Annotated in this window: 181 protein-coding genes, 6 tRNA genes and 2 riboswitches (1 of these 189 cut by a window edge); of the genes, 85 read left to right on the forward strand and 102 right to left on the reverse strand. The window is 68.2% G+C overall.

The genetic code is table 11. The features are described from left to right. From MLE43_RS09490 to MLE43_RS09500, 3 genes are all read left to right on the forward strand, one after another. Nucleotides 1–366: the 3' portion of an oxidoreductase gene (locus MLE43_RS09490; protein WP_243303470.1), read on the forward strand. 552 nt of this gene lie to the left of the window's left edge; the window shows 366 of its 918 coding nt (coding positions 553–918); the start codon falls outside the window, past its left edge; it ends in the stop codon at nt 364–366. A gap of 97 nt (nt 367–463) precedes the next feature. Then, nucleotides 464–1,513, forward strand: a complete 1,050-nt coding sequence (locus tag MLE43_RS09495) for an MBL fold metallo-hydrolase (RefSeq protein WP_243303471.1) — start codon at nt 464–466, stop codon at nt 1,511–1,513. Continuing rightward, nucleotides 1,510–2,199 carry an NAD(P)H-binding protein gene (locus MLE43_RS09500; protein ID WP_243303472.1) on the forward strand — a complete coding sequence of 230 codons (690 nt, stop codon included), beginning with the start codon at nt 1,510–1,512 and terminating at the stop codon, nt 2,197–2,199. Before MLE43_RS09495 ends, MLE43_RS09500 begins: the two co-directional genes overlap by 4 nt. Here MLE43_RS09500 and MLE43_RS09505 read toward each other — a convergent pair. Beyond that, nucleotides 2,156–2,635 carry a methylated-DNA--[protein]-cysteine S-methyltransferase gene (locus tag MLE43_RS09505; protein ID WP_243303473.1) on the reverse strand — a complete coding sequence of 160 codons (480 nt, stop codon included), beginning with the start codon at nt 2,633–2,635 and terminating at the stop codon, nt 2,156–2,158. The two genes, MLE43_RS09500 and MLE43_RS09505, sit on opposite strands and share 44 nt — an antisense overlap. A 17-nt stretch (nt 2,636–2,652) precedes the next feature. Here MLE43_RS09505 and ruvX point away from each other — a divergent pair, with 17 nt between their 5' ends. The 3 genes from ruvX to MLE43_RS09520 all read left to right on the forward strand — a co-directional run bounded on the left by ruvX (nt 2,653) and on the right by MLE43_RS09520 (nt 6,536). Continuing rightward, complete coding sequence (gene ruvX / locus MLE43_RS09510; RefSeq protein ID WP_243303475.1) at nt 2,653–3,090, forward strand: Holliday junction resolvase RuvX; 438 nt, start codon at nt 2,653–2,655, stop codon at nt 3,088–3,090. Nucleotides 3,091–3,111: 21 nt separating this feature from the next. Further along, nucleotides 3,112–3,990: an NAD(P)-dependent oxidoreductase gene (locus MLE43_RS09515; protein WP_243303477.1), complete on the forward strand. Its 879-nt coding sequence runs from the start codon at nt 3,112–3,114 to the stop codon at nt 3,988–3,990. Between the two features lie 242 nt (nt 3,991–4,232). After that, the gene (locus tag MLE43_RS09520) at nt 4,233–6,536 is read left to right on the forward strand and encodes a hybrid sensor histidine kinase/response regulator (RefSeq protein WP_243303479.1); all 2,304 of its coding nucleotides are present in this window, start codon (nt 4,233–4,235) and stop codon (nt 6,534–6,536) included. A gap of 5 nt (nt 6,537–6,541) precedes the next feature. Here the strand turns inward: MLE43_RS09520 and MLE43_RS09525 are convergent, their stop codons facing one another. Beyond that, nucleotides 6,542–7,192: an ABC transporter ATP-binding protein gene (locus MLE43_RS09525; RefSeq protein WP_243303481.1), complete on the reverse strand. Its 651-nt coding sequence runs from the start codon at nt 7,190–7,192 to the stop codon at nt 6,542–6,544. Next, complete coding sequence (locus MLE43_RS09530; RefSeq protein ID WP_243303482.1) at nt 7,189–8,415, reverse strand: ABC transporter permease; 1,227 nt, start codon at nt 8,413–8,415, stop codon at nt 7,189–7,191. Before MLE43_RS09530 ends, MLE43_RS09525 begins: the two co-directional genes overlap by 4 nt. Nucleotides 8,416–8,512: 97 nt before the next feature. Between MLE43_RS09530 and hflX the strand changes: the two genes are divergently transcribed. After that, nucleotides 8,513–9,700, forward strand: a complete 1,188-nt coding sequence (gene hflX, locus MLE43_RS09535; protein ID WP_243303484.1) for a GTPase HflX — start codon at nt 8,513–8,515, stop codon at nt 9,698–9,700. Here hflX and MLE43_RS09540 read toward each other — a convergent pair. From MLE43_RS09540 to MLE43_RS09575, 6 genes are all read right to left on the reverse strand, one after another. Continuing rightward, nucleotides 9,691–10,203: a DUF4149 domain-containing protein gene (locus tag MLE43_RS09540; RefSeq protein ID WP_243303485.1), complete on the reverse strand. Its 513-nt coding sequence runs from the start codon at nt 10,201–10,203 to the stop codon at nt 9,691–9,693. The two genes, hflX and MLE43_RS09540, sit on opposite strands and share 10 nt — an antisense overlap. Before the next feature lie 30 nt (nt 10,204–10,233). Next, nucleotides 10,234–10,638, reverse strand: coding sequence for a type II secretion system protein (locus MLE43_RS09545; RefSeq protein ID WP_243303486.1), 405 nt, complete (start codon nt 10,636–10,638; stop codon nt 10,234–10,236). Between the two features lie 56 nt (nt 10,639–10,694). After that, nucleotides 10,695–11,804, reverse strand: coding sequence for a 4-hydroxyphenylpyruvate dioxygenase (gene hppD, locus MLE43_RS09550; protein ID WP_243303487.1), 1,110 nt, complete (start codon nt 11,802–11,804; stop codon nt 10,695–10,697). Between the two features lie 179 nt (nt 11,805–11,983). Next, nucleotides 11,984–15,082 (reverse strand): translation initiation factor IF-2, encoded by a 3,099-nt coding sequence (gene infB, locus MLE43_RS14875; RefSeq protein ID WP_275976149.1) that lies wholly within the window; start codon nt 15,080–15,082, stop codon nt 11,984–11,986. Between the two features lie 57 nt (nt 15,083–15,139). Continuing rightward, nucleotides 15,140–16,468, reverse strand: a complete 1,329-nt coding sequence (gene nusA / locus MLE43_RS09570; RefSeq protein ID WP_243303489.1) for a transcription termination factor NusA — start codon at nt 16,466–16,468, stop codon at nt 15,140–15,142. Between the two features lies 1 nt (nt 16,469). Next, entirely contained in the window at nt 16,470–17,039 is a 570-nt protein-coding gene (locus MLE43_RS09575; RefSeq protein WP_243303491.1) for a ribosome maturation factor RimP, read from the reverse strand. Nucleotides 17,040–17,422: 383 nt separating this feature from the next. Here MLE43_RS09575 and folD point away from each other — a divergent pair, with 383 nt between their 5' ends. Beyond that, a complete protein-coding gene (folD, locus tag MLE43_RS09580) occupies nt 17,423–18,337 on the forward strand; it encodes a bifunctional methylenetetrahydrofolate dehydrogenase/methenyltetrahydrofolate cyclohydrolase FolD (protein ID WP_243303492.1) in 915 nt (304 codons plus the stop codon). A gap of 15 nt (nt 18,338–18,352) precedes the next feature. Here folD and MLE43_RS09585 read toward each other — a convergent pair whose 3' ends face one another. Then, nucleotides 18,353–19,111 carry an SDR family NAD(P)-dependent oxidoreductase gene (locus MLE43_RS09585; protein WP_243303493.1) on the reverse strand — a complete coding sequence of 253 codons (759 nt, stop codon included), beginning with the start codon at nt 19,109–19,111 and terminating at the stop codon, nt 18,353–18,355. A 46-nt stretch (nt 19,112–19,157) separates the two neighbouring features. On the opposite strand from MLE43_RS09585, the gene MLE43_RS09590 reads away from it, so the two are divergent. Further along, a complete protein-coding gene (locus MLE43_RS09590) occupies nt 19,158–19,466 on the forward strand; it encodes a 4a-hydroxytetrahydrobiopterin dehydratase (RefSeq protein ID WP_243303495.1) in 309 nt (102 codons plus the stop codon). 32 nt (nt 19,467–19,498) lie between these two features. On the opposite strand, the gene MLE43_RS09595 is transcribed toward MLE43_RS09590, so the two are convergent. The 3 genes from MLE43_RS09595 to MLE43_RS09605 all read right to left on the reverse strand — a co-directional run bounded on the left by MLE43_RS09595 (nt 19,499) and on the right by MLE43_RS09605 (nt 24,731). After that, a complete protein-coding gene (locus tag MLE43_RS09595) occupies nt 19,499–19,939 on the reverse strand; it encodes a hypothetical protein (protein ID WP_243303497.1) in 441 nt (146 codons plus the stop codon). 34 nt (nt 19,940–19,973) lie between these two features. Further along, nucleotides 19,974–21,791: an RluA family pseudouridine synthase gene (locus tag MLE43_RS09600; RefSeq protein WP_243303498.1), complete on the reverse strand. Its 1,818-nt coding sequence runs from the start codon at nt 21,789–21,791 to the stop codon at nt 19,974–19,976. A gap of 135 nt (nt 21,792–21,926) precedes the next feature. Beyond that, nucleotides 21,927–24,731, reverse strand: a complete 2,805-nt coding sequence (locus MLE43_RS09605; protein WP_243303499.1) for a M16 family metallopeptidase — start codon at nt 24,729–24,731, stop codon at nt 21,927–21,929. Nucleotides 24,732–24,953: 222 nt separating this feature from the next. Here MLE43_RS09605 and MLE43_RS09610 point away from each other — a divergent pair, with 222 nt between their 5' ends. Continuing rightward, entirely contained in the window at nt 24,954–26,306 is a 1,353-nt protein-coding gene (locus tag MLE43_RS09610) for a hypothetical protein (RefSeq protein WP_243303500.1), read from the forward strand. Between the two features lie 20 nt (nt 26,307–26,326). After that, entirely contained in the window at nt 26,327–27,472 is a 1,146-nt protein-coding gene (locus MLE43_RS09615) for a tetratricopeptide repeat protein (protein WP_243303501.1), read from the forward strand. Nucleotides 27,473–27,482: 10 nt separating this feature from the next. Here the strand turns inward: MLE43_RS09615 and MLE43_RS09620 are convergent, their stop codons facing one another. Genes MLE43_RS09620 through MLE43_RS09640 form a run of 5 tightly spaced genes read right to left on the reverse strand, consistent with a single transcriptional unit; the run spans nt 27,483 to nt 32,000 of the window. Further along, nucleotides 27,483–28,085 carry a uracil-DNA glycosylase family protein gene (locus tag MLE43_RS09620; protein WP_243303502.1) on the reverse strand — a complete coding sequence of 201 codons (603 nt, stop codon included), beginning with the start codon at nt 28,083–28,085 and terminating at the stop codon, nt 27,483–27,485. 2 nt (nt 28,086–28,087) lie between these two features. Further along, entirely contained in the window at nt 28,088–28,678 is a 591-nt protein-coding gene (locus tag MLE43_RS09625; protein WP_243303503.1) for an isochorismatase family protein, read from the reverse strand. Between the two features lie 16 nt (nt 28,679–28,694). Further along, on the reverse strand, nt 28,695–30,740 hold the full coding sequence (locus MLE43_RS09630) for a M13 family metallopeptidase (RefSeq protein ID WP_243303505.1): 2,046 nt from the start codon (nt 30,738–30,740) through the stop codon (nt 28,695–28,697). 58 nt (nt 30,741–30,798) lie between these two features. Continuing rightward, nucleotides 30,799–31,746: a DUF4126 domain-containing protein gene (locus MLE43_RS09635; RefSeq protein ID WP_243303507.1), complete on the reverse strand. Its 948-nt coding sequence runs from the start codon at nt 31,744–31,746 to the stop codon at nt 30,799–30,801. Continuing rightward, complete coding sequence (locus MLE43_RS09640) at nt 31,746–32,000, reverse strand: GlsB/YeaQ/YmgE family stress response membrane protein (protein WP_243303509.1); 255 nt, start codon at nt 31,998–32,000, stop codon at nt 31,746–31,748. Before MLE43_RS09640 ends, MLE43_RS09635 begins: the two co-directional genes overlap by 1 nt. Before the next feature lie 160 nt (nt 32,001–32,160). Here MLE43_RS09640 and MLE43_RS09645 point away from each other — a divergent pair, with 160 nt between their 5' ends. Further along, nucleotides 32,161–32,553, forward strand: coding sequence for a YidB family protein (locus MLE43_RS09645; RefSeq protein ID WP_243303511.1), 393 nt, complete (start codon nt 32,161–32,163; stop codon nt 32,551–32,553). A gap of 3 nt (nt 32,554–32,556) precedes the next feature. Here MLE43_RS09645 and MLE43_RS09650 read toward each other — a convergent pair whose 3' ends face one another. Next, a complete protein-coding gene (locus MLE43_RS09650) occupies nt 32,557–33,114 on the reverse strand; it encodes a hypothetical protein (RefSeq protein WP_243303512.1) in 558 nt (185 codons plus the stop codon). A 294-nt stretch (nt 33,115–33,408) separates the two neighbouring features. Here MLE43_RS09650 and MLE43_RS09655 point away from each other — a divergent pair, with 294 nt between their 5' ends. Further along, nucleotides 33,409–33,597: a hypothetical protein gene (locus MLE43_RS09655; RefSeq protein WP_243303514.1), complete on the forward strand. Its 189-nt coding sequence runs from the start codon at nt 33,409–33,411 to the stop codon at nt 33,595–33,597. A 15-nt stretch (nt 33,598–33,612) separates the two neighbouring features. Here the strand turns inward: MLE43_RS09655 and MLE43_RS09660 are convergent, their stop codons facing one another. Genes MLE43_RS09660 through MLE43_RS09670 form a run of 3 tightly spaced genes read right to left on the reverse strand, consistent with a single transcriptional unit; the run spans nt 33,613 to nt 37,227 of the window. Continuing rightward, the gene (locus tag MLE43_RS09660; RefSeq protein ID WP_243303516.1) at nt 33,613–34,977 is read right to left on the reverse strand and encodes an aspartate kinase; all 1,365 of its coding nucleotides are present in this window, start codon (nt 34,975–34,977) and stop codon (nt 33,613–33,615) included. Then, complete coding sequence (gene metA / locus MLE43_RS09665; protein ID WP_243303518.1) at nt 34,974–35,909, reverse strand: homoserine O-acetyltransferase MetA; 936 nt, start codon at nt 35,907–35,909, stop codon at nt 34,974–34,976. Before metA ends, MLE43_RS09660 begins: the two co-directional genes overlap by 4 nt. 13 nt (nt 35,910–35,922) lie before the next feature. Further along, nucleotides 35,923–37,227 carry an O-acetylhomoserine aminocarboxypropyltransferase/cysteine synthase family protein gene (locus MLE43_RS09670; RefSeq protein ID WP_243303519.1) on the reverse strand — a complete coding sequence of 435 codons (1,305 nt, stop codon included), beginning with the start codon at nt 37,225–37,227 and terminating at the stop codon, nt 35,923–35,925. Nucleotides 37,228–37,351: 124 nt separating this feature from the next. Further along, nucleotides 37,352–37,460: riboswitch (SAM riboswitch) on the reverse strand. 227 nt (nt 37,461–37,687) lie between these two features. Here MLE43_RS09670 and bamE point away from each other — a divergent pair. Beyond that, nucleotides 37,688–38,185: an outer membrane protein assembly factor BamE domain-containing protein gene (gene bamE / locus MLE43_RS09675; protein WP_243303520.1), complete on the forward strand. Its 498-nt coding sequence runs from the start codon at nt 37,688–37,690 to the stop codon at nt 38,183–38,185. A 27-nt stretch (nt 38,186–38,212) separates the two neighbouring features. Here bamE and metH read toward each other — a convergent pair whose 3' ends face one another. From metH to MLE43_RS09725, 10 genes are all read right to left on the reverse strand, one after another. Then, nucleotides 38,213–41,635: a methionine synthase gene (metH, locus tag MLE43_RS09680; RefSeq protein WP_243303521.1), complete on the reverse strand. Its 3,423-nt coding sequence runs from the start codon at nt 41,633–41,635 to the stop codon at nt 38,213–38,215. 1 nt (nt 41,636) lies between these two features. Then, on the reverse strand, nt 41,637–41,924 hold the full coding sequence (locus MLE43_RS09685) for a 2Fe-2S iron-sulfur cluster-binding protein (RefSeq protein ID WP_243303522.1): 288 nt from the start codon (nt 41,922–41,924) through the stop codon (nt 41,637–41,639). Next, the gene (locus MLE43_RS09690) at nt 41,921–43,786 is read right to left on the reverse strand and encodes a bifunctional homocysteine S-methyltransferase/methylenetetrahydrofolate reductase (RefSeq protein WP_243303523.1); all 1,866 of its coding nucleotides are present in this window, start codon (nt 43,784–43,786) and stop codon (nt 41,921–41,923) included. Before MLE43_RS09690 ends, MLE43_RS09685 begins: the two co-directional genes overlap by 4 nt. A 64-nt stretch (nt 43,787–43,850) precedes the next feature. Beyond that, nucleotides 43,851–43,954: riboswitch (SAM riboswitch) on the reverse strand. A gap of 52 nt (nt 43,955–44,006) precedes the next feature. After that, complete coding sequence (locus MLE43_RS09695; protein ID WP_243303524.1) at nt 44,007–45,440, reverse strand: glycosyltransferase family 2 protein; 1,434 nt, start codon at nt 45,438–45,440, stop codon at nt 44,007–44,009. Next, a complete protein-coding gene (locus tag MLE43_RS09700; RefSeq protein WP_243303525.1) occupies nt 45,437–46,522 on the reverse strand; it encodes a HEAT repeat domain-containing protein in 1,086 nt (361 codons plus the stop codon). The genes MLE43_RS09695 and MLE43_RS09700 overlap by 4 nt, the downstream gene beginning before the upstream one ends. Nucleotides 46,523–46,600: 78 nt before the next feature. Then, nucleotides 46,601–47,005 (reverse strand): response regulator transcription factor, encoded by a 405-nt coding sequence (locus MLE43_RS09705; protein ID WP_243303526.1) that lies wholly within the window; start codon nt 47,003–47,005, stop codon nt 46,601–46,603. 22 nt (nt 47,006–47,027) lie between these two features. Continuing rightward, nucleotides 47,028–48,725 (reverse strand): tetratricopeptide repeat protein, encoded by a 1,698-nt coding sequence (locus MLE43_RS09710; RefSeq protein ID WP_243303528.1) that lies wholly within the window; start codon nt 48,723–48,725, stop codon nt 47,028–47,030. Continuing rightward, complete coding sequence (locus tag MLE43_RS09715) at nt 48,722–50,962, reverse strand: hypothetical protein (protein ID WP_243303529.1); 2,241 nt, start codon at nt 50,960–50,962, stop codon at nt 48,722–48,724. Before MLE43_RS09715 ends, MLE43_RS09710 begins: the two co-directional genes overlap by 4 nt. Nucleotides 50,963–51,114: 152 nt before the next feature. Continuing rightward, nucleotides 51,115–52,077, reverse strand: a complete 963-nt coding sequence (locus MLE43_RS09720; RefSeq protein ID WP_243303530.1) for an alpha-ketoacid dehydrogenase subunit beta — start codon at nt 52,075–52,077, stop codon at nt 51,115–51,117. Next, a complete protein-coding gene (locus MLE43_RS09725; protein ID WP_243303531.1) occupies nt 52,074–53,072 on the reverse strand; it encodes a PLP-dependent cysteine synthase family protein in 999 nt (332 codons plus the stop codon). Before MLE43_RS09725 ends, MLE43_RS09720 begins: the two co-directional genes overlap by 4 nt. 104 nt (nt 53,073–53,176) lie before the next feature. Here MLE43_RS09725 and MLE43_RS09730 point away from each other — a divergent pair, with 104 nt between their 5' ends. Both MLE43_RS09730 and MLE43_RS09735 read left to right on the forward strand, forming a co-directional pair. Beyond that, complete coding sequence (locus MLE43_RS09730; RefSeq protein WP_243303532.1) at nt 53,177–54,409, forward strand: amidohydrolase family protein; 1,233 nt, start codon at nt 53,177–53,179, stop codon at nt 54,407–54,409. A gap of 4 nt (nt 54,410–54,413) precedes the next feature. Continuing rightward, nucleotides 54,414–56,096, forward strand: coding sequence for a DNA repair protein RecN (locus MLE43_RS09735; RefSeq protein ID WP_243303533.1), 1,683 nt, complete (start codon nt 54,414–54,416; stop codon nt 56,094–56,096). 43 nt (nt 56,097–56,139) lie between these two features. On the opposite strand, the gene MLE43_RS09740 is transcribed toward MLE43_RS09735, so the two are convergent. Further along, nucleotides 56,140–58,569, reverse strand: coding sequence for a M4 family metallopeptidase (locus tag MLE43_RS09740; protein WP_243303534.1), 2,430 nt, complete (start codon nt 58,567–58,569; stop codon nt 56,140–56,142). Nucleotides 58,570–58,984: 415 nt separating this feature from the next. Continuing rightward, a complete protein-coding gene (gene der, locus MLE43_RS09745; RefSeq protein WP_243303535.1) occupies nt 58,985–60,565 on the reverse strand; it encodes a ribosome biogenesis GTPase Der in 1,581 nt (526 codons plus the stop codon). 115 nt (nt 60,566–60,680) lie between these two features. Between der and MLE43_RS09750 the strand changes: the two genes are divergently transcribed. After that, complete coding sequence (locus MLE43_RS09750) at nt 60,681–61,025, forward strand: hypothetical protein (RefSeq protein ID WP_243303536.1); 345 nt, start codon at nt 60,681–60,683, stop codon at nt 61,023–61,025. Between the two features lie 126 nt (nt 61,026–61,151). On the opposite strand, the gene MLE43_RS09755 is transcribed toward MLE43_RS09750, so the two are convergent. Together MLE43_RS09755 and MLE43_RS09760 are read right to left on the reverse strand one after the other, a co-directional pair. Then, nucleotides 61,152–61,228, reverse strand: a tRNA-Asp gene (locus MLE43_RS09755). Nucleotides 61,229–61,257: 29 nt separating this feature from the next. Beyond that, nucleotides 61,258–61,333, reverse strand: a tRNA-Val gene (locus tag MLE43_RS09760). Nucleotides 61,334–61,528: 195 nt separating this feature from the next. Here MLE43_RS09760 and MLE43_RS09765 point away from each other — a divergent pair. From MLE43_RS09765 to MLE43_RS14880, 8 genes are all read left to right on the forward strand, one after another. Further along, a complete protein-coding gene (locus MLE43_RS09765; protein WP_243303537.1) occupies nt 61,529–62,041 on the forward strand; it encodes an ATP synthase F0 subunit B in 513 nt (170 codons plus the stop codon). A gap of 8 nt (nt 62,042–62,049) precedes the next feature. Further along, a complete protein-coding gene (locus MLE43_RS09770; RefSeq protein WP_243303538.1) occupies nt 62,050–62,781 on the forward strand; it encodes an ATP synthase F0 subunit B in 732 nt (243 codons plus the stop codon). After that, nucleotides 62,778–63,320 (forward strand): ATP synthase F1 subunit delta, encoded by a 543-nt coding sequence (gene atpH / locus MLE43_RS09775; protein WP_243303539.1) that lies wholly within the window; start codon nt 62,778–62,780, stop codon nt 63,318–63,320. The genes MLE43_RS09770 and atpH overlap by 4 nt, the downstream gene beginning before the upstream one ends. A 52-nt stretch (nt 63,321–63,372) precedes the next feature. Then, the gene (gene atpA, locus MLE43_RS09780) at nt 63,373–64,941 is read left to right on the forward strand and encodes a F0F1 ATP synthase subunit alpha (RefSeq protein WP_243303540.1); all 1,569 of its coding nucleotides are present in this window, start codon (nt 63,373–63,375) and stop codon (nt 64,939–64,941) included. A gap of 4 nt (nt 64,942–64,945) precedes the next feature. Continuing rightward, nucleotides 64,946–65,827: an ATP synthase F1 subunit gamma gene (gene atpG, locus MLE43_RS09785; protein WP_243303541.1), complete on the forward strand. Its 882-nt coding sequence runs from the start codon at nt 64,946–64,948 to the stop codon at nt 65,825–65,827. Between the two features lie 119 nt (nt 65,828–65,946). Beyond that, nucleotides 65,947–67,368, forward strand: a complete 1,422-nt coding sequence (gene atpD / locus MLE43_RS09790) for a F0F1 ATP synthase subunit beta (RefSeq protein ID WP_243303542.1) — start codon at nt 65,947–65,949, stop codon at nt 67,366–67,368. A gap of 62 nt (nt 67,369–67,430) precedes the next feature. Continuing rightward, on the forward strand, nt 67,431–67,853 hold the full coding sequence (atpC, locus tag MLE43_RS09795) for an ATP synthase F1 subunit epsilon (protein ID WP_243303543.1): 423 nt from the start codon (nt 67,431–67,433) through the stop codon (nt 67,851–67,853). 96 nt (nt 67,854–67,949) lie between these two features. Then, the gene (locus tag MLE43_RS14880; RefSeq protein ID WP_275976150.1) at nt 67,950–68,312 is read left to right on the forward strand and encodes an Hpt domain-containing protein; all 363 of its coding nucleotides are present in this window, start codon (nt 67,950–67,952) and stop codon (nt 68,310–68,312) included. Between the two features lie 5 nt (nt 68,313–68,317). Here MLE43_RS14880 and MLE43_RS09810 read toward each other — a convergent pair whose 3' ends face one another. The 3 genes from MLE43_RS09810 to MLE43_RS09820 form a co-directional block, all read right to left on the reverse strand. Beyond that, nucleotides 68,318–69,079 carry an MBL fold metallo-hydrolase gene (locus tag MLE43_RS09810; protein WP_243303544.1) on the reverse strand — a complete coding sequence of 254 codons (762 nt, stop codon included), beginning with the start codon at nt 69,077–69,079 and terminating at the stop codon, nt 68,318–68,320. Nucleotides 69,080–69,157: 78 nt separating this feature from the next. Continuing rightward, complete coding sequence (locus MLE43_RS09815) at nt 69,158–69,697, reverse strand: hypothetical protein (protein WP_243303545.1); 540 nt, start codon at nt 69,695–69,697, stop codon at nt 69,158–69,160. A gap of 138 nt (nt 69,698–69,835) precedes the next feature. Next, nucleotides 69,836–70,432 (reverse strand): hypothetical protein, encoded by a 597-nt coding sequence (locus tag MLE43_RS09820; protein ID WP_243303546.1) that lies wholly within the window; start codon nt 70,430–70,432, stop codon nt 69,836–69,838. 92 nt (nt 70,433–70,524) lie between these two features. On the opposite strand from MLE43_RS09820, the gene MLE43_RS09825 reads away from it, so the two are divergent. Together MLE43_RS09825 and MLE43_RS09830 are read left to right on the forward strand one after the other, a co-directional pair. Continuing rightward, nucleotides 70,525–71,568, forward strand: coding sequence for a tetratricopeptide repeat protein (locus MLE43_RS09825; protein ID WP_243303547.1), 1,044 nt, complete (start codon nt 70,525–70,527; stop codon nt 71,566–71,568). A gap of 102 nt (nt 71,569–71,670) precedes the next feature. Continuing rightward, on the forward strand, nt 71,671–72,549 hold the full coding sequence (locus MLE43_RS09830; protein ID WP_243303548.1) for a phosphoribosylaminoimidazolesuccinocarboxamide synthase: 879 nt from the start codon (nt 71,671–71,673) through the stop codon (nt 72,547–72,549). Between the two features lie 39 nt (nt 72,550–72,588). Here the strand turns inward: MLE43_RS09830 and MLE43_RS14885 are convergent, their stop codons facing one another. The 3 genes from MLE43_RS14885 to MLE43_RS09850 are packed head-to-tail and all read right to left on the reverse strand — an operon-like array spanning nt 72,589 to nt 76,413. Then, complete coding sequence (locus MLE43_RS14885) at nt 72,589–73,818, reverse strand: M16 family metallopeptidase (RefSeq protein ID WP_275976151.1); 1,230 nt, start codon at nt 73,816–73,818, stop codon at nt 72,589–72,591. Beyond that, nucleotides 73,815–75,485: a M16 family metallopeptidase gene (locus MLE43_RS09845; protein ID WP_243303549.1), complete on the reverse strand. Its 1,671-nt coding sequence runs from the start codon at nt 75,483–75,485 to the stop codon at nt 73,815–73,817. The genes MLE43_RS14885 and MLE43_RS09845 overlap by 4 nt, the downstream gene beginning before the upstream one ends. A gap of 22 nt (nt 75,486–75,507) precedes the next feature. Continuing rightward, nucleotides 75,508–76,413: a DUF4097 family beta strand repeat-containing protein gene (locus MLE43_RS09850; RefSeq protein ID WP_243303550.1), complete on the reverse strand. Its 906-nt coding sequence runs from the start codon at nt 76,411–76,413 to the stop codon at nt 75,508–75,510. A 109-nt stretch (nt 76,414–76,522) separates the two neighbouring features. Here MLE43_RS09850 and MLE43_RS09855 point away from each other — a divergent pair, with 109 nt between their 5' ends. Both MLE43_RS09855 and ftsE read left to right on the forward strand, forming a co-directional pair. Further along, nucleotides 76,523–77,695 (forward strand): acetyl-CoA C-acetyltransferase, encoded by a 1,173-nt coding sequence (locus MLE43_RS09855; protein WP_243303551.1) that lies wholly within the window; start codon nt 76,523–76,525, stop codon nt 77,693–77,695. Between the two features lie 96 nt (nt 77,696–77,791). After that, entirely contained in the window at nt 77,792–78,478 is a 687-nt protein-coding gene (ftsE, locus tag MLE43_RS09860) for a cell division ATP-binding protein FtsE (protein WP_243303552.1), read from the forward strand. 25 nt (nt 78,479–78,503) lie between these two features. On the opposite strand, the gene MLE43_RS09865 is transcribed toward ftsE, so the two are convergent. From MLE43_RS09865 to MLE43_RS09875, 3 genes are read right to left on the reverse strand one after another with little or no spacing between them, the layout of a single operon-like run. Beyond that, complete coding sequence (locus tag MLE43_RS09865; RefSeq protein ID WP_243303553.1) at nt 78,504–80,669, reverse strand: carbohydrate binding family 9 domain-containing protein; 2,166 nt, start codon at nt 80,667–80,669, stop codon at nt 78,504–78,506. After that, complete coding sequence (locus tag MLE43_RS09870; protein WP_243303554.1) at nt 80,662–81,804, reverse strand: chromate transporter; 1,143 nt, start codon at nt 81,802–81,804, stop codon at nt 80,662–80,664. Before MLE43_RS09870 ends, MLE43_RS09865 begins: the two co-directional genes overlap by 8 nt. Next, nucleotides 81,801–82,766, reverse strand: a complete 966-nt coding sequence (locus MLE43_RS09875) for a chromate resistance protein ChrB domain-containing protein (protein WP_243303556.1) — start codon at nt 82,764–82,766, stop codon at nt 81,801–81,803. Before MLE43_RS09875 ends, MLE43_RS09870 begins: the two co-directional genes overlap by 4 nt. A 181-nt stretch (nt 82,767–82,947) precedes the next feature. Here MLE43_RS09875 and yihA point away from each other — a divergent pair, with 181 nt between their 5' ends. Further along, nucleotides 82,948–83,535, forward strand: a complete 588-nt coding sequence (gene yihA / locus MLE43_RS09880) for a ribosome biogenesis GTP-binding protein YihA/YsxC (protein WP_243303558.1) — start codon at nt 82,948–82,950, stop codon at nt 83,533–83,535. A 25-nt stretch (nt 83,536–83,560) separates the two neighbouring features. Here the strand turns inward: yihA and MLE43_RS14890 are convergent, their stop codons facing one another. Continuing rightward, complete coding sequence (locus MLE43_RS14890) at nt 83,561–84,631, reverse strand: VanZ family protein (protein ID WP_275976152.1); 1,071 nt, start codon at nt 84,629–84,631, stop codon at nt 83,561–83,563. Nucleotides 84,632–84,684: 53 nt separating this feature from the next. Continuing rightward, nucleotides 84,685–87,675, reverse strand: coding sequence for a VIT domain-containing protein (locus MLE43_RS09895; protein ID WP_243303560.1), 2,991 nt, complete (start codon nt 87,673–87,675; stop codon nt 84,685–84,687). Nucleotides 87,676–87,848: 173 nt separating this feature from the next. Between MLE43_RS09895 and MLE43_RS09900 the strand changes: the two genes are divergently transcribed. Then, nucleotides 87,849–88,598: a cytidylate kinase-like family protein gene (locus MLE43_RS09900; RefSeq protein ID WP_243303562.1), complete on the forward strand. Its 750-nt coding sequence runs from the start codon at nt 87,849–87,851 to the stop codon at nt 88,596–88,598. A gap of 80 nt (nt 88,599–88,678) precedes the next feature. On the opposite strand, the gene MLE43_RS09905 is transcribed toward MLE43_RS09900, so the two are convergent. Both MLE43_RS09905 and MLE43_RS09910 read right to left on the reverse strand, forming a co-directional pair. Then, a tRNA-Glu gene (locus tag MLE43_RS09905) sits at nt 88,679–88,753 on the reverse strand. Nucleotides 88,754–88,770: 17 nt separating this feature from the next. Then, nucleotides 88,771–88,845: transfer RNA gene (locus MLE43_RS09910), tRNA-Gln, on the reverse strand. A gap of 103 nt (nt 88,846–88,948) precedes the next feature. Between MLE43_RS09910 and MLE43_RS09915 the strand changes: the two genes are divergently transcribed. After that, on the forward strand, nt 88,949–89,878 hold the full coding sequence (locus MLE43_RS09915; RefSeq protein WP_243303564.1) for a GGDEF domain-containing protein: 930 nt from the start codon (nt 88,949–88,951) through the stop codon (nt 89,876–89,878). A gap of 58 nt (nt 89,879–89,936) precedes the next feature. Continuing rightward, nucleotides 89,937–90,413, forward strand: coding sequence for a DMT family transporter (locus MLE43_RS09920; protein WP_243303565.1), 477 nt, complete (start codon nt 89,937–89,939; stop codon nt 90,411–90,413). 2 nt (nt 90,414–90,415) lie between these two features. On the opposite strand, the gene MLE43_RS09925 is transcribed toward MLE43_RS09920, so the two are convergent. Next, nucleotides 90,416–90,676 carry a hypothetical protein gene (locus tag MLE43_RS09925; protein WP_243303566.1) on the reverse strand — a complete coding sequence of 87 codons (261 nt, stop codon included), beginning with the start codon at nt 90,674–90,676 and terminating at the stop codon, nt 90,416–90,418. A 111-nt stretch (nt 90,677–90,787) separates the two neighbouring features. Between MLE43_RS09925 and MLE43_RS09930 the strand changes: the two genes are divergently transcribed. From MLE43_RS09930 to MLE43_RS09940, 3 genes are all read left to right on the forward strand, one after another. Further along, entirely contained in the window at nt 90,788–91,600 is an 813-nt protein-coding gene (locus tag MLE43_RS09930) for a DUF4097 family beta strand repeat-containing protein (RefSeq protein WP_243303567.1), read from the forward strand. Nucleotides 91,601–91,764: 164 nt separating this feature from the next. Continuing rightward, a complete protein-coding gene (gene nrfH / locus MLE43_RS09935; RefSeq protein WP_243303568.1) occupies nt 91,765–92,262 on the forward strand; it encodes a cytochrome c nitrite reductase small subunit in 498 nt (165 codons plus the stop codon). Nucleotides 92,263–92,334: 72 nt separating this feature from the next. After that, complete coding sequence (locus MLE43_RS09940) at nt 92,335–93,825, forward strand: ammonia-forming cytochrome c nitrite reductase subunit c552 (RefSeq protein WP_243303571.1); 1,491 nt, start codon at nt 92,335–92,337, stop codon at nt 93,823–93,825. Nucleotides 93,826–93,892: 67 nt separating this feature from the next. On the opposite strand, the gene MLE43_RS09945 is transcribed toward MLE43_RS09940, so the two are convergent. Further along, the gene (locus tag MLE43_RS09945) at nt 93,893–97,186 is read right to left on the reverse strand and encodes a PAS domain S-box protein (protein WP_243303573.1); all 3,294 of its coding nucleotides are present in this window, start codon (nt 97,184–97,186) and stop codon (nt 93,893–93,895) included. A 139-nt stretch (nt 97,187–97,325) separates the two neighbouring features. Continuing rightward, nucleotides 97,326–98,384, reverse strand: coding sequence for a helix-turn-helix transcriptional regulator (locus MLE43_RS09950; RefSeq protein ID WP_243303575.1), 1,059 nt, complete (start codon nt 98,382–98,384; stop codon nt 97,326–97,328). Nucleotides 98,385–98,555: 171 nt separating this feature from the next. On the opposite strand from MLE43_RS09950, the gene MLE43_RS09955 reads away from it, so the two are divergent. The 6 genes from MLE43_RS09955 to MLE43_RS09980 all read left to right on the forward strand — a co-directional run bounded on the left by MLE43_RS09955 (nt 98,556) and on the right by MLE43_RS09980 (nt 103,442). Then, on the forward strand, nt 98,556–99,233 hold the full coding sequence (locus tag MLE43_RS09955; RefSeq protein ID WP_243303577.1) for a response regulator: 678 nt from the start codon (nt 98,556–98,558) through the stop codon (nt 99,231–99,233). Beyond that, entirely contained in the window at nt 99,226–100,581 is a 1,356-nt protein-coding gene (locus MLE43_RS09960) for an ATP-binding protein (protein WP_243303578.1), read from the forward strand. Before MLE43_RS09955 ends, MLE43_RS09960 begins: the two co-directional genes overlap by 8 nt. Before the next feature lie 118 nt (nt 100,582–100,699). Continuing rightward, nucleotides 100,700–102,256: a hypothetical protein gene (locus MLE43_RS09965; RefSeq protein WP_243303580.1), complete on the forward strand. Its 1,557-nt coding sequence runs from the start codon at nt 100,700–100,702 to the stop codon at nt 102,254–102,256. Between the two features lie 18 nt (nt 102,257–102,274). After that, nucleotides 102,275–102,589: a hypothetical protein gene (locus tag MLE43_RS09970; protein WP_243303582.1), complete on the forward strand. Its 315-nt coding sequence runs from the start codon at nt 102,275–102,277 to the stop codon at nt 102,587–102,589. 7 nt (nt 102,590–102,596) lie between these two features. Beyond that, a complete protein-coding gene (locus MLE43_RS09975) occupies nt 102,597–103,229 on the forward strand; it encodes a hypothetical protein (RefSeq protein WP_243303583.1) in 633 nt (210 codons plus the stop codon). Between the two features lie 3 nt (nt 103,230–103,232). Then, nucleotides 103,233–103,442, forward strand: coding sequence for a 4Fe-4S binding protein (locus MLE43_RS09980; RefSeq protein WP_243303584.1), 210 nt, complete (start codon nt 103,233–103,235; stop codon nt 103,440–103,442). Here MLE43_RS09980 and MLE43_RS09985 read toward each other — a convergent pair whose 3' ends face one another. Next, entirely contained in the window at nt 103,443–104,060 is a 618-nt protein-coding gene (locus MLE43_RS09985; protein ID WP_243303585.1) for a hypothetical protein, read from the reverse strand. It abuts the gene before it with no gap. Nucleotides 104,061–104,196: 136 nt separating this feature from the next. On the opposite strand from MLE43_RS09985, the gene MLE43_RS09990 reads away from it, so the two are divergent. Then, a complete protein-coding gene (locus MLE43_RS09990) occupies nt 104,197–105,888 on the forward strand; it encodes a DUF4382 domain-containing protein (protein WP_243303586.1) in 1,692 nt (563 codons plus the stop codon). Between the two features lie 58 nt (nt 105,889–105,946). On the opposite strand, the gene MLE43_RS09995 is transcribed toward MLE43_RS09990, so the two are convergent. From MLE43_RS09995 to murA, 5 genes are all read right to left on the reverse strand, one after another. Beyond that, nucleotides 105,947–107,110, reverse strand: coding sequence for a class I SAM-dependent methyltransferase (locus MLE43_RS09995; protein ID WP_243303587.1), 1,164 nt, complete (start codon nt 107,108–107,110; stop codon nt 105,947–105,949). Beyond that, nucleotides 107,110–108,057, reverse strand: a complete 948-nt coding sequence (locus MLE43_RS10000; protein WP_275976183.1) for a ribose-phosphate diphosphokinase — start codon at nt 108,055–108,057, stop codon at nt 107,110–107,112. The genes MLE43_RS09995 and MLE43_RS10000 overlap by 1 nt, the downstream gene beginning before the upstream one ends. A gap of 144 nt (nt 108,058–108,201) precedes the next feature. Continuing rightward, entirely contained in the window at nt 108,202–108,705 is a 504-nt protein-coding gene (locus MLE43_RS10005) for a DinB family protein (RefSeq protein ID WP_243303590.1), read from the reverse strand. An 81-nt stretch (nt 108,706–108,786) separates the two neighbouring features. Then, nucleotides 108,787–109,476, reverse strand: a complete 690-nt coding sequence (locus MLE43_RS10010; RefSeq protein ID WP_243303591.1) for a helix-turn-helix transcriptional regulator — start codon at nt 109,474–109,476, stop codon at nt 108,787–108,789. Between the two features lie 37 nt (nt 109,477–109,513). Next, the gene (gene murA, locus MLE43_RS10015) at nt 109,514–110,815 is read right to left on the reverse strand and encodes a UDP-N-acetylglucosamine 1-carboxyvinyltransferase (protein ID WP_243303592.1); all 1,302 of its coding nucleotides are present in this window, start codon (nt 110,813–110,815) and stop codon (nt 109,514–109,516) included. A 140-nt stretch (nt 110,816–110,955) separates the two neighbouring features. Here murA and MLE43_RS10020 point away from each other — a divergent pair, with 140 nt between their 5' ends. Both MLE43_RS10020 and lon read left to right on the forward strand, forming a co-directional pair. Beyond that, nucleotides 110,956–111,342, forward strand: a complete 387-nt coding sequence (locus MLE43_RS10020; RefSeq protein ID WP_243303593.1) for an Hsp20/alpha crystallin family protein — start codon at nt 110,956–110,958, stop codon at nt 111,340–111,342. 59 nt (nt 111,343–111,401) lie between these two features. Further along, nucleotides 111,402–113,738 carry an endopeptidase La gene (gene lon, locus MLE43_RS10025; protein WP_243303596.1) on the forward strand — a complete coding sequence of 779 codons (2,337 nt, stop codon included), beginning with the start codon at nt 111,402–111,404 and terminating at the stop codon, nt 113,736–113,738. Nucleotides 113,739–113,778: 40 nt separating this feature from the next. On the opposite strand, the gene lepB is transcribed toward lon, so the two are convergent. Both lepB and MLE43_RS10035 read right to left on the reverse strand, forming a co-directional pair. Then, entirely contained in the window at nt 113,779–114,210 is a 432-nt protein-coding gene (gene lepB / locus MLE43_RS10030; RefSeq protein WP_243303597.1) for a signal peptidase I, read from the reverse strand. Further along, nucleotides 114,207–114,560, reverse strand: coding sequence for a hypothetical protein (locus tag MLE43_RS10035; protein ID WP_243303598.1), 354 nt, complete (start codon nt 114,558–114,560; stop codon nt 114,207–114,209). The genes lepB and MLE43_RS10035 overlap by 4 nt, the downstream gene beginning before the upstream one ends. 162 nt (nt 114,561–114,722) lie before the next feature. Here MLE43_RS10035 and MLE43_RS10040 point away from each other — a divergent pair, with 162 nt between their 5' ends. Continuing rightward, nucleotides 114,723–116,762 (forward strand): (Fe-S)-binding protein, encoded by a 2,040-nt coding sequence (locus MLE43_RS10040; protein ID WP_243303599.1) that lies wholly within the window; start codon nt 114,723–114,725, stop codon nt 116,760–116,762. 86 nt (nt 116,763–116,848) lie between these two features. Here MLE43_RS10040 and MLE43_RS10045 read toward each other — a convergent pair whose 3' ends face one another. Next, entirely contained in the window at nt 116,849–118,021 is a 1,173-nt protein-coding gene (locus MLE43_RS10045) for a hypothetical protein (protein WP_243303600.1), read from the reverse strand. A 73-nt stretch (nt 118,022–118,094) separates the two neighbouring features. Continuing rightward, a complete protein-coding gene (locus tag MLE43_RS10050; RefSeq protein WP_243303601.1) occupies nt 118,095–119,174 on the reverse strand; it encodes a 3-deoxy-7-phosphoheptulonate synthase in 1,080 nt (359 codons plus the stop codon). 343 nt (nt 119,175–119,517) lie between these two features. On the opposite strand from MLE43_RS10050, the gene MLE43_RS10055 reads away from it, so the two are divergent. The 8 genes from MLE43_RS10055 (at nt 119,518) to rfaE1 (ending at nt 126,869) form a co-directional block, all read left to right on the forward strand. Next, a complete protein-coding gene (locus MLE43_RS10055; protein WP_243303602.1) occupies nt 119,518–120,210 on the forward strand; it encodes a superoxide dismutase in 693 nt (230 codons plus the stop codon). 85 nt (nt 120,211–120,295) lie between these two features. Then, a complete protein-coding gene (locus tag MLE43_RS10060) occupies nt 120,296–121,837 on the forward strand; it encodes a sigma-54 interaction domain-containing protein (protein WP_243303603.1) in 1,542 nt (513 codons plus the stop codon). Nucleotides 121,838–122,131: 294 nt separating this feature from the next. Continuing rightward, nucleotides 122,132–122,332 carry a hypothetical protein gene (locus MLE43_RS10065; protein WP_243303605.1) on the forward strand — a complete coding sequence of 67 codons (201 nt, stop codon included), beginning with the start codon at nt 122,132–122,134 and terminating at the stop codon, nt 122,330–122,332. 135 nt (nt 122,333–122,467) lie between these two features. After that, nucleotides 122,468–123,382: a TorF family putative porin gene (locus tag MLE43_RS10070; RefSeq protein ID WP_243303606.1), complete on the forward strand. Its 915-nt coding sequence runs from the start codon at nt 122,468–122,470 to the stop codon at nt 123,380–123,382. Between the two features lie 73 nt (nt 123,383–123,455). Beyond that, nucleotides 123,456–125,168, forward strand: a complete 1,713-nt coding sequence (locus MLE43_RS10075; protein ID WP_243303608.1) for an ammonium transporter — start codon at nt 123,456–123,458, stop codon at nt 125,166–125,168. Nucleotides 125,169–125,181: 13 nt separating this feature from the next. Beyond that, nucleotides 125,182–125,535: a P-II family nitrogen regulator gene (locus MLE43_RS10080; protein ID WP_243303610.1), complete on the forward strand. Its 354-nt coding sequence runs from the start codon at nt 125,182–125,184 to the stop codon at nt 125,533–125,535. A gap of 150 nt (nt 125,536–125,685) precedes the next feature. Continuing rightward, nucleotides 125,686–125,868, forward strand: a complete 183-nt coding sequence (locus MLE43_RS10085) for a Trm112 family protein (protein WP_243303612.1) — start codon at nt 125,686–125,688, stop codon at nt 125,866–125,868. After that, nucleotides 125,865–126,869 carry a D-glycero-beta-D-manno-heptose-7-phosphate kinase gene (gene rfaE1 / locus MLE43_RS10090; protein ID WP_243303614.1) on the forward strand — a complete coding sequence of 335 codons (1,005 nt, stop codon included), beginning with the start codon at nt 125,865–125,867 and terminating at the stop codon, nt 126,867–126,869. The genes MLE43_RS10085 and rfaE1 overlap by 4 nt, the downstream gene beginning before the upstream one ends. A 37-nt stretch (nt 126,870–126,906) precedes the next feature. On the opposite strand, the gene MLE43_RS10095 is transcribed toward rfaE1, so the two are convergent. Continuing rightward, entirely contained in the window at nt 126,907–127,404 is a 498-nt protein-coding gene (locus MLE43_RS10095) for a hypothetical protein (protein WP_243303616.1), read from the reverse strand. A 1-nt stretch (nt 127,405) separates the two neighbouring features. After that, on the reverse strand, nt 127,406–128,521 hold the full coding sequence (locus tag MLE43_RS10100; RefSeq protein WP_243303618.1) for a zinc-ribbon domain-containing protein: 1,116 nt from the start codon (nt 128,519–128,521) through the stop codon (nt 127,406–127,408). A gap of 119 nt (nt 128,522–128,640) precedes the next feature. On the opposite strand from MLE43_RS10100, the gene tmk reads away from it, so the two are divergent. From tmk to mce, 5 genes are all read left to right on the forward strand, one after another. Continuing rightward, nucleotides 128,641–129,297 carry a dTMP kinase gene (gene tmk / locus MLE43_RS10105; RefSeq protein ID WP_243303620.1) on the forward strand — a complete coding sequence of 219 codons (657 nt, stop codon included), beginning with the start codon at nt 128,641–128,643 and terminating at the stop codon, nt 129,295–129,297. A gap of 9 nt (nt 129,298–129,306) precedes the next feature. Next, nucleotides 129,307–130,320 (forward strand): hypothetical protein, encoded by a 1,014-nt coding sequence (locus tag MLE43_RS10110; RefSeq protein WP_243303622.1) that lies wholly within the window; start codon nt 129,307–129,309, stop codon nt 130,318–130,320. A 65-nt stretch (nt 130,321–130,385) separates the two neighbouring features. Next, entirely contained in the window at nt 130,386–130,628 is a 243-nt protein-coding gene (locus MLE43_RS10115; protein WP_243303625.1) for a DUF2492 family protein, read from the forward strand. A gap of 87 nt (nt 130,629–130,715) precedes the next feature. Beyond that, nucleotides 130,716–131,921: a PDC sensor domain-containing protein gene (locus MLE43_RS10120; protein WP_243303627.1), complete on the forward strand. Its 1,206-nt coding sequence runs from the start codon at nt 130,716–130,718 to the stop codon at nt 131,919–131,921. A gap of 46 nt (nt 131,922–131,967) precedes the next feature. Continuing rightward, the gene (gene mce, locus MLE43_RS10125; RefSeq protein ID WP_243303629.1) at nt 131,968–132,372 is read left to right on the forward strand and encodes a methylmalonyl-CoA epimerase; all 405 of its coding nucleotides are present in this window, start codon (nt 131,968–131,970) and stop codon (nt 132,370–132,372) included. 9 nt (nt 132,373–132,381) lie between these two features. On the opposite strand, the gene MLE43_RS10130 is transcribed toward mce, so the two are convergent. Continuing rightward, nucleotides 132,382–133,323, reverse strand: a complete 942-nt coding sequence (locus MLE43_RS10130; protein ID WP_243303631.1) for an ion channel — start codon at nt 133,321–133,323, stop codon at nt 132,382–132,384. Between the two features lie 102 nt (nt 133,324–133,425). Then, nucleotides 133,426–134,340 (reverse strand): prepilin peptidase, encoded by a 915-nt coding sequence (locus MLE43_RS10135; protein WP_243303633.1) that lies wholly within the window; start codon nt 134,338–134,340, stop codon nt 133,426–133,428. Nucleotides 134,341–134,447: 107 nt separating this feature from the next. On the opposite strand from MLE43_RS10135, the gene MLE43_RS10140 reads away from it, so the two are divergent. Together MLE43_RS10140 and MLE43_RS10145 are read left to right on the forward strand one after the other, a co-directional pair. Further along, nucleotides 134,448–135,056 (forward strand): peptidylprolyl isomerase, encoded by a 609-nt coding sequence (locus MLE43_RS10140; RefSeq protein WP_420843195.1) that lies wholly within the window; start codon nt 134,448–134,450, stop codon nt 135,054–135,056. A 3-nt stretch (nt 135,057–135,059) separates the two neighbouring features. Continuing rightward, complete coding sequence (locus tag MLE43_RS10145) at nt 135,060–135,794, forward strand: lysophospholipid acyltransferase family protein (protein ID WP_243303635.1); 735 nt, start codon at nt 135,060–135,062, stop codon at nt 135,792–135,794. Nucleotides 135,795–135,812: 18 nt separating this feature from the next. On the opposite strand, the gene MLE43_RS10150 is transcribed toward MLE43_RS10145, so the two are convergent. The 3 genes from MLE43_RS10150 to MLE43_RS10160 are packed head-to-tail and all read right to left on the reverse strand — an operon-like array spanning nt 135,813 to nt 138,235. Then, nucleotides 135,813–136,211: a phage holin family protein gene (locus tag MLE43_RS10150; RefSeq protein WP_243303637.1), complete on the reverse strand. Its 399-nt coding sequence runs from the start codon at nt 136,209–136,211 to the stop codon at nt 135,813–135,815. Next, the gene (locus MLE43_RS10155) at nt 136,208–137,107 is read right to left on the reverse strand and encodes a serine O-acetyltransferase (RefSeq protein WP_243303638.1); all 900 of its coding nucleotides are present in this window, start codon (nt 137,105–137,107) and stop codon (nt 136,208–136,210) included. The genes MLE43_RS10150 and MLE43_RS10155 overlap by 4 nt, the downstream gene beginning before the upstream one ends. Before the next feature lie 57 nt (nt 137,108–137,164). After that, nucleotides 137,165–138,235 (reverse strand): bifunctional methionine sulfoxide reductase B/A protein, encoded by a 1,071-nt coding sequence (locus MLE43_RS10160; RefSeq protein ID WP_243303639.1) that lies wholly within the window; start codon nt 138,233–138,235, stop codon nt 137,165–137,167. An 80-nt stretch (nt 138,236–138,315) separates the two neighbouring features. Here MLE43_RS10160 and MLE43_RS10165 point away from each other — a divergent pair, with 80 nt between their 5' ends. Both MLE43_RS10165 and MLE43_RS10170 read left to right on the forward strand, forming a co-directional pair. Further along, nucleotides 138,316–138,969: a hydroxyacylglutathione hydrolase family protein gene (locus tag MLE43_RS10165; protein ID WP_243303640.1), complete on the forward strand. Its 654-nt coding sequence runs from the start codon at nt 138,316–138,318 to the stop codon at nt 138,967–138,969. A 23-nt stretch (nt 138,970–138,992) separates the two neighbouring features. Beyond that, nucleotides 138,993–139,706: a nitroreductase gene (locus tag MLE43_RS10170; RefSeq protein ID WP_243303641.1), complete on the forward strand. Its 714-nt coding sequence runs from the start codon at nt 138,993–138,995 to the stop codon at nt 139,704–139,706. A 4-nt stretch (nt 139,707–139,710) separates the two neighbouring features. Here MLE43_RS10170 and MLE43_RS10175 read toward each other — a convergent pair whose 3' ends face one another. Then, nucleotides 139,711–139,944 (reverse strand): MoaD/ThiS family protein, encoded by a 234-nt coding sequence (locus tag MLE43_RS10175; RefSeq protein ID WP_243303642.1) that lies wholly within the window; start codon nt 139,942–139,944, stop codon nt 139,711–139,713. A gap of 1 nt (nt 139,945) precedes the next feature. Continuing rightward, nucleotides 139,946–141,676 (reverse strand): aldehyde ferredoxin oxidoreductase family protein, encoded by a 1,731-nt coding sequence (locus MLE43_RS10180; protein WP_243303643.1) that lies wholly within the window; start codon nt 141,674–141,676, stop codon nt 139,946–139,948. 265 nt (nt 141,677–141,941) lie between these two features. On the opposite strand from MLE43_RS10180, the gene MLE43_RS10185 reads away from it, so the two are divergent. After that, the gene (locus tag MLE43_RS10185) at nt 141,942–143,945 is read left to right on the forward strand and encodes a sigma-54-dependent Fis family transcriptional regulator (RefSeq protein WP_243303644.1); all 2,004 of its coding nucleotides are present in this window, start codon (nt 141,942–141,944) and stop codon (nt 143,943–143,945) included. 63 nt (nt 143,946–144,008) lie between these two features. Here MLE43_RS10185 and ribA read toward each other — a convergent pair whose 3' ends face one another. From ribA to MLE43_RS10200, 3 genes are all read right to left on the reverse strand, one after another. Beyond that, nucleotides 144,009–144,665, reverse strand: a complete 657-nt coding sequence (gene ribA / locus MLE43_RS10190; RefSeq protein WP_243303646.1) for a GTP cyclohydrolase II — start codon at nt 144,663–144,665, stop codon at nt 144,009–144,011. Nucleotides 144,666–144,755: 90 nt separating this feature from the next. Beyond that, a complete protein-coding gene (locus tag MLE43_RS10195) occupies nt 144,756–145,154 on the reverse strand; it encodes a DoxX family membrane protein (protein WP_243303648.1) in 399 nt (132 codons plus the stop codon). Nucleotides 145,155–145,215: 61 nt separating this feature from the next. Then, nucleotides 145,216–146,442 carry a c-type cytochrome gene (locus tag MLE43_RS10200; protein ID WP_243303649.1) on the reverse strand — a complete coding sequence of 409 codons (1,227 nt, stop codon included), beginning with the start codon at nt 146,440–146,442 and terminating at the stop codon, nt 145,216–145,218. Nucleotides 146,443–146,567: 125 nt separating this feature from the next. Here MLE43_RS10200 and MLE43_RS10205 point away from each other — a divergent pair, with 125 nt between their 5' ends. Further along, the gene (locus MLE43_RS10205) at nt 146,568–147,209 is read left to right on the forward strand and encodes a helix-turn-helix transcriptional regulator (RefSeq protein WP_243303651.1); all 642 of its coding nucleotides are present in this window, start codon (nt 146,568–146,570) and stop codon (nt 147,207–147,209) included. 112 nt (nt 147,210–147,321) lie between these two features. Here the strand turns inward: MLE43_RS10205 and MLE43_RS10210 are convergent, their stop codons facing one another. The 4 genes from MLE43_RS10210 to MLE43_RS10225 form a co-directional block, all read right to left on the reverse strand. Beyond that, nucleotides 147,322–147,966, reverse strand: a complete 645-nt coding sequence (locus tag MLE43_RS10210; RefSeq protein WP_243303652.1) for a protein-glutamine glutaminase family protein — start codon at nt 147,964–147,966, stop codon at nt 147,322–147,324. 36 nt (nt 147,967–148,002) lie between these two features. Continuing rightward, a complete protein-coding gene (locus tag MLE43_RS10215; RefSeq protein ID WP_243303654.1) occupies nt 148,003–149,427 on the reverse strand; it encodes an NAD(P)(+) transhydrogenase (Re/Si-specific) subunit beta in 1,425 nt (474 codons plus the stop codon). Then, nucleotides 149,424–149,708, reverse strand: coding sequence for an NAD(P) transhydrogenase subunit alpha part 2 (locus MLE43_RS10220; protein ID WP_420843196.1), 285 nt, complete (start codon nt 149,706–149,708; stop codon nt 149,424–149,426). Before MLE43_RS10220 ends, MLE43_RS10215 begins: the two co-directional genes overlap by 4 nt. 103 nt (nt 149,709–149,811) lie before the next feature. Next, a complete protein-coding gene (locus MLE43_RS10225) occupies nt 149,812–150,963 on the reverse strand; it encodes a Re/Si-specific NAD(P)(+) transhydrogenase subunit alpha (protein WP_243303656.1) in 1,152 nt (383 codons plus the stop codon). Nucleotides 150,964–151,137: 174 nt separating this feature from the next. On the opposite strand from MLE43_RS10225, the gene MLE43_RS10230 reads away from it, so the two are divergent. Continuing rightward, nucleotides 151,138–151,710, forward strand: coding sequence for a hypothetical protein (locus MLE43_RS10230; RefSeq protein ID WP_243303657.1), 573 nt, complete (start codon nt 151,138–151,140; stop codon nt 151,708–151,710). Here MLE43_RS10230 and MLE43_RS10235 read toward each other — a convergent pair. The 7 genes from MLE43_RS10235 to MLE43_RS10265 form a co-directional block, all read right to left on the reverse strand. Further along, on the reverse strand, nt 151,678–153,006 hold the full coding sequence (locus MLE43_RS10235; protein WP_243303658.1) for a protoporphyrinogen/coproporphyrinogen oxidase: 1,329 nt from the start codon (nt 153,004–153,006) through the stop codon (nt 151,678–151,680). The two genes, MLE43_RS10230 and MLE43_RS10235, sit on opposite strands and share 33 nt — an antisense overlap. Before the next feature lie 171 nt (nt 153,007–153,177). After that, nucleotides 153,178–153,408: a hypothetical protein gene (locus MLE43_RS10240; RefSeq protein ID WP_243303659.1), complete on the reverse strand. Its 231-nt coding sequence runs from the start codon at nt 153,406–153,408 to the stop codon at nt 153,178–153,180. A gap of 133 nt (nt 153,409–153,541) precedes the next feature. After that, nucleotides 153,542–154,957, reverse strand: coding sequence for a M16 family metallopeptidase (locus tag MLE43_RS10245; protein WP_243303660.1), 1,416 nt, complete (start codon nt 154,955–154,957; stop codon nt 153,542–153,544). Between the two features lie 10 nt (nt 154,958–154,967). Next, the gene (locus tag MLE43_RS10250) at nt 154,968–156,287 is read right to left on the reverse strand and encodes a M16 family metallopeptidase (RefSeq protein WP_243303662.1); all 1,320 of its coding nucleotides are present in this window, start codon (nt 156,285–156,287) and stop codon (nt 154,968–154,970) included. Nucleotides 156,288–156,449: 162 nt separating this feature from the next. Then, nucleotides 156,450–157,190, reverse strand: a complete 741-nt coding sequence (locus MLE43_RS10255) for a LytR/AlgR family response regulator transcription factor (RefSeq protein WP_243303664.1) — start codon at nt 157,188–157,190, stop codon at nt 156,450–156,452. After that, entirely contained in the window at nt 157,162–157,854 is a 693-nt protein-coding gene (locus tag MLE43_RS10260) for a sensor histidine kinase (RefSeq protein WP_243303666.1), read from the reverse strand. Before MLE43_RS10260 ends, MLE43_RS10255 begins: the two co-directional genes overlap by 29 nt. A gap of 433 nt (nt 157,855–158,287) precedes the next feature. Next, entirely contained in the window at nt 158,288–158,446 is a 159-nt protein-coding gene (locus MLE43_RS10265) for a hypothetical protein (protein WP_243303668.1), read from the reverse strand. Nucleotides 158,447–158,643: 197 nt separating this feature from the next. Between MLE43_RS10265 and MLE43_RS10270 the strand changes: the two genes are divergently transcribed. From MLE43_RS10270 to MLE43_RS10280, 3 genes are all read left to right on the forward strand, one after another. After that, on the forward strand, nt 158,644–161,811 hold the full coding sequence (locus MLE43_RS10270; RefSeq protein WP_243303670.1) for a lantibiotic dehydratase: 3,168 nt from the start codon (nt 158,644–158,646) through the stop codon (nt 161,809–161,811). 205 nt (nt 161,812–162,016) lie between these two features. Continuing rightward, nucleotides 162,017–162,193 (forward strand): DUF3606 domain-containing protein, encoded by a 177-nt coding sequence (locus tag MLE43_RS10275; RefSeq protein WP_243303672.1) that lies wholly within the window; start codon nt 162,017–162,019, stop codon nt 162,191–162,193. Between the two features lie 121 nt (nt 162,194–162,314). Further along, on the forward strand, nt 162,315–163,550 hold the full coding sequence (locus MLE43_RS10280) for a hypothetical protein (RefSeq protein ID WP_243303673.1): 1,236 nt from the start codon (nt 162,315–162,317) through the stop codon (nt 163,548–163,550). 15 nt (nt 163,551–163,565) lie between these two features. Here MLE43_RS10280 and MLE43_RS10285 read toward each other — a convergent pair whose 3' ends face one another. Further along, entirely contained in the window at nt 163,566–168,476 is a 4,911-nt protein-coding gene (locus tag MLE43_RS10285; protein WP_243303674.1) for an excinuclease ABC subunit UvrA, read from the reverse strand. A gap of 533 nt (nt 168,477–169,009) precedes the next feature. On the opposite strand from MLE43_RS10285, the gene MLE43_RS10290 reads away from it, so the two are divergent. Continuing rightward, nucleotides 169,010–169,333 carry an HU family DNA-binding protein gene (locus tag MLE43_RS10290; protein WP_243303675.1) on the forward strand — a complete coding sequence of 108 codons (324 nt, stop codon included), beginning with the start codon at nt 169,010–169,012 and terminating at the stop codon, nt 169,331–169,333. Nucleotides 169,334–169,393: 60 nt separating this feature from the next. Next, entirely contained in the window at nt 169,394–171,481 is a 2,088-nt protein-coding gene (locus tag MLE43_RS10295) for a DNA topoisomerase 3 (protein WP_275976156.1), read from the forward strand. A gap of 24 nt (nt 171,482–171,505) precedes the next feature. Here the strand turns inward: MLE43_RS10295 and MLE43_RS10300 are convergent, their stop codons facing one another. Further along, complete coding sequence (locus MLE43_RS10300; RefSeq protein ID WP_243303677.1) at nt 171,506–172,285, reverse strand: hypothetical protein; 780 nt, start codon at nt 172,283–172,285, stop codon at nt 171,506–171,508. A gap of 148 nt (nt 172,286–172,433) precedes the next feature. Between MLE43_RS10300 and MLE43_RS10305 the strand changes: the two genes are divergently transcribed. From MLE43_RS10305 to MLE43_RS10315, 3 genes are all read left to right on the forward strand, one after another. Continuing rightward, nucleotides 172,434–173,096: a methyltransferase gene (locus MLE43_RS10305; RefSeq protein ID WP_243303680.1), complete on the forward strand. Its 663-nt coding sequence runs from the start codon at nt 172,434–172,436 to the stop codon at nt 173,094–173,096. Between the two features lie 326 nt (nt 173,097–173,422). Beyond that, nucleotides 173,423–173,899: a (2Fe-2S)-binding protein gene (locus tag MLE43_RS10310; protein ID WP_243303681.1), complete on the forward strand. Its 477-nt coding sequence runs from the start codon at nt 173,423–173,425 to the stop codon at nt 173,897–173,899. Then, on the forward strand, nt 173,896–175,992 hold the full coding sequence (locus MLE43_RS10315; protein ID WP_243303682.1) for a xanthine dehydrogenase family protein molybdopterin-binding subunit: 2,097 nt from the start codon (nt 173,896–173,898) through the stop codon (nt 175,990–175,992). Before MLE43_RS10310 ends, MLE43_RS10315 begins: the two co-directional genes overlap by 4 nt. 198 nt (nt 175,993–176,190) lie before the next feature. On the opposite strand, the gene MLE43_RS10320 is transcribed toward MLE43_RS10315, so the two are convergent. From MLE43_RS10320 to MLE43_RS10330, 3 genes are all read right to left on the reverse strand, one after another. Next, nucleotides 176,191–178,167 (reverse strand): transglycosylase domain-containing protein, encoded by a 1,977-nt coding sequence (locus tag MLE43_RS10320; RefSeq protein ID WP_420843186.1) that lies wholly within the window; start codon nt 178,165–178,167, stop codon nt 176,191–176,193. 123 nt (nt 178,168–178,290) lie between these two features. Then, nucleotides 178,291–181,398: a UvrD-helicase domain-containing protein gene (locus tag MLE43_RS10325; RefSeq protein ID WP_243303684.1), complete on the reverse strand. Its 3,108-nt coding sequence runs from the start codon at nt 181,396–181,398 to the stop codon at nt 178,291–178,293. Nucleotide 181,399: 1 nt separating this feature from the next. Next, nucleotides 181,400–184,351, reverse strand: a complete 2,952-nt coding sequence (locus tag MLE43_RS10330) for a PD-(D/E)XK nuclease family protein (RefSeq protein ID WP_243303685.1) — start codon at nt 184,349–184,351, stop codon at nt 181,400–181,402. Between the two features lie 2,241 nt (nt 184,352–186,592). Between MLE43_RS10330 and MLE43_RS10335 the strand changes: the two genes are divergently transcribed. From MLE43_RS10335 to MLE43_RS10355, 5 genes are all read left to right on the forward strand, one after another. Beyond that, nucleotides 186,593–186,826: a hypothetical protein gene (locus MLE43_RS10335; RefSeq protein WP_243303686.1), complete on the forward strand. Its 234-nt coding sequence runs from the start codon at nt 186,593–186,595 to the stop codon at nt 186,824–186,826. A gap of 491 nt (nt 186,827–187,317) precedes the next feature. Next, nucleotides 187,318–188,049: a DUF6765 family protein gene (locus tag MLE43_RS10340; RefSeq protein WP_243303687.1), complete on the forward strand. Its 732-nt coding sequence runs from the start codon at nt 187,318–187,320 to the stop codon at nt 188,047–188,049. Between the two features lie 243 nt (nt 188,050–188,292). Beyond that, a complete protein-coding gene (locus tag MLE43_RS10345; RefSeq protein ID WP_243303688.1) occupies nt 188,293–189,072 on the forward strand; it encodes a hypothetical protein in 780 nt (259 codons plus the stop codon). Between the two features lie 57 nt (nt 189,073–189,129). Beyond that, nucleotides 189,130–199,050 carry a hypothetical protein gene (locus MLE43_RS10350; RefSeq protein ID WP_243303689.1) on the forward strand — a complete coding sequence of 3,307 codons (9,921 nt, stop codon included), beginning with the start codon at nt 189,130–189,132 and terminating at the stop codon, nt 199,048–199,050. Next, nucleotides 199,050–199,748 carry a hypothetical protein gene (locus MLE43_RS10355; RefSeq protein ID WP_243303690.1) on the forward strand — a complete coding sequence of 233 codons (699 nt, stop codon included), beginning with the start codon at nt 199,050–199,052 and terminating at the stop codon, nt 199,746–199,748. The genes MLE43_RS10350 and MLE43_RS10355 overlap by 1 nt, the downstream gene beginning before the upstream one ends. 883 nt (nt 199,749–200,631) lie before the next feature. On the opposite strand, the gene MLE43_RS10360 is transcribed toward MLE43_RS10355, so the two are convergent. The 3 genes from MLE43_RS10360 to MLE43_RS10370 all read right to left on the reverse strand — a co-directional run bounded on the left by MLE43_RS10360 (nt 200,632) and on the right by MLE43_RS10370 (nt 202,204). After that, nucleotides 200,632–200,706 (reverse strand) — tRNA-Glu (locus MLE43_RS10360). Between the two features lie 13 nt (nt 200,707–200,719). Further along, a tRNA-Lys gene (locus MLE43_RS10365) sits at nt 200,720–200,795 on the reverse strand. A gap of 104 nt (nt 200,796–200,899) precedes the next feature. After that, the gene (locus MLE43_RS10370; protein ID WP_243303691.1) at nt 200,900–202,204 is read right to left on the reverse strand and encodes an adenylosuccinate synthase; all 1,305 of its coding nucleotides are present in this window, start codon (nt 202,202–202,204) and stop codon (nt 200,900–200,902) included. 216 nt (nt 202,205–202,420) lie between these two features. Between MLE43_RS10370 and MLE43_RS10375 the strand changes: the two genes are divergently transcribed. The 5 genes from MLE43_RS10375 to MLE43_RS10395 are packed head-to-tail and all read left to right on the forward strand — an operon-like array spanning nt 202,421 to nt 210,623. Continuing rightward, nucleotides 202,421–204,895 carry an ATP-dependent Clp protease ATP-binding subunit gene (locus MLE43_RS10375; protein WP_476729707.1) on the forward strand — a complete coding sequence of 825 codons (2,475 nt, stop codon included), beginning with the start codon at nt 202,421–202,423 and terminating at the stop codon, nt 204,893–204,895. Continuing rightward, entirely contained in the window at nt 204,892–207,471 is a 2,580-nt protein-coding gene (gene bamA / locus MLE43_RS10380; RefSeq protein WP_243303693.1) for an outer membrane protein assembly factor BamA, read from the forward strand. Before MLE43_RS10375 ends, bamA begins: the two co-directional genes overlap by 4 nt. A gap of 56 nt (nt 207,472–207,527) precedes the next feature. Then, nucleotides 207,528–208,109 carry an OmpH/Skp family outer membrane protein gene (locus MLE43_RS10385; RefSeq protein ID WP_243303696.1) on the forward strand — a complete coding sequence of 194 codons (582 nt, stop codon included), beginning with the start codon at nt 207,528–207,530 and terminating at the stop codon, nt 208,107–208,109. A gap of 26 nt (nt 208,110–208,135) precedes the next feature. Further along, nucleotides 208,136–209,368, forward strand: coding sequence for a spinster family MFS transporter (locus MLE43_RS10390; RefSeq protein WP_243303698.1), 1,233 nt, complete (start codon nt 208,136–208,138; stop codon nt 209,366–209,368). Nucleotide 209,369: 1 nt separating this feature from the next. Then, on the forward strand, nt 209,370–210,623 hold the full coding sequence (locus tag MLE43_RS10395) for a 1-acyl-sn-glycerol-3-phosphate acyltransferase (protein WP_243303700.1): 1,254 nt from the start codon (nt 209,370–209,372) through the stop codon (nt 210,621–210,623). A gap of 55 nt (nt 210,624–210,678) precedes the next feature. Here the strand turns inward: MLE43_RS10395 and MLE43_RS10400 are convergent, their stop codons facing one another. Further along, nucleotides 210,679–213,087 (reverse strand): Ig-like domain-containing protein, encoded by a 2,409-nt coding sequence (locus MLE43_RS10400; RefSeq protein WP_243303702.1) that lies wholly within the window; start codon nt 213,085–213,087, stop codon nt 210,679–210,681. 138 nt (nt 213,088–213,225) lie between these two features. After that, on the reverse strand, nt 213,226–214,359 hold the full coding sequence (locus MLE43_RS10405; RefSeq protein WP_243303704.1) for a hypothetical protein: 1,134 nt from the start codon (nt 214,357–214,359) through the stop codon (nt 213,226–213,228). Between the two features lie 182 nt (nt 214,360–214,541). On the opposite strand from MLE43_RS10405, the gene metK reads away from it, so the two are divergent. Next, nucleotides 214,542–215,684, forward strand: a complete 1,143-nt coding sequence (gene metK, locus MLE43_RS10410; protein WP_243303706.1) for a methionine adenosyltransferase — start codon at nt 214,542–214,544, stop codon at nt 215,682–215,684. Between the two features lie 101 nt (nt 215,685–215,785). Here the strand turns inward: metK and MLE43_RS10415 are convergent, their stop codons facing one another. From MLE43_RS10415 to MLE43_RS10445, 7 genes are all read right to left on the reverse strand, one after another. Further along, the gene (locus MLE43_RS10415) at nt 215,786–216,706 is read right to left on the reverse strand and encodes a diguanylate cyclase (protein WP_243303707.1); all 921 of its coding nucleotides are present in this window, start codon (nt 216,704–216,706) and stop codon (nt 215,786–215,788) included. After that, nucleotides 216,706–217,716 carry a glycoside hydrolase family 3 N-terminal domain-containing protein gene (locus tag MLE43_RS10420; RefSeq protein ID WP_243303709.1) on the reverse strand — a complete coding sequence of 337 codons (1,011 nt, stop codon included), beginning with the start codon at nt 217,714–217,716 and terminating at the stop codon, nt 216,706–216,708. The genes MLE43_RS10415 and MLE43_RS10420 overlap by 1 nt, the downstream gene beginning before the upstream one ends. A gap of 48 nt (nt 217,717–217,764) precedes the next feature. Further along, nucleotides 217,765–219,201: an HD domain-containing phosphohydrolase gene (locus tag MLE43_RS10425; protein ID WP_243303711.1), complete on the reverse strand. Its 1,437-nt coding sequence runs from the start codon at nt 219,199–219,201 to the stop codon at nt 217,765–217,767. Nucleotides 219,202–219,303: 102 nt separating this feature from the next. Then, nucleotides 219,304–221,877 carry an ATP-dependent Clp protease ATP-binding subunit gene (locus tag MLE43_RS10430; protein WP_243303713.1) on the reverse strand — a complete coding sequence of 858 codons (2,574 nt, stop codon included), beginning with the start codon at nt 221,875–221,877 and terminating at the stop codon, nt 219,304–219,306. A gap of 251 nt (nt 221,878–222,128) precedes the next feature. Next, nucleotides 222,129–225,083 (reverse strand): serine/threonine-protein kinase, encoded by a 2,955-nt coding sequence (locus tag MLE43_RS10435; protein ID WP_243303715.1) that lies wholly within the window; start codon nt 225,081–225,083, stop codon nt 222,129–222,131. A 184-nt stretch (nt 225,084–225,267) separates the two neighbouring features. After that, a complete protein-coding gene (locus MLE43_RS10440; RefSeq protein ID WP_243303717.1) occupies nt 225,268–226,038 on the reverse strand; it encodes an outer membrane protein in 771 nt (256 codons plus the stop codon). Nucleotides 226,039–226,265: 227 nt separating this feature from the next. After that, nucleotides 226,266–227,363, reverse strand: coding sequence for an NAD(P)/FAD-dependent oxidoreductase (locus MLE43_RS10445; protein WP_243303718.1), 1,098 nt, complete (start codon nt 227,361–227,363; stop codon nt 226,266–226,268). Between the last annotated feature and the right edge of the window lie 61 nt (nt 227,364–227,424).

The following is a 227,424-nucleotide window of genomic DNA, read 5'->3' on the forward strand; positions in this document are numbered from 1 at the left end:
CTCCTCTTCGCCTATGAGCTGCAGCACCGCCTGGCGGCGGCCGGTTTGCCGACGCGTTCCGTGGCCGCCCATCCCGGCTGGGCGAGGACGGAACTCCAGCGCCACGCCGGCTGGATCCGCTGGCTCCGGACGGCGGGCCTGGAGACCCTGCTGAGCCAGGACGCCTTCGGCGGGGCCCAGCCGCTGCTGCGGGCCGCCACAGATCCCTCCGTGACGGGGGGCGAGTACTTCGGGCCTTCGGGCTTCCAGGAGATGAAGGGAGCCCCGGTGAGGGTCCGGTCCAACGCCCTCTCCCAGGACAGGGGCCTCCAGCGCTGGATGTGGCGGCACTCCGAGCAGAGCACGGGGGTGGTCTATCCGATCTGACCGTCTCCGCAAAACCGTGGCCCTGCTCTTTGCCGCTGCGGTAGCCGGGGGCTTCTGGGCCGCCGGTTCCTCTCTCGATCTGACAAGGAGTCCCCGCATGGAACGATCCCCGCAATGGCGCGATGGGCGCTTCCGCAACCCCCAGCCTCTTTGGAACGACATGAGAGGGGCCATCGGCAGCCTCTTCCGGCGGGACCGGCATTCAACGCCCCGGGAGCCCCTGCCCGTGGCGCGTCCCACCCGCGCCGACCTGGATGCGGCCGCTCCCTCGGGCCTGCGGGCCACCTGGCTGGGCCACTCCACGGTGTACCTGATGGTGGACGGCACGCGCATCCTCACGGATCCCATGTGGGGCCGGCGGGCCTCGCCGGTGGTCTGGGCCGGGCCGCGCCGCTTCTACGCGCCCCTCATCCCCCTGGATGAGGTGCCCGTACCCCAGGTGGTGGCCATCTCCCACGACCACTACGACCACCTGGACGAGGGCACCCTGCGCCGCCTGAAGGACTGGGACACGCGCTTCGTGGTACCCCTGGGCGTGGGGGCGCGTCTCGCGCGCTGGGGCGTGCCCGTGGTCCGCATCACGGAGCTCGACTGGTGGGAGTCGGTGCGCGTGGGCGACTTGGAGGTGGTGCTCACGCCGGCCCGCCATGCCTCGGGTCGGGGCCTGCGGGACAAGGACCGGACGCTCTGGGGTGGCTTCGCCTTTCTCGGTCCCCGGCACCGGGTCTACTTCTCCGGCGACACGGGGATGTTCCCGGGCCTGGCGGACATCGGCGAGCGCCTGGGACCCTTCGATCTCACCATGATCGAGGCCGGCGCCTACAACCCGGCCTGGCCGGACTGGCACCTGGGCCCGGAGCAGGCGGTGGCGGCCCACCGGATGGTCCGGGGCCGCGTGCTCCTGCCCATCCACTGGGGCCTCTTCGACCTGGCCGCCCATGGCTGGACCGAGCCCGTAGAGCGGGTGCTGGCGGCGGCGGGACCAGCGGGCGCCACCGTGGCGCTGCCCCGGCCCGGGGAGGGCTTCGAGCCTGAGGCACCGCCCCACCAGCGCTGGTGGCCCACGCTGCCCTGGAAGACCGGGGCGGAGGTCCCCATCCGTGCCACGCTGGATGGGCGGCCCGCTGTCCAGGGAGGTCTGCCATGAAGGTCCTGCTCTTCGGCGCGACGGGCATGATCGGCCAGGGCGTGCTGCGTGAGTGCCTGGGGGATCCCGGTGTCAGCCAGGTGGTGGCCCTCGTGCGGAAGCCCTCGGGCCAAGCCCGCCCCAAACTCCGGGAGATCGTCCACGATGACTTCTTCGACTATGGGGCGGTGGAGCCGGACCTCACCGGACTGGACGCCTGCTTCTTCTGCCTGGGGGTGTCGGCAGCGGGGCTGTCGGAGGCCGAGTACCAGCGCCTGACCCACGACCTCACCCTGGCGGCGGCGACGACGCTGGCCCGGCTCAACCCGGCCATGACCTTCGTCTATGTGTCCGGCGCCGGGACGGACAGCACCGAGCAGGGCCGCACCATGTGGGCACGGGTGAAGGGGCGGACGGAAAACGCCCTGCGACGCCTGCCCTTCCGTGGCGTCTACCTCTTCCGCCCTGGACTCATCCAGCCCCTCCACGGCATCCGGTCGCGGACGGGCTGGTACCAGGCCGTCTACATCGTACTGGGGCCCGCCTTCCCGCTGCTGCGACGGCTGTTCCCGAGGGCCATCCTCACCACGGAGGAACTGGGCCGGGCCATGCTCCGCGTGGCGCGGGACGGGGCACCGACGGCGGTCCTCGAAGCCGCCGACCTCATCGCCCTGGGGGCGCCTCCAGCTCCAGCAGCCGCGCCTTGACCTCCGGCGATCCGAAGGCGCTCCAGCCGCCGGGGCCATCCGAGGCCACCACGCGATGGCAGGGCACGAGGATGAGGATGGGGTTCACCTTCACGGCCTGGCCCACGGCCCGGGCGGCGCCGGGCTGGCCCGCCAGCAGGGCCACCTCGCCGTAGGTGAGCGTCTGCCCGGGTGCGGTGGCATGAAGCACCTCGGCCACGCGGCGCTGGAAGGGGGTGAGATCCGAGAGATCCAGCGGGATGCCCCGAAGGTCCTGTGGCTGGCCCGCCAGGTGGGCCATGAGCCGCCGCACGGCTTCCAATACCCAGGCCGGGGCCTTCCGGGCCTCCTCGCGGTCGGGAGTGTCCGTGAAGCGCAGCAGGCAGACGCCCGCCGGCGTCCAGCCCAGGCGGAGCCGCCCCAGGGCGGTGGCGAAGGTGAGGGCATGGACCGGCATGGGGCTAGGATGGCACCATGCGCTGGCTTGCCCTCGACCACGGCACGAAGAAGATCGGCCTCGCCTTCTCGGACGAGCTGGAGATCCTGGCCTCGCCCTTCGAGGTGTGGCCCCAGGAGGACGAGCGCACGCTGGACCGGCTCGCGAGGCTCTGCCGGGCGGAGGGCGTGCAGGCCCTCTGCGTGGGCCTGCCCCGCCACAAGGACGGCGCGGAGAGTGCCACGGCGCCCGCCGCCCGGGCCTTCGGCGAGGCCCTGGCGGCCCGCACGGGCCTGCCCCTGCGCTTCGTGAACGAGCATCTCAGCAGCGCCGAGGCCGAGCGTCTCCTGCGGGAGCGGGGCGTGAAGCCGGACAAGCGCAAGCTCCTGCTCGACGCCGCCGCGGCGGCCGTCATCCTGAACGAGCTGCTGGAGGACCGGCGGGCCAAGGGGATCTCCGCCGGCCGCCTGGACTGATCCCCATCACGGGAGGAAACCATGCGAGTCGCATTCCTGGGCCTGGGACGGATGGGCGATCCCATGGCGCGTCGGCTGGTGGGCGCCTTCGAACTGTCGGTCTTCAACCGGGACATGGCCCGGGCCCGCCCCTTCGCGGCCCTCGGGGTGCGGGTCGCAGGCTCCGTGCGCGAGGCGGTGGAAGGCGCCGAGGTGGCCATCACCATGCTTTCGGACGACGCCGCGGAAGAGGCTATCACCTTCGGTCCCGGTGGCCTGTTGGAGACGCTGGCCCCTGAGGCCGTCCACGTCTCCATGAGCACCATCGGCATCGCGGCCTCCGCGCGGCTGGGCGAGGCCCATGCCGAGGCCGGGCAGGGCTTCGTCGCAGCGCCGGTCTTCGGTCGCCCGCCCGCGGCGGCCTCGGGCCAGCTCTGGCTATTGGCCGCCGGTCCCGACGACCAGGTGGCCCGGTGCCAGCCCCTGTTCCAGGTCCTGGGCCAGGGCGTCTTCCCGCTGGGGGGACGGGCCTCCACGGCGCACGCCATGAAGCTGGCGGGCAACGGCCTCCTCGTCACGGCCGTGGAGGCCCTCAGCGAGGCGTTCGCCTTCGGTGAGAAGGCGGGGGTGCCGCCGGAGACTACCCTGAAGATCCTCAACACCGCCCTCCTGAAGTCCCCCCTGGCGGATGCCTACGGAGGCGCCGTGGTGCGGGGCGACTTCGAGCCTGCGGGCTTCGCCCTGCGCCTGGGGCTGAAGGACGTGAGCCTCGCCCTCCGCGCGGCCGAGGCCTACCAGGCGCCCATGCCCATCGCCAGCCTCCTGCGGGACCGGCTCCTGGCGGCCGTGGCCAAGGGCTATGGGGACCAGGATCTGGCGGCGCTCTCCCGCATCAGCCGCGAGGACGCAGGCCTGGCCTGAGGGGCCTGGCGACCCGGTTGCGTCTTATTTTGCCGATCTGGGGCCAGGACGGGTGACGGTTTTCTTATGTGAGCGGCCGGGCGAACCGATGCATGATGGGTCGCACGGAGACGGTCTCCAGGTTGCCCTGGAAGCCTCGCCTCCCACTCCAGGGGTCCAGGCATGGCCACTTCCCCCAGCGCGCTCCGTCCCGGCTTCCGGAAGGCGGCCCCCGGTCCGGGGACCCTGGAGGGATCCCGGCCGTGAGCCGGCGGGGGGGCCAGGGGCCGGGCGACGGCTCCACGGGTGAGGCCCGATCCTTGGAGCAGCGCGGTCGGCGGTTCCAGGATGCCATCACCAACTTCCTGCCCCGGATCGGCCGGATGGCCAAGGTGGGGGGCTGGAGCTTCGATGTGGACACGGGCGAGGGCTGGTGGACGGAAGAGGTCGCCCGTATCCACGACCTCGATCCCTCGACGCCCGCCTCCTCGGAGCTGGGACTGAGCTTCTACACGGCCGAGTCCCGGCCCCTGATCGAGCGGGCCATCCAGGAGGCCATCGAGAAGGGCCGTCCCTACGACTTGGAGCTGGAACTGGTGAGCGCCAAGGGCGTGCGCAAGTGGGTGTGGACCCAGGGCCAGCCGGTGGTCATGGAGGGACGGGTGGTCCGGATCCAGGGCACCTTCCAGGACATCACGGACCGCAAGCGCTCGGAATTGGCCCTCCGCGAAAGCCAGGAGCGCCTCCAGATGCTCATCGACCACGCCCCGGCGGCCCTGGCGATGTTCGACCGGGAGATGCGGTACCTCGCCGTGAGCCGGCGCTGGCTCAGCGACTTCCACCTGGGCGAGCAGGCCATCCTGGGGCGCTCCCACTACGAGATCTTCCCCGAGATCCCCGAGGCGTGGCGGGAGGCCCACCGGCGGGGCCTGGCCGGCGAGGTGCTGCACTCCGAGGAGGACCGGTTCGTCCGGCAGGACGGGACCGTGTACTGGCGGCGCTGGGAACTCCGGCCCTGGCATGCCGCCGACGGGACCGTGGGCGGCATCGTGATCTTCTCGGAGGACATCACCGGGCGGGTGGAGGCGAGCCAGGCCCTTCGCGAGAGCGAGCAGCGCTTCCGCCTGGCCCTGCGGAACGCGCCGGTGTCGGTGGCCGTCCAGGATCGGGACCTGTGCTATGTCTGGGCCTACAACCAGCGGACCGCCCGGGCGGAGGACGTGGTGGGCCGGCGCGATGCCGACCTGTTTTCGCCCGACCAGGCGGCCCGGCTGGATGCCCTGAAGCGGCAGGTGCTCGACGAGGGCGCGGAGATCCACCAGCAGATGTGGCTGGACCGCCCGGGGCGCCGCCTGTTCCTGGACCTGTACTGCGAGCCCATGCGGGACGCCGAGGGCCGGATCACGGGGGTGGGGACCGCGACCGTCGACCTGACCCCGATCCACAAGGCCGAGGAGGAGCGGCGGCGGCTCGAGGCCGAGGTCGCCCATGGGCAGAAGCTGGAGTCCCTCGGCGCCCTGGCGGGCGGTGTCTCCCACGACATGAACAACGTGCTGGCCGCCATCATGGCGGTGGCCTCCCTGCTCAAGGAGAAGCGCCAGGACGACCCGGATCTCGTGAAGGCCATGGACACCCTGCTCCATGCCGCGGGCCGGGGCCGGGACCTGGTGAAGGGGCTGACCGATTTCGCCCGCAGGGACCTCCCTGAGCCCCAGCCCCTGGACCTCAACGAGCTGGTCCGGAAGGAGGCCGCCCTCCTCCAGCGGACGACCCTGCAGAAGGTGGAGGTGGAGCTGGCGCTGACCGAGGGGCTCCCGCTGGTGATGGGCGATCCCAGCGCCATCTCCAACGCCCTCATGAACCTCTGCGTCAATTCCCTGGATGCCATGCCCGAGGGGGGCCGCCTCCGCCTCGCCACCCGCTCCGGCGCGGGCGGAAGGGTGGAGCTCGCGGTGGAGGACTCGGGCCACGGCATGCCGCCGGAGGTCCTGGCACGGGCCCTGGAGCCCTTCTTCACCACGAAGCCGCCGGGCCGGGGCACCGGCCTGGGCCTGGCTCTGGTCTACGGCGTGATGAAGGCCCACGGCGGGCGGGTGGACCTCCACAGCACCCCAGGCCAGGGCACGGAGATCACCCTCGCCTTTCCGGGGTACCGGGCCGACCTTCCCTTCGACACCGGGATCCCCCCGGAGGAGGAGGTGCGGGCCCGGCGGCTCCGCATCCTGCTGGTGGACGACGACGAGCTGGTCCGGGGCACGGTGCCGGTCATGCTCGAGGCGCTGGGGCACGAGGTCCTGGCCACGGCCGGCGGACCCCAGGCCCTGGAGCGGCTCGCGGCGGGCCATGCCCCCGACCTCGTGATCCTCGACCTCAGCATGCCGGGCATGGACGGCGAGGTGACCCTGAAGCGCCTCCGGATCCTAAGGCCCGACCTGCCGGTCCTGCTGGCCACGGGCTACCGGGACGAGCGGGGCGACCGGATCCTCGAACGGGACCCCGGCGTGGCGTTGATCCTGAAGCCGTTCACGCTCCTGGACCTCAAGGTGAAGCTGGGGCAGATCGGCTAGATCGCCTAGCCCAACCTCACCGTCCGCATGCAGCGTCCGGCCAGGCCGGGGTTGTGGGTGACGAGCAGGGTGGTGGGGCGCAGCTCAGCGTGGAGGCTCAGCAGGAAGCCGAACACCTCCTCGGCGGTGGCGGGGTCGAGGTTACCGGTGGGCTCGTCCAGCAGCCAGAGGGTGGGCTTGCGCACCAGGGCGCGGGCCAGCCCGGCGCGGGCGGCTTGGCCGCCGGAGAGCTGGCCGGGCAGCCGCTCGCCCAGGTCGCCCAGGCCCACGGTGGCCAGCAGCCGGCCGATCCAGGCCTCGGCCTCGGCGGAGCCGTCGCCGTCGATGAGCAGGGGCATGCGGAGGTTCTCCCGCACGGTGAACTCCGGCAGCAGGTGGGGCTGCTGGAAGGCCAGGCCCACCCGGCGGCGGCGGTAGAGGGCCCGGTCCTCGGCCCCCTCGGGCACGGGCTCGCCGCCCACGGCGATGCCGCCGCCTTCCCAGTGGTCGAGGCCCGCGACGCAGTTCAGGAGCGTGGTCTTGCCCACCCCGGACACGCCCACGATGGCGCAGAGGCTGCCGGCCTCGACGGCCAGGGAGAAGCCGTCGAAGACCGGATGGGCGTTGCCGGGGTAGGTCTTGTGCAGGCCGGTGATGGAAAGGGGCTGTCCGATCATTCGGCCCTCAGCGCGTCGACGGGGTCCAGGGCCGCGGCCTTCCGGGCGGGATAGCGGGCGGCCAGCCAGGAGACCAGCAGGGGGAAGAGGCCCACCAGCAGGACATCCAGCAGCTTCAGGCGGAAGGGCATGTAGGTGATGAAGTCGTAGACGGCGGCGGGCAGCTTCAGCAGCTTGTAGTGGTCGAGGATCAGGCAGAGGGGCACGCTGGTGCCCAGGCCCCAGGCCGTGCCCGCAGCGCCGATGCGGAGGCCCTGGAGCTCGAAGAGGCGCTGGATCTGCTTCGGGGTGGCGCCCAGGGCCAGCAGCACGCCCAGGTCCCGCCGCTTCTCCGTCACCAGCAGCACCAGGGAGGCCACGATGTTGAAGGCGGCCACCAGCACGATGAGGCTGAAGACCGCTGCAAATCCCCATTTTTCCAACGCTAGCGCGGCAAAGAAGGTCTTGTTGGACTCCCGCAGGTCCGTGGCCTGGTAGGCGGGGCCCAGGGTCTCGAGCACCAGGGGCTTCACCTGCTCGATGGCATCGATGCTCTTGGCGCGGACCTCGATCATCTCGGCCCGGCCGTCGGACCGGGCGATCCGCATGGCGTCCGCCAGGTGGATGAAGGCCCAGGTCTTGTCGTACTCGGAGCTGTGGCTGTAGAAGGTGCCAGCCACCCGGAAGGCCGCCACCTTGGGCTGCTGTCCGCCCAAGCCCAGCTCCAGGCGGAAGAAGGCCAGGGCCACCGTGTCCCCCACGCGGAGGCTGAGGCGCTGGGCCAGTTCCTTGCCCAGGATGATCTCGCCCTCCTGCAGCTGCTCCACGGGGAAGGGCTTCATGGAGTCGAAGATGCTGGAGGTGCCGTGGGCCGTGGCCGGGTCCACGGCCTTCACGACCACGGGCTCCGGCGGCATCTCGCTGCCGGCCGGGCGCAGCAGCCCTTTCTCGAGCCGGATGGGCGAGGCGGCCTGGACGCCGGGTACGGCCCGGATGGTCTTCAGGGCGCCCTCGGTGTCGGGGATGTCCCCGGCGAGGTTGAACACCGTGAAGTGCGCCGTGGCGCTGAAGAGGGTGGCCTGGACCTCTTCGCGGATCCCGGTCATCAAGGCCAGCGTCACCACCATGGCGAAGACGCCGAGGGCTGTCCCGAAGCGGGTGAGGAGGACCATGATCCGCACGAAGGCCCCCTTGCGGTGGGTCTTCAGGTAGCGGTCGGCGATGGTGCGTTCGAACAGGGCCATGGCACCAGAGTAGCCGGAGGGCCGCCCGCCCGGCGCCGGCGCCTGGTTCCTGCTCAGGGGGCTTGATTATTGTCCTCCGGCACGGCAGCTTTGGCTCATGGCCGAAACCCCTCCCCGCTGTCTGCTCATCGCCCGCCAGGGCCCCGAAGACCGGGAGGAGCCCATCGAGGACCACCTGCTGGAGCTGGCCGAGCTGGCCCGCAGCTGCGGCTTCGAGGTCTGGGCCCGGCGGCGCCTGAAACGGCCCCAGATCGCGCCCAGGACCTTCTATGGCTCCGGCCAGCTCCAGGCCCTGGCCGAGGAGGCGGCCCGGCAGGGGGTGCGCCACCTCATCTGCGACGACGAGCTGAGCGGCAGCCAGGTGAACGCCATCGGCAAGCAGACCAACCTCATCTGCCTCGACCGCACGGGGCTCATCCTCAGCATCTTCGAGCAGCGGGCCCAGAGCCGGGAGGCCAAGGCCCAGGTGGAGCTGGCCCGGCTCGAGTACGAGCTGCCCCGTCTCAAGGGGGCCTGGACCCACCTGGAGCGCCAGGGGGGTGGCGTGGGCCTGCGCGGGGGCCCAGGGGAGACCCAGATCGAGGTGGACCGCCGCATGATCCGCACCCGCATCAGCCAGCTCAAGCGGGAGCTCACCCACCTGGAGCAGGTGCGGGAGACCCAGCGCCAGGGCCGGCCCCAGGGCCTGCCCCGGGTGGCCCTGGTGGGCTACACCAACGCGGGGAAGACCACCCTCCTGAAGGCCCTCACGGGGGAAGGTGAGCCCCGGGACCTGCTCTTCGCCACGCTCGACACCACCACCCGCAAGGCCTGGCTGGGCCAGGACTTCGATCCCGACACCGGCGCGGGCAGCCTGGAGCCCAAGCACTGCCTGGTGGCCGATACCGTGGGCTTCATCCGCAAGCTGCCCCACCAGCTGGTGGCGGCCTTCCGCAGCACCCTGGGGGAGGTCCGCACGGCGGATGCCCTGCTGGTGGTGGCCGATGCCGCTCATCCGGATCTGGAGGACCACCTGCGGGTGGTGGGAGCGACCCTCCGCGAGATCGGCTGCGCCCCCGAGGATGGCGATGCCCAGCCCCGCCTCCTGGTGCTGAACCAGGTGGATCGGCTGCACCGGCCCCAGAAGCTGGACCTGAAGAAGCGCCACCCGGGGGCGGTCCAGGCCTGCGCCATCCAGGGCACCGGCCTCCCCGAGATCCGCAGCTGGCTGCGGGAGCTGATTCCCGGGCCGCCCAAACCCCGGGAACTGGAGGACTGGGAACTGCCGGACCCGGCCTATTCCTGATCGCCCCGGGGCAGCATCCCCACCGTGGCCGCCAGCCCCAGGGCCAGCAGGATGCGCAGGAAGAAGAGGTTGCGGCTGATGCCATGGGCCTTGTTGTAGGCCACGCGGTCCGCGTGCTCCGGCGCCAGAGTCTCGATGGGAGCGCCGATGCGGGCGCGGATGGCCCGCACCTTGGGCGTCACCACGAAGGTGCTGGCCAGGCACATGAGCATGGCCACCAGCCAGGCGGCGCTCCAGAGGCGGATGGGGCCGATGATCTCCTCCTTCACCTCGGCCATCCAGCGCGCGCCCCAGCTGAGGCCGGCCAGCCCGAAGACCGTCCAGGCCGCCCAGTCCAGGCGTCCGAGGATCAGTCCGGCGATGTGCCCCGCCAGGTCGCGGCTGGGCAGCTCACGGAAGAAGACCGGCGCGGAGAACACGCCGAAGCCGAGGGCCGCCCCCGCCCAGAGGAGCAGGAGGGCCACCGAAATGCGGTCAAGACGGCGAAGGGTGGTGGGGCTCATGGATTCCTGGACCGAAGGCTGGCGACCGCCCTACCACTCGTTGTAGGGGATCTGGTTGATGGGGCTCTTGTCGGCCGAGCCGCTCCGCACGCGGAAGACGCCCAGTTCGGCATCGGGGTTGTCGGGATCCGGGGGCTCCAGTTCCAGCTGCCAGGTGTCCCGGGATTGGGTGATGGGATCCCAGGGGATGTCCCGCAGGTAGCCCAGTTCCCGCAGAGGGGCCAGGCTGGAGGGGTATTTGCCGCGGTCCGCCCGGTACTGCTCCAGGGCGTGGTTGATCTGGAAGAGGTTCTCCTTGAGTACGGCCTCGCGGGCCACGGTCGTCTTGTACCGGTACCCCACCAGGCCCACGGTGGTGAGCAGGGCCAGGATGGTCATGACGACCAGCAGTTCCATCAAGGTGAACCCGCGCTGGCGGGAAGGGAAAAAGCGCATGGGATTACCTTACCTCAGTCTGGAGACCGGGGGCAGGAAGCTGGCTCCAGTCGGTCTCAGAGCACGCCGCGCTTCTTCTGATCGAGCTCAATGGAGTCGTACAGCGCCTGGAAGTTGCCCTCGCCGAAACCCATATTCCCCCGGCGCTGGATGATCTCGAAGAAGAGCGGCCCCAGCTGGTCCTCGGTGAAGATCTGGAGCAGGTAGCCGGTCCCGTCGCCGTCGATCTGGATGCCCAGTTCCTTCGCCTCCTCGAGGCTCTCCTGTACGGTGTAGCCGCTTGAGGCGATGCGGCCGGGCAGCAGCTCGTAATAGGTGTCCGGCACGCGGAGGAACTTGAACCCCTGGGCCTGGAGGGTGCGCAGGGTGTGGAAGATGTCGTTGGTGGACAGGGCGATGTGCTGCACGCCCTGTCCCTTGTGCCGGTTCACATACTCCTGCACTTGGCTCTTCTCGTCCGTGGGCTGGTTGATGGGGATGATCACGCGGTTGTTGGCGCTCTGCACGACCTTGGAATCCAGGCCCGTGCCCAGGGCGCCGCGGATGTGGAACTCGCGGGTGACGACGAAGCCGTAGACGCGCTCGTAGAAGTCCACCAGGGCGTCCATCTCGGCGGGGCCCACGTTGTTGGTGAGGTGGTCCACCCGGACGAGGCCCGGGTTGCAGAGCGCCGGGGCCTCGTCCGGCGCCAGTCCGGGCCAGAAGGTGGCCGGCTCGCCCTTGCGCTCGACCAGGAAGTTCCAGACGTCGCCCACGCCCTGGATGGCCGCGAAGCGGACCGAGCCCGCGCCGAGGGCATGGATCTCGGGCTCCAGCATCACGCGGGCCCCCTGGGCGCGGGCCTGGGCGAGGGCGGTCCCCAGATCCTCGACCTCGAAGTTGAGGGCGCAGACGCCCTCGCCGTGGGCCTGGAAGTAGCGGCCGGCCGGGTGGCTCCCGTCCGCCTCGAAGATCAGGATGTCCATGCGCTGCTGGCGCAGGTGCATGACGCTTCCCCAGGCGTGCTTTCCGCTGGCCAGCCGGGCGAACCCCAGGCGCCGGTAGAGGGGCTCCAGGCGGGCGATGGAACCGGTCAGCTGGAAGTGGTCGATGCCCACCAGCCCCAGGGGGTTGCTGGCGGCTTTCTGGTGGGAGGGTGCGGTGAGGGCGAAGCTGGGAGCGGACATGGAGACCTCGTCGGAGCGGACCGCCCAGTCTGCTGCCGAAGGGGCGTGACGAGAATCACATGTAAACGGTTACTTCAATATAATCAGCATTTAAATACCATTGAGTCAATTATGGAGTTCAATGAAAAACGGGCCCGCGTGGCGGGCCCGTTTCCGATCTGCGCCAGGCGCAGGGCGTCTCAGCTGAGGCTGGTGGCGATCACCTTCTCCTTGCTGAAGAACTCGAGGATGTCCCCTTCCTTCAGCTCGTCGAAGCCGTCGAGGGAGATGCCGCAGTCGAGGCCGTTCTTCACCTCGGTCACGTCCTCCTTGAAGCGCTTGAGGTTCTTGAGGCCGCCCTCGAAGAGGACCTCCTCGCCGCGCTTCACGCGGACCTTGTTCGCCTTCTGGACCTTGCCTTCGGTGACGAAGGAACCGGCGATGACGGTCTTGCCGATCTTGAAGAGCTGGCGCACCTCGGCCTGGCCGTGGATGGTCTCCTTCTCCGTGGCGTCCAGCATGCCGACCATGGCCTGCTCGATCTCCTCCGTGATCTTGTAGATGATGTCGTGGAAGCGCAGATCCACGCCCTCTTCACGGGCGAGTTCCTCGGTCTTCTTCTCGGCCCGGGTCTGGAACCCGATGATGGTGGCCTTGGAGGCCTCGGCGAGGAGCACGTCGTTCTCGGTGACGGTGCCGGCGGCGCTGTGGATGATGCGCACCCGGACCTTGTCGGTGCTGAGCCGTTCCAGCTGGCCCACCAGGGATTCCACCGAGCCCTGGGTATCCGCCTTGATGATGAGGGGCAGTTCCTTGACCTGGCCGTCCTTGAGGGTGCTGAAGAGGGTCTCGAGCGTGGCGCGCTGCTTCTGCTGGGCGGCCTGCTTGGCCTTCTCCTGGCGGAAGGAGACGATGGTGCGGGCCTTGCCCTCGTCCTCCACCACCTGGAAGTTGTCGCCGGCGCTGGGCACTTCCTCGAAGCCGAGGATCTGCACGGCGGTGGACGGCTCGGCCTCGGTGACGCGCTGGCCCAGGTAGTCGAACATGGCGCGGACGCGGCCCATGGTGGCGCCGGCCACGAAGATGTCACCGGCCTTCAGGGTGCCGCGCTGCACGAGCACCGTGGCGACGGGACCGCGGCCCCGGTCCAGGCGGCCTTCGATGATGGACCCGGCGGCGGGGCAGTCGTAGACGGCCTTCAGTTCCTTCAGGTCCGCCACGAGGAGCAGCGTCTCGAGCAGCTCGTCGAGGCCCTGCTTGGTCTTGGCGCTGACGAGGACGGCCGGCACATCGCCACCGTAGGCCTCGGTCTGGACGCTGTGCTGGAGCAGGCCCTGCTGGACCTTGTCCGGGTTGGCGCCGGGCTTGTCGACCTTGTTGATGGCGACGACCAGGGGCACGTCCGCGGCCTTGGCGTGGTTGATGGACTCCACGGTCTGGGGCATGACGCCGTCATCGGCGGCCACCACGAGGACGGCGATGTCCGTGACCTTGGCGCCGCGGGCGCGCATCTTGGTGAAGGCTTCGTGACCCGGGGTGTCGAGGAAGACCACCTTGCGCATCTCGCCGGTGTTCGGATCCTTCACGGCCACGTGGTAGGCGCCCACGTGCTGCGTGATGCCGCCGGCTTCGCCCGCGGCCACCTTGGTCTTGCGGATGGCGTCCAGCAGCGAGGTCTTGCCGTGGTCCACGTGGCCCATGATGGTGACGACCGGGGGACGGGGGAGCTTCTCGCCCACCACCTCGCCGGATTCGTCCGCGGCGATCTGCACGTCCTCCTCGAAGGAGACGATGTCGGCCAGGTAGCCGAACTCGCGGGCGATGTCCTTGGCCATCTCGGTGTCGAGGGGCTGGTTGATGGTGGCGAAGATGCCGCGGTGGAGCAGCTTGGCGACGACATCCTTGGCAGGGCGGTTGCACTTCTCGGCGAGTTCCTTGACCGTCACACCCTCGGAGAGCATGACGATGCCGATCTCCTCCTCGATGTACTCGCTGGCGACCTGCTGGGCGCGGGAGCGGGGCTGGCGGAGCTTGAGGTCGAGTTCCTCCTCCTTGCTCCGGACGTAGCCGCCCTTCTTCTTCTTGCCGCCCACGTGGGCACCGCGGCCGGGGCCCTTCTGGCTGTTGGGATCGATGGGACCGGAGGCCGGGATGGAGGGACCGCGGCCGGGACCGCCGGGACGGCCGCCAGGGCCGCCGGGACGCGAACCCATGCCGGGACGGCCAGGGCCACCGGGGCGGGAACCCATGCCGGGACCGCCGGGGCGGCCGCCGGGACCACCCGGACGCGCGCCGGGGCCGCTGGGGCGGCTGCCAGGCGCGGGGCGGGCCTGGGGCAGCTGGATGTACCGGGCGGGCTCCGAGGACCGCGGGGGCGGGGGCGGAGTGTCCGAGGTCTTGATGCGGCTGAAGCCCTGGTCGGGCCTCATCTCCGTGATGGCGGGCGGGATGTAGGGCCGCCGGCTGGGCGTGACCGGGGCGGGCGCGTCATGACGGACCTCGCCGCGGCCGGTGTTGGTGGCCATCTGGAGAACGGCCTTCTCCTTCTGGGGCATGCCGGACCGCTGGACGTCCCGGGGCGCGGGGGCCTGGCCGGGGCGCTGGACGATGGGACGGGCGCCCGCTTCGGGGCGGGGGCCGGAGCCCGAAGTCGGGCTGGGCCCGGAGGGCTGGGCCGGGCGCTGGGGGGCCTGGCCGCCCGTGGGACGGGCCGGGGGCAGCTGGATGTACCGGGCGGGCTTCTCCTCCCGGGGGGCCGGGGCGGTTCCCGTCGACACCTTCAGGCGGGAGAAGGTCTCCTGCGGGGCTTCGACGGGGGCGGCCACCGGAGCGGCCGGAGCCGCGGGCGCCTTCGCCGTGGCCGGTTCGGGGGTGGTGGGCGCGGGGGCCGCGGCCGGGGAGGGCTCGGCCGCCTTCACCTGGGGGGCCGGAGCTGCGGGGGTGGCCGGCGCCGGGGCTTCGGGTTCCGGCTCGGGCTTGGGTTCGGCCTTCTTCACCAGCACGGCGGGGGCCGGCTTGGGCGCTTCGGGTTCGGGCCGGGCCTCGGCCTTGGCGGGCGCCGGATGGCTGGGCGCCTTCACGACCTTCACGGCGGCAGAGGGCTTGTGCAGCGCGAGGGGCGGAGCGTCGCTCTCACCCTTGTGCTTGCCCTGGAAGGACCGACGCAGCTGGTCTGCCTGGTCGTCGGTCAGGTTGGAGCTGTGGCTCTTCCCTTGGAGGCCCAGACGCTTCTCGCAGGCCTCGATGACCTCCTGATTGGCGACTCCGAGCTCTTTGGCGAGTTGGTTGATACGCAGCATGTAAGCGGATTACCTCGGCCTGGGGGTGGGGAACGGGAAGGGCTGCAGGACTACAGCCTACTCCCCGAAATGAGCCTGCACGGCATCGATGAGACGGAAGGCCAGATCCTGATCCATGCCTTCCACCTGCATGAGCTGCTCGGCAGTGACAGTGTAAAGGGATTTGACATCGGGATAGCCCGCGGCGGCAAGACGGTCCGCGAGGGCGGCGTCCAGTCCCTCGGCCTGGATCTCGTCCAGCAGGGTGGAGGCGGGCGCGGCGGCCACGGCGGCCGGGGCCGCTTCGGCATCGACCTCCGGAAGGGCCAGGCCCATGGCGATCTCGGCCTCGCGGCGCTTGTCGGCCTCGCTGCGGACATCGATGTTCCAGCCCGTGAGCTTGGCGGCCAGGCGGACATTCTGTCCGCGCTTGCCGATGGCCACGCTGAGCTGCTCGTCGTCCACCACCACCTCGACCCGGCGGCTCTCGGGATCACCGAGGTTCACGCGGATGGCCTTGGCGGGGTTCAGGGCGTTGGCAATGAACTGGGCGGGGTCGTCGGAGTAGCGGACGATGTCGATCTTCTCGTTCTTCAGCTCGCGGATGATGGCCTGCACGCGGCTGCCCTTGAGGCCCACGCAGGCGCCCACGGGATCGACATCGGGGTCGAGGCTGTGGACGGCCACCTTGGCGCGGTCGCCGGCCTCGCGCACGCAGTTGCGGATGACCACGGTGCCGTCATGGATCTCGGGGACTTCGTTCTCGAAGAGCTTGATGAGCAGCCGCGGATCGGTGCGGCTGACCTGCACCTGGGGATCCTTGGCGCTGCGGTCCACGCTGACGATGACGACCTTGATGCGCTGGCCCTTGTCGAAGCGGTCGCCGCGGAGCGCCTCACTGCGGCGCAGCATGGCCTCGACGCGGTCGATCTCGAGGATGATGGCGCTCTTCTCGAAGCGCTTGACCTCGGCCACCACCACCTCGCCGATGCGATCGGCGAACTCGGTGAAGATGCGCTCGCGCTCAGCCTCGCGGACCTTCTGCACCAGCACCTGCTTGGCGGCTTGGGCGGCGATGCGGCCCAGCTGGCTGGTGTCCTGGGGCAGCCAGAGGGTATCGCCCTCGGCAGCGTCGGGGTTCAGCGTCTGGGCCTCGGTCAGGCTGATCTCCAGGTCCTCTTCCTCGACCTCGGCCACCACCTGCTTCAAGGCATAGACATGGAACTCGCCGGTCTCCCGGTCCATCTGGGCCTGGAAGTTGCCGTAGAAGTCCTGGGCATTGAAGTATTTGTCCGCGGCCTTCGCCAGGGCTTCCTCGACCGCCGCAAAGACATCCTCTTCGGGGATGCCCTTCTCGGCGGCGATCATCTTCACGCTATCGAAAAAGGTCGTAGCCACGTTTGCCATCTCAGGCCTCCTCGTCCTCGGCAGCGCTTGTCTCTACGCCGTCGGTATCAGGTACTTCGGTGAGCCGCGCGGCCAGGTGCTTGGGCCGCGGGGTCTTCTCTTCGTCGAACGGCGCCAGCCGCGCCTTCTGGATGGCCTCGACGGGGATGGTCTTGAGGACGCCATCCTCTTCGAGGGTGATGTCGTCGCCCTCCAGGGGGCCGATCCAGCCCTTGAACCGCTTCTGGCCGTTGATGGGGGCGGCGGTCTGCACGCGGCAGAGGCGGCCCGCAAAGCGGCGGAAGTGGTCGGCCTTGACCAGGGGACGCTCCATGCCGGGACTGCTGACCTCGACGCCGAACTTCTCGCGCAGGTCGGGGAATTCCACATCCATCCAGAGCACGAGGCCCTCGTTGGCGGCGGTGCAGTCGTCCAGGGTGATCTTGCGGCCGCTGGTCTCGGCATCCAGGTGGTCGATGTAGAGGCGCACCATCTCGTCGCGGCCTTCGCGGACGATCTCCAGATGCACCAGCTCGTAGCCCAGCAGGGCCAGCTGGCGCTCGAGGAGGGGCTGCGCTTTCTTCAGATCCAAGGAAACTCCGGACTAACAACAAAAAAGGTGGGCCGAACCCACCCAGTCTTGGCACCCGAGTCCGGGTGGCCATGGCCGAATTGAATTCCAAGTCTAGCGCTCATGGCCGGGAATCTCAAGGATGGTTAATGATCTCCGGGGTTTCCCCCCGGTCGCGCGTGCGTGGCCAGGATCCAGGGGCCCGCTGCGCGCCCAGCCCCGGACGCCCCGTGCCCAGGCGCGGTCGAGCCGCGCCTGGGCTGAAACCATCGGTCCCGGGGGAGGGGAGAGATGGCCTCCAGGCCCCCGGAGCCCGTGCAGGTTCAGGGACAAGCCGTGTCCCTGCGGAAAATCTTGATGAGGGCCACGGTCCCCCTGGGATTCAATGGAGGGTGGAGGAACCCATGGCCACCATCCTGGACGGCAAGGCGCACGCGGATCGCATGCTCGAGGTGGTGCGCCGGGGCGTGGAGGCCCGGCTGGCCCGGGGGCGGCGGGCCCCGGCCCTGGCGGTGGTCCTGGTGGGCGACGATCCCGCCAGCCATGTCTATGTCCGCAACAAGGCCGCCGCCTGCGCCAAGGTCGGCATCACCTCCCTGGAGCACCGACTGCCTGCGGAGACGCCCCAGGCGGAGCTGGACGCCCTCATCGACCGCCTGAACGCCGACCCGGCCGTGGACGGTATTCTCGTGCAGCTGCCCCTGCCCAAGGGCCTGGATTCCAAGGAGGCCCTGCACCGCATCAGTCCTGCCAAGGACGTGGACGGCTTCCACCCCATGAACCAGGGCCTGCTGCTCGAGGGTCTGCCGGGCCTGCGCCCCTGCACGCCCAGCGCCTGCATGTCCCTGCTGGCCCACCACGGGGTGGACCTCAAGGGCCTGCGGGCCGTGGTCCTGGGCCGCAGCGAGATCGTGGGCAAACCCATGGCCCTCATGCTGTTGGAGCAGCATGCCACCGTGACCATCGCCCACAGCCGCACGAAGGACCTGCCGGCCGTCTGCCGCGAAGCGGACCTCCTGGTGGCCGCGGTGGGCCGGGCCGGCCTGGTGGAGGGATCCTGGATCAAGCCCGGCGCCGTGGTGGTGGACGTGGGCATCAACCGGGTCGAAGATCCGGACCTGGCGGCCCGGATCTTCGCGTCTGAACCGAAAAAGCTGGAAGCCTTCCAAGCCAAGGGCGCCGTCCTCTGCGGCGATGTGCGCTACGGCGAGGCCATGCAGGTGGCCTCCGCCGTGACCCCCGTCCCCGGCGGCGTCGGGCCGCTCACCATCGCGGGGCTGCTGACCAACACCCTCCAGGCGGCGAATCAGCCGGGCTGATCCGCCGGGGGAGGCTTAAGGGCACAATCCCCCGTCCACATTGACGATCTGGCCGCTCATGTAGCTGGCCCAGTCGGAGCAGAGGAAGGCCACCACGCCGGCGACCTCCTCGGGCTCGCCTTCGCGCTTGAGGATGGCGGGTGCGAGCATCTCCCGCCGGACCTCCTCGGGCACGTCCCGGGTGAGCTCGGTGCGGATGAGGCCGGGGTTCACGGCGTTCACCAGCACGCCGAAGGGGGCCATCTCCCGGGCCAGGCTGCGGGTGAGGGCGATCACCGCGCCCTTGCTGGCGCCGTAGTTGGTCTGGCCGGCCTTCCCGATGATGCCGGTGGGGCTCACGATGTTGACGATGCGGCCCCACTTGCGGGCCATCATGCCGCGCACGAAGGCCTTGGTGGCGTACACGGTGCCGCGGAGGTTCACGTTCATGACCTCCTCCCACTTCTCGTCGCCCATGAGGATGAAGGGGCCATCCTGCCGGGTGCCCGCATTGTTCACGAGGATGTCCACGGGACCCAGTTCGGCCTTCACGCGATCCGCGGCGGCCTCCAGCTCGGCCTTCACGCGGACATCGGCCAGCACGGCGATGGACCGGCGGCCCATGCTGCGGATCTCGGCCGCCACCGCCTCGGCGAGCTCTCCGTTCTTCTGGGCATGGACCACCACGTCTGCGCCCCAGCGGGCGAATTCCACGGCGATGGCCCGCCCGATGCCCCGGGAGGACCCGGTGACGAAGGCGGTGCGGCCGAGCAGGGGTGGCTGGTTGAAGGGCATGGCGCGATTCCAGGGCAACGGATTAGGATGCCCCATGGGGGAAAGCATGTCCAAGGATCTGGTCAACCCTGACGCCATGGAGGCCTTCCTCAGGGCGCACCCGGAATGGGTCGCGCAGGGGGATTCCCATGGCCTGACCCTCCGGCGCCGCTACGTTTTTTCCGCCTACCCGCGTGGCCTGGGCTTCGTGATGGCCGCCGCCGAACACGCCGAGAAGGTGAACCACCATCCTGACCTGACCCTCGGCTACCGGTGGGTCGTGGCCGTCCTCACCACCCACGTGAGCCGCGGCGTCACCCAGCGGGACCTGGACCTGGCCGAGGCACTGGACCGGATGTATCTGGAGCACATCTAGGCGGGAGGCCAGCCTCCAGCTTCCAGCCTGTCTCACTGCACCGGCATGGCGCGGGGGGGCGGGTTGAACCGTTCCTGCATGGACTGCACCTTGGTGAGGTTCAACTGCTCCGGATGGGACGGATCGGAGAGCATGAATTCACCCAGCTCCAGGGCCTGGTGCTTCGGCGGCGGCAGTTCGAAGGCCGCGGAGAGGCGCTCCCGCAGGGCCTTGAGGTAGAGGGTGAACACCTCGTGGCGCGGGGACTCACGGTAGGCCAAGTCCCACACCTCCACCGTGGCGCCTGGAGGCTCCCGGCGGGAAGGTTTCAGGGGCTTCGCGGTGACCCCGAGGATCAGGCCGTCCCAGCACCCGGGCGCGACCAGACGGATCGGCTCGGTGGGGGCGCCCAGTTCCGTGTGCAGCGCCAGCTTCCACACCTCCTGCGCGGTCAGGCAGGAGGTGAGAAGGAGACCGGAGAGAACTCGGCGCATGAAAGCAGGATGATCCGGGCGGCGGCCCGGTTCCTCAGGGTTTTCGAGGCTTGGGCTTGCCCGTGCGGGGGGCTGGTTTCCGGGCCGGGCGCTCACCCGGGCCTTCGCGGCGCGGACCCGTGGGGCGGCCGGCGGCACTGTAGGTGCGGGGCGCGCCTTCGTCTCGTCGTGACCCGGCCGGACGGCCCGCGGGTCCAGAGGCGCGGCGGGGTCGCTCGTCGCTGTCCGGGCGGGACCGGGCGGGGCGATCGCCGGGGGTGAAGGGCTTGCGGGGCCGGGCCTCGCCGTCCTCGCGGCGCGGGCGGGCGGGGCGCTCGGTGGAACCGAAGGTGCGGCGGGGGCGCTCGTCGCTGTCCGGGCGGGGCCGGGCGGGGCGGTCCCCGGGGGTGAAAGACTTGCGGGGCCGGGCCTCGCCATCCTCGCGGCGCGGACGGGCGGGGCGCTCGGTGGAACCGAAGGTGCGGCGGGGGCGCTCATCGCTGTCCAGGCGGGGTCGCGCGGGGCGGTCGCCGGGGGTGAAAGACTTGCGGGGACGCTCATCGCCGTCCTCGCGGCGGGGTCGAGCCGGACGCTCACCAGGGGTGAAGGGCCGGTGGGGGCGTTCGTCACCATCCTCGCGGCGCGGACGGGCGGGGCGCTCGGGGGAACCGAAGGCGCGGCGGGGGCGCTCGTCGCTGTCCGGGCGGGGCCGGGCCGGGCGCTCGCCGGGGGTGAAGGGACGCCGGGGCCGCTCGTCGCCATTCACGGGGCGGGGCCGGGGCGTGCGGGCGGGGGCCGAGCGTTCGTCGCGGTCATCGAAGCGCTTGGCCCGGGCCACACGCTTGAGCTTGTGATCGCGGGTTTCCGTCGGCTGATAGATCCCCTCCTCGCCCTTCACGCCCGTGACGGCGCGGTGGATGCGGGCCTGGTTGCGCAGGGCCTTGAGGGCCGCCTCCATGTCCGCGGGCATGGGAGCGGTCACCGTGACCTGCTCCTCGGTGACCGGGTGCTTGAAGCCGAGCAGCTCGGCGTGCAGGGCCTGACGATCCAGCAGCGGGCTTTCGGTGCCGTAGACCTGGTCGCCCAGCAGGGGGAAGCCTCGGTCGGCGAACTGCACGCGGATCTGGTTGCGGCGGCCCGTCTCCAGGCGCACTTCCACCACGGTGTGGCCGGGCAGGCGCTCGATGACGCGGTAGTGGGTCACGGCCTCCTTGGCGCCGGCGGGCATGCGCTTGCCGCCACCGGGGCCCTTGCGGACCTTGGCCACGGACATCTTCAGGGACTTGGCGTGCTCGATGAGATGGCCCGCGAGGGTGCCGCTGTTCTCGGGCAGCTCACCCACGAGGACGGCGAAGTAGACGCGCTGGAGGCGGTGCAGCTCGAAGTGCTTCTTGAGGCCGTGCAGGGCCTCCGGGGTCTTGGCGAAGACCAGCACGCCGCTGGTGAAGCGGTCCAGGCGGTGGACGATGAAGAGGTTGAAGCGCTTGAAGCCGCGGCGGCGGTAGGACTCGGTGATGGCTTCGGCCAGGCTGGGCTCACCACCCTGCTCAGCGGGCACGGTCAGCAGGCCCGCGGGCTTGAAGACGAAGAGCAGGTGGTTGTCCTCCCAGAGGGTCTCGAAGGGGCCCGACTGCAGCTTCTTGGTCGGCGGCATCACGTCATAGGTGCGCTCAGGGTCGAAGGCCACCTTCACGGTGTCTCCGGCATTCAGGCGCAGGCCATGCTTCTCCGCGGTCTCGCCGTTCACCGTGACGCAGCGGCCGTCGATGAAGCCCTTGGCCTGCCGGTGGCTGATGACCATCACCTTGTGCAGTTCCGAGGCCAGGGCCATGCCCTCGTGCTCAGCCTGCCATTCCCGTTCGATGCGTGCCATGGCAACGCCCTCCGTCATCGCCCCGCGTCACTGATCAACGCCGAGCGGACATCCAGCAGACCATGAAAGGCTTCTCCCACCTAGCAAAATGGGGGAGCGGCACGCCGCTCCCCCATTTTGCCGGCACGAGAAAGGCTATTTCTTGGCGAAATCCCCCGCCTTCACGATGACGAACTTCGCGGGATCCAGATACTGGCGCAGGGCGGCGTTGACCTCGTCCAGTTTCAGGGCCTTGACCTTGGCCTCCAGCTCCGCCTCGAAGCGCACGGAGCGGCCGAGGTAGAGGGCGCTGCTCAGCCAGCCGGCGATGGCGCGGTCCTCCTGGCGCTGGGCCTCCTCGCCCTGGAGCCAGGTCTTTTGGGCGAAGGCCAGCTCCTCTTGGGTGAAGCCGTCCTTCAGGGCCTTCTGGAGTTCCTCCTGGAAGGCGGCCTCCAGCTTTGCGGCGTTCTGGGGCGCGTAGATGGCGTAGCCCTGCCAGGAGGCGAGGGGATCCTGGCTGCTCACGTTGACGAAGGAGCCGGCGCCGTAGCTGAAGCCCTCCTTCTGCCGCAGGCGGTCCGCGATGCGGCTCTTGAGGGCGCCGCCGCCGAGGATCTGGTTGGCCATGAGGAAGGCCGGATAGCCGGGATCCGTGTCCTTCATGGCCCAGCGTTCCGCCGCGATGAAGATGGCCATCTGCTTGTCGGGTGTCTCGAGGACCTTGGACTGGCCGGGAACCGCCTTCAGGCGGGCGGGGATGCGCTCGTAGGGTGCCGCAGAGACCCAGCCACCGAACAGCCCCGTCACGAGCGCCTGCAGTTCCTTGGCGTCGAAGTCGCCCGAGGCGGCGAAGGTCGCATGGTCCGCGCCGTAGAAGGCGGCATGGAAGGCTCTGAGCTCCTCGGCCTTGGCGGCCTTCAGGTCCTGGATCCGGGTCTCGGGGGAGCGGTAGGCCGAGGGATGGCCGGCCGGGTAGGCATCGAAGGTCTGGCCCAGGAACTCCATGGCCTTGGCCTGGGGCTCCTGGCGCTGGGACTCGATGCCGGTGGTCTGCTGTTTCACGAGGGTCTCGAGTTCCGACGCCGGGAAGGCCGGCTCGCGCAGCACTTCGGCCACCAGCTTCAACGTGGCGGCGAGGTTCTCCCGGGGAACGGTGAACCGGGCCTGGGCAGAGGTGGCGCCCCCCGTGACCATGACGTCCGCCTTCAGCCGGTCGAAGGCATCGGCGAGTTCCTGGCGCGAGTGCTTGAGGGTGCCGCGCAGGAGCATGGCGCCCGTGAGTTCCGGTGTGGCCCGCCGGTCGCGCAGGGAGGCCTCCTGGCCGAAGCGCAGGGTGAGCTGGACGGAGGCCATGCTGCCCTTGGTCTTCCGGGAGAGCAGGGCCCCCTTCAGGCCGTTGGGAGCCGTGAAGCGCACGGTGCGCAGGTCCACGTTGGCGGGGCTGGCGTCGAAGGCCTCGCCCTGGGCGATGGTCTGCTTGCCCGTGTAGGCCTTCACGTCCGCCGCCACGTCGGGCACGCCCGGCACGATGGTCCGGTCCGGCTTCTCCGTGGGGAGGTACTCCCCGAGGGTGCGGTTGCTGGGCTTGAAATACCCCACGGCCGCCGCCTGGACCTGCTCGAGGCTGGCGTCCATGGTGCGGTCGCGATCCAGGAACCACTCCCGCCAGTCGCCGGCCGCCATGGCTTCGCTGAGGCTGATGGCCATGGTCTTGGTGTCGGACAGGGCTTGGTCGATGCCCTTCTGGACCTGCGCCTTGGCGCGGTCGAGTTCGGCCTGGGTGATGGGCTTGTCCTTCAGGCCCTCCACTTCGTGCAGGAGGATCTCCTTCGCCTTCTCAACCTCCCCATCCTTCGGCAACATCACGCCGAACATCTGGAGGCCGGGCTCGTAGGTGGTGAAAGAGAACGGGAAGATCTGGGCGGCCAGCTTGGGCTCCACCAGGGCCTTGTAGAGGCGCCCGCCGGGCGCGTCGGTGAGGATCGCCGTCACCAGGTCCGTGGCGCTGCGGTCCGCCCGGGCCGAGGGGGCGACGTGGTAGCCGACGATCAGGAGGGGGGCGCCCCCCACGCGCCGGACGGTGACGAGCCGCTCGCCGTCCTGGGTGGGCTCCACGGTGTAGGTGGGTTCCAGGACGCGGGCCGGCTTGGGAATGCGCCCAAAGGTCTCGTTGATGAAGGTCAGGGTCTTCGGCCCGTCGAACTGCCCCGCCACCACCAGGACGGCGTTGTCCGGCTGGTAGTAGGTCCGGTAGAAGGCCCGCAGGTGGTCCACGTTCACGTGCTCGATGTCGCTGCGGGCGCCAATGACCGGCTTGCCGTAGTTGTGCCAGTCGAAGGCCACCGACAGCACCCGGAGGCCCGTGACGCCGATGGGGCTGTTCTCGTTCTGTTCGAATTCATTGCGGACGACGGTCATTTCCCCGCTCTTGCCGTCCTTGCCCCACAGCGTCTCGGCGGTGAAGGTGCAGTTCAGCATCCGGTCCGCCTCCAGGGCCAGGGCCTTCTGCAGGTTCTCTTCGGAGGCCGGGAAGGAGACGTAGTAGTTCGTGCGGTCGAAGTTGGTGGTGCCGTTGGCGTCGCCACCCAGCTCGTTGAGGATCTTCCAGGTGTCCGGGCGATCCTTCGTGCCCTTGAAGAGCATGTGCTCCAGCAGGTGGGCCATGCCCGTCTCGCCGTAGTGCTCCATCCGGCTGCCGACCAAGTAGGTGATGTTGGTGGTGATGGTGGGCTTGCTTGCGTCGGGGTAGAGCAGCACCCGCAGGCCGTTGGCCAGGCGGTACTCGGTGATGCCCTCCACCGTCGTCACCTGGACGGGAGCCACCAGCGGAGCGCCTTGGGTCGCCTTCCCCTGGGCGCCTACCTTGCCTGGGGGCGTGGCCTGCCTGGGGGCGTCTCCCGCCACCAGCGTGAAGGCCAGGGCCCCCACGAGGGGCAGCATGGCTCGACGGGAGAGAGACATAGGACCTCCAGGTTATGAAAGATTCCGCGTGGGAAGCCCTCAGCATACGCGGCAGGCGGAGGGCGGTTTGTTAAGAGATGTTAAGTCTTGGCTCAATGGCGTTTGAAGTCATTTGATCTCAGCCGGGAATCCAAGGATGGTGGGAAGGACATTCCCGAGAAAGACCTCGTGTATGACCCTGCCTGGGCTCATCCCCGGGGCGTGCCCGCCGATGAGGCCACCATGCGCGTTCCTCCCGCTCTCGCGACCATCCTGCTGGCAGGCGGATCTCTGCTTGCCCAGAGCGCCCTCGGGCAGCTGGAGTCCATGACGGGGCAGAAGGTCCAGCGCTTCCAGGGATCCAGCGCCTACCGGAAACAGATCACGCGGCCCGTGCCCAGCCGCACGACGACGAAGGTTCCGCGGATCACGCCCGATCAGCGCGCCGCGGGCCTGCTGGCGGGAGTCTTCGGCGGCATGCTCTCCCAGGCCCTCCAATCGGGCCCACGGTCCGGCGTCGGCACCGCCCTCCACGACGACCAGCAGGCCCAGTTGGAGGCCCGGCTCGCCCAGCAGCGCCAGGACGCCATAGCCCGGGACCAGCAGGCGCTCCATGCCTGGGCCCAGGACTATTCCTCGCAGCTGAACCGGCAGCTCCTGGCCCAGCGGGGCGGCAGCCTAGAGAGCCAGGCCGCTGCCCAGTCGGCCCTGTGGGACGGGGGCGCGCGGCCAGCGGGCGTCGACCCTCTGGCCGTGGACCTGAGCGATGCGCGGGCCCTCACGCCCGGCAACCTGAAGGAGCTTCCGGCGCCGAAGCCGGTCACGGCCGACGAAGTGCTTGCGCGCCGGGCCGAAGCCCAGGCCCGCCTCCAGCGGATGATGGTGGAGAACGGCGATCTGAAGGTCCTGGGCCAGCGCTTCTATGAGCTGGAAGACGAGCTGGCCCGCCTGAAAGAGGAGGCCGCGCGGCTGGGCTCCGACGGCCGCCAGTTGATGCGGGAGCATGAGGCCTGGGGCGCCCAGGTGGACCGGGCCGTGCAGAACTCCCTGGAGCGTGGCGCCAGCCTGCTCACCGGCACCATCATCCCCGACGGGACCGCGGACGGCCTCAAGACCCTCCGGAAAAACCCCAAGGTCTGGAACGGCACTCTGGAGGCCCTTTCCGGCGTGAACGACTTCACAGACTTCGTGACGGAGCGCGCGGACCGCGCCATGGCGGCTCGCGATGCCGTGGACTGGGCCCGGGCCAAGCAGTCGCTCTTCCAGAATGTCGACTACCTCGCCTCCAACCTGTCGCAGGTCAGCAAGGCCTGGAAGCCCCTCAGCACGCAGTGGGAGCTGGGCAAGAACATCGTGGGCTCGGGGCTGGACGTGGCGCAGGAGCTGGATGCCTGGGGGAACCTGAAGGGCGCCGCCGGCGACCAGGCCCTCCTGAGCCAGAAGCAGAAGGCCCTGATGGGGAAGCTGACCGCCCTGGCGGGGCAGCTCCAGGCCTCCCGCACCACCATCGCGGGACGGCTCGGCGTGCGCCCCGAGGACCTCATCCCCGCACAGGTCCAGCCCAAGGGGCTGGGCAGCGCCGTGCCCCGTCTCTGATGTCCCTTCCTGGAGCCGCCATGTGTCTGTTGCCCCTCCTCCTGCTCGCCGGTACCGGCCTGGCCGCGTCCGCTCAGTCCCCTGCTCCGGCCCCAGCTCAGGCACCGGCCCAGGGGCCCCTTCCGTCGGCGGCGGGGACCTTCGAGGATGCGCGCCGCCACCTGGTGCGGGGCGCCGCCGCCATCGAGATGGCCAAGGCTGATTCGGACCTGGCCCTGGCCGCGGACGAATTCAAGAGGGCCACGGAGATCGCTCCCGAATGGGCCTTCGCGTGGATGAACCTGGGCCAGGTGCAGGCGCGCCTGGGCCGCCTGCCGGAGGCCATGGCCAGCTACAAGCGCTACCTGGCTCTGGCCCCCAACGACAAGGACGCGGCCCGCATCGGGGACGAACTCATCAAGCTCGAATTCCGGATGGAGCAGACGGCGCGGATCCAGAGCCGCGCTGGCGTCTGGCTGGGCAGCGGCCGCGGCTGGTGGACGGCCACCGCCGAGGGCAACCGCCTGGTGCTGAAGTGCGCCAACGAGTTGATGTCCTCGACGGAACTGGACGCCAACACCTTCTGGACGGACACCCCCAAGCCTCCCCAGCGGGAATTCCAGCTGGAACTCCAGGGGACGAAGGTGACGGGCAGCAGCAGCCGGAGCGAGGTGATCGTGGGCAAGTGCACCGTGCCCGCGGAGGTGGCGGAGGTGACCGGAACCTACGATGAGGCCGCCGGACGGTTGCACTTGAAGTTCCCCCGCAGCCGGTTCAGTGCGAAGACGAGCCTGAACCTGTTCCTGGATCCGGTGGACTGCGCGGGGGTCACCGTGCTGGAGAAACCCACCGTCGAGGTGTATCTGCACGGCCCGCTCCCCGTTGGGGGGATCGGCGCCCACATCGACACGGCCTACAAACCCGGCGCCGTGCTCATCCGTACCGAGTGGTCGGGGCACCTGGGCGTGACCGACGTGTTCAACCCCGCCGCCCAGGCCGCGGGCCTCCAGGCCAAGGACGAGATCCTGGCCATCGACGGGGTGAAGGTGGCCGGTCTCGATCCCGGCGAGGCGGTGCGTCGCCTCTACGGCGTGCCGGGCACCGAGGTGACGCTCAGCATCCTGCACAAGAAGGCCAAGGAGCCCGTGGACATCAAGATCACCCGGATCAAGCTTTCCGGCCGCTGAGCCTGGGGCCTCAGCCGCGGAGCAGGCCCTCCAGCCCGTCCCGCCAGGCGGCCCTCAGGTCGTCCAGCTTCAGGCCCCGGCCCTTCCCCGGCGCGGCCTGGAGCAGGCCCTGGGCGCTGGGATGGGGCAGGGCGTGGAGCTCGAAGGGCGGCGCCTCCAGCAAGCGGGTGAGCACCCACTCGGCCCGCTTGCCGAAGGCGATCACCCGCAAGGGGGTGCTGCGGCCGGCGGCGGCCCGGGCCAGCTCCGCCGCGAGGCGGGTGAGGTTGGCGGGGGCGAGCAGATCCTTGTTGGAGGGGGCGAGGAAGTGCTCGCCATCCTTCGTGGGGCAGGCGGGGTAGGCATTGCTGAGGGCCGTGCCGAGCAGGTGCGGAGCGAGACCCAGGGCCCGGAAACGGGCCCCGTCCCAGTCCTCCCAGGCGGCACTGGGCACCTCGGCGCGGCCGGTGGCGGCCAGGGCGCGGTACACGGTGATGCCCGCGCCATCGCCCCAGAACGGGAGGCCCGACTGGTCTGCGCCCCGGGGGCCCGGAGCCTCGCCGAAGAGCATGACGGACACCGCCCCGGAAGTCGGGAAGAGGGCGGGGACCGGCCGGCCTTGAATCCGGGGCATGGTCAGCCCGGCTGCCCTTCTTTCATCAACGCCGACAGCGCCTTGAACTGGGGGTGGTTCTTGTCGCGGGCCCACTCGAAGGCCACGGACTCGTGGTTGGTCAGCGTGGCCCCGGCGGCGGCCATGCGGTCCAGCGCGTGCCTCCGGTATTCCTCGCCCCGGCCGCTGACGGCGTCCCAGCAGAGGTGCACCTCGTGGCCCGAGCCCAGCAGCTCGAGCACGGTCTGCATCACGCAGACATGGGCCTCGATGCCCGCCACGACGATCTGCCGCTTCTCCCGGGCCAGGTGGGGCCGGGCCTGCTTGAGCAGGGCTTCGAAGCCGGCATCGCCGCAGCAGCCGAAGGCCGTCTTCTCCAGGAAGAACTTTGGCGTGGCCAGGGCGTCGTAGGTGGCGCGGATGCTCTCCTCCGTGGGCCCGATGCCCTTGGGGTACTGCTCGGTGAGGACCACGGGCACGGCGAAGAGGTCCGCCAGCCGCATGAGCCGGCGGGTGGCCTCCAGCACGAGGGCTGGCCGATGGACCATGCCCACGAGCTTGCCCTGGAGGTCGATGACCACGAGGATGCTGCGGCTGGAATCGAGCAGGGCCATGGGAGCCTCCTGGGGCCTACCAGATCTTCACGCGGTCCGCCGGAGCCAGGTAGAGCGTCTGGCCGGGCTTCACGCCGAAGGCCGCGTACCAGGCGTCCAGGTTCCTCACGGTAGAGGGCCGGAAGGAGGCGGGGGCGTGGCCGTCCGTGAGGATCTGCTGGCGCAGCAGGGGCTCGCGGGTCTTCTCTCGCCAGCTCTGGGCGTAACTGAGGAAGAACTGCTGATCGCCGGTGAGGCCCTGCACCATCGGTGCCTCCTTCCCCTTCAGGGACAGGCGGTAGGCGTCATAGGCCGCGGCGAGGCCCGCCACGTCCGCGATGTTCTCGCCCAGGGTCTGCCTGCCCTTGATGTGGAGGCCCGGGAACGGCTCGTAGGCGTCGAACTGCCTCACCAGCTGGTCGGCGGAGGCCTGGAAGTGCTTCAGGTCCTCGGGCGTCCACCAGTTCTCCAGCTTCCCGCTGGCGTCGAAGAGCGAGCCGGAGTCGTCGAAGCTGTGGCTGATCTCGTGCCCGATCACCGCGCCGATGGCGCCGTAGTCCATGACCATGGACCGCTTCGGATCGAAGAACGGGGGCTGCAGGATGGCCGCGGGGAAGTTGAGGGCGTTCATCACCGGCAGATTCACGGCGTTCACGAGCTGGGGGTTCATCACCCACTCCGTGCGGTCGATGGGCTGGCCGAGCTTGGCCAGGTTGCGCTCGTACTCGAAGCGCTCGGCCCGCTGGAGGTTGCCGAAGGCGTCCCCGGCCGTGACCTTCAGGCCGCGGTAGTCGCGCCAGCGATCCGGGTAGCCCACGCCCACCTTGAGCGCGTCCAGCTTGGCGAGGGCCTTGGCCTTGGTGGCGGGGGACATCCAGTCCAGGTGTTCGATGCGGATGCGGAAGGCCTCCTTGATGTTCGAGACCATCCGTTCGGCCCGGGCCTTCTCGGAAGGCGGGAAGTACTTCGCCACGTACGCCTTGCCCACGGCCTCGCCCAGGGCCTGGTTGGCCAGCGCCACCCCCGTCTTCCAGCGGTCCAGGGGCTTGGAGGCGCCGCTCAGGACCTTGCCGTAGAAGGCGAAGGACTGGTCCGCCACGGCCTTCGGCAGCACCGGAGCCCAGTGCTGGATCGCGTGGAAGGTCAGGTAGTCCCTCCATACGCCGAGGGGCACCTCCGCGGTCAGAGCCGAGAGGCCGGTGACGGCGCCGGGCTGCCAGACCACGAACACCTGGGATTTCGTCAGGCCCGCAGCGGCGAAGAAAGCCTCCCAGTCCAGGCCCGGGGCCTTGGCCGTTAACTCGGCCCGGGTCCAGTGGTTGTTGCCCTTCTGGACGTCGCCGGATTCCTCGCGGCCCAGGTGGGCCTTGGCCATGCGGGTCTCCAGATCCACCACGGCCGAGGCGCGCTCGAGGGCGTTCGACAGGCCGGCCAGCTTCAGCATGGCCGCCACGTGGGTGGTGTACTGGATGCGGACGGCCGCCATGCCCTCGGAGGGATCCAGGTAGTAGCTGCGCTCGGGGAGGCCCAGGCCGCCCTGGAGGAGGAAGGGCGCGTAGCGGGTGGGGTCGTCCAGGTCCTGGGCCACCCACAGCCCGAGGAAGTTGGCCGTGTGGTACTGGGTGGCGTTCAGCACGTCCACGTCGGCCCGCAGGGTCGTGCCCAGGTACCGGGCCAGATCCTGGCGGCCCTGGATGGCGCCGATGGCCTGGAAGGTGGGGCGGAGGGGGCTGAGGCCTTTCTTGTCGATGGCCTTCTCGGCCATGAAGCTCGTGTAGAAGTCGCCGATCTTCCGCAGCTCGGACCCGGCGGGGGCCTTGGAGGCCGCCGCGGCCTGGATCAGGGCGGCCGTGCGCCGGTCCGTGAGGTCCGCCACTTCGCGCCCGACCCCGTAGGAGCCTCGGTCCGCGGGGATCTCCGTGCGCTTCACCCAGGCGCCGTTGGCGTAGGAGAAGAAGTCGTCGCCGGGGGCCACGGAGCGATCCATGCCCGAGAGGTCCAGGCCGTGGGGCACGGCTTTGGGAGGTGCCGCCACCAGGGCGGGGACGAGACAGAGGGCAAGGAGGGGCAAAGATCCGCGCATGGAGTACCTCAAGACCCTCCAGGGTGGACCGAAAGCTCCCGCCGGGGAAGATGCCGGATCAGCGGGCCGGCTCCATCTCCCCGGGGAGGGCGTGGCGCCAGTCCCGTCCCACCAGCAGGACCTGGGGTTTTCCGCCCAGGCGGAAGACCGCGGTGTCCCAGAGGAAACCGGGGAAGATGCGAGTGGGGCCTGACGCGGCGTCAAAAGCGAGGCTCCGGGTGCGGAACCAGCGACGGTAGACCAGGTGCCAGTGCCCCCCGGCGCAGGCGAGGTAGGCCCCGTGGAACGCCGGCAGGCCCTTCACGCGGCGCGCGAAACAAGGCAGAACCTCGCTCCGGCCTGAAGAAGCCAGGTCCAGCACCTTCAACTCCACCCAGGCGGGGATTTCGTCCCGGGTTCCGCGTCCCACCAGGGAGCGCAGGGCGCCGCGGGAACCGGTGAGCACGAAGGCCAGGGCCCGCAGCAGCAGGGGCAGGAGGAGGGCCGTGGCCACCAGCACCGCTCCGAGCACGGGCAGGGCGATGGCGGGATGGCGGTAGGCCAGGGCGAGCAGGGCCGCCACGCCCACATCCTCCGCCACGCTGAGGATGCTGTGGCTGGCGGGCTCGGGCGCGGTGTGGGCCAGGAGCCGCACGCCCATCTTGCTGCCGTGGGTGCCCAGGGCGATGGTGCCGCCCGCCAGCAGGGCCAGCACCTTGGCCACGGGATGCAGCTCGCCGGCGGCCCCCAGGGCCAGCAGGGCGCCGCCCATGGGCCGGATGAAGGTGTGGAGCCCGTCCCAGATGGGCGTGATGAAGGGGATCTTGTCCGCCAGGAACTCCAGGAGGAACAGGATCGCGGCCACGCCCAGCACCACCGGGTGGCTGAGGATGGTCAGGTCCGGGGGCAGGCCGTGGATCCAGCCGAAACGCTGTCCGGCGCCCACCAGGAGCACCGTGAGGTAGAGGTTGATGCCGGAGACGGTGGAGAGGCCGAGGATGGCCGCCAGGGTCTGCGCTGGGCCCATCAGGCCGTGGCCCGCTTGTAGATGTGGTAGATGCCCAGCAGGATCACCGCGCCCACCACGGACATGAGAAAGCCGGCACCCTGGCCTGCCTGGTAGTGCCCCACGGCTCGCCCGATCCAGGTGCCCAGGAAGGAGCCCGCGATGCCGAGGACCATGGTGATGATCCACCCGCCCGGATCCTTGCCCGGCATGACGAGCTTCGCCACGGCGCCGGCGACGAGACCGATGATGCAGGTCCAGATGAGGTGGAGCATGGGAACCCCCTGTCTGATGGAGAGATGGTGGTCCCACCCTACGCTTGGTCCGGAACCAGGGTCAACGGATGCCGGGCTGTTTCGAACATTCCACGGGATGAGCCTTGCCCCGGGGGCGATCCGGATGGACCCTGGGGCTCCACTTCCCGAGGAGGATGTCATGGGTCTGCTGGACATGGTGGGCGGTCTGATGGGGCAGGGCGGTCAAGCGGAGGGCGGCAACCCGCTCATGGGTGCCGTCATGGGCCTCATCCAGAACCACCCCGGCGGCCTCCAGGGCCTGCTGGGCCAGTTCCAGGAGAAGGGACTGGGCGACCAGGTGGCCTCGTGGGTCGGCACCGGCGAGAACCAGCCCATCAGCGCCGAGCACGTGCAGGCGGCCCTGGGCTCGGAACAGGTGCAGCAACTGGCCGGCCAGCTGGGCGTCTCCCACGACGAGGCCGCCTCGGGCCTGGCCAGCCTCCTGCCCCAGGTGATCGACAAGCTGAGCCCCCAGGGCAGCCTCCCCGAGGGCGGCCTCGGCCTGGATCTGCTGAAGAAGTTCCTGGGCTAGACGCTACATCCTGAGCGCGGTTTCCGCGGCCACGGCATCCCGTTCCTTCAGATGGTCGAAGAGGATCAGGTACCAGCCGAAGGCCGCCAGCAGGGCATGCCGGAAGCGCGCGGAGTGCTCCGAGTTCAGGTCGACGTCGCCATGCTCGATGCCCGGAAGGGAGGTGAGATCCCTTCCGGTGCGGGCATGGAGCCGGACCAGGGGCAGGCCTTCCGGATCCGAGAAGGTTCCTCCGGGACCCATGCCGTGGTGCCAGGTCCAGTCGAAGACCGCCCCGTCCTGGAATTCCAGCTTCCCGTGCCGCAGGGTGTGGGGGTGGAAGGTGGCGAGGTTGACCTTCCCGCCCTCCTCGCGCAGGGTCACGACCGGGTTCATGACGCCCAGGTGCTTGAGGGTCCAGGTCCCCTCGGCGGTCTCCACGCGGGCCAGGATGTGCTCCGGGTCCAGGAAGGCGAGGGTGGCGAAGGTTCCACCCTCGGCGCGCAGTTCAAAGGCCAGCGGGGTGGCGTCTTGCCGCCACCATTCCAGGGAGCTGGTCGGGCATTCGGTGAGGGATCTCATGGCTTCCGCCTGTTCCCGCGGGGGGATGGGCCCGCGTACGGGAAATGTACGTCCATCCGGGCGGGGTGGTCAGGCGGAGCCGCGGAAAAATCCAGGTGGAATCAAGTTCTGACAGGTATTGAGACATCGTCCAGGCTGGACCGCGCCGGGCCGGGCCCGGATGGCTTCCGTCACGAATCCGCCGGGCTCCGGAGGAGCAGGTGGCGCCTGGGGAAGGCAGGCCTATCTTTTAGATTTCACAGGGGAAAGATGATGGTCTGCGAGACAAGGGGCGACCGACGCCAGGCGTCGCAGTTGCGCGAGGACGAGGGCCGGGGTGGGCTCTGGTCCCTGCCGGATGGCCACCGCCTGCCCAACCTGGTGGATGCGGTTCCCCTCGTGCTGGGGGATCCCTCCCACCCTGCCCGGTTGCGCCCCACGGATCTCGAACATCCCGAAGATTTCCACACCCGCCTCACGGCCTGGCTGCTTCGCCAGGGTTGAGGGCCCGGGCCCGGATCATCCAGCCAGCTGGCACGCCTCGGATGGGGACAGGGGCCGGCGGTCCACGCAGCGGGCGTGGAGGCGGGGGATCAGGTCGCCCAGCCGGGATTCGGGCACGAGGAAGGCGATGGAGACGGTGCTGCTGCCCGTGAGGAGGCCGCCCACGGGTTCCTGACCCAGGGCCGCCAGGTGGCGCAGGGCGGCCAGGGGGTCGGCCCGCAGGCCCTCGCCCACCAGGGCCACCACGGCCCAGCCGGTTTCCAGCTCCGGGCCCGAGGCGGCCAGATCCTCCATGACCTTGGCCGCGGCCGGGGTGTCCGGCCGCACGGCCAGCAGGGTGCCGGCGGGGCTCGACACCAGGCCGAAGCGCAGGGCCCCGGCCTCCTCCAGGCGCCGGGCGGCCTCCAGGGGCGGTTCCAGGCCCTCCGAGGCGGGGAAGCGCAGAAGGCTGAGCCCCTCCTTGTAGGCCACGGAGGTGACGGCTCCGGGCTCGCGGCGCGGGGGCACCGGCAGGATCTCGGTGCGGGAGGCGCTCGGCCGCAGCGTGTTGGCCACCACGAGCCGGAAGCCCGCGCGGCCTCCGGGGGCGAGGGAGTCCGCATGGAGCACCTTGGCCCCGAAGGCGCTGAGGGCCTCGGCCTCGCCCAGGCTCATCTGGGGGATGGGCCGGGCCTCGGGTACCAGACTGGGATCCGCCGTCAGCACGCCGTCGACGTCGGTCCAGATCTGCACCTCGTCGGCCTCCAGGGCTTCGCCCAGCAGCGTGGCGCTGGTGTCGGAACCGCCCCGGCCCAGGGTGGTGGTGAGGCCTTCGGAAGTGGCCCCCAGGAAGCCCTGCGTGATCCACAGGGCGCCAGCTGCCAGCGATGCGCGCCAGGGGGCCGCCGCGACGCGGAGGTCCGCGAGCTGCGGCCGGGCCTTGCCGAAGCGGGCGTCGGTCCGCATCACCTCGCGGACTTCCCGGAAGGTGCCGCCGAAGCAGGCCGCCGCCAGGTGCGCCGACAGGGTCTCACCCACGGCCAGGGCGGAATCCCGGCCCCGGGCCGTGGCTTCACCCAGCATGGCCATGCCCGTGAGCAGCTGGTCCAGCCGGTCGAACAGGGGATCCCACTCGGCCGTGACGGTGTCCAGCAGCCCCAGGCCTGCGGCCGTCTCGCGGTGCCGGCTCCGGAGCCCGGCCAGGTGAGTCTGGGCTTCGGGCAGACGGCCCGCGCTGGCGGCGGCGCAGGCCTCGAGGATGCGATCCGTGGTGCCGCGGAGGGCGGACACCACCACGAGGCCGCCCGAGGGCAGCTCTTCCTTCACGATGGCCGCCGCCCGGCGGAGGGCCTCGGCGCTGCCCACGGAACTGCCGCCGAACTTGAGGACTTTCAGGGTCATGCCTGCCTCCCTTCCAGCGGGAGGGGCCGAAGGTCGAAGGGCGCCTCCTGGTAGACGAAGTAGTTCAGCCAGTTGGAGAAGAGGAGGTTCGCGTGGCTCCGCCAGCGCACCAGCGGCTCGCGGGCCGGGTCATCGCCGGGGAAGTAGTTCTTCGGGATGCCGATGGGCAGGCCCTTGCCGAGGTCCCGGGCGTACTCGCCCTGGAGGGTGCCCGGGTCGTACTCCGAGTGCCCCGTGACGAAGACCTGCCGCCGGTCCCTGGACTGGACGAGATACACCCCGGCCTCCTCGGATTCGGCGAGCAGCTCCAGCCCCGGTTCCGCCAGGATGTCCGCGCGGCGGGTCTCCGTGTGGCGGGAGTGGGGCGCGAAGAACGCATCGTCGAAGCCCTGCACGATCCGCTCGTGGCGGGTGTTCAGCCGGTGCGGGAAGACGCCGAACAGCTTCTCCGCCAGGGGATGCTTGGGAATCCCGTAGTAGCGGTGGAGAGCCGCCTGGGCGCCCCAGCAGATGAAGAGGCTGGAGAACACATGCGTGCGCGCCCAGTCCAGCAGCTCCGCCAGCTCCGGCCAGTAGTCCACGGACTCGAAGGGCAGCGTCTCCACAGGGGCGCCGGTGACGATGAGCCCGTCGAAGGTCTGCCCGCGCACCTCCGCGAAGGACACGTAGTGCTCCAGCAGATGTTCCGCTGGTGTGTTCTTCGCCTCGTGGGAGGCCATGTGGAGCAGCGTGACCTCCACCTGCAGGGGGGTGTTCCCCAGCAGACGCAGGAGCTGCGTCTCCGTGGCGATCTTGGTGGGCATCAGGTTCAGGATCGCGATGCGGAGCGGGCGGATGTCCTGATGGAGGGCGCGGTGCTCCTCCATCAGGAACACGTTCTCCGCTTCCAGGACGCCGCGGGCAGGCAGGGAGGCCGGGACTTTGACAGGCATGGCTGCGGCTCCCTCAGGCCTTGGCCAGGGCCTGGTCCAGGTCCTCGATGAGGTCGTCGATGTGTTCGAGGCCCACGGAGAGGCGGACCAGATCGTCGGTGACGCCGGTGGCCGCGCGCTCCTCGGTGGAGAGCTGGGCGTGGGTGGTGGTGGCGGGATGGATGATGAGGCTCTTGGCATCGCCCAGGTTGGCCAGGCGCGAGAAGAGCTGCACGGCATCGATGAGCGCCCCGCCGGCCTTCAGCCCGCCCCCCGAGGCTGAGGGTTTGAGGCCGAAGGTGAGGATGCCGCCGAAGCCCGCGCCCTTGCGGAAGTAGCGGGCCGCGGCGGCGTGGTTCGGGCTGGTGGGCAGGCCGGGGTAGTTCACCCAGGCCACCTTGGGGTGGGTCGAAAGCCACTGGGCCAGGGCCAGGGCGTTCGCTCCGTGGCGCTCCACGCGGAGGTGCAGCGTCTCGATGCCCTGGAGGATGAGGAAGGCGTTGAAGGGGCTCAGGGCCGCGCCGGTGTCGCGCAGGCCCTCGATGCGGGCCTTGGTGATGAAGGCCGCGGGCCCGGCGAGGTCGGCCAGGATGGCGCCGTGATAGGCGGCAAAGGGCTCGGTGAACTCGGGGAACTTGCCGCTCTTCCAGTCGAAGGTGCCGCCGTCCACGATGAGGCCCGCCACGGAGGTGCCGTGGCCGCCGAGGTACTTGGTGGCGCTGTGGACCACGATGTCCGCGCCGAGCTTGAAGGGGTTCAGCAGGTAGGGGCTGGGCAGGGTGTTGTCCACGATGAGCGGGATACCCGCCGCGTGGGCGATGGCGGCGATGGCCTCGAACTCGGGTACGTCCAGCTTGGGGTTGCCCACGGCCTCGATGTAGATGGCGCGGGTCTCGGGCCGGAGGGCGGCGCGGAAGGCCTCGGGCTTCGTCGAATCCACGAAGGTGGTGGTGATGCCCGCGCGGGGCAGGGTATGGCTCAGCAGGTTGTAGGTGCCGCCGTAGAGGTTGTTGCCGGCCACCACGTGGTCGCCGCCCCGCAGCAGGGTGGTGAGGGCGAGCGTGATGGCCGCCTGGCCGGAGGCCGTGGCCAGGGCGCCGATGCCGCCCTCCAGCTGGGCCACGCGCTGCTCCAGCACGGCCGTGGTGGGGTTCATGATCCGGGTGTAGATGTTTCCCGGTACCTCCAGGTTGAAGAGGGCCGCGCCGTGCTCCGTGCTGTCGAACACATAGCTCGTGGTCTGGTAGATGGGCACGGCCCGGCTCTTGGTGTCCGAATCCGGGCTGTGGCCCCCGTGGAGGGCGAGGGTCTCGAAGCGGGGCGTGGGGGTGGCGCTCATGGCGTCTCCTGAAAAAGCAAAGTTGAAAAGGCCGAGGCCTCGTCTGTCCAAGCAAGTCCAGGAAAAGCAAAAGGGGGCCCGATTTCTCGGGCCCCCTTCGATGATTGCGTCAGCTCGACACAGCTCGACATCTCTCCGCGCTTGATCACTCAATCGCGGCAGGAATTGGCACCTTGCTTTCGCAGGTTGCCAAGGTTTCACAGGGCCCGTCCCTCCACCTTTCTGGATAACTCGCTATGGAACTGACAAGGATCTCGTAAGAGAACGGCCCCGAAGGGCCGGTCAGAAAAGGTAGCGCTCCAGCAGCCTCCTGGCAAGGGCCATCGTCGCCTGCACCGAAAAAAGGAGGGGATGCGGGCCCCTCCCGGCTGCGGGTTCCCTGGATGCCAGCCTCTGGCACACTGCTCCTGTCAGGCGCCGCTCCCCGGGGTGGAAGGCCTGCCCGGACTGGAGCCCTCCCATGCAGCGACGCCTTGCCGCCCTGATGATCGCCCTTCCCGCGGCTGTGTCCGTGGGCTGCACGCGGCCGGACCTGGACGTGACCAAACTCCGGGTGGGGATGACCAAGCGGGAGGTGATCGAGCGTGTCGGGAACCCCTCCAAGACGACGGTCGTCAACGACACGGAAGTGCATGAGTACGAAGCCTATGATCGGTACGGAGCCATCAAGATCAACAGCCGCACCCAGTACATCCGCTTCGTGGACGGCAAGGTGGTCGCCTTCGGCACCCTCGAGGACCTCAAGGCCGGGCGGGCGGCCCGGGGCACCGCAGAGGCCCGGGCCAAGAAAGGCCTGGAGGCGCGGGAAGCGGCCCCCCAGGACCGACCGGCCGCCCCGGCGTTCGACTTGCGCCTGGAACTGGAAAAGCTCGAGAAGCTGAAGAAGGACGGGCTCATCACCGAAGCTGAGTTCGGGGAGCTCCGCCAGAAGGTCATGGACAAGGCCCGGGCCCAGTAGGGACCTGCCGCCGGCCGGCGGGATCGCCTACACGGAGAAGTACCGTGCCTGGGGATGCCAGGCCACCAGGGCGCTGGTGCTGTATTCGGGGTCCATCTGGTGGCTGTCGCTGAGGTGGACGCCGATCTCCGGGCCCTGCAGGAGGTCCAGGATGGGGCCGTTGCCGGCGAGATCCGGGCAGGCGGGGTAGCCGTAGGAATAGCGGGAGCCCTGGTAGCCCTGAGCGAAGAGGGCCCGGCCCGGCAGATCCTTGAGGTGGATGCCCAGCTCGTGGCGAATGCGGGCATGGAGCCGCTCGGCGTAGGCCTCCGTCAGTTCCGTGGCGAGGCCATGGAAGGCGAAGTAGTCCGCGTAGCCGTCCTCCCGGTAGAGCTTCGCCGCGTGATCCGCGGCGGCCTGCCCCAGGGTGACGAGCTGGAGGGCCAGCACGTCGGTGGCGTCGGCCCGGAAGAAGTCCGCGATGCAGAGCCGTCTTCCCGCACCCTGGCGCGGGAAGGCGAGCACCGCGAGCGTCCTGGAGCGATCAGCGGGATCGAGCACGCGCAGCGCATCGCCTTCCGCACGTACGGGGAAGTACCCGTAGCGGGCCCTGGGCTGGAAGACCGGGTCGGCCGCGAGACGCTCCTTCCATCGCGCCAGCTGGGGCTCGGCCTTGTCCCGCAGCACCGCGGCGAAGGCCTCGTCGCCCTGGCTGCCCTGGCTGTAGCCCCAACGGTTGCGCACGAGGGCGAACTCGTCCAGGTGCGCGAACAGATCCGCGGGTGCGTCCGCGAGTTCCCGCACGCCCCAGAAAGGCGGTGCCGGCGGGGGCGCGTCATGGCGCACCCAGCTGCTCTGGCCCGGTTCCGTGAGCGGCACCGAAGCGCTACCTCGCTTCAGTATTTTGATATCGCCAGCCGCGGTCGCGGCGGGTGCAGGGGCCGGGACGCTGGTTTCCCCCGCAACCAAGGCCTGCATGTGCCGCAGGCCTTCGAAGGCATCCTCGGCATAGAGGACCGCGCCCGAATACGATCGCCGGCAGTCGCCCTCCACATAGTCGCGGGTGAGGGCCGCACCGCCCAGGATGACGGGCACGCGCTGCGCCTGCTCTTCCATGAAGTGCAGGTTCTCCTTCATGATCACGGTGGACTTCACCAGCAGGCCCGAGAGGCCGATGGCATCCGCAGGCCACAGTTCCAGTTCCTTGAGGATGGCCTCGATGGGCTGCTTGATGCCCAGGTTCCGCACCTCGAAGCCGTTGTTGCTGAGGATGATGTCCACCAGGTTCTTGCCGATGTCGTGGACATCGCCCTTCACGGTGGCCAGGAGGATGCGGCCCTTCTGGTAGTTCGACTCCTTCGGCAGGTGGGGCTCGATGCGCTTGATGGCGGCCTTCATGGCCTCGGCGCTCTCCAGCACGAACGGCAGCTGCATCTCGCCCGCGCCGAAGCGCTCGCCCACCACCTTCATGGCGCCCAGCAGCACCTCGTTGATGAGACTGAGGGGATCGTGGTCCTTCAGAGCCTCATCCACATCGGCCAGGATGGCCTGCTTCTCGCCATCGAGGATGCCGCGCCGCAGGCGTTCCAGCACGGGCAGGTCGGCCCGGTGGTCGTCCACCACGGAGGCCTTGCGGTCACTGAATCGCGCCAGGACGGCCTTGAGGGGATCGTAGCCCCCGGAGCGCCGGTCGAAGATCAGGTCCTCGACCATGCGGCGGTCCTCGGGGTCGATCTTCGCGACGGGGAGCACCTTGGAGGCGTTGAAGATGGCCATGTCGAGGCCGTGCTTCACGCCGTGGTAGAGCATGAGGGCATTGAGCACGTGCCGGGCCGCGGGGTTCAGGCCGAAGCTCACGTTGCTCACGCCCAGGATGGTCATCACGCCCGGCAGCTCGGCCTTGATGAGCCGCAGGGCCTCCAGAGTTTCGACTGCGGAGCCCCGGAATTCCTCTTCGCCGCTGCCCAGGGTGAAGGTCAGTGGATCGATGATCAGGTCGCCGGGATCGAATCCGTACTCGCCCACCACGAGGGCATGCAGGCGGCGGGCCACCGCCAGCTTCTCTGCCCGCGTCTTGGCCATGCCCCGCTCGTCGATGGTGAGGGCCACCACGGCGGCGCCATAGGTCTTGCACAGGTCCAGGATCTTCCGGGCTTTGCCTTCGCCGTCCTCGAAGTTGATGGAGTTCACCACGCACTTGCCCGGGGATCGCTGCAGGGCCCGCTCGAGGACCGGCACCTCCGTGCTGTCGATCACCAGGGGCAGGGTGATCTGGGTGATCATGCGGCCCAGCAGCTCGTCGGCGTCGCGCACCTCGTCCCGGCCCACGTAGGCCACGCAGAGATCCAGCAGGTGGGCACCCTCCTTCTGCTGTTCCTTGGCCAGCGCGACCATGCCGTCCCAGTCCTCGGCGGCCAGCAGGTCGCGGAACTTCTTCGAGCCGTTGGCGTTGGTCCGCTCGCCGACGATGAGGGGCGCGGGTTCCTGCCGGAGCGCCACGCTCTGGTAGAGGCTGGCCGCGCTGCGCTCGAGCTTCGGTGAGCGCACGGGGGCGTTCAGTTTCTCCACGCCCGCCGCCAGGGCCTCGATGTGATCCGGCGTGGTGCCGCAGCAGCCGCCCACGATGGCAAGGCCGAACTCCGCGGCCGCATGCAGCACCTTGGGCGCGAAGGCTGCGGGATGCAGGGGGTAGACCACCTGGCCGTCGACGTTCACCGGCAGGCCCGCGTTGGGCAGGCAGCTGATGCGGAAGGGGCTGGCTTCGGCGAGGGTCTGCAGGTGCATGTGCATCTCGTCGGGCCCCGTGGCGCAGTTCAGGCCCAGCACGTCGAGACCCAGGGGCTCCACGCTGGTGAGCACGGCGGAAATGTCGGAACCCACCAGGAGCGTGCCCGTGGTCTCCACGGTGGCCTGCACCCAGAGCGGCACCTTCCGGCGCTTGGCGGCCATGGCCTCGCGGGCGGCGCGCACGGCCACCTTGATCTGGCCCAGGTCCTGGCAGGTTTCGATGAGGATGGCGTCGGCGCCGCCGTCCAGGAGCCCGTCCATCTGCACGCGGTACGAGGCGAGCAGGTCGGCGTAGCCCACGTGGCCCAGGGTGATGAGCTTGGTGCCCGGGCCCACGGAGCCGATGACAAAGCGGGGCCGGTCGAAGCTGCGGGCCACCTCCTGGGCGAGCGAGGCCGCCTGCACGTTCAGGGCGTAGGCCTTGTCGGACAGGCCGAACTCGCCCAGCACCAGGGGATTCGCCCCGAAGGTGTTGGTCTCCACAGCGTCGGCGCCCGCGTTGAAGTAGCTTTCGTGGATCTCGCGAATCCATTGGGGTCGCCGCTCCGTGAGCAGGTCCACGCAGCCCTCCAGCGCTGCGCTGCCGTAGTCCTCCACGGTGGGTTTGCGGGCGAAGATCTGCGTGCCCATGCCGCCATCCAGCAGCAGCACCTTGTCGCGGAGGAGCGCATCGAGGGTCGTCATGTCAGAGCCCGAGATAGTCGATGGCGACATCGCCGTGGATGATCACCTGGCAGGCCAGGCGCTGGTCGGGGGGGGCCTCCAGGCCCCGGAGGAAGTCCCGTTCCTCCGTGCCCATGTCGCTGCAGTGGGCCAGGCCCTCCACCACCCGCACCCGGCAGGTGCCGCAGGAGCCCGTGCGGCAGCCGAAGGTGATGTCCGCCCCGGCGGCGTCGGCGATGCGCTGCAGGGGCGTGCCCTCCGGCGCCTCCACCAGCAGATCCTCGAGGAGGAAGTGGACCTTCGCGCTCATGCGACCTCCCGTTTCGGCAGCAGGGGCGCCACCAGTTCCACCTGGCCGAAGGGGGCGCTGAGCTGGAGCCCGCGGATGCGGGGGCGGATCGTCTCGATGATCTCCTGGGCGATGGCCAGGCCCTCCTTGACCTGGTCTTCGGCGGTGGCCCACTTGGCCATGCGGGCCAGGATGGCGGGCGGCATGAAGACGCCGGGCACCTCATTGGCCATGAACTCCGCGTTGCGCAGGCTCTTGAGGGGCCAGATGCCGGCGATGATGGGCAGGCCGCCCCGGCCGTCCAGGGACTCGGTGAAGTCCAGGAAGCGGAACAGGCTCTCGGCGTCGAAGACAGGCTGGGTGATGGCCCACTGGGCGCCGGCCTCCACCTTGTAGCGGAACCGGGCCTTCTCCCGCTCCAGGTCCGGGGCCACAGGGTTGGCGCCCACGCCCACACTGAAGGAGGTGGGCTTGCCGATGCTGGCGCCGCCCAGGTCGAGACCCGTGTTCAGGCGCTTCAGCATGTTCACCAGGCCGATGGCGTCCACATCGAAGACCGCCGTGGCCTGAGGATAGGGCCCCAGCTTCGGCGGATCGCCCGTCACGGCCAGGATGTTCCTCAGGCCCAGGCCCGCCGCGCCCAGGAGGTCGCTCTGCATGCCCAGCAGGTTCCGGTCGCGGCAGGCGTAGTGGAGGATGGTCTCCAGGCCCACCTGCTGCTCGATGATGAGGGCCGTGGCCAGGGCGGACATGCGGGCCATGGCGCGGGGGCCGTCGGGCACGTTGATGGCGTCCACGCCCAGGGCGCGGCACTGGCGGGTCTTGGCCAGGAGCTTGTCGTATTCCATGCCCTTGGGCGGCACCAGTTCCACGGTGTGGATGAACTCGTTCTGCGCCAGCTTGAGGCTGAACCGGCTGCGGTAGGGGAATGGCACCTCGGCCTGGGGCTGCTCGTGCGGCTTCAGCTCGAAGCCGCCGCCCCCTTGCACGAAGGCCCGTTCCTGGCGGAAGGCCCCCCGCATGGCCCGGATGTGGGCCGGCGTGGTGCCGCTGCACCCACCCACGGCCCGGGCGCCGGCCGCCAGGGCGCGGGCCGCGAAGCCGCCCAGGTACTCCGGGCTCGCCCCGTAGATGAGCCGGCCGTCCACCTGGTGGGGTAGCCCGGGGTTCGGCTGGAGGACGATGGGCTTGGCGGTGACGGCCTTCAGGCGTTCCAGCAGGCGCAGCTGGGGGGCCGGCCCGTTGCCGCCGATGAGGCCGACCAAGTCGGCGCCCCAGGTGTCCAGCTGCTTGATGAACCACTCGGGCTCGGCACCGAACAGGGCCTGGCCATCGTCGCCGGTGGTCATCAGGGCCGCGACGGGCAGGTCGCCCACCTCCTTGATGGCGAGGAGGGCCTGGTGGATCTCATTCAAGTCCTCGAAGGCCTCCAGCACGATCAGATCCGCCCCGGCCCCGGCGAGGGCCTCGGCCTGCTCGCGGAAGAGGGCGCGGGCCTCGTCGAAGGAGGTGGGCCCCCAGGGCTCGATCCGGACCCCCAGAGGGCCGATGCAGCCCGCCACCCAGGCTCGGGCGCCCTGTTGGGTGATGGCCTGTTTCGCCAGGGCCACGCCCTCACGGTTGATGGCGTCGAGGTGGCCCTCCAGGCCCCGGGCGGCCAGCTTGAGGCGGTTGGCGCCCCAGGTGTTGGTGGTGAGCACCTGGGCGCCAGCCGCCAGGAACTCCCCGTGGATGGCCAGCAGCAGGTCCGGCGCCTTGAGGTTGCACTCCTCGAAGCTGCGCTGCAGGGTGATGCCGCGGTCATGCAGGGCCGTGGCCGTGCTGCCGTCGAAGAGGAAGCATTCGCCCTCGGCGAGGGCCTTCTGGAAGGAGGGGTGGGTCATGGATGCGCCTGGGGCGGCAATCCGTTTATCGGCATCCAGGAGGTCTCGGGTCAGTCTGAATCATTCGGTATCTTCCCCCCGGACACGCCGGGGGCAGGAATTGGCACCTTGCTTTCGCAGGTTGCCAAGGTTTCACAGGGCCTTTCCCTCCACCTTTCTGGATAGCGCTATCGGACTGCCAAAGATCAAGGGATCAGAATGGTCTGGCAACAGGTATTCGTCAACCCTGGGGCGGTTCATCCGGTGCCGGGTGCGTGGTGAGGCCCCTGCGCTTCACGTGACCCCAGCTGTTCTTGCCGCGGATCCAGTCGAAGGTGCCCTTCAGGCGCCACCAGACGGTCAGCTGGCGGTAGCCGAAGTTCTCGACCACGGCCGTGAAGAGCAGCAGCATCCAGGCCTTCAGGCCCTGGTACCGGTGGCCGCTGATCTCCTGCAGCACCACGGCCACGACGGAGTTCAGCACGCCGAGGAGCAGGGCCACGTAGACGAACAGGATGGCGAAGGTGCCGTTGATGGAGTGGGTCCAGAGGGCCCAGACGAACACCAGATACCCGCTGACTTCAATGACGGGCGCCAGGGCTTCGAAGAAGAGGAAGTAGGGCATCGAGAAGAGCCCGATGCGGCCGTACCGGGGGTTGAAGCACATGCGCCGGTGCCGCCAGAGGGTCTCCAGGAGGCCCCGCTGCCAGCGGTTCCGCTGCCGTCCGAGTCCGCGGAAATCCTCGGGCACCTCGGTCCAGCACACCGGGTCCGGCACCAGGGTGATGTGATGGGGGCGCTTCTCCTCGCGCAGGCAGCGGTGCAGGCGCACGACCAGCTCGAAGTCCTCGCCGATGGTGGCGGTCTCGAAGCCGCCGGCCGCCACGACCAGATCCTTGCGGAAGACCCCGAAGGCGCCGCTGACGATGAACATGCTGTCCAGGGAGGCCAGGCCCACCCGGGCGAACAGGAAGGCCCGGAGGTATTCGACGATCTGGAAGCGGGCGAGCCAGGAGTCGGGCAGGAAGATGCCGCGGATGCCCATGGGCGTGACCTTGCACCCGTTGAGGGGGCGGACCACGCCCCCCGAGGCCACCAGGTCGGGCCGGTCCATGAAGGGCCGGGCGATGCGCAGGAGGGCGTCGTTCTCCAGGAGGCTGTCGCCATCCATGCAGCAGACCAGGGGATAGCGGGCGAGGTTGATGCCGCAGTTCAGGGCGTCGGCCTTCCCGCCGTTCGCCTTGTCCACCACCACCAGGTTGGGGACGTAGGCGCTCTCGTAGATGCCGCGCACCTCCTGGGTGGGCAGCAGCTGGCGTACGACCCGCTGGCTGGGCTGGAGCTTGAAGGCGGTGATGAGGCGCTCGAGGGTGGCGTCGGTGCTGCCGTCGCTCACCACCACCACCTGGAATTCCGGATAGCGGAGGCTGATGAGGCTGTTGATGCTCGCCACCGAACCGGCCTCCTCGTTGTAGACGGGGCAGATCAGGGTGATGGGCTTGAAGTGGCTGGTCTCGAAGGCCGTGTCGAGGCGGTCGATGCCGACGGCGTCCAGGTAGTTCCGGATGGAGAAGAAGGCCCTCAGGATCAGGGCCAGGTGTGTCAGGTTCGTGGCGAGGAAGTAGAGGAGGATGCTCCACTCCACGAGGGCGGTGAGGAAGACCAGGACCGTCACATGTGCCCCCGTTCATCCGCCCATTCGAGCCGCTCCCGGGCGATGTCGCGGGCGAAGCGGTCGGCGGCCGGATCGTCCGCCAGCCAGGTCAGGGCCGAGACGCCGGAATGGCCGAGGTCCACGAGGCTCTGGGCGGCGTTCCGGCGGACCTCGTACACGGGGTCGGCCATCAGGGGCAGCAGGTCCGGAACGGCGGAAGGCCCGCCCAGCACGCCCAGGGCCCGGGCGACCTGGGTCCGGATCTCCCAGGCGGGGCTGGCGGCGAAGCTCAGTACCTTGGGATAGACCAGCGGGTCCGCGAGGATGATGAGGGCCTTGAGGACGGAAGCCCTCAGGTCCACGCTCGGGATCCCCAGCAGCCACAGCAGGCGGGGCTGGGACTCGCGATGCCGGTGGGAGCCCACCAGCAGGGCGTAGAGGATCCAGGGCTCGGGGTTCTGGTCGGGCGACTCCAGGTTCTCCTTCATCCACGGCAGGAGGATGGGACCGAAGCCTTCCAGCACCCGGAGCAGCCGCTCCCGCTGGTAGAGCTCCTCCCGCATGACCCAGGCGAGGACCGGGGCGGCGTAGGTCAGGCTCCGGCTGTGGGTCAGGGTCTGGGCGGCCGTGTGGGCGACGAAGGGGACGGGATCATCCAGCAGTGGCAGGACCAGCTCGAGGTAGCCTTCCATCCGGACTCCGGGCTTCCAGCGCCAGGGTCGGGCCGTTACCGGGGGCGGCACATGCTCGGCCGGCTCATCCAGGCGGAAGATGGCGATCTCCTTGGCGGCCTGCGCGCGGACCTTGGGGTCGCGGTCCCGCAGCCGCTGGGGCAGGGTGGCGTGGATGCCCATGCTGAGGTACAGCTCCCGCAGCAGCTCGGATTCCTGGCCGGCAATGGTGGACTGGTAGCGGGCGAGGAAATCCCTGAACAGCCACCGGTCCGACCAGGCGACCTGGCCGAAGCCGCCGCGCTCATAGCCCTTCTTGAAGAGGTAGTCCGTGAGCTGGCCTTCCCAGGCCTGGTAGCGGGCGATGCGGTGCCGGTTCCGGCGGTCCTTGCGGTACTGCATGATGCTGCCCAGCAGCACCAGTGCGACCACCAGGCAGACCAGGCCGAGGGTCGCCCAACGGAGGACAGGCAGCAGGACGCTGTGGGACAGGTGGATGGGGAGGATGGCTCACCCCGCGCGATGGGAGCGTTCGTAGAGCCGCCACAGCCGCTCTACCATCACCTGGACCGAGATCGGTTTGGCCATGTAGTCGTCCGCGCCTGCCGCCAGGCACCGCACCATGTCCTGTTCGCTGTGGTTGCTGGAAAGGAGCAGGATGGGGAGGCGCCCCTTGGGGGGCGGGAGGTCCCGGATCTCCTGCACCAGCCGGAAGCCGTTCATGGCCGGCATCATGAGGTCCGTGGTGACCAGATCGACCTTCTCCTGGCGGAGGAGCTCGAGGGCCTCCATGCCGTTGGCGGCCACGAGCACCTTCAGCCCCTCCATCTCCAGGCGGACCTGGATGATCTTGGCCGTCGCGGGGTCATCTTCCACCACCAGGACGGTCGTTTGCTCTGGCCAGCGTCGAGTCATCGGAAAAAAGTCTACCGCCTTTCTACCAAATCCAGCGATTCCCACGGATCCGGAGCCCGCAGCGGAGGGTGTGGTCCCGGTAGCTGGTGGGATCGAGGGGGTCGGAGATGGGCAGCCCCGCCACGCTCTGGTCCCAGGCGGCAAAGAGGGATACGGCCGACCCTCCGGGCGTCCAGGTGGCGGCCAGGGTGTACCCCCAGGTGAACTGGCTGGACCCCTGGTTCACCGTCTGCCGCCCCCCCCAGGCGTCGAGGGCGAGCTCCCAGCGCTCCTCCTGCCGCAGGGACGCCCCGGCGGTGGCGCCGTAGTAGCGGTACCGCTCGGGATTGAAGAAGCCGACCCGGAGGGAGCGGTCCTGGTCGATGAGGCGGCCGGAAAGCCCCAGGCGCCACTCGCCCGCCTCGAAGGGGAAGCGGTGCCCGGCCTCGGCGCGGAGCCCGGTCCGCGCGGCGCCGGCGGAAAGGAAGGCGCGGTCCGCGGTGAGAGCCGCATGGTCGAGGGTCTGGTTGAAGACCCAGTTCCCGCCCAGGGCCCAGGTCCGGGTGTAGGTGCGGAGGTCCACGGCCAGGGGCGTGGCCAGGTTCGGCGCGAAGGTATGGGAGAGGACCAGGTTCAGGCCCTTGGCCGCGCGCCAGCCCAGGGCCAGGCTGTGGAAGCCCGCGGCCTCCCCGCCCACGTCATCCACCCGGCCCGCCTGGGCCGAAGCCATGAAGCGCGTCCCCAGGGGGTGGCTGATCCCCACCGACCATTCCCGGGGTTTGCGCTCGGCTCCGCCGCTCTGGTCGAGCCGGTCGAAAGCGCCCCCGAACCGCAGGCTGCCATCCAAGAACGGGACCGCCGCGTCCACCCGCTGGGTCTGGGCCCGCAGGCCCTCATTGGAATCCGTACGGATCTGGGAGAGCTCGAGCCAGGGGCCCTGGGCGTCGACGAGGCCGCGAAGCCTGGACTGGGCATCCTCGCGGATGTCCGGATTGCCCAGCTGGGCCTCGGTCCGGGTCCGGGCCCGGCGGAGGTGCCCCATCCTCTGGTCGACCTGGGCGCGCATGAGCTCCGCCTCGGGGGTCCGCGCATCCTCGGGCGGGAGGCTGGCCAGGCGGCGGTCCGCGGCCTCGGGATCGCCGGCCCAGAGGTCCAGCTGGGCCAGGCCCAGCAGGGCTTCCCGGTCCGCCGGGGCCTGGCGGAGAACAGCCTCGTAGGCCTGGCGGGCTTGGCCGTGCCTTCCCCGCCAGCCCAGCACCCGGCCGCGGTTGATGAGGAAGTCCCGGTCCGCCGGGTGGTCCTTCAGCCAGGCGCCGGTGAGGGCCAGGCTCCGGTCCAGTCGTCCGTCCCAGCTGAGGTAGGTGGCGGTGTCCAGGGTGGCCTGGCGGTCCCCCTTGGCCACGTAGGGTGCGAGGATCCGCACGGCCTCCTTGAACTGTCGGGACCAGGCGGTCACCCGCGCCAGGACGGGCTCGGACTCCGCCGCGAGCTCCGGATGGACCTCCCGGTGGCGCTTCAGGTCGCGGATGGCCTCATCGAACCGCTTCATCCAGCTCAGAGTCCGGGCGCGCTCCAGCAGCGCGTCCGGCTGGTCCCTCCAGAGCTCCAGCATGCGGGTGTACACCGCCACGGCTTCGGGCAGGCGCTTCTGCGAGCGCAGGTCCCGGGCCTGCCTCAAGAGGAGGGAGGCATCCGGGGCGGGAGCGGGCTCCTGCTGGACGGGCGGGGCGGGGTGGATCATCGGGGCAACCTCGGTTCATCGGGGGTGTCGGCCAGGGCTTTCTGGTAGATCGTGAAGGACTGCTTCCGGAAACGATGGTAGGTCGGCTGGTTCCAGGTCGGCCAGGTGAAGCGTGGTGGCAGGGGGATCCGGCCCTGGAGGGTGGGGGGAAGGGTGCGGCGGACGGTGCCTTGACCCTCCCAGAGCGGTTTGTCGGCATCCAGGGCCGCCAGCACGAATCTGAACCCGGGGGTGACGGCGGTCCCCATGGGGCCGGGGCTTTTCTCCTCGGGATCATCGAGGACCGTCCGGCTGCTGGGATCAGTGACCTGCAGCAGGGTCCAGGGGATCCGCGCCTCGAGGAACCCCTGGCCGTCGGAGGCGAGGCCCACCTGCCACTCCGCCCGGGAATCGAAGGCGGCCTCGGCACGATCCTGGGTGCCCTGGCGCAGCCAGCCGATCTCGGTGCTGTGGCCCGGGAACCGGGTTCCGTCGCGACCGATCCGCGGGTGGTTGCTCTTCGCCGTGGGCATGACGAACCGGCCCTCTTCGTTGACGAGGCTCCGGTAGCGCTGCCGGGGTTGGGGCCGGTACTCGGGGATGGCGTAGGGTGCGTCCACGAAGACGCCGGTGCGACCCGCGCCCTGGAACAGGATGGCGAACTCCAGCCCCGCGTCGCTGCGGAGGTCCCGGGTCCAGGGCAGGCGATGATCGCCCCGCCGGGCATCCACGGTGTCGATGCCCACCAGGAAGGCCTGCTTCGAGAAGTCCACGGGGCCCTGGACGAACAGCCCCAGGTGGAGCCAGCCCTCGTCCGCCAGCACTTTCAAGGTGAGGCCGCCCCCCTGGAGGTAGACGGGGACCCGCGCCCAGTCACCGGCCCTGCCGTCGATCTGGATGGCCGGACCCCGGGCGCCCGGCCGGTAGGCGATGAGCCCGTAGTTCTCCTCGGCGTCCATCGCGTTGTACCAGAAGGGCTTCCGATCCGCGGGCCGCTCGAACGGCTGGGTCAGCCAGTTCTTCTTGAACCATTCGTCGATCCAGGCGAAGAGCACGCCGCCGGCACAGCCGGCCTCGTAGATGTTCCGCTGGAGCCGGGCATCCTGCTCGCCCTGTTCCCGCTCGTTCTGGCCGCCGTGGGTCAGGCCCTGGGCCTGCCAGTGGGCGACGATGCGGGAGGAGGGCACGCCGAATTCCGCGATGAGCACCGGATGGCGGGCATGGTGCCGCACCAAGTCGGCGAGGTATCCGGCATAGCTGCTGGGGCCCAGGTGATCCCGGGCCTGCGCGTAGCCCGGATCCAGGTTCATGAAATCGGGGTAGTACGGGTAGGCGTGGTAGCTGGCGAAGAGGCCCGCCTTGAGGTCTGCCGTGCCGTCGAACTTCTCCAGGTCGAGGCTGACGGCATCCTCGTCGTCGGGTGCGTCGGTCAAGGGCTCGGCGCCCAGGCCCAGCTTCTGCCGCAGGGCGTGTTCCTCGCGCTCCGTGGCTTCCGTGGGATGGAAGAGGGGGTCCAGGGTGGGCCAGTTGGTGAAGGCCATGGGACGCTGGGCGTGGAACTGGTCCCACTCCAGGGCCAGGAAGTGGTCCATGCTCTGGGCCAGAAACCGCTCCATGGCGTGCCCATCGCGCAGGGTGACGAAGCGGCCGGCCCAGTCCGAGGTGCCCGGGTGCTGGCCGTTGAACGCCATCACCGCGGAGGACTCCCACTCGCGGCCCAGGATGATGGCCAGGGTCCACGGGCTGACGTCGGCCCCATAGGTGCCGGCGCTGTGGCCCGGGCGGAGGGGGATCCGGGCGCGGCCGTGGAGCACCTCCACCACCTCCTGCATCTCCCGGTGCCAGGCGAGGAGCCAGGCGGGATCCTGGAAGTCGCTGCGGGGGGGCAGCTCGGCCCAGACGCCGTGGATGAGCCAGAGGGGCTTCCGGGCGTGGAGGTTGTAGGCGCGCAGGGCCTCGTAGAACGCGGGCGGATGGATCGTATAGACGCGCACCGTGTTGATGCCCGCTTCGGCCATCTCCCGGAGCCATCCGTCATAGGTGGCCCGGTCGGGGAACTCGCTGGGATAGCGGCCCGGGAGGGAGGCCCCCAGGTTCATGCCCTTGACGTAGAAGGGCCGCCAGCCGCCCTGACCATCGGCCACCTCCAGCCTCCGGGCATGGGCGCGGGCGGGGATCTGCGGCAGGGCGGGCCGGGGGAGGGCGGCCGGGGCTGCCGTCGCGGGCGGGGCTTGGGGTCGTGGCCTGCCTGAGGCCATGGCCGCCGGTCCTGGCTGAACCAGGAAAAAGGTGAGACCTGCGAACGCCAAGACCGGTAATGGCAAAATCATTTGCCTTATTAGACCGGATTTTTCTGGATCGCGAACATGAAATCAGGGACCGTCAGGCCGGACCGGGCCCTGGTGAGGATTTACCAGGCGAGGAGTCGCCCGAGGGCGGATCTCACGGCCTCCACGCCGGGCAGGAAGGCCGCCTCGAGGGGCGGGCTGGCCGGGGTCGGCGTGTCGGCCGCGCCCAGGCGCAGCACGGGGGCGTCCAGCCAGCCGAAGCAGGTCTCGCCGACGCGGGCCGCCAGCTCGGCGCCGGGGCCGTAGGTCAGGCTGGCCTCCGTGAGCACCAGGGCGCGGTGGGTGCGCTTCACGAGCCCGGTGATGGCCTCGTCATCCAGGGGCCAGAGGGTGCGCAGGTCGAGCACGGCCACATCCAGGCCCGCCGCGGCCTCCAGGGCTACCTGCTGCGCGGCGCCGTAGGTGAGGATGCAGGCCTGCCCGCCTTCCTTGCGGAGGGCCGCTTCGCCCAGGCGCGCCGTGGGGGCCTCGTCCCACTGGTCCTTGAGGCGGCGGTAGAGGTGCTTGTGCTCGAAGAACAGCACGGGATCCGGGTCGTCGATGGCAGCGCGGAGCAGGGCGTAGGCATCGCGCACGGTGCCGGGCGCCACCACCTTGAGGCCGGGGCTGCCCAGGAAGTGGCCTTCGGGGTTCTGGCTGTGGAAGGGGCCGCCTCCGTTGCCGCCGCCGGAGGGTCCGCGGAACACGGCAGGCACGGTGGCGCCCCAGCGCCAGTGGGCCTTCGCGGCGAAGTTCACCATGAGGTCCGAGGCCAGCAGCGCGAAGTCCATGAACTGGAACTCCGCCACCGGCCGTTGGCCCATGAGGGCTGCGCCGATGGCGGCGCCCACGATGGCCTGCTCGGAGATGGGCGTGTCGATCACCCGGTCCGGCCCGAAGCGGTCCAGCAGGCCCTCCGTGGCCCGGAAGGCGCCGCCGTAGGCGCCGATGTCCTCGCCCAGGCAGCAGACCCGCGAATCCGCCTCCATGGCGTCGAGCAGCGCCTGGCGGATGGCGTCGACGTAGGTGCCGGAGAAGGCGGTCATTCCGCCTCCAGGAGGCCCCGTTCCGCCAGCCACGCGTCGTTGAAGATGCTGCTCAGGTAGCGGCCCGCGCCGTCGGGGAACACGGTCACGATGCGGGCGGGGCGGTCCAGGGAGGGCAGCTTCGAGGCCACCTGCCGCACCGCCCACAGCGCCGCGCCGCTGGAGCCGCCCCCCAGGACACCCTCCTCCTTCACGAGCCGGCGGGCCTGGTGGAAGGCATCGCGGTCGGACACCTGGAACATCTCGTCGATGAGCTCGAACTCCATGGTGGGGATGAGGAACTCGTCGCCCAGGCCCTCGAGCTTGTAGGGGCCCGCCTTGGGATCCTTCTCGCCGTGGAAGTGGGGGGTGAACACCGAGCCCACGGGATCCACGGCCACGATCTTGATGCGCGGATCCTGCTCCTTGAGATAGCGGCCCACGCCTCCGATGGTGCCGCCCGTGCCGGCGCCGGCCACCAGATAGTCGATGCGGCCCTCCATCTGCTCCCAGATCTCGGGGCCCGTGCCGTGGTAGTGGGCGGCGTTGTTCTCGCGGTTGCCGTGCTGGTCCGGAAAGAAGCAGTGGGGCGTCTCCCGGGCCAGACGCGGCGTGATGTTGTTGTAGCTGTCGGGGTGTTCCGGGGGCAGGCTCGTATCCACCTTGAGCACCTCGGCGCCCAGGGCCAGCAGCTGGTTCAGCTTCTCCTGGGAGATGGTGTCGCGCACCACCACCTTCAGCTTGTAGCCCTTCTGGATGGCCATGAGGGCCAGGCCCATGGCCGTGTTGCCCGAAGAGTTCTCGATGATGGTGTCGCCGGGCTTCAGCCGGCCGTCCCGCTCCGCCGCCTCGATCATGTGCTTGGCGATGCGGTCCTTGCTGCTGCCCATGGGGTTCAGGAACTCGAGCTTGGCGAAGACCTCCGCCGGAAGGTCCGACACGACGCGGCGCAGCCGCACCAGCGGCGTGTTGCCGATGGCTTCCAGGACGCTGCCGCAGGGCTTCCGGTACTGCATGAGGTTCCTCCTGCTGCCAGTATGACCGGCGCCACAGCCCGGGAGCCGGCGACAATGGGATGCGCCGCCGCCGGGGATCCCATGGGCGCGGCCGACGGGGACCCATGCAGCGCCGCTTCGCACCCATCTTCGACCGCCATTCCCACGTGAGCCTCTACGCGGCCCTGGAGGGCTGCCTCGATCTCTCGACCTGCGTGGATCCGGCCTCGGCCCTGGCACGGATGCGCAGCCTGCCGGAGGATCGGCTCTCCCTGGTGCGGGGCTGGCACAGCGGGCGCCTGCCCCTGTCGGAGGCCGACCTCGCCGGCCTGCCACCGCTGCTCCTGGTGAACTTCAGCCTCCACGGCCTGGGTCTCAGCCCCGGGGCCGCCCGGCTGCTCCGGGACGCGGATCCGGAGCTGGTGGCGCGGCACGCCGATCCCGCCTGGTGCGAGCGGAACCTGGACCGGCTCCTGGTCCTCTTCGGCCGGACGGCGGGCCTCACGGCCGCCAAGTTGGAGACCTGGATCCAGGGTCTCGAGGCGCTGGGGGTGGGCGCGGTGGAGGATCTGCTCCTCACGGGAGAGGCGGCCTGGCGGGTGGTGCGGGCCTCCCGGTGGACGGACCGCCTTCCCTGGTGGACGGTTCCCGCCATCTTCGACACGCTGCCCGCGGAGGCCCAGGCCGAGTGCGCGGGGCTGAAGCTCTTCACCGACGGGGCCCTGGGCGCCCGCACGGCGGCTCTGGGCGAGCCCTTCCGGGGCGGCGAGCCAGGCCTGCTGCTGTCCGCCGACGAGGCTCTGAGCCAGGCGCTGGCGACGCACCATGCCCGTGGCAAGGCGCTCGCCATCCATGCCATCGGCGATCGGGCCATCGGGCAGGTGCTGGCCGCGCTGGAGGATCTCGACCGGCAGGGCCTCCGGTTCCCCCAGGTCCGCCTGGAGCATGCCCAGTTCATCACCGAGGCTCAGGCCCGCCGGGCCCGGGACCTGGGGCTGGTGCTCTCCATGCAGCCGAACTTCTCCAGCGACAGTGTGGACTACGCCGACCGCCTGGGCCCGGACACGCTGGCGCAGAACAATCCCTTCCGGATGCTCATCGACCGGGTGGGATTCCGGCCGGGCCACGACCTGATCTTCGGCTCGGACGGCATGCCCCACGGCCTGGCCTACCCGGCCCAGTGGAGCCTCTTCCCGCCCTTCGAGGGCCAGCGCCTGAGCCTGGAGGAACTGCTGGCAGGCTACGGGCCGGCGCCGGGGGGCCTCCCCTGGCGCGAGGTCCGGATCGATGAGGGGGCCCGGAGCGTCCAAATCCTCCCATCGGGCTCCGTGGCCGGGTCCTGCCCTCCGCTAGACTGATCCCATGCTTTCATCCCTCAGAATCCAGAACCTGGCCCTGGTGGAAGACCTGTCTCTGGATTGGGGACCGGGCTTCACGGTGCTGACGGGCGAGACCGGCGCCGGCAAGTCGCTGCTGGTGGATGCGCTCTCACTGCTCGTGGGCGCCCGGGGCGACGGGGAGCTGGTGCGCCATGGGGCCGAGCGGGCCACGGTGGAAGCCGTGGTGGAGGGCCGCTTCGAGGCCTGGCGGGCCTTCCTGGCCGAGCGGGGCCTGCCCGAGGAGCAGCCGGTGGTGCTGCGCCGCGAGGTGGGACCGGGCCGCAGCCGGGCGTGGATCAATGGCGCCAGCTGTTCTCTGGCGGACCTGCGGGAGGCGGGCCGCCTCTGGATGCGCCTCACCAGCCAGCACGACCACCAGTCGCTGCTGGGCGAGGAGCGGCACCTGGCGCTCATCGACGAAGTGCTGGGCATCGAGCCCGCCCTGGAGCCGCAGGCCGCCGCCGTGCGCGAGGCCGAGGCCGCCCTGAAGGCCCGGCGCCGCAGCGAGGCCGAGCGGGAGCAGCGCCTGGAGCAGCTGGCGGAAGCCCTGGCGGACCTGGAGAAGCTGGCGCCGAAGCCCGGCGAGTGGGCCCAGCTCAAGGCCGATCGCGAACCCCTGCGCCACGCCGTCCATCTCGAGCAGGCCTTCCGCGAGGCGGCCGAGGCGCTGGACGAGGGCATTCCCAAGGTGGAGCTGGCCCACAAGGCCCTGGTGCGCGCCGTGGCCCACTGGCCGGATGCCGTGGCCGAGCAGGACCGCCTGCGCTCCGCGGTGCTGGAGCTGGAGGACCTCCTGGCCCTGGCCCAGGACCAGGCCCTGCGCTGGGCCCAGGCCGGGGCCGACCGCATCGAGGCCATGGAGGCCCGCCTCGCCCTCTACGAGCGCCTGGCCCGCCGGCACCGCTGCGAGCCGGAGGAACTGGCCGCGCGCCAGCAGGCCCTCAAGGACGAGCAGCGGGCCCTGCTGGCCGGCGATGTCTCGGTGAAGGAATTGGAAAAGGCTCTGGCAAAGGCCGCGGAGGCCTACCGGCAGGTGGCCGAGGCCTTGCACGGGCGCCGGGGCGAAGCCATCCCCAAGCTGGAGGCCGAGGTGCAGAAGCGCCTGGGCCGCCTGGGGATGAAGGGGGCGCGGCTCCAGCTGCGGTTGGCCCTCGCGGAGGAATCCGGCAGCCCCGTCCAGCAGAGCGGCCGCCCGGTGCGCGTGGCAGCCCAGGGGTTCTCGGCCCTGGCCATCTGGATCGAGCCGAACCCCGGCGAAGGCTTCCGCCCCCTGGCGAAGATCGCCTCCGGCGGCGAGCTGAGCCGCCTCATGCTGGCCCTGGTGGGAGCGGGCCTGGCCCTGGGCGCGGGCGTGAAGGATGGCCTGACGCTCGTGCTGGATGAGGTGGATGCGGGGCTGGGCGGCGAGACGGCCCTGGCGGTGGGCAAGGCCGTGGCGGAACTGGGGAAGGCCCACCAGGTGCTGGCCGTGACGCACTTGGCCCAGGTGGCGGCCCGTGCCGATCGGCACGGACGCCTGCACAAGGAGACCGAAGGCGGCCGCACCCGCAGCGCCATGGGCTGGGTGGCGGGGGAGGCCCGCAACCGCGAGCTGGCGCGGCTCCTGTCCGGCCATCCCGACCGCCCCGAGGCCCTGGAACACGCCAAGGTGCTGCTCGAAGGATGAAAAAGGGCCGCCCGGAGGCGGCCCTTTCCGTGGTTCGTCCGGACTACTTGACGCTCACATCGTCGATGACGAAGGAGGTCTGGAGGCTGCTGTCCTCCACCGAGTAGAAGCGGAGGCGGATGGTCTGGCCCTTGTAGGCGCTGAGGCTCAGCGACTGCTGGGTGTAGCCCGTGTTCTTGTTCAGGTTCGAATAGGTGGCCAGGGTGGCCAACACGGTGCCGGAGGTGTTGAGGACCTGCACCTTCATCGTGTCGTAGGCGGTGGTGGTGGTGGTTTCCGCCGTGTCGATGTGGAGCCAGAAGGTCAGGGTGCCGGTGGCGGTGCTGGGGATGGCGATCTGCTGGTAGACGTAGTCGGTGTGCGCGGAGCCGTAGCCGCACATCCAGGCATCGGAGGAGCCGCCGTGGGCGGGCTCGCCAGTGAAGGTGCCGATGACGCCGGAGGTCTGGGTCCAGCTGGTGGCGCCGCTTTCGAAGCCGCCGTTCAGGATCAGCTCGGCCCCGGAAGTGGTGTTGGACACCGTGAAGCTGACACCGGTGCTGGTGCCGACGTTGCCTGCGGCGTCATAGGCCTTGGCCGTGAGCGTGTGCGTGGCGTTGGTCAGCGTGGTGCTGTCCAGGGTCATGGTCCAGGGGGTGGCGGTGTCCGTGCCCTTCAGGACGCCGTCCACGTAGAACTCCACCTTGCTGACGCCCACGTTGTCGGAGGCGGTGGCGGAGAAGGTGATGGTGCCGCTGGTGCCGGACTCCGTGACCGAGACGGTGGGAGCGGTGGTGTCGGTGGAGCCGCTGGTCCACGCGGAGCCCACGTTGATGCCGTGGAAGGCGTTCCACACGGCCTGCTCTTCGGCGCCGCCGGCACCGTAGAGATCCTTGGCGGCGCTGATGGCGGCGGTGCGGGCCGCGGCGTAGTTGGAGCTGGAGGTCAGATAGACCGTGAGGGCCCGGTACCAGATGGCGGCGGCCTTGTCGTTGCCGACGCCCGTCATGCCGCTGGGCAGGTAGGTGGTGCTGGTGTTGCCGCTGGTGGTGGCGCCCTGGCTCAGAAAGTAGAAGCAGCGGTTCATGGGGCCGCTGGAGTAGTGCACGTCCAGGTTTCCGATGGTGGAGGACCAGGCGTCGGGGCTGGAGCCGTCGAGGCTGGGCTTGTACATCCAGCGCAGGGGATTGGTGGCCAGCTGCTCGCCGATGGTCCAGTTGCCGCCGGTGCTGCCGATGGTGGAACCCGAGCCGCCGCGGGCGTAGAACTCGATCATGGTACCGAAGATGTCGGAGTTGGCCTCATTCAGGCCGCCCGACTCGCCGGAGTAGGTCAGGTTCGCGGTGCGGGCGCAGACGCCGTGGCTCATCTCGTGGCCGGCCACGTCGAGGGCGGTCAGCGTGGTGAAGCTGGTGCCGTCGCCGTAGGTCATGCAGAAGCAGCTGTCGGACCAGAAGGCGTTGTCGTAGCCGTTGCCGATGTGGACCCGGCTGTAGGTCGCGGTGCCCGCGGCATCGATGCCATTGCGGCCATAGACGTTCTTGTAGAAGTCCCAGGCCTTGATCATGCCGAACATGGCGTCCACGGCTGCGGTCTCGCCGTTGGCGGCGGTGGTGGAGCTGCCTTCCACGTAGTTGGCGCCATCACCCCAGGTGTTGTCGGCGTCGGTGTAGAGCGTACCCGTCGCGGTGCTGCTGGTGGAGGCGTGGGCCATGTTGGTGACCACGTTGTTGCCGAAGGAGCCGCCGCTGCCGCGGGTCATGTCGCGCAGCTCGTAGGTGCTGCCAGTGTAGTTGGTGGGCAGGGAGACCGTGCCGTTGTACTGGCTGTTGCCGGTACCCGTGGCGGCGGAGGTGTGCAGGGTGTTCCAGCTCTTGAGGATGGCGCCGGTGTGGGCGTCCACCAGGTAGTCGGTGTGCTTGATTCCGTCCTGGTCGTTCTCGAGCTCGGTGTGGATGTGGTAGGCCAGGGTGTAGCGGAGCACCTGGCGCGACACGTCCTCGGCGTTCAGGTCCGCGGCGGCGCGGCCGGAACGGCGCACGACCTCGGCCACCTCGGGGTAGACCACCAGTTCGGAGGTCGGGGCGTAAGCGTAGGCGCCCTTGGGGGCGAGATCCTGTTGGGCGACGGCGAGCGCCTCGGCGCTGCCGAGTGCGGGAGTCACGTTGAGCTGGATGCCCTTGAGCAGGGCGTTGGTGAGCGGGAGTTCGGCGCCATCCTGGCCTGTGTGGGTGATGGCGTCACCGCCCCACACCTTCACGCCCTTGTAGGTCTGCTGGAAGTGGGCGTGGGCCTGACCGAGCTGGTCGGTGTGCGTGCCACGGAGCAGGAACGCGTGGTCGCCGTCCAGGCCCAGCTGGGCGCGGCTGGCCAGCAGGCGCTGAGTGGCGGCCTCGGCGCGCGGGGACTCCTGCGGAAGGCGCGCGCTCAGGGAGCCGGCGGCAAGCGCCGCGGTGAGGAAGGACAGGGCCAAGCGGCCCGTGGAGAACGCCATGGAGAACTCCTTAACTTGAGGGGGGCACTCCCGTTTCGCGGAGGCGAAGGCAGGAGGCAAGGTTGGGGAAGAAAGATCGGGAAGGCCGAATCAGAGTCCCCGCCGCCCGTCAACCCCTCAAGTTAAGGCTTGTTAATTTTCTTGAGAATCAGTTCTATCTGGTTTGATGTAAATTAAACCATTTTATTGCAGTGATTAATAATCAATCTAAAAGTCGTATTTGAATGTTTTGGTCAAGGAACCCGGCGAACGACCCTGCCTCCCTTAGAGGGCGAAGGAAACCCGTTCCAGGGTCCCGAGGTCCGAAGAACGAGCCGCAGCAGCCGGGCCATCGTGGCGCTCTGGATGGCCTGCAGGGGCGCCATGCCGTAGTCCACGAGATGGCGGAAACCCATGACCATGACCTTGGACGGGGCTAGGGCCGCTTGGTGGACTTCTGCCGGACCCGCTTCGGTGGCGCGCCGGGCCCCTTGCGCGGGGCCTGCTTGGCGGCGGGCTTGGGGCCTTCCTTCTTCTTCGGCCTGGGGCGGGCCTTCACCTTGTCCACCCGCTGGGCCTGGAGCGACTCGTTGCTGCGGGAGGGCTTGAGGCCCTCGCCGGGGTCCAGGATGCGGCGCACGGCTGCGACTTCGGCCTCCTCGCCTTCGCCCTTCTTCTTCTTCTGGACACTGAGGCGCAGGGGCACGCCCGCGAGGCCGAACTGCTCGCGCAGGCGGTTCTCCAGGTAGCGCACGTAGCTGAAGTGCAGCCCGCGGTCGGTGTTGGCCTTCACCACGAAGCTGGGAGGCCGCACGCCCACCTGGGTCATGAAGTAGAGCTTGGGCAGCTTGCCGTCGATGGCGTGGGGGCTCATGGCGGCGACGGATTCCCGCAGGAAGCGGTTCAGCTCGCCCGTGGGAATGCGGCGCCCGTGGGCCTCCGCCAGCTCGTCGATCATGCCGAACAATTTGGACACCCGCTGTCCAGTGAGCGCCGAGAGGAAGATCATGGGCGCGTGGTGCAGGAACCCCAGGCTGCGCCGCAGGTCCTCCTCGGCGCCGTAGATGGTGTGGGTGTCCTTCTCGACGAGATCCCACTTGTTCACGACGAGGATGACGGCGGCGCCGGCCTCCTGGGCATAGCCGGCGATGACGGCGTCCTGGTGGGTGGCGCCTTCCACGGCATCCAGCAGCAGCAGGCTGACGTCGGCCCGGGCCATGGCCTGCTTGGCCTTCAGGATGCTCAGCTTCTCGGCGCCCTCGTGGGTCTTCCCCTTCTTGCGGATGCCGGCCGTATCGATCATCCGGTAGACCTTGTCCTTCACGTGGAAGACCGTGTCCACCGTGTCCCGCGTGGTGCCGGCCACCTCGCTGACGAGGCTGCGCTCATAGCCCAGCAGGCGGTTCGTGAGCGAGGACTTGCCGACGTTGGGGCGACCGATGAGGGCGAAGCGCAGCTCATCGGCAAGGGAGTGGCTCTCCGCCTCCTCGGGCGTCCGGTGGAAGGGCAGGCGGGCGCGAAGGGCTTCGATCAGCTCGGGGACGCCGGCCCCGTGGGCGGCGGAGATGGCCAGCACTTCGTCGAAGCCCAGGCCGTAGAAGCCGGCGTCGGGGGCGCCCCCCTTCATGCCATCCAGCTTGTTGATGACGAGGAGGATGGGCTTGCCCTGGCGGCGCAGGCGCGCGGCGATCTCCTCGTCCCCGGCGGTGAGGCCGTCGTGGCCATCCACCAGCAGGATGGCCGCGTGGGCTTCGCCCAGCGCGGCTTCGGCCATGCGGGTGATGCCCTGGGTGATGACGTCGTCACCCTCGAAGTCGAGGCCGCCGGTGTCCACCAGTTCGAAGACCTCTTCGGCCGCCCCGTCCTCGCTGAGGCAGGTGACGCGGCCGTAGCTGCGGTCGCGGGTCATGCCCGGCAGGTCGTGGACCAGGGCCGCCCGGCTGCGGGTGAGCCGGTTGAAGAGGGTGGACTTGCCCACGTTGGGGCGTCCGCAGAGGGCGACGAGCGGCAGTTTCATATCTGTTCCAAGCCTTCCAGTCTATCGGTTCAGGCGGGAAAAGACAGGGAAGGAATGGAGACGTTCCATTCAATCCGCCCTAAGCTAGGGTGGAGAAATCCGACGAGGTGCCTTCATGAAGAGGATTCTGGCTGTCTTCCTGGTCGTGGCCGCCCTGTTCACCGTGGGCTACTATCTCTCGACGGGCCGCCTGCCCTGGGTGGCGCTCTCGACGGAAGAACAGCAGGTGATCGACCTGGGCGAGGAGTTCGCGCGAGTTCGGGAGCAGTGGCAGGCGGCCGGACGGACCCAGGCGCTGGGGGTGGATGCCTCCAGCCAGATCGAGGGGCCGCTCGCCAACCTCGAGCGCATCGACCGGGAGCTGGCGGAGCTGACGCCCCAGCTGAAATCGACCGAGGCCAAGAACCGGGCCACGATCCTGCGGAGGGACATCGCGGCGTTCAAGGGCGAGATGAGGTAGGAGGGGCGAACCGCGCCGTTCTCCGCCTTCTGCGCCGACCCATGCCATCGGGGGCTCGAACGCATCCCCGTCGGCCTCGCGCTTCAGAACGAAAAAAGGGTCCCGCATGGGACCCTTTTTTCGTTCTGGCGGGGCTGACGGGGCTCGAACCCGCGACCTCCGGCGTGACAGGCCGGCACTCTAACCGACTGAGCTACAACCCCTTGCTTTTCCTGCTTTTCACCAGACTAGCTGGTGGGCGATGACGGGCTCGAACCGCCGACATGCTGCGTGTAAGGCAGCTGCTCTACCGACTGAGCTAATCGCCCGAATCGCCGAACCACGATCCTCACACAGGACGCGGGAGGGGTCAAGGCCAAAGGTCTGCATTGAGGGTTTCCGGCTGATCTGGTAAGGTTTTCAGACTTCCGTGCCAGGGGTTCCCGCGGACCTTTCGCTGGTGTCGGTGTGACCCTGGCCGATTCTTTCGGCCGTGGCCTTGGGATGTTTCTGGAGGGTGGCCTGTGGCGCTGCTGGAACTGGCGAATCTGACGCTCCGATCACCGGAAGGGGACGGCCCCGTCGCGCGCATCCTGGCTCAGATGCCGGATCCCATGCGTCCCGACCTGCCGGCCATCCTGTTCGTGATCGTGCTGCTCGTGGTGCTCTACCTCTACCTCCGGGTGGTGTTCTTCAAGCCCATCACGCAGGTCATGAACGATCGGGAGCGCGACCTGAACGCCGGCGGGGACGCCAAGGCCCAGGCGGCGACCCAGCTGGAGGCCCGGCAGAAGGACTACCAGGGCCGCCTGAAGGACCTCCGCGCCCAGGCCTTCGCCCGCCGCAAGGCCCTGGCGGATGCCGCGGGCAAGGACAAGCAGCGGCTGCTGGATGAGGCCCGCGCCAAGGCCCAGGCCGAGCGCCAGGCGGCGGTCGCCTCCCTGCAGTCCCAGCAGGCCGAGGCCAAGCAGAACCTGCTGGCCCAGGTGGACGCCCTGTCCGAGGCCATGGCCCAGACCCTTCTGAAGCAGGCCTGAGCATGACGATGCTGACCCAACTCTCCCTCGCCGCCGCCCTGGCCCTCAGCCCCCTCGGGCTCGCGGCCCAGGCCCACGACACCCACGAGGCTCCCGCCGCCGAGAAGCACGAGGCCCCGGTGGCCGGGCATGAAGCCCCGGCCGCGGAGGGCCATGCGCCCGAAGCCCACGGCACGGAAGCGGCCGGCCACGAGGCCCACGGGGGCGCCCACCACGGCCCGGCCATGAAGCTCTTCGGCAAGGAATACGGCAACCTGGGCGCGTTCGTCGTCCAGCTGCTGAACTTCGCCATCTATGGTGCGGCCCTGTTCTTCCTGCTGAAGGGCGCGCTGTCCGCCATGTTCAAGTCCCGCAAGGAGGAGCTGGAGACCCTGCTCGCCCAGGCGGAGAAGGACAAGGCCGAGGGCGTGGCCCAGATGAAGGAGATGGACGCGAAGATGGCCGGGCTGGAAGCCGAGCTGGCGGGCATCCTCGCCAAGGCCGAGACCGACGCCGAGGCCGAAAAGCAGCGTGTGCTGGAGGCCGCCAAGGCCGAAGCCGCCCAGATCCTGGCGCAGGCCCAGGCCGAGATCGGCTTCCAGAAGCGCCAGGCCGAGCAGGAACTGCGGGCCCTCGTCGCCGAGCTGGCGGTCGAAGGCGCCGCCAAGCGCCTCGAGGCGAAGCTCCAGGGGCCTGAGGCGGCCCAGGCCGTCGACCGGGCCATCCAGCAGATCGGCCAGCAGACCGGGGGGATCCAGTGAGCAACCGCCTGACCGCCCGGCGCTACGCCAAGGCCCTCCTCCAGATCGGCGACCAGCAGGGCAACGTGCCCCAGCTCCAGCAGGAGCTGGACACCGTGGCCGCCACCGTGGCCGCCAACGCCGACCTGTCCCGCCTGGTGGCCTCGCCGCTGGTGCTGCCCACCAAGAAGGCCGAAGTGTTCGAGACCATCCTGGCCAGCGCCAAGGTCAGCCAGACGCTCCGCCACTTCTTCCGGGTGGTGGCCGAGGCCGGCCGCCTGAACCTGCTGGCGGACATCCGCCGCACCTTCGCGGACCAGGTCGATGAGCGCGCCGGCATCGTCGAGGCCAAGGTCGCCAGCTCCCAGCCCCTGAGCGACGCGCAGTCCAAGGCCCTGGTGGCTTCGCTGGCCGCCCGCACGGGCAAGACCATCCGCCTCTCCTGGCACCAGGATCCCGCCCTTCTCGGCGGCCTGAAGGTCCAGGTGGGCTCCACGGTCCTGGACGCCTCGCTCCAGGGCCAGCTCCGCCAGCTCAAGACCCAGCTGCTTTCGGCCTAGTCCGCTTCGGCATCTTTACCTTTCGCTTTCACCCGCAGGTTTGGAGGACTTCATGGACATCCGCGCGGAAGAGATTTCCCGCATCATCCGCAGCCAGATCGAAGGCTTCGACGCCCAGGTGGACGTGGCCGAAGTCGGCACCGTCATCAGCGTCGGTGACGGCATCGCCCGCGCCTACGGCCTCGAGAAGGCCATGGCCGGCGAGCTGCTCGAGCTGCCCCACGGCGTGATGGGCCTTGCCTTCAACCTGGAAGAGGACAACGTCGGCATCATCCTGCTGGGTGACGCGGCCGCCATCAAGGAAGGCGACACCGTCAAGCGCACCGGCAAGATCATGTCCGTGCCCGTGGGTCCCGCCTTCGTGGGCCGCGTCATCGACGCCCTGGGCAACCCCATCGACGGCAAGGGCCCCATCCAGGCCGCCAAGACGAACCCCATCGAGCAGATCGCTCCCGGCATCGTGGACCGCAAGAGCGTGCACGAGCCCATGCAGACGGGCCTCAAGGCCATCGACAGCCTGATCCCCATCGGCCGCGGCCAGCGCGAGCTGATCATCGGCGACCGCCAGACCGGCAAGACCGCCGTCGCCGTCGACACGATCATCAACCAGCGCGACACCGGCGTGATCTGCATCTACGTCGCCATCGGCCAGAAGCGCTCCACCATCGCCCAGGTGGTGAAGACGCTCGAGGAATACGATGCGATGAAGCACACCATCGTGGTGGCAGCCAGCGCCTCCGAAGCCGCCCCGCTGCTCTTCCTGGCCCCCATGACCGGCGCCGCCCTCGGCGAGTACTTCATGTGGCACGGCCAGGATGGCAAGCCTGCGGGCAAGGACAACCCTGGCGGCCACGTCCTCTGCATCTATGACGACCTTTCCAAGCAGGCCGCGGCCTACCGCGAAATCTCCCTGCTGGTGCGCCGCCCTCCCGGACGCGAGGCCTACCCCGGCGACGTGTTCTACCTGCACTCCCGCCTGCTGGAACGCGCCTGCAAGCTGAGCGACGAGCGCGGCGCGGGTTCGCTGACCGCCCTGCCGGTCATCGAGACCCAGGCCGGTGACGTGTCGGCCTACATTCCGACCAACGTCATCTCCATCACCGACGGCCAGATCTTCCTCGAGAGCGACCTGTTCAACGCGGGTGTCCGGCCCGCCGTGAACGTGGGCATCTCCGTGAGCCGCGTGGGTGGTTCGGCCCAGGTGAAGGCCATGAAGTCCGTGGCCGGCACCATCAAGCTCGACCTCGCCCAGTACCGCGAGCTGGCGGCCTTCGCCCAGTTCGGTTCCGACCTGGACAAGGCCACCCTGGCCCAGCTCAACCGCGGCCAGCGCCTGGTGGAGATCCTGAAGCAGGGCCAGTACCAGCCCATGCCGGTGGAGAAGCAGGTGATCAGCATCTGGGCCGCCACCAACGGCTACGTGGATGATCTGCCGGTGCCCCAGGTGCGGCGCTTCGAGGCCGAGTTCATGGCCTTCCTCGACGTGAACGCCCCCGAGGTGCTTCGCGGCATCCGCGACACCAAGGTGCTGAGCGATGACGCCAAGGCCCAGCTCAAGGCCCAGGTGGCGGCTTTCAAGGAGACCTTCGTGGCCTCCCTGAACCAGACCGCGGGAGCCTAGTCCGATGGCCGGTCTCCAGGACATTCGCCGCCGCATCCGGTCGGTGAAGAACACCCAGCAGGTCACCAAGGCCATGAAGATGATCTCCGCGGTCAAGCTGCGGAAGTCTCAGGAACGCCTGGTGGCCCTGCGCCCCTACGCCGGCAAGATGATGGAAGTCGTCCGCCGCGTGGTGAGCCGCATCAAGGGTGATTCCGAGATCCAGCCGGGCCCCGCCGCCCAGGCCTTCCTGTCCCCCCGCGAGGAGAAGCGCATCCGCGTGGTCCTCGTGGCCTCGGACAAGGGGCTCTGCGGCGGCTTCAACGCCAACGTGCTCAAGGCCGCCAACGCCTTCGCGGCGGAAACCACCGCTGAGATCGTCCACCTGGATGTGGTGGGCAAGCGCGCGGCCGAGTGGGCGCGCAAGCGCAACCTGACCGCCGCCGGAGAGTACCTGGGGATTCCCCTCACGGGCTTCCAGCGCGTGGTGACCGAGATCTCGGAAGGCGCCGCCGCCCAGTACCACGCCGGCGAGATCGACGCGCTCTATGTGATCTACAACTACTTCAACAGCCCCATGTCCCAGACGCCCACCGTGTTCCGGGTCTTCCCCATGGAACTGGACCGGCGCACCGAGGGCCGCGAGGCCGTCGAGGTGTCCCACCTGCTCGAACCGGATCCCAACGCGGTGCTGGAGACCCTGCTGCCCCGCTTCGTGGAGACGGAACTGCTCCGTAACCTTCTGGAGAGCAGCGCCTCCGAGCATGGCGCCCGCATGGCGGCCATGGACAAGGCCAGCAACAACGCCGGCGAGATGATCGCCAAGCTGACCCTGACCATGAACAAGATCCGCCAGGCCGGCATCACCAACCAGATCATCGAGATCGTGTCCGGAGCAAATGCCTGAGACCGCGAATTTCGCGAACGTTCGCGAATGAAACGGCCCTTTGAACCATCCGCAGTCCCCACCAGCTCTTCTTCGCGTCCATTAGCGCCATTCGCGGTTACTTCTTTTCCGAGGTCCCCATGTCAACCACCCTTCAAGGCCGCGTGATCGCCATCGTCGGTCCCGCCGTGGACGTCGAGTTCGACAGCCACCTGCCCGAGATCATGAACGCGCTCCACACCGAGATCGCCGGCGTCACCGTGACGCTGGAGGTGCAGCAGCACCTCGGCGAGAACCGGGTGCGCTGCGTCTCGATGCAGCCCACGGAAGGCATGATCCGCGGCCAGATCGTGACCGACACCGGCAAGGCCATCAATGTGCCGGTGGGTCCCGAGACCCTGGGCCGCATCATCAACGTGGTGGGCGATCCCGTGGACGAGCGCGGCCCCATCGGGCACAAGATGACCCTGCCCATCCACCGCGAGGCCCCCAAGTACGAGGAGCTGAACACCACCTCCGAGATGTTCGAGACGGGCATCAAGGTCATCGACCTGCTGGAGCCCTATGCGAAGGGCGGCAAGACGGGCCTCTTCGGTGGTGCCGGCGTGGGCAAGACGGTGCTCATCATGGAGCTCATCAACAACATCGCCAAGGGCCACGGCGGCTACTCCGTGTTCGCGGGCGTGGGTGAGCGCACCCGCGAGGGCAACGACCTCTGGCACGAGATGATGGATTCGGGCGTCATCGACAAGAACGACCTGTCCAAGAGCAAGGTGGCGCTCATTTACGGCCAGATGACCGAACCCCCCGGAGCCCGTGCTCGCGTGGCGCTCACCGGCCTCACCGTCGCTGAGTACTTCCGCGACGTGGAAGGCAAGGACGTGCTGCTCTTCGTGGACAACATCTTCCGCTTCACCCAGGCGGGCGCCGAAGTGTCCGCGCTGCTGGGCCGCATGCCCTCCGCCGTGGGCTACCAGCCGACGCTGGCCACCGAGATGGGCGAGCTGCAGGAGCGCATCACCTCGACGAAGAAGGGCTCCATCACCTCCGTGCAGGCCGTGTACGTGCCCGCGGACGACTACACCGATCCCGCGCCCGCCACCACCTTCGCCCACCTGGACGCCACCACGAACCTCTCCCGCGAGATCGCGGCCCTCGGCATCTACCCCGCCGTGGATCCCCTCGCGTCCACCAGCCGCCTGCTGGATCCCCGCATCCTGGGCGATCACCACTACAACACTGCCATGCGCGTGAAGCAGATCCTCCAGAAGTACAAGGAGCTGCAGGACATCATCGCCATCCTGGGCATGGACGAGCTGTCGGACGACGACAAGCTCATCGTGGCCCGCGCCCGCAAGATCCAGCGCTTCCTCAGCCAGCCCTTCTTCGTGGCCGAGCAGTTCACGGGCATGCAGGGCAAGTACGTGAAGCTGGAAGACAGCATCAAGGGCTTCAGCGAGATCTGCGACGGCAAGTGGGACCACCTGCCCGAGCAGGCCTTCTACCTCGTCGGCACCATCGAGGAAGCCGTCGAGAAGGCCGAGAAGCTCGCCGCCGTTTAGTTCTGTCTTTCTCCAACTCGGAATCCGCGCGAGCGGATTCCGAGCCTTGAAAAGAGCTTGCCATGTCTCAATCCATCAAACTGGAAGTGGTGACGCCGGAGCGGCCGGTCTTCTCGGCCGAAGTCTCCGAGGTGCAGTTCCCCACGGCCGCCCGCGGCTACTACGGCATCCTGCCGGGCCACACGCCCCTGATGACGGAAGTGGGTGACGGCCTGCTCTACTATGTCCAGGACGGGCAGAAGCACTGGCTGACGGTCTTCGGCGGCTTCGCCGAGGTGGGTCCGGACCGGGTCACGATCCTGGCCCGGGAAAGCGAAACCGTGGACATGATCGACTTGGAGCGGGTCGAGGCCGATCGCCAGCGGGCCCTCAAGCTCCTGAAGGAGGCCCACACGGAGCATGATCTGGCCAGCGCCCAGGCGGCTCTGGATGCCAGCCTCATCCGCCTCCAGGCCGCCGGTCATCCGGCGGGTCACGGCTTCTGACCTTCCCGTTCCTCTCGTACCGCCTTCCCGCCCGACCTCATGGACCCGCCTCGGGGGGCCGATGAGGTCGGGTGAAGACTGTTTGATGGAGGGGCCTTGCCCGGCGACCCGCTTCCTGTGATCGATCCCCAGCCCCTCCGGGACCTCCTGGACATGGGGGCGGAACCGGGCCTGGTGGGAGAACTGATCGGGCTGCTCGAGGGGGACGTTCCCGTCCGGCTGGCTTTCCTGCGGACGGCCCTGGCGGCCTCGGACCGGGAGGCGGCCCTGCCGCAGGCCCACCAGCTGAAGGGCGCCCTGGGCACCATGGGGCTTCAGCGGTTCGCGGGCCTGGTCCAGCAGCTGGAGGGGCTCCTCCGGGAGGCGCAGTGGGAGGAGGCGCGCCGCCTCCTCGACACCTTCCCCGTGGCCTATGAGGAGGCCCTGGCTGCGCTCCGCTCAACCTTCCCGGAAGCCTGAAGGCGTCACCAGGCCAGCCGCTCGTCCTGCGCCAGCAGGCTGATCCGCGGGTCACCCAGGGCCTGCAGCTGGGGCAGCATGGTGGCCTTGTCGCCAGGGGTGAGGTGGTAGACCCGCACCGGCACGTCGCGGCGGAGTTTCTTCAGTTCGGCGCCGAGGGCGGCGGGGGTGAGGTGCTTGGAGGCCTCGGCCAGCCAAGCCTGCTCGTTGGGAAAGCTGGCCTCGGTGATGACGATCCGCAGGTTGGGCGTGGCATTGGCCACCTCCCAGATCTGATCGGTCTCGGCGGTGTCGCTGGTGAAGATGAAGGCGTCCTTGCCGTCATCCACCTTGTAGCCCACGCAGGGCACCAGGTGGTTCACCCGGATGGGCGTGATGTGGAGGCCGCAGACATGATAGGTGCGCCCGGGTTCGATCTCGGTGTACCGGATGGTGGGATCGTTGGGGCTGGGGATGACGCTGAAGTCGGGCCAGAGCTCGTCATTGAAGAGGTGCCGGCGCAGCGCATCGAGGGTCTCGGGCAGGGCGTGGATCTCCACCGCTTCGTGGGTGTGCCCGAAGATGTTCTTGGTGAAGAAGGGCAGCGTGCAGATGTGGTCCAGGTGCGAGTGGCTGAGGAACACATGCTGGATCTGCACCTGCTCCTCGACCGCCAGGGCAGCCGTGATGGAGCCGGCGTCGATGGCCACGCAGCCGTTCACGAGCAGCCCCGTCAGGCGCTCGCCTTCGGCCTCCCCGCCGCTGCAGCCCAGGACCCGGAGTTCCATCGCCCCTCGGTGAATGAGCCTTCATCATACGGAAAAGGGACACCCGGAGGTGTCCCTTTCACGCATGGCCATGGGGATCTAGAAGCGGATGCCGCCGTAGACGCCGATCTGCAGCTTGGGCCCAAGCTCTTCATCGGTGAGTGGAACTGCTACCTCGAGGCCGATGAAGGGCTTCACGATGGGTGTGGGGAAGGCGTAGCCTGCGTTCACACGGGCCCAGGGACGGCTGTAGGTGTGGGAGGAGGAATAGACGTTGGTGATCGTGCGTGTCTCGAAGCGGTAATCCACCCCCGCACCGAAGGCGACCAGGGCCTTGAAGTTGAACATGGCCCCGACGGCCCAGTATTCATTTCCCAGTTTGGTGGGGACCAGGAAACCATTGGGCTTGAGCTCCGTTTCGGCCTTCGGCTGGTAGGCGGCCGTGACCTGGAACAGAGCCGGGCCGAAATCAATCAGGGAGTAGCCGGCCCGCGCGGCGACGACCGTTTTGTCCTCGGCCTCGACTTTGGGGACGGTGTCCCGGGACTGGTAGGTCTGCCGGGAGACATTGAGGCCCAACTCGAAGCTCTGGGCCGCAAGAGGCGCCACGAGGAGCAGGGGCAGGACAAGCTTCTTCATGGTCAGGCTCCAGGGGGAGAGGCGGGTAAACTTTACCCTATCCTCCTGGAACGGGGGCGTCGAGGTCCTATTTCGGACCCGCAAACGAAAGGGATCCCGTTCAAGGGATCCCAGTGAAGCGAGGGTCTTCCAGGGGCATCAGAAGCGGATGCCGCCGTAGATCCCGATCTGCACCTGGGGGGCCAAGGCCTCGCTCAGGTCCTTGTAGGTGCCCGTGGCGTCCTTCTTGGTGAGGGGCGCGGCCACCTCCAAGGCGAAGAACGGGCTCACGATGGGCGTCGGGATGCTGAAGCCCACGTTGATCCGGGCCCAGGGGCGGCCCAGGGTGCTGTCGGTGTTGGTGCCGCTGGAGGGCCGGAAGGTGAGGCTCTCCGTGCGGTACTCCACACCGGCGCCCACGTTCACGAAGAGCTTCCAGTTCACCATGGCGCCTACGGCCCAGTACTGGTTCTCCAACTCGCCGTACTTGGTGCCGCCATAGGTGAGGTCGCCGGTGGTCTTGTTGTGCCAGGTGGCGTTCAGCTGAAGGGCGGCCACTTTCAGGTCCACCACATCGAAGCCACCCCGGAGGGCGAAGCCCGTGGGGCTTACAGCATCATACTTCTGGCCGGTACCGAAGGAGGCCGCCTGGGCCTTGCCGACCTGCTTGTCCACGAGCACACCAAGTTCGCCGGCAGCAGCTGGTAAAGCGGTCAGCGCGGTCAGCGCCGAGAGAAAGAGCAGTCGCCTGCGCATGTGGTCCCCCGATTCGGCAGATAGGGCATCATCGGGCCTGAATCAGGTGCGGTCAACCTCCAACGGTGCAGTGGTTTTGTTAACCTCAGGTCATGCGGGCCCACCTTCGCTTCCTGATCCTGGACGGCTTCGACCCCGACACGGGCGAGCTGGCCCTGCGGGTCGCCTTCCAATCGGGTCCCGAACCGGGCCTGGACCTGATCCGCCTGCGCCTCCACCTGGGGAGGGCGGGCAGCCCGCTGGAGCCCCTCAGCCGCCAGCTGCGGACGCACGTGCAGATGCCCGTGCCGCCCCTCTGGGAGCATGGCCTCCGCACCATCATCCATGCCATCGAGGAGGAACTGGCCGAATCGGAGGGCCGCAACCCTCTCCGCTACCTGTGGGTGAAGACCCAGCTGCTTCACCCGGCCGAGGCGGCGCGCTCCACGCCGAACCACCCCGTGGCGCGACAGGTGGAGATCCTGCGGGACTGGGCGAACCGGCTGGATCAGGAGGGCCAGACCCTCCGCGCCGCCGAGGTCCTGGATCGTCTGCTCCTCCTGGCCCCCAAGGACGTGGCCAGCCTCGCCTACCTGGCCGGCTTCTTCCGGGCCCAGGGCATGGCCGAGGAGATGGCCGCGGTGGCCGAGCGCTGGACCCGGGCCGAGCCCGGCCGGATCGAGGCGCAGCTGCGCCTGGGCGAGGCGCTCCTCCGCCTGGGCCGGGCACGGGAGGCCCGGGCCGCCTTCGAGGCGGTGCTCAAGGCCCAGCCCGTCCACCTCCTGGCCCACCTCGGCATGGCCCAGGCCCTGGGGATGCTGGGGGGGAACCCGTTCCCCCACCTGGATGCCGCCCAGGAACTGGATCCCGCCGCCGCCGCCTCGGTCCTGCGGGAGACCTTCGACTACCGGCTGCTGGAGCCGCCGGCCGGGGACCGGGTCCACCCTCTGGACGCCCTGCCGCCCCTCCTCGGCGTGTCCGGCGCCGAGGTCCAGGATTTCCTCCAGTTCCTGGGCCTGCCCCTCACGGGGCCGGAGGGCACCGTCCGCGAATCGGAGCTCGCCCGGTGGGCCGGAGTGATGAACCGGTACGCCCTGCTGCCGGGGGGGCTCAACTGGTCCGCCCCCACCCCCAGGCGCCTGCCGGATCTGGTCTAGGGCTATCGGCTATCAGCTGTCAGCTATCAGCTATCAGCTATCGGCTGTCAGTGACTGACCGATGACGGGCGACCGCTAAGATGGATCGATTCCGGAGGCCCCATGTCCGTCCTGCTCAGCACCGATCTCCCCTTTCCCGTCTTCCGCCGGGGCAAGGTCCGGGATGTGTATGACCTGGGCAAGCAGCTGCTCATCGTGGCCACGGACCGCATCAGCGCCTTCGACTGCGTGATGCCCGAGGGGATTCCGGACAAGGGGCGCATCCTCACTGCGGTGGCGGCCTACTGGTTTGAGGCCACCGAGGACCTGGTGCCCAACCACTTCCGCGGCAACCCCACCTGGCCGGCGGCCCTGGAACCCTACCGCGAGGCCCTGGCCGGCCGCGCCGTGGTCGTGGAGAAGACCCGCCCCATGCCGGTGGAGTGCGTGGTGCGCGGCTACCTGGCGGGCAGCGGCTGGAAGGAATACCAGAGCGGCCAGTCTGTCTGCGGCGTGCCGCTGCCGGCGGGGTTGCGCCTGGCGGATCGCCTGCCCGAGCCCATCTTCACGCCCGCCACCAAGGAGGACGAAGGGCACGACGAGAACATCAGCTTCGAGCGCATGGCCGAGATCGTGGGCGCGGATCTGGCGGCTCGGCTGCGGGACCTGAGCCTGGCCCTCTACCGGCGCGGGGCGGAACTGGCCGCCCAGCGGGGGATCCTGCTGGCGGACACCAAGTTCGAGTTCGGCCTGAGCGATGCCGGCGAGCTGATCCTCATCGACGAGGCCCTCACGCCGGACAGCAGCCGCTACTGGCTGGCGGACAGCTGGGCGCCCGGGAAGAACCCCCCGAGCCTGGACAAGCAGTTCCTCCGCGATTACCTCGAGACCCTCCAGAGTTGGGACAAGCAGCCTCCTGCGCCCCACCTGCCGGCCGAGATCATCGAAGGCATCCGGGCCCGGTATCTGGACCTGGCGGCCCGCTTCGGCGTGCAGATCTGACCGCTGCCTTCGTTCCGGCCTGAGCGCGCGCTCGCGCGCTCAGGATCCGGCGGGGGGTTTCACCACCGCCGGGGCAGCCAGCACGCCCGCCCGAAGCCGGGCCGGGTCCAGCCAGCGGCGGAGGTCTCCGTTCAGGACCTCCACGGTGATGGCCTCCAGGCGTGCCGGCGATACGGCCCGGCCGCGGGCCTCGGCCATGGCCTCGTCCACCAGGGTGCCCGGATGAAGGCTGGTGAGGGCCCGGCCTGCCGACCAGGCGGCCTTCGCCCGGCGCAGATCCGCCTCCGTGAAGCCGCGCTGTCTGAGGGTCTGCAGGCGTTCCAGCAGGGAGGTCCCGGCGGCGGAGGCGGACCCCTGCGGCTCGGTTTCCAGCGCCGCGACCAGGTCGGGCCCTTCCAGCCGCAATTGAGCGGGGAACAGGACCGGATCTCCGGGCAGGAGCAGGGTCAGCAGGGCCTCCATTTCCGGGCTCAGGTCCGCCGGCTCCGCGGCGACCGCAAAGGCCAGGGGAGCGGCTCCGGCGGCGGGCACCTCGATGGGCGCGGATCCGGGCGCCGCGGCGGCTGGAGGCGGGGCGGCCAGGGCCGCGGGGGGCTGCCGCGGGACCGTCCAGGTCCCGAAGGTCAGGAACACCAGCCGCTTGGCCTGTTCCAGTCCGAGGTCGCCGTGGAGGACCAGGATCGCCTGGTCGGGACGCAACACCCGGCCGTAGAAAGTGGCCAGATCCTCGTAGGTGACCCCCGCCAGCCCGTCGAGGGTGGGCGCCTGGCGGGTCCAGTCGGACTCCAGGAGCTGTCTCAGCTTGGCGCGGGGGGAGGCCTCCAGCCGCTCCGTATCCCGCCAGCAGGCGAGGCGCTCGGCCTCCAGCGTGGAGGGGTCGAGGATCGAGCGGAGGACGCGGTCGGCGAGCAGGCCCAGGGCCATATCCTGGTCGCGGCTCCGGGCGACCAGGCTCCAGGAGAGGCCGTCCGATCGGAGCGCCGGGGCCAGGTCGATGCCCGCCCCCGCCAGGAGCTGCTCGAAGTCGCCGGCCCGGAAGGCGCCGGCATCCGAGTGTCCGAGGACGCGCAGGGCCAGGGGAGCCAGCCCGGGACGGGCGGCCGAGCCGGGGTCCAGGGGAAGGTGCAGACGGGCCCTCACCAGGGGGCGCTCGTGGTCTTCCAGCAGGACCACCCGCAACCCGTTGGGCAGACGGAACGGCTGGGGCCGGATCTGGGCCTGGCTCTGGGCGGTGAGCGCGAATGCGGCCAGGGCCGCCAGGGCTCTCATCGCTTCTCCGGGGCCAGCTGGGCTTCCAGGAGCTTGAGGGTGCGCTGGCGTTCCTCGATGCTGAGCATGCGGAGCTGGCGGAGCCCCTCGGAAACCATGTGCTCGCGCTGGGCCAGGTCCTCGATGCGCGTGGCGGCGAGGGCCTTCAACACCCGGGCGGTCTCGGCCTCCAGGGGATCCCGGCTTTCCTCTGTGTCGGCCTGCAGCCAGAGGGTGGTCCGGTGGCTGGGGTTCAGCCAGGTCCGGGCGGCCGCCTGGACGGCTTCGGGTCCGAGGTTCCGCAGGCGCTGGAGCTCCTGGTCCGCCTGCCGCCAGTCGCCCGCCTCCACCCAGGCCAGGCCCAGGGCCCGGGCCAGTGCGGCGGGTTCGTCCTGGATCCGGAGCTGGTCCACATCGATTTGGGTCAGGGCCCGCTGCCAGTCGCCCGCGGGGATCGGTTCCTGCTGGAGCCGCAGGATCTCCGTGTGGAGGGCGCCCTCGAGTTCCGCGAGGCTGTGCCCCGCGGTCGGCACCGCCCGGATGACCAGGAGTCCCGGCAGCCGTCCCCCTGGAACATCCACCTGGACCTCCACGGATTCGGCCAGCGCCTTCTGGCGCACCAGCCGCTGGGCCAGCCGGCCGGAGGGGCCGCTTCCCAGCAGGCCCGCGGCCAGCCGCAGGGCGAGGTGGTCGCGATGGGGCCGCGGGGGGATGCGCCAGCCCACCAGCAGCTCGGGGGTCTTGCCCGCGGTGGCCTGGATGCGCCGGTCCCCGAGGCCGGCGGGGATCTCGGGGAGGAGCGGATCCTCGGCGCTGGCGCCGACCAGGCCGGCCGGCAGGGTGCCGAAGGACCGGTCCAGGAGCGGCAGGGCCGTCTCCAGGTTCAGTCCGCCCACCAGCACCAGGGTGAGCCGGTCGGGGCGGAAGGCCTGGCGTGCCCAGGCCTGGAGGTCCGAGCGGCGCATGGCCTCCAGGGCGGGCAGGTGGTCGGCCAGGTCCCGGCCGTAGGGATGGCCGGGGAGGGCGGCACCCTGGAGCAGGGCCGGCCCTTGGGGCCCCTGGGCCCGGAGCTCGGCCATCAGGGCGGCCCGGACCTCGGAGAAGCGGCTCAGCTGGAGGAGGGTCAGGCGCTGGACCTCCGTGCGGCACCAGAACTCGAAGGCGTCGGCCGGCAGCTCGATCTGCACGAGCAGGGCGTCCGCGCCGGCGCTGGCGGTCATCCGCCCTCCGCGGGCGGCATAGAGATCCGTCAAGGGCGCGCTGGAAAACCGCGCCCTCACGGATTGGTGCAGGGTCCAGAGCCGCGCCCCCAGGGCCGGCCCCTGGGCGGTGCCTTCGGGATCCTGCCGCTGCCGGAGCTGGTCTACCCTCAGGGCCTCGAGGAGTCCCTCCTCCTCCCGGAGCAGGGCATCAAGGGAGCCGGGTCCCTTGGCCGTTTCGAGGTCCTCGGACCAGGTGGAGCCATAGAGGGTCCGGGCCAGCAGGTCGGTGGCGCCGGCCAGGGCCGGGGGTTCCTCCGCCCGCCCGCCCCGGAAGACGAGGGTCGCGTGGAAGGCGTTCAGTCCGCGGCGCTCCACCAGCAGCAGCCGGACGCCATTGGCGAGCCGCCGTTCCTGCACGTCCGCCAGATGGGGCGTCTGGGCCTGCAGGCCCAGCGTGGCGAGGAGGAGCATGGCCAGAGGTCGCATGGGCCCCAGGGTACTACCGGTTCTACTTCACCCGGATGCTGCCGTTGGTGGTTTCGAGGCGGATCGGCTGGGTCCGCCCGGGCACCTTCACATGGGCGCTGTGCTTGGTCATCTCGAGGACCTGGGCGCCGGGGACCTTGATCTCCATGGAGCCGTTGCTGTTCTCGGCCAGCAGGTCGCCCGTGGCCTTGCCCAGCTCCACCTCGATGCTGCCGTTGGTGGATTCCAGGTGGATGCCTTCACCCCAGCCATCCAGGCTCCGGGCCCGGACGCTGCCGTTGGTGGTCTCCAGGCGGATGCCGCCGGCCACATCCTCGAGGACGATGCGGCCGTTGGTGGTGCCGCCCTTGATCCGGGCCATCAGGTTCCGGGCCTCGATGGGGCCGTTGGTGGTGTCGGCCAGCACTTCGCCCCGCACGTCGGCCACCAGGATGGCGCCATTGGTGGCTTCGCAGCGGGCGTAGCCCTCGAGGTGCTCCACGGCCACCGTGCCGTTGGTCGTGCGGAAGTGGCCCAGCAGCTTGCGGGGCACCTGGAGCGTCATCTCACAGCGGGGGCTGATGTAGAGGCCGAAACTCCAGGAGGGCTGCTGGAACATCGCCTCGATGTCCAGGTCCTGGCCCTTCCGCTGGAGCACGAGCTCCACCCGGCGCTTGTCACTGTCCCGGATCTGGGCGGTGAGGAAGACCTCCTCCTTGTCCCAGCCCGTCACCCGGATGCCGCCGTTGCGGTTCTTCACCCAGAGCTTGGAGCCGTAGGTCAGCTTCTCGGTCCGCTGCTCCGTCCGCGAGCCGGAGGGCATGTCCACCCCGATCATGGGCGCGGGAGGGGCCGGAGGAGCCGGCGGCGCGGGCGGGGGTGGGGGCGCCTGGGCCAGCAGGGCGCTCCCGACCAGGAACAGGGGGATCCAGCGGCTGGAAACGGTCATGACGGCTCCCGTGGGGAGAAAGAACCAGGGCGGGCCTGGATGTGAAGTTCACGGTACTGCGACTGGCGGGTTTAGTCACGATACCCTGGAAGATCCCTCCGGAGCCCCCATGTCCGCCTACATCCTGTCCGCCACCCGCACCGCCGTCGGTTCCTTCGGGGGTGCCCTCAAACCTTTGACTGCCGTGCAGATGGGGGCCCTGGCCATCACGGAGGCCCTGAAGCGGGCTGGCGTGGCGCCCGAGGCGGTCGGGGATGTGGTCCTGGGCAACGTGCTCCAGGCCGGCAGCGGGCAGAACGTGGCCCGCCTGGCGGCCCTCAAGGCAGGGCTGCCCTTCTCGACGCCCGCCCACACCCCGAACCAGGTGTGCGGGTCGGGCCTCAAGGCCATCGCCCTGGGCGCCCAGTCCATCGCCATGGGCGACGCGGACCTGGTGGTGGCCGGCGGCACCGAGAGCATGTCCAACGCCCCCTACCTGCTGCCCGCCGCCCGTTGGGGCGCCCGCATGGGCAACACCCAGCTCATCGACAGCATGATCCAGGACGGCCTCTGGTGCGGCCACGGCGACACCCACATGGGGATCACCGCCGAGAACGTGGCTGCCAAGCACGCCATCACCCGCGAGGCGCAGGACGCCTTCGCCCTCCGGAGCCAGCAGAAGGCCGCCGCCGCCCAGGCCGCGGGAGCCTTCGACCGTGAGGTGTTCGCGGTCACCCTGGCGGGGAAGAAGGGCGACACGGTCTTCAACCGCGACGAATACATCAAGACCGACGCCTCCGCGGAGGGCCTGGCCAAGCTCAAGCCGGCCTTCAAGAAGGACGGCACGGTGACTGCCGGGAACGCCAGCGGCATCAACGACGGCGCCGGTGCCCTGGTGCTGGCCTCCGAGGCCGCCGCCAAGGGCCAGAAGCCCATCGCCCGCATCCTCGGCTTCGCCCAGGCCGGTGTGGATCCCGCCACCATGGGCCTGGGCCCCGTACCGGCCATCCAGAAGCTGCTGGCGAAGACCGGTGTGACGCTGGCGGACATCGACATCTTCGAGCTCAACGAGGCCTTCGCCGCCCAGAGCCTGGGCGTGCTGGCGGAGCTCCCCGACCTGGATCCCGCGAAGGTGAACCTGCGGGGCGGCGCCATCGCCATCGGCCATCCCGTGGGCGCCAGCGGCACCCGCATCCTCGTCACCCTCCTGCACCTGCTCCAGGACGAGAACAAGAAGCTCGGCCTCGCCGCCCTCTGCGTCGGCGGCGGCCAAGGCGTGGCCATGCTGGTCGAGCGGCTCTGAAAAGGGCTATCAGCTGTCGGCTTTCAGCTGTCAGCCTGAAGAAGTTCGGACCACCTTTTCTGAAAGCTGATGGCTGATAGCTGACAGCCCCCAACCATGATCACCCTCACCCACGTCGGCAAGCAGTACGACCGCATCCACACCGCCCTGGCGGATGTGAGCTTCGCCATCGATTCGGGGGAGTTCGTGTTCCTCACGGGGCCCAGCGGCGCGGGGAAGTCCACGCTGCTGAAGCTGCTCTTCCGCGAGCAGGTGCCCAGCAGCGGGGAGATCCAGCTGGCGGGGCACCGCCTCTCCGCGATGCCCGAGAAGGAGATCCCCCTCCTGCGCCGCAAGCTGGGCGTGGTGTTCCAGGACTTCAAGCTCATCCGCACCCGCACCATCTTCGAGAACGTGGCCTTCGTCCTGCGGGTGCTGGGCGTGAGCGCCGCGGAGCAGAAGCAGCGCACCTTCCGGGCGCTCAAGATGGTGGGCCTCCAGCACAAGCTCAGCAGCTACCCCCTGCAGCTGTCGGGCGGCGAGCAGCAGCGCGTGGCCATCGCCCGGGCCCTGGTCAACGACCCCCTGGTGCTGCTGGCGGACGAGCCCACGGGCAACCTGGATCCGGATCTGGCGCAGGAGATCATGGCCCTCTTCGAGCGCATCAACGGCCAGGGCACCACCGTCGTCGTGGCCACCCACGACCGCAGCCTCATCCAGCGCATGAAGAAGCGCGTCATCGGCCTCGACCACGGCCGCATCGCCTTCGACCAGCCCGCACCCACGAGCCTGGTGACGGTCTGAGAGGGCCACGCCCGGGATCCCGGACCTAGGGTCGGAAGGTCCAGCGGACTTTGAACGACAGGCGCTGCTGCTGGGGAACGAGCCTCATGGGCCCGGTTTCAAGCGGGTTGAGCCAGGTGCGGTCGCCCACCAGGAAGACCTCCAGCTCCGGGCGTGGAGTCCAGCGGAGGCGCACCTGACCGCCGAGGTTCCGGGATTCCGTTTCGTATTGGGCGATGGCGGAAAGCACGAGGTCGGCGCTCCAGGCCAGCTCGTTCCGCACGCTCAGAAGCTTCTGGGTGAAGTTGCCCCAGGGCAGGTGCCCGAAGTCCACTTCGCTGCTGGCGACGAGCTTCCAGCGGCCCTCCCGGGAGGTGTAGCCCGCGCCCCGCACCCACTGGGTGAGCCGGCCGCCGTAGAAGTCGCCGAACCACACGGTGCTGGAGGCCTGCCACCGCCGCGACGAGGCGCTCTCCACCTGGATCCGGTAGCGGTCGAAGCGGTAGTCGCCCACGGGGATCACCACGCCGGGCACGATCTCGAAGGGCGCGCCCAGCCGCTCGAACTCCGGCTGGACGTTGACCTCGAAGTGGTCACCCTGCGAGGTGACGAGGTTGAAGGGGGCCGTGAAGAACTGCCAGCTCTCCACCCGCCCGAAGAGGTCTTCGACCCGCAGGTATTCCACTTCGAAGAACGCCTGACGGATCCACTGGAGGGAGGGCGAGGCGGGCCGGGGCTGGAAGGCCGCCGCCAGCTTGGACTGGCGCGTCCCCGGCCGGGGCAGGAAGCCCATGGCGGGCAGCAGCGCGTCGCCGAAGCGGTGCCAGGAGGCCGTGAGGTCCCAGAGATCGTTGGGGTAGTCCACCTTGAGGCCGTAGCCGTCGCGGTCGCCGGCAGGGAGGTCCCCGGAGGCGCGGCCGCCCCAGGCCCCCACCAGGAAGTTCTTGTCGCCGAAGGCCTCGGAGGTGTGCCACAGCAGGTCCGCGCCGTCGAACCCGTTCGGGGCCGAGGCCACTGGGTTCCCGCGGGTGCCGAGGTAGCCCAGCCGCAGGTGCGGGTCCAGGTCCCAGGCCAGGCGTGCGGTGCCCAGGGTCTGGGCCGGCGCGTCCCCCAGCCCCTGCTGTCGCACGCCGAGGGCCCCCACGGACAGGTCTCCCACGCGGCCGAGGACCTTCAGCCCCGCCTCCAGGGGCAGCACCTCGCCGTTCATCAGGCCGAGGGTGCGGGAGAAGAAGGGCAGGAACTTGTCCTCCAGGCCCAGGCCGAACTGGAAGAGGTTGGCCCCTTCGAGGAAGAATGCCCGCTTTTCGGGGTAGAGCAGGGGGAAGCGGGTGAGGTTGATCTGCTGGAGATCCACCTCCGTCTCGGCGAAGTCCGGATGGATGGCCAGCACGCCGGTCATCTGGTCGCCCAGGGGCGCGGTGAGGTCCAGTCCCAGTCGGACCCGGGACCTGGATTCCCGCGTCGGGAAATCCCGGAAGGACTGCCCGGAAAGGGATGGGGTCACCGAGAAGCCCCGGCCCCGGTCGAGGCCCTGGAGGCCCACCAGCAGGCCGTTCCGGCTCATGTCCTCCAGTTTGGCGTCCAGGGTGGGGCTGGCCCAGCGGAGCGTGAGCTGTTCCCGCGCCACGAAGCGCTCCAGGTTCAGGCCCCAGGCATCCTTCGCGGGGTTGAAGCGCAGGGTGCGGCTGGGGATGAAGAGCTCCGCCGTCCAGCCGCCGGCGTCGCGGGTGGTGGCGGCTTCCCAGATCCCGTCCCAGTCCAGCGAGAGGGACTCGGGGCCGGAGATGAGGCCGTCCTGGCGGGCGCCACCGGCATTGATGCGGAACAGGTAGCCCGTGCGTCCGTCCCCGCTGGTGTCCAGTACGAGGGCCACCGTGTCGTCGCCACCCATGTCCGCGTCCCGCAGCAGCGAGTGGATGGCGATGCGCCGGGGCTCGGGATCCGCGCAACGGAGGCCGACATAGAGCCCCTCGGGGGCGACCAACACCCGGGCCGTGGTGGTGAAGGGCGTCGCCCCGCTGGGCTGGGGGGCCTGCTGGGTGAGGGACACCACCGGCGCCTGCGCCCAGGCGGCTTCGTCCAGGCGGCCGTCCACATGGATGACCTGGTCCCAAGTGTCGAGACGGGTGGCGGAGAGGGAAGGGCGGTCGCCGCCCCAGAGGAGCGCCGGCAGGATCATCAGGGACGCGGAGCGGAGGAGGCTACCCATGAAACAGCAGGCCTCCCGCGAGTGCCGCCGCGAGCACCAGCAGGGGCTCGGGAATCTTCGACTTCCAGACCAGGAGCAGGGTGGTGACCGCGATGAGAGCCGTGGGCAGGTCCCGGATCGCCCCGCGGCCCAGGACGACCACGGAGCCGGCGATGGCCCCCGCGGCGCCGGCGGTGATGCCCTGCACCAGGGCCTTCAGGCCGGGGCGCTGGCCGTAGCGCCGCAGGAGGGGCGCCGCGAGGATGACGACCGCGAGGACCGGCAGGAAGACGCCCAGCGCGGCCGCCACGGCCCCCAGCGGCCCGGCCACGAGGTGGCCGATGAAGGCCACGGTGATGACCACGGGCCCCGGCGTGATCATGGCGACGGCCACGGCATCCAGGAACTGCTGTTCCGTGAGCCAGTGGAACTCCGTCACCACCGTGCCCCGCAGGAAGGGCACGATGGCCAGCCCGCTGCCGAACACGAAGAGGCCGGCCTTGGCGAAGAACAGGAAGATGCCGCCCACGGTGGTGAGGGCGGCGGGACCGTGGAGTCCCGTCAGCCAGAAGGGGGGCATCAGTCCCAAGGGCGCAGATGCGTGCTGCCAGGGACGCGTCTTCACAATCCAGAAGAGCAGGCCGCCGCCGATCACCAGGAGGACCCATTCCTTCCCCGTGAGGGCCGTGGCCAGGCCCACCACCGCGCAGATCCCCCAGGCCAGGGGATCGCGCTTCAGCGTGGACTTGGCAAGCTTGACGGCACTGCGGGTGATGAGGCCGATGACCGCAGCCCCCACGCCGTAGAACACCGCCTGCATCCAGTGCAGCCCCCCGAAGCGCAGGTAGAGGGCCGCCAGACCCAGCACCATGAGGAAGGAGGGCAGGATGAAGACCAGCCCCACCAGGTTGGCGCCGAGGATCCCCGCCCGCACGTAGCCGAGGTAGATGGCCAGCTGGGCCGCCAGCGGGCCCGGGGAGACCTGGGCCAGGGTCAGGCCCTCCTGGTAGTCCGCCTCGCTGATCCAGCCCCGGGCCTCCACGAGGTCCCGGTGCATGGCCCCCGCCAGGGCGATGGGCCCGCCGAAGCCGAGCGTGCCCAGGCGCAGGAAGTAGGCGAGGAAGGGCCCGAGGGGTACAGGTGGTTTCCCGCTCATGCCCTGGCCTTCCGGAAGGCGGCGTAGAAGGCGTCCAGCACGCCGGATCCGGCCTCGAGACGGGCCTCGTCCTTCGCGTGCAGCAGGGCCACGCCCAGGATGGCCCGGTCGAAGCCGGAGGCCTCGGGGCGCTTGAACTTGGCGTCCTTCAGGTCCACGTCGTGGATGAGCTCGGCCAGCGAATGGAGGGCGGGATCCTCCAGGCCCAGACGATGGATAAGCGTCTCGAAGCTGCACCAGTCACCTTCGTGGGTGAACTCGCCCTCGAACATGTCGAAGCGCAGCTCGCCCTTTTTCACCTGGGTGGTCTTGGGCTCCACGAAGCGGAAGCGGGCCCCGGGATCGATGAAGCGGCGGACGAGCCAGGCGCAGGCGATGCGGTCCACGTGGATACCCTTCCGCGTCACCCAGGTGCGGCCCTGGAGGTGCTCGATGCGCCAGGCGGGAGTCCCTTTGCCGGCGGGCGGCCCGGGCGCAATATGGGCTTCCAGGCGGCCGAGCTGGGTCCGGACCTCGGCGGCGCCCCCGGCCTCGAAGAAGTCGATGGCCTGGAGCTCGGCGAAGCGCTTCCGGAACTTGGCGAGCTGGAGCTCGGCGTCTTCCTTCTGGGCCTTGTCCGGATCCTTCGCGACCGCCTTGTGGACCGTCTGGATCTCCACCTGGAGCTTGGCGTAGTCCTCGTCCCGGGCCTGGCGGAAGCGTTCCCGGAGGTCCCCGTCCGTGAGCCCGTCCGTGAAGCGCGCTTCCACCACGCTGGCCTCGCCCCCGCCCGCCGCGATCTGCCGGACCATCCACTGGAAGTCCTCGCGGGTCTCCTCGGACAGGGGCAGGGCGTAGACGGAGTTCTTCAGGGCCACGGCCCCCAGGGCCTGGAGCTGGCGCCACATCTTCACCCGGAAGTAGGCGGGGTGCGGCGGAAGCTGGTGGATCAGCAGGAGCCAGGGAGATGTTTCTTCAGCCAAGGGACCACCTATCAGTTGAATCATAAAATAGTAACAATTGTATCTAAGTCAATCAGGGTACTGGGCCACCGGGGCCGTCCCAGGGGACGCCCGGAAACCGGAGGAGTTCGGGCGGTCCGGCCCTGGGGTGGTCCCTTCCGCTACCCTGAACCCTGCGGCTTCCCGCCGATCCCGAGATGCCATGGCCCAGCCCCTCACCGATGCCCGTTTCGTCACCTCCGCCGCCGACGCGAAGAAGCTGGGCGTCTGCCATGCGGAAGTGGCCTTCGTCGGGCGCAGCAATGTGGGGAAGTCCTCACTGCTGAACGCCCTGGCCAACCAGAAGCAGCTGGCGCGGGTATCGAAGACACCGGGCCGCACGCGGCTCATCAACGTGTTCCTCACGGGTCCCGACCGCTGGGTCGTGGACCTGCCGGGCTACGGCTTCGCGACGGGCCCCGTCGCCGAGCGGGCCACCTGGCAGAAGATGGTGGAAGGCTACCTGACGGGCCGCGCCACGCTGCGCATGGTCTTCGTGCTGGTGGATGCCGAAGTGGGCCCCACGAAGCTGGACCACCAGATGATCGACTGGCTCCGCACCGAGGGCCTGCCCCACCGCATCGTGGCCACCAAGGCCGACCAGGTAAAGCCCAGCCGGGCCCTCAAGCAGCGCAAGGACGTGGCCGCGGACCTGGGCCTGCACAGCGCTGACATCGCCTGGGTGAGCGCGGCCAAGGGCACGGGCATCCCCGAGCTGCGGCGTGAAGTGGCGGATCTGCTCGAGATCTGACCGGCCTGTACTCCGGACGGATCCCCTACAGCGCCTCCACCTTCCCGCTGCGCCACACCATGAAGCGCCCCTCGTGCGCCCAGGGCAGGGCGATGCCGTTGGCTTCCACCTCGTGGGTGTGGAAGTGGCCGGTGAGGAAGGTGGTCCCGGTGTGGGCCTGGGCGGCGGCGGCGAAGGCCTCGCGGGGGAAGGTCAGCTTGTAGGCGGCGTTGGTGGTGCGGAGCTTCCGCTCCAGCCAGGCGGATACGCGGCGGGCCATGCCGCCGGGCATGAGCCGGAAGACCAGCCACAGCGCGCCTGAGCGCGACGCCAGGTTCCACAGGCGGTACTGGCGGTCGGCGGTGTTGATGAGATCGCCGTGTTCCCAGGTCAGCGCTTCGCCTTCGAGCGACCCGCCGATGCCTTCACCCATCAGGTCGAAGTGCGGGGCATGGCGATCCAGGAAGTACTCCCGGTTGCCCAGCCACAGGCCCACCCAGCGGCCCGCGGCGCGCCGTGACTCCACCCAGGCGAGGAAGGCCCGCTGCGGGGCGGTCTCCATCCCGGGGAAACCTACCCAGACGTCGAACACATCCCCGAGGAAGAGCCAGTCGGCCTCGGGAAGGGCGGTGGTGGCGGCCTCCAGTCCCGTGAGCGTGGCGCCCCAGTGGGGATCCGCCACCAGGATCAGGTCGCGGGAGGGCTCGGGCCGTCGCAGCCGACCCCGCCACCAGGAGAGGGCCTCCAGGTGGCGCGTCACCAGCAGGTGGAGGGAGCCGACCGTCAGGGCCAGGGCGCCGCCGAAGGTGTCGGCCGCCCAGTCGCCGAGTTCGCAGGCGCGTCCGGGGACGAAATACTGGTGGAACTCGTCGGAGGCGCCGTAGAGGGACACTGCGGCCAGGATGAGGAGGTGGCGGCGGTACAGGGGCAGGCCGGGCGCAGAGTGGCGCAGGGCCGTGTCCAGGGTCAGGGCCAGGAGGCCGAAGACCGTCGCGTGGGCGAACTTGTCCAGGGGCGGCGGCAGCTGGATCCCGCCCGGGTAGTGCGATTGCGCACTCAGCCAGAAGATGGTCCCGGCCACGGCCAGGGGAAGGAGCCAGAATCCACGAAAGCGCATGACCTATCGAACCACAGGCTGTTCAGAGATGCGAATCGTCCCCTGTCCCCCGGCTACTCGAAGCGGAACGCCCCGATCTCCACCATGCGGCCCCGCCCATCGAGCCGCAGAGTGGTGGACCGGTTCTCGACGCGGCCGGTTCCGTAACGCAGATAGAGCTCCAGCGTCACGGTCGTGGCCCCGATGGCCGTCTGCTGGCGGGTGCCGAAGAAGCTGGCCTTCACGGTGTAGGTGCCGGGAATGGCCTTGCGGAGCAGGAACTCTTCGGGCCCGTAGCCGTTGGTGACGTCCGCGCTGAGGCGGCCGCCGATGGCGGTCCGGTTGTGGGAGTAGAAGCACTCCTCTCCCCTCGGGTCCACCACGTAGAGGTCCATGTCGCTGTTGTCCGTGTCCCAGTTCAGGACCACGCGCACGTCCACGGGCAGGTTCGCCAGGAGGCGGGGATCCACGGCCGAGGCGTCAAGCTTCGCCTTCGAGGTGGCCAGGAGGGCATTCAGCTCTCCCAGGGCGATGAGGTTCACATCGCGGAACCGCCCATCCCACGGCGTCTTTGCCAGCTCCCAGAGGAGGTCCAGGCCACGCTGGGGCTGACCCGCCTCGGCCAGGGCCAGGGCCAGGTCGCGCCGGCTCTGGGGTTCCTCTTCGCGCATCCGCAGAACCTCCTCGAAGGTCCAGACCGCCAGGTCGGGCAGTCCCAGCTGCCGCAGCCGGTAGCCCAGGATCCGCAGCAAGGGGGCGTCCTCCAGCTTCAGCTCGGCCAGGTTGGAGAGGATGCGAAGGGCGAGTCCCTTTTCGCCCTGCTCCCGGAAGTAGTCCGACACGTCCAGGAAGAACCCGGGGGTCTTCCCGTAGGTGTCCCGCTGGCGGAGGTAGAGGCTGTAGCGCTCCGCGCCCGGCGCGGCCTTGAGTTCCTTCAGGTAGGGGGTGTCCGGGCTCCAGGGCTTGAGCTCGATGGCACCGGCGGGTTCGGGTGTCTCTGCCTCGGCGCGACTCCTGGGCATCGAACTCATCACCCCTGGCGCGAGGTTCGCGGCCGTGCGGGTCTCGGTGCGGTCGAGGGTGGCCACAGAGGCCACGACCTCCACGACCGCCTGGCCCTGCTGCCGCGGCCTGGGAGATCCGGGTGGGGGCGGTGGCGGTGGTGGGACCGATCCGGGCCGCGCCGTGCCGCCGGCCACCCCACCCACCACACCGCCCACCACGCCGCCGATGACACCCCCGGGGACACCGCCCGGAACACCACCCTTGGCCTTCTCCTTCGAGGGGTCTGGCGCTTTGAACACGGTGTTCCACCAGGCCTTCCGTGCCTCGAACTGCCGCACGAGGGCTTCGAGGTGAGCTTTCTCGCGTTGGTTCGACTGGCCCAGATCCGCTGCCACCCTGCGGTCGTACTCGGCGCGGAGGTCCTCCGGCGGCAGGATGCGGTAGCGGACGTAATCGGCCACGTCGTCGAGCACGATGAGGCTCGTGCCCTCGGTGACGAGGCCATGGGTCTGGCCGAGGGCCGAGATGGCCTGCGCATTTCGGGCCTTGTCCAGTTCCAGCTCGGCGAGTTTCCTCTGGGCCCAGAGCCGGGCCACCGGGGCCGCCACGGCGGCCCGGTTGGCATCGATGTCGAAGGTCCGGGTGAACCGTGTCGTGGTCCCGAAGCCGAAGTGCAGGGTCACCTTGGCGCGGGGGGTCTTGAGGATGCCCGCCAGGCCGAAGGGGCCGCGCACGACGCGGCCGGCGCTGGGATAGACCTCTTCCACCTCGGCGGCTCCCGCCGTGGTGCGCAGGAAGGCCAGAGGGCGGGTCGTGAGGGCCTTCAGGGCCTCCGCCTGGCTGAGGGACTGAAGGTTGAGGTACTCGCCGCCGCGCCCCTCGCTGAGGGCCCGGAGGAGGCCGTGCTCAGCCGTCAGAGCGCTGTTGATGGCCTGCAGAGGGGCCTCGGGGAACCGCGCCTCACCGGGGCCGAAAGTGGCTACCCCATCGGAGAAGAGCAGGGTCTCGTCCACCTTCACGTCCTTCAGGTCCAGGGCCCCCAGGCGCGTGGCCCCGTCCAGCGGTTCGTTCTCGATCTGCTTCCTCAGGTCGCGGGCGTCGCCGCCCTGGATCTGGAAGACCCGCAGAGGCTCGGCCTCGTTGCGGAAGACGGCCAGGCTCACCTGGCAGGTGCCCAGACCCCGCAGGTAGGCCTCCAGCAGATCGAGCTCCCGCTTGAGGTCGCGCTGACGGGCGCTGGCGGAGGCATCCCACGCCACGAGGAGGCGCTTCGGCAGGACCTTGGGCTCCCGGGGCAGGCGCGGATGGACCATCACGAAGAAGTAGGCCCGGCCCTCGCGCCGCTCGACGAACACCTGACCGCTGTCCGCGCCCCGGGGGATGGTCACGGCCAGGGGCCTGTCCGGCGCGAAGTCCTTCCGGCTCGCCTCGGCGAGGAACCCGCGGCGCACGGCCCTGAAGGCGAAGTTGGCCAGGGGGCTCGTGGTGGCCTTCGGGGCCTCCGGCTGGTCCAGCACCTCCACCCGCAGGCCGAAGGTGGCCACTTTTTCCGTGAAGGCCAGCGGCAGCCGGTAGAGCAGCTCTCCGCGGCCCGCATCGGCGAGGTCCTGCTCGTAGGCCAGGACCACCCGCTTGTAGCCCTTCGCCGGGATCGGGTAGACCCGGGCCTTGAAGCTGTTGCTGGCGGTCTTCTCGAGGAGCCCGGGATCCACGCCCCGGCGGACGACTTCCTCGAAGGCCTGGCGGCCCTTGGCCTTTTCCACCACCACGCCTTCCCGGAGGCGTCCGTTCACGTCCATGGCGAAGCGCGTCACCGTCTGGCCCTCGCCCAGGGGGAAGACGAGCTCCCCCTCCAGGATCCGATCCTGGGGGTTGTGGACCGTCAGGTCCCAGGTGGTGGTGGCCACGTGGCCCACCACCTGGACGCTGACCTGGAGGTCATGGAGCTTCGCGGGTTGCGACCGGTCCTGCTCGACGATCCGCACCTGCGGCATGGGCATCCGCTCCTGCGCGCAGAGCGGGGCGGAGACCAAGAGGACGAAGAGGAGGCGGCGGAGCATGGAGCACCTGTGCGGGGGATTAGCGACACTCTACTCCACAGTGGGCCGGCGGCGGGCGCTCTCCTGGGCGGAAGTCCTCTGATAAGCGGGGTGCCGGGCCTTGCCGCCGGCCCTGGAGACCTTATCTTCCGAGCGCAGGGTGTTGGCTTGGCCAGGCAGAAGCCGGAGGTCCCATGACCACGAACTTCGAATCCCTGATCCCGAGCATCGAGCAGCGGGAATCCGGCTGGATGCGCATCCGGGAGCGCCTCGCGCACCCCCACCAGGCGCCGTCCCGCCCCTCCGTGACCATCTCCCGGCAGTACGGCTGCGAGGGCTATCTCCTGGCCCAGCGCCTGAAGGCGCTCCTGGAGGAGGCCTCGGGCCAGCCCTGGGGCCTGTTCGACAAGGCCCTGGTGGACAAGGTCGCTTCCGACGAGAGCCTTTCCCGCCAGCTCCTGGGCCACCTGGGGGATGAGAGCCACGCCCAGGATGTGCTCCGGACCCACTTCGGCCATCTCACCCACGATGATGCCTACGCCAAGCTGGTGAAGCACCTCGTCCAGATCGCCATGGCCGGCTGCGCGGTCATCGTCGGCCGCGGCGGGGCGGTCGCCTGCCAGGACCTGAAGAACTGCTTCCATTTCCGCCTGGAAGGCAGCTTCGAGTTCCGGACCGCGACGCTGGCCCGCCGCCTGGAGATCCCTCTGGCCGAAGCGGAGAAGCTGGTCCGCACCCAGTCGAAGCTCCGGGAGAAGTTCATCAGCGAGTGCCTCCACGCCGACATCACCTCCTCCCGCTTCTACGACGCCGTCTTCAACAACGAACGTCAGAGCGTGGAGGCCATCGCCCAGGCCTGCCTGCGCATCGTCATCTGCGGCTGGCCCGACAAGGACTTCTTCCGGCACGTCCCCCTGCACCTGGCCGCGGCGGACCGGCGGTGATCCGGGCCTTACCTGCGCGCCATCCGTGACTTCGATTCCCCCTGGGACATGAAAAAGGCCCGGCTTGCGCCGGGCCGTGCTGGTAGTCCCAAGGGGAATCGAACCCCTGTTCCCGCCGTGAGAGGGCGGTGTACTAACCGCTATACGATGGGACCATCAAACAAATTGTGAGTGGTTGGGGAGGAAGGATTTGAACCCTCACCTGACGGTACCAGAAACCGTTGTCCTACCATTAGACCACTCCCCAACGAGTGGAAGATTCAATGTACCAGATGTTGGGCAAAAGACAAGAGGTGGTTCCGGCGGTGGGGATGTAGTCTTCCGGACAAAGAGGATCTCCTGGAGGATCGATGACGCGCAAACGTCCAGCCTCGCCTCCGCCCCCGCCGGCACCTGTGACTGCGGACATGCCCACGATGGCGGGGATCCTGGCGGGGGGGGATGATCCCGTCGCCCCGTCGGAGTGGGCCCTGGTGGCCTACGCGGGAGCCGCCCTGGGGCGGATCTTCCCCCTGCGCCCAGGCGCCTCGCTCATTGGGCGGGCGCCGGATGTCCAGGTGGCGCTGCTGGACGGCGAGGTGAGCCGCCACCACGCCCGGATCGGCCTGATCGGCGGCCAGGTGTGGCTGGAGGACCTGGGCTCCACCAACGGCACCCAGGTGAACGGAGTGCCGGCCGATGGCGTCGTGGCCCTGCGGGCGGGCGACCGCCTGACCTTCGGGGGCCACGTGCTGAAGCTGGTGGCCATGGACCCCCTGGAGCGCGCCTTCCACGAGACCCTGCTCGATCTCAGCACCAAGGACCCGCTCACGGGCCTGGCCAACCGGACCCGCACCCTGAGCGAGTTCCAGACCCGTTTCGGCCTGAGCGTCCGCTATGGCCGCCCCCTGTCGGTGCTGATGTGCGACCTGGATCACTTCAAGGTGATCAACGATACCCACGGCCATGGTGCCGGGGACTTCGTGCTCCAGGTCTTCGGTGAGCGCCTCCGGGCCACCCTGCGGGAGCCGGATCTGGCCGGCCGCATCGGAGGCGAGGAGTTCCTGGTGATCCTCCCGGAGACGGACTTGAACGGCGCCAAACCTTTCGCCGAGCGTCTCCGGAAGGCCATCGCCGCTGCGACCGTGCCCCTGCCGGGGTGCGATCTGGAGGTCACCTGCAGCCTGGGCGTCGCGGAGCGCCAGCCCGGAGACCTCGAGGCCGGGCAGATGCTCGCCCGGGCCGATGCGGGGCTCTACCGGGCCAAGGTGGAGGGCCGGAACCGCGTGTGCGTGGGTTGATCGCATGCCACCGGAGGTCCCGGCTGGCTACCATGGGCGCTTGCCGCCGGAGGCGTGGATGGTCCTGGTATTCCTCATCATGGCCTTCGCCATCGGGTTGGCCATCCCCCTGCAGTCGGCGGTCAACAATGCGCTGAGGGTCTCGCTCCGCAGCGGCTCCGTGCTCGCGGCCCTGGTGTCGTTCGCCGTGGGCACGCTGGCCCTGCTGGTGGCCTCTGCCCTCGCGGGCCAGCCTTTCGCGGCCCTGGCGGGGCTGCCCCGGGTGCCCTGGTGGCAGTGGCTGGGTGGGTTCCTGGGGGCCTTCTTCGTGTTCGGGTCCACCCTGCTGGCGCCCCGCATCGGCCTGGCCGCCATGGTGTCCCTCATCGTGGCGGGGCAGGTCTGCTCCTCGCTGACCTTCGACCGCTTCGGGTTCATGGGCCTGCCCGTGCGGGGCCTGTCCTGGGTCCGCCTCCTCGGCGCCGGGCTCATCCTGGCCGGCGCGATCCTGGTGAACTTCGGTGACCGCTGGCTGAGGGCCTGGCAGAAGAACTGAAGTCAGTCCTTCCGCACGCGCTCGGCCACCCGGTCGAGCATGTCCCAGATCTGGTGGCAGTCCTCGCAGGAGGAGCGGGGATCGCCGCAGGGGAAGCCTTCGATTCCGATGCCCTGGCAGCGGGGGGTGCGGAAGAAGAAGAGGAGCTCTCCGAGGGAGGTCTGCATGCGGTCGCGGAGGGCGGCGTCCGGCAGGGAGCGCAGATCCTGGATGAGCTTCCACTCGGCGGGGCTGAGTTCGGGGCGGTCGATGGTCTGGGGCATGGGGGACTCCGCGCGCCCCCAAGTATACGGAGAACCTCTGGGGCGGCCCTAAACTCCCTCTGAAGGCCTTCGTATCACTGGTCACGATCTCTGACATCGCAGGAGGCTTCCATGTCCCTCACCCATCCCTTCGCTGCGGCGGTGGCCGCGGTTCTCCTCTGGGCCCCGCTCGCAGCCCAGACCCAGGTGATCCAGCCCGCCAAGGCGGAGAAGACCACCGAAACGCGGACGGTGCCCCTGGCCGCCGGGTCCAAGCTCAAGGTGAAGAACGTCAACGGCTTCATCCACGTGGAGGCCTGGGACCGGGAGGAGGTCCAGTTCACGGGCGAGTTCAAGCCCAGCAGTCAGGATGAGCAGGTGAAGGTGGTGATCGAAGCGGACAAGAACGGTCTGGAAATCCGCGGCGAGTATCCCAAGCACGAAGGCTGGGGGTCGTACCGGGGGCCTTCGTGCCAGATGACCCTCAAGGTGCCCCGCCGGGTGGTGCCCTCTCTGGAGAGCGTGAACGGTGAAGTGGCCCTCAGCGGCACCCAGGGCGCCGCCACCCTCACCACCGTCAACGGCGGTGTGCGTGCCACGGATCTGGAGGAATCGCTCAAGGCGACCACGGTGAATGGTGCGGTCACCCTGGAGCGCGTGCGCGGTGGTCTCTTGCTGAAGACGGTGAACGGCGGCATCAAAGGCATGGGCCTGGACGGGCAGGGCCATGGAGTCGAGGCCGGGACCGTGAACGGCGGCATCCACCTTCAGATCGGGGGGCTCAAGGGGCGCCTCACCGCCACGACCATGAACGGCGGCATCACCTTCAACGCCAAGGGGGCCGAGCAGGTGGAGGTGACCAAGCGGAAGGTCTCGGCCGTCTTTCCCGGAGGGGACCAGGCCATCCACCTGAGCACGGTGAATGGCGGCATCATCCTCGATTGAGATCCTGGTGATCTTCGAGCAGGAGCCGGCTGTGCCGGCTCCTGCCATGCATTGGCAACCATAAGATCCCAAAAGAAAAATTGATATCGGATTGACAGGTCCTAATTTTGTTCCATCCTGATGTCCGTTCGGGGATCGGCCCCGGGCCGTCGGATGGGTACCCCGTGAGCGGAAAGCGTCGCCTCTTCTTCCTGAGTGTCCTCGCCAGCGTCTTCGCGGGCGTTTTCCTGGGGTCCGGGGCCTACACCTTCGTGTCGGCCCACGGCACGTCGTACCTGTCGAACAACCCCGAAGTCTGCGTGAACTGCCATGTCATGCGCGGGGAGTACGACAGCTGGCGCCACGGCTCCCACCATGCTGTGGCCGTGTGCAACGACTGCCACCTGCCGCACGACAACGTCGTGAACAAGTTCTTCGTAAAGGCCAGCAACGGGTACCACCACTCCAAGGCCTTCACCTTGCTGAATTTCGCGGAACCCATCCGCATCAAGCCCGGCAACGCCAAGGTGCTGGAGGACAACTGCCTCCGCTGCCACGGCGAGCTCACGGGCGAAATCACCGCCCACGGCACTCTGGGCGTCCCCACGGATCCCACGCAGAAGGCCGACCTCTATGGCTGCGTCCGCTGCCACCAGGAGGTGGGCCATGGGCCCATGGGCTGATGCCATGACGAGCCATCCGATCCTTGATCCAACCCCTAGACGCGTGGTCCACCACGCGGGAGGAGCTCCCCGATGACCGACAACCCCACTCCGCTGCTCTCCCGTCCGGTGGTCCGGATGGGCCTCATCGCCGCCGGCGCCGCCGTGGCGACCGTCCTCGTGATGGCCCTGTACGCCAGCATCTCCAGCCGCAAGGCCGAAGCGAAGCAGACCAGCTTCAAGCTGGTGGACCTGGACGAGAAGACCGTCGACCCCGCCCAGTGGGGGAAGAACTTCCCCCGCGAATACGAAACCTACCTGAAGACCGCCGAGAAGTACAGCACCAAGTACGGCGGCGCCGGGAGCGAGGCCCTGCCCAAGAGCCGCATCCAGGAGGATCCGCGGCTGGTGACGATCTTCGACGGCTACGCCTTCGCCATCGACTTCAACCAGCGCCGCGGCCATGCCTTCATGCTGGATGACCAGCGCAACACCAAGCGGGTCACCGAGCGCAAGCAGCCGGGGTCCTGCCTCCACTGCCACGCCTCCAACACGGTGGCCTTCCGCGAGCAGGGCCTGAAGGCCGGTGCGCCGGGCACGCTCGACGAGGACTTCACCAGCCCCAACGCCCAGGCCCAGCTGATGGCCGGCTTCGAGGCCGTCTGCAAGATGCCCTACGGCGAGGCGACCCAGCTCGTGAAGCACCCTGTGGCCTGCATCGACTGCCACGATCCCAAGAACATGGCCCTGCGTGTCACCAAGCCCGGCTTCATCCGCGGCATCGTCGCCCTGGCCAACAGCCCCGAGCCCGTGCCGCACCTGCCCTCCATCGAGAAGTGGCGGAAGGGCGACCGCTCCGTGGCCTACGATGCCAACCGCGACGCCTCCCGCCAGGAGCTGCGGTCCATGGTCTGCGGCCAGTGCCACGTGGAGTACTACTGCGGGCCCAAGGTCACCCTCTTCTTCCCCTGGAACAAGGGCCTGAAGGTCGAGCAGATCGAGGCCACCTACGACGAATACAAGTTCCCCGACGGCCACCGCTTCTTCGACTGGCAGCACGGCAAGACCGGCGCCGAGGTCCTCAAGGCCCAGCATCCCGAGTTCGAGATGTGGAGCCAGGGCATCCACGCCCGCTCCGGCGTCTCCTGCGCCGACTGCCACATGCCCTACGTCCGCGAGGGTGCCCTCAAGATCAGCGACCACCAGGTGCGCAGTCCCCTGCTGAATGTCTCCCGCTCGTGCCAGACCTGCCATCGCTTCCCCGAGGAGGAGCTGAAGGCCCGCGTGACGGCCATCCAGGACCGTACCAAGGCCCTCATGGACCGCGCCGAGGACGCCGTGGTGAACCTCATCAACGACATCGCCGCCGCGAAGAAGGCCGGCGTGGAGGAGGCGAAGCTGAAGCCCATCCTCGAATTCCAGCGCAAGGCCCAGTGGCGCGTGGACTTCGTCAATGCCGAGAACTCCATGGGCTTCCACGCCCCCCAGGAAGTCGCCCGCATCCTCGGTGAGGCCATCGATTACGGCCGTCAGGGCCAAGTGGCGCTCCGCGACCTGGGCGCCCCGAAGGTGGCTCGGAAGTAGCCTGATTCTGGAAGGCGAGAGCGGGGCCGGTGCTTCCGGCCCTGCTTGTCGTCTGCATCAGCGCCGCTCACAGCGGCGAGGGCCCGCTCCTCCCCAGCGCTTCCAGGTGCCGCTGGAGATCTTTCATCGTGAAGGGCTTGGGCAGCAGCGAGACGAAGGGATGGGCCCCGATGAGGTCCATCACGTGCTGGTCGGCCCGGCCGGTGACGACCAGGACTGGCAGGGTGGGACGCAAGGCGCGCAGGCCCGGAAGCGTTCCGGCGCCGCCCAGGCCCGGCATGTTCATGTCCAGGATCACCGCCTCGGGTTCCAGCCCCGCTGCGAGTTTCTCCAGGGCCTCCTCGCCGCTGGAGGCCGTGGACACTGAGTGGCCCAGCGCTTCGAGGATGGCCTGCACGGAGCTTCGGATCAGTTCGTCGTCATCTACCAGGAGCACGTGCCGGGAGCCCACGATGGCCTGGGTCCCGGGGGCGGCTGCCTGTTCTGACTGCCGGGCGGGATCCGCGCAGGTCGGGAAGCGCATCGTCACGGTGGTGCCAAGGCCGGGCCGGCTCTGGATCTCCACCTGGCCATGGTGGGCCTTCACCGTGCTGTAGACCATGGTCAGGCCCAGGCCCGTACCCTTGCCCTGCTCCTTGGTGGTGAAGAAGGGGTCCAGGGCCTTCTCGAGGGTTTCCTTGGTCATGCCGATGCCCGTGTCCTTCACCGTCACTTCGATCCAACCGCCGTCGAGATTCCGGGTGCTGAGGGTCAGCGTGCCCGGTTCCGGCATGGCGTCCACGGCATTGACGCAGAGGTTCATGAAGGCATGGGCGAGGGCGCTCGCATCGCCCCGGATCGGATGGAGGTCCGTCGCGAGGTCCATCTCCAGGCGGACCCTGGACAGGGTGGTGCGCTCCAGAAGGCGGACCTCCTCCTGGAGGATCGCGTTCACGTCCAGTTCGTGCTCCTCGGCCGGACTCAGGCGGGCGAAGCTCAGCAGGCCCTTCACCATCTTCCCGCCGCGCTCCGCGGCCCGGATGATGGTCTCGAAGGCCTGGTGCTGAGGGCTCCCCTCGGGCTGGTCCTCGATGTGGGCCGAGGCCAGGCCGAGGATGGCGCCGAGGACATTGTTCATGTCGTGGGCGACGCCCCCGGCGAGAATGCCGAGACTCTCCATCTTCTGGGCCTGCTGCAGTTGGGACTCGAGGCGACGCTGCTCGTTCTCCATGAGCTTTCGTTCCGTCACGTCCCACACGAGCGAGATCGTGAGCGACTGGTCCGGAACGAGGATGTTCATCGCGTCGACATACCTGGGCTCCTGCCCCTGGCGCGTGATCGGCACATCGCTCCAGTACAGGCGCTCCGGATCCCCGCTGGCGAAATCAGCGAGCACCCGCCGCTTCATGGCCTCCCTGAACTCGGGATCCTCGTAGGCGGCCTCCCAGAAAAGATCCGGATTCGCCGCCACGCCGCCCAGGCGTTCGCGGGTGGTCCGGTAGTGCTTGGGGAAGTTGTCGTTCATGTAGGTCGGCGTGGTGCCGGGGACGGAGGAATTCACGGCGATGCCGAGGGGGAGGTGATCCAGCACGGTCCGGATGAAGGCCTCGCTCATGCGGAGCGCCTCCTCGGCCCGCTTGACCTCGGTGATGTCCTCCAGCACCCCGAGCACCCCGAAGGGCAGGCCATCTTCGCCCCGCAGCGGCGCCTTGGAGGTGGCCACCCAGATCCGGGTGCCGTCGGCCCGCTGGACCTGCTCGGTGATGCGGAGCTTGGCCTGGTTGGTGGCCACGACCTCCCGGTCATCGGCCCGGTAGGCCTCAGCGTCCTCCCGCGACCACGGGAGTTCGAAATCCGTCCTGCCGACGACCTGCTCGGGACTGGCAAGTCCGGCCACCTGGGCAAAGACCTGGTTGCAGCCCAGGTAGCGGCCCGCGAGATCCTTCCAGAAGATGGCGTGGGGCACGGTATCCAGGACCAGGTGCAGGGTCGTGCTGCTGTTCCGCAGCGCTTCTTCCGCCTGCCGCCGCTGGGATTCCAGCTCCAGGTGATCCAGGGCGAAGGAGATGTCGCCGGCGGCCTCCTCCAGCAGTCCCAGCTCCTGGGGACCGAAGAAATCCTTTTCCGGGGCATAGACCATCAGGGCCCCGCAGACCCTCCCGCCTTTCCGGATGGGGAGGGACACCGAGGCCGCGATCCCGCATCGGGCCGCCGCCTCGTGCCAGGGAGCGGCCTCGTGCGACCCCAGGAAGTCGTTCAGCACGCAGGTGCGTCCTTCACGGATGGCCCGGCCGGTGCCGCCCTGGCCGAGGGGGGTGTCATCGCTCCGGATCTGCAGGCCATCGAGGTACCCGCCCCGATCCCCATGGCTGCTGACCACCTTGACCACATGCGACCCGGGGTCGTCCCACCCGATCCACGCCATGCTGAACTTCCCGAACTCGACCATGACTTCGCAGACCTTGTCCAACAGGATCTCCCGCGAGGGGGAGGTGACGATGGCCTGGTTCACCTGGCTCAGGGCCGAGAAGAGCCGCGTCATGCGCTCCAGCTGTTTCGCCTGCTCCTGGAGGCTGGTGATGTCCCGGGTGATGGACAGGACGCAGGGCTCCCCGCCGATCTCGACCGTGCTCGACGAGACGAGCGCGGGGAAAACGCCGCCATCCTTCCGGCGCAGGAGGAATTCCGCCCCCCGGATGAGGCCGTCCCGGCGAAGGCGGGTCTGGAATTGAAGGCGGTCCGCTTCATGGACCCAGACCCCCAGGTCTCCCGGCGGCGACGTCCGGCCCAGGACCTCCTCCGGCGTGTAGCCCAGGATGGCCGTGAAGCCTTCGTTCGCGGCCAGGTAGCGGCCATCCGAAAGCCGCGTGAGGGTGATGGCGTCCGGACAGACCTGGAAGGCCTTGGAGAACTTCTCCTCCGACGTCCGCAGGGCATCCTCCCCCCGCTTGCGCTCGGTGATGTCCATGAAGGTCGTGAACACCCGGCCAGGGCCGCCATTCGGCTGGACAACGGGAGCGGCGCTCACCTCGATCCAGGTCGTCGGGCCCCGTTCAGGGTGGAGCAGGCCCATGACGACGCCCTCGACGGGCCGTCCTGAGCGCAAGGCCTCCAGGGCGGGCTGGGTCATCCCTGGGCAGGGGGTTCCGTCCTCGTGGATGAACTTCCCCAGGGGACCGAGGGCGGACCGCCCCTGGGCCTGCCCGAGGGGGATCCCCAGGACCCGCTCAGCGGCCGGGTTGGCGCCGAGGATGGCTCCATCCGCGTCGTGGATGAGGATCCCCTGCGGCGAGGCCTCGAAGAAGGCCCGGTAGAGGTCCGGGGGCTCGGCCGCCGCCCGGATCGACGATCGCGCTGGCTCCCTGCGACCATGCGTTTTCATCAAGCTACCCCGAGATGGTGACCAGAATCGAAGGGGGACCGTGGATCTCCACCGGGAGTATCGGCCACCTGGTGGACCTTCGGCAAGAACAGGGCCGGGGTCGTTCCCGCCGGCGGGCGGCCCGGACCCCGGAGCGGTATCAGCGATGACGGGCCATCATGGCCTTCAGGGTGGTCGCCAAGTGCGCGCGGAGCGGGCCCGGCTCGAGGGTTTCGGCATCGGCGCCCAGCTGGAGGATGTAGCGGGTGGGGCCCTGGAGGTCGGTGGCCAGGAAGGAGAGCAGGACCGTGCCCCCCTTCTCCTTGCGGACTTCCACCCGGGGCAGGGCCGGGGGGGCGTCCAGCAGCGACTGGGGCCAGTTCGAGCCACCCACCCGGACCTTCACCTGGAAGGGAGGCGAAGGGCTGAACCAGCCGCCGATCTGCAGGTCCCGGGCCTGTTCCAGGGGGCGCTTGTCGGGGATGAGGCCCCGCTTCGGAAGGGCCTTCGCCTCCACGATGCGGGCGAGGCGGAAGTGCCGGGGCTCCTGCTTGGCGGGATCCCAGGCGAGGAGGAAGGCGCCGCCGGAGAACACATCGTGGGTGAGCGTGAAGGGCACCACCGTACGGGTGCCGGTGCGGCCCGTGGAGGCGGCGGCATAGGTGAGCTCCAGCTCGCGCGGCCCTTCCGGGTGCCCCAGGGCCATCAGCACCTGGGAGAGCATCTTGGTGTCGAGGGCCTGCTGGTCGTCGGCGCCGCCGCGCACGCAGACGTGGGACTGGAGGGCGGCGAAGAGGTTGCGGTCGCGGCTGCTGAGGTGGCTGTCCGCCAGGGCGCGCAGCCCCTCGAGCTGGTCGTACCACATCTCCGTGGCGGTGCCCTCGAGGGCCATGAGCGCCACCTCCAGGGCCAGGCGGGCGTGGGGGGTGATCTTGCTGTCCCAGTCCGGCGCCTTCTCCAGGGTGAAGTGGATGACGGCCGGCCGTCCCTCGCGGGCTTTGCCGAAGCGGGCGCCCTGCTCCTCCAGCAGCACGATGGCGCGGTCCACGGTGCGCATGGCCACCCCGCCCAGCTTTCGGACCAGGCCCGCCTTGGTGATGCCCCGCTCTCCCGCATCGCGGATGGCCTCCAGCACCGCCTGGAGCCGCTCGGGCTTCACGAGGCTGCCGCCGTCGGGACGAGGGGATTCAAGAGCCTTGCGCGATCCGGTCCGGGCCATGGCAGCCTCCTGGCCTAGGATTGGCCAGTGGATGTCCATTGGCAAGGAGAAGTAAGAGTCGGCCACGGTCATCCAGGGCGGCACCACGGACCGCAAACCGGCATTTTGGACCGGATCCTGGGTCGGACTCCTCCTATCCTTGGCGATGGAAAAGAAGAAAGGTGCAGGGGAATGAAACTGCTTTTGATCGAGGATGATCAGCGCGCGGCCCTGGCCCTGGAGCGGAGCCTTCGGGAACAAGGTTTCTCGGTCGAGGTGGCCCTGGATGGTGTGAAGGGCCTGGAGTCTGGGAAATCCGCCAGCTTCGACTGCCTGATCCTGGATGTGATGCTTCCGGGGATGGACGGTTTCTCGGTCCTATGGGAGCTGCGGGCGGCCGGGGTGGAGACGCCGGTCATCTTCCTGACGGCCCGGGATTCGCTTCCTGACAAGGTCCGGGGCCTGGAGCTGGGTGGAGGGGATTACCTGGTCAAACCTTTCGCCTTTTCCGAGCTGCTGCTGCGGATCAACAACCTGCTTGCCCGGGGGGTGGTGGCTGGGCCCAAGACCTGGGTCCTCGGCGATCTCACCGTGAATCCCTTCCAGCGCAAGGTCTACCGAGGGGGAGATCGCATTGACCTCAGCTCCCAGGAGTACGCGCTGCTGGAACTCCTGATCCGGAATGCCGGCCACATCGTGACCCGGACGCGCATCGCCGAAGAGCTCTGGGACCTTTCCTACCAGGGGGATCCGAACCTGGTGGACGCCGCCGTCCGCAGGCTGAGAAAGAAAGTGGACGACCCCTATCCACGGAAGATCATCCAGACCCGGCGGGGCGTGGGCTACCTGGTCGAGCCTGGCCATGATTGAGACCCTTCGGCGATCGATGCTCCTCCATCTGGCGCTGGTGTTCGCGGTGGGGATGTCCATCGTCGTGGGAGGGGCGGGGCTGTACCTGAACACCGCCGTGACGCATGCCGTCTATGCCCAGGTGAACCGGGACCTGATCGACTCGGCCCGGCTGACCCTGCACCGGCTCGAAGAAGACAAGATGGGACCGGACAAGGAACTGCTGGACCTCGGAGACAACGTCTACCTGCGGGTGATGACGCCGGCGCGGGAGGTGGTGATCGAGAGCAGGGACATGGCCCAGCTCCTGCCCAGGGATGCCCCCGTTCCCCTGGGCCCGTGGCGCTGGTGGGAGAGCCCGCGGAAGGCGGCCATCCGGATCAAGGTCCTGTCCTTCCGGTACCACGGCGGGTGGATCCAGCTGGCCAGAGACATGCATCCGGAGGAAGGCGTCCTGAAGGATTTCCGGAGGTCGCTGCTGGTCCTGCTGTCGATCATCCCCTTCGCCTCCGCCGCGCTGGGCTTCGGCCTTCTCAGGCTGGGCTTCCTGCCCCTCGAACGCCTCCGGTCCAAGACCGGAGACATCGGTCCCGAGACGCTGCAGTCCCGTATCGACCCCTCTCCCTTTCCGATGGAAATCGACCCGCTCGTCCGTACGGTGAACCGCGCCCTGGACAAGCTGGAGTCGGGGTTCACCCGCCTTTCGGAATTGAACAGCGATCTCGCGCACGAGATGCGGACGCCGGTGCATGCCCTCCGCCTGGAGTGCGAGAGCCTGCTCTCCCGCGGGGACCTCCCCGAGCAGACGATGGACTCGCTCGAATCCATGATGGAGACCCTGGGCCACATGGGGGCAGTGATCGAACAGATGCTCGTCCTGGCGAGGTTCGAGGATCCCTCCACCAGCATCGTCCCCGTCCCCCTGCAGGCGGATGCTCTTATCCGGGAAGCCGTCGCGCCCTTCGAGCCCCTCGCGGAGGAAAAAAGAATCGCCATCGAACTGGCCTCGTCGCCGGGGCTGACCCTCCGGGGCGACGCCACCCTGCTCAAGCGGGCCCTGCACAACCTCCTCGGCAACGCCGTGCGGCATGCGCCCGTCGGCTCGCGGATCCGTCTTTCGGCGTTGCGGGAGGGAGATGCCGCTGTGTTCGCGGTGTCGGACCAGGGGCAGGGCGTCCCGGCCAGCGTGCTGGGTCAGCTGGGCCGCCGGTTCGTGCGGCAGGACGCCTCCCGCAGCCGCCAGAGCGGAGGAGCCGGCCTGGGACTCGCCATCACCCAGGGCATCGTCCGCCTCCACGGCGGCTCCTTGTCCCTCGAGAGCGTGGAAGGCCGGGGAACGGTGGCGAAGATCACAATCCCCGCATCCTGACCGAATCGTCAGGTTCGCATCATCCGCCCGTCAGGTTGGGGCCGTATTCCTGTGGTCACAAGATGAGCCCGGATCTTCCGAGGTTCCCCTTCTCCCCCACCCCCACAGGAGGAAGATCATGCACGAACCACGCAGCTCAGTGCTGGCCAGGGCGGCCCGGAAGGCGCTGACCTTCGCCGCCATGGCCGGCCTGGCCATCCAGATCATGCCCGAGGCCAAGGCCGTCCCCTCGTTCTCGCGCCAGTACGGCCAGAAGTGCTCCGCCTGCCACAACCCCTGGGGCGGCCTCACCCCCGCGGGCGCGACCTTCAAGCTCAGCGGCTATCGGGCCATGAACGGCAAGGACCTGAAGCCCGTGAATCCCGAGATCGAGATCACGAAGGACTTCAGTCTGCCGGGCTCTCTGCCTCTTTCCATCATCACGGGCGTGGGGCTCGAGAGCCGCACTGAGAAGCGTGAAGCGGCCGTGGGCCTGGCCCCCGAGGTCACCTCCAAGGGCACGACGCTCGCCCTGGAGGACCTGAGCATTTTCCTGACCTCCTCCATGGGCAAGCACTTCGCCTACTTTATCGAATTCCCCATGTACGAGACCAAGGCCTGGGAGTTCACCCCCACCGGCAACTACGAAGCCCGCTACAACACGAACCCCGACAAGCAGATCAAGTTCTCCACGGAGATCCCGAGCTTCGAGGTGGCGAAGTTCTTCTGGAACAACCTCTTCGGCGACTCCGCGCCGCGCGACAGCGTGAACCTGCTGGCCGGCATCACCCATCCGCCCCTCGCCTACTCCCCCGGGAAGGTCCGCCTCTCCGTCAACCAGTACCTCGTCTACGAGCGGACCGCGCTCGACCTGATCAGCCCCCGGAAGGTGGACGACGTGGTGGGCGGCGAGCCCAATGACCACATCTTCCGCCTGAGTGAGCCCCAGGTGCTCGCCGAGGCCTTCGGCATGCTGACCTTCGGCAAGCCCGTCACGGACGTCGGCAAGAAAGATACCTTCTGGGCCGAGTACCACGTCGGCATCTCCAATGGCGCCAATGGCAAAGCCGCCAACAACGCCACACCGAGCTGGTACGGACGGTGGGTCATGCGCTACTACGGCCAGTCCTTGGGACTTTTCGGCTGGAAGAGCACCGACTCCTACAGCGACAAGATCCGCTCCACCGCCTCGCTGGTGAATCCCAACGGGATCATGTCCGGTCTCAACAACCCCAACCAGGTGACCCGCTTCGGCCCCGACATGACGCTCAGCCTCGCGCCCTGGGGCATCCCGGTCAACCTGGAGAACCAGTACATGGCCAACCGAGAGAGCAATCCCCTGGGCTTCGGCAAGGCGCTCAAGTGGAAGGGCGGGTTCCACCAGATCAACTACCGCCCCACGAACACCCAGGCGCTGTATGTGCGCTACGACTATCTCAAGGGCGACCCGTACGACGACACCCGCGTGACCCTGAACGGCAACACCGGCATCACCCGGTCCACGCCCAAGGAGAACGACTGGATCTTCGGCTACCAGCGCATGATCCAGGAACACATCAAGTGGGTGTTCGAGTACCGCCATCACCAGTTCGACGACCTCGCGATGGGCGGCGTCATTCCCGCGCTGGGGGTCCCCACGAACCCGGCCCGGCTGACCGACGACGGGTTCACCGCGAAGTTCATGTTCGGCTTCTGATCCCGGAAGGATGACCTCATGCGATCGACCCCTCTGATCCAGCGGCTCTTCATCGTGGCCCTCGCCATGGCCTGTTCTGCCCTCACGGCCGAGGACAAGGCTGTGGAGCCCGGCGCCAAGGTGTTCCAGGATTCGTGCCTGACCTGCCACAAGGGCAATCAGTCCATCGAGCAGGTGCGCCTGACCCGAGCCCAGTGGAAAGAGGCGGTCGATCGCATGATCGATTCCAGTTTCGTGGATCCGGTGCCATCCAAGGACAAGCTGGCGCTCCTGCTCGACTACCTGGCGAAGACCCGCGGCCCCTCCGGGGCGGCGGGCCCGGACAAGAAGTAGGCGGACCATGAACGAACATGACCTCGCCAAGGGCCTGGAGGTATGGGTCCTTCAGAACGTGCTGGACGCTTCGGTCCTGATGGGAATCGTGGCCTCGGGCCTGCTGCTCGCCCAGGGCTACTACCGCGAACTCAGCCGCCACCTGAACCTCCGCGTGTCCCGGGAGCTCTGGAACCTGCTCACCGTGGTGCTGGCGGATCTGCTCCTGGCCGGCGTCTTCCTCGTCGGTTACATGGTCCTGAATCCGGACATCATGGCCGACCTCAAAATGGCGGTTCCGTTCTATCCTATCGCGACCTTGTTCTTCGCCGCGGCCCTGATCCTGCGGCTGTTCAAGGGCGGCCACGAGGCGGGCTCCCCCCGCTTCCACTGGGCGCTCCGGCTCACTCTGATCGCCAACGCCATCAACGGGCTGGGGTTCACCTTCGTGGCCGAGGCGGCCAGCGACGAGTACCTCGCCCACCATGCCAGCCCCTTCTGGACCTACCTCAAGACCCACTTCCGCTCCAACGCGGACCCGGCGGGTCTCGAGATCGCCCAGGCCACCTTCTACCTCTGTTTCCCGATCCTCCTCCTGCTTTCTGCCTGGGCCGTCCGGTGCGCCCTGGCGAGGATGAAGTCCCCCACTCCCGAGGATTGACCCATGGCCTGGTACTGGACGCTCCGGGAAGGGGACTGCCCAGGCTGTGGCATCTGCGCGGACCTCTGCCCTCACCACGCCATCGACCTGCCGCCGGAGCGGGCCCTCCCCGCCGGGATCGCGGGCGCCTGCGCGGGATGCATGGTCTGCGCGGAGGAATGCCCCTTCGACGCGATCGTCGTCTGGCAGAGGGCCTCGGGAGTCACCGCCTGATCAACGCCAGACATCCAGGAACGGGTCGGGGTTCCATGCCAAAGGAGGGGCTTGCCGGAATCGGGCCAGCAGCCCCGTGGCGGGGGCCGTCTCGGTCACCAGCACCGCGTGGGCGCCGGCGTAGAGGGCGCTCCAGAGGGCGGCGCGGAGGGCCGGTTCCCCGAGGCGGGGCAGGGGGAGTTCCACGCGGGTGTCGTGGTCCCAGCCCAGGACCGCGTTCAGGCGCCGCAGGCGGAGCATGAGCTCGCCCTGCGTGAGGCCCGCACTGAAGGGAATGGCCCCGGTGACGACCTGCTCGCGGGCGTGGTAGGCGCCGCGGCCCGCCTCGGCGTTGAAGCGCGGGCCTCCGAGGACCTCCATCGGCACCCTCTGCCCACCGGGGCCCCAGGTCAGACCCGCGGCGGCGGCGGCCAGCTCGGCGGCCCAGTCCCAGGCGGTGCCGGTGGCGCTGAAGACGGATGGTGGCGGCGGAGCCGCCAGCAGCCCCAGGGCCACGCCCTCGGCGCGGTTCCTCAGCTGTCCGTACCCGAGCGTCCCCCACTCCGGTGCCGTGAGGGCGGGGCGGCCCTGGAGCCGCGCCGCGCGCTGGATGAGGAGATCCCGGAGGGTGGAGGCCATGAAACAGTGTCGCAAGACGAAGGCGGTCCCCGCAAAATGATCCGGAGGCATCAACCGTTTTCCGGAGGGGTGGGTCAGAGGGGTATCCGCTTTCCCATCCCCATCGGAGCCTGCCTCCGTCCCCTGGAGATTCCCCATGCGTCCCGTTTACCGCACATTCTCCGCGCTGGCGCTGCCCCTGGGGCTCACCGCCCTGGCCCTCACCCTGGCCTGCAGCGGCGGTTCCTCCGCCAGTTCCACGGCCTCGGCCCCGCCCATGGGCACCGCCTCCGTCATTCTTACGGACGCCCCCTCGGACCAGTGGTCCGCCATCGAGGTGGTGGTGACGAAAGTGGCCTTCCTGAACAAGGCAGACCACACCAAGGAAGTGGTGGCCTTCCAGGGCGCCAGCGCCAAGATCAACCTCGTGGACCTAGACAGCGTGGGTGAGCTGCTGGCTTCGGCCCAGATCCCGGCCGGCACCTACGATGCGCTGCGCATCACCATTGATCCGGCCAGCGTCAACCTCGTGAAGGCCGATGGGACCGTGGTGGCCCCCAATCAGATCCGGGTGCTGGGATCGAGCGTGCTGGTGGGCCTCAACACGGACCTGGTGGTGACCGCCAACGGCAGCAATGCCGTGCAGCTCGATTTCGACCTGGCCCACCCGCTCTTCCTCGTGCAGCTCCCGGACGGGAGCTGGGCCATGAACCTGCAGGTGAAGCACCGCTCCAACGCGAACGGCATGCTGGGCGTGGCCCAGATGATGTTCCGCCACCGGAAGGGCACCGTGGCGTCCGTGGGAGCCTCCAGCTTCGTGCTCCACACCGACGGCGGCAACGACCTCACGGTGAACGTCGATGCCGGCGCCTGGTTCTTTGATGCCGACACCCGGACCCTGGGCAGCCTCGCCGGCCTGGCCGCCGGGAAGAACGCGCTGGTCTCCCTGCGGATGCAGGCCGACGGCAGCCTCTGGGCCGTGCGCGTGTGGTACAGCGCCACCGCCCTGCCCGTCTGGACCCCTGAAGGCCACGTCTACGGTGTGGACCAGATCAACGGTCTCCTGAAGGTCAGTTCCGCCAGCGGCGCCGCGAGGACCATTGCCATCGATCCCGACACGGCCTTCACCTACCATGCGGCCCAGACCCTCGGCCTGGGCTCGGCGGCCCTCGGCAACCTGTGGACGGGCTTCAAGGTGCAGATCCAGGTGAAGGATCCCCTGGCCGTGCCCATGCACGCCCAGTCCGTGAACGTCCAGCGCGCGGTGGACGGCGGCATGATCAGCTCGGCCTCCACCAGCTCCTTCACCTACCAGCACGCCAGCGGCGACCGGACCCACGCCTATGCCAGCGCGTTCTCCTGGTGGTATGTGGGCTTCCCCGGTCTGCCCTCCTCGAGCCTCACCGACTTCGCCTCCGCCTGCTCGGGCATGGGTTCGGGCATGGGTGGCATGGGCACGGGCTCCACGGACCTTCAGGCCCGCGGCCTGAGCGACCTGGTGTGGAATGGCGGGACCAGCGCCTGGGATGCCGGCAACGCGATCTTCATGCCCGTGGCCCTGCCCCAGGGCACCATTAGCACCTCCTACGCCAGCGGCCAGCTGGGCTTCACCTTCATCAACTCGGCCTCCGCGAGCCAGACGGTCACGGTGTCCCTGAACACCACCGTGGGCGCCCAGCCCAAGGTCCTGGAAGTGGTCAACCAGGCCGGCGTGGTGACGGTCTCGCCCATCGATGTGACCGCCTGGGGCACCAAGCTCGTCGCTCCCGCCAAGACCCGCGTGGCCGTGGTCCCCAAGCCTGACGGGACTTTCGCGGCCTACGCCGTGGTGGTGTTCACCGGGTTCTGAAGTTTCCCGATGGCTCCCATGCAGAAGCGGCGCCCTGGCGCCGCTTCTGCATGGAGGGTCAGGCCAGGGCTGACAGGGCGCCCACGGTGAACCCGGGGTGGCGATCCATGAGGGGGCGGGGCGGAGGGAGGTGCCTGATCTGGGTGAACCCGGCGTGGAGGAGCGCCTGATCCCAGGCCTCGGGGGTGAGGAAGCCGTGGCGGGGCCGCCAGCGGGGATCGAGCTTCACGCCGGTGAAGGCCCGGATGAACGTGAAGAAGAACTCCAGGTAGAGCGGCGTGTCCAGGCTGGGCTTCAGGCACTCGCCGATGACCAGGCGGCCCGCAGGCTTCAGGCAGCCGCGGAGATCCCGCAGCGTGGCCTCGAGATCCTGGGCCACATGCAGCACGTTGATCCCCACGATCGCGTCGAGGCTGGCAGGGGCGATGCCCTGGGTCTGCAGGGGGCGGTTCAGGTCCAGGGCCTGGAAGGTCAGGGGCAGGTCCTGCGCGGCAGCGCCCAGGTTCCGTTGGGCCCGTCGCAGGAAGGTGGGGGCCACGTCCGTGAACCGGTACTCGGCGATGCGCCCCAGCCAGCCTTCTTCGGCGCCCCGCTGGGCCACCAGCTGGGCGAAGGAGCCGGCGCCGCCGCCCAGCTCCAGCACGCGCGCGCCGGGTGGGAGGCCCTCCTGCAGCGCCAGCAGGGTCAGCAGGTTGTTGGGGAAGTAGGCCAGGTTCCCGTTGCGGAAGTAGGCCAGCCAGAGGGGGAACAGGGCCAGGTCGAAGAGCAGGGCATCGCCATCCTTCCCTTCCGTGAAGAAGGGGCGGATGTGGGAGCGCACCCCATCCAGCAGGTCGAAGTTGGCCGCATGGCCCGGGGCCTCCAGGTCCACGGCCGCGCGGATGCCCGCCAGATCGAGGTCGGGCTGCCCCCGGAGGCTGAAGGTGTCGTCCTGGCGCGCGAGCAGTCCCTCCGTCTCGAGGAACGGCAGCATCCAGGCCAGCGGCTTGCGGGCCTGCGCGGGCAGGCCCTCGCAGAGTCCGTCGAGGGTGACGCCGCGCCTCAGCCGGGCTTCCCAGCCCAGGTCGAAGAGCAGCAGCAGGCAGATGCGGGCGGTGTACAGGCCCGAGGCCCGGTGCAGGACCAGGAAGGGCCGGCTGAAGAGGGATGCGATCTCCAGCCCCTTGGGCCCCAGCAGATCGGGGCCAGGCGGTGCCTCGATGGGGCCGAGGCGGACTGGCATCAGTCCATCATCTCGCTGATGCTGCGTCCCCCGTGGATGCGGAGGATGGCGTCACCGAAGAGGGCGGCCGTGGAGAGGACCTTCAGATTCGGCATGGCCTTGGCGCGGTCCGCGGACACGGGGATGCTGTCGGTCACCACCAGCTCGTCCAGCTCGGCGGAGATCAGGGTCTCCAGGGCGTTGCCCGAGAACACGGGATGCGTGACGCCCACGCGCACCGTGCGGGCACCGAACTCCCGGATGATGCGGGCCGCCTCCTTGATGGAGCCGCCCGTGGCGATCTCGTCGTCATAGATGATGGCGTCCTTGCCCTTCACGTCGCCGATGAGGGCCACGCTCTGGGCCTTCTCCGTGTCGTCGAACCGCCGCTTGTCGATGATGGCCATGGGCACGGAGAGCCGCTTGGCGAAGTGTCCGGCGAACTTCGCGGCGCCGGCGTCCGTGGCGACCACCACGGCGTTGGAGAGGTCCTTGGTCTTGAAATAGTTCGTGAGGGTGGGCGTGGCCAGCAGCTGGTCCGCCGGCTTGCGGAAGAAGCCCAGGATCTGGGGGGCGTGCAGGGTCATGGTGAGCACGCGGTCGGCACCGGCGGTCTCCAGCAGGTCGGCCACCAGCCGGGCCGTGATGGAGATGCGCGCCTCGTCCTTCTTGTCGCTGCGGGCATAGGGGAAGTAGGGCAGCACGGCCGTGATGCGGGCCGCGGAGGCGAACTTCAGCGCGTCGATGAGGATCAGCATCTCGAGCAGGTTGTCGCTGACGGGCGGGCAGGAGGTCTGGATCACGAAGACGTCCGATTCGCGGACGTTCTCCTCGATCTTCACCTTGATGTTCTCATTGGAAAATCGGGTGATCTTGAGCTTTCCCAGGGGCATGCCCATGTGTGTGGCGATGCCCCTCGCCAGATCCGGGTGGCTGCTCCCGGAAAACACCTTCATCTCGCCGAACATGGATCCCCCGATCTCGCCCCCAGTGTAGCCGAGGGGTCGGGCGGCGGTCGTCACAGGGATTTCGGCGCCGGACAAAACCCGCGGCGCCCGGTGGGGAAGCGCCGCGGAGACCGGCCGGAGGTTCCAGCCCGGGTGGGGCCGGGTTCAGTTCTCGTCGGCGCTGGGGCCGTAGATGGACGGGACCGGCACGTCCAGCAGCCGGAGGTAGACGGCCAGCTGGGCCCGGTGGTGGATGAGGTGGTTCATCACGAAGCCGCGGTAGACGGCGATGCGGGGCATGGCGAACAGGGCCTGCCCGTTGTTCTTGAGCGTCCAGACCACATGGAAGTCCTCGTCCGAGGCACCGCTCAGGGCCGTCAGGGCGCCTTCCACCCCCGCGTCCAGGGTGCGGAGCAGCCCCTCGGTCGTCGTGCTGGGCTTCGGCTGCCGGGCCCGGGTCTCGGGCAGGCCGAAATCCAGCTCGGTCTCGGTCATCGTGCTGATGGTCCAGCCGGGGATCGTGGCCGCGTGGTTCGCGAGGTCGCCCAGGGTGAAGGACTTGGGATGGGGCCGGAAGTCCAGCCGGTCCGCGGGGACGCGCTCCAGCACGCGGCGCAGGGTGGCCATTTCGTGCTCGAACTCGGGGAGGAGGGCTTTGGCGAGGGCCATGGAGGCTCCTTGGGAAGTGGAAGGACCATGGTGCCCCCGACTCCTGACAGCCTGGTGGCAGGAGTGTTTGGACAGGCGCTTTTAGATCTGGTTCTTTTCCGTCCGGATTTTTCCCAGGTAGTCCTCCAGGCCACGCCCGGGAAGGGCTTCGAAGGGGTCGAGCAGTTCGGTGGACTGGATCCGGTCCACCCGGAAGGTGCGGAGCGCCTCCCTCAGCTCGCACCAGGCGGCCAGGTGCCACCGGTAGCCCCAGAAGATCACGCCGAGCGGCTGCAGGACGCGGTCCGAACAGGTCCCGTCCGCCCGGGCGTAGGTGATCCGCACCCGGCGCTGCTCCCGCAGGCCCTGGCGCAGCTCCCCCAGGAAGCGGGCCGTCTCCGGCGGCACATGGAAATCAGGGACGAGGAAGGGCAGGTCGGACAGTGAGGTCCTCCGGCCCGCCGGCAGGACCGCTTCCACCTTCCGCAGCAGGCTCTCGGCCGCCTCCCGGAGCGAAGGGTCCCCCCAGGCCGCCACGATGCGCGCGCCGAGCAGGAGGGCCTCGCCCTCCTCGGCATTGAACATGAAGGGGGGCAGGTCGAAGTGCCGCGGGAGGCTGTAGCCGACGCCAGCCTCGCTCTCGATGGGCACGCCCGAGGCCATGAGATCGGCGATGTCGCGGTAGAGGGTGCGCTCGCTGACGCCGAGCTCCCTGGCGAGGCGCGCGGCGGTGCTGATGCGGTCCCGCCGCAGCAGCTGCACGATCTGGAACAGGCGGTCGGCTCGGCGCATGGGGGGAAGCCTCGGGCGGATCCGGCCGGGAAGGGGGCTAGACCTTGCCGCCGCCCACCCGCTCGATGTGGGCGCCGACGCCCTGGAGCTTCTTCTCCAGGCCGGCGTAGCCGCGGTCGAGGTGGTAGATGCGGTCCACAATGGTCTCGCCCTTGGCCACGAGGCCGGCGATGACCAGGGCCGCGCTGGCGCGGAGGTCCGTGGCCATGACCGTGCAGCCGGTCAGGTCCGCCGGCCCCGCCACGATGGCCGTGTGGCCGTCGGTGCGGAGGTTGGCGCCCAGGCGCTCCAGCTCCATGGCGTGCTGGAAGCGGTTCTCGAAGATGCCCTCGTTGATGACGCTGATGCCGGAGGCCTGGGTCATGACGGCCATCACCTGGGCCTGCAGGTCCGTGGGGAAGCCGGGGTAGGGCAGGGTGGTGATGTCCTTCGAGCGCAGCTTCTGGCCGCACTCCCGCTGGATGCGGAGCTGGCGGCCATCCTGGCCCTCGCGTTCGGTGATGACGCAGCCCGAGCGCTCCAGCAGGTCCAGCAGGGCCCGCAGGTGCTCCGGCTCGCAGCGGTCCAGCACCACGTCGCCGCAGGCCGCGGCCACGGCGCACAGGTAGGTGCCGGCCTCGATGCGATCGGGAATGACGGCGTGCTCGCAGCCGTGGAGCTGGTCGAGGCCCGTGATGGTGAGGGTGCCCGTGCCGATGCCATCGATCTGCGCGCCCATCTTGACGAGGAGCTGGGCCAGATCGCCGATCTCCGGCTCCTGGGCGGCATTCCTCAGGATGGTGGTGCCCTCGGCCAGGGCGGCCGCCATGAGGATGTTCTCGGTGGCGCCGACGCTCACCTTGGCGAAGGCGTGGTCGATGGCCTTGAGCCGGCCCTTCACCGAGGCGTGGATGTAGCCGTGGCTGATCTCGATCACGGCGCCCATGCGCTCGAGGGCCTCCAGATGCAGGTTCACGGGCCGGGCGCCGATGGCGCAGCCGCCGGGCAGGCTCACGGTGGCCTTCCCGAACCGGGCGAGGAGGGGCCCCAGCACCAGAATGGAGGCCCGCATGGTCTTCACCAGTTCGTAGGGGGCCTTGGGATCCTCGCTGCCCGTGCAGGCCAGCTTCGCCGTCAGCTCGAAGCCCTCGCCCTCGGGCTCCAGCGCGGCCTCCGTGCCCAGGGCCTGGAGCACCTTCACCATGGTGCGGATGTCGGCCACCGCGGGCAGGTTGGACAGCACCACCGTTTCCGGCGTCAGCAGGGCCGCCGCGAGGCAGGGCAGGGCCGCATTCTTCGCCCCGGACACCCGGATGCGCCCCCGCAGGGGATGTCTACCTTGGATCACCAGTCGGTCCATCGAAACTCCAGGCTTCCAGCGTAGCCCAACCTTGCGGAGGGGGGACGGATCACCATGCTTGAAGTGGGCTGGAACGGAGGACGGCCCCGGACGGCCCATCCCGGTGCTCCACCATGAAACCCGGCGATCCCCGAACCTGGATGTGGACCCGCGCCCTCGAGGTGCTGAACGAGGCCGAGCGCCTGCAGAAGCAGTTCTTCCACGTGGGCCGGTCCGCTTCGCGGCCTCCGGGCTGGGAACCTCCCGTGGACATCTTCGAATCCGATGGGGCCCTGCACATCGTGGTGGCCCTGCCCGGCCTGTCCGTCGACCGCCTGAAGGTGCTCTGGGAGGACGCGGACCTGGTGATCAGCGGCGATCTGCCCGTCCCCTGGGAAGACCGCACCGGCGCCATCCACCGTGTGGAAATACCCCACGGGCACTTCGAGCGCCGGATCGAAGGCCTGCCCGCGGGGCTCCAGGTCGTCCGGAATGAGCTGTGCGGCGGATGCCTGTTCCTCGCATTCCGGAAGGCTGAAGGTCCATGACCAGGAACCAAGGATCGCGGGTCGACCGCGAACCCGGAGGCGAGACAGGGGGAGAGCCGGTGTCCGGGCCCAGCCTGCCGAAGGACGCCACGGCCATCCTCGCCGTGCGCAAACTCGAGCTCTTCCCCGGCATGGTGACGGTGGTGACCATCGGCCGGGAGCCATCCGCCATCGCGGCGCAGGAGGCCATCAAGTCGGAGCGCGCGCTGGGGCTGCTGCTGCAGCGTGACCCGGCCGAGGATGAGCCGGGCCCGGAGGGCCTGTACCGGGTCGGTACCCTCGCCCACATCCTCCGCTTCATCACGACGCCGGATGGCTCGCACCATCTCATCTGCCACGGCGAGCAGCGCTTCCGGGTCGTCGAATTCCTCGAGGGATGGCCCTTCCTGGTCGCCCGCATCGTCCGGGTCCGCGAGGATGAGACCCTGTCCAGCGCCCTGGAAGCCCGGCTCGTCACGCTGCGCCAGCAGGTGCAGGAGTACGCGGAAGCCCTTCCCATGCCTCCCCTGGAACTGATCAACGCCATCCAGCAGCTCAATGCCCCCGGGCCCGCCGCGGACCTGGTGACCGGGCTGATGGACATCAAGGCCCCGGACAAGCAGGACATCCTCGAGACCTTCGATGTGCGGGAGCGGCTGGACAAGGTGCTCGCGCGCATGGCCCACGCCCTGGAAGTGATCCACATGTCCCGCAAGATCACCGAGCAGACGCGGGAAGCCATGAACGCCCAGCAGCGGGAATTCCTCCTGCGCGAGCAGCTGAAGCAGATCCAGAAGGAGCTTGGGGATACGGACGAGACGGCGGCGGAGCTTGACGCGGTCGCGAAGGCGATCGCCGAGGCGAAGATGCCGGAGGGCGTCGAGAAGCAGGCCCGCAAGGAGCTGAAGCGCCTGCAGCGCATGCCGGACTCGGCCGCCGAATACTCCATGATCCGCACCTATCTGGACTGGCTGACCGAGCTGCCCTGGTCCCGGGAGAGCGAGGCCGGCATCGACATCGCCGAGGCGCGGAGGATCCTGGATGCGGACCACTACGGCCTGGAGAAGATCAAGAAGCGCATGCTGGAGTACCTGGCGGTCCGCAAGCTCAACCCCGGCGGCAAGAGCCCCATCCTCTGCTTCGTCGGCCCTCCGGGGGTGGGGAAGACCTCGCTCGGACAGAGCATCGCGCATGCCACCGGACGGAGGTTCGTGCATGCGAGCCTCGGCGGCGTCCACGACGAGGCGGAGATCCGGGGCCACCGGCGCACCTACATCGGCGCCCTGCCGGGCAGCATCATCCAGGCCATCCACGGTGCGGGCACGCGCAACCCGGTGTTCATGCTGGACGAGATGGACAAGCTGGGTGCCGGGGGGTTCCACGGGGACCCGGCCTCGGCCCTCCTCGAGGCCCTGGACCCGGAGCAGAACGCCACCTTCCGCGACAACTACCTCGGCCTCCCCTTCGACCTGTCGCACGTGATGTTCATCGGCACGGCCAACGTGCTGGATACGATCCCGAGCCCCCTCCGCGACCGCATGGAGGTGATCCAGCTCCCCGGCTACACCGAGGAGGAGAAGCTCGAGATCGCCCGCCGCTACCTGGTGGCGCGGCAGCTGGGCGTCCACGGGCTGACGGCGGAGCAATGCGCCTTCGAGGAGGCGACCCTCACCGCCATCGTCCGGGACTACACGCGGGAGGCCGGCGTGCGCAACCTCGAGCGGGAGATCGGATCCGTGTTCCGCCACGTCGCCATGGGTGTCGCCGAGGGGACCCTGGCAGCCGTCCGGGTGAAGCCGGAGGATCTGGCCGAGATCCTCGGCCCGCCCCGCTTCGAGTCGGAGAGCGCCATGCGCTCGGGGAGGCCGGGCGTGGCCACGGGGCTCGCCTGGACCCCCGTGGGCGGGGACATCCTGTTCATCGAGGCGGCCCGGATGCCGGGCAGCGGCAAGCTCCTCCTGACCGGCCAGCTGGGCGAGGTGATGAAGGAGAGCGCCCAGGCGGCCCTGTCCCTGCTGAAGGGGCACCTGGGCGAGCTGGGCCTGTCGGGCGAGGACTTCGAACAGCTGGATGTCCACATCCACGTGCCCGCCGGGGCCACGCCGAAGGACGGGCCCAGCGCCGGCATCGCCATGTTCGTGGCGCTGGTCTCCCTGTTCACCGGACGCTCCGTCCGCGGCGACACGGCGATGACCGGGGAGATCTCCCTGCGGGGGCTCGTCCTGCCGGTGGGTGGCATCAAGGAGAAGGTGCTGGCGGCCCTGCGCTCCGGGATCACGCGGGTGGTGCTGCCCTCCCGCAACCGGAAGGAGCTGGAGGACATTCCACCCGCAGCCCGGGAGCGGCTCCAGATCCTCTGGATCGACCAGGTGCGCGAGGCCCTCGACGCCGTCCTGGAAGAAGGCCCCGGCGGCTGAACTGGATTCCGCCGTGGAGGGCCCGTTGGACGGGCTCGCGTCAGAGGATGCGTCCCCGCATGGCCTTCACCGGGAGCGGACCCCAGCTTCGCCCATCCTGGCTGTCGGGGCGGTTGTCGCCCAGGACCAGGTAGCCGGCCCCGCAGGCCTGGTGCCCCGCGCCGCTCCGCTCGGGGTGGACGACCCAGGGTTCGTCCAGGCGCTGGCCTGCGATCCAGAGATCCGGGCCGGTCCAGGTCAGGGCCTCGCCGGGAAGCCCCAGCACCCGCTTCACGGAGGACCCGTGGGGCCCTTCCACCAGCCAGACCTCCCCGCGCCGGGGCGCGTGGCTGGCCCAGGCCCGCACGGCCCAGCGCAGGTCGCCATCGTGGAGCGCGGGCTCCATGCTGCGCCCCGACACCCGGACCGGGTGGACGACAGCCAGGGGCGACAGGGCCAGGGCGAGGGCGGCCAGGGGGATCCAGGGCTTCACGGGTGGACGGCCAGCCGCCTTCCCCGTCCATCCGTCAGCGCGATTTCCTTGAGGCGGGCCGGGGTGGGGACGAAGGGGGTCAACTCGGCCAGCAGCCGCTGGGCCAGGGCCAGGGGGCCATCCAGGCCCAGGTCGGTGAGGAGCTTCCCCTGGAGCGGCGCCAGGCTGCGATCCAGGGCGGCTTCCAGGTCCCGGAAGTCCACCACCACGTCATAGCCGTCCAGGCCCGGACGCGCGGCGACCACCTCCACCGTGTAGTCGTGGCCCTCCCAGGCCTCGCCAGCGCGGAACACCACCGACAGGGGGCGGGTCACGGCGGCTTCGAAGATCAGGGGGGAGGTCGGACTCAAGGCGGGCTCCGGGAACTGACTCCAGGTCGGGACTTCAGTTTGTCATGCCCATGGCTACACTGTCCCTTCGACCGCATACCTGATAACCGGGTGAGACAATGGAACGGCCCGCAGCCCCCCGCTGCGGCTCGTTCTGAACGCTGACTGCTGGGAGGGACCGCCATGAAGGCCCTGGAAATCGCGCTGTTCTGGATCATGACCCTGGCCGCGGTCGGGTTCTTCGCCTGGACCATCCGGCTACGGATCGCCACCCTGAAGGCGGGTCTGCCGGACAACCGCTTCGACCAGCCCTGGGTGCGCCTCAAGGGCGTGTTCACCCTTGCGCTCATGCAGAAGCGCATGGTTCGCGACAAGTACGCGGGCTTCTACCACATCCTCATCTTCTGGGGCTTCTGCGCCCTGGCCTTGCGCTCCGTCGGCCTGGTGCTGGAGGGCCTCTTCCCGGCCTTCCACATGACCGAGGCCCTGGGCGCCTTCGGCCTCGGCTACCAGACCACCAAGGACGTGTTCGAGGTGCTGGTGCTGCTGGGCCTGGGCCTGGCCACCTTCCGCCGCCTGGCCGCCAAGCCCTGGCGCCTGGAGAACTCCTGGGACGCCTGGGCCACCCTGAGCCTCATCGGCGGCCTGATGGTCACCGATCTGCTGGCGGACGGCGCCTACGTCGCTCTGCACCATCCCACCTGGGCCGCCTGGTCTCCCGCCGGCGTGGCCGTGGCCGGCTGGCTGGGCGGCCTGAGCCAGACCGGGCTCGGGGTGCTCTACAAGACCATGTGGTGGCTGCACCTGGCGACCCTCTACTTCTTCGCCAACTTCCTGCCCTACTCCAAGCACTTCCATGTCTTCACGTCGCTCTTCAACATCTACTTTCGCGAGCTGGAGCCCCAGAAGAACCTCAAGCCCATGGACATGGAGGCCGAGCACTTCGGCATCAACAAGATCCAGGACTTCAGCTGGAAGCAGATGCTGGACTTCTACACCTGCGTGGAGTGCGGCCGCTGCCTGGAGAACTGCCCCACCACCCTCACGGGCAAGCCGCTCCGCCCGAAGAACTTCGGCACCGACCTGCGCGACTACCTGAAGGCCACGCCCCTGGAGCAGATGGGCCAGGACCAGCCCGTGCCCGAGGACCGCAAGCTCATCGGCGGCCCCGTGCCCGAAGGCTCCTACTGGAAGCGGGACGACGAAGAGGCGCCCTGGAGCAAGGCGCAGCTCGAGGGCTGGATCAGCCAGGACACCATCTGGGCCTGCACCAGCTGCGGCTACTGCGAGTGGGCCTGCCCCCTGCAGATCAGCTTCGTGGACAAGCTCGTGGGCATGCGCCGCTACCTCACGCTGGAGGAGAGCGACTTCCCGGCCGAGGCCCAGGTGGCCTTCAAGGGCATGGAACGCCAGGGCAACCCCTGGAACCTGCCCCAGGCCGACCGCGCCAAGTGGGCCGAGGGCCTCGAAGTCCCCACCTTCGCCGAGCACCCCGAGGCTGAGTACCTCTTCTGGGTGGGCTGCGCCGGCAGCTACGACGCCGCGGGACAGAAGGTGTCCAAGTCCCTGGTGAAGCTGCTCAAGGCCGCGAAGGTCTCCTTCGCCATCCTGGGCACCGAGGAGAGCTGCACCTGCGAGTCCGCCCGGCGCCTGGGCAACGAGTATCTCTTCCAGTCCGCCACCGAAGCCAACATCGAGACCCTCAAGGGCCACGGTGTGAAGAAGGTCGTCACCAACTGCCCCCACTGCCTGAACACGCTGAAGAACGAGTACCCGGCCTTCGGCGGCGACTTCGAGGTGGTGCACGGCACCGAGCTGGTGGCGAAGCTGATGTCCGAAGGGAAGATCAAGCTCGAGCAGACCGTGGAGGCGGACCTCACCTACCACGACCCCTGCTACCTCAGCCGCATCAACGGCCAGGTGGAGGCCCCCCGCGCCATCCTGGACGCCATCCCCGGCGTGAAGCTCACGGAGATGGAGAAGCACGGCGAGGCCACCATGTGCTGCGGCGCCGGCGGCGGCCGCTTCTGGCTGGAGGAGCACCTGGGCAAGCGCGTGAACCATGAGCGCTTCGAACAGGCCCTTGTGACCAAGGCCACCACCATCGCCGTGGGCTGTCCCTTCTGCAACGTGATGCTGAACAATGCGGCGGGCGAGACCAACCACGAAGGCGTGGCCACCACCGATGTGCTGGAACTGGCGGCGAAGGCGCTGAAAGCGTAGATCGTTCCCTCCAACGAAGCAAAGGGGCGCGAACGCGCCCCTTTGCTTCGTTGGAGGGTCTCCACCCCAAGGCCACGCTTCCAGCTTCAGCGGGCAGGGGCAGGTCCCTTCTGGCTCCGCAGGTGCTTCCGGATCCTGCGGACCCAGTCCTTTTCGATGTCGGTGCGCCAGAAGCCCTTGGATACCTGCATGAGGCCGAGGACCTGGCCGGTGGCGGGATCCCAGAGCTTGACGCGACAGATGGGCCCGTTTCGGGGCTGGGCTTCGCCCTGGAGGAAGAGGGTGCCTTCGATTTCGGACAGGGTGGGCCCGCCCTTCTCTGCCTCCGGTTCGGCGAGCTTCCGGGGCATGCGGTTGGCCTGGAGGCCCAGCTTGAGTTCCTTCTCACCCACTTCGGAGTCCAGGGACTGGCCGGGGAGCCAACGCAGGCAATGGATGCGGGCTTGCCTCAGATCCAGGTCCCGGCTGAACCAGACCTGGTCCCCCTCCGCTTCGTGGAGTTCCCTGGCGGGCCACCAGGCCGCTTCGGCAGCCGGTCCGCCGGCCAGTTCCCAGATCGCCGCGGGAAGGCTGGTGGGAGCCTGGAGGCTCTTGAAATCCAGCCGGTCCTGGAGCGCCAGGACGGTGCCTCCGGTGCGGAGGTCCACCGCCTTCACCTGGAACAGGACGTCCGTGTGGTAGCCGGACACGCCACCGATGAAGAGGGGCTGGCTCATGGCGCCGTTGGAAAGGAGCAGGAGGGCCAGGTTCACAGGGACCAGGACGATGTTCCCCGCCACTTGGCCGGCCTTGGCGGCCACCCGGGCCTGGCGGTCGAAGGCGAGCACCCGCCCCTGGACCCGGTAGATCGGTGGGGCGGCTCCCGGGGGGCTCCACTGCTGGGCCAGCGCGAAGCCCTCGGCGGCGAGGACCTGGAGGACCTGGGTGACCTGATCGCGTTTGGTCGTCCAGGAAGCGCCTGTGTCAGTGCCCGGAGGGGGAGCCGCAGGGACTTCCCAGGGAGCCAACTCCATCGGCTGGCCCCGCAGGTCGAGGCCGGGCCGGGCCCAGGCGAACGGGACGCGACCGAGCGGGGCCGGTCGGACGCCCTCGCCGAACCAGGCCGGGTCCTGCAGGACTGGCTGCTCGTTCGGCCCCTGGGGCAGCGTGGAAGGCGGCCGGTGGCAGGCCGGGAGCAGCAGCAGGAGGACCAGGGTGAGATACAACCTGCCCTTCCGGACCGGTGGGAGGGGAACGGGAAGCGCGGCGGTGGTGGACATGGGGCCTCGTGCGCCGATTATCCCACCCCGGCGCCAGTGCCTGAGCCGGGGTGCCTCACAGAGCGCCGGCCTTTCAGGAGGCCTTCCGCCGTGTGGGCAGGTGGTCCTTCAGCAGGGTCCGGGTCTCCCGCAGCATGGTGGCGGTATCGTCCCAGCCCAGGCAGGCATCGGTCACGGAGCAGCCGTAGCGCAGGGTGGTGAGGTCCGCGGGGATGGCCTGGCTGCCCTCCTCGAGGAAGCTCTCCACCATGGCTCCCACGATGGAGCGGTTGCCGCGCAGGATCTGGTGGGCGCAGTCCTGGAGGACCAGGGGCTGGAGCCGGGGATTCTTGTGGCTGTTGGCATGGGAGCAGTCCACGACGATGTTCTCGGGGAGGCCGGCCTTGCGCAGGGCCTCCTCCGCCAGGGCGATGCTGACGGTGTCGTAGTTGGGGCGGCCCCCGCCGCCCCGCAGCACCAGGTGGCCGTGGGCGTTCCCGCGGGTGCGCACGATGGCGGCGGAGCCCTGGTCATTGAGGCCCAGGAAGCTGTGGGGCCGGGAGGCGGAGAGGATGGCGTTCACTGCGGCGGCCAGGTCGCCGTCCGTGGCGTTCTTGAAGCCCACGGGAGTCGAGAGGCCGCTGGACATTTCCCGGTGGGTCTGGGATTCGGAGGTCCGGGCGCCGATGGCCGTCCAGCTGATGAGATCGCCGATGTACTGGGGCGTGTTGGGGTCCAGGGCCTCGGTGGCCGCCGGCAGGCCGAGCCCCCCGATGCGGAGCAGGAACTCCCGGGCCTTCCGCATGCCTTCCTCGATGTGGAAGGAGTCGTCCATGCGGGGATCGTTGATGTAGCCCTTCCAGCCCGTGGCGGTCCGCGGTTTCTCGAAGTAGACCCGCATGACCAGGAGGAGCGTGTCCGCCACCTCGTCCGAGAGGGCCTTGAGCCGCCGCGCGTAGTCGAGGCCCGCCACCGGATCGTGGATGCTGCAGGGGCCGACCACCACGAGGAAGCGGGGATCCTCCCGGGTCAGGATGCGCTGGAGGTCCCGGCGGCCGCCGGCCACGGTCCCGGCCACGGCGTCGGGCACGGGCAGGGCCGCGTGGACCTCGGCCGGGGAGGGCATCCGGTCGAAGGAATCGATGTTGAGGTTCTCGAGCGCCTGGTGCGTCATGGGGGCCTTCCGGGATAAAGAAAAACCCCGATCCACGGGACGGATCGGGGTGGTCAGGGGGATGTTCCAGGTATCAGGCTGGACCCTCGCCGTGCCACGCACGATCCGCGCGCGGGAACCAATAATAGCGATGGAAGCGGGGCGTCATGGCGAGGTCCGAAGGTGCCCCATCGTGGACCCCGGGAGGCCGGGGCGTCAAGGCTCGGACGACCCCGGGTCGCCTGCTCCCAAGATGGATCGTACGGGATCAATGCTCCTTTTTTATTATTCGCACCCAGATCCAACGAGGCTTGGATTGGATGTTGATTTGGGCTAGGCTGGGGCTCTTTTCCCGGGAGCCGCCATGGATCGTCGCACCCTTCTCGGAACCCTCGCCATCGGCGCCGTGGGCGCCGGACTGCATGCCAAGGGCCTGGGCCCCGGCGCCGTGGACGCGAAGCCCGCCGGGAACCCGCTGGCGGATTATGCCGCCCGGCCCTTCGATTTCGGCACGGGGCTGCCTGGCCTCGGCAAGGACCTGCTGGCGGAGCACCTGACGCTCTACAAGGGCTACGTGGGTCGCACGAACGCCCTGCTCAAGGAGGTGCTGGCCGCGGAACGGACGGGCCAGGCGGGGCCCGCGGTGCAGGAGCTGCGCCGGCGTCTGGGCTTCGAGTTCAGCGGCATGCGCCTCCATGAGCTCTACTTCGAGGCCCTCTCCGCGAGCGCCGCCAAGCCCAGCGGGACGCATCCCCTCCACCAGGCCATCACCGCCACCTGGGGCTCCTTCGATGCCTGGTGGGCCGCTTTCAAGGCCACTTGCACCATGACGGGCATCGGGTGGGGCGCCCTCCTGAAGGACCCGGCCACGGGCCGGCTCATGAACGCCTGGTTCCAGGATCATGAGAACGCCGTGGCCGTGGGCGCCCAGGCGCTCCTGGTCGTGGATGTCTGGGAGCACGCCTACGTGAAGGATTACGGCGCCACGGGCCGGGCCAAGTACGTGGATGCCGTGAAGCCCCTCATCGACTGGCGTGTGGTCGAGAAGCGCTTCTGAAACCTGGGATTTCATGGTGAATTTACAAAATTGTAAGATCATGTGATGTTCTGTACAATTTTGTAGATCACTTGCCGGAGCCCCCATGGCCGCCTCGGAGGACGCCCTCCACCTCTCGCCCCTGCTGGAGCTGAGCCAGGCCCTGGCCGCCTCGGACATCCGGGCCTCGCTGCCCCGGGTGCTGGAGATCCTGGCGGAGGCCTTCGGGGCTCTGAACGGGGCGATCCTGCTGGCGGACGACGAAGGGAGCGCCCTCCGGGTCGAGGCCGCCCGCGGCCTGTCCAACCAGGAGGTGGCCCGGGCCCGCTACCGGGTGGGCGAAGGCATCAACGGGCGCGTGCTGGCCAGCGGCAGGGCCATCGTGGTGCCCCAGGCCAGTCTGGAGCCCCTCTTCCTGGACCGCACCGGCGTGCTGAGGGCCCAGAAGCGGAAGAAGTCGGACATGTCCTTCTTCTGCATCCCCGTGTTCCTGGACCGGAAGACGGCGGGGACCCTCTGCCTCACGGTGCCCTATGACCGGGAGCGCGACTTCGACCGGGACACGAAGCTGCTCCAGATCGCGGCCTCCATGGTGGGCCTGGCCATGAAGGTGGCGCGGCTGGTGGCGGCGGACCGGCAGCGGCTGGTGGAGGAGAACCAGCAGCTCCGCCTGGAGTTGCGGGAGCGCTACGAACTGCAGCACCTCATCGGCCACAGCCACGCCATGCAGCGGGTCTACGAGGCGGTGGCCCAGGCGGCGCCCGCCAGCACCACCGTGCTCATCCGCGGCGAGTCGGGCACAGGCAAGGAGCTGGTGGCCCACGCCCTCCACTACAACTCGCCCCGGGCGGACAAGCCCTTCGTGAAGGTGAACTGCGGGGCCCTGCCGGAGCCGCTCATCGAGTCCGAGCTGTTCGGCTACGAACCCGGCGCCTTCACGGACGCCCGCCAGATGAAGAAGGGCCGCTTCGAGCTGGCCCATGGCGGCACGCTGTTCCTGGACGAGGTGGGCGAGCTGACCCCGGCCACCCAGGTGAAGCTGCTGCGGGTGCTCCAGGAGCGGGAGTTCGAGCGCCTGGGCGGCGTGAAGCCCGTGAAGGTGGACGTGCGGCTCCTGGCCGCCACCAACCGGGATCTGGAGTCTGCCGTGCGGGCCGGCACCTTCCGGGAGGATCTCTACTACCGTCTCCACGTCTTCGAGGTCTTCCTGCCGCCCCTGCGGGAGCGCCAGGCGGACATCCTGCTGCTGGCGGACCACTTCGTGGAGAAGATCGCCGCGGCTCAGGGCAAGGATGTCCGCCGCATCTCCACCTCGGCCATCGACATGCTCACGGCCTACCACTGGCCCGGCAACGTGCGCGAGCTGGAGAACGCCATCGAGCGGGCCATCCTCGTCTGCGAGGGGGGCGTGATCCATGCGCACCACCTGCCGCCCTCCCTCCAGACGGCCGAAGTCTCGGGCACCGTGCCGGGAGGCTCGCTGGGCGAGGCCGTGGCCGCCTTCGAGCGGGACCTGCTCCAGGACGCGCTGAAGTCGGCCCGGGGGAACCGCTCCCGCGCCGCCCGACTCCTCCAGACCACGGAGCGCATCCTGAACTACAAGGTCCAGAAATACGGGCTGGAACCGGAACGGTTCCGATCGTCATGAGATGAAATATTACAAAATTGTATAATTTATCTTATGATGCTACATTTTTGTCAATCCGTTTATGACAAAACCCGGCTCATTTCGAAAATTAAACATAATTATTTCAAATTTTAAAATAAGGATCCAGCGATTTCGCCGATAGGCACGATCCCTGCTCTCTCATTCAGGCACAGGGGGCCGATGGTCGGTCCCCGCTCTCGGGGAGGATCGGAACGGAACGTGGCCTGGACCGTCCTAACGGATTCCCACGGCAAAGGCCACACCGATCCGCCCGCACGCCAAGGAGGATCTCCCATGAACCGCCGAACCCTGTACAGGGTCCTCGCGGTGGTGGTGGCCCTTGCGGCCATGTCGCCACTGCTGCTCGAGGTCGATCCCATCGGCGGTATCCAGCAGATCCCCTCCCATGCCGGGACCCCGGCCTGCCAGGACCTGCGGGTCGCCTCAGCACCAGGATTCCGGCCGCTCGCCTCGGAAGCATCCCTCCACCACTGACGATCACCCGTTTCTCCCATTGACGCCAGGGACCGCCCAGATCCCCAGGACCGTCATACCCCGGCCACGGGGTCCCTCCTCCCTTCGAATCCGACGGGGTGACCCCCGGTCTGTCCCATCTTTCTGGAGTGCGTCATGCACTTATCCGAGGTTCTACCCCTGCTCGCGACCGTGTCGGCCCTTCTGCCGGCCCAGAGTCCGGCCCCGCCTCCCGCAGCCCCGCCCGCCCTCCTGGGATTTGCCTTGACCGGCTCGGCGACCCTCGGCTCTCAGTACATCTTCCGCGGGCTCACCCAGACCGATGGGAAACCCACGGTCCAGGCGGAACTGGACCTGGTCCACCCCACGGGCTTCTACCTCAGCACCAGCCTCAGCAACATCTCCTGGTTCACGGACCAGAACGCAGGTGTCGCCAGCGCGCCCACGTCCCTGGGTTCGCCGGCCGCGGTGGGCGCGCCCCTCTACCAGCCGGGCAAGGTCAACTCCGCCGGTGTGGAGCTGGACCTGTTCGGGGGCTACAAGTGGGGCTTCGCCAAGGACTGGACCCTGGATGTGGGGCTCTACCGCTACCTCTATCCCGGCACCTACGACAACCTCGGCGCCTACCGGAACCCCAGCACCACCGAGGCCTACCTGGGTCTGGGCTACGCCTGGGCCAGCCTGAAGTATTCGCAGGTCATCAGCGCGACCACCTTCGGGGTCAACAACTCCGGCGGGACGAGCTATGTCGACCTCTCCCTGGCGATCCCGCTGGGTGAGAGCGGGTGGACGGTGCTGGCCCATGGGGGGCATACCACCTACTCCGACAAGGCGAACCCGGGCTACTTCTTCAATGGGAGCTCCGTCACAGGCGACAACGCGCTGTTCAGCTACTCGGACTACAAGCTGGGCCTCGCGAAGGAGATCAAGGGCTACACGGTGGCCCTCGCCGGCACCTACGCCGACACAAAGGCCCGGGCTGCCGACGACGACGTCACGGTCTACGAGAACGCCATGGGACGGAACATCGGCAAGGGGCGGGTGACGCTCACGATCACCAAGGCCTTCTAGACACCGCGTGGCCGGGGCTCTCCGCCCGGCCGGATTCGAAGCTTCACCTCACCCTTATTTCTTGGAGCCTGTGATGGCAAGGACCTCCTGCGAGCGCGACAAGCTCTCCTTCTCTGAAAAACTGACTCGGCTGGGCACCCGCCTGCGAGATCCGGAATGGCGCCGGTACGGCTTCGCGCTGGCCTCGGGCAAGGTGCTGGGGCTGCTCGCCATCCTCGGCCTGACGATCCTCCTCCCGCTGCTGCTGAACGGCAGCCCGGTCCGGGCCGATGAGCCGCCCCCGGGGAACCCTCCAGCTGCGGTGGCCACGACTGCGCCCGCAGCGGCAGCGCCTGCTCCGGCCGCGCCCGCTCCCGCGGCGCCGGTGGTGGCCGCCAAGGACATCATCAATCCCCTCAACACGGTCTGGACCCTGATCGCCGCCTTCCTGGTGTTCGCCATGCAGGTGGGGTTCGTGATGCTGGAGGCGGGCTTCTGCCGCTCCCGGGAGACGGTGAACGTCCTGGTGGAGTGCGTCTTCGACACCTGCCTGTGCGGCATCCTCTTCTGGGCCTTCGGCTACGCCTTCATGTTCAGCGAGGGCAACGGGTTCATCGGGTACCACTGGTTCTTCCTCAAGGGCGCCCCGGCAACCTACGGCGCCACCGGCGTGGCCATCCTGGCCCACTGGCTCTTCCAGTTCGCCTTCGCGGACACCTGCTCCACCATCACCTCCGGCGCCATGATCGGGCGCACGGATTTCATCGGCGACATCCTCTACAGCTTCGCGGTTTCGGGCTTCATCTATCCCATCATCGGCCACTGGGCCTGGGGGCCCGACGGCTTCCTCGCCACCATGGGCAGCGCCGGCAAGTTCCTGCCTTCGCTGGGCACGAACTTCCATGACTTCGCCGGTTCGACGGTGGTGCACACCATCGGCGGCGCGGTGGCCCTCGCCGGCGCGGTGGTCCTCGGTCCCCGCCTTGGGCGCAAGTTCAAGCGGGATGGCGGCGGCCCCATGACACCCCACGACCTCACCATCGCCGTGTGCGGCGGCCTGCTGCTCTGGTTCGGCTGGTACGGCTTCAACCCCGGCAGCACCCTGTCGGCCATGGACTTCGAAGGCATCGGCCGGGTGGCCGCCAACACCACCCTCGCGGCCTGCGCCGCGGGCCTGACCGCCGTGTTCTACATCTACGTCCGCACCGGGAAGTGGGATCCGGGCTCCATCACCAACGGCTTCCTGGCGGGTCTGGTGGCCATCACCGCGCCCTGCTACTGGGTGAGCCCCTTCGGCTCGGTCATGATCGGAGGCATCGCCGGGGTGATCGTGATCCTGGGCGTGGACCTGCTCGAGTACCTGCGCATCGACGATCCCATCGGTGCGGTCCCCGTGCACATGATGAACGGCATCTGGGGCACGCTCTCCCTCGGCCTCTTCGCCAGCGGCCAGTATTCCGCCATCGGTAGCGACCCCGTCGCGCCGGACCTGTCCACCAAGCTCACGGGGCTCTTCTATGGCGGGGGCGCCAAGGTCCTGGCCGCCCAGGCCATCGGCAGCGTCATCATCACCTTCGCCACGCTGGCGGTCTCCTTCGCCGTCATGCTCGCCCTCGATGCCAAAGGCCTCCTGCGCCTGTCGGAAGATGGCGAGCACGATGGCCTGGACATCCACGAACACGGCATCTCGGCCTATCCCGAGTATGTGATCTCGGCCCTGGCCTCTCCCGCCGGCGCGCCCCTGCGGGTGCCCGTCCACAGCGAGAAGGTGAGCGGAACGCCGACTCCCGTCCCCCAATCCATGTGATCAGGAGCCCACCATGAAGATGATCGTCGCCATCATCCGGCCCGACAAGTTCGAGGCCGTCCAGGCCGCCCTGGTGGCCAAGGACATCTACCTGATGACCGTGTCCGACGTGCGGGGCTGCGGCACCCAGAAGGGTTTCGCGGAACAGTTCCGCGGCAACAAGATCGGCCTCATCCGCCTGCTGCCGAAGGTGAAGCTGGAGATCGCGGTGAACGAGGAGTTCGTCAAACCCGCGGTGGAAGCCATCATGACGGCCGCCAAGTCCGAGCCCAGCCACCTGGGGGACGGCAAGGTCTTCGTCCTGAACCTGGAGGAATGCTTCCGGGTCCGCACGGGCGAAATGGGCAATGCGGCCATCGGGCCGTGAGGCTCCTCTTTCCAGCGCCGCGCCCTCAGGATGCGGATGGTAGGGGCGCGCCAGGACCGGCTGGGTGGGTCCTGGCGCGCCCTGACGAGGCTGCCTGCGGGAAGGTCGACGAAAGTGCCCACCGTGTCCGAATCCGATAAACTAAGTTCCATGTCCCTGGACCCGCGCCTCCTCGAGATCCTCTGCTGCCCGGCCTGCCACGGCGACCTGGAGGAGCGGCCCGAAGGGCTGCACTGCCAGGCTTGCGGGCTGCTCTATCCCATCGAGGATGGGATCCCGGTGATGCTGGTGGACCACGCCAAGCCGATGGGCGCGAAGCAGGTGGGGAAGTGAGGCTCGACCGCGCCCAGGCCGAATCGCTGCTTCGTCGCATGGACGGCCGCAAGGTGGCCGTGCTGGGCGACGTGATGCTCGACGAGTACCTCTTCGGCGAGGTGAGCCGCATCTCGCCGGAGGCCCCGGTGCCCATCGTGCGGGTGGTGCGCGAGCAGGCGGTGCTGGGTGGCGCCGCCAACGTGGCGGCGAACCTCAAGGCCCTGGGGGCGGAGCCGCTGCTCATCGGCACGCTGCAGAAGGATGTGGCCGGCGACCGGCTGCTGGGCCTGCTGGGCCGCCTGGGCATTTCCATCTCGGGCCTCGTGCTGGACGCGTCCCGCCCCACCATCATCAAGACCCGCGTCGTGGGCCAGCAGCAGCAGATGCTCCGCATCGACCGCGAGGAGTCCGGCCCCCCCGAGGCCGCGGTGCTCATGGGCCTCAGGACCCGGCTGGAGCAGGCTCTGGGCGAGGCCTCGGCCCTCATCGTGTCCGACTACGCCAAGGGCGTGGTCAATGGACCCGTGATGGATTCGGTGCGGTCCATCTGCGCCGCCAAGGGCCTGCCCTGGATCGTGGATCCCAAGCCCGCCCACAAGGCCCTCTACCAGGGGGCGACGCTCATGACGCCCAACACCAAGGAGGCCTCGGAACTGGCCCAGCGGCCGGCAAAGTCCGATGCCGAGGTGGCCGACGCCGGCCGGGCCATCCTGGCCGAACTGGGTCTCCGGGGCCTGCTGGTGACCCGGAGCGAGCGGGGCATGGCCCTCTTTGCGCCGGATGGCGACCACGCGGCCCCCTGGATGGTGCCCACCGAGGCCCGGGAGGTCTTCGATGTGAGCGGCGCGGGCGATACGGTCATCGCCGCCTTCAGCGCCGCCATCGCCGCGGGAGCGGACTGGCGCGAGGCGGCCATGCTGGCCAACGCGGCCGCCGGTGTGGTGGTGGCCAAGGTCGGCACGGCCACGGTCACCCCGGCCGAACTGCTGGCCCACTATCACGAGCAGGAAGCGAATTGAGGCTCCACGGGGCGTGGCCCAGTGGACTGAACGGGATCTAATTCCTCAGTTCGATGGCGAGCAGGAAGCGGTCGCCCTTGGGGAGGCGCTCCTTCACCTGGGTGAAGTTCAGGTCGAAGGTCTCGGTCTCGCCGGGCTTGATGGTGCCCACCTTGGTGCCGCCCGACGCCACGCCGAGCAGCCGGCCGTCCTTGTCCAGCACGGCCACGGCGAAGCCGGGGATCCGCGGGTACTTGGCGGTGTTCGTGACTTCCACCTGGGCGCGCGTGCCGAACTCGGCGCCCTGGAGGATGTTGAAGAATCCGGGCTGCACCATGCGCCGGTTGAAGAAGATGCTGGTGACCTTGAGGCCGTCCACATTCACGGACAGGGGGATCACCCGGTCCCACGCGAAGGGGAACGACTCGGAGAAGTAGGAGAGCGAGGACTCGGGTACCGGGGCGGCTGCCGGCGCTGCGGCGGGAGCCGGTGCCGGCGACTGGGGGGCCGGGGCCTGGGCCAGGCAGAGGAGGGCGGTGAGGGCGAGGGTCTGCATGTCAGTTCTTCCCGAACAGGCCGCCGAAGAGGCTCTTCTTGGGGGCGATCTCCAGGATGGGGGAATCGATGTTGGGATTCGAGCCCACGCGTTCGCGGCGCAGGCGCTCAAAGACGGGGCGCAGCCCGGGGACCTTGTGGGCCTCCAGCCAGTTCTCGCTGTGCTGCCGGGCCACCAGGTGGTACTCCAGGACGCGCCCCTCCTCGATCCAGGCGGTCAGCTGGGCCATGGTGAGGCTGGGGTAGATCTCGTCGTCGATCTTCAGGCGCAGCCGCTCGGCGTTGGCCTCCTCGACCGCCGGGGCCTCCTGGGCCTGGAAGGGCGGGGCCGCGGGAACCGGCGGCTCGGGCAGGGGGGCCATCAGGTCCGAGGGGCGGAGCGCCTCGGTGGGCGGCTCCGGCCGGCCGGCCCGGAGGGCGGCCTGGAGGTCGGCCTGGGAGAGACGCAGCGTGGTGGTGGAAGGCGCATGGGGGTCTTCGGGGCGGTGGCCCGAAGACGTCGGCTCGTCCCCGTCCACGGCGGAGGGCAGGCCCGGAGGCGTGGCGCCGCCCTTCCCCAGGGTGGCTTCCAGGGCCGACAGCGTGGCTTCCATGTCCATGGAGGAGGGTTCCCGGGGCGCCTTCGGCGTCGGCGGCAGATCCGGGACCCCCGCAAACAGCTTGCTGATGGCATCCTTCGCCGAACTGTAGGTTCCGGTCAGGGTGTCCTCGCCGGCCTCAGGCAGCGCCGCGGCCGGGGGGGGAACCACCGCAGGGGCGGGCGGGGGCGCCGCCTCGGCCAGGGGCTGGGCGGGAACCTCGACGCCCAGGCCCGAGAGGGTTCTTTCCAGGATGTCGGCGTCGGTGCTCTCCAGGTCGCCCAGGGTCAGCGAGGAGGGCACGGCGGGCTCCGGCTCGTGGTGCGCGGCCGGGATCTGCCCCAGGGCGGCGGCCACATCCGCCAGATCGAAGCTGGCGGTGGCCGCGGGGGCCTCGGGCGGCGGGAGCGGCACGTCGAGGCTCAGGGGGAACACCGCTCCACAGGAGAAGCAGCGGGCCCGGCGGATGGACGGCCGCAGCCGCTCGGGGCTCAGGCGGTATCGGATGGAGCAGCTGGGGCAATGGATCGCTTCGGCCACCTGGAACTCCTGGAGTTTCGAGCAGGATAGCACTCGGTGGACCCCGGACCAAACCCGCGGGCGGGCCGCGGGACCACTCCGCCGGGTATCCTCATCGGACGGAGGTCCGGTTGCGGGGCGTGTTCATCACCATCGAGGGCGTGGAGGGTTCGGGCAAGTCCACCCAGCTGCTGCGGCTTTCCGAGCGGTTGCGCCACCTTGGCCTGCCCCTGGTGGTCTCCAAGGAACCGGGGGGCACCGCCCTGGGCCGCGAGCTGCGCCGCCTGCTGCTGGAGCGCCACGCCAGCGGTGAGGCCTGGTGCGCGGACGCCGAATTGCTGCTCTTCTACGCGGACCGGGCCCAGCACCTCGAGAAGGTGATCCGCCCGGCCCTGGCCGAGGGGAAGGTGGTGCTGGTGGATCGCTTCGAGGATTCCACCCGGGCCTACCAGGGCGCCAGCGGCGTCTCCGAGGCCAACCTGGACCGCCTCAGCGACATCGTGCTGCGGGGACTGCGCCCGAACCTGACGGTGCTGCTGGACATGGATCCCGAGGCCTCCCTGCAGCGGGTGGAAGTCCGCAACCTGTCCCTGGGCGCCGAATTCGCCGAGACCCGCTTTGACCAGGCCGCGCTGGAGTTCCACCGCAAGGTGCGGAACCGCTTCCTGATCCTCGCCCAGACCCAGCCTGTCCGGGTGGCCCTGGTGCCGGCGCGGGACCCGGTGGATCAGGTGGAGGCGGCCATCTGGGCCCGGGTGGCGCCGCTCCTGCGCAGCGCTGGTTTCGTGATCGACTGAGACTCCTGCATGTTCGCCTCCGACCTCGCCGGCCATCACGCCATCCGTCAGCGCCTCCTGGATCGTCTCCAGGGGGGGCGGATCCGCGGTTCGCTGCTGTTCACCGGGCCCGAAGGCGTCGGCAAGCGCCGCGTGGCCCTGGAACTGGCCCGACGCGAGCTCTGCTTCCGCCGCAATGCCTGCGGGCAGTGCGAGGGCTGCCGCATGGTGATGGGCGACGACCTGCCCTTCGAGCTGCCCAACCTGCTGCGCATCGTCCCCGAGGGCAAGGCGGGCGTCATCCGCATCGACCAGGTCCGCGAGGGCCTCGATTCCGAGCACCAGCCGCGCTTCAGCCGGGGCGTCATCGAGTGGGCCTCCCTGGCGCCCCCGGTGGGCTGCCACCGCTGGATCCTGGTGGAGGAGGCCCACCGCCTCCACGAGACCAGCGCCAACCTCCTGCTCAAGACCCTCGAAGAGCCGCCGGTGGGCACCCACTTCATCCTGGTGACGCACCGCCCCGAGGCCCTGCTGCAGACCATCCGCAGCCGCTGCGAGCGCATCCCCTTCGCCCCCCTGGCCGCGGAGGAGGCCTGGGCCGTGGCGTTGCAGCATGGCTGGACCGAGACCGACCGTTCCCGCTGGACCGCCCTGGGCGAGGGCAGCCTGCGGTTCCTGGAGGAGGCCGCCTTCCGTCGGGCCGAGGCCCAGGTGGAGGCCTGGCTCGACCTGCTGGGCGGGCGCTCCTTCAGCGAAGCCGGCCAGGCCCTGCTGCCGGAAAAGGATTCCCCCCTGGCCCAAGGCGAGCAGCTGCGCCAGCCCCTGGAGCTGCTCCTGCGCCTGCTGGCCGACCTGGTGCGGCTCCGCGCCGGCGAAGCTCCGGCGCTCGAGCCCTGGCGGGAGATCCTGGAACCTCTGGCGGCCCAGCCCCGGGACCTGAGACCGGCCCAGGAGGCCGCCCTGGGATCCCTGCGCCACCTGCTCCGCAACCTCAGCCCCGAGCCCCTGCTGCGGGAAGTGGGGCTGGCCCTCCAGAGCGCGTGATCCCCGTCACGGCCCGCCCAGGTAGACTGGGTTCAGGAGCCACGACTCCTGAACCGGAGCCCGCCATGTCCGAACCCCTCTACGGCCACGACCTGCTGTCCCTGCTGGTGGAAAAGGGCGGGAGCTGCCGCCTGGAGGACCTGCGCGCCGCCTCGGTCGCCGCCCACGGTGCCGCGGCCACCTACTGCAACTGTCATGGGGATACCTTCGATTTCGACGGCGTCCTCGCCTTCCTGGGCGGCAAGGGCAAGATCCAGGTGGCCGGAGATACCGTGACGCTGGGCATGGCTCCCGCCTGCCAGCACTGACCAGCCAGCTGAAGGCCGGAGATCCCCGTCCGGGGCGCTGTCCCCGGGGGTTGCTAGGATCTCCCTGACACCTTTCCCTTGGATCCCATGGCATCCCCCCAGGACCCGCCCCTCCAGATCTTCGCTCCCAAGCGCTTCCTCCTCGGGCTGCAGGCCGGGGTGCTGGTCCTCAACCTCTTCGTCGTCCTCATGGCGGCGATGTCCCTCTACAAGAGCCGTCAGAACCGCGAGGACCAGGCGGTCGCCACGGCCCAGAACCTGAGCCTGGTGCTCGACCACTATGTGGGGGAGATCTTCAGCAAGGCCGACCTCGCCGTGCTGGCGGTGAAGGAGGAGGCCGAGCGCGTGGCTGCGGATCCGGCCCAGGGCCGGCACCTGGATGCCTTCATCCGCCGGCAGCACGAGCGGGTCCCGGAGGTGCTGGCCATCCGGACCACGAATGCCCAGGGCCTGGTCGATCATGGGAGCGGCGTGGGCTCGAAGGCCAATGTCAACCTGTCCGACCGGGAGCATTTCATCCGCCTCCGGGATGTTCCCGAGACCGGCCTGGTGGTGTCCAAGCCCCTGTTGGGACGGCTGACGGGGAGTTGGGTGATCGTCCTGGCCCGCCGCATCGAGCGCCCCGACCACAGCTTCGCCGGCATGGCCCACGCGGTCATCTCCCTGGACCAGTTCACGCGGGCCTTTTCGGCCCTGGATGTGGGGGCGCACGGTTCCGTGGCCCTCCGGGACCTGGACATGGGGCTGATCGCCCGCCATCCGGAGCCCGTGAGCGCCGGAACCGCCGTCGGCCAGCGGATCGTTTCCCCGGGGTTCGCGGCCTTCGCCCAGTCCGGGCGCAGGGTCGGCACCTACCGGGCCCTCACGCCCTTTGATCAGATCCAGCGCACCTTCGCCATCCGCCGGGTGTCCGGGCTGCCGTTCTACCTCCTGGTGGGTCTGGCCGAGCGGGACTTCCTGGCGGACTGGCGCCGGGATGTCGCCCAGGAGATCCTGGAGGTGCTGCTGTTCATCGGCCTGACCCTGGCCGCCTCCTGGATGGTGCATCGGGCCTGGGTCCGCCAGCAGGCCGCCCATGCGCGCCTGGAAGCCCTGCTCTCCGAGGTGAAGACGCTGGGTGGCATGCTCCCCATCTGCAGCCACTGCAAGAAGATCCGGGATGACAAGGGCTACTGGAACCAGATCGAGGCCTACCTGAACGAGCACACCGCCGCCGAGTTCACCCACGGCATCTGTCCCGATTGCGCGAAGGAAGTCTTCCCGGGGTGGTCGGGGAAGACGCCCTCGAGGTAGGCGTTTCGGCCCCCGATGCCGGAGAATGAGGGGGACGGGAGCCTGTATGAGACTGCTGCGCATCAACCACCTGGGCATCGCGACACCGGGCCTGGACGAGGCCATGGCGCGCATGGCGCGGCTCTTCGATCTGACGCCGGACCACACCGAGGCTGTGCCCGAGCAGAAAGTGACGACGGCCTTCTTCCCGGTGGGGGAAAGTACGCTGGAATTCCTGGAGAGCACCGATCCCGAGGGCCCCGTCGGCAAGTTCCTGGCGAAGCGCGGCCCCGGCATCCACCACGTCTGCTTCGAGGTGGACGACATCGACGCCGCCGTGGCCGGGCTGCTCGCCAAGGGGGTGCGCATGATCGATCCAACGCCCAGGAACGGCGCCCACGGCTGCCGGGTGGCCTTCATCCACCCCGCGGAAACGGGGGGCGTGCTGATGGAGCTGAGCCAGGGAAGCTGACGGTCCCGGTCAGCCCGGGCCCGCTCCGGTGTCTTCCAGGGCGTCCAGGCGTCCCACATCCAGTTCGGTCATGCCGTCGGCCGTCGCGAAGATCATGGGCTTGAACCGGGCCCCCCACTGGACTTCCTCGGCGGTGTACGAGGTCCGGGCGTAGATGGTCTGCGAGAAGGTGTCGTCGAAGGCCTTGATGAGGACGATGAACTCCGCCTTGGCCCGGCGCAGGTCCTCGGCCGTCAGGCCCTGCAGGGGGCTCTCCCCGTCGATGGGGTGGACCACGGTCCAGCTGGATGGGAAGAGGTGGATCTTCGAGCGCTCGAGCGGCAGCAGGGTGTATCGGCGCAGGCCGGATCCCGGATCCTCGAAGGACAGGCTCACGGTGGCCTCGACCTCGATGAGCTGGTTGCTGCGCATGTTGACGAGGCGGAACATGAAGCCCGTGATCTGCCGGTATGGGGCCACCACCGCCCTGGTGCTGAAGCGCATGCAGGCCTGGGGTCGGGAGAACCGCCCATAGAGGAGGCCCGTGGCCAGGGCGAAGCTCAGGAGGCCCAGGAGGGACTCCAGGGCCGCCACGGAGCTGGCGAGGGTGCCCCGGGGGCTGATCTGGCCGTAGCCCACGGTGGTGAGCGTCTGGGCGCTGAAGAAGAAGGCGTCCTCCAGCCGGCCCGAGAGCGTCATGCCGCCCAGCCGGATGAAGTGTTCCATCCCGATGCCAAGGTAGACGAGGGCGAACAGGGCGTTGGTGACGAGGAAGGCCAGGAACAGGAGCCCCAGGAAGGGGCCCCAGCCCATGGTGATGAGGTGGTGGTAGAGGTCGTAGGCCCGGAAGCGGGGAAGGCCCAGGCGGCGCACGTTGAAGGAGCCGTCCTTGTTGACCCCTCGACGGGAACCCGCCTGGAGGCCCAGGCCGAGGTCGTCAGGGAGAGAGGGTCCGCGGAAGGGGGAGGCCATGGTGTCCTGCAAAAGAAGGGAAAGCCCAAAGTGTAGCGACCGGAGGAGGGTTCGCCAGGAGGCAGGCTGCCGCGCCCTCATTTGGTTCTGATGTGGAGCCCGTCAGCCCACCACGCCCAGGTAGCCCAGCCACAGCGCCCGCCCGAAGAACACGACGACGGGCGTGGCCAGGGCCAGGAAGCAGCCGAAGGGCAGCATGGTCTGGCCGCCGGAGCGGCGGGTGAGCATCAGGGGCAGTCCCACGGCAGCGCCCAGGCCGGCGCCCAGGAAGAGGATCCCCAGCATGGGTGCCCAGCCCCAGAAGGCGCCCAGCCAGGCCAGCATCTTGAAGTCGCCCATGCCCAGGCCGTCGGTTTTGCGGATGGCCTTGTAGATCAGGTTCAGCAGGGCGGGGGCGCCGTAGCCGATGGCCAGGCCCAGCAGGCTGGCCTGCCAGGTGACCGTGGGCTCGAAGCCGTGGTAGGCCGGAGCGGGCTGGAGGCCGTTGTGGAAGGCCAGGGCCTGGATGAGCGTGGTGCCCTGGCCCCAGGCCTTCAGGAGCAGCTCGGGCCAGGCCAGCTGGGGCAGGGCGAACAGTACGCCGAGCGCCATCAGGGGGAACTGGAGGGCATCCGGCAGGATCATCTCGGTGAAGTCGGTGAAGAACAGCACCAGCAGGGCGTAGGCGCAGATGACGGCCTTGAGCCAGATGAGCGTTCCGAAGGGGAACAGCCAGTGGGCGCCGCCGAGGATCAGGCCGCCCAGCAGTTCCACCAGCGGGTAGCGGACCGGGATGCGCCAGCCGCAGGCCGCGCACTTCCCCCGCAGCCACAGCCAGCCGAGGAGGGGCACGTTGTGCCAGGGCTTGATCTTCGTCTTGCAGGACGGGCAGTGGCTGGGCTTCGTCACCACATTGCGGTCTTCGGGGGCTTCCTGTGGAAGCCGGTGGATGAGGACGTTGGAGAACGAACCCAGCAGCAGCCCGAAGGGCGCCAGGAAGAAACTCAGGATCCAGGGCGGGAGGTCGAGGAACGGCATGGGACAACGATACCGGGGACTTCTTTCGCGTTCGCGGCAGAATGGAAGGGAACGCCCCAGGAGACCCCGTGCCCCAGCTGCTGTCCTGCCTCGTCCTTGCCGTCTCCCTGTCCGCCCAGGCACCGGTTCCGGCGCCGCCCGCCCAGCAGGCGCCCGCGCCCCTGCCGGCCGCCACGCCCGCGCCCGTGGCCAAACCCCGGGTGCAGCTGCTCACCAGCTACGGCCCCATCGTGGTGGAGCTGGAGCCGGAGCTGGCGCCGAAGACCGTGGCGAACTTCCTCCAGTACGTGAAGGACGGCCACTACAAGGGCACCATCTTCCACCGCGTCATCGAGGGCTTCATGATCCAGGGAGGCGGCCTGCTGGAGAACCTGGACGAGAAACCGCTCCGGGCGCCCGTCGTCAATGAGGCGCCCCAGACCTTCCGGGCCGGCTTGAGGAACACCCGCGGGACCATCGCCATGGCCCGCACGGGTTCGCCCCACAGCGCCACGGCCCAGTTCTTCATCAACACCGTGGACAACAAGGCCCTGGACCACCGGGACATGACCGAGGAAGGCTACGGCTATTGCGTCTTCGGCCGGGTGGTGGCGGGCATGGACGCCGTGGACAAGATCGAGAAGGTCCGGACCGAGTGGCGGAAGGGCCAGTCCGGGGTGCCCCAATACCCCGTGCGCCTCAAGGACGCCGTGCTGCTGCCGCCCCAGCAGCCGTAGGTGATGGACCGCCCCCTTCTCCGCCCGCTCCTGGTCTGGATCTTCGGCGCCCTGGCGCTGGCGTTCTCCGTGTGCCTCTGTTTCCTGCTGGCGCCCTTCCTGGGTGGCCCGGGGGCCTTCTGGTGGGTGGCGCCCCGCTACATCCGCGGGACGGCCCGGGCCTTCGGCATCCGGCGTGAGCTGGAGGGCTGGGAGGCGCTGCCGCTGGACCTTCGCACGGGCCGGCGTCCCGCCGTGTTCATCGGCAACCACACCTCGCTGTTCGATCCGCCCCTGATGATCTCCACGCTGCCGTGCCGTCCCGTGTTCGTGGCCAAGCGGGAACTGGCGCGGATCCCATTCCTGGGCTGGGTGATCTGGCTGGCGGACTTCATCTTCATCGACCGCCGCGACCGGAACGCCGCCGTGGCGAGCCTGGAGGAGGCCGCCGTCCGCATCCACGCGGGACAGAGCATCGTGGCCTTCCCCGAGGGCACCCGCAGCCAGGATGGCCGCCTGCAGCCCTTCAAGAAGGGGGCCTTCGCCCTGGCCTTCGAGGCCGGTGTGCCCGTGGTGCCCCTCGCCATCCACGGCGGCCCGGAGATCCTGCCCAAGGGCGGCTGGCGCGTGCGGGGGGGCCTCTACCGCATCACCCTGGGCGCCCCCCTGGAGGCCAGCGCCTTCCCCGATGCGGAAGCGCTCCGCCTGGCCGCGGAAGCAGCGGTACGCGGCCTCCTCGGGACCAGCGGAGGGATCTGACCGCGGGGGCGCTGGGTCTCAGTTCACGATCTTGATGGGCGGCGGCCCCTGGGGCCTCTGGCGGTCCTTGGGAATGAAGAGGGCGCCGAGGATGGACGCGATGACGCTGCTCACCAGGGCGCCGAAGAAGCCGGCCCCGAAGCCGGAGACGGTGAACCCGAGGCCGAGCCGCGCGGACAGCGCCCCGGCCAGCCAGAAGACCAGGCCGTTGATGACGAGGCTGAAGCAGCCGAAGGAACAGGCCACGGGCACGAAGGCGATGAGCTTCAGGAGGCTGCCCACGGTGGTGTTCAGGGCGGCCAGGATCACCGCCACGATGAGCAGGTCCAGGAAGGACCCGTGGCCCAGCCCGGGCACGAAGGCGCAGGCCACCAGCAGGCCGATGGCGGAGAAGAGGAAGCGCAGCAGGGTGCTCATGCGGGCATCCCATCCTTTTCGTTGGCCTGGGTGATGACGCTGCCCGGAGGCACGCTGCGGGTGAGCCACACGTTGCCGCCGATGGCCGAGCCCTTGCCCAGGGTGATGCGGCCCAGGACGGTGGCGTTGGAGTAGATGATGACGTCGTCCTCCACCACGGGGTGGCGGGGGACGCCCTTCACGGGGTGGCCCTCGGCGTCGAGGGGGAAGCTCTTGGCGCCCAGCGTCACACCCTGGTACAGCCGCACGTTGCGGCCGATGATGCAGGTCTCGCCGATGACCACGCCCGTGCCGTGGTCGATGAAGAACCGCTCGCCGATCTGGGCGCCGGGGTGGATGTCGATGCCCGTGAGGCTGTGGGCGTGCTCGGTGATCATGCGGGGCAGCAGCGGCACGCCCAGCTTGAGCAGCTCATGGGCCAGGCGCTGGTTGGTGATGGCCAGCAGGCCCGGATAGCTGAAGAGCACCTCGTCGGGGCTGGTGGCGGCGGGGTCGCCCTCGAAGCCCGCCTGGACGTCCGTGGCGAGCAGGCGGCGCACTTCCGGAAGCCGCGCCAGGAAGGCCCGGGCCAGGTCCAGGGCGCGCGCCTCGCAGTCCCCGCAGGCCGGGTCCGCTGCCTTCAGTCCCCGTTGGATCTGGTCCGCCAGGCCGTGGAGCACCCGGTCCATGCGGGCGCCCAGGTGGTAGCGCAGGGTCTCCGCGTTCAGCTCGGAAGCGCCGAAGTAGCCTGGGAAGAGCAGGGCCCGCACCTCCTCCACCAGCGCGGCCAGGGTCGTTCGGGAGGGGAACTCGCGACAGCCCAGGGACGCCTCCGTGAGGGCCGAGGAAGCCTCGGCCAGGGCCTGGACCACCGCGTGGAGGTCGGGGCGGTTCTCCGGATGTCGCTTGCCGGGCATGGAGGCTCCAGGATCCGTCCGGACCGCGAAGGTCCGGTGGGACAAGGATGCCATGCCCTAGTCACGCACCCAATGGCAGGTGTAGCCGCCGGGGTGCTTGACCAGGTAGTCCTGGTGGTATTCCTCGGCGCGCCACCAGGGGCCGGCCGGCGTGATCTCCGTGACCACGGGGCGCGGCCACTTCCCGCTGGCGTCCACTTCGGCCTTCACGCGCTCGGCGGTCTGCCGCTGGGCCTCGCTGTGATAGAAGATCGCGCTGCGGTACGAGGAGCCCACATCGTTGCCCTGGCGATTGAGCGTGGTCGGGTCGTGCATGCGGAAGAAGAAGTGCAGCAGGGCCTCGAAGCTGGTCTTCGTGGGGTCGAAGCGGATCTGGACGGCCTCGGCGTGGCCCTCGTGGTGCTCATAGGTGGCGTTGGGCACCTTCCCGCCCGTGTAGCCCACCTCGATGGCGAGGACGCCGGGCTGCTTCCTCAGCAGGTCCTCCATCCCCCAGAAGCAGCCGCCGGCCAGGGTGGCGATCTCTTCCGCCGGGTCCGGCTTCGGGGCTGGCGCGGCCTTGGCCGTGGCCACCCTGCCGAACAGAGGCAGGAGGTTGCCCAGGCCCTCCTTCTCCAGGTCGTCCACGGGCACGAAGCGCAGCGAGGCTGAGTTGATGCAGTAGCGCAGACCCCCCTTGTCGCGGGGACCGTCATCGAACACATGGCCCAGGTGGGAGTCGGCGCCCTTGGATCGCACCTCGGTGCGGATCATGCCGTGGGAGGTGTCGCGGTTCTCCACCACCTCACCGGCGGCCAGGGGTCTGGTGAAGCTGGGCCAGCCACAGCCCGAGTCGAACTTGTCCTTGGACGAGAAGAGCGGCTTGCCGCTCACCACGTCCACGTAGATCCCGTCCCGGTGGTCATTCCAGAATTCGTTCTGGAACGCCGGCTCCGTCCCGGCCTCCTGGGTGACGTGGTACTGCATGGGCGTCAGCTTCTTCTTGAGTTCGCTGGAACTCGGCTTGTCGGGCGCGTTCACGTTCACCTCTCGAGGGGATGGGGCCTGTCCCGGGCGGGGGAAGGCCAGGGCAGCGCCCGCCAGCGCCACCGCCGCGGCCACTGCCAGCCAAATGCTCCGCTTCCGCATGGATCCTCCGGATGCGGATTGGATGCCGCCGGGTGCCGCGGCGTTTCCGGGTGAGGGACAATGAGCCCCGGGGGGCTTCCATGCGCTTCATCTTCGAGCAGATCCGGGTGGGGGGCGATCGCAACTTCGGCTACCTCCTGGGGGACCGGGAGGCGGGGGTGGGCGTGCTCATCGACCCCTCGTACACCCCCGAGGCCGTGGTGGAGCGGGCCCGGGCCCAGGGCCTGAAGATCACCCACATCCTCAACACCCACGGCCACGCGGACCACGCCAACGGCAACGAAGGGGCCAAGGCGCTGACCGGGGCCCTGGTGGCGGGTGGCCCCGGCCACCCCGGGCCGACCGATCTCACGCTGCGGGACGGGGACCGCGTACCCTTCGGCGCCTATGCGATCCGGGTGTGGCACGTCCCCGGCCACTACCACGATCATCTGGCCTTCCTGGTGGAGGGCGAGGATGCGGGCTTCACCGGCGACCTGCTCTTCGTGGGCAAGGTGGGCGGCACCCAGACCGAGGCCGATGGCCGCACGGAATGGGCCAGCCTCCAGCGCCTGCTCCGGGAATGGCCGCCCCACACGACCCTCTGGCCCGGTCATGATTATGGTGCCCGGCCCAGTTCCACCCTCGCCTGGGAACAGCGCTACAACCCGTTCCTCCTGTGCCCTGATGTGGCGGCCTTCCTCAAGGCCAAGGGCGAATGGGCGGGATTCAAGGCGAAGCACGGGTTGAAATGAATTTGTTTGAAGGGACCGACCTCGTGACCTTGTTCGAAACGCCCCCCGAGGCGCAGACCGCCGCGGTCGATGCTGCCATCACGAGCCGCCGCTCCATGCGCGCCTTCCTGCCCGCGCCCGTGCCGCGCGAGACCGTGGAGGCGATCCTGCGCGTCGCCTCGCGGGCGCCTTCGGGCACCAACATCCAGCCCTGGCAGGTCCACGTGCTGACGGGTGCCGCGAAGCAGCGGCTCTGCGACCGCATCCTGGCCATCTACGAGGACCCCGCCGAGCTGGCCCGGCACGAGCGGGAGTACGAGTACTACCCCAGGGAGTGGGTCTCGCCCTACCTCGACCGGCGCCGCAAGGTGGGCTGGGACCTGTACGGCCTCCTCGGTATCGAGAAGACCGACAAGGCCCGCATGCACGAGCAGCATGGCCGCAACTTCCGGTTCTTCGACGCGCCCGTGGGCCTGATCTTCAGCATCGACCGGATCATGCAGGTGGGCAGCTGGCTGGACTACGGCATGTTCCTGGAAAACATCATGGTGGCGGCCCGCGCCCGGGGCCTGCACACCTGCCCCCAGGCCGCCTTCACCCAGTTCCACCGGGTCATCGCCGAGGAGCTGGCCTTCCGGCCCGGGCAGATGCTGGTTTGCGGCATGGCGCTCGGCTACGCCGATCCCGCGGCCGTGGAGAACAACCTGGAGACCGAGCGCGCGCCAGTCTCTGAGTTCACGCGGTTCCTGGAAGACTAGGGCCTCAGCCCCCGCCCACCAGGGGGAAGAGGGCCAGGGTGTCGCGCTCGCTCAGGGGATGATCCAGAGGGGCGTGCTGGCCGTTCACCATGACGATGCCCATCTCGCCCAGGCGGAAGCCCAGGCCGAGGATGACCTCGCGGCAGGCCACGCCGGGCGGGAACTGGTGGTCGGCCTCCTTGAACCGGCCGTGCCGGAAGTGGGCGAAGAGCTTGATGGTGACGGTGATCGGCGCCATCTCAGAAATCCCAGAAGGCGTCGATTTCCTCGTTCGTGAAGTCCCACACGGCCTGGTGCGGAGCCACCGGGTCCGAACTGAAGAACTCCGGCAGGCGGTCATCGGCGCTGGTCAGGCCAGCCGCCAGGTTGAAGGCGCGCTCGAGCTTCAGGACGGACTTGCCCAGGCCCGTCACATCCTCGCCCGTGAGCTTCGCGCCGAAGCGGGCATTGATCATGTCGATCAGCGCCGGCAGGCACTCGGGGATGTCCAGGGCCGGGAAGGCGATGAAGATGCACATGCCGGTGGAATCGATGGCGGCGGTGGCGATCTGCAGGTTCCGGGAGAGCTCGATCTGCCCCTCCTTCTTCAGGGGATCCACCTGGCCGCCCACGTTGAGGATGTTGGTGGCGATGGTGTAGCCGGCCGTGTGGTCCGCGCCCATGGGGCTGGTGCAGTAGGTGATGCCGATGCCCTTGACCGAGCGGGGATCGTAGGCCGGGATGGCCTGGTTCTTCACCACGGGCACCCGGGTGACACCGTAGGTGCGGCCCACCGCCCCCGCGCCCGAGCCGATCACGCGGCCCAGGGCCGTGCCCTTGCCGATCTCTTCGCGCAGGATGCGGACCACTTCCTTGCCGTCGCCCCAGGAGAGGATGCCCGCCTCCATGGCCACGCCGAAGGCCACGGCGGTCTCGATGGAGTCGAGGCCGAGGTCGTCCATGAGGCTGTCGGCCCGGGCGATGTCGTCCAGCTCCTTGATGAGGCAGTTGGCGCCCAGGCCCCAGATGGTCTCGTATTCAAAGCCGGAAGTCAGGTACTGGCCCTCCTGGTCGTGGTAGACCTGCGAGCACTGGATGACGCAGCCCGCATGGCAGCCGTGCCGGGGCTTGCCCCCGCGGGCCACGATGGTGTCGTGCATGGTCTCGCCGCAGATCTGCTCGTGCCCGTCGAACTGGCCGTGGGTGAAGTTCCGGGTGGGCAGGCCGCCCGCCTCGTGGAGGATGTTGACCAGCACGTTCGTGCCATAGGTGGGGAGCCCCTGGCCGCTCACGGGGTGGTCCATGAGGGCCTTCGTGAACACGCGGGAGGCGGCCTTGAAGGCCTCGGGATCCGCCAGCGAGATGCCGGGAGCGCCCTCGTCATCGATGGCGATGAACTTGATGCGCTTGGAGCCCATGACGGCGCCGAGGCCCCCGCGGCCGTGGCTGCGGATCTTGCCGGAAGGATCCTTCACGGAGATGTTGGCCGAGGTGAGCTTCATTTCGCCGGCGGGGCCGATGGCGATCACGCCGGTCTTCTTGCCGAAGAGCGACTGGAGGGCCTCGATGACGGCGAAGTTCCCCAGGCCCAGGAGCCCGCGTTCTTCTTCGATGGTGACGCCATCCTTGCCGACCTTGAGGGCGTACCAGCCCTCGCCCTGCGGCATGCCCTCGACGATCAGGGCCTTGATGCCGAGGCGGGCGAACATCTGGGCCGCCGTGCCGCCGACGTTGCTTTCCTTGATGCCCCCCGTCAGCGGGCTCTTGGCGCCGGCGGAGAGCCGGCCCGAGTTGGACGCCGCCGTGCCCGACAGCAGCCCGGGCGCGAAGACCAGCTTGTTGTTGGGCCCGAGGGCGTGGCAGGCGGGTGGGACCTCCCTCGCCACGATGGTCGAGGTGAGGGCCCGGCCGCCGAGACCGGCCCACTCGGCGGGCACCTCCTCGACCGCGGTGGTCAGGTCGGTCATGTTCACGCGCAGGATCTTGTCCATGGTGGATTCCCCTCAAGGTCTCGGTAGGTCTCCGACCAAGGCAGGAGGTGTGCCGGGAACCGAAGGCTGGAATCATTCTTGACATAGATGTCCGCGAAGCCCGGCTGGACGGACTGGGGATGGGAAAAAATGGGAGCGGGATTCTCCGGATCCGACGCCGGGCCCCGATTTGAAAACGTTACGTATTGATCATTTATGTATCAAATCGTTATCTTGATGGAACAGTTTGGCGCGGCCCGCGGCCGGACTGGTCTCCGGAGGGGCCATGGCGCAGCTGGAAGGGCACACCACGGAGCGCTGGGTGATCTGGGACCGGTTCATCCGGGAGGGGACCCTCGAGCCTGGCGCCCTGGGGCCCGAGTTGGAAGCCTCCTGGCACCGCTGCAGGGCTGCGGGCGTGGACCCGTTGGCCGGCCGGTCCACGGTGATCCTGGGATCCGCCGAGTACGCGGCCTTGGCGGAGCGGAAGCAGGATCTGATCCGGGTCGCCAAGCCCTTCATGGAGAACCTGTACAGCCTGGTGGCCGGGTCCAGCTTCGTGGTGCTGCTCTTCGACGAGCAGGGTTATCTCCTGGAAGCCGTGGGGGACCAGGACCGGATCCTCGCCTCCCAGGACCTGAACCTGAACAAGGGCGCGCTCTGGGCCGAAGCCGAGGTGGGCACCAACGGGGCCGGCACGCCCCTGGTGCTGGGCCGCCCCTTCCAGGTCTCGGGCGCCGAGCACTACTGCCAGAAGCACCACCGGTGGACCTGCTCCGGCGCGCCCATCTTCGATCCGCGGGGGAAGACCATCGGCCTGCTGGACATGACCGGCCCCGTGGACGAGACGCACATCCACACGCTCGGACTGGTGATGGCCGCCGTCGAGGCCATCCAGCACGAGCTGGAGGTGGGCCAGAAGAACCGGGAGCTGAGGCTGCTGAACAACCGGCTCTCCAGCATCATCCTCACGGTCACCGACGGGGTGCTGGTGCTGGACGTCGACGGGGTCCTCGACCAGATCAACCCCGTGGCGGAGCGGCTGCTGGGGGTCTCCAACCAGCAGGCCGCGGGCAAGCGCATCACGGAGCTGGTGCGGGACCTGGGGCCCATCCGCGAGCTGCTGGCCTGGGGCCGGGAGTTCCTGGACCGGGAGCTGGAGCTGACCTCCGGCCGCGGCGCCCTCCAGTGCATCGCCAGCGGCAAGCCCATCCTGGATGAGAGCGGCGTGGTCAAGGGGGCCGTGCTGTTCGTGAACCCCATCAACAAGATCAAGGGGCTCATCAACCGCTTCAGCGGGGCTCAGGCCACCTTCCGCTTCGAGGACATCCTGGGGCAGGGGGAGGCCCTGCAGCGGGCCGTCCAGCTGGGCCGGTTGGCCGCGGCCAACGAAAGCAACGTCCTCCTGACCGGCGAGAGCGGGACCGGCAAGGAGATGTTCGCCCACGCCATCCACAACCAGTCGGAGCGCCGGAAGGGGCCCTTCGTGGCCATCAACTGCGGGGCCATCCCCCGGGAGCTCATCGCCAGCGAATTGTTCGGCTATCAGGAAGGGGCCTTCACGGGCGCCGCCCGGGGCGGGCGCCCGGGGAAGTTCGAGCTGGCCAGCGGAGGCACCCTCTTCCTGGACGAGATCGGCGACATGCCGCTGGAGCAGCAGATCGCGCTGCTCCGGGTGCTCCAGGACCGGACCATCACCCGCCTCGGCGGCGACCGGCCCTTCGTGGTGGACGTGCGGATCATCTGCGCCACCCACAAGGACCTGCGCGAGGAGATCCGCAAGGGGACCTTCCGCCAGGACCTCTACTACCGGCTCAACGTCTCCATGATCAAGCTGCCGCCCCTGCGGGAGCATCCCGAGGACATCCCGGAGCTGCTGGAGGCCTTCCTCCACAAGTTCGCCGCCCGCAAGGGGGCCGCGGACCTCCGCATCGATCCCGGCGTGAGCGGCGCCCTCCAGGGCTATGCCTGGCCCGGCAACATCCGCGAGTTCCAGAACGTGGTGGAGCGGATGATCCATTCGGTCCGAGGTACGGCACTCTCCCTAGAGGACATCCCCGAGGAGATCCTGCGGGCCCCGGAACCCACCCATCTCGTTCCAGCTCCCGTGGCTTCGGGTCCGGCCAGGACCGCAGGCTCCGTCAGCCTCCGCGAGCAGCTGCTGGAGGAGGAGCGGGAGCAGATCCAGGCCTGCCTGCGCACCTGGAAGGGAAACATGACCAAAGCCGCCCAGGAACTGGGGATGGCGAGAAACACCCTCTACCGGAAGCTGCAGAAGCTGGGCCTCTGACAGCATGGGTTGGCGGGGCTGTCGGGCCAGACTCAGGCGAGCGACCCGATCCAGGGAAGGCGTTCAGATTGCCTCGCCATGGAAGGCCAGCAGGTGACCGCTCTTCAGGGCCTTGGTCCTGAGGTAGCCCAGGCTGTGGGGATTGCTGGCCTGCTGATGGGCCTTGCGTACCACATCGAGGCCCGCCTTCTCCAGCGCCTGGATCTTCCTGGGATTGTTGGTCAGCAGCTGCACCCTCTGGATGCCGAAGAAGCGCAGCATCTGGATGGCGGGCGCGTAGGTCCGGAGGTCGTCGGGGAAGCCCAGCAGGTGGTTGGCTTCCACCGTGTCGTGGCCCTGCTCCTGCAGGGCGTAGGCCCGGAGCTTGTTGAGCAGGCCGATGCCGCGGCCCTCCTGGCGCAGGTAGAGCACGAGGCCACCGTGCTCGCCGATGTGCCGCAGCGCCGCCTCGAGCTGCTGGCGGCAGTCGCACTTGAGGCTGCCGAGCGCCTCGCCCGTGAGGCACTCGCTGTGGATCCGCACCGTGATGCGCGTGCGGGCATCGAGGTCCCCGGCCACGATGGCCAGGTGCTCCTTCCCGGTGGCGTTCTCCAGGAAGCCGTAGACCGTGAACGCGCCGAAGAGGGAGGGAACCTCGGCCTTGGCGATGAACCGCGCCACCTCCAGGTCGAGCGCCTGCGCCGGGCGGGGTCTGGGGGTGGTCCTGGAATCCTTGGGCATGGCGAGTCCTGTCTGGGTTGGGTGTGGGTCGGCCGTTGCCGTCCCTCGGCGGGCCAGGAAAAGCGGGTGCTGGTCCGCCCGGGCGGACCGTCAGCCGCCGAAGGAGGCGCTGGCCTCGGGCTGCCTGGCTTCCGTCAGCCGGGCCAGGGTGAAGGCGGCCACGGCAAGCAGGAGGTCGCGGACCGCGACATCGAGGAAGGCACCCATCGTGATCAGGTTGAGGGCGATGCCCACCAGCCAGATCGCAGCCACATAGGCGCCCAGCCGGGTCCATCGCGTCAGGATGGCCAGGCCGACGATCATCTCGATGACGCCCACCGCCCGCATGAAGGTGGCCGGGGCCACGGGGATCAGGCGCAGGACCAGGGGGTTCAGGTAGAGCTCCCACTTGGCCAGCAGGTTGAAGAACTTGTCCAGTCCGGCCAGGAATGGGGCGGCCCCGAGGCCGATCCTGAGCGCCCACCAACTTGAGTTCAGCTGTTTATCCATGATTCGGTTCTCCTTGGGGTGTGGATGGAAGCCGGGCCGCCCGCCGGTTCGCGGAGCGGTCTCACAAACTCTTCAGGTACTGGACGAGGTCGGCTTTCTGGGCGGCGGTCAGGCCGAGGCTCTTCCGGGTGTCGTAGGTCTCCACGACGGCGTCGAGGGTCGCGGCGCTGCCGTTGTGGAAGTAGGGGGCGTGCTGCCAGAGCCCCGCCAGAGGTGCGGTCCGGTATTTCTTGGTCGCGCTCCGGGAGGCGTAGCTGGGAGCGCCATTGGGCTCCGGCTCGCTGACCACCTCGCTGGGGGCGTGCAGGGTCAGGTTGGCATCGGTGTACAGCGGCCCCGCATGGCAGGATGCGCACTTTCCCGCCCCCTCGAAGACGGCCTTGCCGCGGGCCGCCGCCGGGAGGTCATAGCTGCCGGCGGGCGGCAGCGGAGCGGCGAGGCTCAGCTGGTAGGCCTGCAGTGCCGGAAGCTTGGAGGACACGAGGTCGGTGGTTCCATGCGTCACGCTCACGCCGGTCCGGCTGTCGGAAAACGAACCCAGTCCCCCCATCTGTGTAACCGCCACGTAGCGGTTCCAGTAGGCGATGTCGGAGCCGTCGCCGGTGGCGGTGATGCTGTGCACTCCCATGAGCCCATAGGCGGGAGGGATGACCTGCGGTCCGTTCTGGCCGTCCAGGTTGAACCGGGGATCGTACTTGCCTCTGCCCCAGGAGGCGTAGACCGCCTTGGCGGTGGCCGGGACCGCCGGCGACAGCGCGATGATCGCGCCGGGGTTGAGATCGCGGTTGGCCCAGCCGTCCAGGCGCTTTCCGATGCCGGGCGCGAAGGAGTCGTCGACGGTGGAATGGCACAGGGCGCAGGTGGTACCCACCCGGGTCAGCGTGTCCTTCCCGTTGATCGTTTCGACCGTGCCCTTCACGCCGACCACCGCGTTGAGCTTCAGCAGGGCCACGGTCGTGGCGGGGTCCGTCAGGCTGATCGATCCGTTCTGGATCCCCTGCACCACGGCGGCGGGCAGGGCCTCGGCGTCCACCTTCAGGCCGACGGAGAGGGCCGTGGCCGGGTCCACTGCCGCTGCGATCACCTGATGCATGCCCAGGACATCCGTCCAGAAGGCCTCGTCCCCGAAGGTGTCCGTGCGGAAGATGTCCTTGCCCTGGGCCACCAGGACCGGATCCAGTGGCGGCGGAGTGGCGCGGGCCGCCGCCGGGTGGCTGGTCGTGCAACCTGCGACGACCAGGCCGGCCAGGACCGGGATGACCATGGATGGATTCGACAACCGTCGCATGCTGGACTCCTCGGGCTGGGCGGGTGCTTCCGTTGCCCCATGCCTGAATCTAGGAGTCGAATAAAAACATACAAGACTGATTAAAATGTTTAAATTGGTTGGAAGGATTTCCCCGGGCGGTGGCCATGAACAACCTGCACGAGAACCAACGGAAGATCCTGGAGCACCTGCTCAGCCGCCACGATGGAGCCTCCCTCGATGAGCTGGCGGCCCACCTTGGGGTGACCCGGACCGCGGTCCAGCAGCACGTCCTCAAACTCCTCGACCTGGGCTACCTGAGCTACTCCGACGAGAAGGGCTCCGTCGGCAGGCCGAAGCGGCGCTACCTGATTTCCGATGCGGGCATCGACGTCTTCCCCAAGAAGTACTCCTGGCTGGCGAACGCCATCCTCGCCCAGCTCGCCCAGAAACTGGGTCCCGGCGGATCGAAGGCGTTCATGAAGGAGCTGGCCGTCGTCGTGGGGGACTCACTTGGGAACCCGGTGGGCGCCACGGATCCACCGGCGCTCCGCCTGAAGCGGGTCACGGCGCTTATGAACGACCTGGGCTACCGGGCGGTCCAGAAGCAGGGGGACACGCCCCGGGAAGCGGTGATCGAGGCTGTCAACTGCGTGTACCACTCCGTCGCCAAGGTGCATCCGGAGCTTTGCCAGTTCGATGTGACCCTGATCGAGAAGGTGTCTGGGATGGATGTCCGGCTGGAATCCTGCATCGCCAAGGGGGGAAGCGTCTGCCGGTTCTGCATCACGAAGAAACCCGGTGACTGAGGTGCCAGGCCGGATGACGGTCACCCAGGAGGACGGGGGCCCCTCCACGGCTCACGGGGCTGCACCGACCCGACCTGCCTCACTGGATCGAAGCTCTCCCGGAGGAAGGCGCTCAGGGCTGCTTGGGCCCCCTGATCTGCAGGCCCCGCTCGTACATGAACAGGGCCCTCAATAAATTCCGGTTGGTCTGGTTCATGTCCTGCAGGGATTCCTCGGAGTAGCTGCTCAATGCCGCGGTGCGATCGTCGGGATCGTAGGCGAAACGGGTGGTGAAGTAGGCCCGTTCCAGCTTGGCCTTGGGTTTCGCGAGCAGCTTGGCTTTCCAGGCCTCGTACGGGACGGGCTTGTCGAAGAGGGACGGATCCAGCACATAGGGCGTGATGGTCCGGCCCACGCGGACAAAGACGAGGGGCGCCACGTGGTAGCTGAGGCCCATTTCACCGAACAGTTTGGAATCCACGTAGAGCGCACCCACCACCCAGGCCTTGGCGGCCGTGATGCCCTTATCCTCGAGGATGCGGACCATCTTGTGGGCCCGGGCGTAGTTGCCATCCCACGCGGCATAGGGGATGTCCTGCCGTTCCGCCAGGACGCTGAAGAAGGAGCGGACCTCGTCCTCTTCCAGCACGGACACGGTGATGCGCTGGCCGTTGTCCGGGGAGTTCAGCTCCTGGACGGGGCCGCTGACAGACTCGACCCGGGGGGCCGAGAGCAGGCCGCTTTGCAGCAGAAGCACGAGAGGCAGGGCGAGGGGCACGGGAGCTCCGACGATGGGCTGGGTCCAAGGGAACGGTCAGTGGCCGCTGTTGTCACCCGCGAGCTTCCGCGCCAGTTCTCCCACCACGCTCTTGGCGTCGCCGAAGAGCATGAAGGTCTTGTCGAGGAAGTAGAGCTCGTTGTCGATGCCGGCGAAGCCTGGGTTCTTCGACCGCTTGATGGCGTAGACGGTCTTGGCCTTGTCGGCGTCGATGATGGGCATGCCGTAGATGGGGCTGGTCTTGTCGGCGCGGGCCGCGGGGTTCACCACGTCATTGGCGCCGATGATCAGGGCCACGTCCGCCTGGGGCAGGTCGCCGTTGATCTCGTCCATCTCCACCAGGTCGGTGTAGGGGATCTCGGCCTCGGCCAGCAGCACGTTCATGTGGCCCGGCATGCGGCCGGCCACGGGGTGGATGGCGAACTTCACCGTGACGCCGCGCTTCTTCAGCAGGTCGTAGAGCTCGCGGACCTTGTGCTGGGCCTGGGCCACGGCCATGCCGTAGCCGGGCACGATGACCACCAGGCTCGCCTGCTCCATGACCTGGGCGGCGCTCTCCACGGTGTCGGACTTGTAGGCCTTCTGCTCGCCGCCCGCCGCGGAGGCCTGGGCCTGCCCGAAGGCGCCGAACAGCACGTTGAAGAAGGAGCGGTTCATGGCCTTGCACATGATGATCGACAGGATCAGGCCGGAGCTGCCGTCCAGGGCGCCGGCCGTGATGAGCAGCTTGTTGTTGAGCACGAAGCCCATGGCCACGGCGGACAGGCCCGCATAGGAGTTGAGGATGGAGATGACGGTCGGCATGTCCGCGCCGCCGATGGGGATGATCAGCAGCACGCCGAAGGCGAGCGACAGCAGGATGACGCCGCCGAAGGCCCAGGGCGCCCAGGGGGCCAGCGGATGGAGCACCAGCGCGACGCCCAGGGCCAGCGCCAGGCCGAAGAGGGCGAAGTTGGTCAGGTTCTGTCCGGGGTAGGTCACGGGCCGCTGGGGAATCCAATGGACCTCCTGCAGCTTGCCCGCCGCCAGCAGCGAACCCGTGAAGGTGAGGAAGCCCAGCAGGATCTCCGCCACCAGGGCCACCACGATGAAGGTGGTCAGGGCCGCCTCGTTGCGCTGCCCGTAGTAGAGGAAGAACTTCGCCGTGCCCACGAGGCCTGCGGCGAGGCCGCCGAACGCATGGGAGAGCGCCGTCCGCTGGGGCACCGCCGTGAGGGGCACCTGGGCCAGCGGGTAGCCGATGGCCGCGCCCAGGGCGAAGGCGCCGAGGATCCACCAGTAGTGGGTGCCGCCCGTGGCCATCACGCCCGCCAGGGTGCCCGCCACCGCCAGGAGCATGGCCGCCACGCCGGAGAACACGCCCTTGCGGGCCGTCTCGGGATCGCTCATCCAGCGCAGCGACAGGATGAAGAGGGCGGTGGAGACGAGATACAGGAGCTGGACGAGGGTTTCGGCGCTCACTTGGCCACCCCTTCCCGCTTCTTGAACATCTTCAGCATGCGGTCCGTGATGAGGAAGCCGCTGACGATGTTCGTGGTGGAGCAGAAGATGGCCACCAGGCCCAGGGCCGTGATGTAGCCGGGGTAGTCCTTCCCGGCCGATACGATGAGGGCGCCCACCACCGCGATGGCGGAGATGGCGTTGGTGAGGCTCATGAGGGGCGTGTGCAGCAGCCGCGACACGCGCTGGATGACCATCACGCCGATGAAGGTGGCCAGCATGAAGACGAACAGGGCGCCCATGTAGTCGAGCTGCCCGTGTCCGCCGCCCGCCGCCGGAGCCGGGTGGCCCGGGGTCTCAGTGTGTTCCATCTGCATCATCACGCCGTGCCTCCGTGTCCGTTGATCAGCCCTGCAGCGCCTTCAGGGTGGGCCCGTGGACCACCTTCCCCTCGTGGGTCACGGCGCAGCCCTTGAGGATGTCGTCGGCCCAGTCGAGGTTGAAGCGCTTGGCCTCCTTGTCCCAGAAGGCCGTCATGAAGTTCAGCAGGTTCCGCGAGAAGAGCATGCTGGCGTGGGTGGGCACCGTCGCCGGCAGGTTGAGGGGGGCGACGATCGTCACCCCGCCCACCTCCACGGTGCCGCCCAGTTTCGAGAGCGTGCAGTTGCCGCCGCCGTCGGCCCCGAGGTCGATGATCACCGAGCCGGGCTTCATGCTCCTCACGATGGCCTCGTCGAGCAGCTTGGGCGCGAAGACCCCGCCGATGAGGGCCGTGGTGATGACCACATCCACCTGGGCGCAGTGGTCGGCCAGCATCCTGGCCTGCAGGGCCTTGTCCTCCGCCGACAGCTCTGCGGCGTAGCCGCCGCCAGCGGAGGCGGCCTGCTTGAGGTCGATGCCCACATACTTGCCGCCCACGGATTCGATCTGCTCCTTCACCTCGGGCCGCACGTCCGTGGCCGTGACGCTGGCGCCGAGCCGCTTGGCGGTGGCGATGGCCTGGAGGCCCGCCACGCCCGCGCCGAGGACGAAGACCTTGGCGGGCAGCGTCGTCCCCGCGGCGGTCATGAACATGGGGTAGTACTTCGGCAGCTCCAGGGCGCCCAGCAGCGCGCCCTTGTAGCCCACGATGTTGGCCTGGCTGGAGAGGGTGTCCATGCTCTGGGCGCGGGTGGTGCGCGGGATGCAGTCCGTGGAGAAGGTCGTGAGGTTCCGGGCCGCCATCCGCTGCACCACATCGAGGTTCCGCGTGGGGAAGAGGGAGGCCAGCAGCAGCGCCCCGGAAGGGATGAGGTCCACCTCATGGGTACCGTCGGGCCGGGCCTGGGGGGCGTTCACCTTCAGCACGAACTCCGCCTCGCCCAGGAGCGAGCCCGCGTCCGGGATGACGCTGGCCCCCGCGTCCCGGTAGGCCTGATCCGCGAAGCGCGCGGCGAGGCCCGCACCGGCTTCGACCGCCACCTCGAGGCCGAGGGCGATCAGCTTCTTGCAAGACTCCGGGTCCAGCGCGACACGGGTCTCGCCCGCCCTGATCTCCTTGGGAACGGCAATCTTCATGGGGGCCTCTGCGTTGAAAAACATGGGGTGGCGGAAACTCTACCATTGATTGGAAAGGATGGCTTTATGATGATTTTTTACGATCCCTGGATCCACTAAGGCACCTGCGTCCGACCCTGGCACGCGGAAGCGCCTGGAGGGTGGTCCAATGGGCACGGGGGGGGACCGGCGGCGATGGACCATGGCTGGGGACTGGGGGCGGGCAGCGGACAGGGACCGGCGCTGGCCTACCTGGCGGGCATGGCCGCAGCTCTCTGGCTGCTGAACCAGGCCAAGCGGTCCTTCTGGCTCTTCTCCCTGCTGGTGCTGCCCGGGACGGTCTGCCACGAGCTCTGCCACTGGGCCGTCGGCCACCTGCTCAACGGCCGCCCCGTCCGCTTCACGGTGCTCCCGCGCCGCGAGGGCCGCGGCCTGGTGCTCGGGGCCGTCACCCTCTCCAACCTCCGCTGGTACAACGCCTTCTTCATCGGCCTCGCGCCGCTGGCCCTGCTGCCTGCGGCCTATGGCCTGCTCCGGTGGCGCCTGGGGGACCATCCGGTCCTGGGTTGGCCCGAGGCGGCCATGGTGTTCTTCCTGGCGAACCTGGTCTTCGGCTCGGTGCCCTCCTGGCAGGACCTCCGGATCGCCGCCCGGTCACCCATCGGCTGGGTGCTGCTGGTGGGCGCGCTGGTGTGGGGGTGGATGCGAGTCGGGAAGACGCCCGCCCCGGTGCATTCACAGATGTCGCCCAGCCACCAGAAGGCCTGAGGCCGATTCCGCCCACGCCGCGATGCCCTCGGCCAGATCGGGGATTCCCGGGCCAAACCGCGCGGCGCCCAGCCAATGCAGGCCTGGGGGCAGGTCCGCCTCCAAGCGCGCCACCCGGGCGCCATGACCCGGCTCCAGCAGCGGGAAGGCGCCCGGGCAAGCTTCCTCTCGCACCTGCACCGCCTCCCCCAGCTCCGGCAGCCAGCGGCGGAGTTCCCGGAAGAGGCCCGGCCAGGCCTCCAGCGCGGGCGCCACCGGATAGGCCCCGCCCACGTAGGCCCGGAGCTGGAGCAGGCCCGGCACGCCGCGGGGATCGTCCGCCGCGAAGGAAACGGCCCCCAGGAGTCCATGGCCCTCCGGTGGATGGAGGAGCAGGCCGATCCCGCGCTCCCAGCCTGGGACCATGGCGTGGCGGCTGTGCCAGACGCGGAGATCCAGGCGGGGGATGGCCCCCAGGATCCGGCTCGCCTCGGGCGCCAGCGGTCGCAGCAGCTCCGCCGCCACCTGGGCCGGGAGGGCCAGCACCACGGCCGCCGCCTCGCGGACGGGGCCCTCGCCATGGACCCGCCATCCCCCTTCCGGCCGGCGCTCCAGGGTCCGGACGGGCCGCCGGGTGATCACGCACCCAAGGCGTTCCGCGAGGGCCCGCGCCAAGGCGCCCGTGCCGCCCACCGGGAGGCGCGTGCGGGCCGGACCCGCCCGCAGGCTGCCGAGGAGGAGCCCCCCCCGGGCCTCCAGGCGCTGCAGGCGCGGCAGCGCCTCCAGGCCGAGGCATTCCGGTGGCGCCGCCAGCACCCCCGCCACCATCGCCGGCAGCAGCTCCCGGGCGAAGCCCGCCCCCAGGCGCCGGGCGAAGAACGTCTGGAGGGTCTCATCCGGCGTGGTTCCCTTCGGGATGAAGGGCTCCGCCAGCAGCCGCAGCTTTCCGGCGAGCCCGAGCCCAGGTGTACGCAGCAGTCCCGACAGTGTCGCCGGGCTGGGCCCCCGCCGGCCGGCCCTGCCCAGCCAGCGGGGGCCCTTCGGTTGGGGGGGGCGCAGGTCGAGGGCCAGGTCGCGCAGCAGGCGGTCCACGGCGCTGTCCCGGTTGACCAGAAGCCCCTGGGGGCCCCGCTCCAGGTAGCCCCCTTCGCCGGCCGGCCCCGGCCAGGGCAGCGTCTGCGCCCAACCGCCCGGGGCGTCGGAGGCCTCCCAGACTTCGACCGGGCAGCCGCGCTGGCGCAGATGCCACGCCGCCAGGAGGCCGGAGATGCCGCCCCCCAGGACGATGATGCGCGCGCTGTCCCTGTTCCCGTCCACACCACCCCGCGGCCCGCCCGCCATCGCCCCACCCCGGGAGCATGGGCATCGCCAGCCCGACTATATCGGGGGCCTGCGCCGATCCACCTCAAAACGAAGGAAGGGGTCGGCGCCGGCAGGACCCCGCCCAGGCGTAGCCGAGCCTGCCGAGATGGTGGGCCTTTGCGGCCCTCACCGCCACCACAGGAGCAATCCCGCCGGTAGGGCGAGCAGCCACCCGCAGCCCTTGAGGCCGAAGGTGGTGCGGTGGTAGACACGGTTGTAGGCGGCCTTGCGCGGGTTGGTGAGCCAGCCCCAGCCGCGGGGGGCCTTGAGGCCCAGGCTCTGGCGGACCCAGCGGGGCGGGCTGGTGCGGGCCGCCATGCGCTTCTTGAGAGAGGGGATGCGGAGGCCGATCTTCATGGAATCTCCTGGTCGACAGCCTGCGCCCTTCCGTTGGACAAGGGCTGTCATCCGGTGGGTGCTGGTGGTCCGGGCCCTGACATGAATCGGGCCCGGTTGCCCGGGCCCGATTCATGCTGTTTCAGGCCGGGCCTCAGTTCTTGAGGATCTGCACCGGGCCGAACTGTTCGAGCTCGGCCTTGGCCTTGGCCTCATCCCCGACCACGACGACGGTCTGGTCCTTCGAGGCGAAATAGGTGCGGCCGATGCGCCGGACCTCCTCGGCCTTCACGGCGTTGACCTTGGGAATGAACTCGGAAAGGGCCTCGGGCTTCTGGCCGTTCACCCAGTAGGTGGCGAGGGTTCCGGTCAGGGCCCGAAGCATCTGGTTCTGGAACAGGTACGTTCCACCCATGTAGCGCTTGGCGCTCTGGAGCTCGGCTTCGCCCACGGGGGTGGTGCCCATGCGATCCATCTCGTAGAAGATCTCCATGAGGCTCGCGGCGGTCACCTCGGTGCGGACGTCCGCCCGCACCTGGTAGCTTCCCCCCACCTGCATCCCGGCGGCCCGGGCCCCGGGGGAATAGGTGTAGCCCTTGTCCTCGCGGATGTTCTTGACGATCCGGCTGCCGAAGGAGCCGCCCAGGATGGTGTTGGCCAGCTGCATCGGGATGTAGTCCGGGTGCGTGGCCGACAGGGCAGGGCGCCCGACCCGAAGGGTGGACTGCACGGAGCCGGGACGGGGGAGCAGCAGGAACTGGTGGGCTGCTGTCGCCGGGGCTTCCTTGAGCGGCTTCAGGGCCTCTCCCGTCACCTTCCAGTCGCCGAGGGCGGCGGTGATCAGCTTGAGGGTGGCGGCTTCCTGGAGATCACCGCTGATCACGAGCACCGCCTGGTTCGGCTGGAACCTCGCGGCGTGGAGGGCGCGGAGGGACTCGGGGGTCGTGGCCTTCACCACCTGGGGGGCGATGGAGGTGAAGCGGTAGGGATGGTCGCCGAAAATGGCCGTGTTGAAGGCCCGGTTGGCCTTGAAGGCCGGTTGGGCCTCCTGGGCCAGCAGGCCCTGCAGGGTGTTGGCCTTGGCGAGCTCGACCTCCTTCTCCGGGAAATTCGGGTGCCGCGTGACATCGGCCAGGAGGTTGATGAGCGTCGGCAGGCCCGTGCTCAGGCAGGAACCCTGGACGAACACCGCATCGGCCGAGGCGAAGGCGCCGAGCTCTCCTCCGATGGTCTGGAGTTCCTCGGCGATCTGCTGGGAGGTCCGGGTGGCGGTCCCCTCGTTCAGCAGACCGGCCATGAAGCCCGTGATCCCCTGGCGATCCGCGGCGTCATGGGCATTGCCGCCCCGGACGGCCAGGTAGGCGGAGACCTTGGGGAACCCCGGACGGTTCACCAGCCAGACGGCGAGCCCGTTCGGGAGGGTCCGCTGGGTGATGTTCAGGGCCGGAATGGCGCGGTCGGCGCCGTAGGGCGGCAGGTCCTTGGGAAGGGGCACTTCCGCGGCGGCGGCGGCCAGGGGGAGCGCGCTGACGGTCAGCAGCAGGGTGAGGGCGTGGCGAGTGGGGGTCATGTCCATCTCCTCAGGGCTTGGCCGCGGCGGTGTGGTAATCGATGACGGTGCGGTTGGGGCGGGTCAGGTAGGTGGCGGCGACCCGCTTGAGGTCATCCACGGTCACGCCTTCGATGAGCCGGGGGATCTCGTTGAGGTGGGCGGCGCTGCCCCACAGGGCCTGGGCCTTGGCCAGGGAATCCGCCCGCGAGAGGGGGATCTCCAGGCCGGAATAGAAGTCGGCGACCATCTTGGTCTTGGTCCGCTCCAGCTCGGCGGGCGTCACGCCCTGGGTGGCGACGGCGGCGATGATCTCGTCCAGGGCGGCGAGCACCTTGTCGGCGTCCGCGTTGGGCTTGTAGAGCGAGAACAGGCTGAACAGGGTCTGCCCGTCATAGTCCCAGGCGCCGCCCAGGGGGAAGTTCAGCCCTCCGCTCGCGTTCAGCAGCAGCGCCTTCCCCTTCACGAGGCCGAGGTAGATCCGGGAGGCATCCCCGCCGATGAGCAGCTCGGCCAGGACTGCGGCCGGAGCGTGGTCCTTGCTTCCCCGCGCGGGCATCTTCCAGCCCACGGCCACGGCGGGAACCCGGGCCAGGGCATCCGTCTTGACCAGGCGGATTTCAGCCGTGTTCAGGGGCTCTTTGAGGTCCGGCAGGGCGGGCTTGGGTTTCCCGGGGATGTGGCCGAAGTACTTTTCGACCAGGGCGAAGACCTCGGCGGGCTTGACGTCACCGGCGATGCCCAGCACGGCGTTGCTGGGGGTGTAGTAGGACCCGTGGAACGCCTGGACGTCCTTCAGATCCGCATGGTCCAGATCCTCGAACGAGCCGTACCCGTCATGGTTGTTCTCCCAGCGGGTGTAGGCGGCCGCGGGCAGGTCCAGCCAGAAGGTGCCGTAGGGCTGGTTCTTGACGTTGACGCGGATCTCCTCCTTCACCACCTCCTGCTGGTTCTTGAGGTTCTGGGGGGAGAAGTCCAGGGCCTTGAGGCGATCCGCCTCCAGCCAGAGGATGGGCTCCAGGGCCGAGACCGGGGCGGACTCGATGTAGTTGGTGTAGTCGTAGCGGGTGGAGCCGTTGTTGAGGCCCCCTCCTCCCTGGATCACGCGATCGAACACGCCCTTGGGGGCGACGGGCGTCCCCTGGAACATCATGTGTTCGAAGAGGTGGGCGAAGCCGGTGCGCCCCTTGGGCTCCAGCCGCATCCCCACCCGATAGACCACGCTCACCCCCACCGTCGGCAGGGAGTGGTCCTCCGAGACCACCACGGTCAGGCCGTTGGGCAGAGTCTTCACCTCGATGGGCAGCCGCCAGGCCGGTCGCTTGGCGGGTCCTGCCGGGCCAGCCAGCAAGGCTGCCCCTAGGGTGAAGGCGGTTAATGACCTGAATCGCATTGATGGCTCCTGAGAAAGAAACGGGGTGAGACCCGTTTTGATGATGCATGGGTGAGGTTCCCCACCACCATACCTGCATCCCCCTCCCGTCTGGAAGGCGAACTCAGGGAACCGGGCCCTTTAAGGTTTCCCCACCCGGATGCATTCCTTCATCCGGGGCGTCATGGCCCGGCTGACCGTCAGTTCCACCTTGGGTGCCACCATCACCTTGATCCGCCCCACGGAGGCCGGGCGGATCCCCTTGACCATGCCCGGGCGCAGCAGCAGATGGCGCTGGATGCGGACCATGCCGTCCTCGGGGAAGGCCTGTTCCACCTCCGACAGGGCCGCCCAGCGCGTCAGATACCGGTTCTGGCCGCGGCAGGCCCATACCTGGTCATTCTCCAGCTCGAAATGGGTGACCAGTTCCAATTCCATGTAGATCTCCCCATCCCCGGCCCGGATGGGAAAGCGCACGGGGGGCGGCAGGAGGGCCTTCAGCTCGGCTGGGCTGAGGGGCCGGATCAGGCGCTCGCGCAGGCGCTGCAGGCATTTCGCCAGCCGATCCTCGAACACCGGCTTCAGCAGGTAGTCCACGGCGGCGAGCTCGAAGGCCTGCACGGCGTACGAGGAGAAGGCGGTCACGAAGACCACGGGAGGGCAGTCCGAAACCTCGGCCAGCACTTCCAGCCCGCTGAGTCCCGGCATCTGGATGTCCAGGAAGATGACATCGACCTCTCCCGGCTCTTTCAGCCAATCGAGCAGGGCCACACCATCGCAGAGTTCACCTGCGATCGTGCAACCTGCTTCCTTGAGCAACCGGGAGAGCCGCTCTCGTGCCAGCGGCTCGTCATCAACTACCAGGGCCTTCAGCTGATTCATGGCTGAATTCTACTTGGGTTGCCTCGAATCGAATGCCGGCGAGCGTGCCCTGACCGGAGGGGCCGATGGATAGCTGGGCGCCGTTGCCGAAGTGCAAGGCCAACCGCGAGCGCAGGTTCTTCACCCCGATGCCGCTTCTGTTGCCATTGATCGGATAGGGTTGCCCGGAATTCCAGACTTCCAGGAAGATCGCCCCATCCTTGGCCCGGGCCCGGAGGACCAGGTCGCCACCGGGAATGCTGGGGGCGATGCCATGCTTGATGGCATTTTCCACCAGGGGCTGGAGGAGCAGGGGAGGGACCTCGATCGAGTCCAGACCTTCGTCCCACTCCCAGGTGACCCGGAGCCGGTTCCCCAGCCGGATGGACTCGAGAGCCAGGTAGTCCGCCACGATCTTGCGCTCTTCCCTTAGAGGCAGGCGCACGTGTTCAGAAGCCACGAGGATGCGCCGGAGCAGGTCGGAAAGGTGCCGGATGGCCGTCTCGGCGGCCCTGGCGTCCTTGTGGACGAGCTCGGCCAGGCCATTGAGCGCATTGAACAGCACATGCGGATGGATCTGGCTCTGGAGCAGCCGGTTCTTGGCGATCTGGGCCTCCGCCTGGGAGGCCTCCCGGAGCTCTTCTGAGCGGGCCCTCGCCGCGACGAGCCCTCCGACGACCATCATGGCTGGCCCCACAAGCGAGGTGTAGATGCGGATGGTTTTGCCCAAGCTGAAATTGGAACTTTCATGGGCGAGTATCCAGACGTCGATAAGTGGAAGACACGCTGAGATCAATTCACAGACGAAGACCGAAAGGACGAGTCCCAGAATGAAACCCCAAGGTGAGGGGAACCGCTGTGACAGGATCCAGGGTAGGGGGGCCAGGAAGCCGAACGCGCCAAGGTGGGTAAGAGGCGAGGAAAAGGCACTGACCCAAATCCATCCTGACCCGAGGCGGTGGCTGGACCACTGTTCGTAAAGGATGAGCAAGAGCCAGAGGCCGTAACAGACCCCAATGGACCGCCAATTCTTAGCCAGCGGGAACCAAGAAGTCCGAGGGTTCGCCGAGTCTCGAGCCATATCTGTTTCAGAGTCGGCGAACCCGGGCCAGTCGGCATTAGAGCGTGAGCAATGTCGTGAGGGAAATCGGCCTCTGGTCACGGGCATGTTTCAAACCCTGAGCCTCTGTGAATTCGTGGGCCGCCTGGTTCAGCGTTTCGCTGGCATGGCTCGACTGCTGAATGGATTCCTTGCGAAAGGAAAGAGTGGTCTTCATGGGAGCTCCCAGGTAACGCCACGAGGCGCGACCTTGGTTGTGAGCCCATCCGAGACGAGAACCAACGTCTTTCCATGAACGGTATGTAACCACACCTCCAACCGTTGGGCCCCCGGGAGCTACCGTTCGGCGTTTCCCGGTCGCGCCGGATCGGGAGATGGTTTCCTGGATCTGTCCTTTCTGAGAGAGTTCCCCGCATGCCTTCCCCGTCCACCTGCCAAGCCGGTGATTTCTTCGTGCTTCGCAGCCCGGGCCTGCCGCTGGACGCGCTGGACCCCCAGGAGCCGGCAGGGCCGGAGCCGGAGGTGGCGGAGCCCCTGACGATCCGCCTGGAACGGGAGCGGGAGGCGCTGCGCCAAGTCCTTCGTGGGTGGGTCGAGCGCGCTTCCGTCCGGGAGGCCATCGCGCTGGCCTCTCCGGACCTGGCCTCGCGGCTGGGTGCCTGGCGGGAGGGTGCCCTGGAGCCGCCGGCGGCCCGCGGCGTGGAGCGCGCCCTGTTGAAGTACCTCAGCCGGATGAGCCATCGCGCCACGCCGTTCGGTCTCTTCGCGGCGGTGTCCACCGGCGCCTGGGGAGCTGCCAGCCGGCTTTCGGTGGGGCCCTGGCTGGCCTGCCGCAAGGCGGTGCGCCTGGACTGGGGAGTCCTGGAAACCCTGGTGGGCCACCTGGAGCAGGAGCCTAGGGTCAGGACTCTGCTGCGCTACCGGCCGAACTCGAGCCTCTACGCCTGCGGAGGCTGGTACCGGTATCTCGAGCACCGGGACCACCCCGGAACCGGGAGGACCTACCACCTGGAGGCGGTGGAGGCCACGCCCCACCTCGACCACGTCCTCCAGCAGGCGCAGGGGGGCGCGTGCCTGGCGGACCTGGTGACGGGTCTGGCCGGGCACCTGGCCGTGGAACCGGCCGAGGCCCAGGCCTTCCTGGAGCGGATCATCGAGGCCCAGGTGCTGTGCGCCGAGTTGCACCCGCCCGTGACCAGTCCGGATCCCCTGGGCCATGTGGTCGCCGGGCTCCGGGCCGATCCGGACTCGGCCCGGCGGGCCGAACCCCTGGCCGCGTTGGGGCGGGATTTGAAGGCTCTGGCGGAGGCGCCCCTTGGGTCGCATCCGGAAGGCCAGCCCGAGTTTGCCGCCGCCCTGGCCATGCTGGGGATTCCCGCGGAAACCCGGGATGTCCTGCAGGTGGATCTCTTCCGTCCCGCGGCCGGACTGGCCCTGGCGCCCGGGGTCCGTCGGGCCCTGGAGGAGGGGGCCGAGACGCTGCGCCGCCTGACCCCGACCCCGGTGGAGGGGCCTTTGGAGCGCTTCCGGGCGGCCTTCCGGGAGCGGTACGAAACCCGCTGGATGCCGCTTCTCGAGGTCCTGGATGAGGAGAACGGAATCGGGTTCGACGGGGCGCCCGCCTATGATTCCCCCTTGCTGGAGGGCCTGGCGTTTGAAGGGGCGCCGCCCGCCCCCCGCCTTTCCCGGCGGGACCGCCATCTCCTGGCGCAGCTTCCCCGGTGGCAGGGAGCGCTGACCTGGGATCTGGACGAGGCCGATGTGGCGGCCCTGGCGAACCCCGACCCCCAGCCCTTCCCCGCCTCCTTCGCGGCCCTGGTGAGTCTGGCGGCCCCCAGCCTCGCGGCCCTGGATCAGGGCGCCTTCCAGTTCTGGATGGAGCACTATTCGGGACCCACGGCCGCCCGGTGGCTGGGGCGGTTCGCCCCCGGGGAACCCGGCTTGGAGGCGGCCCTCCGCGACCACCTCCGGAAGGAGGAGGCTCAGCGTCCGGAAGCCGTGTTTGCCGAGGTGGTCCATGTGCCCGAGGGCCGGATGGGCAATGTCCTGGCCCGCCCCGCCCTGCGGGACTACGAGATCCCGTTCCTGGCCACCTCGGGCGTGCCCGCCGAGGCCACGATCCTGCCCTCGGACCTGCAGGTGACCGTGCGGGGCGACCGCGTCGTCCTGGCTTCGACACGGCTGGGGCGGGAGGTCGTCCCGCGCCTGTCTTCGGCCCACAATTTCGCGCGCGGTCCCGTGGTCTACCGGTTCCTGGCCCGCCTGCAGGATCAGGATGGCCGCCCGGGCGGATGGTCCTGGGGGCCTCTGGCGGAACAGCCCTTCCTGCCTCGGGTCACGCGCGGGCGGCAGGTCCTCAGCAAGGCGCGCTGGCGGGTCGAGGCCCAGGAACTGAAGGAGGCCCTGGCCGGCTCCGCCGAGGGAGCCTGGGGCGCCTTCCAGGCCCTGCGGAACCGGCGGGGCCTGCCCCGCTTCGTCCTCCTCACCGAGGCGGACAACAGCCTGCTGGTGGACCTGGATCAGGTCCTCCGCGTGGAGATGCTGCACCACCTCGTGGCCCACCGTTCGGCCTTCACCCTCACGGAATGCTTCCCGGAGCCCGCCCAGTCTCTGGTCACCTCGCCGGAGGGGCGATTCGCCCACGAGCTGGTCATTCCCTTCGAGGGAACCGCCGCTCCGCGGCCCCAAGCGGTCCTTCTTCCAGCGGAGACGCAGGCGCCGACGATCCGGGCCTACCCACCGGGCTCGGAGTGGCTCTACCTCAAGCTCTACTGCGGACCGGCCAGCGCGGAGCGCCTGCTCACGGAACTGGAGCCGCTGCTCCGGCTGACGAAGCGGCAGGGGCTCTGGGACCGCTGGCACTTCATCCGCTACCGCGATCCGCATCCGCATCTCCGGCTGCGGTTCCATGGCGTCCCCTTCCGGCTCTTCGCGGAACTGCTGCCCCTCCTCCACAAGCACCTGGAGAAACACCAGGCGCAGGGGCTGCTGTGGAAATGGCAGGTGGACACCTTCGAGCCGGAGTGGGAGCGCTATGGCGGCCCGCTGGGGTTCGCCCTGGCCGAGGCCTGGTTCTTTGAGGACAGCCAGCAGGTCCTGAACCGCCTGGTGGCGGGCCTGACCCAGGAGAGCCGCTGGCGGATGGGGCTCAGGGACACGGATGCGATCTGGGCGGCCCTGGGGCTGAGTGCCCGCGAGCGCCACACACTGGCCCTGGCCACCCGGACCAGCTTCCGGAAGGAATTCGGAGATGCCGGGGGGATGAGCGCGCAGATGGGGTCGACCTTCAGGGGATTCCGGAAGGAACTGGAGGCAGGGTTCCCCCTGCCGGATGGGGCCCCGGGCGCGCCTGGCTTCCGCAGCCTGGTGCGCATCCGCGAGGCCTGCGAGCAGGGCGTGCTGCACGAGGCGCAGGCCGGCCTTGCGGGAAGCCTGGCGCACATGCACCTCAACCGTCTGTTCCGGGCCAACCCCCGGGAGCATGAATGGGTGCTCATGGAGTTCCTCGCCCGGCTGTACGACTCCCATCTCGCCCGCCATCCGGGGACCCCGGAGCCCGTATCGGAGATCAGCGCCGAGTGATCTTCTGTATCGACAGTGTTTGAGGGCTCAGGGACAGCCAGGATGCCAGCGGGGACAGGCCCACCCAGCCTCCCGTTCGGCCGCGGAAACCGACCGTTCGGCGGCAGATCCCTGTCCGTCCTGGAGGCGAGTGCTAGATTCGCCGCAGAAGGGATCAATGCAGGGATTTTCCCTCATCTTCCGTGACTCATCTCCAGGAGGCCTCATGCCCGACAACCTGAAGGTCGCCAAGCCTGAAAGCGAAGAATGGATCAACATCCACGAGCCCTATGAACTGCGGGACTGGGCCATCTACTTCAGCGTCTCCCGGGAGAAGCTCAAGGAGACGGTGATGGCGGTGGGCCCGATGTTCGAGGATGTGAAGCGCCAGCTCGGAAAATAAGAGCACCGGACCACACGCCATCTCGCTGCACGAGGAGCCCGGTCTCCAGCGGTGGGGGCGTGCAAAGAAACCCGGAGCGCCTGGAACCTTGTATCTTCGGGAGTCCAGGAGGCCGGACGACATGGCACTTTCAGGGTGGGCCGAAGACTACGTGAAGCTGGTGCTGGCGGTCGGGCGCCACGATGCCAATGCCGTGGATGCCTATTACGGACCGCAGTCCTGGCGGGAGGCTGCGGAGGCCGGGGCTCCTCGACCCCTCGCTGAGCTGCGGACCGAGGCTCGCCGGATTCTGGCCGGCCTCGGCGGTGCGGAGGTGCCGGCCGGCGAGTTGGTGCGCCGGGACTACCTGCAGGGGCAGCTGGAAGCCGTGGCGGCCCACCTGGCCCGCCTGGAGGGACACCGCTTCAGCTTCGATGATGAAGCCGAAGCCCTCTATCAGGTCCGTCCGCCCCGGACCTCGGAAGCCACCTTCGAGGCGGCGCTGGCCCGGCTGGATCAGGTGCTGGAAGGCCCCGGCTCGGTGCAGGAGCGCTACCAGCGCGCCAGGGAGCGGGTCATCGTGCCGCCCGATCGCGTGGACGCGGTGTTCCAGGCGGCGATCGCCGAGGCCCGCGAGCGCACCCGCCGGCACGCGCCGCTGCCGGCCTCGGACCACTTCCGCGTGGAGTATGTCCGGGACAAGGCCTGGTCCGCCTACAACTGGTACCAGGGCGGCGGGACCTCCGTGATCCAGGTGAACCTGGACCTGCCCATCGCCATGGACCGGGCCCTGGACCTGGCCGCCCATGAGGGCTACCCCGGGCATCACGTCTACAACGCCCTGCTGGAGCAGCGCTTCGCCCAAGGCCCGCCCGGGGGCCGGGGCTGGGTGGAGTTCACGGTCTATCCCCTGTTCTCGCCCCAGTCCCTCATCGCCGAGGGCACGGCCAACTTCGGCATCGAGGTCGCGTTCCCAGGGCCGGAGCGCCTGGCCTTCGAGCGGGACGTGCTCTTTCCCCTGGCGGGCCTCGATCCCGCCGAAGCCGACCGCTGGGCCCGCGTGCAGGCCGAGATGAAGACCCTGGCCTTCGCCGACAACGAGGCCGCCCGGGGCTACCTGGATGGCCACCTCGGCCGGGCCGAAGCCGAGGCCTTCCTGGTCCGCTACTCCCTGCGGACCGGAGCCCAGGCGGCGCAGCGCCTCCGCTTCATCGACACCTACCGGAGCTACGTCATCAACTACAACCTCGGCGAGCACCTGGTGCGGGCCTGGGTGGAGCGGCAGGGGGGAACCACGGACGCCCCGGACCGGCGCTGGGCGCTGTTCGTCGACCTCATCTCCAGCCCGCGGCTGCCCAGGGCCCTGGGGCTTTGTTAGGCACTCTTAGGCGGCTCAGCGGTGCGCCAGGGCCTGCCCCGTGTACGAGCGGGCGCAGGCCCGCACCGCTGCGGGCGGACCCGCCACCACCACCTGGCCGCCGGCGGAACCGCCATCGGGTCCCAGGTCGATGACCCAGTCGCTCATGGCGATGAAGTCCAGGTCGTGTTCCACCGCGACGACCAGATGGCCCGCCCCGGCCAGGCGACGCAGCGCCTCGACGAGGCGTGCCACGTCCTCGAAGCCCAGGCCGCGGGTGGGCTCGTCCAGGAGGATGGCGGCACGCCCCGCCGGAGGCGCTGCGATCAGGCTGGCCAGGCGCAGCCGCTGACGCTCGCCTTCCGAGAGCGCGGCGCCCGCCTGCCCGAGCCGCAAATAGCCCAGGCCGATCTGGTCCAGCGCCTCCAGGGGTCTGGCCAGCGGAGCGTCCGCCGCGAACCACGCGGCGAGCTCTGCCACGCTGGCCTCCAGCACCTCCGCCATGCTGTGGCCGTCGAGCCGGCACGCCAGCACCTCGGGTTTGAAGCGGCGGCCCTGGCAGACCTCACAGCCCACGGTGACGTCCGGGAGAAGGTCCATGGCCACGGCGATCGTGCCGCGGCCCTCGCAGGCTTCGCAGCGGCCGCCGGGAGTGGCGGTGGAGAAGTACCGGGCGGACAGCTTCGCGGCCCTGGCCTGGGGCGTGGCCGCGAAGCGTTTGCGGAGGGGCTCGCCCAGGCCCGCGAGGCTGAGGACGGTGCTGCTCCAGGCGATGCCCAGAGCCTCCTGCCCGGCGCTGATGACCTCCCGGAAGTCCGTCAGCAGGTCGATCCTCTCGCACCCCACAGGGTCGCCGCCGCGGAGGCAGTTCCGCAGGGATGGTGCCAGCACCTCCAGCACGAGGCTGGACTTGCCGCTGCCGGAGACGCCGGTCACGGTCACCACGGCGCCGAGTGGAAAGGCGACGTCGATCCCCTGAAGGTTGTGGAGGCGGGCTCCCCGCACCCGGAGGCCCGGGACCGGGACCGGGGCCGACCGACCCCCGTGGATCTCCCGGGAACGGCGCAGCTGGGCCCCGGTCCGCGAGGCCGGCAGGTGGCTCAGGGCCTCCGGCGTCCCGATCGCCACCACCTGGCCGCCCTCGGGTCCCGAGCCCGGCCCCAGTTCGATGATCTGGTCCGCCGCGGCGATGAGGGCCGGGTTGTGTTCGACCAGGACCACCGCATTGCCGGCGTCCGCCAGGCCGCGCAGCACAGCGCCCAGGCGCTGGACATCCCGGGCATGGAGCCCCTGGCTGGGTTCGTCCAGGACGTAGGTCACGCCCACGAGGCCGCCATCCAGGGCGGCGGCGAGGCGGACGCGCTGGGCCTCGCCTCCGGAGAGGCTGGCCATCTCCCGCTGCAGCGCGAGGTAGTCGAGTCCGGCCTCCGAGAGGGCCCGGAGGCGCCGGGTGGCGTCGCCCCGGAGGCCTTCGGTGAGCGCCCGCAGCCGCGGGGGCAGGCCCTCATGCGACAGGGCCTCGAGCCAGGCGAGGGCTTCGCCGACCGGCCGGGCCATCACCTCGGGGAGGCGGAACCCGCCGAAGCGCACGGCGCGGGAGGTCTCCCGAAGGCGCTCCCCGCTGCAATCCGGGCAGGCCGTGTCCACCAGCAGGGCCTCCAGCTCTTCGCCCTTCGGATCCGCGTGGATCCGCTCGTATTCCCGGTCGACGAGGTTCGCGAAGCCCGCCCAGGGCGTCCGCAGTGGGTGCACGCCTTCCACCTTGCCGCGCCGGAAGTGCCAGGCCACCTCGTACAGGGTGTCGCCGGTGCCGGCCATGGCCAGGCGGCGCTCGGCGGGGCCCAGCTCACGCCAGGGCCGGGTGAGGTCCAGTCCGGCCTCGGCGGCCGCCTGCCGCAGGATGGCCACGAACTGACCATGGGCCTCGCCCAGGTAGGCGCCGAAGCGGGTGCCGTCCATGGCCCCACCGTCCAGAGGCCGGTCAGGATGGCTCACCAGCCGCTCGGGGGCGCAGCGCTGGAGGAAGCCCAGTCCCCTGCACCGGGGGCAGGCGCCGCGCTCGGAGTGCGGAGAGAAATCAGCGGCCCACAGGGCCGGGAACGTCTGGCCGCAGGCGCAGCGCTCTCCCTGCGTCGGCCTCCCGCAGGCAGGGCAGGGCTGTTCGCCGGCCCGGGCGAAGAGGAGGCGCAGCAGCTCATCCAACTCCGTGGTCGTGCCCACGGTGGAGCGGGGGTTCCGGCGCCCGGCCCGCTGGGGCACGGCGAGGGTGGTCTGGAGGCCGCGCGCTGCGACCAGATCCGCGCCGCCCGGGCGGGGCAGGAACCGCCGCGCCCAGGGTGAGACCAGATCCGCAAAGCGGTTCTGGGCCTCGGCCAGCAGCGTGTCGAACACCAGCGACGACTTGCCTGAACCCGAGGGCCCCGTGACCACGGTCATCCCCTCGGCGGGCAGGGTCACGTCGAGGTCCTTGAGGTTGTTCGTGCGCACGCCCCGCAGCTCGATGGGGGGAGCTCCAGCGGGCGCGGGGCCGGGTTGCAGCGGCGACGGGGGCTCTCGCAGCGCGGCGCCCGTGTGGGACTCCGGGCAGGCGGCGACGGCGTCCGGTGGCCCGGCGACCACCAGGCGGCCGCCTTCCGGACCGCAGCCGGGGCCGAGGTCGAGGACACGGCCCGCATGGCGCAGCACGGCCAGGTCGTTGTCCACCACCAGCAGGGTGTGGCCCGCGTCGAGGAGGCGGTCCCAGGCCCGCAGGAGCACGCCGACATCCGCCGCGTGGAGCCCCGCGGTGGGCTCGTCCAGGGCGATGAGAGCCGGGCCTCCAGCGGCCTTGGCGAGTTCCGTGGCCAGCTTCACGCGCTGGGCCTCGCCGCCGGACAGGGTGGTGGCGGGCTGGCCCAGGGGCAGGTAGCCCAGGCCCACGTCCACCAGCGCCTGCAGGATGCGCCGGAGCCGGGGCTGCTCGCTGAAGTGTTCCGCGGCCTCGGCGATGCTGCCCTCCAGCACATCCGCGATGGTCTGTCCCCCGACCTTCACCTCCAGCACGTCGGGGTGGAACCGCCGGCCGCCGCACACGTCGCAGAGCAGCTCCACGCTGCCCAGGTACCGCATCCCCACTTCCTGGACGCCGGCCCCTTCACAGGCCTCGCAGCGACCCCCGGCCGTATTGAAGGAGAAGTGCCCCTTGCCGAAGCCGCGGACCCTGGCGTCCGGCGAACCCGCGAAGAGATCCCGAAGCAGGTCGAAGGCTCCGGTGTAGGTGGCCGCATTGGAGCGGGGCGTCCGTCCGATCGGGTCCGCGTCCACGGTGACGATGCGGCGGAAGGGCGCCTGGGGGATCAGGCCCGTCTGGAGCCGCGCCACGATCTCGTCGAGGAGGGAGGTCTTCCCCGCGCCCGACACGCCCGAGATCGCGTTGAGGGTGCCCGGGTGCAGGTCCACGCTGAGGTCCTGGAGGTTGTGGCGTCCCAGGCCCTCGAACCGGAGCGGGCTGTGGGCGGGAGCCTGTCTCGGGGCGGGGGCCGGGAGGGTTCCGGTGAGCCAGCGCAGGGTGGGCGAGGCGGCCTCGGGCGACGCGGTGGCCAGCAGGTCCGAGGGGGGACCGCTCCAGAGCAGCTGCCCCCCTTCACGGCCGGGTCCGGGGCCCAGGTCGATCAGCCAGTCGGCGGCCCGGACGATCTGGGCCTCGTGCTCCACCACCACCACGGTCTGGCCCTGGTCCCGCAGGCGCCGGAGCACCTGGACCAGGCGGCCCACGTCATGGGGATGGAGCCCGGCCGAGGGTTCGTCCAGCACCACCAGCAGGCCCCGCAGCTCTCCCAGGGCCAGGCCGAGGAGGCGCAACCGCTGCAGCTCGCCGCGGGAAAGGCTCGGTGCGGGGCGATCCAGGGTCAGATAGGCCAGGCCGAGCTCCGCCATCAGGTCGCAGCGGGCCAGCAGGTCCGCGCGGATGGGGCCGAAGATCGCCGCCTCTTCCGCCCGGGTTCCGGTCGAGGCCAGGAATGCGCGCAGCTCCCGGACGGTCAGGGCGGCCAGATCCACGATGCGCCGGCCCTGCCAGGTCACGGCCAGGGCCTCCGGCCGCAGGCGGGTGCCCTGGCAGGCCCGGCAGGCGGAGCTGCGGACGAAGCGGAGGATGGAGTCGTTCCGCTTGCCGCGCAGGATCTCTTCCATGACGGGGACGAGCCCGCGATAGAACCCCTCCTGGCGGGGACGCGCGGTGATGCCCGTCCACTTCAGGCGCGATTCGAGAGGGTGCTTGCCGTAGGGGACCTTCAGGCGGTCTGACCCGTAGAGCACCACATGGCGGGCCTCGTCGCCCAGGTCGCGCCAGGGGAGGTCCACCGAGGCGCCGTGGCTCCGGAGCACCTCGTCCAGAACCTGGAGGGTGACCTGGGAGTACATGAGGTAGCCGTTCGGGGTGCTGACCCGCAGCGCACCGTCCCGCAGGGACTTCGCGGGATCCGCGACCAGGAGGTCGAGGTCCAGGCGATCCTCCAGGCCGAGCCCCTGGCACTGGGGGCAAGCGCCTTCCTCGCCGTTGAAGGAGAAGAGGCCGCGGCTGGGGCGGATACCCTCCGGAGCCGAGCCGAGCCGGGCGAAGAGCAGGCGCAGCAGGTCCCAGCCTTCGGTGAGCGTGCCCACCGTGGAGCGCGGGTTGGAGAGGCTGGCCCGCTGGCCCATGGCCACGGCGGGTCCCAGCCCCTCGATGCTCCGCACCGCCGGACGCGCGAACCGGCCCACGAACTGGCGGGCGAAGGCAGGCAGGGTCTCGAGGAACCGTCGCTGGCCCTCCCGGAAGAGGATGTCGAAGGCGAGGGAGGATTTCCCGGAGCCCGAGACACCCGTGATGACCGTGAGGCTCCGCCTCGGGATCCGGACGTCGAACCCCCGGAGGTTGTGAGCCTCCGCCCCGCGGATGACGATTTCCTGGTTGTCGCGTTCCGCCAAGGCAGGCCCCTCATCATCCTCAACACGATCCGGGAGACAGGCGCCGGAGACGATCGGTCTGAGGTCGATTATCTATCGGATCAGGGCCGCCGGGCCGGGACGCTCAATTCGAGCGGCCGGGCCGGGAGGCAGGCCCGGTCCCCGATTTGGCGGACCGGAAAGGTGGGTGGGCGAGGGAAGCTTCCCTCCCGGGGGCCGGGCTCCACCGGCGCGGAAAGCCGTTCCGCGGCCACGAGGAGGGGCCGGACGCCGGGGCAGGGGCCGCCCCACGGGCCAGGGCGGGGCCCTCGGATGACTCCAAAAAGCCCGTCAATGCTTGGTTTCCAGCTCGCCTGGGCGGGGCGCACCCGGGCGGGAGCGGCGCCGGTCTCCGGGGCCGGGACCTCCCAGGCCGCACAGATCCTGGGGATGCGGAAGGCCGCCAAAAAAAAGAACGGAGCAAATATCTGCTTGAACTGTGGGGGAATTGAGGCAAGATCCAAGCGACACATCACTCCGCGCCCGTTGGCGCTCACCTACAGGAGGCCCGCAACATGGCCGAGAACCTCACCAAGGCTGAACTCGTCGATGCCGTCGCCAAGACTGCCGACATCACCAAGGCTGCTGCCGCCGCCGCCATCGGCTGCTTCCTCGAGTCCATCGCCGGCCATGTCGGCAAGGGTGGCAAGGTCACGCTCGTCGGCTTCGGCACCTTCAGCCAGAAGACCCGCAAGGCCCGCACCGGCCGCAATCCCCAGACCGGCGCCCCCATCAAGATCGCCGCTTCGAAGTCGATGAGCTTCAAGGCCTCGAAGGCTGCCAAGACCGCCAAGCCCAAGGCCGCGAAGAAGGCCGCCCCCAAGGGCAAGAAGAAGTAGTCGCTGGATCCCGATCACGAAGAAGGGGGCCAACCGGCCCCTTCTTTTTCGTCCGGGGGCATGGTCTCAGCGGTTCCGGGAGGGCGCCAGCGGCCGGGGGCTCCCCTACAATGGAAAGCGCTCCCGGGAGCCACCCTGCGTCTGATCATCGCCGAGAAACCGAGCATGGGCCGTGCCTTGGCGGAGGCTCTGGGCCTGCCGGGGCGCGGGCGGAGCCTCATCGAGGGGAATGGCCTCGTGGTGACCTGGTGCGTGGGGCACCTGGTGGAGGCGCTGAACCCCGAGGGCTACGATCCCGCCTGGAAGGCCTGGCGCTGGGACCGGCTGCCCATCTTCCCGGAGCCCTTCCGCTACGCGCCCATCGAACAGACGAAGGAGCAGTTCGAGGTGGTCGCCCGCCTGCTCAACCGCGAGGACATCACTGAGGTCGTGAATGCCACGGACGCGGGGCGCGAGGGCGAATTGATCTTCGACCTCGTCTACCGCCTGGCGGGCTGCAGCAAGCCCGTCCAGCGCTTCTGGACCTCCAGTCTCACCCCGGAGGCGGTCCGGGAGGCCTATGGGGCCATGAAACCGGGCGAGGCCTACACGGGCCTGCGGGATGCCGCCCGCAGCCGCCAGGAGGCGGACTGGCTGGTGGGCATCAACGCCACGCGTGCCCAGACCCTCCGCATGCGCCGCGCCGGGGCGGAAGACGGCGTGTGGAGCGTGGGCCGGGTGCAGACGCCGACCCTGGCGCTGCTGGTGCGCCGGGAACTCGACATCCGGAACTTCAAGCCGCAGCCCTTCTGGACCCTCCGCGCCCGGTTCGCGCACCCCAACGGGGAGTACGAGGGCCGGTGGTTCAAGGAGCAGGACGGCCAGACTCAGGAGCGCTTCGCCACCGAGGCAGAAGCGAGGGCCCTGGCGGCCCGCCTGGAAGGCCGGCCGGGGAAGATCCGCAGCGCCACGGGGCGCACGGAGAAGAAGAAGCCCGAGCTGCTCTATGACCTCACTGCCCTGCAGAAGGAGGCCAACAAGCGCTTCGGCTTCACGGCGGAGGGCACCCTGGGCTTGGCGCAGAGCCTGTACGAGAAGCAGCTCATCTCTTACCCCCGCACCAGCAGCCGCCACCTCACGGAAGCCGATGCCCTGAAGGCGCCGCACTGGATCAAGGCCCTGGCCCAGGGGCAGCTCACGGAGCTCCGGCCCTTCCTTGACGAGCTGCGGAAGCAGTGGCCCGTGAAGCTCGACAAGCGCTTCGTCAACGACCAGGAAGTGGAGGACCACGCCGCCCTCGTGCCCACGGAGAAGCCCGCCCGGGGCCTGGCGGGCGACGAGCTGCGGATCTACGACCTCATCGCCCGGCGCTTCCTGGCGGCCTACTTTCCGGATCGCGTCGAGGCCAAGACCACGATCATCACCGAGGTGATCGGAAGCGACGCCGTGGCCGCGACCTTCAAGACCAACGGCACCGTGGTGAAGGAGGAGGGCTGGTCGGCCGTGGATCCACCGTACCGGCGCCGGAAGGTCGAGAAGGCGGCCGATCCGGCGGAAGGCGAGGATGATGCGGACGAGGAGGCCGAGGGCGGCCTGCCCGCGGTGAAGAAGGGGGAGGCTGTCGACGTCGCCTCCCTCCACCCCAAGGAGGGAAAGACCACCCCGCCCAAGCGCATGAGCGAGGGAGACCTGCTGGCCGCCATGCAGGGCGCAGGCCGGGAGCTGGACGACGAGGCCCTGCGCGGCGCCATGCGGGACTGCGGTCTGGGCACCCCGGCCACGCGGGCCAACATGATCGAGACCCTCATCAAGCGCGCCTACATCGAGCGGAAGCGCAACGTCCTGCTGCCCACCGAGAAGGGCATCCGGCTCATCCAGGGTCTGCCCGCCGAAGCCCTGCGCAGCGCTGAGCTGACCGGCAGCTGGGAGGCCCGCCTGGAGCGCATGCGCCGGGGCGAGGAGACCCGCACCACCTTCATGGCCGACATCCGGGGATTCGTCGCCAGCGTGGTGGCGGAACTCCAGGATGCCCCCGCCCCCCAGGTCCACGGCAGCCCATGTCCCACCTGCGGCCAGCCCATGCGGGTCATCCCCAGCACCCGCCGGGGCGAGTTCGTCCACCGCTGCATGCCCTGCGGCCATGTCGAGCCGGTGGTGAAGACCTCCTGAGGCGCCCCGGCGACGCCGTGGCGATCAGGCTTCAAGTCTGGGGGCCCCGACGAGGTAGGTCACCGTGCAGGCCCAGGTGGCGGTTCTCTCTCCGATCTTCCACTGGTAGGTTTCGGCGCGCGGGAAATGGATCATGGCTTCCAGCTCCTGGGGTGAGTAGGTCCGCAGGCCGGAGACGAGGCTGTCCCAGACGGTGAACAGAACCGGGAAGGGCAGGAGATAGATCCACACGAGGTGCCGCCACGTGAACGGCCGCAGGACGAAGGGGGAGGCGATCCAAAAGAAGATGGGTGAGAACAGGGAGGCGAAGAACCACCTCCAGGACCACCGCGTGATTTCCATGATGGCGATGCCGGAGCAGGCCTCCACCGCGTCCTGGAGGATCCTCTGGGCTTCGGCGGGCCTGAAGTGGTGGAAGGAGGCGAAGAGGGTCCGGAAGCCGCTCAGATGGGCGGGCACCTTCGTGGCGTCCACCGATTCCTCCAGGTACCGGATGCCTTCCCTGGGCCAGGCCTGCTGGATCGCGCTCCGATGGGGATACTTGTCCGTGAGCACGACCGGAAGATCCAGGCCCGATTCCTCCAGCCGCGCCTTCAAGTCCTCCCATGGCCCCGAGCTGCCTGAGCAGAGATCGAGGATGGTCTCGGGATGGGAGCGTCTCAGGGCCTCCGAGAGCATGGGGACCATGCAACGGTAGGGATGCGAGTGGATGGAGAAGACCTTCAGCAGGTCCGTGATGACATCCCGCCAGGCCCCGGGGAACCAGGGCATGTCGTGGAATTCGAAGAGGTGCCTTCTTGGCATGGGTCCTACTCTGTCAAGGTTCAGGTGGTCGAAGGCGCCAATACCCGGTTCAAGTCGTTTCGGAAATGCAGGGTCCGCTTCGACAAAGCTACCGTGAACCAGGTGATTCCGCCCATCACCCCGTCCCAGCCACAGGATCCGCCGTTTCATGGACCGTTCCTCTCGCAATCGCCTGACCGAAGCCCTGCTCCCTCAGTTCGCGGGGGAAACCCTGTTCGACGCGATTGCGAGAGCGGTGTGCCGTGCCGGCTGCCTGCCGCGCAAGGAACTGTACGAGGCCTGGGAGGTGGCCCGGAGGGTGCGGCGCCGGTTCAGGGGAAGGCGGGTGGTGGACCTGGCCTGTGGCCACGGTCTGCTCGCGCAGATCCTCCTCTTGCTCGACGACAGCTCCCCCGAGGCGCTGGCGGTCGACCATAGGATTCCGAAAAGCGCGGCCACGCTTGAAGCCGCGCTCTGCCGGGAGTGGCCGCGGCTGGAGGGCCGGGTCCGCCATCTCGAGACCGACCTGAGGGAGGTGCCGCTGGAGCGAGGCGACCTGGTCGTCTCGGCGCATGCCTGCGGGGGACTGACCGACCTGATCCTTGACCGGGCGGTGGCGGCCGGCGCCTGCGTGGCCGTCCTGCCCTGCTGCCACGACCTCAAGCAGGCGGACCTCGGCGGCCTGGAGGGATGGCTGGACGGCCCCCTGGCCATCGACGCCACCCGCGCCGCCCGCCTGCGTTTCCAGGGCTACCGCGTGTTCACCCAAGTGATACCCGGAGACATCACGCCCAAGAACAGGCTCCTCCTGGCCGAACCGGATGGCGCGTGAGGTGCGTCCCGGAAGCGCTTCCAGGACTGACGGATGGGCGGCCAATCCTCCAGACTGACCATTGAAAGGGCGGCGAGCCGTATGGCCTCGGCTGCACCCAGACCTTGGTCGAGAACGTTGAACCTACGTCTCAATTGGAAGGAGCCATTGGGAGTCGGTCAGCCGCATCCCACAGGGTTCGCGAGGGCCCTGAGGGGGAGTTCCGCGCGGGCTTTAAAGGGCCACCTCGATGCTGCCGACCTCGGGCCCCATCCTCAGCGCTGACCTCCGGTTCCGGGCTTACCATGGGACCAGCACCCAGCCTGCCCTTGCCCCGGAGGTTCCCCATGGACGCCACCGTCTCGTTCGTCCTCAACGGCAAGCCCGTCACTGTCAAAAGCCCCCATGACCGGATGCTGGTATGGGTCCTGCGCGACGAACTGGGCCTCACTGGCACCAAGGTCGGCTGTGAGGCCGGGCTCTGCGGGGCCTGCACCGTGCTCGTGGACTTCGAGGCCGTGCCCTCCTGTTCCACCACGCTGGGCGACGTGGCCGGGAAGGCGGTGCTCACCATCGAGGGCCTGGCCCTGGACGGGAAGCTGGACCCCGTTCAGAAGGCCTTCCAGGACCACCACGCCTTCCAGTGCGGCTACTGCACCTCCGGGATGATCATGGCCGCCTGGGCCTTCCTGAAGAAGAAGCCCAAGGCCACCCGGACCGAGATCGTCGAGGCCATGGAGGGGAACCTCTGCCGCTGTGGGGCCCACGTGAGGATCCTGGACGCGGTCGAATCGGCCGGCAAGGCCATGGGAGGTGTGCGATGAGGCGCCGAGACTTTCTCGAGGGCGTCACCGCGGGTGCGCTCACCTTCTTCTTCACGACCCCCGTCGGATCGGCACCCATTGTGCCGACCCGGCCTGGTGCCTACGCCGAGGATCTCAACGCCTACCTGAAGATCTCAGCCGACGGCCGCGTGGGCTGCTTCGTGGGGAAGGTGGAGCTGGGGCAGGGGGCCATGACGGTGCTGGCCATGCTCGTCGCCGAGGAACTGGAACTGGACCCGGCCCAGGTCGACATGCTCATGGGCGATACGGACCTCTGCCCCTGGGATATGCCCACCGGCGGCTCCCTCACCATGTGGCATACGGCCCCTGTCCTGCGGGGCGCTGCCGCGGAAGCGCGGGCTGTGCTTCTGCGCATGGCCTCCAAAGCCCTGGGCGCGCCGGTCGCAGACCTGGCCCTGAAGGACGGTGCTATCTGGGTGAAGGCCGCCCCTGCGCGCCGCACGACCTTTGGCGAGCTGGTCAAGGGGCGGAAGATGGAGCGGCACCTGGGCAAGATCAAGCCCAAGCCCCTGTCCGACTGCACCCTCATCGGACGCCGCGTTCCCCGCAAGGACGCCCTCGCCAAGACCACTGGCGCCGCCAAGTACGCCGGCGACCTGCGGCTTCCCGGCACGCTCCATGCCTGTATCCTGCGGCCCCCGGCCCATGGGCTTAACCTCGTCGCGGCTGATACTGCGGCCGCCGAACGCATGCCTGGTGTCCGTATCGTGAGGGACGGCACACTCCTGGCTGTGCTCCACCCTCAGCCCGACACCGCCCGCAAGGCCCTCGCCCTCGTGAAGGGCACCTTCGAGGGGACCGAACCTGACGTGGACGATGGGCGCATCTACCAGTACCTGGTGGACAAGGCGGCCCCGGGGCAGCGTGTGATGATCTCCCGCGGCGATCTGGCCGCCGGTGAGAAGCGGGCTGCCACCGTGGTGGAGGGGGAATACCGCAACGCCTACGAGAGCCACGCCACGCTCGAACCCCACACCTCCGTCGCCAAATGGGAGGAGGGCCGCATGACGGTCTGGGCCTCCACCCAGTCCCCCTTCGTCTTCCGCGAGGCCGTGGCCGAGGCCCTCAAGCTGGGCCAGGACAAGGTCCACATCATCGCCCAGTTCGTGGGAGGCGGATTCGGCGGCAAGCTCGTGGGCCCCGGGGCCATTGAGGCCGCCCGCATCGCCCGGCGGGTCCCCGGCGTGCCCATCCAGGTCGCCTGGAACCGGGAGGAGGATCTCTTCCTGGACGGCTACCGGCCGGCCGCCGTGGTGAAGATCCGCTCCGGCCTGGATGCCGGGCGCGGCGCCATCACCTTCTGGGACAGCACCGTGGCTGGTGTCTCCCAGGGTGAGGCCGAGCTCCCCTACGACATGCAGACGAACCGGTATCAGGCCCCGGCCGTCCCCAACCTCCATCCCCTCAAAGTCGGCGCCTGGCGCGCCCCCAACGCCCACACCAACGCGTTCGCCCGGGAAAGCCAGCTGGATGCCCTGGCGGCCAAAGCCGGCCTGGATCCCGTGACCCTCCGCCGTCGTCTCATCACCGATGCCCGCCTCCTGCGCCTCCTGGACCTGGCCGTGGAGACCTTCGACTGGGAGCCTGCACCCGGGCCCACCGGCCGGGGCATCGGCCTGGCCTGCGGTGCCTGGCGCCAGGGCCTCGTGGTGGCCATCGCCCAGGTGGCCGTGGACAAGACCACCGGGAAGGTCCGGACGGAGCGCTTCCTCGAGGCCGTGGATGTGGGCCTCGTGGTGAATCCCGACGGGGCCCGCCAGCAGGTGGAGGGCGCCATCACCATGTGCATCGGGCAGGCCCTCAGCGAGGAGATCCGCTTCAAGGGGGGCCGCATCCTCGACAAGAACTTCGACACCTACCTGCTGCCACGCTTCTCCGCCATCCCCCGCATCCAGGTCGTCTTCGCGGACAACGCCACCTCGGTCACTCAGGGCATCGGTGAGCCCCCCGTGGTACCGGTGGCCGCCGCCTTGGCCAACGCCGTGTTCGACGCCACCGGCGCGCGGGTGACCCATGTGCCGTTCACACCCGAGCGAGTCCTCGAGGCCTTGAAACGCGTGCCTGCGAAGTAGCCTGGGCCGGCAGCTGAGGCCCCAGTCTCCGTCCCACCTCGGCGCTCTTTCGGAAGATCCGGGCGATCCGCACGGGCGCCAGCATCTTCTGGATATCCATGAGGGAGACCGGGTTGGCATGATCCAGACTGGAGTTCGAATGGAATGCCGGGAGACTCCATCACCCATGGCCAAGATCCATGGGGAGGACGTCGAAGATCAGTGCCCTTCCTCCACGGGCAGTGGCGGCAATGCTCCATGGGTCGTGCAGTATTCCGTCGGCTCGGTACCGGAGATGAAGAACTCGTCCTGCTGTTGAGGGCATTCTTCCCGGGCCAGGAGCCCCGTGGTGGGGTCGATCTTGAGGGTCAGGACGGTCTCAGGCCTGGAGAAATCCATCTCGGGCCGCGAGGTGACGACCTTGCTCATGAACCGCTCCCAGATGGGGGCTGCGACAGCCCCTCCCGTGAACCCTTTCCCGCCCGACTTGGGCTGGTCGTGCCCGATCCAGATGCCCGTGACCAGGTTCGGGGTATAGCCGACGAACCAGGCGTCCACATAGTTGTCCGTGGTACCCGTCTTCCCAGCGGAAGGATGAGCCTGGCTGAACGGGCGAAGGGACTTGGCGGTGCCATAGATCAGGACATCCTTCAGCATCTGCGTGGTAATGAAGGAAGCTGCTGGCGACAGCACCTGGGAGAGGACCGGAGGGTTCTCGATCCAGGTCTGGCGTTTGCGGTCATAGATCCGGAGGATGGTCCGGGCTTCGGCCTTCATGCCTCCGGTGGCCAGCGGGGTGTAGGCCTGGGCCAGGTCCTTCAGGGTGACTTCATCCGTTCCCAGCGCCAGCGAGAGGCCGTTCTGGGCATGCAGCGAGAGGCCCATCTTCCCGGCGAGATCCACAAAGGCCGGCACTCCGACGGCCTCCAGCACCTTGACCGTGATGATGTTGTCGGAGTGAGCCAAGGCCTGCCTGAGGGAGAGTTCACCAAAGCGTTCGCGGCCATAGTTCTGGGGTGTCCAGACCTGACCCTTCCCGGCATCGTAGGCCACGGGTTCATCACTCCAGAGGCTCGCTGCCGTGACGCCCTTCTCCAGGGCCGCGGCGTAGATGAGGGGCTTGATCGCCGAGCCGGGCTGACGCTTGGAGATGAAGGCCCGGTTGATGGCGTTCTGGACCCCATCCACGTCCCCGACAGCGGCAAGGACATCGCCTGTGGTGGGATCCAGACAGACCAGAGCGCCCTGCAGCCCAGGAGAGAGGCGTCTGACGCCATCCCGCAGGGTTCGTTCAGCTTGGCGTTGCAGGTCCAGGTCGAGGGCGGCGATCACCTCCAGACCGCCTTGTTCAACCACCTCGGCTCCCAGGCGCCCGACCAATTGCGCCCGAATTTGTGCCAGGTACTGCGGGGCCTGCCCCAAGGGACGCGTGGCGGCGCCGTGGGCCTGGAGCGCCCGTTTCCGCTGGGACGAGATGAGCCGGAGATCCTCCATGCGCTTCAGGACGACATCCCTCCGTCCCGCCACCTCCACCGGCTTGCCGAAGGGATTGTAGCGGCCTGGGTTCTTCGGCACACCCGCCAGGAGAATGCACTCGCCCTCGGTCAGTTCTTCCGGGCTCTTGTCGAAGTAGAGGCGGGCCGCCTGAGCGATGCCCTGGGCGCCGTTCCCGAAATAGATCTCATTGAAGTACATCTCCAGGATCTGGGGCTTGGTGTACCGCTTCTCGAATTCCAGGGCCAGCTTGGCTTCCTCGAGTTTCCGGTCCAGGGTCCGGGCCGAGGTCAGGTACTTGTTCTTGATCAGCTGTTGGGTGATGGTCGAGCCGCCTTCAGCCATTTTCCCTTTGAGCACATCTTTGACCGCAGCCCGGGCGATGCTCCGGTAATCGATGCCGCCGTGCTCGTAGAACCTGGCATCCTCCACAGCCAACAACGCTTGCTGGAGGAAGCTGGGAATCCGCTCAAGAGAGACCCAGTAGCGGTTCTGGGGCGGAATACGGCCCACGTACCGGCCGTGGCTGTCCAGAACCGTGACGGAAGTGATCCCGGCCGGCAGAGGGGGGAAGGTCGCGACGTTGTTCTGGGCCGGTTGCCCCAAGGCTGCCAGGCCCTGAACAAGACCCAACACCAGAAGCACCGGACGACTCCAACGACCTCGGTGGGGTTGTTTCAAATGGGCCAAGGTCAGAATCATTCCTTCATCCGATGAGTCACCTGCTCACATCATCATCAGTCTTCCCATGGCGTTGAACAACGTAGGGCTAACGGGATTTGAGCCCGCGCTATCCCGGTGATGACGCCCTGGCAGCGGGGTTGGTCATTCCAGATGGATCCAGGCAATGCTACGAAGGGGTACAAGCCAGGAGGTCACGGGCATATTCTCCCGTTCAGCCAGTACTGCGGAGTACCGGCGGAGCTGATCCCGGTAGGTCGCAAGTTCCTCCTCCCCGAAGGTTCTGGAGTGCTTGAAGTCCAGGAGGTGGATGCCGTCCTCCCCCCAGACGACGAGGTCGGCGCGTCCGAGGCCGCCACTGCTGGCTGCGCCCGCGAGGGGCAATTCCGTGCGGCGGCGGAGATGGCGCCAGCCCTTGGCCTCGAATAGCTCCAGGAATCGCAGGGCGTTCTCGCGGGCGTGGGCCACAGGCGGGGCGCTGTCGAGGCAGGCCTGGAAGGCCTCCGGAACCTCCCAGCGCACCAGGAGGTCTCGGAGGAAGGCATGCATGGCTTCTCCCTCCTGGCGGGCCTTGCTGCGGGTGTCGCCGGGAAGGTCGTCATGGGCGTCGGCAGGCAGGGTGGTGTCGGCCAGGGCTGTTCTCGCAGGCGGTGGCTTCGGCGTGAGGGTGACGCGTGAGGGCAGGGGTACCGGCCTCGGTGCATCTGTCAGTGCTATCCAGTCCGGGTGGGCGCTGGCCAGGACCTGGCCCCACTTCGCCCAGGTCTTGAACTCACTGGGGGGCTTGGGCTCCTTGGGATCCTTGGGCTCCTGGAGCAGCACGCAGAGGCGCCCCTTGGCCCGGGTGAGGGCCACGTAGAGCAGGTTCAGTTCGTCGCGCTTCTGCTTGGACTCCACCAGGGGCTTGAGGTCGTCATAGGCGCGCCCGGTGTGGTTTCCCAGCTTCCAGGCGAACAGCAGTTCGCCTGATTCGGTCCAGGTGCGCAGGTCGCCCTTTCGGAATCGGCGCGGATCGGTATTCAGCAAGGGAAGGATGACATCGTCATACTCCAGCCCCTTGCTGCCGTGAGCCGTCTGGATGAGCAGGTCTGCGTCTTCGACAGAGGCGGGCAGGTCACCCCGCTCCAGGCCATTCCGCTCGTCATCCAGCAGAGCGTAGGCCACGGAAGGGCTGGCGGGCAGGTCCTGCAACTTGGCGAGCAGTCCGGCCAGGTTGCGCCGGGCCCGCAGGGGTTCCAGCGCACCATGCACCTCCAGGGCCGCGATGGCCTGGAGCAGGGCGCCGTGGCGCAGCAGGCGACCTGCGATGGTCTGCGTGGAGGCCTGCCGCAGGTCGACGAGGAATTGGGCAGCGTCTCGATGTGCTTCCGGCAGGCGCTCAGGATCGAGTTGACCCAGGCCAGGCAGTCCGTGACGGCCTTCGCTGCCTCGGGCCAGCGCCGCCAGCTCGGCATCGGTCAGGCCTGCGACTTGGCGCAGCAAGGCCGCACAGGGGATGGGTCGCTCGGGGTGCGCCACGGCCTCCAGGGCCGCCAGGATGAGCCGTACGCCGGGACTGTCCCAGAAACCCTCCTTGGCCACCACGTAGGGCTGGATGCCCTGGGCCTTGAGGCGCTGGAGGAGGCCTGGCAGGCGCGTGCGCTGCTTGAGCAGGAGCGCCCGGGTACGGCTGCCGGTCTTCGGGAGAACGCCGAGGGACTCAGTCCAGCCGGCCTCCCGGGAGAGGCCCGAGATCCAATCCGCCAAGGCCGGAAGATCGCCCGAAGTTGAGGGCGCAGGCGTGCGGACCAGCCCCAACGGAGGCCCCGATGCCACAACAGGTACCTGGGCACCGTCGAGATCGCCGACCGTGGGATCCAGCAGCGGCCAGACCTGGTCCACATAGGTATTGGCCAGGGCCACGATCTCGGGCGTGGAACGGAAGTTGGACGCGAGGCGAAAGGCACCCTCACCCGCTGCGGCCAGCCGATCCCGCAGCAGGTCGGGATCACCGCCGCGGAAGCCGTAGATGGCCTGCTTCACATCGCCCACGCGCACCATGCGCTCGGCACCGAGGGCCTCTAGGAAGGCATCCTGAACTTTGGAAGTGTCCTGGTACTCGTCCACCAACAGCAGCTTGGGTGCGGGCGTCTCCAGGCCGTGGGTTAGGAGGTTGTCCAAGGCCTTGCGAACCAAGTCCCCGAAGGTGGCCAGTGCCTGGGCCTGCTTCTCCCCTTCGAAGCGCTGCAGCGCGTTCACCAGCAGGCAGCGCAGCCAGGCTTCCAGCGCGGTGGCCACCGGCTTGAGGGTTGCCATCGCGTCACAGAAGGCGTCGGAGTAGTAGGCAGGGGGCGGGTTCGACACGCGCCCGCTCTGGGCTTGGGCCCAGCGGAGGTTCGCCTGAAGATCGGCGTTGTCGAGGGGGACCGGGAGGAGGTTCTCCTTCTTGAAGTTGTGGAGGCCCTTGCCGCTGGGGCGCTTGGCCAGCTCTTCATCCGCCGCGAAGGGTGCCAGTGCGGCCCGAGCCTCGGATAGGGCATGGGTCAGGGCGTTGCGGTGGTGGCTGGGGTCCTCACCCATCAGGTGCCCAAGGGCGTCCAGGTGGTTGTCGAAGCCCTGGGACAGCGCCTCCCAGTTCTGCTCGGCCCAGGCCAGCAGCAACCGGGCGGGCACCTCATCGGGATGACCGGAGGGCAGGGTCAGTGACTCGCGCACCGTCAGCCGCAGCAGCCGCAGCAGGGAGGGATGACGCACATCGAGGATGGTGTCGTTGCTGCCCTCACCCTTGCTCAGCACGCGCATGGCCAGGCTGTGGATGGTGGACACCTGCAGCAGTTCGGCTTCCCGTCGTACGCGGCGCCAGAAGGCGCGGGCCTTCGCAGGGGACGCAATCCAGGGCGCACTCACCCAGTGGGCGGCGGCTTGGGCCACCTCCCCGGCAGACTTCTTCAGGTGCTGGATGGCGGGCAGGTCCTTGAGAATGGCTTCGAGGTCCTTGGCCACGGGTGCCTCGAGGTGGGGCAGCAGTTGCTGCCACGCGGCCTCATCCAAGGCCGACAGCAGGTCCAGGGGGCGGAGTAGCCGCTCGCGCAGGTCCGCCGCCGAAGTCTCGCTGAAGGTGGTGGCCAGGACCTCCCAAGGGCGGATGTCGCCGCGCCCCAGCCTGGCAGTCACCAGCACCGTGAGGGTGAAGGTCTTGCCGGATCCCGCGCTGGCACTCACCACCAGCGACTGGTCGAGGATGCGGGGATCGCTCAGGTCGAGGGTACGCATGTCAGTCCCCCTCCCCATCGGTCTCGACGGTCACATCGACGGGGCGTCCGCAGAGGGCCGCCAACTGGCACTGGCTGCAGTGCTCGCCAGGCGTGGGTGGGAAATCTCCCGACTCCAGCCGCGCATCGAAGCGGGCAAGGTTCGTCAGCAGCTTCTCGCGCCAGAACCCTTCGGGTCCCGCTTCGGCAAGGGTGGCCAAGTGCTTGGTGAAGGGCCTTGGCTCATCCTCCTTCAGGGGAAACAGTACCGCCGTGGCCCGTTCGCCCGGGTAGACCTGCTCCGCGAGGAGCATGTAGAGCGGGGTCTGGAGGTGCGACGAGAAGGGTGCCTCGTCCTCGGCGTAGGCCTTGAGGTAGGTCTCCTTCGAGGTTTTGTAGTCCACCACGCGCAGGAAGGAGAGGCCGTCACTGGTCCAGCGCTCAATGCGATCCACCTTGCCGCTGACCGCGAGTACCTGACCGCCGCCCAGGTCCAGGTTGACTGGTCCCAGGCTGCCCTCAAGGGCCAAGAGGGTTCGGCGCCACCTTTCGGGCGGGGGCGCCGCAGCCTTCTTAGTCTTCGGAGCGGATTGACGCGCTGGATCGAGCAACCCGATTTCCCCCTTGTCTGGGACTTCCGCCTGGACATCCCGCATCAGGCCTGCGGCAAGATTTGGCAGAAGTGATTCCAGACGGAGTACGGCCTGGGGCCACTGCTCCTGCGGGATGTGTCGGTCCAGTTCCTTCAGCCACAGGTCCTGGTGGTCCTGCCAAAGGGATTGCAGATGGGGAATGAGGTCATCGGCTCCGGCCTCCGGACCCAGGCCCAGTGCCGTCTGGAAGGCGGCAGGCCAGTCCTCCATTCCCACGAAGGGCATCAGGGCCTCTTCCAAAATGTGGTGGACGAGGATGCCCACAGCCATGGACATCCGGGTGCGCGCATCGAAGGTCTGCAGGCCCCACACCCGCTCGGCGAGTGAGCGGAAGGGGCACTTGGCGAGGCCCTCGAGCGCCGTGGGACTGGCGCTGTCCTGTCCCTTGAGCCAGGCGGCGCGGAGCCCCGGTGCACGGTCGAAGTCGGGCGCCTCCGCCAGCAGCGCATCGCTGGCTGTGCAGGCCTGGGCGGCGGTGGCCCGTGCCTGGTGTTGAGGTGACTGATCGTGGCCTTCCCAGCGCCAGCGTAAGCGGCTGTGCAGCACCGCTTCAGGACGCCACGGGGCCGCGCCTTCCAGTGCTGTCCAGAAGGGTCCCTGGGAGGTCGTGCGGCCATCCTCATCCTGGGCGGGACTGAGCACCACCAGGCGCTCTCGGGTCATGGCCAGCACCTTGTTGAAGGCGTAGGCCTCCTGCTGGAAGGCACGTGGAATCTGATCGCCATGCTCGCTGCGAGGTAGCCAGAACCGCTGCAGGGCAGGGGGGAAGGTGGCCGTCGGTTCCGCCTGACTCCATGCGAGCAGCGCCTTGTTGATGGCGGCCTTACGGTCGCCGTCCAGGTCGGGGTTCTCGGCGGGACGGCTTGGCCAGGCCCCTTCGGAGAGGTCGAGGATCAGGGTGGCGCGGGCGCCGTTCCAGTCGTCGAGGATCGTGCCGGGGGTCACCAGGCGCAGGCCCTCGACGGCTCGTGGGATCTCGCTGCTTCGCGCCGCATCGAGAAAGGCTTCCAGCGCCAGGAGCATGTCGGCGAAGGTCCAGGACTCATTGCTCCAGGCCTCCTTGAGCAGGCCAAGCGGTGAGTAGAAATCGTCGGGATCCATGGGCAGCCGCAGCGTGGTGGCCAGGGATTCCAGGCGCTCGGCCCACCGGTGGGCCGTCTGGGTGGTGCTACGCAGCGCGGCCAGTTCCTGCCAGATGCCTTGGGCGTAGTCCTTCACGCGGTCCCGCAGGTGCATGAAGCTGCCTTCGAACGCGAGCGTTCCGCTCTGGTCAGCCAGAGCCAACGCGTCCGCCCAGTGGCGCAGGTCGTCGCGCCTCGAGGCTCGGAGCCCGGCGGACACGGCGCAGGGGTCCAGCCGTTGCACGCCCATGAGGAGGGTCCAGAGCGGGCTCCAGGCTTCGCTGGCGAGGAGGGGCAGCAGGCCGCCGCGCACGTGGAGCGCCACGCCTTCTTCTGCCAGCAGGGGCGAGAGGAAGGCCGCCACGGTCTGAGGCTCGGGATGGATGAGGGTGATCTCAGAAGGAGGGATCCCAGCGTCCAGCCAGACGCAGACCTGTTCAATGGCATGGCGCAGCAGGTCGAGGGGACCCTCGACGAGGCCCCGCTGGAAGGTGTCCGCATGGTCCTTCAGATCAAGGGGTCCCTCGAACAGGGATTCCAGCGCCGGCGACCAGGGGGCTGATCCCCAGCCCTCCGGTTCAGAAAGGTCGAGGTCATTGGGGAGGCTTTCGCCATGGGCTTCGAGCCCATCAAGGAACCACGCCACCAAGGGCTGGGCGCTGCCGAAGAGGCCAGAGGACTCGCCTCCTTTCTGCGCAGCCAACCTGAAGGTGGCGCCACCCAGTCCCGGCACGCAGGCCAGGGCCCGTAGGCGGGAGGGCACCAGATCACGGAGTCCGGCCTCCAGCGGTCCATCGGCCTCGGTCCGCTCAATCCAGAGCCCCCGCTTTCCGGCCAATTCCAGGTCCACGGCCAGCCAGAGGGCCAGGTCCGGCTCCAGGTAGCCGCCCGCTTCGACCTCCTTGAGGTAGGCCTCCAGGTGGGCGAGCACGCTGGCCAAGCTGTGGGCGGCCTTGGGAAGCCCCAGGTCCAGCCCATGCTTCTGTAATTCGCGCAGGGTGGCTGGAAGTAGGCCTTGCGCCAGCAGCTCCCGGCAGGCCTGGGCGCGTGCCTTCAGCGCCTCCAGGCTGGGACCTGCTGTGCGTCCCTGGGCCTTGGCCAGTCTTCGCGCCACCCGCAGATGCAGCATGAGGCTGACGGCACCCGACACAGGCGGTCGGGGGTCGTTCAGTAGCACGCCATCAAAGGGGTCGTAGCTCATGCAGGCATCTCAAGGACAGACTTGGTTCCAGATCATCCTGCCACACCGGTTTGGACAGAAATTGTCCGTGGATTCCTTGAGGCCCCTCGCTCCGCGAATGGACCAGCCGAGGAGGTCAACCTTGGCGATACGACCAGGCCACTGGGCAGATCGGCCTGCGGCTGCCGTCAGCCGTCCGACCCCAGCGGGCCCTGGTGCTGGACAGGCCAAGCGACCTCGCCATCAATTGAGAAAACGCTCCCCAAAATGCCCTCAAATTGGAGCGTTTTTTGGAGCGTTCAGTCCACTTGAAGGTGTGTTGAGCCGTCTTTATACAAGTAGAGCCTAGATTTCTCTAGGCTCTTTTCTGGTAGTGCAGTGAATCCTGCGGACTGACTGTCGGCCAGAAAATTCCCGTTTCAGGGAATTCTGCAGGGATTTCTCTCATTTCAAGGGCAACGGACCGAGGAACGGAAACGAGTAAGCGAATCCCAGCCTGTATTTCCGGGCCTTGAAAGTCTGAATTCCCTAAACATCGGAGCAGGGAATTTCGAGGTCAGAGCAGGGAATACAGGGAATTGGACGAACCCCATCATCAGGGCTGTTCATGGCGCTGCTTTCGAGGTGGATTGCGATGTCGAGCCATTCCCTCGATCTGGGTGGCCATTCTATGCGGCTGGTGGTGTGTCGACCTTTCCAGGGCGAAGATCATCCAGGAAGTCGGCCCACGGATCAGTGAGGCCAAGTTCTCTGAGGGTGAAGAGCATCGGTTGCACCGGGGTTCCACAAGCCCTTTCGGCTTGGACGCCCGGCCTTTCGGCGCGGTCAATCATAGTTGTCTCCGGAGGGCCGGGCTAACCGGCAAAGGAGGGTTGTCCCAAGGCGATGAACACCTTGGATACAATGAATTACGCGACTATTTCTGTAACTCTGTCAAGTGGCCACCTCTAACGACGTGGGGATTCCTATCGCCGGGCTTTCCCAGGATCTGTTGCGGCATTCGCCAGAATCGCCCCGACGCCAGCCCCGAAGAGGCCCGATATCCAGGCAGCGCCCTTGTCCACCTTCAGTTGAGGGCTTCTTGCTCGGATCCCAATAATCCCAAGCAAATCCGATCCAATACACCTCGGCCAAGGCGTTAGCCGGGGTACGCTATTCACGAAAGTATTGATGGAAACTCGACGAAAAATACTTGAGGCTATCGCGAGACACTCCAGGTTTGCAGGCATTTCGGTGGCGGCAAACTTGTAGGATCCGTTCAGAAAATCCCCTAAGGAAGGGCATTCACGGTGTGGGCTAGATGCCCCTTCGAAGGCTTCGGTACTGCACAGGATTCAAAACGGCTTAGACCTGCGCCTGGGGGTAGCTGATTAGAAACCTACAACCTCTCCCTGGGCTATTCTGGACCCCCAACGTCCCACCATCGCCTTCCACCAGGAATTTGACGGTAGGTAGGGCAGGCGCCCAGCCTTGAACCAGAAAGTGTTGAATGAGAGATATAAACACTGCTCCTAGCATCACATTGACCAGGACGAAACCAAGTACGCCACGGATCCGACGGGGATCCTGCTCCAGGAACATCAGAGTGATGCCCCCCAGCAGGGTCAATCGCGCACAAGCTGCTACCAGAGCCAGATTGACCACATTGTGCGAACCGAATTTCGCACTCCAATCGGTGAAAGGCAGTAGGATCACCAGCATTGATCCTACAAACAGAAAACTACCTGGGATGTTGCGGGCTCTTAGGCGAAGGCCCGTAGAATGCCAAGGGAAGAGCATTAAACCGGCAGCGGCAAGCCCCAGGCTGATGACGCCAAGAACCATGGGCCCTAACATCTTTACTGGTAGGAGGATGGGGAATCGGTAGGAAAGGCCAGCAATGAGGTTGCCGGCCGTCAGCACAACTAGCGAGGAGCCCAGCAGACGCCAGCCACGGGCCTCTCTGGGCCTTTCAATGGCTCTGGCGAATATTGCGATTGCGCTCAGGAGATTGGCTGAGGCGGAGGCTCCGGTGAGTGGGAGATAGCATTCTTGGAGTGGACGGCCCCACAAGAAAGCAACCAGTGCAAGCGTGCATGCGACAATGAAGATGGTCGGAAGCAGGACCCGGTGCCTGGCTCGGGCCTTGCGCTGTGGACCGGCTGGGACAATCCCGGGCTCTTTGAACAAGGCCATGACTCCCAAGGGATGAAATCCGCGGTCACCGCCTAGGCGACGCGTAATTGAATTAGACGAGAATAACGAGGACCGGCCATTGTTCCCATGAACAAGGTGAATCCTCGGAAGGAGTTCTTCCGAGTTCCAGTCGCAATCATCAAGGGCGAACTCAAATACCTCGGGATCACAGCCCAGTGGACGATGGCCGCTGAAGCAGCTGAGTACCGGGAGACGCTCGCAATCGAGCGTGCCCTCAAAGAGGATCCAACCGAGGGTCAACGTTGGCTCGAAAGCAACCCCCCCTACGATTCTCGGGAATCATTCCTGAAAGAAGAATAGAAGCGTGACCGCGAGGGTACGGTACTCGATACGGGGAAGGGGTTCACGATCTCCGAAGCTCCTGGGCAGTCCAGCGGTGCTTCGATGAGTAAGCGGGACATCCAGGACCTCAGACAGCTCCTACCTCAGCTCCAGCAGGGGGAGATCCTCCAGGTTGATACTCAGGCCGAGGATGCCGAGCAGGTCCAGCTCAGTCAGGCCCTCCAGGCGATCTGGGGGCGAAGCGGCAGGGAGGGCGGTGTGACTGGTGATTGGCGAGAAGACCAAACCCAAGGACTGATGAGAACCAAGAAAGTGGGAAACTTCTCCTCTGCTCTCTAATGCACGTGATGTGTGGTCGATAGGTGGGGCTGCATAGGCCCGTTCAGAGGTCAAAAATGACCGGTGAGCCGTTTTCTAGATCGAAAACCTATTGGTGAGGCATGGTGTCGCCATCGAGACGGTTCTTCTCTCGCCCCAGAGCCAACCAGCTGTTCTATCCCGAGGTCACCATGCAGATCGACTTCCACCACACGGCCACGTACGTTCTAGCTCGACTGGCAGGTTTCCCACATGGTGAGGCGACCACGATCGCTCATTCGGCTCAATACGTAGATGATGCAACAGCGCAAGGGACCATTACCTTCACCAATGGGAAGACATTTGATCGAATTGCATCGGCACACCCGGTCCTTCCTACCTCAAAGAAGTTCTTCAGCAATCTGAAAAACAAGTCCAACGTAGAGGTCTGGCTTTGTTTCCATTTCCTTCCAGGGAACTATGGACTCAAGACTGGCGAAGGGCAGGATCTAGAGACGATTCGACGCCTTGTCTGCACGACAGATAGCCCCGTTGCATCTGCAATGTGTTCGGCCTGTTTGGCCGCTAAGGAAAAGCCCAATGCGCTCCACCGCCTTGGGATCTCGGCCCATGTATATGCAGATACCTGGGCGCACCGTGGCTTCGTGGGTTTGAAGCACCCCATCAACGAGGTCAAAAGCCTTCATACAACTGGGAAGGGCCTTGATGAGGCTATGAATAGCATTCAATCGGGAATCGCCAAGGGCTTGCCTCTCGGGCATGGGATGGCATTGACCCTGCCTGATCAGCCGTACTTATCGTGGGAACTCGTCGACAGAGACCCTTCTGACCGCTCGGCGATGAAAAACGACCGTTCGGGGGGAAACCTAGGTCGTTTTGGCTTAGTTGAATTACCTTTGATCCCAAATTCAACTCGAGGGTAATAAATGACCATCCGAGCTGCCTATAAATTGGTCCTAAGTCTTCCCGCAGCTACTTGCAGGGAATCGTTTGTGTGCGGATGGTGACCACCATCTTCATTTGAGGCTTGGAGTGGCTCATGTGTGTTTTCCCTGTTTCGACGATGACCGAGATGGAAAACCGGACCATTGGATTTGGGGTTCCTACGAAATGATGTTCGGTTGCGCTCTAGGGTTCTGACAACTTCGATCCACGAAAGGATCCATATGCTGAAGGCCGCCCTCGATCCAGGAATCATGAGGACGCAGTCCGAGATGGGGCATGGCCGTGCGCTTCTGGTTGCCCTTTTTCTAGTTGCAAACTCTGGGGTTGGTGCAGCGGCCCAAGAACGGCCTGCACCTTCGACGCCAGCCATCCCCCATGGATTCCGCCCGGATGGCAGCGCCTGGCTCTGGCCCCACGGCGCGATGGAACTGTCAGCCCAGGAGCGTAGCGGAGTGTTCCACCGGCCATTACATGGGGAGATGGCGCTCACCTGGACCTTGGACCGAGGCCAGTCGGATCTCGCCTTCGTGTCGGGGGAGAGCCGAATGGATTCGAGCCTCGTTACAGAAGAGGTCTATGTGAGGGCCACCTTCAGCAATGGCAGGGTTCAGAACTTCCCCACCCGGGTGGTGCTGGGCCTCGACCGTACCTGGGCGTGGGGAGCCGTGCGTGTGCCGGACGGCATGGTGGTGGAGGCCATTCTCCCGACGGACGGCGGGATCACGCGACTTCAGCTGATCGACCACAAGGGGATGCTGGCTTGGGATGCCGACCTCAAGGAGAACCTCTTCCTGAAGCCCGGCAAGCGCCGGGCACCGGAAGTCGGCAAGGACTACATCCCGTCTCCCTCGTTCCAGCCGATCTTGACTTCCGACCGTCCAGGCGAGGGAAGGATCGACCCGAAGGTGGAGGCCCGTCGGGAACTCCAGAATGCCTATATCAAGGCGGGGATCTATCCCCCGTACCAGATCGTGCTCAGGAAGGATCCATCCGGCCGCTGACCCGCGTCCGGCTCTTATTGACGCCTCCTTCTAGCACCTGATTTGCCTGGAGCCGTGATGCCCTTCACCCGGACCCTTCTTCGTTCATTGCCCCGCTGGGCCTCGCCCCTGATGGGGCTGCTTCTGTTGGTCACGGCCCTCCTTCCCCTTCAAGGGGGAGGGGGCTCAAGCATCTCCGTGTGGGTGAGCCCGAGCAGCACTACCTTGCTGATCGGTACCACCCAGCAGTTCAGCTCGAACGTGTCCGGTACCACCAAAACTGCCGTGACCTGGTCCTGCACGGGCGGAAGCGTCACCAGCACCGGACTCTACACCGCCCCCATTACGCCCGGGATCTACACGGTGAAGGCGACGCTGGTCTCGAACTCCAGCTACGTCGGAACCTCCACCGTGACCGTGGTGAAGAACCAGATTGATGGGGTAGTCATCACTACGAGCCCCACTACGGTGGGGACCTCCCAATCCGTGAACGTGTATGCCACGGTGACCGGTTCGGGGGATCTGTCCGGAACCTGGTCCTTCTCCGATGGCACTGCTTCCTACAGTGGTGGATCGCCCTCCCAGATCTACAGCTACGGTACCTACTCGGTCAGCGCCATCACTCACACCATGCCGGCGACGCCCGGCACCTACACGATCACCTACACCTCTGCCGAGAACCCGGCCCAGTCCGGCTCCGTGACCATTACGGTCGTGACCCCTGGGGTGATCCTGTCGCCCACCAGTGCGGCCCTCGCGCCGGGGGCCGCGCAGCAGTTCACGGCTAGCACGGTGGGCCTAAGCAACACGGCGGTGACTTGGTCCTGCTCGGGGGGCAGCGTCAGCACCTCCGGGCTCTACACCGCGCCGTCGACGGCGGGCACCTACACGGTCACCGCCACGAGCGTTCAGGACCCAACCAAGTCGGCGACGGCCACCGTGGTGGTCGCCATCCAGGTGACCCTGGACCCATTCTACCTGCCCATCTACCCCGGGGACGGGTGCTCGTTTAATGCCACGGTGCTGGGTGCCTCCAATCCGGCGGTGGCTTGGTCCTGCACGGGGGGTGTCTTCTCCACACCGAGCCTCTCAGGGAACTCCACCCGAGTGTGGTGGACGGCCCCGTCCACGGCAGGCCACTACACCCTGACGGTCACCAGCGTGGCGGACCCGACCAAGGTCGCAACGGTAGACGTGCCGGTTTCCATTAAGGTCCAGGTGATCGCGCCAACCTCGGCCCTGCAGGTCGGTGGAACCTACCAGGCCCAGGTCCAGGTGAAGGGCACAGCCGATCCGAGGGTAGTGTGGTCCATCAATGCCAGCCGCTCGGCTGTCGGAGGATCTATCACCTCGGGCGGACTCTTCACCGCGCCGACCAGCACCCCGGTGGGCCAGCGGCTCGGGTACTACCTGATGGCGACGAGTGTTGCCGACCCGACGCAGAGCGGCGAGACCTACCTGTCCGTCTACCAGCCTGCTTCGGTGACCCTGACCCCTAACACCAACACCGTGCCCTTGGGTGCGAGCGTGGCCTTGACCGCCACCCCTCTGGGCTCGGATGTGGCCCAAAACTACTTGGAATGGGAGGCGACGCAGGGGAGCATCCAGTTCCCTTCCCCTTACCCCAACCCCAGCTTCAAAGGCCCTTCCCAGGCCACCTTTGAGCCTCCTCGCGCACTGGGGACCTACTCCGTGCGCGTGGCCCCCCTGACCAATTATTACAATTCTGCCCCGAGCCCCGTGCCGGGAGTATCGGCCACTGCCTCGGTGACGGTCGTGGCGGCTCCCGCCGTGGTGACACTGACCCCCGGCCAGGTCTCGATCGAGACCGGAGGCACCCAGCAATACTTCGCCAGCGTGACGGGGGTCCTGGACCCCACAATTCAGTGGACCTGCTCAGGTGGCACGATCTCGTCGACAGGCCTCTACATGGCGCCCACGACCACCGGCACCTACACGATCACGGCCACCAGCAAGGCCGATTCGACCGGAGTGGCTTCCATCCCGGTCATCGTCCGCGCGGCCACTGCCAAGCCTAAAATCACCGTGTCCCCCAAGGTCGCCACGGTCGCACCTGGTGGAAGCCAGTCCTTGAGCGCAACGATCTCGAATGCGAGTGCCGCCACCACGACCTGGATCGAGGACAATCTTTCTGGCCAAGGTACCTACACCCTTTCCGGGAGCACCGCGACCTTCAAGGCCAACTCTGCGGTTTCCCCGTCATCCAATCCATATTCGGCAATCAACGCCTACGCCGCCTGGAGTCCTTATAACTGGGTGCGAGCTGATTTGTTCGATCGACCGGTTGTGACGATCCAGCCCACTGGCGCTATCAATGTGGCGATGGACCCGTCAAACCGCTATGAGTTCATCCAGGGGGACTCGTTCCAGTTCAAGGCGAATGTGACGGGGACGACGGACACGCGGGTAGTGTGGAACGATCTGCAGTCCATCCTGCTTACCTCAACGGGGTCCATGAACACCAGCAGCGGCTGGTATTATACCAACCCCTATCATGACTTCCTGATCCAGGCGAGCAGTGTGGTCGATCCGACGCGGTATTCCGTGGCTTCGGTTCGGGTGTGGAACAAGGGCGCGGTCCGGATCTTCAATCCACTTTCCACGCCCAGCATCCTACCCGGCCAACAAGTGCAGCTTGATGTGGAGGTGAAAGGCGGGGGCGGTGTGGTGTGGACCGCGACTGCAGGGACCATCTCACCCACGGGCCTCTACACGCCCCCGGCGTCGGTGACCGTGGATACTCCGGTCACCCTCCAGGCCACCAATGCCATCAACCCCAATTACTCCGACACCCTCAACCTCAATGTCCGGGCGACGGGTTCCGTCGACGTGTCACCCACCTATGCCTCCGTTCTGACGGGGGGCAAGCAGACCTTCACCGCGAAGGTGTGGAATTCCACCGCCTCGGTCACCTGGACCGTCCGCATGGCGAACGGCAGTTCCTTGAACCCCGGAACCATCAGCAGGGGTCTCTATACCGCCCCCACCAGCCTCAACAGCGGGGAGACCTCCCGCAACGTGATCGTGCGGGCCACCAACGCCTCAGACACCACGAAGTGGGCCGAGGCCAGCGTCGTGGTCTATCCGTCCGCCTCTGCCCTGCCGCCGCCCACGGCCGGCACACTGTCTCTGAATGGTGTGACGACCCTCTGGACCGGAACCACCCGCATCGCCTACTACGGCGGAGACGGCGACACCGTGACCTGGTCCATCACGGGAGGGACGATCCTCAGTACCGGTCATCAGGAATTTGGATTCCCACCTCAGTGGTATGCCGTCTACCAGGTCGGGAGCGCAGGTTCGACCGCGACCCTCACTGCCAAGGCTTCCAACTCCAGCGGCAGCGTGTCCGTCACCAGCAGCCCCATCACTGTCACGGCGATTCCGGACTTCGCGGGAGTCTTCACCACCAGCACTGGCACCAACTACTCGATCCTGGATTTCGGGACGGTCACCGAAACCCAGCTCAACGGCTCCGTGCTCACCTACCACAAGGTGTGGGTAAACGGCACGAACGGGTCGCTCCATGGGAACGACATCTCGATCGCCAACTCGGTCTTCGGGACCTTCTCGAACGACTCCCAGATCTTCAGCTCCCCGACCGGCGCCGCCAATCGCACGTCCGGCATCATCATCGGTGTGGACCCCGCCGTCGGCGCCTACGTCAAGATCGGCTCCACGCTCCAGTTCTTTTCCGGCATGGGCGGGACGCCCAATAAGGCCGTGATCTGGTCCTGCTCGGGGGGGTCTATCAGCACCAGCGGCCTCTACACGCCGCCTGCCACGCCCGGCACCTACACCGTCACCGCCACGAGCCAGGCGGACCCGACCAAGGCCTACACCGTGAAGGTCGGGGCCGACACGGGTTCAACAATCTCCGGGATTGCCGGGGTCTACACCGGCACCACCACCTATGCAGGCACCGATCCCCGGACTTACCCGGTGAGCGTCTTCACGGACGGGACAAACACTTACCTCAAGATCACCGGGGTGAACACCTACTCAGGCGCAAACAATGCGGTCGCGACTGGCACCCTGATGGGGCGCACCTTCCAGGGCACCTTTCAGGAGTACAACCCGAGCTACTACGACAGCAACGGCGAATCCGTGAGTATGGTCTTCGAACAGCAGGCGAATGGATTCATGACCCTGTCGGGCGGCTATCTGACTGTGCATGGGTTCCCTTCCACCGGGGGGGGGGTCAGCTACAGTGGCTCCCCCGTCTGGGCGGCCTTCTCCGGGACAGTTTCCCCGTCTCAGGTGGATGTGGCCGTGGTCCCGCATCTCCAGGATGGGTATTACGGGACCTCCTACTCCTATGGTTGGCCGGAGCCCCATGTCCTCAGCGGAACCGCGAATTCGTTTAAGGGTCTCGTCTGTGGCAGTACCAACACATCAGTGAATTGGACCGCCATCAGCGGGTCCTCAGGGGCGGTGCCTGCCACGGCCTTCTCCAGTACCACGAGCGCCAGCACCGTGTTTACGGTGCCCGAGGAATCAACCAAGGGGGTGAACTACAGCATCAGGGCGACCAGCGCGGCGGACACCACCAAATCCGACGCGGCCTCCTTCCCCGTAGACACCACATCCGGTCTGATCACCAGCACCGCCTCCACGGTCTACCTCACGAAGGGTCTGGACATGGAGGGAGTCCCCCATTTCTACTACCCGAGCACCTCCGATCTCTCGGTGTCCTTCGTGCAACTGCCGTCCAATGACGCCACCTGGACCATCCTTGGTTCGGGAGATACCGGGTCCCTGACGCTCGACAACCCCCTCTATTCTCATTCGAGCGCGACTTACAACCCGGGTTCGACGCCAGGCGTCTATACCGTCCAGGCCACATCTGAATGGGACGTCGCCCGCTCCGCCACCACCAACATCACTGTGGTGGAAGCGCCTCCGCAGATCATCTACCTCTCCATCAACAAGACCCAGTTCGCGTCCGGTGACGCCGTCATCCTGAGTTGGCTAGGGGCCTGGGCCTTCAATACACCCACTCCGACGGTGACGCTGACGATCCTGGACCAGATCGCCAACACTTCCCAAACGGTGGATGTCTCCAATCAGACCTCCTACACCTGCAATCCGACCCATTCGACGACCTTCACTTTCACGGTCACCAGTGCGTCGGGCATGCAGGGAACTCGTTCGCTCACCGCGAGCGTGGATGTCACCCAAGGCGCGAGTCTGTATGTGACTCCGAATCCGGTTCCCTTCCAGTCGGGCATGTCGGCATCCGTTTTCTACACGCAGGGGAGCGCCCGCCTTTCGGTGCAGACCGACCCCTATACCTGGACCGACTTGGGACCGGCCACCAGCGGAGCGGGCATTCCCATCGCCTCAAGCCTCGTGCCATGGACCTCACTCTTCTATGTCAGCGTCCAAGCCACGTTGACGGATTCGGTGGGGAATATAGGCACCCTCACGACCCTAGTCCCGATCGGCCCGAAGATCTTCTCCTTCACCTCCTCGGTCCCAGGGCTGCTGACAAGTAATCTCCAACCCGTGGGATTGACCTGGTCCATCAACAGCGCGAACCGCGCGGCCACGCTGTCACTGGTGGCGACCAATTCGAAGGGATCCTTCTATGTCCCCTTGAGCTCCGGGGGGGCCACGTCGATCACGGTGAACCCCACCGAGACCACGACCTACACGCTCACAGCGACCACCTATACCTACGGGAGCTACGGCGCTCCAATGACGGATCAGGCCAGCCTGACGATTCTCGTGTCGGATACCGTGGCGGCGTTGAGCATCACTCCGACCTCAGTGACCCTACCACCTGGTGCGAGTCAGGCCTTCACGGCATCCATTCTGGCCGCCCCGGGCAAGGACGGCATGACCTGGAGCTACTCCGGCGGCTCCATATCCGGTGGTGCCACGAGCGCCACTTGGGTGGCCCCGCAGACGGAAGGTAAGTACACCGTGACCGTCGCCAGTGTGGTCAATCCGGCCCTCACCGCCACCTCGACCATCACGGTCAGCAAGAGCGCAGGTACCCTGCCGCCGCCGTCCTTCGATGTCCTCAGCTTAGCCAGTGGCCCATCCCCGCAAGGGCCAGGGCATGTGCTGCTTTCATGGTCCACTGTCGGCGCGACCACGATCACTCTTCAAGACAGCAATGGCTTCCAGGTGGATGTGACCGGGCAAACTTCCTATGACGTGACACCGATAGGGACCACGATCTACACCCTGACGATTACCGATGGGAAGAGTTATATCTCCCGAACCTTGACGATTCCTGGGGCGGGTTACGCCATCGCCGTGGTGCCCGCCCAAGTCTCAATGCTCACTGGGGTGTCCTTCAAGTTCGGATACTCGATCTACGCACCCTCCAACCAGGTCAACTGGACATGTAATGGCGGCACCATTGCGGCGGATGGTACCTTCACGGCACCTACCACGGCGGGAACCTATATCGTGACGGCAACTTTAGTGGACGATCCCTCCAAGACGTCTTCTGCCACGGTCACGGTGAATGACGTAAGCCTCATTATCCTTCCGTCCTACCTTGCCCTGACCACTGGTCAATCCTTCAGCTTTGGATACCAGGCCCTTACCTATTCCGATGATCGACCCACTTGGTCTGCCAGTGCGGGCAGCATCACGTCCAGTGGCGTATTCACCGCACCGTTGATTCCCGGCACGGTGACCATTACGCTCACCAGTTCCAAGGATCTCACCAAGACTGCCATCGCCACGGTGGAAGTGAAATCCATCGATCTGATGATCCTGCCCAGTGTGTTGTGGGTGCTTCCCCAAGGTCAGTACCAGCTTGCTGCGGGCACCAGTCTGGGACCAGTGAACTGGTCTGTGGTGGAAGCTAACGGTGGAAGTATCGACGCAAACGGTATCTATACCGCTCCAAACGCAGTGGGCACTTTCACGATCAAGGCCACCAGCGCACTGGATAGCAGTCGATTCGCCACGGCCACAGCCATTGTTGCGACCAGCGGGGGTGGAAACTGGGGTCCTGGCAGCGGCGGAGGGGGCACTTTCTCCCCTCAGAATTTCGGCGTCAGCGTGGAACCTGCCATGTCGACGGTGGATGCGGGAACCTATCAATCCCTCCATGCGACTGTGCTGGGGAACGATGATCAAAGTGTTACTTGGCAAGTCGCGGGCGGCACCGTAAAAGCTACTGTCGATGACCAAGGTGTTTTCACGGCCCATGAACCTGGCATTTACACTGTCGTCGCCACCAGCAAGGTTAACTCAGCTTGGCAAGGGTCCGCACTTCTGGTGGTTGAATCCAGCGTCAAGGGTTTGCGCAATGTCCCAGCAGAACTGGACCTGGAAGGTTATTCAGTGACCGTCCTCAAAGACGGGAAGGTTCTCCTGGTTGGAGGGCAAGACACACGGGTGATCGACACGGATCCGGCGAAGGGTTATCGCGGCACTGCCTATCTGTACGATCCAGGTACCAAGGCCTTTACCGCCACAGGTAGTCTGATCCAGGCTCGGGCCGGACACATGGCCACCCTCCTTGCCGACGGTCGTGTGTTGATCGCGGGAGGCATGGGGTATTTCAAATGGCCGACGGATCCCAATGCCTTTGTTCAAGAACAGCCCGTGAAGTGGGGCGAGATCTACAACCCGGCTACGGGCCAATTCGAAGCGCTCCCGACGCCGCCAGATCATCCGTTATATCCGGCAGGTTCCATGCGCAGTGCGCATGGCAGTACGGGACAAGCTGCAACTCTGTTCAACGGCCAAGTTCTCATGGTCGGAGGTCCTTCTGGAGCGCAAACCTACTGGCCGTTCGACCTCTTCAATCCCACGACGAACCTCTTTGATCTGACGGATATCGTCACGGGAAACATTGCGAATCAGGAGTTATTCCAGACCCGCGAAGGTGGGGCCGTTGTCGCCCTAGACGATGGAAGGGCCCTCCTCACAGGTGGCAGCAGGACCTACAGCGTGAACGAAACCTATCCCTGCGGCATGAGAAGCTGCGTCCTGAATGAGGTCCGGATTTTTGATCCTCAGTCTCCGAGCGCGTTATCTACGGTGACCGGAATGATGCAGGCGCGTAGTGGCCACACCATGACCAAGCTCCCCAATGGGAAGATACTGATCACCGGTGGATCCGATCATTTCACGCTTGCTTCTACCTCCACGTTCCTGCCAAATCCCACCGCCACGGCCGAGATCTACGATCCGGCCACGGGAACGTTCACGCCTACCGGCTCAATGAAGTGGGCCCGGAGTGAACACGCTGCCATCCTCTTGCCCACTGGGCAGGTCATGGTGGCGGGAGGGTATCTCAGTGCTACCTGGGACGGCACAGGGACCATCTGGAGCTATCCGACGGAAACTGAGCTCTACGATCCAGATACTGGAACCTTCTCTGTTATAGACAAGCTCGCTTTTGGCCTGGATCGACCAAAACTGGCTCTAATACAGGGTGGAGGGGTGTTTGTAGGCGGGAAACCCATTGTGACGGCCAGTGCAGGGACCCCTGCGGGGGCCACATTGGCTTCGGGTTCCAAGGTTGTTCAACCCATGATTGCGCCTTTGGCTTCTGGAGCTCTCGGATGGCTCTCGGCATTGTCCGTTCTTGGACTTACGAGACCTGAAGAAATGGGAGTTGATTTCGCGACGATCAACCAAGGCGTCGAACGGTATCTCGACGATACCGATCAAGCGAACGGTCGAAAGGAACAAGGTCAGGGCTGGGCGACCACCATGCCTTGGAAAGCAGAAGTCCCAAAACTGGCGAACCGTCCTACCCGCTTTAGGATCTACCTGAAAGGGCTTGGTGACATCTCAAAGGTCAAGGTTCGGGTTTACAAAGGAGCCAATCAAGACCTGCTAAACCAAGACTTCCTCGTCAAGGCAGGGAGGAAGAATGTGTTTGGCGGGCCAGCTGATGCCAATGGCCTGGTCAGCTTTGTCCTGGATGAAAACCAGACTCTACCTGACAGCGGAAGCACGAGCCTCACCTTGAACCTCTATGTGGAGCCGGATCCCGATAGGACCTACATCAAGGATGAGGTACTGAGGAAGAATCTGACCTATGACAAGCCCTTCGTGTTCCAGCTCTCCAATCCCATGACCGTGTACCTCATTCCCATCGCTTACCGCTACGACACCGGCACGAAGGACGCTCTGGGGAACTCAATTCTGAGAACAGAGCCTTCCCCCTTGAACGAAACCTACAGAATCGCATTCGAAAAGGCGGCGAAGGAATTTTTCCCGGTTTCATTTGGGAAATTGTCAGTCCTTAACGATCCAGTGGCCCTGGCGGATCCCGCTAATGCCTTGAATTACGTCTGGGATGAAACAAACAACGACCTTGCGGGGAATCCCAGAGGTAAGCTTTACAGCTTGTTTAATGGCACGGAGCGTTGGACACAGCTAGGGCTAGATTTTTTCACATCATTTGGTGGCAATATTAAATATTATCAATTAATGAACGATATAAATCCCATTGGTAAGTACGTATGCGCTGTCTTGCCCAAAGTGCTGAATCATAGCATTAAGCAAGACTCAGTTCGACCAACAGAGGGTGTTGGAACAGCCGGCATAACTTTTAAACTCGATGGTATCAAGAGCCACTTTTCACTGGCGGTCGGGGAGTTGAAGGCCCTCCAAGGAGGGCGTCCTACGGACGCTCTCCACGAGCTAGGGCACGCTCATGGATCCTCACACGCCCCCTGGAACAGCATCGATGATTTCGATGCTTATTGGAAGAATAATCTCTGCGGATTCTCTCCGGAAGTGTACAAAAATGGTCGAATCGGTGTGATCGGCCGAAGCGTGATGACCCAGGAGACTTTCGATAAAATCATCGATTCCGATGATGACCCCCTGAAATTCAGGGACCTCATGGGGTACGCATGGCCTACCATTTCCATGCCGAGCGGGACACTCAAAATTAATGAGATGTACTGGGTATCGGATTATAGTTTCAGGAATTTCTTTAAACATGAAAAGGACCCAACTTTTGTTCCAAGCCCTGGAGGTCAGTGATGCGCATATGGAATTTGATTATCATAGCGGGCATTTTCATTCCGAACATCCAAGCATTAGAAGGCATGGATCCAGGAGCTCCGGTAATTCAGGCTGATGCTTCTCCTCAAGAAATTCCATTCCTGGTGTTCCAGGCGGAATTTAACCCTCGGCTTAGAATTTTAAATGTGTGGTTAAAAGATCCCCAAGATATTGTATTTGATGGAGTAAATTCTAATCAACGATCTAAATATATACCTTACAAGAATAAACGAGAAGTTGAAATTGAATACATTACTTCTTCGGGTAAAGTAATTCGTGTGCCCGGTCTTGACCCCATTCCTGGACGGCTTTATTGGGCCAATATTCCCACTACTGAAAATGGTATTGGATATCGAATCTATAAGGAAGGTCGTCTGATTGGTGAGGAACATTTCCAACAGCCTGGTCCCGTCATTAACATCACTTTCCAGGAGGCTGGTCAGGGTGTGGTATTTCTAAAAATGAACCAGAAACATAACGGTCTTGATACGAAAGTTAGCTGGGACGGAGGGCAGACGTGGGATTGGGTGGACGGTTTCGACAAGGAAACCGCCACTTTCAAACTGCCCTTGGACAAATTGGAGAAAAATCCGAACCCCATCCTTGAAGTTCGAGTGGCCGTAAATCTCATGATTTACCGAAAGCGGTATATCTACGGTAAGGGGCCTGTCGAGTAGTCCTCTGTCGGTGTTCGAGAGAAGCCCCCCCCCCTTCAACGGCAGTTTCAGAAAGAGGCCTCGGCCTCTTTCTGAGTTCTTTCTCCTTGCCGTTTGTCCCGGTCGTGAACGCCCCCGCGGGGGTTCAGGGCCGGGCGCGAGCGAGGCGCTGAATCTCTGCGGTCTTTTGAAAACCGGAATGGGTCGAAATCTTTCCACGGACACCCCGCGTTCCGGGAGCGTGCCAGGTCCATTTATCGGTGTGCGGGGGCTGGGTTGCCCCCTTCGCTGCTCCCCAGGACCCTTTGACATGCCAACCGCCTCCCGAGCATCAATCCCCAGGAACGCTCTGGATTTTCCCCATCCTCGGGAATGCCGGTCATCGGTGGGGTTCCTCATGGTGGTTTGGCCTGAGGTTTGCGCCTGTCACCGAGGCTGTCCTGGGGATCCCTGGCGGACCCGAACTCACTGATTCAAGGACGGTTCAAATCGAGTCGAATTTGTAGTGGATCAGCTCGTGCTCGAGGATGCGCTCGAACCCCGCCTGCCTTTTCAAGGACGAAGTCGAGATCGGCCTCGGCAAGTGGGCGGATCTGAAACGAATCGAGGGCGCTCATCTTGAAGCCTTAGAGGTTGAGGGGGAACTCTCACAATTCTAGAGAGTGTTTGGGGCAGAACCCCTCAGATGGTTAATGCAGCCCCCGAATTCCCGACCGAATCTCGCCCAAATTCCTCTCAGAACGAGGCAATCCAGGCCCTGAAGGAGGGGGAAAGCGTAGCAAGGCCAGCCAAGCGAACTCCCCGCCGGCGCCCAGCCATTCCGCTCTCAGCTTAGGGGCCAGCGGGCCTTCTGCGTTTCTCGATTCAATAACACAAACGGCCGACTGCAGTCGGCCGTTGCTTTTGGTAGGGCTAACGGGATTTGAACCCGTGTTACCGCCGTGAAAGGGCGGTGTCCTGACCCCTAGACGATAGCCCCGTGGGGTGGAACTTGGTGGGCCCAGCGCGACTCGAACGCGCGACCAACGGCTTAAAAGGCCGCTGCTCTACCGACTGAGCTATGGGCCCTTGCCGGTGGTTCCAGGCCCGCGTGCCCTCGAGCGCGCGGTGCACGCGAGCGTGCGGTGCCTGAATGGGCAGGACGACCAGTGTGCCCGTGAAGGGCGTTTGGGTCAACCCAGCAGCGGCTCGAGGAAGGTGCCGGGGTAGACGCAACCCTCCTGGCGATCGGGGCCGGTGCTGAGGTAGGCGATGGGCACTTCGACGCTCTCGACGAGGGCTTCGAGGTAGGCGTGGGCTTCGGCGGGGAGCTCGCCGTGCTTGGTGATGCCCCGGGTGCTGGCCCAGCCCTTGAAGTACTTCACCTCGGGCTGCAGGCCCTTCCAGTCGGCGGCGCAGCTGGGGAGCTCGGTGGTGATGGTGCCTTCGCCGGTGCGGTAGCCGACGATCAGCCCCACCTCGTCCAGTCCGTCCAGCACATCGAGCTTCATGATGGCCAGGCCATCCACGCCGTTGGTGCGGCAGGCATGGGCGGTGATGGGGGCGTCGAACCAGCCGCAGCGGCGGGGGCGGCCGGTGGTGGTGCCGAATTCCCTGCCCACTTGGCGCAGGCGCTCACCGGTGGCGTCGTGCATCTCGGCGGGGAAGGGGCCGGAGCCGACGCGGGTGGTGTAGGCCTTGGCGATGCCGAGGATCTTGTCGAGGGCCTTGGGGGGCAGGCCGGTGCCGGTGAAGAGGCCGCCGAGGCTGCAGTTGCTGGAGGTGACGAAGGGGTAGGTGCCGTGGTCGATGTCGAGCAGGGTGGCCTGGGCACCCTCGAAGAGGATGCGGTCTCCGCGCTCCCAGGCGGCCACGAGGTGGCTCTGGCTGTCGCCGATGAAGGGCAGGAGGGGGTCGGCGATGCGAAGCAGGTCCTCGACGACGGTCTCCAGGGAGGGCAGCTCGGCGCCCGCGCCCAGGCGCAGGCGGACTTCCTCGTAGCCGGGGCGGATGCGGTCGGCCAGGGTCTCGGGGTGCAGCAGGTCGCCCAGGCGCACGCCCATGCGGCCGGCCTTCATCTCGTAGGCGGGGCCGATGCCGCGGCCCGTGGTGCCGATCTTGTTGGCGCCGCCCTCGCGCCAGAGGTCCAGGGCGATGTGGTGGGGAAGGATGAGGTGGGCCCGGTCGGATAGCATCAGCCGGCCGGCCAGGTCGAAGCCCCGGGTCCGGAGACGATCCAGCTCCTGCTGGAAGACCTCGAGGTTGAGGACGACGCCGTTGCCGACCACCAGGAAGCAGCCGGGGTGGAGGGCGCCACTGGGCACCTGATGCAGTGCGATGCTCTGGCCGTCGACCACGACCGTGTGGCCGGCATTGTTGCCGCCCTGGAAACGCACCACCTGATGGAAATGCGGGCTGAGGAGGTCCACGACCTTGCCCTTGCCCTCGTCCCCCCACTGGAGCCCCAGGATCGCCAGATTGGTCCTAACCAGGCTCATGTCGCCCTCCCAGCCCTCCAGTCTACCGTTGCAAGAGGGTTCTGTCCCGGGGAGAGGCGGGTTCCGCCCCGGGTGGAGGGTCGGTTCTGTCCCAGCCGGGCCGGGACAACCAGGGTGGAAGGCGCTACCCTGATAGGCCTCCCTGGAACCATCCCGGCCCCGGGGTCATCCAATCATCCGTAAGGGTGATCAGCAGCTAACCCGAAAGGGTGTCCCGTGTTCGAAAAATTCACCGAAAAAGCGCGACGTGTGATGTTCTTCGCCCGCTACGAGGCGAGTCAGTTCGGTGCGGAAAGCATCCAGAGCGGCCACCTCCTGCTGGGGCTGCTCCGGGAATCGGAAAAGACCAGCACCCAGCTGCTCGAGCGCATGGGCGTGCAGGTGAGCGCCCTGCGGGAGCGCCTGGTGGCCGCCCTGACCCCCAAGGACAAGAAGATCACCCCCAGCAGCACCAGCATCGACATCCCCATGGAGGAGGAGGTCAAGCGCATCCTCCAGCACGCCACGGCCGAGAGCGCCAAGCTCAACCACAAGCACGTGGGGGCGGAGCACCTGCTGCTGGGCATGCTGAAGGAGGAGGGCTGCCTGGCCGGGCGCCTCCTGACGGAGGCCGGGGCGGACCTGATCGCCGCCAAGGAGATCCTGCTGGAGAGCAGCAAGGAAGAGAAGATTGCGAAGAAGAAGAAGGAGCACCCGCTTCTCTCCGAGTTCGCCCGCAACCTGTCGGAGATGGCCGAGCGGGGCATCTTCGATAACCTCATCGGCCGTGAGCAGGAGGTCGAGCGCATCATCCAGATCCTCAGCCGGCGCCGGAAGAACAATCCGATCCTGCTGGGCGAGGCGGGCGTGGGCAAGACGGCCATCGTGGAAGGCCTGGCCCAGAAGATCTATGAGGGCGTGGTGCCGCCCAGCCTGGTGGACAAGCGCATCTACGCGCTGGATCTCAGCCTCGTGGTGGCCGGCACCAAGTACCGCGGGCAGTTCGAGGAGCGGCTGAAGTCCATCATCGCCGAGGCCAGCAAGGATCCCAGCGTGGTGCTCTTCATCGACGAGATCCACAGCCTCATCGGCACGGGCGCCGCGGAGGGCAGCCTGGACGCGGCCAACATCCTGAAGCCGGCCCTGAGCCGGGGCGAGATCCAGTGCATCGGCGCCACCACGCACAAGGAATACGCCAAGTACATCGACAAGGACCGCAGCCTGGTGCGGCGGTTCCAGCCCGTGACGGTGAATCCCCCGGACGAGGCGGAGAGCCTGCGCATCATCGAGGGCATCCGCAGCCGCTACGAACTGTTCCACCGGGTGCGCTACGCCGCCAAGACCATGGAGGCCTCGGTCTACCTGTCGAACCGCTACATCACGGACCGCTTCCTGCCCGACAAGGCCATCGACCTCCTGGACGAGGCGGGGGCCCGGGTGAAGCTGCGGGTGGGGCCCGGCGGCTCGGATACCGAGGGCCAGTCCCACGAGGAGGAGCTGCACCGGGTCATCAACGAGATGAACGAGGCGGTCCTGAGTCGCGATTTCGAGAAGGCCGTCCTGCTCCGGCAGCGGGAGCTGCAGCTGCGCGAGGAACTCCAGAAGGACCGGGGCGAGCTGACGGACGAGGACTACGCCCGGTTCCCCGAAGTGACCGAGCGGGACATCGAGGACGTGGTGGCCAGCTGGACCGGCATTCCCGTGACGGCCCTCAAGGGCGACGAGAAGGCCAACCTCGTGAACATGGAGCCCCGGATCAACGAGCGCGTCATCGGCCAGCCCGAGGCGGTGAGCGCCGTGGTGCGCGCCGTGCGCCGGGCCCGGACCGGCCTGAAGAACCCAAATCGGCCCATGGGCTCGTTCCTCTTCCTGGGCCCCACGGGCGTGGGCAAGACGGAACTGGCCAAGACGCTGGCGGCCTTCCTCTTCGGCGACGTCAAGAAGATGATCCGCTTCGACATGTCCGAGTACATGGAGAAGCACGAGGTCTCCAAGCTGCTCGGGGCCCCTCCGGGGTACGTGGGCTACGAGGAGGGCGGCATGCTCACGGACCGCATCCGGCGGAACCCGTACTGCGTGCTCCTGTTCGACGAGATCGAGAAGGCCCATCCCGACCTGATCAACATCCTGCTGCAGATCTTTGACGACGGTCAGGCTTCGGACGCTTTCGGGAACCTGGTGGACTTCAAGAACACCATCATCATCATGACGTCCAATGTGGGCAGCCGGGAGCTGCTGGCGGAGAAGAACCTCGGCTTCGTCGAGCAGGACGCCCGTCCCGACGCGAAATCCAGCGACGCCATGAAGGTCCTCAAGCGGACCTTCCCGCCCGAATTCCTCAACCGCATCGACGAGATCGTGGTGTTCAACCGCCTGGGCGACGACGAGCTGCGCAAGATCGTCCGCCTGCTGGTGGAGGATCTGAACGTCACCCTCCAGAAGCACAAGCTGATCGTCAGCCTCACCGACGCCGCCTGCGACTGGCTGGTGAAGACCACGCTGCGGGACCGCGCCTACGGGGCCAGGCCGCTGCGGCGGGCCATCCAGAAGCAGGTGGAGGATCCCCTCGCCGAGCTGATGGTGGGCCAGGACACGGTGCCCTCGGGCCTCGTGAAGTTTGATCTGGTGGACGAGAAGCTCGTCCCCACCCTGTCTGATTCCGGAGACGTGGCCGCTGGCCAGGAAACCCATCTGGTCGGAGCGCCTGAATGACGCAGCGGAACATGGAATGGAACCGGGTCCAGCCCCGGTGGTGGAGAGGCGTGCTGCCCCTGACCCTCGTAGCCCTGGTCGCTGGTTTCTCGCTTCCCCTGGCGGCGCAGGACATCGAGCCCATCGTCAAGATCGAGGTCGTGGGCGCCCAGAAGCAGACGGCCGAGACGGTGATCTTCAAGTCCGGCGTGAAGGTGGGCGACGATCTCCGCAACGTCGACTTCAGCAGCGTGATGGGGAAGCTCTGGGCCAGTGGTTCCTTCGATGACATCAAGCTGGAACTCGAGGATGCCCCGGGCGGCAAGAAGCTGGTCATCCGCATCAAGGAGCGGCCCCTGATCAAGGAGATCGACTACCGCGGCGGCACCGAGGTGGGCATCACCAACATCAAGGACAAGGTGAAGGAGAAGAAGCTCGCCATCAACCCGGATACGGTCTACGACCCCGAGGCCGCGCGGAAGATCAAGGACCTGATCGTGGATCAGGCCGGCGAGAAGGGCTTCCGGAACCCCGTGGTGGACATCACGCTCGAGCCCATGGGGCCCGGCGTGGCGCGCCTGGTGTTCGACGTCAAGGAAGGCGGCAAGGCCAAGATCTACCGGGTCGAATTCCGGGGCAACAAGGTGTTCTCCAGCGCCCAGCTGCGGAGCGTCATGAAGAAGACGCGCAAGCACTGGATGTTCAGCTGGCTCACCACCCACGACCTGCTGGTGGACAAGAACCTGAACGAGGACCTGGAAAACCTCAAGAAGGCCTACTGGAAGCTGGGCTACAAGGATGTCTTCGTGGGCAAGCCGGTCATCGAGGTGGAAGACCGCACCACGGCGAAGCAGAAGAAGAAGAACGAGAAGCGCGTCCGGGAGGCGAAGTCCCCCAAGTACGACCTGCGCGCCACCCTCAGCATTCCCATCCTCGAAGGCCAGCAGTTCTTCGAGGGCACCTTCAAGACCGAGGGCGGGAAGCTCTTCCGCGAGACCTACTACCCGATGAAGTACGCGGAAGTGAAGCGGGACAACCACTCCTTCCTCAAGAAGTTCTTCAACATCCGGCCCTCGGTCGAGACTCCGAAGCCCGGCGCCAAGCCGGTGCCCTTCGATCTGGATGCGGTGAACCAGACCGTGGACAAGATCAAGGAGGCCTACAGCAATCAGGCCTACATCATGTTCCGGGCGGAGAAGAAGTTCGACATCCGGGAAGAGGATGGCGTCAAGAAGGTGGACACCACCCTGAAGCTCGATGAAGGCGAGCAGTACACCGTCCGTCGCATCGAGTTCGAGGGGAACCTCACCACCAAGGACAAGGTGCTGCGCCGCAGCATGATGCTGAAGGAGGGCGACCTCTTCCGCACGGACTTCTTCAAGGATTCACTGCTGGGTATCAGCCAGCTGAGCTTCTTCGATGTGAAGAACTCCGAGCCCAAGGTGGAACTGGTGCCGGACAAGCCCCAGGTGGATGTGGTCGTTCGCGGTGAGGAGGCCGGCGTCAACGAGCTCCTCTTCCAGGGCGGCTACGGCTCGCTGTTCGGCTTCTCGCTGGGCGTGAGCTTCTCCACCCGCAACCTGGGGGGCGGCGGCGAGACCCTGTCCCTGAGCTACAACGGCGGCAAGTTCTCCAAGAACGTCTCCGTCGGGTTCACGGAACCCTTCGTGTTCGACCTGCCGTATTCCTTCTCCACTTCGGTGTCGAATGGATCCGCGGACTACGATGCTTCCCGCGTGGGCATCGCGAACGCCTACAAGCAGTTCACCCGGAGCCTCGGGTTCTCCGTGGGTGCGCGCCTGAGCAACTGGTTCCCCAACCAGCCCTGGGCCTTCTTCACCACCTACTCCACGGGCTACAGTTTCCGCCTCATCCGCATCGAGGGCGGCCGCAACTACTACTTCCGCGACCTGAGCAACCAGCTCACCTCCACGTTCAGCCAGAGCCTGTCCTACAGCACGGTGAACCACCAGTTCAAGCCCACCCAGGGCACGCGCGTCGGCTTCGGACTGGAGTACGGCGGCTGGCAGTTCGGCGGCGACAAGCCCTTCCTGCGCGCCACCTGGGACTTCGCCAAGTTCGCCAATGTGGCCGACCGGCACATCTTCGCCGTGAACCTCAGCTACGGCTATCTGCAGAACATGAGTCGCGAGGAACTCCCGCTCTACGACCTCTACCGGCCCGGCGGCGAGAACAGCATCCGCGGCTACCGTTATGGCCAGGTGGGCAGTGTCCTCCTCGACAACAACGGGTATCCGGTGGTGGTGGGCGGCAACAAGCAGTTCATCGCCAATCTGGAGTACCAGTTCAAGATCGCGGACCAGTTCCGGCTGGTGGCCTTCTACGATGCGGGCAATGCCTGGGGCAGCGGCACCAAGATCTTCAGCCGCGATGTGGTGACCTACAAGGACTTCAGCAACAACGATTATTCCTACAAGAACCCCTCCCTCGTGCGGTCGATGGGCCTCGAGTTCAGGTTCTTCCTGCCCATCAGTCCGGCTCCGCTCCGCCTGATCTGGTCCCGGAAACTGAACCCCTATCCCTTCGACACGGATGGACGGAACGACTTCCAGTTCTCCATCGGCACCACTTTCTGATATCTGGGGCCTGAGCCCTCCGCGTTACAATGGTCCTTTCCCCTTGGAGTCACCCCATGCGTCTGCTCGCCCCTTCTCTGGCCGCCCTTTGCCTGTCCGCGACCCTCGCCGTGCCTGCTGCGGCCCAGGATGCGCCCCGCTTCGCCTTCTTCAGCATCAACCAGCTGGTCCGCAGCTCCAAGAAGGCCGGTGCCATCTTCTCCGAGCTCGAGATCACCGGCAAGAACCTGCAGGAGAAGCTCCAGGCCAAGGGCCAGGAGCTGCAGACCCTGCAGCAGCAGCTGAATTCCCCCAGCATCGACCCCGACAAGAAGGAGGCCCTGGCCAAGAAGTACCGGGATCTGGAGTTCGAGGCCAAGAAGATGCAGGAGGACAGCCAGGCCGAGTACCAGCGAGTGGAGAAGAAGGTCGGCGAGGCCATCACCAAGCTGGCCGGGCCCATCGTCGAGCAGCTGGCCAAGGAGCAGAAGCTCCAGATGGTCTTCTCCGACCAGTCCGTGCAGATCCTCTCCTGGGCCGACGCGGAATGGATGAAGGGCTTCACCGCCGAAGTGGCGAAGCGTCTGGACGCCAGCGAAGCCGTGGCTGCCCCCGCGCCCAAGCCCGCCGCGCCCAAGCCCGCCGCTCCCAAGAAGTAGGACGGGCCTGAGGGCCTGATCCGCGCATGACCGCCGCGCGACGGCTGCTACTGCTGCTCACCGGGATCAACCTGGTGAACTACCTGGATCGGTATGTCGTCGCGGCGGTTCTCGAGCCTCTGGGCCGGGAGCTGCACCTGTCCGACGCCCAGCTGGGGCGCCTGACCTTCGTCTTCATCGCGGTGTACATGTGCGCCGCACCCCTGTTCGGGTATCTGGCCGACCGCTACCACCGCCCGCGGCTTGTGGCCGCCGGGGTCGCGCTCTGGAGCCTGGCCACCCTGGGCGCCGCCTTCGTCCACAGCTATCCGGGCCTGCTGGTGATGCGCTCCCTGGTGGGGGTGGGCGAGGCCGCCTACGCCAGCCTGGGCCCTGCGATGCTGGCGGACGGCTTCCATGAATCCGATCGGGCCCGGACCTTCACCTGGTTCTACCTGGCGATTCCCGTGGGCAGCGCCTTCGGCTACGGACTGGGCGGCCTGGTGGCGGGCGCCTGGGGCTGGCGGTCCTCCTTCCTGGTGGCGGGCCTGCCCGGCCTGGCCCTGGCCCTCTGGATGGCCTTCCAGGTCGATCCCGTCCGGGGGGGCATGGATGAGGTGAAGGATCTGGGAGCAGGCGAACCCTACTTCCACCGCCTGAAGCAGGTCTTCAGGAACCGGGTCTGGCTGGCCTGCACCGCCAGCTATGTGGCCTACACCTTCGCCATGGGAGGCCTCAGCACCTGGGGACCGACCCTGCTCCAGCGCCGGTTCGGCGTGTCCACGGCTCGGGCGGGGCTGGTCTTCGGGGCGCTCGCGGTGGTCACTGGCATCCTGGGCACATTCCTGGGCGGGTGGCTCACGGACCGCTGGCAGAAGCGCTGGCCCGATGCCGGGGCCGGGATTTCCGGCGTCACCCTGGTGGCCGCGGCGCCCGTGGTGGCCTGGGCCCTGGCCACCGGCAACCTCGGCGTGGCCTATGCCCTGTTCTTCGTGGGCATGTTCCTGCTCTTCGTGAACACCAGTCCCGTCAACGCCCTCACGGTCAGCAGCCTGCCCGCCAGCATCCGCGCCACGGGGGTGGCGGTGAATGTGCTGTTCATCCACCTGCTGGGAGACGCCATCAGCCCCGAGCTGGTCGGCCGCCGGGCGGACGCTCTGCATGCAGTGGGCCTGTCGGGCGGGGATGCGCTGGGCCGGGCCCTGTTCCTGGTGCTGCCGGCCATCGCGATCAGCGGCCTGGCCCTCTGGTGGGCCCGGCACCACCCCTCCGCGGCCTGACATGGCCGCCAGTCGGGTCGCCGGGTACCTGGGACGGATCTGGTTCCGCGCCTTGCGACGGGAGGGTCCGCCCCTCCCGCCGGGTCCCTGCCTCATCCTGCTGAACCATCCCAACGGCCTGCTGGATCCGCTGGCCGCAGCCGCGCTCCTGGACCGCCGGGCGGGGTGGCTGGCCAAGGCCACGCTCTGGAAGGTGGCGCCGCTGCGCCCCTTCCTCGGAGCCTTCCGGGCCATCCCCGTGACCCGGCCCAGGGATGGCGGGGCGACGCCGGAATCCATCCAGCAGTGCTTCCGGAAGGTCCACGAGGTGCTGGCCGGGGGCGGATCCGTGGCCATGTTCCCCGAGGGCGTCAGCCACTCGGAGGCGGACCTGGCTCCGCTCAAGACCGGGGCCGCCCGCATGGCCCTCACCAGCCCCACGCCGGTCTCGCTCGTGCCGGCCGGCCTGGTCTACGGCGACCGGGCCACCTTCCGCCACAGCGTCCTCCTGCGGGTGGGTGACCCCGTGGCCTGGGAAGACCTGGCTCCGCGGGGCGACGACCCGGAAGCGGTGGCTGAGCTGACCGTCCGCATCCGGGCCGCCCTGAAGCCCCTGACCCTTCATGATCCCGAGGTGCGGGTGCTGGCCCTGGCCCAGGAGGTGGCCTGGCTCCTGGCGGAGGCCCCCGGCAGCCGCGTGGATCTGGAGGCCCTGCGCCGCCGGGTGAGGGCGTTGGTGCCGCACCTTGTCGCGCTGCCTGGGGAGGACTTGGCCGCGCTGGAAAGCCGCGTGCACGAGGCCCAGGCCTGGCTCCGGGCCAAGGGGGTCCGCCCCGACCAGGTGGGCCACCCGTACCCGGGCGCCGAGATCCGCCACTGGCTGCCGGGCGCGGCCCTGCGCCTGGGGTTGGCGGCCCTGCTGCTGCCGCTGGCGCTGCTCTTCTGGCCCTCGTACCGCCTGGTGGGCTGGGCGGCGAGGCGCTTCACGGACGAAGGCGACCAGACGGCCACCCTGAAGCTGCTCGGCGGCCTCATGATCCACCCCTTCTGGGCTGCGCTCCTGACGGCCCTCGCCGGGTGGCTCTGGGGCTGGCCCACCGCCCTGGTCCCGCCGGTGGCCCTGCTGCTGGTCCTCCTGGGCCTCCCCGCCCTCGAGCGCGCCGGGGAGGACCTCCAGGCCATCCGCGGCTTCCGCCGCCGCCGGGACCCCGCCGTGCCCGAGCTGCTGGAGGCCCGGAGGCAGCTCATCGAAGCGTTCCCGGAGCTGGACCCGTAGACCCAAAAGAAGAGGCGGGGCCGAAGCCCCGCCTCTTCTGGATGCGGCCGTTGGATCAGTGGCCGAGGATGGTGAACTGGTTGGGCAGCTGCATCTCCACGAAGGGCCCGGGTGCGATCGGCAAGGCGGTACCCTGTGTGGGATCCACGACGATGGAAGCGCCCGTGAAGCCCATGAAATAGCGCATCTGGCGCTGGATCAGGCCAAGGTTGACCAGGTTCGTGGGATCGATCAGGGAGTTGTGGTTGATCCCCGTCTGATCGAACTGGAAGTAGCCTTCGGTGGGCGTGGTGTCCGAGAGGGCCACCGCGGCATTGGCGACCTTGGGCGCCAGGGCGCCGCCGGTGATGGTGAACATGAACTGGGCGGGAACGCCTGCGGTGTGGGCCGGGGTGCCGCCGGCGGTGTAGGCCAGCTGCTTGAAGCCGGGCGCGATGGCCGCCGCCGCCGACGTGCCGAGCACGGCACGGCCGCCCAGGGCGTTGCCGAGGTAGCGGGTGTAGGGGTTGGGGATGGAGGTTTCACCCACGGCTTCCTGCATGGCGACGCGGCCGGAGAGCCGGCTGGGGAGCCCGGAAGCCAGGGGGGTGGTCATGGAGGCGGGGTCGGTGGGATCCAGAATGGACTGGGTCACGAGGAAGAACTGGTAGTAGGTGGGCGTGTTCTTGGTGATGCCCACGGCGGCGAGGCCGGCCGTGACGATCGGCTCGAAGGTGGAGGTGCTGTCCAGGCCGATGTAGCCCCAGCGGCCTGCCGGCACGGAGAGGTAGCCCTTCATGTCGGTGTTGAGGGAGGTCTGGGTGTAGGGATAGCCCGTGGTGGAAAGCGTCGTGTTGCCGGCCAGGTAGTAGGTGCCGATGATGGAGCCCAGGCTGTGGCCCACGAACTTGATATCGGCCATCGAGGGCATGGTTGCACCGAGGCCGGCGAACCCGCCGGTCCGGACGGTCAGTTCCAGGCGGTTCAGGTTGAAGGCGGCCTGCTGGACGTTGGAGCGCAGGGCCAGGGGCGCGCCGTAGGCGGCGAAGTCCTGGAACCAGGCCGCGCCGGTGGTGTGGCCGGGGACGGCCAGTTCGCCGTGGAGAGGCTCATCGATGGCGATGACGGCCCGGCCGATGGTGGTCAGGCTCTGGGCCACGGCCAGGGCATGCTCCTTCTGGCCGCCGATGCCGTGGGCGTAGATGACCAGGGGATAGCCCCCGCTGGGCGCGGCGGCAGTCGGGGCGATGTAGACGAAGGGCACCTGGCGGTCCGTGGAATAGAACCCGGCGAGGTGGAGCCCGTCCGGACGGAAGGCCTGGGTCACGCCGGCGGCGGGGTTGTAGGCGCCGGTGATGCCCGTGAGGTCATTGGTCGCGGCATGGGCGGCGACGACCACGGGATCCATGGAGAGGTCGGCGCTATTGATCTTGCCGAGAACGACCGTTCCGACGGTGGCGGGCGCAGGGGTGACGGGCAGGCCGGCGGCGGTCATGGCCGCGGCCCAGTAGACGTCCGGTGAGGGGTTCGTGCCCCCCCGGTCGAAGGTCGCCGTGACGGTGATGGTGTTGCTCCAGGTCTTGGCCGGCAGGTTGCCCGGGATGTTGGACCCGGCCGCGTAGGACCTGAGGGCTGATTCGACGGGCAGGAGCGAGGCACCCGTTGCGGAAGGGCTGGTGGTGGTCAGGGAGATGGCCCCGGCGCCGGTGGTGATGAAGCGGCCCATGACGGTGATGTCCGAGCGCTGGGCGATGGTGGTGGTGGCCGAGGCGGTGATGAGGTCGTTCATCACCTTGGCGTAGCCGGAGAACAGGATGGTGCCGCCGCTGGTGACGTTGGCCCGGATGGGCTCCAGGGCTCCGAAGGAACCGCCGAGCGGCGTGAGGGACTTCAGGGCCTCGAAGTAGGGCGATGCGGAGATCGGCTTGCCGGCCGTGTCCTTCACGCGGTTGGTCACCACGTAGAGGTAGCGGGTGCCCGGCAGCAGCGGGAAGCTGGGGAACAGGAACAGGTCCTTGGTACCGGCGGCGTAGTTGTAGCTGAACATGCCGCTGATATCCGTGAAGCCGAGGGCGGCGTTCTCGGTGCCGGCGGCGTCGGGTGTGAGCTGGAAGACCTTGATGTTGGCCGCGGTGACGGTGGTGGCGTCCACGGCGGCGTTGAACTGGATGTAGACCGGCGCGTTCAGCCCGGAGACGGCATTGGTGCCACCCATCTCGTGGAGGTTCACATAGGCCAGGGCCTCAGGCGGCGTCATGGGCTTGTTCGCGGCCCGGCCCGTCAGGGGGTCCGCGGCCGTGGCCGTGGCCAGGACGTTCGGCAGGGGGACGTTCGCGTTGGCCGGGTCGAACACCGGCGTGGTGGTGCTGGGCATGTAGCCCGGGCCGGTCACGATCGTGGGGGCCTTGGAGTCCCCGCCGCCGCTGCAGGCGAGGATCGTCAGCAGGGAAGCGCCGAGGATCGCTTGGTTCAAGCGTGGATGCATCGCGTCACCTCATGGGTGGGGTTGGGAAGGTTTCGAGGATTGGTCTGTTGACGATAGGCGGCCCGAATGGGAATTGCCACACAAAAGGCGGGGCCCCGGAAGGGGCCCCAGCCTTACTTCGGGTAGGTTAATCGTAGATCAATCCGTGACGGCGAAGACGACCTTGTCGTTCTTAAAGCGGCTCACGGTGATGAGTTCCACGGTGGCCGTCTGCTTGTCGGGGCTGATGGTGAGCTTGTAGTGCTCGTCCTTCAGATAGGAGCCGGGCACCACGTTCACCTTGCCGATCTTCTTCAGGTTCAGGTCGGCGGCCTTGATGGTGATGGTCTTGCCGGAGCGGAGATCCAGGCTCTGGGTGAAGACCTCGTCGCGCCAGTTCTTGCCGGCCCGGTCCTTGGCGAAGACGGGGATCTCGATGACGCCCTCGGACTTCAGGGTGTCGCGGACGCCGACCACGTAGTGCAGCGAATTGAGCTTGGCCAGCTGCGCCGTGTTGTCGGCCTGGAGCTTGGTGCGCTCTTCGATGAGGTTCGCGCGTTCGGTCTGGAGGCCGGCGATCTCCTCGGTGATCTTCTGCTTCTGGCTTTCCAGGTCGGAGACCTCTTCCTGCAGCTTGTCGTTCTGGGCCACGGCCTCGTCACGCTCGCCTTCGATCTTCTCGCGCTCCTGGCGCATCAGGTCGTTGGGGGTGATCTTGGCCTTGCCCTGGGCCACCCAGGTGCCGTAGGTGCCGTTGGCGTAGAAGTGGTAGACCTCGAAGCCCGGCGCCAGCTTCTCCATGATGGCCACACGGCTCACCAGCTTCTTGGCTTCGGCCTCAGGCACACCCTTCTTCTTGAGGAAGCGCATGGCCATGCCGTAGTGGCTGTCGTTGGGCCGGGCCACATCGGGCTTGGGCAGGTCGGCCTTCAGCTTGGCGAGCTTGGAGTTGAGGTCCTTGATCTCCTTGTCCTTGTCCAGCACTTCTTGGAGCAGGGCCTGGTAGGAGCTGTTCTTCTCGTTCTTGATGCGCTCTTCCAGAGCCTTCTTCTGCTCGTCGGTGAGCTGCAGGGTCTCGGCGTTGGGCTTGATGTCGTTCACGCCGGCCTGGGCCAGCTTCTTCTGCTGCTCGGTGCCGGCCTGGTTCAGCTGCTGGCTGGCCTTGTCGGCTTCGGCGGCCTTCTGGGTCAGTTCCCGGATCTGCGGATCCTCGCGCTTGCAGGCGGTGGATACCATCAAGAAGGAGGCGGCCATCAGGGCGAGGGCCAGTGTCGGACGGCGGAATGAAATCATGAGTTCCTCCACTGAGGGGGCTTCGGATAGACGTTTCGGGGATGGAGCCATCCCACCTTAGTCCTCAAGGCTAGGACAAGGCAAGGTTTCCCGCGTCATCCGAAAGGTGTATGGACCAAGAATCCCAGGATATACTTCCCGTTTCCTCCGAGACTGTCCGGAGGGGTTTCCAGGAGTCAGGCATGGCCGCCCAGGGGCGTCACCTGTTCACATCCGAAAGTGTCACCGAGGGGCATCCCGACAAGATGGCGGACCAGATCTCCGACGCCGTGCTGGACGCGGCGCTCAAGGATGATCCCCGCAGCCGCGTCGCCTGCGAGACCCTCCTCACCACGGGCCTCGTGCTGGTGGCGGGCGAGATCACCACCGAGACCTACATCCCCGTCGCCGCTTTGGTGCGCGATGTGGTGAAGGACATCGGCTACGACCACCACATCAAGGGCTTCGACTACGCCACCTGCGCCGTGATGGTGACCATCGACCAGCAGAGCCCCGACATCGCCATGGGCGTGGACACCGGTGGTGCCGGCGACCAGGGCCTGATGTTCGGCTACGCCTGCCGGGAGACACCCGAGCTGATGCCCGCGCCCATCCACTTCAGCCACCTGCTGACGCGGAAGCTCTCCGAGGTCCGCAAGAACGGCCAGCTGCCCTGGCTGCGGCCGGACGGCAAGTCCCAGGTCACCGTGGAGTTCGACGGGGACAAGGTGCAGCGCATCCACACCGTCGTCATCTCCACCCAGCACGACGAGCACGTGACCCAGAACAGCATCCGCGACGCGGTGATCCAGGACGTGATCAAGGCCTCGCTGCCCCAGGAGCTGCTGGACGCCCAGACCATCTTCCACGTGAACCCCACCGGACGCTTCGTGGTGGGCGGGCCCATGGGCGACACGGGTCTCACCGGCCGCAAGATCATCGTGGACACCTACGGCGGCAGCGGGCACCACGGCGGCGGCGCCTTCTCCGGCAAGGATCCCAGCAAGGTGGACCGCAGCGCGGCCTACATGGGCCGCTACATCGCCAAGAACATCGTGGCGGCGGGTCTCGCGGATCGCTGCGAGATCCAGCTCGCCTATGCCATCGGCGTGGCCGAGCCCGTCTCCATCGCCGTGGACACCTTCGGCACTGGGAAGGTGTCGGATGAGGCCATCGTGCGCGCCGTGCGCGAGACCTTCAGCTGCACGCCCAAGGCCATGATCGAGGCCCTGGACCTGCGTCGGCCCATCTACCGGGCGACCGCCGCCTACGGCCACTTCGGCCGCCCCGAGTTCAGCTGGGAGAAGACGGACAAGGTCGCTGCGCTGCGCGCTGCCGCCAAGTAGGCTGTCAGCTGTCAGCTGTCAGCTATCAGCTATCCGTAGAAAAGGATGCGGCCCTGTGAGCCGCGTCCTTTTCTAAATGGCTGACAGCTGATGGCCGACAGCTATTCCGCCAACTCCACGCGATTCCGCCCACCCTGTTTGGCGCGGTAGAGAGCTTCGTCGGCCAGGTTCAGGAGAGCCTCCGCGTTCGGCATCTCCGCCTGGCCCGTGCGGGCCGCGACCCCCATGCTGACGGTCTTCCGGACGGTCGCGCCGCCCAGAACGTGCTCCAGGGCGGCGAACTTCTGGCGCAGACCTTCCGCCACCTGGAGGGCGGTGGCGCCATCGGTGTAGGTCAGCACCAGGGTCAGCTCCTCGCCGCCATAGCGCGCGGCCAGATCCGTGGCCCGGAGGCTGCCGTTCAGCATGGTGCCGATGTTGCGCAGGACCACATCGCCCATGGCATGGCCGAAGGTGTCGTTCACCTCCTTGAAGTGGTCGATGTCGATCATGACCACCGCGAGCGGGACGTTCGTGCGCCGGGCCCGTCGTACCTCCTCCTCCAGGCGGGAGACCAGGCGGCGCCGGTTCGCCAGGCCGGTCAGGGCGTCGGTGACGGACAGGGCCTCGAGCTGGACGTTCATCTCCCGCAGTTCGTCCTGGAGGCGCTTGAGCTTGGTGTGGATGCGCACCCGGGCGAGCAGTTCCTTCTCGTGGAAGGGCTTGGTGACGTAGTCGGAGGCGCCCCGCTCCAGGATCTCGGCCTTGCGGTCGAGGTCGTCCTCGGCGGTGAGCATGATCACCGGGATCTGCTCCAGTTCCTTGCGGCTGGCCTTGAGGCCCAGGAACTTTAGCCCGTCGAAGGCCGGCATCACGAGGTCGCAGAGCACCAGATCCGGCGGTGTCTCCATGATGGTCTTGAAGGCGGTGAGGCCGTCCGCCGCCTCCATGAAGTGGGTGAATCCGCCATCCTTCATGAGGACCGCCTTGATCTCGTTGCGGATCATGGCGTTGTCGTCGACGATGAGGACGCGGCTGCCCATCAGGTCTGTTCGGCGGCGGCCTGGAGCCGCTCCAGCCAGGACCGCCAGGCCTGGGGGGTGAAGGGGGCGGCGGGAGCCAGGTTCCCGCGCATGGTCCGCGTCGCCTGGAGGGGACTTTGCCACAGGGATTCCGGCAGGCGCTCCAGGGCTTCGGCGCAGGCGGTCCAGCCCTCGGGCGTCTGGCAGACCAGCAGCCACTGGTGCCCGGCCTCCAGGCAGAGGCGCACCCGCTCTTCCCAGTTCCAGTCCGCGCAGCCACCCATCTCCAGGTCATCCGGCAGGAAGCGGCCCTGGATGCCCCAGGGATTCGCGACCACGGAGCCGCGGTGCAGGCTGGCGGGCAGGGGGGCCGAAGCCGGGGTGCGGAGGTGGGCCACCATCACCAGCCGGTCGGCGTGGGCCAAGGGGATGAAGGCTGCGGCGTTGCGCTCCACCTGGGCGGCTTCCGGGAGTTCGGGCAGGCCCAGATGGCTGTCCAGGGTGGTCCCGCCCAGACCGGGGAAATGCTTCAGGCAGCCCCGCACGCCGGTGGCCTCCAGCCCGTGGAGAAAGGCCCCGGCGGCGGCGGCGGCCTCGACGGGATCCGTGCTGGCGGCCCGATCCCCGATGCCCGCATCCGGATGCCCATCCCAGAGGTCCGCCACAGGTGCAAAGTCCACGTTGAAACCCAGCAGGCTCAGCCCCTCGCCCCAGAGGCGGCCCCAGGCCTCGCAGGCCGCGGCGCCGCCGCCGGTCCAGATGCGGCGCAGGGGTGGCGTCGCTCCCACCCAGGGCCGCAGGCGGCTCACCCGGCCACCTTCCTGGTCGATGGCCACGGCCAGGGGCCAGGCTTGCCCATGGCGCGCCTGGAGGCCGTCGAGCAGAGCCCGGCAGCGGGCGGGGCCGACCTCCGGGTCCGGATCCAGGTTTCTCGCGAAGAGGACGACACCCCCCGGGGTGAACGGGAAGGCCACCTCCAGGGCATCAAGGCCATGGAAGCCGGTCCAGAGAAGCTGGTGCGCTTGGGTCATCCACTCACCTTATCCGGAGGGCGGGTCGCGGGGGACCGCCCATGCGCGTCATGATGCCGCGGGCCTCCCGCGGCCCAGGGTGCGCTCATAGATTCTGGCCTCGATGAAGATGCGCAGTGCCTCCTTGTCCAGGAGGTTCACCTTGACCTCCTGCTCGAGGATTTCCAGGCTGCGCTCCACGCTCACGGCGGCCTTGTAGGGCCGATCGGCGGCGGTGAGGGCGTCGTAGACATCCGTGACGGCCATGAGCCGGCTCTGGATCGGGATGTCCGGCTCGGTCAGCTTGCGGGGGTACCCCCGGCCGTTCAGCCGCTCGTGGTGGGCGTAGGCGATGTCGGGCACGCCCGCCAGCTCCGTCGTCCAGGGAATCTGGGTGAGGAACCGGTAGGTGTGGGTGACGTGGCTTTCGATCTCCTCCCGCTCTTCGGCGGACAGGCTGCCCTTGGGAATCCTCAGCAGGTCGAGGTCGCTGGGCTCGAACAGAACCCGGTGATCTCCGCTCCAGTGCTGGTAGGTGAGGTCCTCCAGAGAGTCCAGTTCCCGCGCCACCTCCTGGGGCAGCACCGTCGGTTCGTTGCTCCGCCGGACCAGGTCCATGATGCGCCGCGTCTCCTCCTCCTGACGGTGCAGGAGAGCCTCGAGACGCCCGTGATCGAAGGACTGGCCCTGGCTCCAGGCCTCGAGCACCCGATCCCTCATGGCCTCGAGGGTGCGCTGGTGGAGCCGCTGGTAGATGCTGTCCAGCCGCTCATCGTAGAGCTTCTTCGCCTTCACCAGCACCTGCTCGCGGACCCCCACCTTGCCGAAGTCGTGGAGCAGGCTGGCGTAGCGGATCTCCCGGATCTGGATCGGGGTGAACTGGAGCTGGCCGTACGGACCGTTCGGCGTCATGTTCACGGCTTCCGCCAAGCCCACGGTGAGCTCCGCCACGCGGCTGGAATGGCCGGAGGTGCTGGGATCCCGGGCCTCGATGGCGGTCACGGAGGCGTTCACGAAGCCTTCGAAGAGCCGCTCGATGTCGTTCTTCAGGCCCAGGATCTCCTGGGTGCGGGCCTCCACCATGTGCTCGAGGTTCTGCTGGTATTCCTCGTTCTCCCGCAGCAGCCGGTAGTGCTCCAGGGCCCGCTCCAGGCTGGCCTCGATCTCCACCAGCTTGAAGGGCTTCTGGATGAAATCGTAGGCGCCCCGCTTGAGGGCCTGGATGGCCGCCTCGGTGGTGGCGTAGCCGGTCATCAGGATGCCCAGGCTCTTGGGGTCGCTGTCATGTACGGCCCGCAGCAGTTCCAGCCCCGACAGCCCGCCCGGCATGTTCAGGTCCGTGAAGATGACGGGGAAGTGCTTGCTCCGGACCAGGTCGAGCGCCTTGGCGCCATCCTCGGCCCCCTCCACGGCATAGCCCTCATCGGTGAGGGCTTCCACCAGCAGGTTCCGGAGATCGGCCTCGTCGTCCACGATGAGGATGGGGATGGGGGTCGTGAGAGGCACACAGTCTCCGTGCACCTGGACCTCATCGGGTCGGGCCAGGCCTTTGGCAAGTTTTGCATGAAAGCGGCCTTTTTTGCCCAAGCCAATCTCGGGCGAGGGCGCCTACTGGATGGCCTCACCTTCGACGACGAGCTGGCCGTCCCGGACCGAGAGCAGGGCCCGGCCGCCGGGCTGGAGCTGGCCCTGGAGGATGAGACGGGACAGTGGATTGACGACGGACTGCTGGATGAGCCGCTTGAGCGGCCGGGCGCCGTAGTGGGGGTCGAAGCCCTCCGACGCCAGCCAGTCCAGGACCTCCTCCGGCACCTCCAGGTCCAGCCGCTGCTCCCGCAGCAGGGCCTCCACCCGCTTGAGTTGGATGCGGGCCACGGCCTTCATGTCCTCCTGGCTGAGGGAGCGGAAGATCACCCCCTCGTCCAAGCGGTTGAGGAACTCGGGCCGGAAGTGGCCGTGCAGGGCCGCCTTCACCGCGACCTCGGCCTTGGTGGCGTCGCCACCGGCGTCGTAGATGGCCTGGCTGCCCAGGTTCGTGGTCATGAGCACCACGGTGTTGCGGAAGTTCACCGTGCGGCCCTGGCCATCCGTGAGGCGCCCGTCCTCCAGCACCTGGAGGAAGAGGTCGAAGGTGCGGGGGTGGGCCTTCTCCATCTCGTCGAGCAGGATCACGGCGTAGGGGCGGCGGCGGATGGCCTCGGTGAGGCGGCCGCCCTCCTCGTAGCCCACGTAGCCGGGCGCGGCGCCGATCAGGCGCGTGGCGTCGGCCTCGTGGGTGAACTCGCTCATGTCGATGCGGACCAGGGCGTTCTCATCGTCGAAGAGGAACTCCGCCAGGGCCCGGGCCACTTCCGTCTTGCCCACGCCCGTCGGGCCCAGGAAGAGGAAGCTGCCGATGGGCCGCTTGGGATCGCCCAGGCCGGCGCGGTTGCGGCGCAGGGCGTCGGAGATGGCCGTCAGGGCCGGATCCTGGCCCACCACGCGCTCGCGGAGGCGGGCCTCCATCTTCAGGAGCTTCTCCACCTCGCCTTCGAGGATGCGGCTCACGGGGATGCCGGTCCAGCGGCTGACGATGGCCGCCACATCCGGTTCGCCCACTTCGAGCCGCAGCATGGCGCTCTCCTTGGGCGAGGTGGCGGCGATCTGCTTCTCCAGCGCGGGGATCTCGCCGTATTCGAGCCGCGAGGCCCGCTCGTACTCGCCCTTCGTCTTCGCCTGGTCCAGCTCGATGCGCAGGTCGTCCAGCTTCTTCTGGAGCCCGCGCGTGCCTTCGATGACCTTCTTCTCGTTCTCCCACTGCGCCCGGAGCTTGCTCAGCTCCTCGTTCAGTTCCGCCAATTCTTTTTCAATATCGGCAAGCCGCGCGCGGCTGGCCGCATCCTTCTCCTTGGTGAGGGAGTGCCGCTCCAATTGCAGCTGCATCTCGCGGCGCTCGCGGACGTCGATCTCCGTGGGGCGGCTGTCGATCTGCATGCGCACGGCGCTGGCGGCCTCGTCCATGAGGTCCACGGCCTTGTCCGGCAGGAAGCGGTCGGAGATGTAGCGCTGGCTCAGCTGGGCCGCGGCCACCAGGGCGGCATCCTGGATCCGCACGCCGTGGTGCAGTTCGTAGCGCTCCTTCAGCCCGCGCAGGATGGAGATGGCGTCCTCCACGGAGGGCTCGTCCACCAGCACCGGCTGGAAGCGGCGCTCCAGGGCGGCGTCCTTCTCGATGTGCTTGCGGTACTCGTCCAGGGTGGTGGCGCCGATGCAGCGCAGCTCGCCCCGGGCCAGGGCCGGCTTCAGCAGGTTGGCGGCGTCCATGCCGCCGGAGACGGCGCCCGCCCCCACCAGCAGGTGCAGTTCGTCGATGAAGAGGACGATCTGGCCTTCGGCCTTCTCGACTTCTTCGATGACGCCCTTGAGGCGCTCCTCGAACTGGCCCCGGTACTGGGTGCCGGCCACCAGGGAGCCCATGTCCAGGCCCATGACGCGCAGGCCCTTCAGGCTCTCCGGCACGTCGCGCTTGTGGATGCGCTGGGCCAGGCCCTCCACGATGGCGGTCTTGCCCACGCCGGGCTCGCCGATGAGCACGGGGTTGTTCTTGGTGCGCCGTGACAGCACCTGCAGCACGCGGCGGATCTCCTCGTCCCGGCCGATGACGGGGTCCAGCTTCCCGGCTTCGGCCAGGGCCGTGTAGTCCTTGGCGTACTTCTCCAGGCTGGCGAACTTCTCTTCGGCCTTCTCGTCCTCCACCTTCGAGCCCTTGCGGGTCTCGCGGATGGCGGCCTCCAGCGTCTTCCGGTCCAGGCCGAAGCGCTCCAGCGCCTTCTTGGCGTCTGTGTGGGCGTTGCTGAGGGCCAGCAGCAGGGCGTCCGTGGCCAGGAAACGGTCGCCCAGGCCCCGGCCCGTGTCGCTGGCGACTTCGAGGAAATGGCGGAAGGCCGCGCCCACCTGGGGCTCGGCGCCCCCGACGGCCCGGGGCAGCTTCGCGACGAGCCCATCGGCGGCCTCCACCAGGCCCTGGGTGGATTCGGGCGTGAGCCCGGCCCGCTCCAGCAGGGGCCGCAGGCCGGCCTCAGGAGCGAGCAGGGCCAGGAGGAGGTGCTGGGGCACCAGCTCCGGGTGCTGGTCCGCCACGGCCCGTTCGCGGGCGGCCACCAGGGCATCGTTGGCTTTCTGGGTGAAGGGAAGGAGGGACATGAACCACCTCGGGTTCCAGGATGAATCAAATATGATTATGATGCACTAAAATTTTCTTCTAAAATATATTTGAACTTACGAAAATGGAACCTTCCCGGCCGGAGATGAAGCCCCTCGGGGAGGCCTCCGATGGGCCCGCCCCGTATCGACCGTTCTGGGAGACGCGCCTCGATCGCCTGGCGGGACTCTTCGGGACCTTCAGGCCCAGGCTGGCGACGATCTCCTGCGGGAGCCCTGAAGCGACCCGCCGATCACCCCGTCTGGATCAGGCCCCTCCGGGCCGCTTCGCGCCGGAGGGTCGGGTTGAGGTCCAGGGCCCGCTTCGCGAGGGCCCGGGCCTCGCCGGCCAGGCCGGTCTTCAGTCGGCGTTCGGCCTCCAGCAGCTGGGCCCAGCCATCCCAGGGGCGGGTCCTGGCTGCGGCCCGGAGGGCGGCCGCTGCGCCGGGGTCCAGGGGCACCTTCAACCCCCGGGTGGCCTCCAGGGCCAGGGCCCCCCATGCGAGCTGGAGGGTGGGGTTGCCGGGGGCGGCCGCCACGGCGCGGCTCTGGAGCGCCAGGGCCTCGCGGGCCGGGGCGACGGCGCCGGTGGCACGGGCCGTGAGCAGCCGCTCGCGGGCGCTGGCGGCCAGGGCATCCGCCTGGCCGGGTCCCTGGGTCAGGAGGGTCGCGAGCTCCCGGCGGGCTTCGGCCAGGTCCTTGGCGGCGTCCCCGCCCCGGTCCAGCTCCGCGGCGGCCCGGTCCAGGAGGGCCCCGGCCAGGCCGAGGCGCGAGAGGCGCGACGAAGGCTGGAGGACCAGCCCCTTCCGGTGGCAGCGGAGGGCCTCCTCGAGCGCGGGACGGGGATCGGCCCCGGTCCAGGCCTGGTACTGGGCCAAGGTGAGGTAGGCCGCCCCCTCGCTGTAGTCGTGGCCGACCCAGGGGCGCAGGGCGGAGGCGGCCTCCAGCTGCTCGGCGGCGGCCCGGACCTCGGCCGCCGGGTCCTTCCCGGTCTGGAGCTGGCGTTCGCCCCGCAGGGCGTGGATGTTGCCAAGCGCATCCAGAAGGTAGTCGTGGAGGCGCGGCTGCTGGAGCGCCGTCTGGAGCCCGGCCTCGGCCCGGGCCAGGAAGGGCTCCGGATCCCGGCCCTGGGCCATCTCCCGCTCGGCCCGGTTGCGCAGGACCGTGGCCCAGTTCACCCAGAGGGTCGCCTCGGCTGGCCGGAGCGCCAGGGCCCTCTCCGCCGCCGCGGCGGCGGCGTCCAGCTCGGGGCTGGGATCCTCGCCACGGGTCAGGAGATACGCGGCCCAGCGGCGGTGGATGGCCGTGCTGTAGCTGTGGGCCCGCCAGTTGTCGGGATCCACCGCCAGGGCCTCGCGGACGGGGCTGAGCGCCCAGTCGCGGTCCGCCGGGCTGGCCTGTCCCTGATCCAGCCGCAGGCCGAGCAGCGCGAAGCGGCGCTGGGCCTCCTCCACAAGGGGCTCGGGGGCGCTGCGGGCCCGGTCCTGCGCGGCGACCAGCGCGGTGCCCTCGGCTTCCATCTGGGCCAGGGCCTCCTCCCGCCGCCCCCTGGCGAGCAGGCCGAAGGCCACTTCCTGGCGGACCTCCGCCTCCAGGAGCCATGGTTCCGGGAACCAGGGCTGGCGGGTCTGGGCCTCTTCCGCCTTCTGCAGGGCTTCCTCGAAATGGCCCTCGACGAGGGCGAGCAGGCCCTCTGCGTAGGCGGATCCTTCCAGACTGCGGCCCTGGGCTTCGCGCAGGAGGGCCAGGGCCGGGCTGCGGAGGGTGGGCTCCAGGTCCCGGCGGCGTTCCTCCAGGGCCTGGCCGTGGAGGCCTTCGAGCTCGGCCACGTAGAGGCGCGCCAGGGTGGTGCCGAGGGCCTGGGCGGCGTCCGGATCGCGGGGCGCGGCCTTCCGGGCCGCCTCAAGCTGGGTGCGGGCCTGCTCCAGATCGCCCAGGGCGAGGTAGCCGCGGCCCAGGGCCAGACGGGCCGGCCCCTGAGCCCACCGGCCCTGGGTCTCCGTCTCCGCCTGGAGCCGCGCCAGGGTGGTCCGCACCTCGTGCAGCTCGGGGCCCGCAGGATGACGGGGCAGGCTGCGCACCTGGAAGATGCGACTGTTGAGGCGCTCGACCTCCTGGGCCAGCTGCTGGGCGAACCGCGCCTGGGAGCGGGCCCGCAGGGCGGAGAAGAGGCCGTAGACCGCGGCCAGGAGGAAGCAGGCCAGGAGGATCGCCACCGGACGGTTCCGGCGCAGAAGCCGGTCCGCGCGGTAGACGAGGGAAGGGCGCCGCGCATGGATCGGGTCGCCGTCGAGGAAGCGCCGGAGGTCCTCGCCGAAGGCCCGGGCCGAGTCGTAGCGCCGCTCGGGTTCCTTCTCCAGGGCCTTGAGGATGATGGTCTGGAGGTCCCGGGGCAGCCCCGGTGTGAGACGTGAGGGAGGCAGGGGCTCGTCCTCGGCGATGCTCTTCAGCAGGGCCAGTGGCGTCACCGCCCGGAAGGGGGGCAGGCCCGTCACGCATTCGTAGAGCAGGGTGCCGAGGGCGTAGACGTCCGAGCGGCGGTCCACCTTGTCCGCGCGGCCCAGAGCCTGCTCGGGGCTCAGGTACCTGGGTGTGCCCATGATGGCGTGCGTGTGGGTGTGGGAGACGGCGTCCAGATCCCGGGCCACGCCGAAATCCATCAGGTAGGCGTGGAGTCCTTTGTCGGTCCTCTGGAGCATCACGTTGCCCGGCTTCACATCGCGATGGACGATGCCGGCGCGGTGGCAGGCGTGGAGCGCCTCGGCGGTCTGGAGGATGACCTCCACCTTGGCCCGGAGGTCGAGGTTTTCGTTGGCCTCGCGGAGGGTCGGACCGTCCACGAACTGCATGACGAGGTAGGGATGGCCGTTCGCCTCGCCGACCTCGAAGATGTGGCAGATGTTCGGATGCCCCACTTGCGCCTGGACCCGTGCCTCCTGGAGGAAGCGCTCCGTACCTTCAGGGTCCAGGCGCTTGAGGAGCTTGATGGCCACGGTCCGCTGCAGCTGGCGGTCGAAGGCCCGGTAGACCACCCCCATGCCCCCCTCGGCGATGACCTCCAGGGCTTCGTACCGTCCCTCCCGGGGCAGGGGGAAGCGGGCCAAGAGCTCCTCGCGGCTCAGACCGGGGCCCGCCGGCGTATCGGAGGTGCGGGCGGTCCCGCCGACCCGCGCCGCCTGGGTCGCATCCTGAGGCGGGTCGGAAGCCACGGCCGTCCATTCGTCCCTTCTTTCGTCAGGATCGGCAGGTGGCATCGATGGATCCGGGATGGGGTCGCCCATGGGTTGGTCCCAGGATAGTCGGCCCTGGGACTTTGGCCACCCCGGGGACGCCCCGGGCAGGAGAAGGGCCCGCCAGGGCGGGCCCTTCTCCGGAGCCAGGAGCCGGCTGGAATCAGAACCGGTAGTTGAAGCCGATGCGGACGACCTCGGCCTTCAGGTTGGCCGTGTGGGTGAAGGTGTTGGTGGGGAAGGCGATGGCGGGCGTGAAGGCGGTCAGGGTGCTCCCGTCCACCGAGACCTTGCCGAAGTCCACGTAGAGGATCTCGGCCTTGAAGGTCCACTGGTCGGGGGCGGCGTACTCGTAGCCGGCGCCGAGGGCCCAGCCGACCTTGGACTTGGACTTGGAGACACTCTCCGCGGCGGTGGCGAAGGTGTCGGAGAAGGTGTCCTCGATCTTGATGGAGGTCAGGGCCAGCCCGGCGGTGCCGAACCACAGGTTCCGGTTGTCGGCGTAACCGATCCGGCCGCGCAGCGTGGCCAGGTAATCGGCCTTGGTGGTCTCCTTCAGGGAGTACGAAGTGGTCGGGGCGACGGCATAGGCGCTCCCGGCCGTGCGATCACCCTTAAGCCCGAAGGTGCCGGCATCGATCTCGAAGCCGTAGACGGTGGTCCCGCTCTGGGCGTTGTAGCCGAAGGTCAGGCCGCCAGCGAATCCCTTGGGGCTCACGTGGCCGGCGCCTGAATCCTGGATCTGGGGGATGCTGGCGGTGGCGAAGTAGCCCGTGGGGCTGAAGACCGTGGAGGTGGTCACGTCCGACTTGCCGAAACCGTAGCCGACGTTGGCGCCGAGGTAGAAGCCCGTCCAGTTCGCGGACTGGGCGGACGCGGCGCCGGCGGTGCCGGCGATGAGCAGGGCGGTGAGAAGGTGTTTGCTCAGGTTCATGAAAAGATTCCTTTGAGTGAAAGAATGCCTGTTTTTTGCTGCCATGACGGTTCCAGCATAAATCGGATATTTTTGCCTCGTCAACACAAAATTCATTCATTGAAACGAATCGATTGTAATTAAAAGATAATATGTATGGATGACCCGGGACAGGCGGACGCCAACCCGCCTAAGGGGCGGGTCCAAGGTTCCGGTGGTCCGGCTCCCGGCCGGGAGCTCCCTCCGGCCTAGCCGGCCGCCTCCTCGGCGAGGGCCAGGCAGGCCGTGAGGCCCGGGGACTCGATGCCAAGGAGGTTGACCAGACCGGCCACCCCGTGGGCTCCTTCGCGCTGGATCAGGAAATCGGGTGCGGGCTCGTCGGGACCGTGCAGCTTGGGGCGGATGCCGGCGTAGGCCGGCTGGAGGGCGCCGTCCGGCAGCCCGGGCCAGTATCTGCGGACCTCCGCATAGAAACCGTCGGCGCGGCGCGGATCCACGGCGTAGTCCTCGTGGTCCACCCACTCCACATCCGGGCCGAACCGGGCCTGGCCGGCCAGGTCCAGGGTGAGGTGGACGCCCAGGTGGCTCCCGTCCGGGACAGGGTAGACCAGTCGCGAGAAAGGCGCGGCCCCGGCCAGGCTGAAGTAGTTCCCCTTGGCCAGGCGCCGGGGACTCGGCGGCAAGGATCCGGGCCGGGCGCCCTCGATGGCCCGGGCCAGGCGGATGGCCCCGAGGCCGGCGCAGTTGAAGACCCGCCGGGCCCGCAGGGGCATGGGGGACGAGCCGCCCACGGCGAGTTCGAGGCCGCCGGAGGCCGGGCGCCCGCCCAGGACGGGGCTCTTCAGCACCACCACCGCTCCGGCCGCCTCCGCGTCCCGGCCCAGGGCGCGCATGAGCCCGTGGCTGTCGATGATGCCCGTGCTGCGGGAGTGCAGGGCGGCGACGCAGTTCAGGTGCGGCTCCAGGGCCCGGGCCCCGGCGGCCTCAAGCAAGTGGAGGTCCGGAACGCCGTTGCCCTCGGCCCGGGCCTTGAGCTGGCGCAGCCCCTCCACCTGCGACTCGTCCGTGGCCACGATCAGCTTGCCGCAGCGGCGGTGGTCGATGTTGCGTGCGGCGCAGTAGGCGTAGAGGGCCCGGTTCCCGGCGACACAGAGCCTCGCCTTCAGCGAGCCCGCCGGATAGTAGATGCCCGCGTGGATGACCTCACTGTTCCGTGAGCTGATGCCCGTGCCGATGCGGTCCTCGGCCTCCAGGACCACGACCTCGTGGCCCGCCAGGGCCAGGTGCCGTGCCAGGGCCAGTCCCACGACGCCGGCGCCGATGACGATGCAGTCCACGCTTTCCATGGTTCCATCTTCGCGGCAACCAAGCGGCTGTGGGAAGATCGGGGTTTCGTCCGACCTTGAT

The sequence above is a fragment of the Geothrix oryzisoli genome (assembly GCF_022808865.1).
Lineage (GTDB): Bacteria > Acidobacteriota > Holophagae > Holophagales > Holophagaceae > Geothrix > Geothrix oryzisoli.

What these genes read in the sequence shown, in the direction of transcription:
- MLE43_RS09495 (WP_243303471.1), top strand. Translation starts at nt 464, where the DNA reads ATGGAACGATCCCCGCAATGGCGCGATGGGCGCTTCCGCAACCCCCAG.
- MLE43_RS09500 (WP_243303472.1), top strand. Translation starts at nt 1,510, where the DNA reads ATGAAGGTCCTGCTCTTCGGCGCGACGGGCATGATCGGCCAGGGCGTG.
- MLE43_RS09505 (WP_243303473.1), bottom strand. Translation starts at nt 2,635, where the DNA reads ATGCCGGTCCATGCCCTCACCTTCGCCACCGCCCTGGGGCGGCTCCGC.
- ruvX (WP_243303475.1), top strand. Translation starts at nt 2,653, where the DNA reads ATGCGCTGGCTTGCCCTCGACCACGGCACGAAGAAGATCGGCCTCGCC.
- MLE43_RS09515 (WP_243303477.1), top strand. Translation starts at nt 3,112, where the DNA reads ATGCGAGTCGCATTCCTGGGCCTGGGACGGATGGGCGATCCCATGGCG.
- MLE43_RS09525 (WP_243303481.1), bottom strand. Translation starts at nt 7,192, where the DNA reads ATGATCGGACAGCCCCTTTCCATCACCGGCCTGCACAAGACCTACCCC.
- MLE43_RS09530 (WP_243303482.1), bottom strand. Translation starts at nt 8,415, where the DNA reads ATGGCCCTGTTCGAACGCACCATCGCCGACCGCTACCTGAAGACCCAC.
- hflX (WP_243303484.1), top strand. Translation starts at nt 8,513, where the DNA reads ATGGCCGAAACCCCTCCCCGCTGTCTGCTCATCGCCCGCCAGGGCCCC.
- MLE43_RS09540 (WP_243303485.1), bottom strand. Translation starts at nt 10,203, where the DNA reads ATGAGCCCCACCACCCTTCGCCGTCTTGACCGCATTTCGGTGGCCCTC.
- MLE43_RS09545 (WP_243303486.1), bottom strand. Translation starts at nt 10,638, where the DNA reads ATGCGCTTTTTCCCTTCCCGCCAGCGCGGGTTCACCTTGATGGAACTG.
- hppD (WP_243303487.1), bottom strand. Translation starts at nt 11,804, where the DNA reads ATGTCCGCTCCCAGCTTCGCCCTCACCGCACCCTCCCACCAGAAAGCC.
- infB (WP_275976149.1), bottom strand. Translation starts at nt 15,082, where the DNA reads ATGCTGCGTATCAACCAACTCGCCAAAGAGCTCGGAGTCGCCAATCAG.
- nusA (WP_243303489.1), bottom strand. Translation starts at nt 16,468, where the DNA reads ATGGCAAACGTGGCTACGACCTTTTTCGATAGCGTGAAGATGATCGCC.
- folD (WP_243303492.1), top strand. Translation starts at nt 17,423, where the DNA reads ATGGCCACCATCCTGGACGGCAAGGCGCACGCGGATCGCATGCTCGAG.
- MLE43_RS09585 (WP_243303493.1), bottom strand. Translation starts at nt 19,111, where the DNA reads ATGCCCTTCAACCAGCCACCCCTGCTCGGCCGCACCGCCTTCGTCACC.
- MLE43_RS09590 (WP_243303495.1), top strand. Translation starts at nt 19,158, where the DNA reads ATGTCCAAGGATCTGGTCAACCCTGACGCCATGGAGGCCTTCCTCAGG.
- MLE43_RS09595 (WP_243303497.1), bottom strand. Translation starts at nt 19,939, where the DNA reads ATGCGCCGAGTTCTCTCCGGTCTCCTTCTCACCTCCTGCCTGACCGCG.
- MLE43_RS09600 (WP_243303498.1), bottom strand. Translation starts at nt 21,791, where the DNA reads ATGGCACGCATCGAACGGGAATGGCAGGCTGAGCACGAGGGCATGGCC.
- MLE43_RS09605 (WP_243303499.1), bottom strand. Translation starts at nt 24,731, where the DNA reads ATGTCTCTCTCCCGTCGAGCCATGCTGCCCCTCGTGGGGGCCCTGGCC.
- MLE43_RS09610 (WP_243303500.1), top strand. Translation starts at nt 24,954, where the DNA reads ATGCGCGTTCCTCCCGCTCTCGCGACCATCCTGCTGGCAGGCGGATCT.
- MLE43_RS09615 (WP_243303501.1), top strand. Translation starts at nt 26,327, where the DNA reads ATGTGTCTGTTGCCCCTCCTCCTGCTCGCCGGTACCGGCCTGGCCGCG.
- MLE43_RS09620 (WP_243303502.1), bottom strand. Translation starts at nt 28,085, where the DNA reads ATGCCCCGGATTCAAGGCCGGCCGGTCCCCGCCCTCTTCCCGACTTCC.
- MLE43_RS09625 (WP_243303503.1), bottom strand. Translation starts at nt 28,678, where the DNA reads ATGGCCCTGCTCGATTCCAGCCGCAGCATCCTCGTGGTCATCGACCTC.
- MLE43_RS09630 (WP_243303505.1), bottom strand. Translation starts at nt 30,740, where the DNA reads ATGCGCGGATCTTTGCCCCTCCTTGCCCTCTGTCTCGTCCCCGCCCTG.
- MLE43_RS09635 (WP_243303507.1), bottom strand. Translation starts at nt 31,746, where the DNA reads ATGGGCCCAGCGCAGACCCTGGCGGCCATCCTCGGCCTCTCCACCGTC.
- MLE43_RS09640 (WP_243303509.1), bottom strand. Translation starts at nt 32,000, where the DNA reads ATGCTCCACCTCATCTGGACCTGCATCATCGGTCTCGTCGCCGGCGCC.
- MLE43_RS09645 (WP_243303511.1), top strand. Translation starts at nt 32,161, where the DNA reads ATGGGTCTGCTGGACATGGTGGGCGGTCTGATGGGGCAGGGCGGTCAA.
- MLE43_RS09650 (WP_243303512.1), bottom strand. Translation starts at nt 33,114, where the DNA reads ATGAGATCCCTCACCGAATGCCCGACCAGCTCCCTGGAATGGTGGCGG.
- MLE43_RS09660 (WP_243303516.1), bottom strand. Translation starts at nt 34,977, where the DNA reads ATGACCCTGAAAGTCCTCAAGTTCGGCGGCAGTTCCGTGGGCAGCGCC.
- metA (WP_243303518.1), bottom strand. Translation starts at nt 35,909, where the DNA reads ATGCCTGTCAAAGTCCCGGCCTCCCTGCCTGCCCGCGGCGTCCTGGAA.
- MLE43_RS09670 (WP_243303519.1), bottom strand. Translation starts at nt 37,227, where the DNA reads ATGAGCGCCACCCCCACGCCCCGCTTCGAGACCCTCGCCCTCCACGGG.
- bamE (WP_243303520.1), top strand. Translation starts at nt 37,688, where the DNA reads ATGCAGCGACGCCTTGCCGCCCTGATGATCGCCCTTCCCGCGGCTGTG.
- metH (WP_243303521.1), bottom strand. Translation starts at nt 41,635, where the DNA reads ATGACGACCCTCGATGCGCTCCTCCGCGACAAGGTGCTGCTGCTGGAT.
- MLE43_RS09685 (WP_243303522.1), bottom strand. Translation starts at nt 41,924, where the DNA reads ATGAGCGCGAAGGTCCACTTCCTCCTCGAGGATCTGCTGGTGGAGGCG.
- MLE43_RS09690 (WP_243303523.1), bottom strand. Translation starts at nt 43,786, where the DNA reads ATGACCCACCCCTCCTTCCAGAAGGCCCTCGCCGAGGGCGAATGCTTC.
- MLE43_RS09705 (WP_243303526.1), bottom strand. Translation starts at nt 47,005, where the DNA reads ATGACTCGACGCTGGCCAGAGCAAACGACCGTCCTGGTGGTGGAAGAT.
- MLE43_RS09710 (WP_243303528.1), bottom strand. Translation starts at nt 48,725, where the DNA reads ATGATCCACCCCGCCCCGCCCGTCCAGCAGGAGCCCGCTCCCGCCCCG.
- MLE43_RS09715 (WP_243303529.1), bottom strand. Translation starts at nt 50,962, where the DNA reads ATGGCCTCAGGCAGGCCACGACCCCAAGCCCCGCCCGCGACGGCAGCC.
- MLE43_RS09720 (WP_243303530.1), bottom strand. Translation starts at nt 52,077, where the DNA reads ATGACCGCCTTCTCCGGCACCTACGTCGACGCCATCCGCCAGGCGCTG.
- MLE43_RS09725 (WP_243303531.1), bottom strand. Translation starts at nt 53,072, where the DNA reads ATGCAGTACCGGAAGCCCTGCGGCAGCGTCCTGGAAGCCATCGGCAAC.
- MLE43_RS09730 (WP_243303532.1), top strand. Translation starts at nt 53,177, where the DNA reads ATGCAGCGCCGCTTCGCACCCATCTTCGACCGCCATTCCCACGTGAGC.
- MLE43_RS09735 (WP_243303533.1), top strand. Translation starts at nt 54,414, where the DNA reads ATGCTTTCATCCCTCAGAATCCAGAACCTGGCCCTGGTGGAAGACCTG.
- MLE43_RS09740 (WP_243303534.1), bottom strand. Translation starts at nt 58,569, where the DNA reads ATGGCGTTCTCCACGGGCCGCTTGGCCCTGTCCTTCCTCACCGCGGCG.
- der (WP_243303535.1), bottom strand. Translation starts at nt 60,565, where the DNA reads ATGAAACTGCCGCTCGTCGCCCTCTGCGGACGCCCCAACGTGGGCAAG.
- MLE43_RS09750 (WP_243303536.1), top strand. Translation starts at nt 60,681, where the DNA reads ATGAAGAGGATTCTGGCTGTCTTCCTGGTCGTGGCCGCCCTGTTCACC.
- MLE43_RS09770 (WP_243303538.1), top strand. Translation starts at nt 62,050, where the DNA reads ATGCTGACCCAACTCTCCCTCGCCGCCGCCCTGGCCCTCAGCCCCCTC.
- atpA (WP_243303540.1), top strand. Translation starts at nt 63,373, where the DNA reads ATGGACATCCGCGCGGAAGAGATTTCCCGCATCATCCGCAGCCAGATC.
- atpG (WP_243303541.1), top strand. Translation starts at nt 64,946, where the DNA reads ATGGCCGGTCTCCAGGACATTCGCCGCCGCATCCGGTCGGTGAAGAAC.
- atpD (WP_243303542.1), top strand. Translation starts at nt 65,947, where the DNA reads ATGTCAACCACCCTTCAAGGCCGCGTGATCGCCATCGTCGGTCCCGCC.
- atpC (WP_243303543.1), top strand. Translation starts at nt 67,431, where the DNA reads ATGTCTCAATCCATCAAACTGGAAGTGGTGACGCCGGAGCGGCCGGTC.
- MLE43_RS09810 (WP_243303544.1), bottom strand. Translation starts at nt 69,079, where the DNA reads ATGGAACTCCGGGTCCTGGGCTGCAGCGGCGGGGAGGCCGAAGGCGAG.
- MLE43_RS09815 (WP_243303545.1), bottom strand. Translation starts at nt 69,697, where the DNA reads ATGAAGAAGCTTGTCCTGCCCCTGCTCCTCGTGGCGCCTCTTGCGGCC.
- MLE43_RS09820 (WP_243303546.1), bottom strand. Translation starts at nt 70,432, where the DNA reads ATGCGCAGGCGACTGCTCTTTCTCTCGGCGCTGACCGCGCTGACCGCT.
- MLE43_RS09825 (WP_243303547.1), top strand. Translation starts at nt 70,525, where the DNA reads ATGCGGGCCCACCTTCGCTTCCTGATCCTGGACGGCTTCGACCCCGAC.
- MLE43_RS09830 (WP_243303548.1), top strand. Translation starts at nt 71,671, where the DNA reads ATGTCCGTCCTGCTCAGCACCGATCTCCCCTTTCCCGTCTTCCGCCGG.
- MLE43_RS14885 (WP_275976151.1), bottom strand. Translation starts at nt 73,818, where the DNA reads ATGAGAGCCCTGGCGGCCCTGGCCGCATTCGCGCTCACCGCCCAGAGC.
- MLE43_RS09845 (WP_243303549.1), bottom strand. Translation starts at nt 75,485, where the DNA reads ATGCGACCTCTGGCCATGCTCCTCCTCGCCACGCTGGGCCTGCAGGCC.
- MLE43_RS09850 (WP_243303550.1), bottom strand. Translation starts at nt 76,413, where the DNA reads ATGACCGTTTCCAGCCGCTGGATCCCCCTGTTCCTGGTCGGGAGCGCC.
- MLE43_RS09855 (WP_243303551.1), top strand. Translation starts at nt 76,523, where the DNA reads ATGTCCGCCTACATCCTGTCCGCCACCCGCACCGCCGTCGGTTCCTTC.
- ftsE (WP_243303552.1), top strand. Translation starts at nt 77,792, where the DNA reads ATGATCACCCTCACCCACGTCGGCAAGCAGTACGACCGCATCCACACC.
- MLE43_RS09865 (WP_243303553.1), bottom strand. Translation starts at nt 80,669, where the DNA reads ATGGGTAGCCTCCTCCGCTCCGCGTCCCTGATGATCCTGCCGGCGCTC.
- MLE43_RS09870 (WP_243303554.1), bottom strand. Translation starts at nt 81,804, where the DNA reads ATGAGCGGGAAACCACCTGTACCCCTCGGGCCCTTCCTCGCCTACTTC.
- yihA (WP_243303558.1), top strand. Translation starts at nt 82,948, where the DNA reads ATGGCCCAGCCCCTCACCGATGCCCGTTTCGTCACCTCCGCCGCCGAC.
- MLE43_RS14890 (WP_275976152.1), bottom strand. Translation starts at nt 84,631, where the DNA reads ATGCGCTTTCGTGGATTCTGGCTCCTTCCCCTGGCCGTGGCCGGGACC.
- MLE43_RS09895 (WP_243303560.1), bottom strand. Translation starts at nt 87,675, where the DNA reads ATGCTCCGCCGCCTCCTCTTCGTCCTCTTGGTCTCCGCCCCGCTCTGC.
- MLE43_RS09900 (WP_243303562.1), top strand. Translation starts at nt 87,849, where the DNA reads ATGACCACGAACTTCGAATCCCTGATCCCGAGCATCGAGCAGCGGGAA.
- MLE43_RS09915 (WP_243303564.1), top strand. Translation starts at nt 88,949, where the DNA reads ATGACGCGCAAACGTCCAGCCTCGCCTCCGCCCCCGCCGGCACCTGTG.
- MLE43_RS09920 (WP_243303565.1), top strand. Translation starts at nt 89,937, where the DNA reads ATGGTCCTGGTATTCCTCATCATGGCCTTCGCCATCGGGTTGGCCATC.
- MLE43_RS09925 (WP_243303566.1), bottom strand. Translation starts at nt 90,676, where the DNA reads ATGCCCCAGACCATCGACCGCCCCGAACTCAGCCCCGCCGAGTGGAAG.
- MLE43_RS09930 (WP_243303567.1), top strand. Translation starts at nt 90,788, where the DNA reads ATGTCCCTCACCCATCCCTTCGCTGCGGCGGTGGCCGCGGTTCTCCTC.
- MLE43_RS09940 (WP_243303571.1), top strand. Translation starts at nt 92,335, where the DNA reads ATGACCGACAACCCCACTCCGCTGCTCTCCCGTCCGGTGGTCCGGATG.
- MLE43_RS09945 (WP_243303573.1), bottom strand. Translation starts at nt 97,186, where the DNA reads ATGAAAACGCATGGTCGCAGGGAGCCAGCGCGATCGTCGATCCGGGCG.
- MLE43_RS09950 (WP_243303575.1), bottom strand. Translation starts at nt 98,384, where the DNA reads ATGGCCCGGACCGGATCGCGCAAGGCTCTTGAATCCCCTCGTCCCGAC.
- MLE43_RS09955 (WP_243303577.1), top strand. Translation starts at nt 98,556, where the DNA reads ATGAAACTGCTTTTGATCGAGGATGATCAGCGCGCGGCCCTGGCCCTG.
- MLE43_RS09960 (WP_243303578.1), top strand. Translation starts at nt 99,226, where the DNA reads ATGATTGAGACCCTTCGGCGATCGATGCTCCTCCATCTGGCGCTGGTG.
- MLE43_RS09965 (WP_243303580.1), top strand. Translation starts at nt 100,700, where the DNA reads ATGCACGAACCACGCAGCTCAGTGCTGGCCAGGGCGGCCCGGAAGGCG.
- MLE43_RS09970 (WP_243303582.1), top strand. Translation starts at nt 102,275, where the DNA reads ATGCGATCGACCCCTCTGATCCAGCGGCTCTTCATCGTGGCCCTCGCC.
- MLE43_RS09975 (WP_243303583.1), top strand. Translation starts at nt 102,597, where the DNA reads ATGAACGAACATGACCTCGCCAAGGGCCTGGAGGTATGGGTCCTTCAG.
- MLE43_RS09980 (WP_243303584.1), top strand. Translation starts at nt 103,233, where the DNA reads ATGGCCTGGTACTGGACGCTCCGGGAAGGGGACTGCCCAGGCTGTGGC.
- MLE43_RS09985 (WP_243303585.1), bottom strand. Translation starts at nt 104,060, where the DNA reads ATGGCCTCCACCCTCCGGGATCTCCTCATCCAGCGCGCGGCGCGGCTC.
- MLE43_RS09990 (WP_243303586.1), top strand. Translation starts at nt 104,197, where the DNA reads ATGCGTCCCGTTTACCGCACATTCTCCGCGCTGGCGCTGCCCCTGGGG.
- MLE43_RS09995 (WP_243303587.1), bottom strand. Translation starts at nt 107,110, where the DNA reads ATGCCAGTCCGCCTCGGCCCCATCGAGGCACCGCCTGGCCCCGATCTG.
- MLE43_RS10000 (WP_275976183.1), bottom strand. Translation starts at nt 108,057, where the DNA reads ATGTTCGGCGAGATGAAGGTGTTTTCCGGGAGCAGCCACCCGGATCTG.
- MLE43_RS10005 (WP_243303590.1), bottom strand. Translation starts at nt 108,705, where the DNA reads ATGGCCCTCGCCAAAGCCCTCCTCCCCGAGTTCGAGCACGAAATGGCC.
- MLE43_RS10010 (WP_243303591.1), bottom strand. Translation starts at nt 109,476, where the DNA reads ATGCGCCGAGCCGACCGCCTGTTCCAGATCGTGCAGCTGCTGCGGCGG.
- murA (WP_243303592.1), bottom strand. Translation starts at nt 110,815, where the DNA reads ATGGACCGACTGGTGATCCAAGGTAGACATCCCCTGCGGGGGCGCATC.
- MLE43_RS10020 (WP_243303593.1), top strand. Translation starts at nt 110,956, where the DNA reads ATGTGGACCCGCGCCCTCGAGGTGCTGAACGAGGCCGAGCGCCTGCAG.
- MLE43_RS10040 (WP_243303599.1), top strand. Translation starts at nt 114,723, where the DNA reads ATGAAGGCCCTGGAAATCGCGCTGTTCTGGATCATGACCCTGGCCGCG.
- MLE43_RS10045 (WP_243303600.1), bottom strand. Translation starts at nt 118,021, where the DNA reads ATGTCCACCACCGCCGCGCTTCCCGTTCCCCTCCCACCGGTCCGGAAG.
- MLE43_RS10050 (WP_243303601.1), bottom strand. Translation starts at nt 119,174, where the DNA reads ATGACGCACCAGGCGCTCGAGAACCTCAACATCGATTCCTTCGACCGG.
- MLE43_RS10055 (WP_243303602.1), top strand. Translation starts at nt 119,518, where the DNA reads ATGGATCGTCGCACCCTTCTCGGAACCCTCGCCATCGGCGCCGTGGGC.
- MLE43_RS10060 (WP_243303603.1), top strand. Translation starts at nt 120,296, where the DNA reads ATGGCCGCCTCGGAGGACGCCCTCCACCTCTCGCCCCTGCTGGAGCTG.
- MLE43_RS10065 (WP_243303605.1), top strand. Translation starts at nt 122,132, where the DNA reads ATGAACCGCCGAACCCTGTACAGGGTCCTCGCGGTGGTGGTGGCCCTT.
- MLE43_RS10070 (WP_243303606.1), top strand. Translation starts at nt 122,468, where the DNA reads ATGCACTTATCCGAGGTTCTACCCCTGCTCGCGACCGTGTCGGCCCTT.
- MLE43_RS10075 (WP_243303608.1), top strand. Translation starts at nt 123,456, where the DNA reads ATGGCAAGGACCTCCTGCGAGCGCGACAAGCTCTCCTTCTCTGAAAAA.
- MLE43_RS10080 (WP_243303610.1), top strand. Translation starts at nt 125,182, where the DNA reads ATGAAGATGATCGTCGCCATCATCCGGCCCGACAAGTTCGAGGCCGTC.
- MLE43_RS10085 (WP_243303612.1), top strand. Translation starts at nt 125,686, where the DNA reads ATGTCCCTGGACCCGCGCCTCCTCGAGATCCTCTGCTGCCCGGCCTGC.
- MLE43_RS10095 (WP_243303616.1), bottom strand. Translation starts at nt 127,404, where the DNA reads ATGCAGACCCTCGCCCTCACCGCCCTCCTCTGCCTGGCCCAGGCCCCG.
- MLE43_RS10110 (WP_243303622.1), top strand. Translation starts at nt 129,307, where the DNA reads ATGTTCGCCTCCGACCTCGCCGGCCATCACGCCATCCGTCAGCGCCTC.
- MLE43_RS10115 (WP_243303625.1), top strand. Translation starts at nt 130,386, where the DNA reads ATGTCCGAACCCCTCTACGGCCACGACCTGCTGTCCCTGCTGGTGGAA.
- MLE43_RS10120 (WP_243303627.1), top strand. Translation starts at nt 130,716, where the DNA reads ATGGCATCCCCCCAGGACCCGCCCCTCCAGATCTTCGCTCCCAAGCGC.
- mce (WP_243303629.1), top strand. Translation starts at nt 131,968, where the DNA reads ATGAGACTGCTGCGCATCAACCACCTGGGCATCGCGACACCGGGCCTG.
- MLE43_RS10130 (WP_243303631.1), bottom strand. Translation starts at nt 133,323, where the DNA reads ATGGCCTCCCCCTTCCGCGGACCCTCTCTCCCTGACGACCTCGGCCTG.
- MLE43_RS10135 (WP_243303633.1), bottom strand. Translation starts at nt 134,340, where the DNA reads ATGCCGTTCCTCGACCTCCCGCCCTGGATCCTGAGTTTCTTCCTGGCG.
- MLE43_RS10145 (WP_243303635.1), top strand. Translation starts at nt 135,060, where the DNA reads ATGGACCGCCCCCTTCTCCGCCCGCTCCTGGTCTGGATCTTCGGCGCC.
- MLE43_RS10150 (WP_243303637.1), bottom strand. Translation starts at nt 136,211, where the DNA reads ATGAGCACCCTGCTGCGCTTCCTCTTCTCCGCCATCGGCCTGCTGGTG.
- MLE43_RS10155 (WP_243303638.1), bottom strand. Translation starts at nt 137,107, where the DNA reads ATGCCCGGCAAGCGACATCCGGAGAACCGCCCCGACCTCCACGCGGTG.
- MLE43_RS10160 (WP_243303639.1), bottom strand. Translation starts at nt 138,235, where the DNA reads ATGCGGAAGCGGAGCATTTGGCTGGCAGTGGCCGCGGCGGTGGCGCTG.
- MLE43_RS10165 (WP_243303640.1), top strand. Translation starts at nt 138,316, where the DNA reads ATGCGCTTCATCTTCGAGCAGATCCGGGTGGGGGGCGATCGCAACTTC.
- MLE43_RS10175 (WP_243303642.1), bottom strand. Translation starts at nt 139,944, where the DNA reads ATGGCGCCGATCACCGTCACCATCAAGCTCTTCGCCCACTTCCGGCAC.
- MLE43_RS10180 (WP_243303643.1), bottom strand. Translation starts at nt 141,676, where the DNA reads ATGGACAAGATCCTGCGCGTGAACATGACCGACCTGACCACCGCGGTC.
- MLE43_RS10185 (WP_243303644.1), top strand. Translation starts at nt 141,942, where the DNA reads ATGGCGCAGCTGGAAGGGCACACCACGGAGCGCTGGGTGATCTGGGAC.
- ribA (WP_243303646.1), bottom strand. Translation starts at nt 144,665, where the DNA reads ATGCCCAAGGATTCCAGGACCACCCCCAGACCCCGCCCGGCGCAGGCG.
- MLE43_RS10195 (WP_243303648.1), bottom strand. Translation starts at nt 145,154, where the DNA reads ATGGATAAACAGCTGAACTCAAGTTGGTGGGCGCTCAGGATCGGCCTC.
- MLE43_RS10200 (WP_243303649.1), bottom strand. Translation starts at nt 146,442, where the DNA reads ATGCGACGGTTGTCGAATCCATCCATGGTCATCCCGGTCCTGGCCGGC.
- MLE43_RS10205 (WP_243303651.1), top strand. Translation starts at nt 146,568, where the DNA reads ATGAACAACCTGCACGAGAACCAACGGAAGATCCTGGAGCACCTGCTC.
- MLE43_RS10220 (WP_420843196.1), bottom strand. Translation starts at nt 149,708, where the DNA reads ATGGGCGCCCTGTTCGTCTTCATGCTGGCCACCTTCATCGGCGTGATG.
- MLE43_RS10225 (WP_243303656.1), bottom strand. Translation starts at nt 150,963, where the DNA reads ATGAAGATTGCCGTTCCCAAGGAGATCAGGGCGGGCGAGACCCGTGTC.
- MLE43_RS10230 (WP_243303657.1), top strand. Translation starts at nt 151,138, where the DNA reads ATGGACCATGGCTGGGGACTGGGGGCGGGCAGCGGACAGGGACCGGCG.
- MLE43_RS10240 (WP_243303659.1), bottom strand. Translation starts at nt 153,408, where the DNA reads ATGAAGATCGGCCTCCGCATCCCCTCTCTCAAGAAGCGCATGGCGGCC.
- MLE43_RS10245 (WP_243303660.1), bottom strand. Translation starts at nt 154,957, where the DNA reads ATGACCCCCACTCGCCACGCCCTCACCCTGCTGCTGACCGTCAGCGCG.
- MLE43_RS10255 (WP_243303664.1), bottom strand. Translation starts at nt 157,190, where the DNA reads ATGAATCAGCTGAAGGCCCTGGTAGTTGATGACGAGCCGCTGGCACGA.
- MLE43_RS10260 (WP_243303666.1), bottom strand. Translation starts at nt 157,854, where the DNA reads ATGATGGTCGTCGGAGGGCTCGTCGCGGCGAGGGCCCGCTCAGAAGAG.
- MLE43_RS10265 (WP_243303668.1), bottom strand. Translation starts at nt 158,446, where the DNA reads ATGAAGACCACTCTTTCCTTTCGCAAGGAATCCATTCAGCAGTCGAGC.
- MLE43_RS10270 (WP_243303670.1), top strand. Translation starts at nt 158,644, where the DNA reads ATGCCTTCCCCGTCCACCTGCCAAGCCGGTGATTTCTTCGTGCTTCGC.
- MLE43_RS10275 (WP_243303672.1), top strand. Translation starts at nt 162,017, where the DNA reads ATGCCCGACAACCTGAAGGTCGCCAAGCCTGAAAGCGAAGAATGGATC.
- MLE43_RS10280 (WP_243303673.1), top strand. Translation starts at nt 162,315, where the DNA reads ATGGCACTTTCAGGGTGGGCCGAAGACTACGTGAAGCTGGTGCTGGCG.
- MLE43_RS10290 (WP_243303675.1), top strand. Translation starts at nt 169,010, where the DNA reads ATGGCCGAGAACCTCACCAAGGCTGAACTCGTCGATGCCGTCGCCAAG.
- MLE43_RS10295 (WP_275976156.1), top strand. Translation starts at nt 169,394, where the DNA reads ATGGTCTCAGCGGTTCCGGGAGGGCGCCAGCGGCCGGGGGCTCCCCTA.
- MLE43_RS10300 (WP_243303677.1), bottom strand. Translation starts at nt 172,285, where the DNA reads ATGCCAAGAAGGCACCTCTTCGAATTCCACGACATGCCCTGGTTCCCC.
- MLE43_RS10305 (WP_243303680.1), top strand. Translation starts at nt 172,434, where the DNA reads ATGGACCGTTCCTCTCGCAATCGCCTGACCGAAGCCCTGCTCCCTCAG.
- MLE43_RS10310 (WP_243303681.1), top strand. Translation starts at nt 173,423, where the DNA reads ATGGACGCCACCGTCTCGTTCGTCCTCAACGGCAAGCCCGTCACTGTC.
- MLE43_RS10315 (WP_243303682.1), top strand. Translation starts at nt 173,896, where the DNA reads ATGAGGCGCCGAGACTTTCTCGAGGGCGTCACCGCGGGTGCGCTCACC.
- MLE43_RS10320 (WP_420843186.1), bottom strand. Translation starts at nt 178,167, where the DNA reads ATGATTCTGACCTTGGCCCATTTGAAACAACCCCACCGAGGTCGTTGG.
- MLE43_RS10325 (WP_243303684.1), bottom strand. Translation starts at nt 181,398, where the DNA reads ATGCGTACCCTCGACCTGAGCGATCCCCGCATCCTCGACCAGTCGCTG.
- MLE43_RS10330 (WP_243303685.1), bottom strand. Translation starts at nt 184,351, where the DNA reads ATGAGCTACGACCCCTTTGATGGCGTGCTACTGAACGACCCCCGACCG.
- MLE43_RS10335 (WP_243303686.1), top strand. Translation starts at nt 186,593, where the DNA reads ATGAACAAGGTGAATCCTCGGAAGGAGTTCTTCCGAGTTCCAGTCGCA.
- MLE43_RS10340 (WP_243303687.1), top strand. Translation starts at nt 187,318, where the DNA reads ATGCAGATCGACTTCCACCACACGGCCACGTACGTTCTAGCTCGACTG.
- MLE43_RS10345 (WP_243303688.1), top strand. Translation starts at nt 188,293, where the DNA reads ATGCTGAAGGCCGCCCTCGATCCAGGAATCATGAGGACGCAGTCCGAG.
- MLE43_RS10350 (WP_243303689.1), top strand. Translation starts at nt 189,130, where the DNA reads ATGCCCTTCACCCGGACCCTTCTTCGTTCATTGCCCCGCTGGGCCTCG.
- MLE43_RS10355 (WP_243303690.1), top strand. Translation starts at nt 199,050, where the DNA reads ATGCGCATATGGAATTTGATTATCATAGCGGGCATTTTCATTCCGAAC.
- MLE43_RS10370 (WP_243303691.1), bottom strand. Translation starts at nt 202,204, where the DNA reads ATGAGCCTGGTTAGGACCAATCTGGCGATCCTGGGGCTCCAGTGGGGG.
- bamA (WP_243303693.1), top strand. Translation starts at nt 204,892, where the DNA reads ATGACGCAGCGGAACATGGAATGGAACCGGGTCCAGCCCCGGTGGTGG.
- MLE43_RS10385 (WP_243303696.1), top strand. Translation starts at nt 207,528, where the DNA reads ATGCGTCTGCTCGCCCCTTCTCTGGCCGCCCTTTGCCTGTCCGCGACC.
- MLE43_RS10390 (WP_243303698.1), top strand. Translation starts at nt 208,136, where the DNA reads ATGACCGCCGCGCGACGGCTGCTACTGCTGCTCACCGGGATCAACCTG.
- MLE43_RS10395 (WP_243303700.1), top strand. Translation starts at nt 209,370, where the DNA reads ATGGCCGCCAGTCGGGTCGCCGGGTACCTGGGACGGATCTGGTTCCGC.
- MLE43_RS10400 (WP_243303702.1), bottom strand. Translation starts at nt 213,087, where the DNA reads ATGCATCCACGCTTGAACCAAGCGATCCTCGGCGCTTCCCTGCTGACG.
- MLE43_RS10405 (WP_243303704.1), bottom strand. Translation starts at nt 214,359, where the DNA reads ATGATTTCATTCCGCCGTCCGACACTGGCCCTCGCCCTGATGGCCGCC.
- metK (WP_243303706.1), top strand. Translation starts at nt 214,542, where the DNA reads ATGGCCGCCCAGGGGCGTCACCTGTTCACATCCGAAAGTGTCACCGAG.
- MLE43_RS10415 (WP_243303707.1), bottom strand. Translation starts at nt 216,706, where the DNA reads ATGGGCAGCCGCGTCCTCATCGTCGACGACAACGCCATGATCCGCAAC.
- MLE43_RS10420 (WP_243303709.1), bottom strand. Translation starts at nt 217,716, where the DNA reads ATGACCCAAGCGCACCAGCTTCTCTGGACCGGCTTCCATGGCCTTGAT.
- MLE43_RS10430 (WP_243303713.1), bottom strand. Translation starts at nt 221,877, where the DNA reads ATGTCCCTCCTTCCCTTCACCCAGAAAGCCAACGATGCCCTGGTGGCC.
- MLE43_RS10440 (WP_243303717.1), bottom strand. Translation starts at nt 226,038, where the DNA reads ATGAACCTGAGCAAACACCTTCTCACCGCCCTGCTCATCGCCGGCACC.
- MLE43_RS10445 (WP_243303718.1), bottom strand. Translation starts at nt 227,363, where the DNA reads ATGGAAAGCGTGGACTGCATCGTCATCGGCGCCGGCGTCGTGGGACTG.